The following is a 230,686-nucleotide window of genomic DNA, read 5'->3' as shown; positions in this document are numbered from 1 at the left end:
TGGATTTCTGCGTTGGTCATCGGGACGATGTCGTAGTCGATCTCGAAGTTTTCCGGTGCAAGGCCCGCGCACCAGCGTTGCCACATATGGCGTCCAGCGCCTTCCAGGGCAGCGGACACCACGGCAGGCCTGCTCATCGGCGCAAGGCTCAGCAAGGCGCGCAGGCTCATGCGCAGGTCGGCCAGCAGTTCCAGCCGCGCCGTCACCGCCAGGCCGCGCTCGACGAAACCATCGGCGCTCTGCGCAACGAACGCTCCCAGGTTCAACTGGTAGAGAACGCCTGCGGAACTGCGTCCAGCCAGCGTCGGTCCGGCAAGCGTCAACAGTGGAACACCCATCCAGAGCGCCTGCAAGGTCGTGGTCCCGCCGGTGTAGGGGAATGTGTCCAGGCACAGGTCCACTTTATGGTGCAGGCGAATGTAATCCTGCATCGGCACGCGGGACTGGAAATCCAGGCGCGACCGGTCGATGCCTTCCTCGGCGAACCATTCGACAAGATGGTCGTATTGGCCATCCTTGGGCATGCCAGCGAGCATCAGGCGGGCAGTTGGCTGTGCCCGCAGCAGTTGCGACCAGAGCGCAATGACCGGCCGCCGCAGTTTGTTGATGCGATTGAAACTGCCATAAGTAATGTAGCCATTGGCATAAGCCGGCAAAGGATTGACCGGAGGTAAGTCCTTCCTCGGTTCGAACACGGCGCAAGACGGCAGGTAGGCGAAGCGTTCGGTAAACTGCGGCGCCAGCTCCGGCGGCAGGGTATGGTGGTCGTGCAGGATGTAGTCCATGCTCTTCAGACCAGTGGTGCCCGGATAGCCGATCCAGGTTGCCTGGACCGGCGCCGGCTTGCGGGCAAACACGGCAAGCCGGTTCCGGTTCGTGTGGCCGGACAAATCGACGAGTACATCGATCGCGTCTGCGCGGACCAGTGATACCACAGCCTCGTCATCCATCGCGGAGATGTCGTTCCATACCGTACAGTTCCGGCGCACCTCTTCCGTCACGTGGTCTTGCAGGATGTTGTTGTAGTAAGCGTACAGTTCTACACGTTCCGACCGGTGCAGCTGTTTCAGGATGGGCGTGAAAAAATTCGCCAGCGCATGATTGTTGAAGTCGCCTGAGACGAAGCCCAGGCGAATGACGCGCTCCGGGTTCCTGTCGTTGGGGTGATCCGAGAGCGGCGGGGCCAGGGCCTCGCGGTGCATGCCGAAGCGGAAATGTTCGGCGGCGAGTTCCTCCGCGGTCACGTCGTCCGCATGCGACAGGCAGAACAGCAGGTTCCCGGTAAGGTCCAGGTCGCCCGGCAACAGTTCCAGCGCAGCACGGCAACAGGCGATGGCCTCGGGAAGACGCCCCTGCTGGGACAGTATCGCGGACATGCTCAGGTGCGCACGCTGGTAATCGGGCTGCATTGTCAGAACATGGCGCAGTTGCGCCATTGCCTCTTCGTTGCGGCCCATCCGGTGCAGGCAAATGGCAAGATTCTGCTGCATGTTGATGCAGCCGGGATCGGCCGCGAGCGCAGCGCGATAATGCATGAGCGCTGCTTCGTATTCCTCCTTGTTTTCCAGGAACACGGCCAGGTTGCCGTTGGCGATCGGATGCTCGGGAGCCAGCGCCAGCATGCGCCGATAGACGCCCATTGCATCGTCGGTCGCGGCAACGGACTGCAAGCCCACGCCGGTCTCCGCCAGCAGGTCGATATCGTCGCCGCACAGCGTTGCTGCGCGCAGGTAAGCTTTTCGTGCTGCATCCGTATCGCCGAGGTTGTGCTGCCCATGCGCATGGCGCAGGTTGGCTACGGCACTGTCCGGCGCGAGTTCGAGCGCGGCAAGGTACAGCTCGGCCGCTTCGGCATGGCGGTCCAGCGCTGCCAGTATGTTTGCCAGCGCGCCGACAATGTCGGGGTCGCCGGGGGAAAGGGCCATGGCGCGCCGGTTGCTTGCCGCCGCCGCATCCAGACGGTCCAGCGCTGCCTGGCAATTGCCGAGATTGATCCAGGCCAGCAGGTAGTCGTCATTCAGGCGCACTGCCTGCTCGAAACTGTCGATGGCGCTTTCCAGGTCGCCGCAGGCGAGGTAAGCGGTGCCGAGATTGCAGTGTGCCTCGGGAATACCGGGCGCCAGCGACAGGGCGCGCTGATAGGTCGCGATCGCCTCATCGAATTGCTGTGCCTGCTGCTGGGCGTTGCCGAGGCCGATCAGGTTTTCCGCATCGTCCGGCGCCAGTCGCGCAGCTTCTTCCAGCGCAGCCAGCGCTTCCTTGCCTTGCACCTGCAAGATCGTGCCGAGCATGCCCCACAGCATGCCCGACGCCGGGTAGCGGCCGATCAATTCCCGGACCGCCGCTTCCGCGCCGGCATGGTCGCCATCGCTGAACAGGCGCGCGACCGCTTGCGTGTCGGCGGCGCTTGGCCGGAGCGCCGCCGATGCGGCGACTTCGGCGGCGCAGCGGTCCAGCAGCATAGGCAGCTCCGCGCTGTCGAGCCCGCGAGCTTGCGCTGTCACGAGCAGTTCCCGCGCTTCGTCAGGCTGGCCTGCGCGCAACAGTCCTTCAGCGTACGACAGCCAGAACTGCCCTTCGTCGGGATTGACGGACCAGGCCTGGCGCAAGTAAGGCAACCCCTCCACCGCGCGATCCTGCTGCCAGGCGAGGATGCCGAGGTTGTGGTTGGCCAGCGCGTGATACGGGCGATGCGCCAGGATATCGCGGTAGGCCTGGGCGGCCTCGTCGAGGCGGCGCTCCTGGTGGAGGGCGATCGCGATGGCCAGGGCGTCGTCGACTGAGACGGGTGAATGGGAGTTCATGACGAATTTTTCAGGGTCTGGAAGATGCTTGGTACGGAAACGGCGCCGACATTGCCAACGCTAGGCGGCGTGGGTGAGTTGAATGAACAAGGCGGAGCCGATGACGAACGAACAGTGGATCCTGGCTTGATTGAGAGCCAGGAATTCATCCCCTGCACGTTGCGGGCCGTCGCCATAAGGCCAGACGTAATCGTCGACCACGAGCCAGCCGCCCGGCGCCAGGAACGGACTCCACTGCCGGATATCGGTACTGGCGGCGTCATAGCTGTGATTGCCGTCAACGTGCAGCAGGGCGATTCTGCCTTCGTAGCAGGTACGCCCAAAGGTCGGGGTGTCGACAGTGGCACCTGCACGGTACAAATCCACGGCATCGAACGATGGCATGCGCAAGTAGTTCACGTCGCCATTGCTGTATGGCAGAAGATTGATCTCGAAGACGCGAAGTGCCTGGTCGTAGTCGTATTTTTCGCGGCAGCTGTCGACCAGCCCGCCATTGTCGTCCTGGATCACGAACTCCGGCTGCCACGGGTCGATACATAATAATTTCCCGAGCCTGTAGTGGCGCGCCAGATTTGCCAGCACGAATGCTGATTTGCCAAAGGCACTACCGATCTCGACAATATCCCCGGCTGGGCAGTGACGGGCAATCTCATACAGCGCACCAATCTTTTCATTGTCGCACATGCCCGGGATGACGTTGGCGTGCTGGAACAGGGCCGCGAGCGCGCGAGGGTGCATGGAAGGATGCCCCTCATGACAACTGGCCAGGTCGAGACCATCGGACATCCACAGCGTCGCCCGTTCTTCGGCAGCGGCGTAGCTTGCCAGTTCCTCCAGCACGGGCCACTTGTTGAGCAGTTCCACGTCCGGACTGATGGTGGCCAGGTGATCGTTCAGGAAGCTCCAGACAACCGGATTCGGTGTGTAGATGCCATGGATGCCGCGCGCCTGGATGAGTGCCTGCAACTGCGCGGGGAAGTCGCTCGCGTTGACGAACGGCAGGAACGCCCATTCGGCATACAGCGGTTTGGCGACATCATACGCAAGCGATGAAGCGCCGATTACTTGCCTGCCTTCGCGCTGGCAGCGCTCCAGGTAGTCGAGCGAGCGGGGCATGCCTGCCGGGAAAATCAGGATCGGCTTATCGTCGGGCGATGGCTGTTTTGAACTGTTCAGCATATTGGTATCCAGGTGAGAGAACGCAGCGGACGACACTGCGCAGTGGCATTTCGGCGGACGCAGCCGGCAGAAACGTTCGGAGCGGAACGAAGTACGGACCTGCCGCGGGACAGCGGAGCCGGCAAGCCAGCGTGTGGCATTGGCCAGGCTGCCCGGTGTCCAGTTCTCATGTGTCGGGCATAGTTCAACGGGACGGGCGCCCGGACTTGATCTCCGCCACGACGCCGCGCATGCCGACGGTCGCCGCCGGCAAGTCATGTTCGATTGCCACGCGCAGATGTTTCAGCCGGTAGAACGGCACCGCCGGGTACATATGATGCTCGACGTGGTAATTCATCTGCCAGTAGAGCCACGCGCCGAACGGATGCAGCAGGACGGTGCGGCTGTTGCGGCGGAAGTCGGCAACGTTCGGTTCCATGCCATAGTGCTGGGAGAGCGCGAGCAATTTGCTCGGCCAGTCGCCGATGAAGGGTGCGAACGTCACGAGCAGGAGCAATTCCCAGTTGCCGGTTGCGACAAAGGTACCTGCCAGTGCCGCATGGCCGGCCAGGATACGGCGGGCCGTGCGGACCAGGTCCCGCCGGGCGGGGCCGGCCGGGTCGGCGTACAGCAGGCGTCCGGCCGGGCCTTTCACCACGTCGCGGCTGTTTTCGACGACGATGCGGATGGCGCGCACTGCAGCAGGCACGTCCACCGTGAAGGCCCAGGCCCAGTCCTGCCAGCGCGTGGTCTGCGGCAGGCGAACTTCGAAGTCCTCACCATCGTGCACGGTTTTCTGGTGATGCCGTGCATGACTGGCACGGAAGTAAACAGGATTATTCCAGGTCAGGAATGAAAACAGCGCCAGGAAAAAGTCGTTCAGGCGCCGGCTGCGGAATACCGTCCGGTGGCAAAGTTCGTGCCCGGCACCTGCCCAGCCGAGGAATCCGTAGCAGCCACCGTGCACCAGCAGCGCCGCCAGTGCGGCGAGGTGGTAAGCATGGCGGAACAGGGTGAGCGTTATCGCACCCGTTGCCAGCAACAGCAGGAGATGGCCACCTGCCTGCAGCCAGCCATGGGAGTTGCTGCGCTCGCATAGCCTGGCCAGTGCATCGCCGGCAACGGGCGTACGGTACCAGCTGAAAGTGCGGGCTGCCGGCGGGACGGATGAAGCGCGTTCGGGCATGACTGTTCAGTTCGAAAGCAGGTCGGCAAATCGGCCTGTCAACATGAACGCCAGCATCGTATGTTGCACGTGGACGAGCTGGGCTGGTGCCGCATAGCCGTCCAGGAAGCGGGTGACGTCCTGATGAATTCCTGACCTGTAATCGTGCCAGGCGATGACGGCGTCCGGCCGCGCCAGTTGCAGGGCGATGGCGGTATCGCTCGCAATGGTGTCGAAATCATGGCCGCCATCGATAAAGATGAAGTCGAACCGGCCGGCCAGTCCTTGCCCGGCCGGGTCGATCGTGCGCGAGTCCTGCAGCAAACGGGTGACCTTCGCCTGGACATGGCCAGGGGCCCTGTCTATGCAAAGCCCGCCCTTGGTAGCGAACTCCCGGCGCAGAAAATTGTCGTTCGCGGTATCGTCGTGCAAGACCCGCGCGGCGTCGTCGGCGGCCGGCGTCATTTCGATCGTCTCCGGCGGGAGATCGACTGTCGTCACATGGGCCGTGGCGGCCGAGTTGGTGGCGAAGAGCAACGTCGTGGCGCCGAGATAGGTGCCGAATTCGAAAAACGACTGTGCGCCCGTCAGTTTCGCCAGACTGACCAGCACGGCGCTTTCCAGCAGCGTGGCGCCGCCAATCGCGCTGCTGGGAATATTGACGGAGAAATCCGGGTTGACGTCGGGTTGCAATGCCTCGATCAGTTGAAACAGTACTTTCGGGCGAATTTCCCGCAGGGGAGCGTGGGAGGCAAGCATTCTATCTATCCTGTTAGATGGTGTGCCGTGCATGCGGCACGAAGAACATGACCGTTTCCGACCAGCCTTGCGAGTAGTGGCGCAGGTACACGTCATAGTCGTTGCGCAGACCGAGGACGAACGAAGGAACTTCGCGGAAATCGGCCGCACGGTGGTACACCGCGATCGCCAGCTTGGGATGGCCGGTACGGATATGACGTCTGGCGCCAGCCAGGGCACGCATTTCCCAGCCTTCCAGATCCATCTTGATGAAGCTCACCGGTTCTTCTATGCAATCGTCGATCGTGGTAACGGGAATCGCAACGGTGCCTGCCGCGCTGACGGCGCTGGCGGACCCCGAGTCCGGATCGAAGCTCAGCGTTCCCGCGACGTCCGACACACCCATGTCGATGAAGCGGATATCGCGACGGCCGGCGAGGCGCGCCCTGGCCCGCGCAATATTGGCAACGGACGGCTCAAAGAGGAATACGCCGCGGTATGCGGGGTCGCGCCGGCAGAACTGTTCGGTGGTGTCGCCGTCAAAGCCGCCTGCATCCACGAACGTTTCGCCGTGGACCGGCATGAACGCTTCGAAGTACTGCTCGTCCAGGCGCACGCTGTAGCGTTCCATATGGCACGGGTCGGCGCTGGTGCGGTAAGCGATCAGGTCGCGCAGCACCGCGCGCGAAGCATCGTCGGCGAGCCGTTCGGCAAGCGCTGTCCATTCGCTCCCATGTGCCTGGAGATCGGAGCGCATGTCGGCAACGAACCAGGGGCGGGGCACCAGGTCCGGGCGCGCCTGCAGCAAGTCGGCATAGTGCAACGGTGCCAGGCCCAGGGCGAGCAGGCGCCGGCTGGCCGACACAGGGCTGATCGACATCGAGCAATTCACGACCAGCGCCGGCGCGGGGACATCGTCGGCACGAAGCACGGGCTTGCCGCACCACACGGAAGCTGCAGCATGATCGTCGACGATGCCGTCGACCAGCGCGGCAATAGCCGGGTTACCCAATAGCGCGGCAGCATTCTCGTTGCGACCGAGAAGGAAGCGGCCGGCAGGCCGGTCCGGCGTGAAAAACGCGTTGGCCGCATCGGCAGCCGATGCAAACTGAGGATGTCTAGTCATCGGACCGCTTGTCGGCGATTAATGCGGTCAGGCCAGCCACGGTGCGAAAGGCCGGCGATTCGATGTCTTCCTCCGTCAAGTCGATTCCGAATGCCGTCTCCAGTTCGACGATGAACTTGACGATGGCCAGCGAGTCGACGATACCTTCGTCGATGTAGTCCGTGTCGTCGGTAAAACCGGGAGGCAAGCCACCCTTGCGTTGCAGTTGCGCCAGGATGCGGGTGCGGATCGGGTCGTTCAAGATGCGTTCCTTATAGGTTCGATAACTCAGCGTTGCACGGCAACCCAGCCGCGCGATTGCGTGGAGCGGACCATGGCATCGAGGAAGTGCAGCCCTTCGAGTGCCAGTTCGGCGCTGAACACTTCGTTGGACTGCCAGGTGCCCGCGGTGCGGTATTGCTGGAGGCAGTCGGCCAGGTCCACGTAGAGATTGGCGAATGCTTCAAGGAACCCGGCCGGATGGCCGGCCTTGAAGCGATTGTAGCGACGCGCATTGGTGATTTCACATGCGCCGGCGCGGTCGAGCATTTCACGGCGGCCGTCACGATGCGAGACCAGTAACTCTTCGGGAGACAACTGGTACCACTCGGCCGATGCGCGCTCGCCATAGATGCGGATGCGCAAGCCGTTGCGGTGGCCGAGCGCCGATTTGCTGAACCAGAACTGACCCTGGATGTTCCCGCTATAACGGGCCAGGCAGCTGGAATTGTCGACCACGCCATCGAACCAGCCGTAATGGTTCTGGTCTGCCACCACGTCGAGCGGACGTTCGCCCGTCAGATAATGGACGATCTGGTGCAGGTGCGTACCCAGGTCGAGGTGCAGCGTCGGCACCTCGCCATCGCTCAGCCGCCAGGGCTGCGGCGACGGCTTGTTGCCGTGGCTGTCGGTACGCACGAATCCTTCCTGCGGCATCTCCGCCTGGAAATGCAAGATACGCCCCAGCTCGCCCGAACGCACCTTGTGGGCAAGTTCGCGCAGCATCGGGTAGCCCGAGTAGTTATAAGTAATGGCAAGAAATGCGCCGAGCTCATCGCGCAGGGACAGGAGTGCACGTGCCTGGTCCGGTGTTCCCGTCAGCGCTTTTTCGCAGATCACGGGAAGCCCGGCGCGCATGCAGCCGGCCACCATGTCGAAATGCGCAGGAATCGGGGTCAGGATCGCGACCGCATCGATCCGGTCACGTTCGTTTGCAACCAGGTCCATCCAGGTCGCGTAGGTGCGATCGGCCGCAATGCCATAGCTTGCCGCGGAGCTGAGGTTGTCCTGCTGTTGGGTACTGAAGCAGCCCGCCACCAGCTCCCAGCGGCGGTCCATCGTGCTCGCGACAAAGTGGGCGTATCCCACAGCGGAATTGACGGCACCGCCGATGAAGGCAATGCGCAGGGGAACTGCCGGCAGCCCGCTCATCGTTGCACTGCCGCCGCGGCGGGCTTGCCGAATTGTCTTGCCAGTTCGAATTTCATGATTTTTCCCATCGGGTTCTTCGGTAACGCTTCGACAACGAAAAAGTGCCTCGGCTGCTGATAATCGGCCAGCCGCTCAGCGCACAGCACGCGTAGCGCGCGCATGTTGAACGAATCCGCATCCTCCAGAACCAGTGCAACCCCCACGACTTCGCCAAGCTTGTCGTCAGCAACGGCAAAAGCGGCGCATTCTTTAATCCCCGGCAGTGCCGCTACCGCCGCCTCGACGTCCGTCGGATAGACATTGACACCACCCGTGATGACCAGGTCCTTGGCGCGGCCGCGGAAATAAAGAAACCCGTCCTCGTCCAGACAGCCGAGGTCGCCAGTACGAAAGTAATCGCCCCACATTGCCGCCGCCGTCAGTTCGGGCCGGCGATAATAGCCGCCGAACAGCATAGGGGTTTTGCAGGCGATTTCGCCAACCATGCCCAGTGGCAGTTCGACGTCGTTTGCACCGAGGATGCGGATGTCGACACCTGGCGCCGGGCTGCCGACCGACGCCAGCTTGCCGGCCGCGCGCGAACTGTCGAGATTCGTGGCAATGGCGATTTCGGATGTGCCATAGCATTCGTGGAACGCGCAGTCCATGCGGCTCAGCAGCTCGTCTTTCGTTGTATTGTCGAGCATCGCCGAGGACGATACGATGCAGCGAAGGCTCGCCAGATCGTGGCTGCCAGGTGTGCGCAGTTCGCTAACGATCTGCCGGAGTTGCGACGATACGGCAATCGTGAACGACGCGCGCTGCTCGGCCACGCAGCGCAGCCAGGCGCTGGTGGAAAAGCGTGCCATCACGACCGCGCTGGCGCCATGCATCAGCGCCATCAGGACCAGCCGCTCGGCCAGCGAGTGATACATCGGCGTGGCCGCAAGGATCACATCGCCAGGACCGACGCCATACATTTCCATCGCCGCAGCGGCACGGTTCACCTTGGTTCGTTGTGTCAGGACGATCGGTTTCGGGTCCCCGGTCGAGCCGGACGTCATCGTCAGGATGAGCGGGCGCTCCGGATCGCCAAGGCCGCGCGGCGGCACGTCGTGCGGTACCGGACCGAGGAGTTCTTGTAGCGTCAGTGCACCGGCCGCCGCGCTATCGACAGATATCTGCAAGCCTGGCACGAACGCCTCGCCGGTGCTCAGTATTTCGGTCAAGGCACCCAGCTGGTTCGCCGTGGCAACGAGATGCCGTACTTCGGTGGAGGCAAAGGCGCGCTGGACCGCTTCTGGACCAAGCGATGTATTGAGAGGAACGAGGCTGACGCCCAAGTCGGCTGCCACCAGTAGCAGCGCCGCGAACTCAATGCTGTTCGGTAATAGGACGCCGACTTGTTCGCCGGGTTGAACGCCAGATTCCGCCAGCGCGTAGGACCACCGGCGCACCAGCGCTGACAGTTCGCCGTAGCTGGCGGTTCGGCCATCGCACCAGATGGCCTGCTTGTCAGGATGCGCGTTGGCAACCTCGAAAAACGGCGGCGCAACGCAGCCCTGGCGGCTGCCTTCTGTCGGGGAAGACATCATGTTATCCCAGTAGTTTCGAAAATTTCAGGAAAGACCGGCTCTTCAATCTGAACAGCTGTGCTGGCTCCGGAAGCCAGACCTGGTCCTCGGATGTGCTGGCGGAAACCAGCGTGTTAGCGCCAATAAAATTGCGCGCGCCGATCGTCAGTCCGTGTGCAGCACTCGCGTTGACGCCGAAAAAGCAACCTTCGCCGATGCGGCAGTTCCCCGCCAGCGCGATCCCCGCGTTGATCCAGTTGAACCGGCCTATCTGGCAATCATGCCCCAGGTTGACATTACTGGAAATGAACGTGCCGTCACCGATCGAACAGCCAGGGTGGATGGAAACATGGTCGAGAATGATGCAATTGTCGCCGATCGTCACGCCATCGTGCCGGAACACCGAAGGGTGAACATAGCTGGCAAGACGAAAGCCCCGTGCGGACAGGTCGGCGTGACGGCGTGCGCGCAAGTCGTTCATGTCAATGAAACCTACCGCGACAATCGCGGCGTGGTCAGCGGGCGCGAAATGTTGCTCGAGTTCGCTAAAACGGACGAGCGGCAGACCAAGGAAGCTGCTTTCCTTGACATAAGCGTCGTCTGCAGTGAAGCCCGCGATGTCGAGGCTGTGGCGGGCATATGAATAAAGCAGGCGGGCAGTGGCGCCATTTCCAAAGATAATCGTTCGCATCAGGTTGTCAGACTGTACGGATCAGGTCGATGAGTTCATCCTGCCGGTCTGCGGGTAGATCCGGATAGATCGGCAGGCACAGAACTTGTAGAGAGAGCCGATGGGCAACCGGCAGATGGTCGCGGCGGGCCGAGGGCATGCCGCGGTACATCGGAAACTCGCTGATCAGCGGATAGAAATAACGCCGTGCATAAAAGCCTGCCGCACGGAGCTTTTCATATAGTTCATCTCGGCTGAGGGGATAGCCCGATTGGACCAGGATGGGAAAATACGAGTAATTCGGCTGCATATCCGTCGGCATTTCAGGGCACTCGATTCCAGGAGTGCCCTGCAGGGCGGTGCGGTAGTGCTGATCGACCGCGGCCCGGCTCGCCAGCGCCGCATCGATGCTCTTGAGCTGCAGCAGTCCGAACGCCGCGTTCACTTCACTCATCTTCCCATTGATGCCAGGGGCGACGACCGTTACTTCGTCAGCGAAGCCAAAATTCTTCAGATGATCGATGTGACGCTTTGTACGCGCATCCTTGCAGATGATCGCACCGCCTTCGAACGTGTTGAAGACTTTCGTCGCATGGAAACTAAGTATTGACAGGTCCCCGTGATTCAGCACGCTGCTGCCACAGTGCTGTACACCAAACGCATGCGCGGCATCGTAAATGACCTTCAAGCCAAAATTCGCAGCTATTTCCTCGATCTGCTCCACATTGCACGGTCGGCCGTAGCAGTGGACAGGCAAGATCGCTGTCGTTTGCGGCGTGATGGCCGCTTCGATGAGGCGTGGATCGATGTTGAACGTGTCCGGTTCGATATCGACGAACACGGGCTTGATGCTGTTCCAGAGCAGTGAGTGCGCAGTGGCGACGAATGAATAAGGGGTCGTGATGACCTCGCCCGTAATGCGCAGCGATTGCATCGCCGTCATCAGTGCCAGTGTGCCATTGGAAAAAAGCGACAGGTACGGCACGCCGAGGTAACGGGCAAGTTCCGTCTCGAACTCCTGGTGGAACGGCCCCCCGTTGGTCAGAATCTTGTTGTTCCAGATCTGCTGCAGATAGGGGATGAACTCTTCCAATGGCGGTAAGGCCGGCTGCGTGACATAGATGGGCGAACGGGGTGGCTTTTTCATCGTGCGCCACCGCGACCTGTCCCGGAGTCCGGGAAAATGGTTGGCGCACGTCGGCATGTCTTGCACGTATTATTTTTCATATTGTCATCCTCGTGACGTTATTGCACGACCGCTTCGAATTCGCAGCGTAAACGGCGGTCGGGAACCGGACAGTTGCAATGTACTCGACCAGATTCCAAGCCGCTCGATGTTTGCCTGCGGCAAGCTTAACTGGTGCCTAGGTTACCTGCAAGGCTACAGGGGCGCGTCCGATTTCGTGCCGTGCTGTGCGGCCGAATCCAGTACCAGCTGAGCCGGCGGCATGCCGTCGCACCAGCGTCGCCACATGAGCCTGACCATTGCACTGAGGTTCGCCGCCAGCAAGTCGGGACGTGCAAGCGCGGAGCCGCGCATGCGTTCGCGCATCGTTGTCCGTAGATTGCCCAGCGCAACCGGCTTGCCGGCCCAGTCCACGGCTGCGTCGACAAAGTCTTGCGGCGTGTTTGCGATGAAATCGGCAAGCCCCAGATGGCTCAGGATTGCCGCACTGGTCCGGCCAGACGGTGTCGATCCAGCCAGCGTGATAATCGGGACACCCATCCATAGTCCGTGCAGTGTTGTCGTGCCCCCGGTGTATGGGAACGTATCAAGGCACAAGTCGACCTGATGATGCAATGTCAGGTATTCACGCATGTTGCCACGCGTATGGAATATCAGTCGCTCGCCAAACACACCGGCGTCTTCGAACATCCTGCGCAGGCTTGTCTCCTGATTGTTGCCCGTCAACGCGCCCAGCAGCAATCGCGAGGCTGGAACCGCTTGCAGAACCTGTGCCCACAACCGCACCACTTCCCCATTGATCTTGTTGGCGCGATTGAAACTGCCGAAAGTAATGTAGCCGTTTTGAATTGCAGGCAGTGGATTGACATCGACAGCTTCTGTCGACGGTTCGAACACGGCCGAAGCGGGGAGGTAGGCGATGTGCTCGCTGTACTGGCTGTCAAAACGGCCGAGTGGCAGCAAATGCTGGTCGGTCAGGAAGTAATCCATGGCGTCGAGGCCGGTTGTTCCGGGATAGCCGATCCAGGTGACCTGCACGGGAGCAGGCTTGCGCGCCAGCACCTGCAGGCGGTTATGGCCGGTGTGGCCCGACAGATCAATCATCACGTCGATCCGCTCGCTTCGGATCAAGGTATCGAGTTCGTCGTCGGATAGATGGCCGACATCGCGCCAAAGGGACACATAGCTGCGTAGCGCGGCGGTGACGTCGTCGTTGAGGGTATTGGTGTAATAGACCAGCAGTTCAAGCGATGGGTCGTGGCGCAGATGCTCGATCACCGGGCGAATGAAGCTGGCAACGGCATGGCTGTAAAGGTCGCCGGAAATGAACGCAAGCCTGATGCGCTTGTCTGGATTGGCTTCCGATTCGCGCGGCTGGATCCAGCGATCCCGCCGCTCGAACTGCGCGGCAAAGGCGCGGTGGACTTCGCGCGAGGCAGTGTGATCGGCATCGGCGTGCGCGAGGCAAAACAGCAGGTTCGAATAGGCGCCAGTGAACGTTGGGTCAAGGGCGATTGCCTCCTTGCACAGCTTGATAGCTTCGTCGGTCTCGCCAGCCATGCTGAGATAGTGCGCCAAGTTCGAACGGATGTTTGCCGCCTTGCGATCGAGCCGCGCTGCCTTGCGCAGGTGGGCGATGGACCGGTCGATGTCGCCCATTGCCGCCTGCGCATTGGCAAGGTTCAGCAAAAGCTCTGCATCGTCTGGCGCCAATGCCATCGCGACCACGCTATTCTCGAGCGATTCACGATACCTGCCCAGCTGGCTGAGCACGAGCGACAGGTTCCGGTAGGCGTCAATGAACCCTGGATCGGCTGCGATAGCCGCCTTGTAATACTGGACGGAGGAGGCGGTCTCGCCGAGCGTCTGCAGCGCGGTGCCAAGGTTGTTCAGCGCATGGGCGTAGTCGGGCTTGATGGCAAGCGCGTGGCGCAAATACGGCAGCGCCTCGCGGTGGCGTCCCAGATCGATCAGCATGCCGCCCAGATTGCCCGCGGCGAGATAGGACTGCGAATCGATGCGCAGGGCATCGTCCAGGTGCGATACCGCTTCGCTTTCCAGGCCCAGCTTGTGCAGTACCGCGGCGAAATCGATGTGCGCCTGCACGTTGTCCGGGTCCGCGAGCAGTGCCTTGCCATAGTTCAGGGCGCTGTCGTGAACTTTGTCGCTTGCCATCTGCAGCGACGCCAGCTGTGCCAGCGCGGCCGCGTCTTCCGGCGCCAGCTTGACCGCGCGTTCGCTGGCGTTGAGCGCTTCGCCGAGCCGGCCGCTGGCCCGCAGCGATTCCGCCCGCGCGTAGTGGAACAGGGCATCGTCGCCCAGCAGCCGGATCGCTTTCGACCAGGCCGCGTTCGCTTCTTCGTAACGTTCCAGTGCATGCAGGGCCGAGGCCAGGGACGGATAAAGCTGATGCAGCTTCGGCGCCATCTGGAGGGCGAGCTGATAGCATTCCACGGCGTGGGCATGGTTGCCCAATGCCTGTTCGACACTGCCGAGTTCCACCAGGGCGTCGAGGGTCGATGGATCAATGTCCAGCGCCTGCCGGTAACAGGCAGCCGCTGCGGCGAGTTCGCGACGATCCTGCAACGTGTGGCCCAGCAGCACGCGTGCGGAAGGATTGCCGGGATCGAGTTCCGCCCAGCGGATGAGCTCCGGCAGCGGATCGCCGCCTTGTGCCTGGACCGCGTCAGCGATCAGTCGCCACAAGTGAGGGGATTGTCCCTGCGCACCGGACAGGGAGCGCAGCTGCGCCAGCGCGGTATCGTAATCGCCGCTGGCCAGGGCAGCCGCTGCCGGCGCCAGTTCGGGAGGCAGCGCCGGTACGCTGCCTGGTACTGCATGGTCGCTGGTGGTCTTCATCGCAACGGATCGGGTGGCAATGGCGCATTCTACTGCGCAAGGCACCGCTCCGAACCGGGGAACAGAGCGGGAATAGCCCATCATACCGCTGGCGCCGACTCGCCCGCGCCCGGCACACCTGCCTGGCCGGGCCTGCCTGTTACATGTTCGGGTAGTTCGGCCCGCCGCCGCCCTCCGGCGTCACCCACACGATGTTCTGCGTGGGATCCTTGATGTCGCAGGTCTTGCAGTGCACGCAGTTCTGCGCATTGATCTGCAGGCGTTCGGCGCCATCGTCGTTCTTCACGAATTCGTAGACGCCGGCCGGGCAGTAACGCGCTTCCGGGCCGGCATACTTGGCCAGGTTGACGTCGACCGGCACCGACGGGTTTTTCAGCGTCAGGTGGATCGGCTGGTCCTCGGCATGGTTCGTGTTCGAGATGAAGACCGAGGACAGCTTGTCGAACGTGAGCTTGCCATCGGGTTTCGGGTACGCGATCGGCTGGTAGTTCGCCGCCGGCTTCAGGCAGGCATGATCCGGCTCGTCGTGGCGCAGTGTCCAGGGGGCCTTGCCACGGAAGACGATCTGGTCGATGCCCGTCATGATCGTGCCGAACACGAGTCCCTTGTTCAGGTACTGCTTCACATTGCGCGCCACGTGCAGTTCCTCGTGCAGCCACGATTGCTCGAACGCGGCCGGGTAGGCCGACAGTTCGTCGTGCTGGCGATTCGCGGCCAGCGCGTCGACGAGTGCTTCCGCGGCCAGCATGCCGGACTTGATCGCGGCATGGCTGCCCTTGATGCGGCTCATGTTCAGGAAGCCGGCATCGCAGCCGAGCAGGCAGCCGCCCGGGAATACCAGCTTCGGCAGCGATTGCAGGCCGCCCGACGTGATGGCCCGCGCGCCATAGGAAATGCGCTTGCCGCCTTCGAAGAAGCCGCGGATCGCCGGGTGCGTCTTGTAGCGCTGGAATTCCTCGTAGGGCGAGATATACGGATTCGCGTAGTTCAGGCCGACCACGTAGCCGACCACGACCTGGTTGTTCTCCGCGTGATACAGGAAGGAGCCACCATACACGTCGTGGGCCAGCGGCCAGCCGGAGGTGTGGATGACGAGGCCCGGCTGGTGCTTCGCCGGGTCGATTTCCCACAGTTCCTTGATGCCGATGCCATAGGCCTGCGGGTCCTTGCCCTTGTTCAGGTCATATTTGGCCATCAGCGTCTTGCCCAGGTGGCCGCGCGAACCTTCGGCGAACAGCGTGTATTTGCCATGCAGTTCCATGCCCAGCTGGAAATCCGGGCCGGGTTCGCCGTCCCGCTTCACACCCATATTGCCGGTGGCAACGCCCTTCACGGAACCGTCCTCGTTGTACAGCACTTCGGCGGCCGGGAAGCCGGGGAAGATTTCCACGCCCAGGCTTTCCGCCTGCTGGCCCAGCCAGCGCACCACATTGCCGAGCGAGATCACGTAGTTGCCATGGTTTTCCAGGCACTTCGGGATCATGAAATTCGGCGTCTTGTAGGCTTTTGTTTCGGTCAGGAACAGCACGCGGTCTTCCGTGACCGGGGTGTTCAGGGGCGCACCCTTTTCCTTCCAGTCGGGAATCAGCTCGGTCAGCGCCCGCGGGTCCATCACGGCGCCGGACAGGATATGCGCGCCCAGTTCGCCGCCTTTTTCCAGCACGACCACGGAAATTTCCTGGTTCTTTGCCTGGGCCAGCTGCTTGATGCGGATCGCGGCGGACAGGCCGGCCGGGCCGCCGCCAACGATCACCACGTCGTATTCCATTGCTTCGCGCGGGCCGTACTGTTCAACGAGATTCGTCATAGGATTTTTATAAGAATAGGTAAACGGGAAAAATAAGCCGTAAAAATTAGAACGAGTGTGCTCTTTTTCCGCCGTAAATGCAACGGCATTGTAGTAGATGTTCCCGTCTAATATGGTCGAATTGTGTAAGATACACGGCAACCGTAGCGCGTCCGGCGCACATGAAAAAGGGAGGCAGGCCGTGGGTATCGAAGTCAATTTTGAAGGCAAGATCGCGCTCGTGACAGGCGCTTCCAGCGGCCTGGGCGCGCGCTTCGCGAAGGTGCTGGCCAGCGCCGGCGCGCAGGTGGTGCTGGCATCGCGGCGGGTTGAACGCCTGAAGGAATTGCGTGCCGAGATCGAAGCCGACGGCGGCGCGGCCCACGTGGTGGCGCTGGACGTGACGGACTACGCCAGCATCAAGTCGGCGATCGCCCACGCGGAAACGGAGGCGGGGCCGATCGATATCCTCGTCAACAACTCGGGCGTCTCGACGACGCAGCGGCTGGTCGATGTGACGCCGGAGGACTACAACTTCGTGATGGACACGAACCTGCGCGGTGCCTTCTTCGTGGCGCAGGAGGCGGCCAAGCGGATGATCGCGCGCGCGAAGGGCGATCCGAAAAAGCAGCACCGCATCATCAACATCGCCTCGGTGGCCGGCCAGCGCGTGCTGCCGCAGATCGGCGTGTACTGCATGAGCAAGGCCGGCGTGATCCACATGACGAAGGCGATGGCGGTGGAATGGGGCCGCCATGGCATCAATACCAACGCGATCTGCCCCGGCTACATCTCCACCGAGATCAACGAGGATTATTTCGCCAGCGAGCAGGGGCGGCGCCTCATCGAAATGCTGCCCCGCAAGCGCCCGGGCAAGCCGGAAGACCTCGACGGCCTGCTGCTGCTGCTCGCCGGCGAAGACGCCCATTTCATCAATGGCGCGGTCATCTCGGCCGATGACGGCATGACGGCACAATAGACCGCTGGCCCTACGCTTCGCGCGCCGCCATCAGCTCCACGATCCAGTCGATAAAGACGCGCACCTTCCTGCTGAGGTGGCGGTTCGGCGGCCAGGCGATCCACAGCGGCATCGGGTCGATGCGCCAGTCCGTAAAGAGCGGCACCAGCGCACCGGCCGCCACGTGCGGCCGCGCCATGTAATCGGGCAGCCACAGGATGCCCAGCCCCGCCAGGCCGGCGGCGAGATAGGCATTGCCGTCGTCGGTGCGCAGCACGTGCCGGCCCTGCACGGGGATGCTCGCGCCGTCGCGGTGCATCGCGTAAGGAAAACCGTTTCCGGACCAGCGGAACCCCACGATGCGGTGATGGCCGCCGTGCAGTTCCCCCGGATGCGCCGGCGAGCCGGCACGCGCAAGGTAGGCGGGCGCCGCATACACGCCCAGCCCGAGGTCCGCCAGGCGCCGCGCCGCCAGCGATGTGTCGGTGAGTTCGCCGCCGCGTATCACGCAGTCGACGTTCTCGCCGATGATGTCCACCTTGCGGTCGCTGGCGCCGAGATCGAGCTGGATCTCCGGATAGCGTTCGTGGAAGCGGGGCAGGGCCGGCACCAGCACCATTGCCGCCAGCGGGCTTGGCACATCCACGCGCAGCTGGCCGCGCGGTTCGCCGGCCGTGCCGGGCAGGCCCGCTTCCACGTCGTCGAGTTCGGCCAGGATGCCCGCCACCCGCACGTAGTAGGCGGCGCCGTCGGCCGTCACGTTCACGCGCCGCGTGGTGCGGTTCAGCAGTTTCACGCGTAGCCGCGCTTCCAGCTGCTGCACCAGCTGCGTTACCGTGGTGCGGCTCACGTGCAGTGTTTCCGCGGCCTTCGTGAAGCTGCCCGCCTCGACGACCCGGACAAACGCCTTCATTGCATCGAAACGGTCCATGCTTTGCCTGTGTTGTGATTGTTTGGATTATACAAACAGTGCTGGCGGCGATTGCCCGTTTATCGGCGGAGCGCGGACCGCTACAGTGCGTGTCATCCCAATAATTCACCCAAGGAGAGATGCGATGACGAAGCGCGATGTGGTATTCCCGGCGGGCCGCCAGGCCCTGTACGACAAGAACCGCTATTCACCGGCGGTGCGTTCCGATGGCTTCCTGTTCGTGTCGGGGCAGGTCGGCAGCCGCGAGGACGGTTCGCCCGAGCCTGAACTTGACGCCCAGGTGCGGCGCGCGTTCGCGAACCTGAACGCGATCCTGGCCGCCGCCGGCTGCTCGTTCGACGACGTGGTGGACGCGACGATGTTCATCGTCGACCCCGAAGCGCGCTTCGAACGGATCTGGGACGTGGCGCGCGAGTTCTGGGGTGAAGCGCCGTATCCGAACGCGACGGTGGTCGGCGTGACGTGGCTGTATGGCTTCGACTTCGAGATCAAGGTGATCGCGCGCATCCCCGATTGACGGGGCCGGCCGCCCCTCAGCGCGTGGAACCCACCAGCTTGTGCACCAGTTCCGACGACGTGGCGGCGCCGAACTTGCGCATCAGCTTTGCGCGATGCATTTCCACGGTGCGCGGCGACAGGTCGGTTTCACGGGCGATCATCTTGCTGGTCTTGCCTTCGACGAGGAAGGCGGCGATCTCGCGTTCGCGCGGCGTGAGTTCGGCCGACACGGGGCGTTTCTCGGACACATCCTCGAACGTCCAGACGCCCGGGCCCAGCGGGTCGGCACAATCGAGCGCGCGGCCGGTCACGTGACACCAGAACAGCTCGCCGCTGGCGCGCCGCATGATGCGTTCATCGGAATAGCGCCCGCGCGCATTCATGATCGGGATGATGCGGTGGCCGGTGCGCAGGAATTCATCCATCGTGGGATACAGCACGCAGAACGACTGGCCATCCAGCGTGCCCTGCGGGTAGCCGAACATCTGGGTGAGCGCGTCGTTGCTGGACTGGATGACGCGGTTCACGGAGATGCACATGCCTACCGGCGCGAACCGGAAGATGGTTTCATAATCGATCTCGTACGGTGCATTCATCGGCTGTCTCGGATTACTTTCTTATGTGTACCGGCTAACCATACGGCCGTATTTCTACTGTATTGTACTTTCCTTACGGGTAACCTATTCTGGAACGCCACGAAGGCGGACCGGTTCCGCCTAGCTTATCAAAAATGGAAGGGGGCACAATGAATAAAGTTTATCCGGACGCGCAGTCCGCCCTGGCCGGCGTCGTGCAGGACGGGCAGACGATCGCCGTCGGCGGCTTCGGCCTGTGCGGCATTCCCGAAGCGCTGATCCTCGCGTTGCGCGATTCGGGCGTCAAGGGCCTGACGGCGATCTCGAACAATGCCGGCGTCGATGGCTTCGGCCTTGGCCAGCTGCTGGAAACCCGCCAGATCAGGAAGATGATCGCGTCCTACGTGGGCGAGAACAAGGAATTCGCGCGCCAGTACCTGGCCGGCGAACTGGAATTGGAGTTCACGCCGCAAGGCACGCTGGCCGAGAAGCTGCGTGCCGGCGGCGCCGGCATTCCGGCGTTCTTCACCAGGACCGGTGTCGGCACGATCGTCGCCGAGGGCAAGGAGATCCGCGAGTTCGATGGCGAGCAGTATGTGATGGAAAAGAGCCTGGTTGCGGATGTCGCGCTGGTCAAGGCCTGGAAGGCCGACAAGGCGGGCAACCTCATCTTCCGCAAGACAGCCCGCAACTTCAACCCGAACGTGGCGGCCTCCGGCAAGGTAACGATCGTGGAAGTGGAAGAACTGGTGGAGATCGGCGAGATCGATCCGGACGCCGTGCATACCCCCGGCATCTTCGTGCACCGCATCGTGTACAACCCCCATCCGGAAAAACGCATCGAACAGCGCACCGTGCGCGCCGCCTGAGGAGAAGAACATGGCATGGACTCGTGATCAAATGGCCGCGCGCGCGGCAAAGGAGCTGCAGGACGGCTTCTACGTCAACCTGGGCATCGGCCTGCCCACGCTGGTGGCGAACTACGTACCGTCGGACATCGAAGTGTTCCTGCAATCGGAAAACGGCCTGCTCGGCATCGGCCCGTTCCCGACGGACGACGAAGTGGACGCCGACCTGATCAACGCCGGCAAGCAGACCGTGACGGCGCTGCCCGGTTCCGCCTATTTCAGCTCGGCCGATTCGTTCGGCATGATCCGTGGCGGCAAGATCAACCTCGCCATCCTGGGCGCGATGCAGGTGTCCGAAAAGGGCGACCTGGCGAACTGGATGATCCCCGGGAAAATGGTGAAGGGCATGGGCGGCGCGATGGACCTCGTGGCCGGCGTGAAGAAAGTGGTGGTGCTGATGGAACACGTGGCCACCGCGAAGGATGGCACCACGTCGCACAAGCTGCTGAAACAGTGCGACCTGCCGCTGACGGGCGTGGGCGTCGTCGACATCGTCATCACCGACCTGGGCGTACTGGAAGTGACCGATACGGGCCTGAAAGTGATCGAACTGGCGCCGGACGTCACGAAGGAGCAGATCGCCGCCGCCACCGGCGTGGAGCTGGATTTTTCCGCCGTGTAATCGCACCGGTGACAAACGAAAAAAAGGCACGCCGCGGCGTGCCTTTTTTCGTTGTGCTGCTGAACAGCCGGCCACCCGCGGGTGGCCGGCTTCCTGCATCAGGCCGACTTTGCCACCGGCATGTCTTCGCCGTGCTTGGTTTCTTCCAGCGGCTCGTGCGGGGTGGACGGGTGGGCCAGTTCGCGCTTCAAGGTATCCATGTTCAGCTCGCCTTCCCACTTCGCCACCACCAGGGCGGCCACGCCGTTGCCGACGAAGTTCGTCAGGGCGCGGGCTTCGCTCATGAAGCGGTCGATACCGAGGATCAGTGCCATGCCGGCCACCGGGATCGTCGGCACCACGGCCAGCGTTGCGGCCAGCGTGATGAAGCCGGCGCCGGTGATGCCCGATGCGCCTTTCGAGGTCAGCATCGCCACGCCCAGGATCGTCAGTTCCTGCATCAGCGTCAGGTCGGTGTTGGTGGCCTGGGCCACGAACAGGGCCGCCATCGTCATGTAGATGTTGGTGCCGTCCAGGTTGAACGAGTAGCCGGTGGGGACCACGAGGCCGACGACAGGCTTCGAGGCGCCCAGCTTTTCCAGTTTCTTCATCAGCGAAGGCAGCGCGCTTTCCGACGAGCTGGTACCCAGCACGATCAGCAGTTCTTCCTTGATGTAGGCGATGAAGCGGCCGATCGAGAAACCGGTGAACTTGGCGATCGAGCCCAGGATGATGAACACGAACAGGAAGCAGGTCAGGTAGAACGAGCCCATCAGCTTGGCCAGCGGCACCAGCGAATCCAGGCCGTACTTGCCGATGGTGAAGGCCATCGCGCCGAACGCGCCGATCGGGGCGACCTTCATGATGATGTTGACCATGCCGAAGACGACGGCGCCCGCCTCGTCGATGATGTGCAGCAGGGGCTTGCCGCGTTCACCCAGCAGCGACAGCGCGAAGCCGAACAGCACGGAGATCAGCAGCACCTGCAGGATGTCACCCTTGGCGAACGCGTCGACGACGGTGTTCGGGATGATGTGCAGCAGGAAATCCGTGGTGGTCTGGTGGGAAGCCTTCTCGGTGTACTGGGCGATCGCCTTCGTGTCGAGCGTGGCGGGATCGGCGTTGAAACCGGCGCCCGGCTTGACGATGTTGGCAACGAACAGGCCGATGACCAGCGCGAACGTGGAGACGATTTCAAAGTAGAGCAGTGCCTTGCCGCCGACACGGCCGATCTTCTTCACGTCCTGCATGCCTGCGATACCGGACACGATGGTGCAGAAGATCACCGGTGCGATGATCATCTTGATCAGCTTGATGAAGCCGTCGCCCAGCGGCTTCATCGCCACGGCGTCGGTCGGCAGGTAGATGCCGAGCAGTACGCCAATGAAGATGGCGAACAGCACCTGCACGTACAGGATTTTATAGAACGGTTTTTTCATGATTGGAGTCTCCATTGGCTTCCCAGTGCTCCCATCATTGCAAACCATCTCAGATATCACCATTGTGATTATCCGCATTGTGGTTTTCCCTATCAGGGTTAACCACAATGCGGTTACCACGTAGCGCGGCCGATGGAAAAACGGCTTACCTTGCCCAGCGTACCGCCCGGGTCAGGCTGCGGCCAGGCTTCACGGGCGAGCCTTTCTTCAGGATGCGGGCCGGCACCAGCGGCAGGCCTTCCGGCTGCTCGGCGTCGATGAACAGTTGCGTCAGCGCTTCGGCCCGGCCGTTGACGACGAAACTGGCGACGCCGAAGTACCGTTTGGTATTGTCCAGGCCCGACCAGGCCAGCGCCACCGTACCGGTGCTGTTCTGCGCCAGCGCCGCCGGCGCCGTCACCTGCACGTTGCCAGCGTCCTGGCCCGGCGCGATGATCCAGCTCGACAGCGCGAACGTGGCGCTTTCGCCATTGGCCGGACCGTCGCTCGACACGCACACCGTGTACTCGCCCGGCTCCGGTTCCGTGGTGGACGCGCTGCTGCCGGTGTTCCAGGTGGACAGGCCGACCACCTGCTGGTGCGGATCGACGATGACGAGGTTCAGCTGGTCGATGAAGCCGCCCTCCGCGCCGGAGGAATCGGATGAGAACGCCCCGAAGCGGACGCCCAGGGTTCCTGGCGGGATCGTGAACTTCTTCAGCGCCACGCGCTCGCTGCCGCCGGCCAGGCATTCGGCCACGCCGTAATCGTCGCCGCTGATGCCGTTGATCGACAGGATGTCGCGCCGCGGTTCCACGAGGCCGCTGACGGCGATTTTCACGCGCGCCGCCGAACCCGAGGTGATCGGGAACAGCCTCTTGCCGCGCGAGATCCACGACGACAGGTATTCCGGCGCATCGAACGCCATCGTGCGGGCCTGCAGCGGGCTGCGCACGCGGTGTGCACCGTCCGTCCATTCCAGCGAACCGTATTGCCACTCGCGGTTTGCCGCGGTGGTGCGCTTGACCGTCACGGAGAAATTGCCTTTTTCGCCCGGCGCCAGCGTCAGCTCCGCGGGGGCAACCGTGACGTCGAAGCCCGGCAATTCGGCAGTGGCCGTGTACGTGGCCGCCGCCCCGCCCACGTTGGTGACGGAACGGACCAGCACCTCGGTGTCGGCGATGGAGGGCACGGTCAGCGCGGCCTGGTTCAGGTTCGTGTCCGTCACCTTGCCGGTCGTGCCGCAATCGGTGGCCGGGATGGACACCGATTCCACGCCGCACAGGAAGCGCTGCCAGTCCTGCGGGGCGGCGTCGTACACGAGTCCGGGGTCGCCGGCGAGAGCCGGCTGCACGAGCCCCGCGCCCTGGCCCCACGGCAGCTTGCCGTTCAGCGTGTCGAAGTTGCCGTCGTCCTGCGTCTGCTTCGCCGTTGTCATCAGCGCCGACTTGATCGCGGCGGGCGACCAGTCCGGGTGCTGCTGGCGCAGCAGGGCGGCGAGGCCGGCCACGTGCGGGCTGGCCATCGAGGTGCCCGTGTGGAAGCGCCAGCGCGTGTCTGCCTGCGTGGCGCCTTCGGCCGCGATGCGGTCATGCGTGGCCTGGTCGCCGCCCGGCGTGGTGCCGGCCAGGATTTCCAGGCCGGGCGCCGCCAGGTCGGGCTTCATCACGCCGGGCGCCGCGACGTTCGGGCCGCGCGACGAGAAGTACGTGACGGTGGGCGACGGCAACGTGCTGTCGTGCAGGCCGAATGCCGACATCGACAGCGTGGCTTGCGGATGCTCGAGCAGGTAGTTGCCCAGGGCCGCGCCATCCGTGGGCAGCAGGTCGACGGTGGGCAGCGCATATTGCACGTAGCTGGGCGCCTGATCGTACTGCAGCAGCACCATCGCCGCGGCGCCGTAGGCTTGCGCGGCAACGCTCTTGCCCTTCGGGGCCGACAGGCCGGCTTCGCAGACGAGCACCTTGCCGGCCACGCGTGCCGGGTCGATCGCCGCGGCCGCGCTGGCGCCCTGCTGCGCCGCTTCTGCCGGGCTGGCGCAGGTGGCGCGCGCGGCCATGTCCGTGCCGTCGAGTTGCTCGAACGGCACCTTGCCGGCGTGGCGGGCCAGCACGAACGGCGTGGCGGGGAGGGCCTGCGCGTTCAGCGAGCCGCCCACGAAACGCGGGCCATCCGTGACCTGCAGCTCGGCGCCGGTGGTCTTGTCGTGGTTGGTGGCGGCCACGGTGGCGACCCATGGCACGCCGTGCGCGCTGGAGTACCACGGTGCGGAATTGCCCGACGAGGCGGCGACGAACACGCCGGCATTTGCGGCGCCGAGGAATGCCTGGTCCACAGGGTCGTCGATGCTCAGCGTGCCGCCGATGGAAAAGTTCAGCACGTCCACGCCATCGGCCACCGCCTGTTCGACGGCGGCGACCGAGTCGCCCGGCATGCACTGGTTTTCCATCGCCTCGGGAGAAGCGGGCCGCGTGAACGTCCAGCACACCTTGTAGGCCGCCACGCGTGCCCGCGGAGCCATGCCCGAAGCGGCCGACACGGGAATGCCGTCCAGCACCGGCAGTGCGCCATGGTTGCCGGCGGCGGTGGACGCCGTATGCGTGCCGTGGCCGAAGCCGGAGCGCGGCGCCACGGCGAGGCCGTCGCGCGCGGACAGGAACTCGTTCCAGTGGATGTTCTGGCCGTCGGCCAGCAGCGCCGCGTTGAAGTAGCGGGCGCCGACCAGCTTGTTGTTGCAGTTGGCCGCCGTGAACCCTTCGCCGAGCTGGCATGCGCCTTTCCAGCTGGCAGGCGCGGGGCCGTAGGCCAGCGTGCCGGACGGATCGGTGGTGGGCCTGCCTTCCGCATCGACGCGGTCGGCGAATGCGGGATGCTCGGGCCAGATGCCCGTGTCGATGATGCCGATGACGACATCCTCGCCGGCCTTTTCGCTGCCGCCCAGCTGGCTCCACAGGCCGCCGGGTCCGTCCACGTTCAGGTACTCGGGCGTGTAGTGCGTATCGATCTTGCGCGGGATTTCCACCATCACGGCCGTCACCCCGCTCTTGCGGCGCAGGGCTTTCGCCTCGGCGTTCGTCAGCAGGGCGGAGAAGCCGTTGTAGACGAGCTGGTAGCTGTGCAGCACCTTCGCGCTGCGCACGCCCGACAGCACGCTGGCCTGGCGCTGCTTCAGGAAGCCGGCATACCGGGCGACGGCGGGCGAGCGGGCATCGAGCCTGGCGCCCGCCGTGGGCCGCGTCGCACGCATGCCGGCGATCGTGCCTTCATAGCTCGCGGCCGGTTTTTCCGCCAGTTGCACGATGTAAGGCCGGCGCACGGCATCGCCTTTCTGCGCCAGCGCATTGGTGGCAGGGACGGCTGCCAGGACGAGCAGCGTAACCGGGAAGAAGGAAGACAGGGACAATGGGGCGCGCTTCATGCCTTGCCTCCCATGCGGCGGCGCGCGGCCACCAGCAGCATGCCGGCGGCCAGCATGGCCACGGTCGATGGTTCGGGTACGGCGCTCACGTGCAGGTCGTCGAGCGCGAACTGCGAGGCGTTCAGCGTGGCCAGGCCGTTGACGCAGTCACGCCCGGAGGTGTACGTACACGCGTCGATCGTGATGCTGGTGAACGCGGTGGCGGCGAACGATGCATCGAGCGTCCATTCGGCCCAGTAATGCAGCGTGGGGAAATCGGCCGACGTGGTGACGGTGCCGCCGTCGGCCGTGGTGCCCGTGATGCGCAACTGGCCGAACGGCAGTGCGCTGCCTTCCTCGTTTTCGCTGGCGATGCCGCCATAGGACAGCGACGACAGGCGGAATGCGGCGTCATCCCCGCGCGTCAACGTCAGCGAGCCGTCGTTCAGGCCGGCGTAGTGCTGGGTGATGGGGTAGGGGCAAGCCAGCCACACGCAGGCGCCCGAGTCACCCGCGGCGATCGTGGCGCCGGCCAGGCCGGGTTCATAATCGGGAAGACCCTGCGCGAAGGCGCCGTCCGCCACGACGGCTTCGAAGCCGTTCGTGGAAAACGTGTCGCCGCCGATGTAGATCGAATTGTCGGCCGGCGAAGACCCGTTCACGATCTGCTCGAAATCGATGATGTCGGCGTGCGCCATCGGTGCGGCCAATGCGGCGGACAATGCCGCGGCGCAGGCAATCGATGCGGGCGCCGGGCGGCGCCAGCGAGCGCGAAGGGTGCTGCTTGAACATGGTTTCATTGCGTCGTACCCCGTGGTTGGAAGAGAGGAAGCCCTGGCGCCCATACCGTTCGACATCGACTTGCAACACCCACGTTCGATGTGGATGGTGATAGCGCTATCAGGTAAAATTATGCTAACTCAACGCGAGGGTAAGCGAGCAGGATTTTTTCTCGATGCCGGGGCACAGAGGAGCGTGAACGTGGCAAGAGAAGGCGGGTTTCGCTCTGCGAGGGACGCAAGAGAGGTGTGAGGCAGGTGTTGTAAATTTTCTACGATAGCGCTCCCACCCATGTGCGGGCGTGGCGGGAAACGCGGCCGGAGGCCGGCCGCGGTGGCGTTACTGGGCGACCCAGCCGCCGTCCACATTCCAGGCCGCGCCGCGCACCTGGCTGGCCACGTCGCTGCACAGGAACACGGCAAGCCCGCCCAGTTGTTCGGGCGTGACGAAGTCGCCGGAAGGCTGCTTGTCGGCCAGCAGCGCGCGCTTGGCCTCGTCGTTGGTGAGGCCGTCGCGGGCGGCGCGGTCGTCGACCTGTTTCTGCACCAGCGGCGTCAGCACGAAGCCCGGGCAGATCGCATTGGCCGTCACGCCGGTCTGGGCGGTTTCCAGCGCGGTGACCTTCGTGAGGCCGACCAGGCCATGCTTGGCCGCCACGTAGGCGGACTTGCCGGCCGAGCCCACCAGGCCGTGCGCCGAGGCGAGGTTGATGATGCGGCCCCAGTTCTGCTGCCGCATCCGCGGCAGCGCGAGGCGCGAGGTATGGAAGGCGGACGTGAGGTTGATGGCGATGATCGCGTCCCATTTGTCGACCGGGAAGTCCTCGACATTGGCCACGTACTGGATGCCGGCATTGTTGACGAGCACGTCGATGCCGCCGAAGTGTTCGGCCGCGAACGCGAACAGGGCCTCGATTTCGGCCGGCTTGCTCATGTCGGCGTTGTGGTGTACGGTCTGCACGCCGAATTCCTGTGCCGTGGCGGACAGCAGGGTGGCGATGTCGTCGGCATTGCCGAAACCGTTGAATACGATGTTGGCGCCCTGTGCCGCGAGCGCGCGTGCGATGCCCAGGCCGATGCCGGACGTGGACCCTGTCACCAGGGCCGTTTTGCCGGACAGAATCTGCCCGGTCGAAGATGTGCTGCTCATGGTTAGCTCCATAGTTGATGGCGGCTATGCCGCCGGTTCCGGAGCGCTGGCTCCGGTCGACTTAATGCTGGCCTAAGCGCTGCGCTAAACTTGCAAGGGATTTTAGCGGCAACGCACGGTAGAATGTAGCCCAAAAACCAATATCCGGCAGGAGGCCAGGATGCCTGAAACAGCAAACAAGCCAGCGATCAAGTCAGTGCAGTGCCTGTCTCCCGCGGGCTTGCACAGCATGGCCTACCAGGAATGGGGAGATCCGTCCAACCCACGTGTAGTGGTGTGCGTGCACGGCGTGACGCGCGTTTCGGACGACTTCGACGACCTTGCGCGCGCGCTGTCCGGCACCTTCCGCGTGGTGTGCCCCGACGTGGTGGGCCGCGGCCGTTCCGGCCGCCTGCGCAATCCGGACTTCTACCGCGTGCCGCAATACGTGAGCGACATGGTGACGCTGCTGGCGCGCGTGCTGGGCAATGGCGACGGCAATGCGCAGGCGGAAAAGGTGGCGTGGTTCGGCACGTCCATGGGGGGATTGATCGGCATGGGCCTGGCGGCGCTGCCCGACAGCCCGATCGGTCGCCTCGTGCTGAACGACATCGGCCCGGTGCTGGACCCGGCGGCGCTGCGCCGCATCGGCGACTACATCGGCCAGGACGTGCGCTTTGCCACGTTCGAGGAAGGTGCGCGCTTCGTGCGCGACGTGTCGGCGTCGTTCGGCCCCCACACGCAAGCGCAGTGGGACAAGATGGCCCGCGACGTGCTGCGCCAGGATGCCGACGGTACCTGGGTGCGGCACTACGACCTGGCGCTGGCGCAGCCCTTCCGCGCCGCCACGCCGGAATCGGTGGCCGCCGACGAGCATCTGCTGTGGGCCGCCTATGACGCGATCCGCTGCCCCACGCTGGTGGTACGCGGCGCCCAGTCCGACCTGCTGTCGCACGAAACGGCGCAGATGATGACCCGGCGGGGGCCGCGTGCCCGGCTGGTCGAGTTCGCCGGCGTGGGCCATGCGCCCACGTTCGTGCAGGCCGACCAGATCGCGGTGGCGCGCGAGTTCCTGCTGGACGCGTGACTCAACTGTGCCTGTAACTTAACCCGTAAGTTTTTAGTTGAACCTGTAGAAAAGAGAAGAAATGGAAATCAAACGACTGTATGTAGGCAAGCGCATGTCCGAAGTGGCGATCCACAACAACACCGTGTACCTGGCCGGCCAGGTTGCCGCCAGCGATCCGGCTGCCGACATCAAGGGCCAGACCCGCGAAGTGCTGGCGGCCATCGACAAGCTGCTGGCCGAAGCGGGCAGCGACAAGAGCTGCATCCTGTCCACCCAGATCTTCATCAAGAACCTCGCGGATTTCGATGCCATGAACGAAGTGTGGGAAGAGTGGGTTGCGCAAGGCCACACGCCGCCGCGTGCGACTGTCGAGGCGAACCTGGCCAACCCGGCCTGGCTGATCGAGATCGTCGTCGTCGCCGCCCAGCGCTGATCGCGCCACGGTACATGTAGCAAGCGGGAGGCCGCCCCGGCTTCCCGTTTTTCAGGCAGCACTCCTCTGCAGCAAGCAGTAAAAGGTTTTTGTCATGGTCTCCATTGCGGCGCTGAACAGCGCAACGTCCGAACAGCTGGTGCTTGGCCTGTCCAGCGACGATGGCGCGCGGGTGCTTGCCGCGCTCGATTTCGCCAGCGCGGCCTATGCCGGCAAGCAGTGCACGAGCGGCCAGCCGGCCTTCGATTTCGCCGTTGGCGCGGCTTCCACGCTGGCGCAGCTCAACACCGACGCCGCCACGCGCATTGCCGCGCTGCTGTTCGAACTGTGCCTGCTCGACCCGGCACAGGGCATCGCCATCGAACCGAAGTTCGGCAGGGAAGTGGCCGACCTGGTCACCGGCGTGCACCAGCTGATCCGCCTGCGCGAACTGACGCAGGGCACGCCTTCGACGGCGCGCGGCAAGAACGCGGCCCAGCAGGCCGTGGCGCAGATGGAAACGCTGCGCAAGATGCTGCTGGCAATGGCCAGCGACATGCGCGTGGTGCTGGTGCGGCTGGCTTCCTGCTGCAGCACGCTGCGCTGGTTCGCCGACCAGAAGATCTTCAACGAGATGACGCGTGCCTACGGCCGCGAAACGCTGGACCTGTATGCGCCGCTGGCGAACCGCCTCGGCATCTGGCAGATCAAGTGGGAACTGGAGGACCTGTCGTTCCGCTTCATCGAACCGGAGAGCTACAAGCGCATCGCCAAGATGCTGGAAGAAAAGCGCATGATGCGCGAAAGCTTCGTCACGCAGTCGATCGAGCGGTTGCAGTCGGAACTGGCCGGGGCCGGCATCAAGGCCGAGGTCTTCGGCCGGCCGAAGCACATCTACAGCATCTGGAACAAGATGCGCGGCAAGGAGCTCGATTTCACGGAGCTCTACGACGTGCGGGCGTTCCGCGTGATCGTGGCGGACGTGAAGACGTGCTACACGGTGCTCGGGGTGGTGCACAACATCTGGACGCCGATCCCGAAGGAATTCGACGATTACATCTCGCGGCCCAAGCCGAACGGCTACCAGTCGCTGCACACGGTGGTGACGGCGGACGACGGCCGGCCGCTCGAGGTGCAGATCCGCACGCAGGAAATGCACAATTTCGCCGAATACGGCGTGGCCGCGCACTGGCGCTACAAGGAGGAAGGCAATTCCAGCTTCCAGGGCCAGAAGTACGATGAAAAGATCGCCTGGCTGCGCCAGCTGCTGGCGTGGAAGACCGACGTGGCCGACGCCGTGGTCGGGCAGGAGGAGTTGCAGCGCGAATGGGTGGAAAAGCTGAAGGAGGCGGCACTGGACGACCGCATCTTCGTGCTGACTCCGCAGGCGCGCGTGCTCGAATTGCCGGTCGGCGCCACGCCGATCGATTTCGCCTACCACCTGCACAGCGACGTGGGCCACCGCTGCCGTGGCGCACGCGTCGATGGCGTGATGGTCCCGCTCAACACCCAGCTGAAAAGCGGGCAGACCTGCGAAATCATCACGGCCAAGGGCGCGCCCGGCACGGCCGGCCCGTCTCGCGACTGGCTGAGCCCCGGCTATGCCGTCAGCAACCGCACGCGCGCCAAGGTGCGCGCCTGGTTCCACGCGATCGACATGCAGGAAACGCTGTCGCATGGCCGCTCGATGGTGGAGAAAACGCTGCAGCGCGAGGGCAAGACCGCTGTCAACCTGGAAGCGCTGGCGCAAAAACTGGGCTTCGCCAAGGTAGACGAGTTGTTCCTGGCGGTGGGCAAGGAGGAATTCAGCCTGCGCCACGTGGAGCATGCGCTGCACGACCATGTGGAGCCGCCACCGCCCGAGGATGCGGTGGTGCTGAACAAGAGCCGCGCCTCGTCGACCGAGCAGGGTGCCAAGTCGGGCGTGCTGGTGGTGGGCACCGAGGGCCTGATGACGCAGCTGGCAAGGTGCTGCAAGCCGGCGCCGCCGGATCCGATCGTGGGCTTCGTCACGCGCGGCAAGGGCGTGTCGATCCACCGGCTGTCGTGCAAGAATTTCGCCGAGATGCGCATGAAGGCGCCCGAGCGCGTGATCGTCACCGAATGGGGCGACGGGCGCGGCGATACCGTCTATCCCGTGGACCTGTTCGTGCTGGCGGGCGACCGCCAGGGCCTGCTGCGCGATATCTCCGAGGTGTTCTCGCGCGAAAAAATCAACGTGATCGGCGTGAACACGCAAAGCGCGAAAGGGCAGGCGCGCATGACCTTCACCGCGGAAATCGGCTCGACGGCGCAGGTGCAGAAGGCACTGGCCGCGATCTCGGAAGTGGCCGGCGTGCTGGAGGCGCGCCGCGCCTGATCCGGCGGAAGTGGGAGGGAGGGGGCGCTATTGCGGTTGCCCCTGCCTTCCCGCCACTTCGGCCTGCAGCGTGACGTGGTCGATGCCATGCCGTTCGATCAGCATGGCGCGGATCGCCTTCAGCGTGGCGGGCCAGTGCTGCAGGTCGCGCACTTCCACGTGGCCGATCAGCGCCGGCTGGCCCGGTGCCATGTCCCACACGTGCAGGTCGTGCACGGAAGCCACGCCTTCGATGCCTTCCAGGTCGTTGCCCACTTTTTCGTAGTCGATATCGTCCGGCACGCCTTCCATCAGGTGGTGGCCCGATTCGCGCAGGATGCCGGCCGTGGATTTCAGCAGCAGCAGCGACACCAGCAGCGACAGCAGCGGGTCGATCTGCATCCAGCCAGTGAAGTAGATGACGGCGCCGGCGGCCAGCGCGGCCACGGACCCCAGCATGTCGCCCATCACGTGCACCAGTGCCGCGCGCGTGTTCATGCTTTCCTTGTCCTTCGACAGCACCAGCGCGACCAGCACGTTGACGACGAGGCCGATTGCCGCCACGCCGGCCACGGTGCCGCCCTGCACGGCCTGCGGCTGCGCGAAGCGCTGCACCGCCTCGAACACGATCCAGCCGATCACCAGCAGCATGACGAGGCCATTGACGAACGCGGCCAGCGCCTCGGCGCGGCCGAAGCCGAACGAGTAGCGCGAGGAGGGTGGGCGCTTGGCGATCAGTTGCGCCAGCAACGCCAGGCCCAGCGACGCGGCATCGGTCAGCATGTGGCCGGCGTCGGCGATCAGCGCCAGCGAGTTGGCCATGAAGCCGGCCACGACTTCGACCGCGGCAAAGGTCAGTGTCAGGCCCACGGCCCAGGCCAGGATGGCCAGGCTGCGGTCGGCCCGCTGGTGCTTGTATTTGGCGTCGCCCTTCAGGTGGGCATGCAGGTGGCTGGTGGCGTTCATCGTTCTGCGGTCGAGGGTGTCGCAAAAATATAGCATGGGGCGGGCAGCGCATGATTGCACCCCGATGGCGGCGGGGTTGTCATGCCCGGGACTGCTTCCAGGGCAATTTCATTCTGGCCCTTGTCTTATCGGCGCCGCCTCACTATAATGCTCGGCATTGGGCGGTTAGTTCAGCTGGTTAGAATACTTGGTCGACATCCAAGGGGTCGGGGATTCGAATTCCTCACCGCCCACCAGAATGACAGGGGTTGCAGCACGGTGTGATGCAACCTCATCGATTTCACGCAGTGCAGGTAGCAGTGAAAGTAGTAGTGCGGTAGCAACGCAGTACCGTAGCAGTGCAGCAGTACAAGCGGGCGGTTAGTTCAGCTGGTTAGAATACTTGGTCGACATCCAAGGGGTCGGGGATTCGAATTCCTCACCGCCCACCAGAACACTTCAGTAACATTCAATGTAAGAGCGAGAAAGGCAATCCGGTTATGACACCGCGAACTACAACCGCTAAGGTTTGGTGAGTGACGCTAGTCGATCGGCTTTCTTTGGCTTTTCAAATTGAAAGATAACGCGGCTAGTCCGCGTTTTTTTTCGTCCCCGTTTTCCCCTTATTTCAGTTGAGTTTTTACGGCCCCCGTGCCGATTGGAGATCATGATGGTATCAGTCCGACTTCCCGATGGATCCGTGCGCCAGTTCGATGCGCCGGTCACCGTGGCCCAGGTGGCCTCCAACATCAGCACGAGCCTGGGCAAGGCCGCGCTGGCAGGCAAGGTCGACGGCAAGGTGGTCGACACCTCGTTCCTCATCGAGCAGGATGCCGACGTGGCGATCGTCACCGACAGGGATCCCGAAGGCCTGGACGTGATCCGTCACTCGACGGCCCACTTGCTGGCCTACGCCGTCAAGGAGCTGTTCCCGGACGCGCAGGTGACGATCGGCCCGACGATCGAAAACGGTTTCTACTACGACTTCTCGTACAAGCGCCCGTTCACGCCGGATGACCTGGTGGCGATCGAAAAGAAGATGGCCGAGCTGGCGAAAAAGGACGAGCCCGTCACCCGCAAGGTGCTGCCGCGCGACGAAGCGGTGGCGTACTTCAAGTCGATCGGCGAAGAATACAAGGCCGAGATCATCGCCTCGATCCCGGCGAATGAAGACGTGTCGCTGTACAGCGAAGGCAAGTTCACCGACCTGTGCCGCGGCCCGCACGTGCCGTCGACGGGCAAGCTGAAGGTCTTCAAGCTGATGAAGCTGGCCGGCGCCTACTGGCGCGGCGATTCCAAAAACGAGATGCTGCAGCGCGTGTACGGCACCGCCTGGACGAAGAAGGAAGACCAGGAGCTGTACCTGCACAACCTGGAAGAGGCGGAAAAGCGCGACCACCGCAAGCTGGGCAAGCAGCTGGACTTCTTCCACTTCCAGGATGAGGCGCCGGGCCTCGTGTTCTGGCATCCGAAAGGCTGGACGATCTGGCAGCAGGTCGAGCAATACATGCGCAAGAAATACCAGGACAACGGCTACCAGGAAGTGAAGGCGCCGCAGATCCTGGATGCGAGCCTGTGGGCCAAGACGGGCCACTGGGATAACTACCGTGAAAACATGTTCGTCACGGAATCGGAAAACCGCTCATATGCGCTGAAGCCGATGAATTGCCCGGGCCACGTGCAGATCTTCAATTCCGACCTGCGCTCCTACCGCGACCTGCCGCTGCGCTACGGCGAGTTCGGCCAGTGCCACCGCAACGAGCCGTCCGGCGCGCTGCACGGCATCATGCGCGTGCGCGGCTTCACGCAGGACGATGGCCACATCTTCTGCACGCACGAGCAGATCGAGCCGGAAGTGGTGGCCTTCCACCAGCAGGCGATGGAAGTGTACGAAGACTTCGACTTCACCAATATCGAGGTGAAGCTGGCGCTGCGCCCGGACAACCGGATCGGCACGGATGAAGTGTGGAACGATGCCGAAGAGGCGCTGCGCCAGGGCTTGCGCGCCTGCGGCGTGACGTGGACGGAGCTGCCGGGCGAGGGCGCGTTCTACGGTCCGAAGATCGAATACCACCTGAAGGATTCGCTGGGCCGCCCATGGCAGGTCGGCACGATGCAGGTCGACTTCTTCATGCCGGAGCGCCTGGGCGCGCAATATGTCGCGGAAGACAACACGAAGAAGACGCCGGTCATGCTGCACCGTGCGATCGTGGGGTCGATGGAACGCTTCATCGGCATCCTGATCGAGAACTACGCCGGTGCGCTGCCGATGTGGCTGGCCCCTGTGCAGGTCGCCATCCTGAACATCTCGGACGGGCAGGCGCAATACGCCACCGAGCTGGCCGGCAAGCTGCGCAAGCTGGGGTACCGCGTCACGGCTGATTTGCGCAACGAGAAGATCACGTATAAAATACGCGAACATTCCGTCCAAAAATTGCCTTACATCCTTGTGATCGGGGATAAGGAGCGGGATGCCAATACTGTGGCCGTGCGTGCGCGGGGCAACGTCGATCTGGGTGTAATGTCCATCGATGCCCTGGTTGAGCGACTCCAGCAGGATGTCGCCAGCAAAGCCTGACGGCGATCGATCGGTCTTCGGGCCGGTCGATTTCCGTAACCGGCCACCACATAAAATTTTTAAAGGAAACTGCAATAGCTACTGACAAGTCGCAGCATCGCATCAATGGCGAAATCACGGCACCGGAAATGCGTCTTTCCGGTGTCAATAATGAGCCGCTGGGCATCGTGAGCCTGGCCGAAGCCTTCCGCCTGGCGGAAGAAGCGAACGTGGACCTCGTGGAAATTGCGCCCACCGCGCAGCCACCGGTTTGCCGTCTGATGGATTACGGTAAGTTCAAGTATTCCGAGCAGAAAAAAGCGCACGAAGCCAAATTGAAGCAAAAAATCATCTCCGTGAAGGAAGTCAAATTCCGTCCCGGTACTGACGATGGCGACTACAACATCAAGCTGCGCAACCTGATCAAGTTCCTGGAAGAAGGCGACAAGACGAAGATCACCCTTCGCTTCCGCGGCCGCGAAATGGCCCACCAGGACATCGGCATGCGCATGCTGGAGCGGTTGAAGTCGGATCTGGAAGAGCATGGCCAGGTGGAGCAGTTCCCGAAGATGGAAGGCCGCCAGATGATCATGGTCATTGCCCCCAAAAAGAAAATTCCGCCTCGCTAAGCCTGCAAAGCGGGCGCATTTCGGGTCCGCCGTGCTCCGCTGCGGCGGACCGACCGTACTCAAGTACGGTTCCGCGCGCTGGACCCGAACTGCATCCCGCTGTGCAGGTTATCGAGGGCGGATTTCAACTATGCATCCGGCAATGATGGTGCACAGTTGAAAAACTCGGTATAATTGCCGGCTGCCGACAAGCTGGTGTCGGACACCTTGGTGTCGGGCACCGGTTTTTGCTTACGAAGCCGGCGAAAAGAATTTGCGGGATCAAATCCGCAACATGTAGTGGCCTTGCTGCCGCTGCATCAACAAGTGAAAGCAGGCACCCAAGCGCAACGTGTTGTTGCCACCTGCGATCCTGTTATTTGGAGCTGTCCGCGAGGACAGGTGTGTTATGCCAAAAATGAAGACCAAAAGCTCCGCGAAGAAGCGTTTTCGCGTGCGTCCGGGTGGTACCGTCAAATCGGGTATGGCGTTCAAGCGTCACATCCTGACCAAGAAAACCACCAAAAACAAGCGTCAGCTGCGTGGCACCCGTAACATCAATGCGTCCGACGTCACCAGCGTCCTGCGCATGATGCCGTCCGCTTAATCTCACACTCATTAAGGAGCTACTATGCCTCGAGTAAAACGTGGGGTTACCGCGCGTGCCCGTCATAAGAAAGTACTGAATCAGGCCAAGGGTTACCGCGGCCGCCGCAGCAAGGTTTACCGGATTGCCAAGCAAGCAGTGATGCGCGCTGGCCAGTATGCCTACCGCGATCGTCGTAACAAGAAGCGCGTCTTCCGCGCCCTGTGGATCACCCGTATCAACGCGGCTTCGCGTGAACACGGCCTGACCTACAGCGTCTTCATGAACGGCCTGAAGAAAGCCGCTATCGAACTGGACCGTAAAGTCCTGGCCGATATGGCTGTGATGGACAAGCCGGCATTTGCCGCGATTGTCAACGCCGTGAAAGCAAAGATCGCTGCTGCTTAATTATTAACAATAAGCAATAGCAATCGATTGTTGCGTGCCGCCCGACGGGCGGCGCGGAGAGCGGGGCACGGGATAATGACCGGTGCCCCGTTTTACATTTCCAGCATAGGAAAATCAGTCGGATGAACTCCCTCGAACAAATCGTTTCCGTCGCGCAGGCTGACTTTCTCGCCGCCGCGGATGCTGCCGCACTTGAAAACGCCAAAGCCAAGTACCTTGGCAAGACTGGCCAGATTACCGAACTGATGAAGGGCCTCGGCAAGCTCGCGCCCGAGGAAAAGAAAGCACAAGGCGCGCTGATCAATGCCGCCAAGGGCCAGATCGAAGCCGCGCTGACCGCACGCCGCGATGCGCTGGCCGATGCGCAGCTGCAGCAGCGCCTGAACGCCGAAGCGATCGACGTGACCTTGCCCGGCCGCGGCCGCGCTCCCGGTGGCATCCACCCGGTGATGCGCACGTGGGAGCGGGTCGAGGCGATCTTCCGCTCGATCGGCTTCGACGTGGCCGGCGGCCCCGAGATCGAAACCGACTGGACCAACTTCACCGCGCTGAACAGCCCGGAAAACCATCCGGCCCGCTCGATGCAGGACACGTTCTACATCGAAGGCAACGACTCTACGGGCAAGCCGCTGCTGCTGCGCACGCACACCAGCCCGATGCAGGTGCGCTACGCGCGCAGCCACCAGCCGCCGATCAAGGTCATCGCACCGGGGCGCACGTACCGCGTCGACAGCGATGCCACCCACTCGCCGATGTTCCACCAGGTCGAAGGCCTGTGGATCGCCGAGAACATCAGCTTTGCCGACCTGAAGGGCGTGTACCTGAACTTCGTGAAGGCGTTCTTCGAGACGGACGACCTGCAGGTGCGCTTCCGCCCGTCGTATTTCCCGTTCACGGAACCGTCGGCCGAGATCGACATTGCCTTCGGCTCCGGTCCACTGAAGGGCCGCTGGCTGGAAGTGTCCGGTTCAGGCCAGGTGCACCCGAGCGTCGTGCGCAATTTCGGGCTCGACCCGGAAAAATACATCGGCTTCGCGTTCGGCTCCGGCCTCGAGCGCCTGACGATGCTGCGCTATGGCGTGAACGACCTGCGCCTGTTCTATGAAGGCGACCTGCGCTTCCTGAAACAGTTCAACTGAGCAGTTCAACTGAGCAGTTCAATTAAAAGAATACTGAAGGCTGAAAATGCAATTCTCCGAAAACTGGCTGCGTACCATGGTCGATCCGAAGATGACTTCGGATGAACTGTCCCACCTGCTGACGATGTCCGGCCTCGAAGTGGAAGAAGTGGAACCCGTTGCGCCGCCGTTCACCAACGTCGTCGTCGGCCACGTGCGCGAAGTGCAGAAGCACCCGAACGCGGACCGGCTGAACGTGTGCCAGGTCGACGTGGGCACCGGCACGCTGCTGAACATCGTCTGCGGCGCGCCGAACGTGCGCGAAGGCCTTCGTGTCGCTTGTGCAACGGCCGGCGCCATCCTGCCGCCGGGCGCGGACGGCAAGCCGTTCGAGATCAAGGTGGGCAAGCTGCGCGGCGTCGAGTCGCAAGGCATGCTGTGCTCGGCACGCGAACTGAAACTGTCCGAAGACCATGGCGGCCTGCTGGAGTTGCCGGACGATGCACCGGTCGGCCAGAACTTCCGCGACTACTATGCGCTGAACGACCTGAAATTCACGATCAAGCTGACGCCGAACAAGGCCGACTGCCTGTCCGTGCTGGGCGTTGCCCGCGAAGTGGCGGCACTGACGGGTTCCCCGCTGAATGCTCCCACGAGCGCGGCCGTCGCCGTGACGCTCGATGAAACGCTGCCCGTGACGATCGGCGCGCCGGACCTGTGCGGCCGTTTTGCCGGCCGCGTCATCCGCAACCTGAACGCGAAGGCGGCAACGCCGGACTGGATGAGGCAGCGCCTCGAGCGCAGCGGCCAGCGTTCGCTGTCGGCACTGGTCGACATCTCGAACTACGTAATGCTGGAGCTGGGTCGTCCATCGCATGTGTTCGACCTCGACAAAATCCACGGCGGCCTGGAAGTGCGCTGGGGCAAAGCCGGCGAATCGCTGAAGCTGCTGAACGGTAATACCGTTTCCGTCGACGAATGGGTTGGTGTCGTTGCGGACGAGCAGAACGTGGAATCGCTGGCCGGCATCATGGGCGGCGACGCCACGGCCGTGTCGCTGGAGACGACCAATGTGTATGTGGAAGCCGCGTTCTGGTGGCCCAACGCCATCCAGGGCCGCGCCCGCAAGTACAACTTCTCGACCGATGCGGCGCACCGCTTCGAGCGCGGCGTGGACTATGCAACGATTCCCGAGCATCTCGAACGCATCACCGCGCTGATCGTGGAAATCTGCGGCACGCCGGAAACGAAAGTCGGCGCGGTCGACGACCAGGTCGTCAACCTGCCGGAGCGCAAGCCCGTGCAGCTGCGCACCGCGCGCGCCCAGAAGGTGATCGGCGTGCCCCTGACGGACGAGGTCATCGCCGACATCTTCGATCGCCTGGCACTGCCGCATACGGTGGAAAATGGCGTGTTTTCCGTGACAGCGCCGAGCTACCGTTTCGACATCGAGATCGAGGAAGACCTGATCGAGGAAGTGGCCCGCGTGTACGGCTTCGAGAACATTCCCGCCAAGCCGCCGGTGGCCGAGAACACCATGCAGATCGCGCCGGAAAATACCCGCTCGATCTTCGCCGTGCGGCACCAGCTGGCCGACCTGGGCTACCAGGAAGTGGTCAACATGAGCTTCGTGGAAGCCCAGTGGGAACTGGATTTCAACGGTAACGACAACCCGATCAAGCTGCAGAACCCGATCGCCAGCCAGCTGTCCGTGATGCGCTCGTCGCTGATCGGCAGCCTCGTCGCGAACGTGCGCTATAACGTCAACCGCAAGGCGCCACGCGTGCGTGCGTTCGAAGTGGGCGCTGTGTACAAGCGCGATACGGCGGTGCAGGACGGCCCGCTGACGGTGGCCGGCTACGACCAGCCCCAGCGGATCGGCGTCATCGCCTATGGCCCGCAGGCGGACGAGCAGTGGGGCTTGCCGACGCGCGACGCCGACTTCTTCGACGTCAAGGCCGACCTGGAGGCGCTGTTCGCGCCGGCACCGTTGCGCTTTGCCAAGCTGGAGCATCCGGCACTGCACCCGGGCCGTGCTGCATCCGTCGAGCTCGATGGCAAGGTGATCGGCTTCATCGGCGAGCTGCACCCGCGCTGGCTGCAAAAGTATGACCTGCCGAAGGCGCCTGTCGTTTTCGAGGTCGACGCCGTGGCACTGCAGCAGCGTGACGTGCCGGTTTATACGGAAATTTCGAAGTTCCCGGGCACGACGCGCGACCTCGCGCTGGTGGTTCCGCAAACGGTGGCGGCCCAGGATCTGCTGGATGTCTTCACCGCCGCGGTGGCCGCCAGCGAACATGCCCGCATCGTGCAAGCCATTGTTTTATTTGATGAATACCGTGGCGTCGGTCTTGCATGGGACGAGAAATCACTTGCTTTCCGCTTTAGCTTGCAAGATACTCAAACAACCCTGCAGGACGAAATCGTCGATGCATTGATGGGCTCGTTGGCCGATGCGGCAACGCAAAAAGCCGGCGCGAAATTGCGCAAGTAACGTGAATATGCTGCGTTAAAAGCATGAGAAGCGCCAGTGCGGAACGGATATGCAAGCGGTTGATTCGTTGCATACCTGTCTCCGTACTGCAGGGCTGAAAAGCCGGTTGTGGCACTGCTGTGGTAACTTAGACAAAACTTAAGTTGACCAGTAAATACCCATGCAACTCTTCCGTGCACTGCAGCATTCATTCAGAATAGTCAAGATCCAGTTCACATTAGCGGGTCCGGCAATGCCGGACCCACGTACTTTGTAAAGGCAGGGCAGCAAAATTAACAACAACGACACCGCGATTATGCAATCCGCGCTGGATGCCGAGTTGCACAGCGCCATGCAGGTTGCAAAGGTACGCCAGGAAGCTGAAAAGAGCTTGCCCACGTTGACGAAAGCCGAACTGGCCGAACTGCTGTTCGAACAGGTGGGCTTGAACAAGCGCGAGGCTAAGGACATGGTCGAAACCTTCTTCGACGAGATCCGCAACGCACTCGAGCGGGGCGAAGCCGTCAAGTTGTCCGGTTTCGGCAATTTCCAGCTGCGCGACAAGCCGCAGCGGCCGGGCCGCAATCCGAAAACAGGGGAAGAAATCCCGATCACGGCGCGCCGCGTCGTCACCTTCCACGCCAGCCAGAAGCTCAAGGCCATGGTGGAAGAAAGTGCCGCGCTGGCACGCGCAGCCTGATAAAGGATCGGCATGAACGATCGCATCAGCAAGACCGAACTGGTCAGCTTGCCGCCGATTCCGGCCAAGCGTTATTTCACGATCGGCGAAGTCAGCGAACTGTGCGGCGTAAAGCCGCATGTACTGCGCTATTGGGAGCAGGAATTCACCCAACTCAAGCCTGTCAAGCGACGCGGCAACCGCCGATATTATCAACACCACGAAGTGCTGCTGATCCGCCGCATTCGCGAGCTGCTGTATGAGCAGGGCTTCACGATCAGTGGCGCACGCAATAAACTGGACAGCCGGGGTGTCGCCGCCCAGGAAGCGTATGATGACGATACGCCGTCACCGCCGCCGCCGCTCGACAGGGAAATGATCCGCAGCGAACTGCTGGCAATCCTTGGCCTGTTGAAGTAGGCACAGCCGCGGTGCCGGTCACTTTTTTTGCAACCATGTTCCCGTCTGTAGGCGCGACAACGGGTCCGAACGTTAAATGATTGGTGTTACAATATCAACGTTGTAATTCTGTTAGTGAAAAATACAGACGCTCGGCGAGCGATCCAGGGCCACTCCCAAGCCAGGGATAACGAGGGAAACAATGATACGCGTTGCCATTTGTGACGATCACCAGATAGTACGAGCAGGCTTCAAACAGATCTTTTCGCAATCCGACGAATTTTCCGTCGTGGCGGAAGGCAGCACAGGGCGCGAGGCACTCGATATCGCGCGCCGCGAAATCTGCGATGTCCTGCTGCTCGATATCGCCATGCCCGACCAGAGCGGTATCGACACGCTGCGCACGATCCGCCAGGGCCAGCCCGATTTGCCGGTGCTGATCCTGTCCGGCTACCCGGCGCAGCAATATGCGCTCAACCTGTTCAAGATGGGCGCCAATGGCTACCTGAACAAGGAATGCGAAGCCGATGAATTGATCACGGCCGTGCGTACCGTGTTCCAGGGGCGTCGCTATGTCAGCTCGCAAGTGGGCGAGCTGCTGGCACAGAGCTTCGACCGCGATCCGAACACGGCGCTGCACACCGAATTGTCGGACCGCGAATTCCAGGTCTTCCTGCGCCTTGCCCGCGGCGCCACCGTCTCCGATATCGGCACCGCGCTGTCGCTCAGCATCAAGACAGTGAGCACATATCGCACCCGGATCATGGAGAAAATGGGCTTGCAGTCGAACAGTGACCTGACCTACTATGCTATGAAGAACAACCTGCTGGATTGACAGCGGTTCGCAGTATCGAAAGCCGCCAGCGCCGATCCTTCCGGATCGGTCCTGGCGGTTTTTTTATGGCGGGTTGTTGTTCCAGAGGGCAATATTTTCACTCTGGCGGTATTTCCGTGGGGCATTAAATCGGCGTGCGGGCTATAATGGCCTGCCCGCCGTCCGCGTCAGCGAAGGATGCTTCAGGATGTATTTCACAGCGAAGGCAGCGCCACATTACCGGCTGCCGCTCTACAAGACCGTATTGTGCGTCACGTGCGCACTGATCCTTGTCGTCAACGGCTTGTTTCTCTTTCATAACCTCGAAGCGCTGAAGAGTGCCAACGCACAGGTACTGCAAAGCTCGCGTGTTGCCGAGCGCCTGCAATACCTGGACGTGCTCGTGCAGGATGCTGAAAGCAGCATGCGCGGCTATTTCATTTCAGGCAACGATGTCTATCTCGGTCCGATGCGCGCCGTGCAGTCGAAAACCGAGGCGGAAGTGCGCCACCTGCAGGGCCTGCTGGCCGATAACCCCGCACAACTGAAGAACCTGGCCCAGCTCAACACGCTGATCCGTCGCAAGCTGTCGATGCTGAACCAGGCCATCGATGTCTATCGCCACGGCGGACTCGAAGAGATCGTCAATATTTCCCGCTACGGCGACGAGCGTGGCGGCATGGACGAGATCCGCCTGCAGACCGTGATCATGATCCAGGAACAGAATGAAACGCTGGAAGCGCGCAGCGCGCGTTTCTACGACGAATACCATCGCGCGCTGGTGCTGGGTGTGCTGATCAATGCCGTTGCGATCGTGGTGCTGGTGATGTTCTATCGCCTCGTCGGGCGCAGCTACTACCGGCAGGCAGCCGTCGAACACGCGCTGCAGCAATCGAATGAAAACCTGGAAGCCATGGTGGCGCAGCGTACCGAGCAGTTATCGGTGCTGTCGCGGCATCTGATCAGCATCAGCGAGGATGAAAAATCCCGCCTGTCGCGCGAGCTGCACGACGAAATGGGCGCCAACCTGACGTCGATCGGCATGGATATCGGCGCCGTCATGCTGCAACTGCAAAAGACGCAGCCCGACCTGGCAGCCCAGCTGAAACGGGCGCGCGGCACGCTGGTGGAAACGGTGGAGCTGAAGCGCCGCATCATCGAGAACCTGCGGCCCAGCCTGCTGGACAACCTGGGCCTGTGTGCCGCGATCGACAGCTGTACCGACGATTTCTCGCGTATGACGAAACTGCCATGCGAGACGGAAATCGGTCCGGAAATCGATGGTATCGTCCGCGAGGGCGATGCCAGCCTGTCGATCGCGCTGTTCCGCATCGTGCAGGAATCGCTGACGAATATCCGCAAGTATGCGCAGGCAAGCCGGGTGTCGGTGACGCTGATACGGACAAGCGAGGGCATCGTCTTGAGGATCATCGACGATGGCGTCGGCATCGCGTCGAACACGCTGGCCAAGCCCATGTCACACGGTATCCTCGGGATGCGGGAACGGGCCTTGCTGCTGGGAGGAACCCTGACGATCCGCCGCGGGCGCGGCGACAAGGGCACATGCATCGAGGCGCGCATTCCGCTCAGGAATGGCGCGCCGTTGGAAGGAGAATCTGCGCAGCGGCAGGTCAGCAGCCCGCTACGTCAACGAGCAGACGATCATATTCCGTCTTTGCCACCTTGTAGCACTCGCCCGCATAGCGTTCCAGTCCCGCACGATCCAGTACAGTGATATTGCCGCGGCGGTAGGTGATCAGGCCGTCCTCCTGCAGCTTGCCGGCGGCGGCCGTGATGCTTTCGCGGCGCACACCCAGCATGATCGAGATCATTTCCTGCGTGACCTTCAGTTCGTTGGTCGGCGAGCGGTCCAGGCGGTCCAGCAGCCAGCGGCACAGTTTCTGTTCGATCGAGCTGTGGCGTCCGCCCACGGCGTTTTGCGCCATCTGGGCAAACAACGCGGTGTTATAGCGCATCAGCAACTGGGGCAGGGCGCCGCCCTGGTTGAATGCATCGCGCAATGCCTGCGCTTTCAGGCGGTAGCCATAACCGGCGCTCTGTACGACCGCGGTGCACATGGCGCGCTCGCCGGGAAACATCGATACGCCGACCACGCCTTCATGGCCGACCACGGCGATCTCCGTCGTGGCACCGTCTTCCATGACATACAGCAGCGAAACGATGGCCGTCGTGGGGAAATACACATTCTCGAGCTTGCTGCCGTATTCGAACAGTTCCTTGCCAAAAGGCAGCTGCACCAGTTCGAGGTGTTCGAACAACGACTCCAGCACATGACGCGGCAGCGCGGCCAGCAATTCATTTTGCTGGGTACCGCTGTAGCTGATCACCGGCCGCGTGGCTTCCCGCGCGCCGCCCAGCGGCATCATGGTTTTTTCGGAAACGCCAAGTTGAGTGTTGTTCATTTTTATCCTCACGAGCTTAAGTACAGGAAATCGCGTCGACTGCTTCGCTGATGAATTGCGACTATCGGTTAAATGCCGCACGGCGCCGATCACGTTGGTAGTACTTTAAGTTCCTATGTAGGTAACGAACATAAGACGGGTTTCCGACGGGGTGTAGGCTGGTTAGATCAGCCATTGTCAGTCTAGTCCTACGGAAACTGTTTATTTTCATATCATAGAAGGTACGGTCTCGGCGCACGGTTTAGGCGAATGACGCTCCAGAGGCCCGGAAAGCAAGGCCCAGCCTGGATTTGGGTGTTTTTCGAGTTATCCGTACGGCAGCGAACATTGCTTGCAGCAATACGCACCGGATACGGCTGAGCACGCTGCCTGAACTTCCCAACCGAGAGTGGTGCGGCGTGTTCCTACACGAGGCCGTATCGCGCAAGCTCCCATGCAGCCGGTCATCTGCCGCGGTTTCTTCAACGACGCAACACTCCCAACTTTTTCGCTCTATTCCCTTAAGAAACGATAGTTTCTGACGTAAAATTGCTGTGCGTCAATATCCGACAGTCAGCTCGATAGGTCAAAGGCTCCCATGAAACACGCCCAACAAGGTTTCACACTGATGGAAGTGCTGATTACGATCGTAATCATCAGCATCCTGTCCGCCGTGGCGATCCCGGCCTACAGCAACCACGTGACCCGCTCGCGCACCGCCGAAGCCTTCACGGCACTGGGCGCGGCGCAGATGAACGCCGAACAGTTCTGGAACAACGAGCGCAACTACGCAGGCTTCGACCAGTCGAGCGGCTTCCCCGCCGCAACGCCCAATTTCACGTACGTCCTCAGCAACGCCACCGCGTCCACGTTCACGGTCACGGCAACCGGCCGCGCGAAGATGACGGGCTTTACCTATACGATCGACCAGAACGGCACGCGCACCACCACGGCGACACCGACATGGGGCACGAGCACCGTGTGCTGGGTCGACAAGAAAGGCGGCCAATGCTCCAGCTGAGAGCACGGCGGGGCTATACGCTGATCGAGGTGATGGTCGGCGTTGCCGTGCTCGGCACCCTGCTGGCCGTGGGCATTCCAGGGATGACGAACTGGGTCGTGGCGAACAAGGCGAAAGCGGCGTCGGAGTTTTACCTGGACGGCCTGTCGATGGCGCGCCGCCAGGCGGTCACGCACAACGCCCGCAGCCGCTTCGTCCTCACGCCCGGCACCAATGGCCAGTTCGACTGGCAAGTGGACCTGTGCTTCCCGGCACCCGGCGTGCCGTGTACGGACGATGGCGGCAACTGGTCGACCCCGGATGCGGCGTCCAGCGGCGATCCGGAGGGCGCGGCCGGTTTCCGCTCCGTGCTCCGCGCGGCCGCGTCGCTGCCGCCGTCGGACATCCTGATCCCGGCCGTCACGCCTGAAGAAGCGAATGCCGTGTATTTCACGGAACTGGGCTGGGTCGACACCAGCATCGGAAACCGGCTGGAACGGCTGCGCCTGGACCCGTCGGCAGCGCTCGCAGGCGACGTGCGCGCCGCGGCGGTGGCTGTCACCCTGGCCGGCATGGCATCGAAATGCGACCCTGCCGTTGCCGCTCCCGATTCGCGGGCCTGTCCGCCATGATGCCGGGCCATTCCCGCACCCAGCAGGGCATCGCGCTGCTCGAAGCGCTGATCGCCGTGGTGATCCTGGCGCTCGGCCTGCTGGGCACGATCGGCCTGCAGGCGCGCTCGTACTCGGCGCTGGCCGACTCGGCGATGCGGGCCGAGGCGACGCTGGCTGCCGATCGCCTCGTCGGCATCATGAACAACGACGTGGCCAACCTGGCCGCCTACCAGGTTGCGCTCGGTGCCACGGCGCCGGCGGCGCTGGCGCCGTGGGCCGCGGAAACGTCGGCCGCGATTCCCGGTGCGCGCTATCGCGTGGCCGCGGCCGCCGAAGCGCAGCGTACCCGAGTGGACATCGAAATCCGCTGGCGCCGCAAGCAGGGCGACGACGACCGCACGCACCTCGTCACGGCCTATATCCGGTGACCGCCATGCGAACGAATGCAACAGCGCAAGCAGGCTTTTCGCTCGTCGAGCTGATGGTCTCGGTCGTCATCGGCCTGCTGGCCGTCATGTTCGCTACCCGGCTCATGATCGGCGGCGAGCAGAGCAAGGCTGCGTCCGTCGGCGGGTCCGATGCCATGCAGAACGGCATGCTGGCGCTGTTCTCGATCAATACCGATGCGTCGCAGGCGGGCTGGGGCCTGAACGACGACCTCGTCAATGGCTGCAATACGCGCATGACGGATACGGAAGGCTTTGCACTGGCCACGGCCGCGCGCGATGGCGCCGCGATCACGCCGCTGGCCCCGGCCGTGATCGCCGATGGCGGCACGGGTTCCGATACGCTCACCCTGTATTCCGGAACCGGCATGGCGGGCGCCGGCTCCACCAGCGTCTGGCAAAACTACATCGGCGGCACGTCGATCGGTGTCGCCAGCGTGGCGCCGTTCGGCTTCAACCAGGGCGATGTGATCGTCGTCGCGCCCGAGCCGGCCGGCGGCGAGTGCTCGGTGGCGCAGCTGTCGGCGGTGCCGGGAGGCAGCGCGCTGCAGATCGCGGCCGGCAGCGCGTGGCGCTACAACACCGGCAACCTCGGCGTGCTGTACAACGGCGGCCAGGCAAGGGTGTTCAACCTGGGCCCGGCCAATAAGCTGTCGTTCCACACCTGGTCCGTGGCGAACGGCGTGCTGCAGCTGCGGGCCACCGACCTGGCGGGCACGGGCGCCCGGCCGCAGGCCGTGGTCGGCAACGTGGTGGCGCTCAAGGCGCAGTACGGCTTCGACACGCGCGCCGGCAGCGCGTTCGATCCCAAGGCAGGCATGCGGGTGGGGAGCTGGAGCGCCGCCATGGTCGATGCGGATGGCGATGGCAGCGTTGGCGCACCGGGCGACTGGCAGCGCATTGCCGCGCTGCGCATCGCCGTCGTCGCGCGGGGCGCGGTGCCGGAGCGGCCCGCGGCAAGGCAGGCCACGTGCACCGCCACCACCGCGCCGCTGACCGTATTCGGTACCGCCGTGCCGGCCGGCGTGGCCGCGGCGCCCGTGCAGGTGGCGCTCGGCGTGCCGAACGACGCCGTCAGCTGGACCTGCTACCGTTACCGCGTGTTTGAAACGATCGTCCCGATCCGCAACGCGGGGTGGCGGCCATGATGAAACTGCAACAAGCGCGCGGCCTGGCGCTGCCGGTCATGCTGATCATGCTTGTCGTGATGATGGTCAGCAGCGTCTACCTGTTGCGCTCCACCAACTCGACGGCGCTCACCACGTCGAACCTGGCCCACGAGGATGCGCTGTCGAAGGCGGCCGACCTGGGCATCCACACCGCCTACGACTGGCTGAGCACCCGGCCGGACAAGAGCGTGCTCCATAACGATATCCCCGCCGCCGGCTACGTGGCCACGACCAATCCCGGCGCGGGGCAGGGCGTGTCGAACCCGGCGTTCTGGCAGGGTTCCGTGACCGTGTGGGACGCGGGCCGGCGCAACCAGGTGGAATACGTGATCCACCGCATGTGCCAGTTCCCCGGCGACTACAACACCAACAACTGCTCGCTGACGGCGGCGCGGCAAACGCTGCAGGCCCGCACCCGCGCGGGCGACAGCCTGTCCTCCGATGCCCCGGCCTACCAGGGCAAGCCGCAGCTGCATTACCTGATCACCGCGCGGATCGCCGGCGCGCGCGGCGGCAATGTCATGAACCAGGCCGTCGTGATGATGGGCCCGTAGGCGAAAAGACTCCAATGAAGACCGCAACGACGAACTTCCCGGCCCGGCTGGCCAACCCGCTCCTGCATCTGCTCCTGCTGGTGCCGATGCTGCTGGCCACCCCGGCACAGGCCGCCACCACCAATATCGCCCAGGTGCCGCTGCTGAACATCGCTGGCACCGGTACCGTCAAGCCGAACCTGATGCTGCTGTTCGATAACTCCGGCTCGATGGACCAGACCTACACGCCGGACTACGTGAACGACAACATCTGCCGTTCGCGCCTCACGCTGGCCAGCGGCGTCACCGCCTGCAACGTCGGCCATCCGCCATTCATGAGCGCGGACTTCAACCGCCAGTACTACAACCCGCGCATCCGTTACGGCGTGCCGATCCAGTGGGATGGCACGTACTACCCCGAGATGACGGCCGCGCAAACGGCTAGCTGGACCAACGTGCCCAGCGACGGCTTCGGGCGCAGCAACACGAACCTGTACGGCTCGCCCGACACCGCGATCAACCTGCTGACCCAGTTCCCGGACCTGAAGTGGTGCAACGGCAGCGACGAGAGCGATTGCCGCATCAACACCGCCACCTACACGTATCCGGACAACGCCTACTACAACGCGGCCGCCATCAGCGGTGGCCCGTATTACTACAATATCGCCGTTTCCGAATACTGCCGCGACGAGCGCCTTACCTCATGCACGTCGGTGGCTGCCGGTGCCGCCGCGCCGGTGGGCTATCCGGTGCCCGCCACGGTGCGCTGGTGCAGCAACCGCGTGCTGAGCACCTGCCAGGCCAAGCGCGTGGGCAGCTACGTCTACCCGAAATATTCGTCGCCGCCCACGACCACGATTGCGCACGGCACGATCACGCTGGGCGCCACGGTGTCCACGTCGGCCATGCAGGTCGCATCCGTCACCGTCATCAATCCCGCGTCCCCCGATTCGCCGATCACCATCAGCAACGGCGCCGTCAACGCATCGAACGGCACCAATACCGCCGCCCGGCAGCAGGCGCTGGCCACGCAGGTCGCCGCCAGCATCATCGCCCGCACCGGCCTGGGCACGAATTCCTACTGGGCCTGTGTGCGCACGCCGACCGGATCGTCCACCGTGCCGGCATGCTCGTCGATGGGCATCACGCTCACGTCGGACAATGTCGTCGCCGTGATCCCGATCACCTGTGCGTTCGGCACCAAGTCGATGACGAACTGCAGCACGATCCGCGAAGACTCGACCCAGAACACACGCCAGGGCTGGGGCCTCGAAGTGGATGCGCCATCGGTGCAGACCACGCCGGCCACCACCGGCCAGCCCCCCACGGCGCTGCTGCGCATCGGCGGCACCGGCAGCATGCGCAACTCCGGCTCCATCAGCAATATCCGGCTCGGCAACACGACGATCACGGGCACGGTCTCGCTGCGCAATATGTCGCCCGCGCAGTCGGCGGTGGCGATCGTGCAGGCGATCAATGCATCGGGCACGCGCAACACGCACCGCGCCTACCTGGGCGGCGATGCCGCCACCGGCGTATGCGCCAACGAACCGTCCACCACGGTGTGCGTCGTCAACGTGAACGCCACGGCGAATGGCGCCGCGTTGACGGGCTCCGTGGCAAACAACAACAACGTCACGTTCGGCACGGTCAATGCCAGCAGCATCGTCGAAGGCATCCCGGTCACCACCACGGCGCTGTCGTCGCTGCCGAGCGCTTTCTCGCGCGTGAACATCGTGCCTGGCCGCACCTACCCGAAGGCGGCGGCGCGCAGCGACTGCGTGGCGCAGACGGCGGTGTGCACCTACGACGAGGAGATGACCAACTTCGCCAACTGGTATGCGTACTACAAGAACCGCCTGCAAATGATGAAGACATCGGTCGGCATCGCCTTTGCCGCCATCAACGCGAACTACCGCGTGGGCTTCGTGCGCCTGTCGCAGGCGGGCGCCGGCAATGCGATCGACATGAAGCCGGCCGATTTCACGGGCACCGCGCGCAGCAACTGGTACGGCACGCTGTACAACACCACCAGCAGCGGCGCCACGCCGATCCGCACGGCGATGGACAACGTGGGCCGCATGTTCGCCAACCTGTCGCCCTACAACTACAGCTCCGGCCAGGAAGTGGTGCAGTTCCCGTGCCAGCAGAACTTCCTGATCCTCACCACCGACGGCTACTGGAACGGCAGCTCGACCGGCAACGTGGTCAACAACGACAACGCGGAAAGCCCGTCGCGCTTCTGCACTTACGGGCGCGGCTGCGTGGACACGCGCAACCAGTCGCAGCCCTCGATTTCCGACGTGGCGCTGCACTGGTACAACGGCGGGTCGTCCACTACCACCGTCTCGCTGCGCCCCGACCTGGAGCCGGACATGACGCGGCCCGGCCAGGTGCCGGCCGCCGAAGGCGAGAACACGCACCTGCACATGAACACCTACACGCTGGGCCTGGGCATGGACGGCGTGATGACCTACGAACCGAACTACGACACCGCGCCGAAGGCGGGCGGCGATTTCTACAACCTGATCACGCGCGTGCAGACCGGCTGCCCATGGAACGGGGGCGGCGCCTATGTGTGGCCGAATCCCGACGTGACGAATACCGGCAATACCGTGCAGGAGCGGGTGGACGACCTGTGGCACGCTGCCATCAACGGCCACGGCAAGTACTTCAGCGCCAACGAGCCGCGCGAAGTCGTCGAAGGCCTGTCGTCCGCGCTGGCGAACATGCAGGTGACGCTGGGCGCCGCATCGGCCGCCGCCACGTCCACGCCGAACATCTCGCTGCAGGACAACGACATCTTCTCGGACACGTTCACCACCGTGAAGTGGTATGGCGAGCTGTCGGACCGCAAGATCGATCCCACCACCGGCATCGTCAGCGCCACCACGGTGTGGACCACCACCGATACCGTCGGCGAAAAGGTCGCCGCGGCCACCGATACGCGCAGCATCTACATGCAGGGTGCGGGCGCACTGAAGCCGTTCCGCTACGACGGCATGACCGCGCAGGAGAAGGCGTGGTTCAACGGGCAGTGCCCGAACCTGCCGCAATGCACGCTGCTGTCGGTGGCCGACCGCGCCATCGTCAACAGCGGCGACAACCTGGTGAACTGGCTGCGCGGCCAGCAGCAGCATGCCAACGACCGCATCTTCCGCGCCTATTCGATGAGCGGCGACACGCCGTCGATCCCCATCGTGCTGGGCGACATCGCGTCGTCGAAGCCGGCCTACGTGCGCGACCCGCGCAAGGCCTACACGGCCAGCGGTTATTCGGCTTTCCGCGATGCGCAGACGGCGGCGCGGCAGGTGGCGACCGTATTCACGGCGGCGAACGACGGCATGCTGCACGCGTTCAGCGCGGCCGACGGCGAGGAACTATGGGCCTACGTGCCCCGCATCACGATGAAGAAGCTGCCGGCGCTGTCTTCCACCACGTATGCGACGAACCACCAGTTCACCACCGACGGTTCGCCCGAAGTGGCCGATGTGCTTATCAACGGCGCATGGCGCACCGTGCTGGTGGCCGGCCTGAACGCAGGCGGCCGTGGCTACTATGCGCTGGACATCACGGACCCGCGCCAGCCGAGGCAGTTGTGGGAATTGTGCGCCGATGCGGACGTGTGCGCGAACGCCGTGCCCAACATGGGCCTGTCGTTCGGCAATCCGCAGTTCGGCACGTGGAAGGATGGCTCGGGCGGCGAACGGTGGGTGGTCTTCCTCACGTCCGGCTACAACAACGTGCCGGGCGTGGACGGTATCGATACCGGCGACGGCAAGGGCTACCTGTTCATCGTCGACGTCGCCACGGGCGCCGTGCTGAAGACGGTGACCACGAACAGCGGCGACACCGGCACGCCATCGGGCCTGGCGAAGATCACCGCCATCACGGCCGATCCGAACGGCGACCCGCTCGTCACCCACATCTATGGCGGCGACAACGATGGCCGCATGTGGCGCTTCGACCTCACCGCCACGGACGGCGGCGTGGGCGTGCTGAAGCTGGGCGATGCCGGCGCCGGCCAGCCGATCACCACGCGGCCCGACGTGACGCTGTGCGCCGTCGACAACAGCTCGGCCCCGCAGCGCGTGGTGCTGTTCGGTACCGGCCGCCTGCTCGACGTGCCCGACACCACGAACGCGGACGTGCAAAGCCTGTACGCCGTGAAGGACACCGGCGTTGCCGTCAACGTGCGCGGCAGCGCCATGGAGCAGCAGACGCTGGCCACCGCGGGCAGCGGCACCAACACGGGCTCCTACCAGATCACCGAGGCCGCGGCCGATTTGACGCAGAAGAGCGGCTGGTTCCTCGACTGGCGGCTCAACCCCGGTGAGCGGATGAACATCGATCCGAAGATCGTCAGCGGCGTGGCCAACGTGGTGACGAACCTGCCCACGTCGTCGTCCTCGTGTTCGGTGGGCGGCACCAGCAATGCCTATGCGGTGGACGTGTGCCGCGGCGTCGGCGTCAACGGCCTCATCGTTGGCGGCACGCTGTCGAACACGTCGGCCGCCGTCGGCTTCATCATCGTGCGGCTGCCGAGCGGCCAGCTGAAGATGATCGCCACCACCGCCAAGGGCGAAACGCTGACGCGGCCGATCGTGGAGCTCGACGGCGAAGGGGCCCATCCGGTCGGCTGGCGCCGCGTGAAGGGCGAGTAACCGCCGGCAAAACCGGGCAAAACCGGGGACAGACCGGATCGCCGGACCGCCTGGTTTTAAGGAAATTTCCGAGGAACAGGGGTCCGTCCCCGGTTTGTATGCGCGGCAAAGTGCCCGGAGCTGGCCGAAAAACGGTAAAATCCACGGTTTTCCGTCGAGCCGAACCGTTGGTCGCCACCATGTCCGAAGAATCCCAAGTCAACAACCCCGCCATCGAGGCCACCACCGAACAGGAAGCCGCCAGCGCCAAGCCTGCCGCGCTGATCGCGCGCGAAGTGCAGCGGCGCCGCACGTTCGGCATCATCTCCCACCCCGACGCGGGTAAAACCACGCTGACCGAGAAGCTGCTGCTGTTCTCGGGCGCGATCCAGATGGCCGGCACCGTCAAGGCCCGCAAGAGTGCGCGCCACGCCACGTCGGACTGGATGGAGATCGAGAAGCAGCGCGGCATTTCCGTTGCCTCGTCGGTGATGCAGTTCGAGTTCCGCGACCACATCATCAACCTGCTCGACACGCCGGGCCACCAGGACTTTTCGGAAGACACGTACCGCGTGCTGACGGCGGTCGACTCGGCGCTGATGGTGATCGACGCGGCCAAGGGTGTCGAGGCGCAGACCATCAAGCTGCTCGACGTCTGCCGCATGCGCAACACGCCGATCGTCACGTTCATGAACAAGATGGACCGCGAAACGCGCGATCCGCTGGAGCTGCTGGACGAGCTGGAATCGGTGCTGAAGATCCAGTGCGCACCGGTGACGTGGCCGATCGGCATGGGCAAGAACTTCCGCGGCGTGTACCACCTGCTGCGCGATGAAGTGCTGCTGTTCCGCGCCGGCTCGGAAAGCGCCAACCAGACCGTGGAAGTCATCAAGGGCATCGACAATCCGAAGCTACAGGAAATGTTCCCGCTCGAGATGGACCAGCTGCGCATGGAAGTGGAGCTGGTGCACGGCGCCTCCCATCCGTTCGACCTGGAGCAGTTCCTGGCCGGTATCCAGACCCCCGTGTTCTTCGGTTCCGCGATCAACAACTTCGGCGTGCGCGAGATCCTGTCGGCGCTGGTCGACTGGGCGCCGCCGCCGCGCGAGCGCGATGCCACCGTGCGTTCCGTCGAGCCGACCGAGCAGCCGTTCTCCGGCTTCGTGTTCAAGATCCAGGCCAATATGGACCCGGCGCACCGCGACCGCATCGCCTTCCTGCGCGTGTGTTCCGGGCGTTTCGAGCGCGGCATGAAAGTCAAGCACCTGCGCCTCGGGCGCGAGGTGAAAGTGTCGTCCGTGGTCACGTTCATGGCGTCGTCGCGCGAACAGGTCGAGGAAGCGTACGCCGGCGACATCATCGGCTTGCCGAACCACGGCAACATGCAGATCGGCGACAGCTTCTCGGAAGGCGAGATGCTGCAGTTCACCGGCATCCCGTACTTCGCGCCGGACTTCTTCCGCCAGGTGCGCATCCGTAACCCGCTGAAGATCAAGCAGCTGCACAAGGGCTTGCAGCAGCTGGGCGAGGAGGGTGCCGTGCAGGTGTTCAAGCCCGTGCAGGGCGGCGAACTGGTGCTGGGCGCCGTCGGCGTGCTGCAGTTCGAGGTCGTCGCCAGCCGCCTGATGAACGAATACGGCGTCGACGCCGTGTTCGAAGGCACCAGCATCAGCAGCGCGCGCTGGGTCTCGTCGGACGACAAGAAGGCGCTGGCCGACTTCGAGGCGGCCCTGGGCCACAACGTGGCGTACGACGCCGCCGGCAACCTGGCCTACCTGGCCACGTCCGGCGTCAACCTGCGCCTCACGCAGGAGCGCTGGCCGAAACTGACGTTCCACGCCACCCGCGAGCACGCGACCAAGCTGTAACGCGCCGCTCCGCCAACAAAAAACCGCGCCCCGTGCGCGGTTTTTTGTTGTGCGCGAGAACGCGCGCGAAGTCCGGCAGGCTTTCAGCTTGCCGTGCCATGCCGCTTCGCACCGTCGAGCGCCCGTTCGACCATGCCGACCGCGGTGGCCACGCCATCTTCCTGCCGCATCCTGGTAGCCGCAGCCACCGCGGCCGCCGTCATGGCCGGGGTATCGCGCACCTGCCGGATCCGCTCCGCCAGGTTTTTCGCCGTGGCTTTGCGGCGGTGGACAGGCTTGCCGGCAATGCCGAGGCGCCGCAGTTCGCTGCCCCAGTGCTGCTGCTCGCTGATGTGCGGCACCACCACGGAGGGCTTGCCGGCCAGCGTGGCCGACTGCGTGGTGCCGGCGCCGCCATGGTGCAGCACCGCGAAGCAGCGGGGAAAGATCGCGTGGTGCGGCGCCGCCGGCACATACAGCACGTCATCCGTCGACACGAAGCCGCAGCCGCGCGCATCGGCGCTCTGGATGATCGCCCGGCATCCCGCCAGGCGGGCCGCCTCGGTCAGCAGTCGCAGGGTCCGGGCCTGCCAGTCGGCATCGGCCGGCATCCAGCTGCCCAATGTCATGTAGATGGGCGCTTCGCCGGCGGCGAGGAACCCGTCCAAGTCCGCCGGCAGCGCGCCTTCGACGGCGATGTTCGGCATGTCCAGGAAACCGCTCACCTGCACGGCCGGTGGCCAGTCAGGCTGGTGCTCGGCGATGACCGGGCTGACCGCCACCAGCGTCAGCAGGGGCGACAGCCACATCTCGTCGACCACGTCGCGCACCGGCGGCAAGCCCGCCCGGGTGCGCAGGGTGTTGATGTCCGGCTTCAGCGCGCGGTTGATGGCCAGGCGCGTCAACCACCAGAGCAGGCGGTTGCCTGCCTTGCCCATGCGCGGCAGCGGCACCGGATGGCTCCAGGCACTGGGCACGCTTCCGTGCGACAGCATCACGGCCACATAAGGCACGCCCGCGGCTTCCGCCGCCACCCGCAGCGGCGGCACGAAGAAATGCCCGACCACCGCGTCGCACTCGGCGCACAGCCGCTGCGCGGCCGCGAACATCTCGTCTTCGACAGGGGAGAAGGCAACGCGCATGATCTGCGCCATCTGCCGCATCGGGTCGTTCGTCCCGAACACGGTGGCACCGACAGCCTCCGCAGCTTCCGGGCCGAGCACCGGCGATGCCACGACCCGGATCGTTACGCCCGAGGGCGAGTCCAGGCGTCCGTACGCGTCGCTGTCCACGCAGGTGATGACGAGCGTGACGTCATGCCCGGCGCGCCGCAGGCCCTCCGCCAGCGCCAGGAAAGGGCGCACGTCGCCATGGCTGCCCCAGGTTTGCAAGCCGATCCTCATCGATTTTCCTTCCGTCGCGATGCACTGCTGCCATGCTTTGCCGCCATTATGGCCGGGTTCGGGCGGCACTGCATGGAGCGCTTGACATCGCCAGGTTCGCCGTATACTGTATCAATCAACTAATACAGCTATACAGCTGTCGAGCTCATACCGCGATCAAGCCATGACCGAACATACCGCACAGCTGTTTGCCATCACCACCGGCTCGCCGGAGCCGATCTATCGCCAGCTCATCGAGCAGGTGAAGCGCCTCGCCGCCGCCGGGGTGCTGGCGCCGGGCGACACGCTGCCCTCGGTGCGCGACGTGGCCGCCGCGCTGGCCGTCAATCCGATGACGGTGTCCAAGGCCTGGAACCTGCTGGAAATGGAGGGCGCGCTGGAGCGCATCCGCGGCCAGGGCATGCAGGTGGCACAGCGCAGGGCGGGAGGGCGCAGGGAACGCGAGGCCCTGCTGCGGCCGGCGCTGGAGCGGGCGGCGCGCGAAGCGAGGCAGCTGGAGCTGGACGATCACACGACTCTCGAACTGTTCAAACAAGTCCTGAAGGAAGCAAAATGAACACATCCGTGGTGGCATTGAAGGGGGTAACGCGATCGTTCGGCGGCCGGGCCGTGCTGCGCAGCGTCGACTGGCGGATCGGCCGCGGCGAGGTGATCGGCCTGCTGGGCCGCAACGGCGCCGGCAAGTCGACGCTGATCGAATGCATGCTGGGGCTGCGCGAGACGGAGGCGGGGGACGTCGCCCTGTTCGGCGAGCCCGCCGGCGACCTGTCGGCAGCGGCGCGGGCGCGCATCGGCTACGTGCCGCAGAGGTCAGACCTGTTCGAGTGGCTCACGCCCGACCAGCTGCTGGCCTACTTCCGCACGCTGTACCCGCGCTGGAACGACTACAAGGTGGAAAACCTGCTGGCGCGATGGGGCTTCGACCCGGCCACGCGCGGGCAGCGCATCGGCAAGCTGTCCGTCGGCCAGCAGCAGCGGCTGTCGATCATCCGCGCGCTGGCGCCGGAGCCTGAGTTGCTGGTGCTGGACGAACCCGTCGCCAGCCTCGATCCTGTCGGCCGCCGCGACTTCCTGCGCGAACTGGTCGACGACGTGATCGAGCGCGACACCACGGTGCTGTTCTCGACGCACATCCTGTCGGACCTGGAGCGGATCGCAGTGGACGTGGCATTCCTGAAGGACGGTCGCATCGCGCTGCAGGCACCGCTCGACGACCTGCTGGAAGGGACCCGACGCGTCAGCGGCGATCCGAGGGCGCTGGCCACGCTGCGGCTCGACCAGGAGCTGGGCCGCGTGCGCCACGACAACGGCGCCTTCAGCATCGTGGCGCGGCTGTCCGCGCAGGAATCCGTGCGGCTGCTCTCGTCACCCGGCGTGCGCCTCGACCCGGTATCGCTGGAAGACCTGTTCGAAGAGGTGACGCGATGAATGCCTGGCGCCAGTTGCTGCTGCAGGTCGTGCTGCGCCACCGCGCACAGGGCAGCCTGTGGATCACGTGGAGCCTGCTGGGGGCGTCGCTGCTGCCGCTGGTGGCCGTGCTGGCCGGCTGGGCGCCGCGGGTCGTCGGCGCGACGGCCGCCGGTGCGGCGCTGTCGATCGCGGTCGTGATGTGGTGGGCCATGTACCTGCAGACCGCGATGCGGATGAATACGCCCGCGTCGGCATGCCTGGTGCCGGGCATGCGCCGCCACCTGCTGGCCCTGACCGCGATGCTGTGGCTCGCGGCCAGCCTGCCGCCGGCCCTGCTGTTCGGCATCGCTACTGGCCACCACGGCTATGCGCTGCTGGGCTGCGCCGCCGCGCTGCAGTACATCGCGCTGTGCTGCCGCTATCCGTGGCTGGGATTCCTGTCGTCGTTCGCGTGGCTGGCGACGCGGCTGCCGTGGCCTGCCACCGGCATGCTGGAAACGGTGCTCGCGGCGAGCGAGGCGGCTGTCACGCTGGCCGGCCTGCTGGCGCTTGCGGCACCAGGCTTCCTGGTGCTGCGCCTGCTGTTTCCCAAGGGCGGCGATGCGCATTTCCGGATCGCCGCATGCATGGCGTGCGTGACCGGCAAGCGCAAGGCCGTCCAGCCCGGCGGGGCGGTCGGCGGCCTGTTCCGCATGCTGGACAGTTTTTATCATGCGCGACTGCGCTCACCCGCCCGGCCCGCCACGCGCCTGCTCGATGCGCTGGGCGGCCGTGCCCACTGGAGCCGCGCGGTGGTGATCATCGCGGTACTTACCGCGGGAACGCTGGCCTGGCGCGCGCTGGCGGGGGGCGGCACGATGCGCCCGTTCATACCGCTGCTGCTGGTGTCGATGCTCCTGACGGTCATGAGTCACGTCGACGGCTTGCTGGGCGCCATCGGCAAAACGCAGGGTGAACAGGGCATCCTGCGCCTCGCGCCCGCCGCGCCGCCGGTGCGCGACCTGAACCGGCAACTGGCGCTGGCGCTGCTGCGCCGCTTCGGGTTCGTCTTCGCCGCCTATCTCGTCTGCAGCAGCACCGTGGTGCTGGCGACGGATGTTTCCTGGCGCGCGTGGCTGTGCTGCACGGTCGTGGCACTGGCATTCACGCCACTGCTGCTGCGCGACCATGCGCGCCGGCCCGGCTGGCGCTGGGCGCAATTCGCGGCGGGGCTGCTCATGCTGGTGATGGCGCCGTTGAGCGGCCTGGCCGAATACGGGGCAATCCCGCTGGCAGCGGTGGTCGCCGGCAGTGCCGTGCTGCTGGCCGGTACGGTGATCGCGCTGGTGTTGCGCTGGCGTGGCGCACTGGCCGCGGCGCCGGCCTTCCCGGCCGGGCGCCTGGCCGGGTGATCATTTGGCAGGCGTCGCCAGTGGCTGCCCCTTTTCGACGACGTACACGCCCACCAGCTTCGTCGTGGTGCTGCCCGGGTTGCGCGCATCGTGCACGGTGCCGGCCGGAATGATGATGGCCTCGCCCGCCTTCACGCGCCGCGGTGGCGCGCCGTCGATCAGCAACTCGCCCTCACCCTCGAGGAAGTAGGTGATTTCATCGCCCGGATGGGTATGGCGGCCCGCGGTCGCGCCGGGCGCCAGCTCCACATGCGCGACCACTGCCTCGCGGTTCGGCACCGATACGTCGCCGCGGGTGATCACGGTACGCTTGATACCCGTCGGCTGGGCCAGCGAAACGGCGCAGGGCAGGGCAAACAATACAATAGAAACAGCGGCCATCGTGGCCGCGACATGGCGTCTCATCGGTTCCTCCGTTGTGTGTCGGGTGCACGGGTGTGCAGGACGATGGTACGCCCGGCCGGGCCGCCACTCAACCGCGGCCGCCCGGTGCCGGCGCCACAATTCCTGCTCAGTGCCAGGGAACCACGGCGATCGGCAGGGCGGCTGGACGTGCGGCGGTCCGGATGGCCTGTCGTACGGCAGCGAGAGCGCGACGGTGGACTGGCGGGCCCATGAAAAAACGCCGCCCGCCTGGTGGCGGACGGCGTTTGTCGTGCTGGCCCGAAACGCTTATTCGTAGGCGCTGATCGGGGCGCAGCCGCAGAACAGGTTGCGGTCGCCGTACACGTTGTCGGCGCGGCCGACCGGCGGCCAGTACTTCTGCTTGCGCAGCGACGGCAGCGGGTAGGCGGCCGTTTCGCGGCTGTACTGGCGGTCCCAGTTGTCGGCGATCAGCACCTCGGCCGTGTGGGGCGCGAACTTCAGCGGGTTGTTCGCCTTGTCGAATTCGCCGCTTTCCACCTTGGCGATCTCGCCGCGAATGGCGATCATGGCCTCGATGAAGCGATCCAGCTCGGCCTTGGCTTCCGATTCGGTCGGCTCGATCATCAGCGTGCCCGGCACCGGGAAGCTCATCGTCGGCGCATGGAAGCCGAAGTCCATCAGGCGCTTGGCCACGTCCTCGTTGCTGATGCCCGTGGCGTCCGTCAGCGGGCGCAGGTCGATGATGCACTCGTGCGCCACCAGGCCGTCGTGGCCCGAATACAGCACCGGGTAATGCGGCGCCAGGCGGCGCGCGATGTAGTTCGCGTTCAGGATCGCCGTCTCCGTTGCGGCGGTGAGGCCTTCGGCACCCATCATCGCGATGTACATCCACGAAATCGGCAGGATCGACGCGGAACCATAGGCGGCGGCCGACACGGCGCCGATGCCTTTCTCGTTGCGCTGGTAGCCGGTGGAACGCTGGTTCGGCAGGAATTCCGCCAGGTGCGCGCCCACGCCGATCGGGCCCACGCCCGGTCCGCCGCCGCCGTGCGGGATACAGAAGGTCTTGTGCAGGTTCAGGTGCGACACGTCGCCGCCGAACGCGCCCGGCGCGGCAACGCCGACCAGCGCGTTCATGTTGGCGCCATCGATATACACCTGGCCGCCGTGCGAATGCACGATATCGCACAGTTCCTTGATGCCTTCCTCGAACACGCCGTGCGTGGAAGGGTAGGTGACCATCACGCAGGCCAGGTTCTTGCTGTGCTGCTCGGCCTTGGCCTTCAGGTCGGCCAGGTCGACGTTGCCGTTCTCGTCGCAGGCGGTGACGACCACGCGCATGTCGACCATGCTGGCCGACGCCGGGTTGGTGCCGTGGGCCGACGACGGAATCAGGCAGATGTTGCGATGGCCTTCGCCGCGCGACTGGTGGTATTTCTGGATCACCAGCAGGCCGGCATATTCGCCCTGCGAACCGGCGTTCGGCTGCAGCGACACGGCGGCATAGCCCGTCACGGCGCACAGCATTTCTTCCAGCTGGCCGATCATTTCGCGGTAGCCCACGGTCTGGTCTTCCGGCGCGAACGGGTGGATGTTCGAGAACTCGGGCCAGGTGACCGGGATCATTTCGCTGGTGGCGTTCAGCTTCATCGTGCACGAACCCAGCGGGATCATCGTGCGGTCCAGGGCGAGATCCTTGTCGGCCAGCGAGCGCAGGTAGCGCAGCATCTCGGTTTCGCTGTGGTAGCGGTTGAAGACCGGGTGCGTGAGGTAGCCGCTCGAACGTGCCAGTTCCGCGGGGAAGGCATCGTCGGTCTTTTCTTCGATCGCGGCGAAGTCCGGTGCCGCCGGCGCATCGCCATTTTCCTTCCCTGCGCCGCTGGAGAACACCGACCACAGCGCGGCCAGCGTATCGCGGTCGGCCGTTTCATCCAGCGACACGCCCACGTGGCGCGCATCGATGCGGCGCAGGTTGATGCCGTTGGCGACGGCGGCTTCGTGCAGCGCTTCGGCGCGGTCGGTGGCGATCGTCAGCGTGTCGAAGAACGTACGGTTCGTGACCTTGTAGCCGAGCGTGCGCAGGCTGTCGGCCAGGATGCCGGTGTAGCGGTGCACGCGGGTGGCGATCTGCGCCAGGCCTTGCGGGCCATGGTAGACGGCATACATCGACGCGATCACGGCCAGCAGCACCTGCGCGGTGCAGATGTTCGACGTGGCCTTTTCGCGGCGGATGTGCTGTTCGCGGGTCTGCAGGGCCAGGCGATAGGCCTTGTTGCCCTGCTGGTCGATGGTGACACCCACCAGGCGGCCCGGCATCGAGCGCTTGTATTCGTCGCGGGTGGCCATGTAGCCGGCGTGCGGGCCGCCGAAGCCCAGCGGCACGCCGAAGCGCTGGCTGTTGCCGACCACGACATCCGCGCCCCATTCGCCCGGCGGCGTGAGCAGCGTCAGCGCCAGCAGGTCGGCCGCCACGACGATCATCGCGCCGGTGGCTTTCACTTTCTCGACGTCGGCGCGGTAGTCGCGCACGGAACCGTCGACACCCGGGTATTGCAGCAGCACGCCGAAAGCGTCCGTCACGCCGGCCAGTTCGGCCGGGTCGAACGTGCGCACCTCGATGCCCAGCGGCTCGGCGCGCGTGGCGATCACTTCCAGCGTTTGCGGCAGCACGTCGCTGGCCACGTAGAACGCCTTCGACTTCGACTTGCCGACGCGCTGGATGAGCGTCATCGCCTCGGCGGCCGACGTGCCTTCGTCCAGCATCGATGCGTTGGCGATGCCCATGCCGGTCAGGTCGGTGATCGCCTGCTGGAAGTTCAGGATCGCTTCCAGGCGGCCCTGCGAGATCTCCGGCTGGTATGGCGTGTAGGCCGTGTACCAGGCAGGGTTTTCAAAGATGTTGCGCAGCACCACGCCCGGCGTGAACGTGCCGTAGTAACCCTGGCCGATCAGCGATTTCACGACCTTGTTTTTCGACGCGATGCCTTTCAGCCTCGCCAGTGCGGCCTGCTCCGGCAGCGGCTCGGCGAACTGGCCGAGGGGCAGGGCGGCGCGGTTGCGGATATTTTCCGGAACGATCGCATCGATCAGCGCGGCGCGCGTTGCATAGCCGAGCGTGTCGAGCATCTGCTGCTGTTCGGTGGCGTCCGGGCCGATGTGGCGGGCAATGAAGGCGTCGCGGGCTTCGAGTGTGGTCAGGCTGGTACGGGTCATGAAGGATCTCTTGGGCCAAGAAGGGGTGGGCCAATGCGGGCCGGCACTGTGCCGGCCCGGTACTGCGGAATTAAGATGCGGTGTTCTTGCCGTACGCGTCGGCGTCCAGCAGGGCGTCGATGGCGCCGGCGTCGGCCGGCTTCATCTTGAACAGCCAGGCGTCATAGGCGTTGGCGTTGATCGATTCCGGCGAGCCGGCAACCGCGTCGTTGACGGCGGTGATCTCGCCCGACACCGGAGCATAGATGTCGGAGGCGGCCTTCACCGATTCCACCACGGCGGCATCGTCGCCGGCCGTGTAGCTGTTGCCGACCTTCGGCAGCTCGACGAACACGATGTCGCCCAGCGCGTCCTGCGCGAATTCCGTGATGCCGACGGTGATGGTGCCGTCGTCTTCCTTGCGGATCCACTCGTGGGACTCGGTGTACTTCAGCTCTGCGGGGATGTTGCTCATGTGTGCTCCAGATTGGTTGTGTTGTTGGGGTCAGGCGGCGAGGATTTTACCGTTCCGCACGAAAGGCAGTTTGACCACGGAGGCGGCCAGCTTCTTGTCGCGGATTTCCACGTGCACGGTATCGCCCACCTGCACGCCCATCGGCACGCGCGCCAGCGCGATCGCCTGCTGCATCGTGGGGCTGAAGGTGCCGGACGTGATCTCGCCCGTGGTGCCGTCGGCGGCGATGACTTTCTGGTGCGCGCGCAGCACGCCGCCTTTTTCGCGCAGGATCAGGCCCACGAACTGGGCGTTCTGGCCCTTGGCCTGCAGGGCGGCCTTGCCGACGAAATCGCGCTCGGAGACCAGGTCGATCGTCCATGCCAGGCCCGCGTCCAGCGGGTTCACGGTGTCGTCCATGTCCTGGCCGTACAGGTTCATGCCGGCTTCCAGGCGCAGCGTATCGCGCGCACCGAGGCCGGCCGGCTTCACGCCCGCCGCGGCCAGCGCATTCCACAGCGCCGTGGCTTGCGTGGCGGCTACGCCGATCTCGAATCCGTCTTCGCCCGTGTAGCCGGTGCGCGCCACCATCGCTTCGCCGAACCCGGTGTCCTTGACGATGGCCACGTTGAACGGCTTCATGTCGGCCGTGGCGTCCTTCGCCTGCGGGATCAGTTCCCACACCTTGGCGCGGGCGTTCGGGCCCTGCACGGCGATCAGGGCCATGGCATTGTCCCCGTCACGGCGCTGGGTGATGGTCACACCGGCATTCCATTCGTCGCTCCTCGCCTGCATCCACGCCACGTCCTTCTCGGCGGTGCCGGCGTTCACGACCAGGCGGAACCAGTCCTCGCTGAAGAAATAGACGATCAGGTCGTCGATCACGCCGCCTTCGGGGTTCAGCATGCACGAGTAGAGCGCCTTGCCGGAGACCTGCAGCTTGTCGACGTTATTGGCCAGCAAGCGGCGCAGAAAGCCGCGTACGTCGTTGCCTTCGATGTCGACGACGCACATATGCGCCACGTCGAACATGCCGGCGTCGCTGCGCACGGCATGGTGTTCCTCGATCTGCGAACCGTAGTTGACGGGCATGTCCCAGCCGCCGAAATCGACCATGCGGGCGCCGAGGGCGCGGTGGGCTGCGTTGAGGGGAGTGGCTTTGAGCGTCATGGGGCCTCGGACTTCGGTTGGGGTTAACAGCACAACAGCCACGCATTACTGAACGCATAGGCACGGAAGAAGCGGACAGCACTTTTCCACTGTTGTTCGTTACCCCTCTGTCCTCGGTACCTGAGAGATAGCGGTTCGATGGTTCGACTCCGCACGCCCCTTCGGTGGGCAAGCTTACCGGTTACCGTATAAGCGTGCCGCTCTCCAGAGTTTCGGCCGCCGTTGGCGACCCCTGACCGGTCCTTGTTGCCTGAGAGTTTTTGGGTGATGCCCCTTCGGCGGCAGCGTTGCGCTGCGCTCTCCCGGTCGAGGATCGGGACTATAAGTTAAGTATTAGGGGGTGTCAATGTGGCAGGGTTCCGAAAGCGCCTGGCCTCTACACGTGCAGGGTGCCCTCGGCATTGGCTGCGGCAACAACCCGTCGTTGCTACCATGGCGCAACGAAAGCATGCAGCCCCAAGTAAGACCCAATGCGAATTTGCGTGCGGGAGCCGCTGGCAATCTTGCGCTATCGCAGAGCTATGTGACTGTTGGAAACCCCCAGCCACACCGCCCGCGCCCGGTCGTGCGGCCAAAAAACGATGCCCGCGCTAGAATGGCGAACACCGTTCTTTGAGGGTAAAAAAACATGAGCGAGGATAAGCAAAAACTCGATGGCGCCGCCTGGTTTACGTTGTCGGGGGATGTCAACAGCGATATGGTGCACCGCGTGTTCGAAGCGGTAGCGGACATGACGGAAGATGGCGTGGAGACCGCCCATATCCTGCTGCAGTCGAACGGCGGCTATGTCAGCGATGGCCTATGCCTGTACAACTACCTGTCGAACCTGCCGATCAGGATCGTGATGTACAACGGCGGCGCGGTAGCGTCGATCGCGGTGATCCTGTTCCTGTCGGGCCAGGAGCGCTACGCCAGCGAAACGGGGCGGTTCATGGTGCACAAGTCGCACGCCAGCGCGCCGTCCGGCGCCCGGCCGGATGCGCTGCGGATCATCGTCGAAGGCCTGCAGGCCGACGATGCGCGGACGGAATCGATCCTGCGCCAGCATGTGCATTTGTCCGATGAGCACTGGCTCGTGCATGCCCATGCCGACCTGCACCTGACCGCGAGCGATGCGGCGAAGGTGGGGCTGGTGAACGAAGTGCGCAACTTCCGTCCGCCGAAGGGCAAGCGCGTGACAAATATTTGATGCGGAACCTCTGGCATTTCATACAGAGCTTCTAGAACGCGACAGCAGTGCGCACGGGCATGGCATGGCAAAAGAGCTTGGAATGGCGCTACCTTTCCAAGCCCTTCTCATGATGAGGCATCCGAATGGCAATGCCCAGTGCCGGCCTTGCGGCAGGGATTACTTTTTCGAGCTCGACTTCTTCTTGTCGTTCTTGTGGCTTTGACGGCCGGCTTCCGCATGCTGCTCCGGCGTGCCGCCCTGGGTGCCGCCGGATTTGGAGCCCTGGCTGGCGGACTGTTTCGAGCTGCTCGAGGAGGAGGAGGAGGATCCCTGCTTGTTGCCACCGCTTTTCTGATTCGAAGCCATTTTGCTTTCCTTTCAATGGAGTGGGGAACACGGGCCGGAGGCGCAGTTGAAAATTCTCGGAAACCGGTTGCGTTGCGTGCACCATGGTTTCCCGAATGCGTTTCCGGTGGTGAAATAATGCGTTTTTGATCAGCTGCCGGATATCAGAGTTTACCGTTAGCCCCTGTAGGACAAGGCCTTGCAGCGCCAGCATAAAGCTCGACAATACAAGGACTTGCGAGCTCTTCAGTAACGTTTCGCGGCAATCGATGCGCAAATCCGACGGTCTTCCTGGCCCGCTATTGCCTCGGGGAAAGTATGTGGCACAATGGCGGCTTGGATCTCACTGCTGGCGCCATGCTCACTCCCGACCATTCCTCGATGCCACCGCGAGCCGCGAGCCCGCGGCACGCGGTTCTGGAGCAATTGCTTGCGATCGTGCTGCGGCAGGTGGGCGCGGGGTTCATGGTATTTCGTACGGAGCTCAAGGCGCGCCTGACGGTATCGGCTGCCCGGCCGGGGGCGGGCGCGGGCGACTGCATGCATGCTGTCAGCCTGCTGCGCGAGCGCCATCATGTCCTGCTGCCTCTCGTTACCGGTTCGCTCGAACGGACGTTGCGCGAAGAACTCGTCCGCGTGGCGCCGCAGCCCCCAGGGGCGGGCCAACCGCTGGCGCTGGTTCCTTACGAGGAGATGGACCAGCGTGTCGCGCTCGGCGCCATTGCCCGGCCCTTCGATGCGGCACATGCCGATGCGCTCGCGATACTCGGTGTCCGCCTGGCCCGCCTGTTCGATCGCCGCGCATTGCGCACCAATCCGTTCCGGCCGGAGGTCTTGATCGCGGCGCTGCGCCAGGCGTGGACGGAATTCGATGGCGAAGCGGGTAGTGCCGTGATCCTGCCGCTGGTACAGGCCGGGTGCTTCCATGACCTGGCCGGCATCTATGCGGCCATGAATGCCGCGCTGGAGCGTCACGGCGTGGCGCCCCGGCAGGACAGCCGGGAGCGGACGCACGATGCCCGGCGCGAAGTGCTGGTGGCAAGCCGGCTGCGGCAAATTTTCGCACTGCCTGACGAGGGAGAAGGGCCAGGCGGTGGCGCCGTCGGCGCGATCAGTCCGCACGTGCTGGAATGGCTGGCAACCTTGCCCCGGGCCGGTGGCGCGAACCGCGTAGCGCTCCCGTCGCGCAAGCACGATGTGCCGCGGGGCATGCTGTCGCGCGCCGAAGAGGGCGCGATCGACCTGGTGGGCGCCGTATTCGATACCGTATCGGACGATCACGCGATTTCCATGGAAAGCCGCGAGCTGCTGCAATTGCTGCAGCTGCCCACGCTGAAGGCGGCCCTGGCCGACAGGGATTTCTTCTTCCAGGCCGACCATCCCGCGCGCAGGCTGCTGGAAATGCTGTCGCACATGGGCTGGGAGCGCACGTTGCGTGGCGAAGTCCGGCGCGACGATCGGCAGTTCCAATCCATGCGGCGCAGCGTGGACCGTGCCGCGCGCGCGGACGACGAGGCCACGGCGGCGTTCGCACAGGCCGTGCGCGAGCTGGAAGCGGCGCTGAAGGTGGAGGAGGCGGAAGCCGCCGCCGCGATCGCCGGCCCGGTGGCCGCCGCGCTGAAGCAGGAGCGGGCGGTCGCGGCCCGCCGCGCGGCCCGCGACGCGGTGGCGCTGCGTGTCGGCACGGGCGACGTCGTGGCCGTGGTCGAAGCGTTCCTGGAAAACAAATGGGCCGATGTGCTGACGGTGGCCTACGGCGTGGACGACGACAGGCCGGGCGCCGTTCGCCACGCCACGCAAGCGATGGACGACCTGCTGTGGAGCGTGCGGCCGAAACCCGGCGCTGGCGAACGCAAGGCGCTGGTCGCCAGGCTTCCCGGCCTGCTGTCGACCCTGAACCGGTGGCTCGATGTGATCCGGTGGCAGGGCGAAGACCGGCTGCGCTTCTTTGCCGAGCTGGCCGAGTGCCATGCCTCGATCGTGCGCGCGCCGCTGGACATGCCCGCCGCGCGGCGCATCGAACTTGCCGTGCAGGCCACGCAACTGGCCGCCGAGCGCCGCGCTTCCCAATCCGCGCAACCGGCGCCCGCGGTGCCGGAGGACGAACTCGCCAGCCTGGAACGCGGCACGTGGTTCGACTTCGCGGAGGAGGGCGACTCGCGCAAGGTGAAGCTGGCCTGGATCAGTCCACTGCGCACGCTGTTCATCTTTTCCAATGGCGCACGCGAAGAAGCGTTTTCGCTGCCGGCGCAGGCGCTGCTCGACCGGCTGCGCGCAGGCACGGCGACGGTACTGCAGGCGGAGGGCGTTGTCATGCGTGCGCTGTCGCGGGCGCTTGCCGTTAATGACTAGGCCAGGGGACACGCCGCCTGAGCCGCGTGCCAGTACCGCGCACATCTCCGTTCCTTAAGAGGATGTTAATCAACCATCATTAGGGTGTCATCCTCTGGTGCACAGTCGCGGCACTCCGCTATAATTGCCATACGGAAAAATTTTGGCAGATCAGCCCGGAAGATGGGCCACGATAAGGATTCGAACGGATGATGATGTTGTTCTGGATGGCGCTATCGGCGCTGGGCAGCATGAGTGTGACGGGCCCACTGGGCATCGCCGTGGCCGTTTGGCTGCTGGCGGGCCGCACGTGGCGTCTGTCGCTGTCGTGGTGTCTGCTCTTCGGTATCGGCATGCTGCTCGTCGTCGTCACCAAGGTCGCATGGTATGCCTGGGGCATCGGCATTCCGGAATGGAAGTTCGCCGGGCTGTCCGGCCATGCCATGCGCGCCTGCGCCGTCTATCCGGTGGTGTTCTACCTGATGTTCCTGAAGGCGCGGCCGCCTGTCCGGCATGCGGCCATGGCCGCCGGCACGCTGCTGGCCGTGCTGGTCAGCGTTTCCCGCTTGCCCGTGCAGGCCCATTCGCTGTCCGAAGTCGTGCTGGGCGGCGCCGTGGGGCTGATGGTGGCTGCGGCCTTTGTCATGGTGGCGCGCAGCGAGCGGCCGGTGGTCGTTGGCCGTTTGCTGGTGGCGCTGTGCGTGCCGTTGGTACTCGTGATGCCGTTCACGAAGCAAGTGCCGGCCGAACAGTGGGTGCGGCAGGTAGCCACGTACTTTTCCGGCAAGGAGCCGGTCAAGCGCACGTGGAAACTGGCGCCGGACCCCATCCGGGTGCAAAGGGCGGCGCTGGCGATCTGACGCATGGCTCCGGTGCAGTAGCGTTCTGCTAATGCGATTTTGTCCAGACCCGTTACGCGCGATGGTATGATAACCATCCTTGCAACCAGCCTGCCGGGCCAAGAACAGTCGGGCACAGAACATTTTCCTACGTGCGTCTATCATCCATTAAATTGTCGGGATTTAAGTCGTTTGTCGATCCCACCAATTTCCAGGTGCCGGGGCAGCTGGTAGGCGTGGTGGGGCCGAACGGCTGCGGCAAGTCGAACATCATCGACGCCGTGCGCTGGGTGCTGGGCGAATCCAAGGCGTCCGAACTGCGTGGCGAGTCGATGCAGGATGTGATCTTCAACGGTTCCACGCACCGCAAGCCGGCCGGGCGCGCCTCCGTCGAACTGGTGTTCGACAACCACGAAGGCAAGGCATCCGGCCAGTGGGGCCAGTATGCCGAAATCGCCGTCAAGCGCACGCTGACCCGCGACGGCACTTCCACCTACTACATCAACGGCCAGCCGGTGCGCCGGCGCGACATCCAGGACATCTTCCTCGGCACCGGTCTCGGGCCGCGCGCCTATGCGATCATCGGCCAGGGCATGATCGCCCGCATCATCGAATCGCGGCCTGAAGAACTGCGTGTGTTCCTCGAGGAAGCCGCCGGCGTGTCGAAATACAAGGAGCGCCGGCGGGAAACGGAAAACCGGCTGCACGACACGCGCGACAACCTGCTGCGCGTGGAAGACATCCTGCGCGAACTGACCGGCAACCTGGAAAAGCTCGAAGGCCAGGCGGCCATCGCCACCCGTTTCCACCAGCTGCAGGCGGAGCAGGATGAAAAGCAGAAGCTGCTCTGGCTGCTGCGCCGCAACGAGGCGCAAGCCGAGCAGGCGCGCTGGTTCGCCGAGATGCTGCAGGCGCAGACCGACCTGGAACGCGATACCGCGCAATTGCGCAACGTGGAGCTGACGCTGGAGCAGATGCGTCAGGCCCACTTCGCCGCGGGCGACCGCCTGCACACGGCCCAGGGCGCCTTGTACCAGACCAACACCGAGATCGGCAGCCTGGAAGCGCAGATCAAGTTCGTCGTCGAGTCGCGCACCCGGCTGCAGCAGCAGATCGCCACGCTGGCGGCGCAGCGCGACCAGTGGCAGCAACAGGCGGAGGAATACCGCGGCCAGGTCGAGGAGGCGGAATACAACCTCGAGGAACTGGCCGCGAAGGTCGAGGAATCGCGCATGCTGGCCGAGCAGAAGGCCGACATGCTGCCGCTGCTGGAAGCCGAGTGGCGCGCAGGGCAGGAAAAAGCCACCGAATCGCGCGCCGGCATCATGCAGCTGCAGCAGCGGCTGGAGCTGGAATCGGCGCAGCAGCGCAACGCGTCGAACATCCTTTCCGGGCTGGCCACGCGGCGCGAGCGCCTGCAGCAGGAAAGGAACGCCCTGGCGATTCCCGATGCGTCGCACCTGGAAAACCTGCGCTACCAGCTCGAGGAAAAACAGCAGGCGCTGGAAGAAGTGGGCATGCAGCTCGAGGAAGCGGTGGCGCAGCAGCCGCGCCTCGAAGAAGAACGGCGCGCCGCGCAGGCCGCCGTGCAGGCCGAAACGGCCACCAGCGCGCAGCTCGAAGCGCGCCTGGGCGCGCTGCGCCAGCTGCAGGAGCGCGTGCAAACGCAAGGCAAGGTCACCCCCTGGCTGCAAAAGCACGGCCTCGACGGGTTGCCGCGCCTGTGGCAGCAGCTGGCCATCGAAACGGGCTGGGAAGCGGCCGTGGAATCGGTGCTGCGCGAGCGTGCCGGGGCGCTGCAGGTGTCGAACCTGGACTGGGCGAAGCATTTCATCGGCGACGCGCCGCCGGCCAAGCTGGCCCTGTTTGCGCCGGTCACCGCGGCGCCGGCTGCCCCCGCGCCGGTGGGCTTCAAGCCGCTGCTCGACCTGCTGAAACTGAACGACCCCGGCCTGCGCGGCGTGCTGCAGGACTGGCTGCACAACGTGTTCGTGGCGGAGGATACGGCGCAGGCGTTTTCCAACCGCGCCCACCTGCCGGCCGGCGCCTGCTTCGTCACGCGCCAGGGCCACATGGTCACGCAGTCGAGCGTGCGCTTCCACGCCGCCGATTCCGAGCAGGAAGGCATGCTGGGCCGCCAGCAGGAAATCGACAACATCGGCAAGCAGCTGCGTGCGCAGGCCATGCTGGCCGACGAGGCGCGGGCCCGGGCCGTGCGCGCCGAAGCAGCCGTCTCGCAGCATGCGCGCGTGGTGGCCGAGCTGCGGCAGAAGAATGGCGCGCTGACCACGTCCGCGCATGCCTTGCAGCTGGAGGTGCTGAAACTGTCGGAAGCCGAGGCGCGCCTTGCCCAGCGCAGCACGCAGATCGGCGCCGACCTCGCCGAGATCGCCGCGCAGGAAGCGGAGCAGATGGGGGCGAAGCTGGAGTCGGAAGAAAAATTCGAGCAGCTCGACATGGAACTGGCCGAGCTGCAGGGCGCGCACGAGGAAGGGCAGGAAGGCTTCCTGCGCACCGAAGCGCGGCTGGCCGATGCCCGCGAGGCGCTGCGCGACCTGGAGCGGCGTGCCCAGGAAACGGCATTCGCCGAAAAGTCCGCGCGCCACCGCATCGATGAACTGCGCCGCAACATCGCCACCGCCACCACGCAGATGGCGCAGGTAGCCGAGAGCCTGCGCGCCGGCGAACTCGAACTGGCCGGCCTGGAGGCGGGCAGCGCGCATGAAGGCTTGCAGGAACTGCTCGACCGCCGTTCCCAGCAGGAACGCGCGCTGGCCGATGCGCGCCATGAGCTGGACCAGGTCGCCCAGCAGTTGCGCCATGCCGAGGAAACGCGCATGACCGGCGAACGCAGCCTGCAGCCGCAGCGCGACCGCATCACGGAGATGCAATTGAAGGAACAGGCCGCGCGCCTGAACCAGGAACAGTTTGCCCAGCAGTTGGCCGAAGTGCAGGCGGACGAGCAGGCATTGGCCGCGAAGCTGCAGCCGGAGATGAAGGCGCAGTACCTGCAGGCCGAGGTGACCCGGCTGACCAATGCGATCGCCGCGCTGGGCGCCGTCAACCTGGCCGCGCTCGACGAACTGGCGCAGGCGTCCGAGCGCAAGAACTACCTGGATGCGCAAAACCGCGACCTGGTCGAAGCGATCGGCACGCTGGAAGACGCGATCCAGAAGATCGACAAGGAAACACGCGAGCTGTTGCAGGAAACGTTCGACAAGGTCAACGGACACTTTTCGGAACTGTTCCCGATCCTGTTCGGCGGCGGACAGGCTAAACTGACCATGACGGGCGACGAGATCCTCGACTCCGGCGTGCAGGTCATGGCGCAGCCGCCGGGCAAGAAGAACGCGACGATCCACCTGCTGTCCGGCGGCGAAAAGGCGCTGACGGCAACGGCACTCGTGTTTTCCATGTTCCGCCTGAACCCGGCGCCGTTCTGCCTGCTCGACGAAGTCGACGCACCGCTGGACGACGCCAACACGGAACGTTTCTGCAGGATGGTGAAACGCATGTCCGACCAGACCCAATTCCTCTTCATCTCGCACAACAAGATCGCGATGGAGATGGCCACTCAACTGATCGGTGTGACGATGCAGGAGCAGGGCGTATCGCGCATCGTGGCGGTGGATATGGAAGCCGCCGCCAACTTCGCTACCGAGGCACAAGCAGCATGACAGATTTTCAGACCAGTTTGATCGCAGCTGCCGGCGTGTTCGTCGCCGGCGTATTCGTCTACAACAAGTGGCAGGAGCACAAGGCCAAGAAGAGCGTGGAACGCGCCTTCGCGTCCGAGCACGACGATGTGCTGATGCGCACCGAGGAGCCGGGCTTCGACACGACGATCGACGAACCCGTCATCCACGTTCCCGCCGACACCACCACTGCGCGCGCGGAGCCGAGCTTCACGCTGGGCGACCTGCCGATGGTCGATGCCGGCTCCGGCGCCTATGGCAAGCCGCCGCACGAAGACACGGTGGCCCCGAGCCTGGTGGCGGACGACGTGCAGCATGCCGCTCCGGCGTCTGCTGCGCCTTCTGCACCCGCACCCGTTGCCCCCTCCGCGGACGCCGATGAACCGGTAGTGCCGGTGGCTGCGGCACCTGCCGCCGAATCGTCGGCAACGCCGGGCGTCGCGGCGGACGTGCTGCCATCCGCCGTCGCCCCGGCCTCGGCGCCTGTCACGGCCTCTGCGTCCGCTCCGGCCGCAGCTCCCGCGCCCGCCGCCGCAGCGGCCGCGCCGGTTCCACCCGCGGCGGCGATGGCGCCGTCCGAACAAGCCACGGCGTTCGTCGATCCGCTGATCGACTGCCTGCTGCCGCTGGAAATGGCGGTACCGATGCGCGGCGAGAAGCTGCTGCCGGCACTGCAGAAGCTGCGCCTGGTGGGCAACAAACCGGTGCACTACGTGGGCCTGGCGGTATCCGGCGACTGGGAACCGGTCCGGCACGGCATCGTCTACACGAAGCTGCAAGGCGGCGTGCAGCTGGCCAGCCGCACCACGGCGTTGAACGAGCTTGAATATTCCGAACTGGTGACGCGCCTGCGCACGGTGGCCGACGAGATCGGCGCCGAGCCGCAGATTCCGGACATGATCGAGGTGATGGCCGAAGCGCGCAACCTGCATCGCTTCGTGGCCGCGCACGATGCGCAGCTGGGTGTGAACCTGGCCGCCAACGGCGCGCCGTGGGACGTGACCACGCTCGTCGGCGCGCTGGAAAAGCAGGGCTTCGACCTGCGGCCCGATGGCCGCTTCGTGAAGGGCGACGGCGAGGGCGGCCAGCTGTTCACACTGTCCACCAACGTCACGCCGGCCGAGGAAACCACCGCGCGCCTGACGCTGCTGCTGGACGTGCCCTGCGTGGCCCCGGCCCGCGATGGCTTCGGCGCCATGATCGCCTGCGCCCGCTCGCTGGTGCAGCGCCTGGATGCGATCATCGTCGACGACTACAACCAGCCGCTGTCCGATGCGTCGATCGCCGAGATCGCCGGGCAGGTGAAGGAATTCTATGCGGACATGGAAGCGTCCGACATTCCGGCCGGCTCCACGCGCGCGCTGCGCCTGTTCAATTGAGCTAACCACCTGATTTTGCACACCACATGAGCCAAGAACTCAACAGCCCCGCCGAACGGGCCGCATGGCTGACGGCGGAGCTGAACCGGCACCTGCACGCCTATCACGTGCTCGACGCGCCAACGATTCCCGACGCCGAATACGACAAGCTGTTCGCCGAGCTGCAGCGGCTCGAGCAGGACTACCCGCAACTGGCGCTGCCCGATTCGCCCACGCAGCGCGTCGGCGCGCCGCCGGGCGAGCAGTTCGCGGCCGTCACGCACGCGGTGCCGATGCTGTCGCTGAACAACGGCTTCACGGATGACGATATCGAGAACTTCGACCGCCGCGTGCGCGAGGGCCTCGATGCCCTGCAGGTGGACTATGCGGCCGAGCTGAAATTCGATGGCCTGGCCATCAACCTGCGTTATGAAAACGGCGTGTTCGTGCAGGCCGCCACGCGCGGCGATGGCTACACCGGCGAAGACGTGTCGGCGAACATCCGCACGATTAAGTCGATTCCGCTGCGCCTGCAGGGAAAGGACTTGCCCGAAGTGCTGGACGTGCGCGGCGAGGTGCTGATGTTCAAGGCCGACTTCGCGGCCATGAACGAGCGCCAGCGCGCGGCCGGGCAGAAGGAGTTCGTCAACCCGCGCAATGCCGCCGCGGGCGCGCTGCGCCAGCTCGATTCGCGCATCACGGCACAGCGCAAGCTGCGCTTCTTCGCCTACGGCATCGGTGAACTCGTGGGGGCGGACATGCCGGAAACCCACTCCGGCCTGCTGGACTGGTATGCGGAACTGGGCCTGCCGGTCAACAGCGAACGCGCCGTCGTGCAGGGCAAGGATGGCTTGCTGGCGTTTTACACCCGGGTAGGCAAGGCCCGGCCGGCGATGGCGTACGAGATCGACGGCGTCGTCTACAAGGTCAACCGCGTGGAAGACCAGCGCACGCTGGGCTTCCGCTCGCGCGCGCCGCGCTTCGCGCTGGCCCATAAATTCGCGGCGGAGGAAGCGCTGACCACGGTACAGGCGATCGAGGTGCAGGTGGGCCGCACCGGCGCCATCACGCCCGTGGCGCGCCTGGTGCCCGTGTTCGTCGGCGGCGTGACCGTCACCAACGCCACGCTGCACAACGAGGACGAAGTGCGCCGCAAGGATGTGCGCGTGGGCGACACCGTCATCGTGCGGCGCGCGGGCGACGTGATTCCCGAGGTGCTGGCCGTGGTGCTGGACAAGCGCCCCACGCCCGAGCCCGCGGCCTACGTGCTGCCGGACACGTGCCCCGTGTGCGGCTCGCACGTGGTGCGCGAGGAGGGCGAGGCGGTCGCCCGCTGCTCGGGGGGCCTCACCTGCGCGGCACAGCGCAAGGAAGCGATCCGCCACTTCGCCGGCCGCCGCATGATGGATATCGAAGGCCTGGGCGACCGCTACATCGACAGCCTCGTCGAATGCAACCTCGTGCACGGCGTGGCCGACCTGTACAAGCTCACGCTGGACGACCTGCTGCGCATGAAGCTGGCCGCGGACGAGCGCGACGGCACCACGCCGGAAACCGTCAGGCAGGGCAAGGTCGCCACCAAGTGGGCGGACAACCTGCTGGCCGCGATCGAGGCAAGCAAGCAGCCGCCGCTGGAGCGGCTGCTGTTCGCGCTGGGCATCCGCCACGTGGGCGAATCCACGGGCAAGATCCTGGCCGACTGGCTCGGCAAGTTCGAACTCGTGCGCCGCGCGCCGGCCGCGCTGCTGCGCGTGCTGCCCGACATCGGCGGCACGGTCGCTGAATCGATCGCCGACTTCTTCGCCGAAGAGAAAAACCAGCAGGCCATCGACGCGCTGCTGGCCGCCGGCGTGGCGCCGCGGGGCGAACATGCGCCGAAAGCGCAATTGCGCGAAAAGCTCGACGAAGTCGCCTTGCTGGCCGCGCTCGGGATCCCGAAACTCACCGAGCCGCGCGCCAGGCAGTTGCTGGCCGATGGCATGACGCTGGAAGGACTGGCCTTCCTGAAGGTCTTCAACGTGTTCGGCCTGCCGGCCACGGTGGCCGCGTCGCTGGAGGAGTGGATGGCCGTGCAGGCCAACCGCGACAGGCTGATGGCATTGTCCGCGCTGCGCACCGAACTGCTCGCCCAGTTGCCGGAAACGGCCGCCGCCGAGGAGGGGCCGATGAGCGGCAAGACATTCGTGCTGACCGGCACGCTGCCCACGCTGTCGCGCGATGCCGCCGGCGCACTGATCGAAGCGGCGGGCGGCAAGGTTTCCGGTTCCGTGTCGAAGAAGACATCGTACGTGGTGGCCGGCGCCGACGCCGGCAGCAAGCTCGCGAAAGCCGAGGAACTTGGCGTCACGATCCTGGACGAGGCAGCGCTGCTGTCGCTGCTGGGCAAATAACACACTTCCTGCAATGTCTTGCCCAAAACCGGGGTCAGACCCCAATCCTGGGCAATAGTTTCCACAGATTGGGGTCTGACCCCGGTTCCTGGAAATATCTGAACGAAAGAATAGAAACATGAACCAGATCCGCAAAGCCGTTTTCCCCGTCGCAGGCCTCGGCAGCCGCTTCCTTCCCGCCACCAAGGCGCAGCCGAAGGAGATGCTGCCGATCGTCGACAAGCCGCTGATCCAGTACGCGGTCGAGGAGGCGGTGGCGGCCGGCATCACGGATCTGGTGTTCATCACGGGCCGCAACAAGCGGGCGATCGAGGACCACTTCGACACGGCCTACGAACTCGAGGCCGAACTGGAAGCGGCGCAAAAGCAGCACCTGCTGGACATGGTGCAGAACGTGATTCCAAAGCACGTCAACTGCATCTACATCCGCCAGTCGGCGCCGCTGGGCCTGGGGCATGCGGTGCTGTGCGCCCGCCCCGTCGTCGGCAACGACCCGTTCGCCGTGCTGCTGGCCGATGACTTCATGGATACCCCGGAAGGCGTGCGCCCCGTACTGGCACAGATGACCGAGCGCTATGATTTCGAGCGCGCCAGCCTGCTGGCCGTGCAGGAAGTGCCGCGCGAAAGCACGCGCCAGTACGGCATCGTCAGCGCGTCGCCCTACCGCGACCGGCTCGAACTGGTGTCGGGCATCGTGGAAAAACCCGTGCCGGAAAAGGCGCCGTCCACGCTGGCCGTGGTCGGCCGCTACGTGCTGTCGGCGCGCATCTTCGATTTCCTCGAGCAGGTGGGCAAGGGCGCCGGCGGCGAGATCCAGCTGACCGACGGCATCGCCGCGTTGCTGGCGCATGAGCGTGTACTGGCCTACCGCTACGAAGGGCAGCGCTATGACTGCGGCTCCAAGCTCGGCTACCTGAAGGCCACGCTGGCGATGGGCCTGAAGCACCCGGAAACCGGCGCGGCCTTTGCCGAGTACGTCGCGCAGACGAAGGAAACGCTGTGACGGTTCGCGAGATCCTCAAGATGGGCGACCCGCGCCTGTTGCGGGTGGCCGATCCGGTACGCGATTTCGATACCCCGGCGCTGCACGCACTGATCGCCGACATGTTCGATACCATGCATGCCGCGAACGGCGCCGGCCTCGCCGCGCCGCAGATCGGCGTCAACCTGCAGGTGGTCATCTTCGGCTTCAAGTCGAACGTGCGCTACCCGAATGCGCCGCAGGTGCCGGAAACGGTGCTGATCAACCCGGTGCTGGCGCCGCTGTCGGAAGACAAGGAAGAGGGCTTCGAAGGCTGCCTTTCCGTGCCCGGCCTGCGTGGCAGCGTGCCGCGCTACACGCGGTTGCACTATGAAGGCTTCGACCAGCACGGCAACCCGATCGCGCGCGACGCCGAAGGCTTCCATGCACGCGTGGTGCAGCACGAGGTGGACCACCTGCACGGCATCCTGTATCCCGCGCGGATCGTCGATTTCTCGAAGTTCGGGTTTACCAGCGTGATGTTCCCGGATCTGGATCCGAACGACGACGATTGAGCAGGGGAGATTGGTGTAAAGAGGGAAAGCCGGTGTCCGACACCATTTTCCGGACGAGGCTTTCGGAAAATAGTGTCCGACACCAGAAGCAACACCTGATGCATCCGGCGCCGCGGAGTGTCCGATACCGCTGTTCGCCCGCTGACCACCCTCTCCGGTAAGTACTGCATTTCCATATGCGCCGACGATCATTGGCGCGACAGTAAATCTGTCGTAATATCCCGGCCAGCATTTGGTATCCAGCCAAGCGCCCAACAACAATCCCGGATCACGAATCCGGGGCCCTCGGGAGAAACCAGGATGAGCCAACCCTCTTCGTCCAATCCACTTGAATTTTCGGCGCGGGGGATCATCCTCGGCATCCTGATCACGCTGGTCTTCACGGCCGCGCAAGTCTATCTCGGCCTGAAAGTGGGCCTGACGTTCGCCACGTCGATTCCCGCCGCCGTCATCTCGATGGCGCTGCTGTCCGCCTTCAAGGATGCGACGATCCAGGAAAACAATATCGTGCAGACGATCGCCTCGGCGGCCGGCACGCTGGCGTCCGTGATCTTCGTGCTGCCCGGTCTCCTGATGATCGGCTGGTGGGCGCAGATCCCGTTCTGGCCCGTGTTCGGCGCCTGCGCGGTCGGCGGCATCCTGGGCGTGATGTACACGATTCCGCTGCGCCGCGCGCTCGTATCGCAATCGAAGCTGCCTTACCCGGAAGGCGTGGCCGCGGCCGAGGTGCTGAAGGTGGGCACGCAGTCGCGCGCCGGCGCGCAGGAAGGCAAGGCCGGCCTGAAGGCCGTGGTGCTGGGCACGCTGGCATCGGCGTTCTTCGCCGCGCTGGCCGGCGCCAAGCTGGTCTCCCACGAGGTGGCGTATTACTTCCGCTTCGGCGGCGGCACTGGCGCCACCGGCCTTGGCGCATCGACGTCGCTGGCGCTGGTCGGCGCCGGGCACCTGATGGGCATCACGGTCGGCATCGCCATGCTGGCCGGCCTCGTCATCGCCTGGGGCATCCTGGTGCCGGTGCTGACGGCGGCCACGCCAATGGCCGCCGGCACCTCGATCGCCGACCACGCGCTCGGCGTGTGGAGCACGCAGGTGCGCATGATGGGCGCGGGCACGATCGGTGCCGCGGCGATCGTCACGCTGGCTACCCTGGCCAAGCCCGTGCTGGGCGGCCTGAAGTCGGCGCTCGAAGCATCGCGCGCGGCGAAGCACGGCGGCGCCGAGGTGCCGCGTGTCGAACGCGACATGCCGATCTTCATCGTCGGCCTCGTCACGCTGATCGCGATGGTGCCCGCAGGCTGGCTGCTGTCGTCCTTCCTGGAAGGCGGCGTGCTGGCATCGATCGCCACGCCGCTGGTGGTCGTCGGCATCGGCTATATCCTCGTGGCCGGCCTGCTGGCGGCCGCCGTGTGCGGCTACATGGCGGGCCTGATCGGGTCGTCGAACTCGCCGGTATCCGGCATCGCGATCCTCACGATCCTGGGCGCCGCCACGTCGGTCGGCTTTGTCGGCCGCGAAGTGCTGGGCCCCGATACCGCCCAGGCGCTGATCGCGTTCGCGCTGTTCGTCACCACCGTCGTGCTGGCGGTGGCCGTGATCGGCAATGACAACCTGCAGGACCTGAAGACGGGCCAGCTGGTCGGCGCCACGCCGTGGAAACAGCAGGTGGCACTGATCATCGGCGTGTTCGCCGGCTCCTGCGTGGTGCCGCCCGTGCTCGACCTGCTGAACCAGGCCTACGGCTTTGCCGGCGCGCCGAACCAGAATGCCATCTCGAGCCAGCCGCTGGCGGCGCCGCAAGCCACGCTGATCTCCACGCTGGCGCGCGGCGTGATCGGCGGCGACCTGCCGTGGCACCTCATCGGCTGGGGCGCCGTCATCGGCCTGGTGCTGGTGGCGATCGACTTCGTGCTGAAGAAGTCCAGCCATGGCAAGTACAGCTTGCCGCCGCTGGGCGTGGGCCTGGCCATCTACCTGCCGTCGGCCGTCACCGCGCCCGTCGTTGTCGGCGCAGTCGCCGGCTATTACTTCGAGAAGGCGATGCGGAGCAAGACCTACGGCGAGGCCGCGTCGCGCGTGGGCGTGCTGGTGATGTCCGGCTTCATCGTTGGCGAGAGCCTGTTCAACGTGGCGCTGGCCGCGCTGATCGTGCTGTCCGGCGAAGGCGAGCCGCTGGCGTTCGGTGCCGGTGTCGACGAATCGATCGGCATGGTGATCGCGCTGGCAGTGGCCGCCGCGATCCTCGTCACGCTGTACCGATGGGCCGCCAATTCCGCGCGCAAGATCGAGGCATAGTCGACGTCCTCGCAGACGGCAGGTCGGCGGCATATCCGGAGATGAATCGATGAACCCGATAGCAAGTCACAAACTGGGGCAGGGCACGTGGTACATGGGCGAGGACCCCGGCGCCAGGAACGATGAGGTGCGCGCGCTGCAACTGGGGGTGGACCTCGGCATCACGCTGATCGACACCGCGGAGATGTATGGCGAAGGCGGCGCCGAGAAGGTGGTGGGCGCGGCGATCGCCGGGCGGCGTGACGATGTCACCCTCGTCAGCAAGGTCTATCCGCACAATGCCGGCCGCGCCGACGTGCAACGCGCCTGCGAGCGCAGCCTGGCACGCCTGGGCACCGACCGCATCGACCTGTACCTGCTGCACTGGCGCGGCGGCGTGCCGCTGGCCGAAACGCTGGAGGGGTTTGAAAAGCTGCGGGCGGCCGGCAAGATCGTCGCTTACGGCGTCAGCAATTTCGATACAGCCGACATGCAGGAAGCGGCGCGCGCACCGGGCGGCGACGCGATCGCCGCCAACCAGGTGATGTACAACCTGCGCCGGCGCGGCGTCGAATTCGACCTGCTGCCCTGGTGCCGCCAGCGCGGCGTTCCCCTGATGGCTTACTCGCCGCTGGAGTCCGACCGGCGCGAGCAGCAGCGGCTGTTTGCCGATCCTGCGCTGCGGCAGGTCGCCGACCGTTACGGCGCTACCCCGGCCCAGATCGCGCTGGCATGGCTGTTCGCGCAGCAGGGCGTGACCGCGATCCCGAAAGCCGTGCAGCCCGAGCACGTGCGCGCCAACCGCGCCGCGCTCGATATTGTGCTGACGGCCGACGACCTGGCGGTGCTGGACGCCGCATTCCCGCCACCGGCGCGGAAGGTGCCGCTGGACATCCTGTAAAAACCCGGTGGTAAGGCGGGGCGGGGGGGCATGCCCCTTGCCTGCGTAGCAGAGAGGGCCTGCCAGCCTTTTCTCCTTCCGGACACCGGCTTCTTGGTGCCTGACCGCTGTGGCGGACCGACCGGTTTTCGCATGATGTTGCCGATTTCCTGAGCGGAAAACCGGTGTCCGACACATATCGCTGGTCGACAACCTCGTCGACAATGCGATCAAGTACAGCCCCCGGGGCGGCACCGTGGATGTGCGGCTGTGGCGCGATGGCAGCATGGCCATGCTGACCGTGACGGACGAAGGCCCCGGCATCGCGCCGGCCCTGCGCGAACGCGTGTTCGACCGCTTCTATCGCGACCCGGCGCAGGTGCAGGGCGGCAGCGGCCTGGGACTGGCGATCGCGCTGGCCGTGGTGGCGCGGCACCAGGGGCGGATCGGGCTGGAAGGGAAGGCGCAGGGCAGCGGCTTGCGGGCAAGCGTCACGCTGCCGATACGGGATTGTTAGCGCCGCCCCACGGCCATCTTCTCGATGGCCCTGGAGACAGCCGTCTGCATCTGCGGCGACAGGTTGACGAAGCGGCAGCCGATCTGCACCTGTTCGCCCAGCAGGAAGGAGCGGAAGCGGCGCGACAGCCGCACTTCGAGGTCGCAGATGACGACGGCATCGCCCAGCTCCAGCCGCACGCGCGGCAGCTTGCGGCCGATGTGCATGCCGGGTGCGTCGCGCGGGGCGCAGCGCATGCCGATGCCGCCGGCGGCCACGTCATACAACTGCATCTCGTATGGCGTGCCGAACATCACGAACGATGCCGTGTAGTTGCCGACCACCGGTGTTTCCAGGCGCCTGGCGGCGCGCCGGTTCAGCACCAGGCACAGTTCGGGGAAGGGGACCGGTACGAGCGATGGGGTGCCCGGCACCGGCGCCCACCCGGCCGCGAGGTCGAACTGGAAGCGCGCCGAATCGAGGCGGCTGACGAAGGTGCAGGGGCCTTCCGGCAGCACGACGCCGTCGCCGAGGCGCAGCATGAAGACCGGTGCGGCGGCATCGATCGCATGGATACGCGCCAGGATGGGCGTGCCCGCGCCGTTCGCGTAGACCGTCACGGGTTCGCCACGGTCGTACAGGTTTTGCAGCGCCGCGCGGATATCGGCCGCGTCGGTGATCTCGTGGGGCTGGGATTCCGGCGGAATCGGTTCGACAATATCCGCCGAGCCCAGCCTGCGGCGGCGCGGTGACATCCCGGCGGTGACGAGATCGCCCGCCGCCTCCGTCCGGTGGTAGGCGGTCGCGCCGCCGGATGCGGGCGACAAGGGCGCGTTCAGCCGCAGTTGCGCGCTGAAGCGCCGGACGGTCGGCGATTGCAGCCAGGGCAGGTGATCGCGGAGGTTCTTGGGCAGGAAGGTCATGGCGGGGCTCGGCAGTTTCAGTCTGCAAGGATATCAGCAAACCTTTTGATCGCAGACAACTTTATTGCCGCAGGGCTAGTCCAGGTCCTTGGTTTGTCGCTAAAAGCGCTCATCGGGCGCGAGATAGCGCCACTGGCCGACCGGCAGTTCGCCCAGCTTCACCTTGCCGATGCGCACGCGCTTCAGGCCCACCACCTTCAGGCCCACCATGTCGCACATGCGGCGGATCTGGCGCTTCTTGCCCTCGCGTAGCGTAAACGACAACTGGTCCTCGTTCTGCCAGCGCACCTTGGCCGGCAACAGCGGTTTGCCATCCATCCACAGGCCGTGGTTCAGCTTTTTCAGGTCCGCATCCGGCAATTTCCCCGGTTTCGTGTACTCCACGCGCACCAGGTATTCCTTGTCGATGTCGGTGTCGTGGCCGATCAGGTGCTTCGCCACGCGGCCATCCTGCGTGAGCACGAGCAGGCCCACGGAATCGATATCGAGCCGGCCGGCGGGCACGAGGCTGCGCAGCTGCGTGGGGTGGAACTGCTCGGGCGACGGGTCGTCGGGCCAGCGGTTTTCCGGCTTGATCAGCGCCACGGCGGGCGTGTAGCCATCCTCGGCCTGGCCGCTGACATAGCCCATCGGCTTGTTGATCAGGATCGTTACGCGCTTGCTCTGCTCGGCGGCGGCCTGCCGCTCGACGGTGACTTTCTGGCTCGGGTAGACCTTCGTGCCCAGCTCGGACACGACCTGGCCGTCCACGCGCACCCAGCCCTTGGCAATCCATTCGTCGGCTTCGCGGCGCGAGCACAACCCCAGTTCGGACATGCGTTTCGATAAACGCAGAAGTTCTTCGGACATTGACTAACTCAGACTTTCAAGGCTTCCAGTAAATCGGTTTCCAGCTGCAGCTGCGTGCGCGCGCTCGCCAGCGACTGGCCGTCGACGATGAACACGTCTTCCACGCGCTCGCCCAGCGTCATCACCTTGGCGGTGTGCAGGTTGACGCGGTATTTCGTCAGCACGTTGGCGATCGAGTACAACAGGCCGGTGCGGTCGTTCGCCGTGACCGACAGCAGGTAGTACTGGCCGCGCTCGTCCGAACGCAGGTCCACGGTGGGCTGGATCGGGAACGTGCGCGACAGGCGCGACAACCGGCCGTGCGTTGGCGGCGGCATGGGCGCCTGCTTCTGCAGCAGGTCGCACAGTTCGTGCTCGATCAGGTTGATGATGTCGCGGTAGCTCTTCGCAAAGCTCTGCTCCGTCACCAGGAACGTGTCGAGCGCGTAGCCGTGCTTCGTGGTGTGGATCTTCGCATCCAGGATCGAAAAATTCTTGCGGTCGAAGTAGCCGCAGATGCGCGCGAACAGGTCGGGCTGGTCGCGGATGTAGACGGCGATCTGCAGGCCTTCGCCGATCGGCGCGAGCCGGCATTTCACCACCGGCTTCTGGCTGTCCAGCCGGTCGTACAGCGCGCGCGTCTGCCAGGCGATGTCCGACGCGTCGTGGCGCAGGAAGTAGGCCATGTCGAGCTGCTTCCACAAGGCCTCGTGCGCCGATGGCGGCAGGCCATACAGCCGCAGCGTGGCGAGCGCTTCCTGCTGCCGGTTCTTCAGCTCGCGGTCGGCCGAATGCGGTTCGCCGCCCAGTACCCGCAGGGTCACCCTGTACAGGTCTTCGAGCAGCTTGGCTTTCCAGGCGTTCCACACCTTGGGGCTGGTGCCGCGAATGTCGCACACCGTGAGCAGGTAAAGGCCGGTGAGGTGGCGTTCGTCGCGCACGGCTTTCGCGAACCCCTCGATCACGTCCGGGTCGGACAGATCCTGCTTCTGCGCCACCGTCGACATCAGCAGGTGGTGCTCGACCAGGAATGCCACCAGTTCGGTTTCGTCGGCGCTCATGCCGTGGTCGTGGCAGAACTGCACCGCGTCGGCCACGCCCAGTTTCGAATGGTCGCCGCCACGGCCCTTGGCGATGTCGTGGAACAGCGCGGCCACGTACAGCAGCCAGTGCTGCGGGTAGTTCGCCATCAGCTGGCTGCAATACGGGTATTCGTGCGCATGTTCCGTCATCGTGAAGCGGCGCATGTTGCGCACCACCATCAGGATGTGCTGGTCCACCGTGTACACGTGGAACAGGTCGTGCTGCATCTGCCCCACGATCTTGCGGAAGTTCGGCAGGTAGCGGCCCAGGATCGACAGTTCGTTCATGCGCCGCAGCGCATGGATGATGCCGGACGGCGCCTGCAGGATGCGCAGGAAGTAGGCGCGGTTGACGGGATCGGCGCGGAAAGCGGCGTCGATCTCGAAGCGCTCGTGCCACAGCGCGCGCGTGGCGCGGGCGGTGATGCCTTTCAGCGCGGGGCGCTCGGTCATCAGCACGAACACTTCGAGGATCGCCGATGGCGTGCGTGAGAACACGTCGTCGCTGGCGATGTCGATGAAGCCGTTCACTTCGTTGAAGCGCTCGTTGATCGGGTGGGTGTCGCACCCTTGCGGGAACAGCATCGCCTCGATGTTCTGCAGCATGATCGTGTTCAGCTGCACCACGGCCTTGGCGGCCCAGTAGTAGCGCTGCATCAGGTATTCGCTGGCGCGGCGCATGTGCACGCCGTTGCCGGTGGTTTGCAGGCCCAGGCTTTCGGCGATCGCGGTCTGCACGTCGAACACGAGGCGGTCCTCGCGGCGGCCGGCGTGCAGGTGCAGGCGCACACGGATATCCTTGAACGCGCGCTCCTTTTCCATCAGCTGGCGCGCCTCGGTCTGCGTGATCAGGCCGCGCGTGGCCAGCGTGCGCCACGAACTGGCGAGGCCCGCCGCCTTGGCCATCCACAGGATCACCTGCAGGTCGCGCAGGCCGCCGGGGCTTTCCTTGCAGTTCGGTTCGAGCGAGAACGCCGTGTCCTCATACTTGGCGTGGCGCTGGCGCATTTCGGCCGTTTTCGCGTGGAAGAATGCCTGCGGGTCCATCGCCGCGTCGTACGCGCTTTCCAGGCGTGCGAACAGTTCGGCGTCGCCCGTCACGAGCCGCGCTTCCAGCAGGCTCGTTTGCACCGTGATGTCCGCCTCGGATTCGGCCAGGCATTCCTCCACCGTGCGGATCGCCGAGCCGATCTCCAGGCCCAGGTCCCACAACAGCTGCACCAGCTCCTCGAGGCGGCGCCGCGTATCCTCGTCCGGCGGCTGGTGCAGCAGGATCAGCACGTCCACGTCGGAATAGGGGAACAGCTCGCCGCGGCCATAGCCGCCCACGGCCACGAGCGCCGTTTGCGCGGGCAGCTCCGCGGCCTGCCACGCCTGCGTCAGCACTTCGTCGACGCTCTGGCGCAGGCTGCGCAGCAGCTTTTCCGGCTTGCCATCCTCGCGGAAGGTGGCGATCACCACCTGCCGGTCGGACTTCAGCCTTGCCTTGAGCTGGTCGCGCAGTTCCTTTTGCATCGCGTGGGCCAGCATGGCGTCAGGTCGCGGCCTTGGATGGCGCGATGAAGGCGGGCGGCGGCGGCGAGCCGGCGGACAACGTGAGCACCTCGTAGCCGGTCTCGGTCACCAGCACCATGTGTTCCCACTGGGCCGACAGGCTGCGGTCCTTGGTCTTGATCGTCCAGCCGTCGCCCATTTCGCGGATTTCGCGGCGGCCGGCGTTGATCATCGGCTCGATCGTGAAGATCATGCCCGGCTTGAGCTCTTCGCCGGTGCCCGGCTTGCCGTAGTGGAGCACCTGCGGCTCTTCATGGAAGATCTTGCCGATACCGTGGCCGCAGAACTCGCGCACCACGCTGTAGCCGGCCTTTTCGGCATGCTGCTGGATCGCGTGGCCGATGTCGCCGAAATGGCCGCCGGGACGCACCTGGGCGATGCCGAGCCACATGCATTCATAGGTGATCTCGGTCAGGCGCTTGGCGAGAATGGTCGGCGGGCCGATGTAGAACATGCGGCTGTTGTCGCCGTGGTAGCCATCCTTCGTGATGATCGTGATATCCAGGTTCACCACGTCGCCGTTCTTGAGCACCTTGTCGCCGGGGATGCCATGGCAGATCACGTCGTTGACCGACGTGCAGATCGCCTTCGGATACGGCGGATAGCCGGGCGGCGCATAGTTCAGCGGCGCCGGCACCGTGCCTTGCACATTCGTCATGTATTCGTGGCACAGGCGGTCCAGCTCGCCGGTGGTGACACCGGGCTTGACGAACGGCGTGATGTAGTCGAGGACTTCGGCACCGAGGCGGCCGGCAAGGCGCATGCCTTCAATGTCTTCGGGGGTCTTGATCGTGATGGCCATGTGTATGTGTGTTGTTGCAGTGTGGGCTGCCGTGTGCGGCTGCCGCGATAAACGGAGATTATAAACGACGGCAAGGGCGAGGCGAGGCTGCCTCATGCGCTGAATGTCGGTGTGCAGGCGCGCGCTTCGCGTCGGGACCCGCATGACCGGTGAAAAAGTCCGTTCGGCCTTTCAAGTTTGATATGATAGTTGCTTTTTGATACTAAAGCTGTTTATGAATCAATTTTTTTCCGTTAATGTCGGCAACTTGCTGGCAACGATCGCCATCGCCATCGGCGCTTCAGGCTGTACCACGATGGTCAGCGATCCCCTGAAGTCCCCGCCTGTTGCGGGAGAAAGCCCGGTGGTGGTGAGCATCACGAGCAATACGGGCCAGATCAGGGGCTTCGATACGATCTATCTCACTGCCTACGCGCCGTCGACCGTGCCGGGCACGCCGTCCAAGCCCTCGATGAACACTTTCATCATGAGCCGGGTCGCGCCGGGCATGGCACGGGATACGGCGCTGTTTGTCGGAAAACTGCCGGCCGGCGAGTATGAGATTCACCAGCTGGCTGACGTGCGGAGCAACAAGTCGCTGCGCGTTTCGGGGAATTCGAACGGGCGTCTCGGCATGCTGACGGTGTCGGGCGATGTGCCGGTGGACCTGGGGCGGATGATCATCACGCCGCTGAACGACCGGGTCCTGTATGGCCGCAGCGAGCGCGTGACGTCGAACCGGGAACTGCTGACACGTTTTTCGCCGGACTATGCCCGCCTGTTCACTGGCCAGGTCAAAGCAGGATGGAACACGCCACGGTCGGCAGATGACGAGGTGGAGCGCTATGCGCTGTCCCGCCCCGTGGGCGCCGACTGCGTGACCGAGCTTGACGACGGTCGCGTCGCAGCGGCCAGTCGGCTCAACACGGTGCTGATGCGGGAGAAGGATGGCCGCTGGCACGCGGCCCGTGGGCCGGGGATCGAATCGCTGCTGTGCGTATTGCCGGTCCGCTTGCCTGACGCCGACCTGCTGGCGGTGGGCGAATTCGGCGCATTGCTGAAACATGTGCCGGGTGCGAAGACGCTGACGCCGGTAAACACGGGCAACCTGCCGCCGGGGAACCTGGTGCGCATCGCAGGTAATGCCGCCGACGGGTGGTACGTGGCGCATCAAAGCGGCGACGAGATCACGTTGTTCCATTCCACGCGCCTGGAACAGGGCGACTGGAAGCCGGTGAAACGCGAGAGCGTGAAGGCGAGCTTGTGGAGCGGTGCCACGCAGTTCTTCATGTGGACCACGCAGAACGGTTTCGCGTACAGCCTGACGACCGGGCCAATGCAGTTCTTCGATTTCAAGACGGGACAATGGACCGAGCGCGCGCTGCCTGAAAACCGCAGGCTGACGGACATGCGCATCGGCGCCAACAATCTCCTGAGCGTGCTGACCGGTGTCAGCGGCGGCTTTGGCGGCGTGTTCGGCAAGGTGCACGTGTCGAACGACGAAGCGCGCACCTGGACCGAGATCGAGGGACCCTACAAGGTGAAGATCGCGCCGGTCGTGCAACTCGCGGACGGCACGATGCTGCTGTATGGCGGCGCACTGACCAAGGCCGAACTGCAGGCCAGCCGGGACGGCGGCAAGACCTGGGCCCACCATGCCGACTACGAGCATGGCCGGATCATGGTGCCGCTGAAGTCCGGCACTGTCATCGACATGGACCTGGGCCAGTTCGGCGTGTTCGACATTGGCGTGTCGCTCGATGGCGCACGCACATGGCAAACCGGATACAGCACGTTCGATCGCACGTTCTACGATATGCAGCGCGCGAAGGCGGCGAAGTAAGCGGCTAGCCGGCCCGGGTGCGCGTGGTGGCCACCGATTCGAAGAACCGCACCATCTCCCGGCTCGCATCCGGCCCGGTCGGATCCGTGTAGCTCCCGCTGGCGCTGCCGCCGGCCCACGCGTGGCCCGCGCCGTGCAGTTGCCAATGCTCGGCCAGCACGCGACCGTCCTTGCCCTTGTGGACGGTGCGCGTGTATTTGCGCCCGCCGGTGGCCTTGGCCGATGCCACTTCCGGCGTGCCCGCTTCGTGCGCCACCAGGCCGTGCTGCAGCACATCGCTGCCGTTTTTCTGGTTCACGGTGTGGTCCTTGTCGCCATGGAACACGATCACCGGCGGGCTCGCGACAGGTCGCGCATGGCCCTTGGCCCCTTGCTGCATGGCCTGCAATGCCGAGGGCAGGTCGCTGGCGCTGCCGATGGGCAGGCCGGAATGAACGCCGACCGCATTGAACAGTTCAGGGTACAGCGCGCCCACCACGATCGCCATCGCGCCGCCGGCCGACAGCCCGGCGATGCTGACTCGCGCCGGATCGACCGCGAAATCGGCCATCACCTGGCGAGCGATGCCGGCGATGATCGCCGGTTCGCCCCGGTCGCGCTGCTGGTCGGCCGCGCTGAACCAGTTCCAGCATTTCGAACTGTTGGCCTGCTGCGTTTGCCCGGGGTAGGCGACGAGGCAGCCGGTGTCTTCCGCCACCTGGTTCATCCGCGTGCCGGCGGCGAAATCGTCCGGATCCTGCGTGCAGCCGTGCAGCATCACCACCAGCGGCACCGGCTGGCCCGCCTTGTAGGTGCTCGGCACATACAGCTTGTAGCCGCGCGTGCCTGCGCTGCATGTAAAACTGGCGCTGTCGAAGCGGGCGCCGTCCGGCAGCGGGGGAGGGGGCGGGCGCTTGCGGGCGCCGGGCAGCTTGCCGTTTTTCAGTGCTTCGGGCAGGCCGTCGAGCAGGCCCTCGGGCAATCCGCCCTGGAAGCCGCCCTTGAACTTTTCCTTGAAGCTGTCGGCGAGGCCTTCCGGCAGCGTGATGCCGGACTTCGCCAGCATGTCGGCAAGGCCGGACATGGCATTGCCTGCATGCGGCGTCTCGCTCTGCTTTTCTTCCGGCGCGGCGTGCGGCTGCTGCTTGGGCTTAGTTGCGCTTTTGCGCGCACGGAAAGCGGGGCGTGCCGGCGCTTTTTCCGGTGGCGCATTCAAGTCTTTCATCGTGGCGCCGGCGCCGGCGCCGGGCGTCGTGCCAGAGGTGCCAGCGCCCGGCGCTGTGTGGATGCCGCTGTCGGTGGCATCCGTTTCCGGCGCGGCGTCGCCGGCCAGGGCGCGCTGGATCGCGGCGGTGGCGGCCATCGGGCCGTCCTTCATCAGGTCTTGCGTGGCTGCCTGCAGGCGGGCCATCAGTGCGGAATCGAATTTCATATCGTGCCTTCCATGGGGTGAGGCGTGGATGAGTGGTGCATAAGTGGTGCATAACGGCAGCGATGCTGCCGGAGAGTTCTGGATGGATGCCGGTCAGCTGATGCGCCCCGCCAGCGCCGCCTTGACGGCCGGGCTGGCATGCAGCGCGCCCAGCACCGTGATCGAGCCGATCGTCGCCACCGCCAGCTCGGGCGTGACATCCGGTGCGATCGTCGCCAGCCCGAGCACGCGGATGTTGAGCATCTCGCCGGCGGTGCGGGCCGCTTCCAGGTCGGCGCTGGAAAACTGCTGCAAACCCAGCACGAACTGGTTGCGCTCGACCGTCTGCTTCACCACGTCCGCATGCTGGTTCAACTGGTTGCGGATCGCGGTGCGAATCAGGTCGGTGCGGTTGGCATAGAAACCCTGCTGCACGAGCAGGTCGATCTGGCCCAGGTCCACGGGGAACAGGTTGATCGTGATCTTTTCGGAATCGGCGGGGCGCAGCTTCAGGTCGGGCATGGTGTTTCCTTTATAACCTTCCATTTGCCATCCAAGTGGATGGTATATGGATGATTCTAGACCTATTTCAAGCCTCGGTGACGATTTATTTGTGCAGTGCGGCATGTGGCTGTGAGCTGCCCGGACCGAAGCCGGACAAGACGTGTACTGTCCGGCCAGTCGCCCCGAAGCCTCGTTTCGCCATCCTGGTGCGTCGTCAGAACAGTTCGTTGACAGCCGAGGCGCCTCGCGTCTTGATCCGGGCTTTGCGACGGGGAGGCTTTGCCTTGGCAGCTTTCGGGGCAATCCCGGGTTGTCGAACCGTGGCGGTTTTCACGATCCCGCCGGCTTTCTGGATCCTGACAGGCGCTGTCTTGTTCACGGGTTGTTTCGTGAATGGCAGGGCTTTTGCCGGTCGTGGACGTTCCGGCTGGATGCGCACGGCATCGAACATCGCGCCGCCCCACAGCAGCACCAGCTGGCCCGGATTGCGGATATAGACATCCGTGCAGCCCAGTTCGACCATGGTGGCGGGGTTCGGCAGCCGCAGGCGTTCGGCGGTCGAATGCAGCTTTTCCCGCATGTGGGGTTCCGGTATCACCCGCTCCGCCCAGAATTCCGGTGGCGAGCACAGCTCTTCGTCCACCTGCACGGCGGTGTCGCTGATCGTCAGGGTCTTGCCCAGCAGTGTTTTTGCTTCCGCCTCATCGAGCGATGCGATCGACGCCAGGTCGAGGACGGCAACCAGTTTCCATTTGCCGATGACGCTGCGGTCGCGGAATTCTTCGCGGGCGCTTGCGTCGGTTGCGAGTAAAAAGAGAAGGGCGGCCGCCAAGGCGGCTAGACGGATGGGTGCCCGCGATCGGGAAGACGGCGCCGGGGGTGTCGTTTCGATTGCCATAATTGCCTCAGGGGATTGGTCCTGATGAGCAACATAGCGAATTGCGCGATGTGCATATTGCGGTGCGACAACGATTCTGGCAGAGCCGTCAGGCCATGCTTATCGAAGCATTGCCGCATGCGTGCCGCCGGCCGGCGGCGCGATCGAATGCGGGGCGTGTTTAAAGATCGGCGCCTACGAATTGCGCTGGGCTTGCTGCAAGTCGTCTTCGCTGGTCATGTAACCTTCGTCCGCCGCGAGCTGCGCATCGGGCGGCAGTTTCTCGTGCGCCCGCGCCCGGTCCAGCAGCACGTGCACGGTTTCGATCTTGTGGCGGATGGCGTCGGCCAGCGATACCAGCGTCAATTTCTCCGGCAGCATCAGTTCGCATGCCAATGCTGCCCGCGCGGCCGGATGGCCCGGGTCGATTTCGCCTTGCGCGCCGGACTCATCGCGTTCGATCAGCTGCAGCGCGTTGCGCAGGCCCTGTTCCAGTTCTTCCAGTCGTTTTGATTCCATGGTGGTGTGTCCTCGTGACTCGGTCGTGTTCTCAAGCATACGCCGGCATGCTGTGTGGCGACGCCCGATACCGGCGATGGCGGCAGCCACGCCCGGCTCGAACAGGTATCCCTTGCCCAATGGATTATTCAGGCAAGGGGCATCGTTAGCGCTTGAGCCGGATGGCGTCGAAATAAACGCCTCGCCAGGCCAGAACGGCGCGGTTGGGTGTCTTCAAATACAAGTAGGCACAACTGAGCTCGACTACTTCGACGGGGTCCGGCAGGCCGAGAGTGGTGTCATGCACGCGAGCATTGTCGCGCAGTTCGCGATCCCTCCCGACCCGCTCACTGCGAAATGTCGACTGCCCACATTTCTATTGTCGAGCTGGACGCTGTCCTTTTCGATCGTAAGGATCTTCCCGACCAGGAGCCCCGCTTCGTTCTCATCAAGAGCAGTGATGTCGGCATAGTCCAATACCGAAGCCAACTGCCAGCGACCGAGTACGCTGCGATCGATGCGCTCTTCCGCAAATACAGGGGCCGTTGTGAAAATGAGAGCCATCAAGGCTGCTCCAGGCAAGCGAAAACGCGGTGAGTGCAAAACCCGGTTCATTTCACCTCCCTGGTTGCCGTGGGCTTCGTACGGAACGGAGCGCTTTCTTCAGCGCGTCGCTTGATCAGCCCGGGTGCGGTTACCAAGACTCGCTTGCCATTTTTCTTTATTGCTACCTTGGTCATGCGACTACTATTCGCCGCTGCCTCATCAAAGTCTGAACTGTTCACGAGAGCATAGGTATCGCGAACGTTCCGGATGCCTACGTTATATGTCAGGCTCACGAGCGCATCGAACTGGTCCTGGTCCAGGCCGACCTTGGATATCCCCCGCTTTACGTAGCCTTCTGCCTCGGCAACGCGGTGATCGAACTCCTTGTTGACTTCTCCCATGCTGACCTTGCGTTCCAGTTCCTCGGCATTGCACACGCCATAGTGAGCAAGAATGCCTGCTCCCCAGGTGCAGTTTCCTTTATTGCGTCCCGTGTCGTTGTAATAGTGAAGCACGACTTTTTCTCCTGCTCGCATTCTTGTACGGGCGGCAGGACTCATTTTCATACCGGCACTTGGGGACGGTACGGTGGCTTGGCTGTCATGTTGGTCGCTCCTTTAAATGGACTACCTGCGAAGCCAAGGCCAACATGAGCTTCAATTGTTGACTGGCTGCAATGATTTGGCTCGCTGCCGTTGAGGCTGGGCCAAGGGACGTGAAACGAGTCCGTTATGCATGCGTGCGACCATGCAATTCCGCACAGCGACTGCAAGCGGATATTGTGGAGTTCCTGGTAGCAGGGTTCAGCGTCTACGTGAGCACTATTGATAACGGCATCGCGTTGGTTTCAAACACGGCTTGCCGAAGATCAGGAACATCGTTTGATTGTTTCCTTGTATTCCGCTAAAATGCCGGGTTGCTCGAACTTGTTTCAAGCAATGTTGTAAATATCCTACTTTTAATAAACTCGAACCCGCTCTGCAAGGGTGCCCGCAAGGGTGACTGAGCTGGTTCCAGACCCAACCCTGGAGTAAAAAATGTCTGTAACGATGCGTGAAATGCTGGAAGCCGGCGTCCACTTCGGTCACCAAACCCGATTCTGGAACCCAAAGATGGCTCCGTTCATCTTCGGCCACCGCAACAAGATTCACATCATCAACCTGGAAAAGACCATGGAGCTGTACCAGGAGGCGATGAAGACTGTTCGCCAACTGTCCGCCAACCGTGGCACCATCCTGATGGTGGGCACCAAGCGCCAGGCGCGTGACATCGTCGCCGCTGAAGCCCAGCGCGCAGGTGTTCCTTACGTCGACCAGCGCTGGCTGGGCGGCATGCTGACCAACTTCAAGACCATCAAGACGTCGATCAAGCGCCTGAAGGACATGGAAGCGCAAGTCGCTGACGGTTCCGTGGAAAAGCTGACCAAGAAAGACGCGCTGCTGTTCAGCCGCGAAATGGAAAAGCTGCAGAAGTCCATCGGCGGCATCAAGGATATGGGCGGCGTGCCTGACGCGATCTTCGTGATCGACGTTGGCTACCACAAAGGCGCGATCACCGAAGCCCAGAAGCTGGGTATCCCGGTCATCGGCATCGTCGATACCAACCACTCGCCAGCCGGCGTGACCCACGTAATCCCGGGTAACGACGACTCGTCCAAGGCAATCAGCCTGTACGCCCGCGGCGTGGCAGATGCGATCCTGGAAGGCCGTGCCAACGCGTCGACCGAAGTGCTGGAGTCGATCAAGACGGCCGAAGGCGACGAGTTCGTGGAAGTGAACGAACAGGCTTGATGCCAGTGTCCGCCTCCGGCGGACATCAGCTTTACATAAAAGGCTGTTAAAAAGGGGTGGCTTCCGGCTCCCCTTTTTTTTAACAATGTGCCCGATGAGCAGGCTGCCACAAGGCGCCGCCGGGGCACCCCCACCGAATACAGGAGAAAACATATGGCAGCGATTACCGCAGCAATGGTCGGCGAACTGCGCGCTAAGACCGACGCACCGATGATGGAATGCAAGAAGGCCCTGACCGAAGCGGCCGGCGACATGGACAAGGCTGAAGAGATCCTGCGCGTCAAGCTGGGCGGCAAGGCTGCCAAGGCTTCCGCGCGCGTGACCGCCGAAGGCGTCGTCGCGGCATTCATCTCGGGCAACGTGGGCGCCCTGGTCGAAGTGAACTCCGAAACCGACTTCGTCGCGAAGAACGACGATTTCCTGTCGCTGGCGAACACCGCCGCGCGCCTGGCCGCCGAAAAGAACCCGGCCGACGTGGCTGCCCTGCTGGCGCTGCCGACCGAATCCGGCCAGACGCTGGAAGAAGTGCGCTCCGCCCTGGTAGGCAAGATCGGCGAAAACATGTCGATCCGCCGCTTCCAGCGCTTTGAAACGACCGGCAAGCTGGCTTCGTACCTGCACGGCACGAAGATCGGCGTGATCGTCGAATTCGAAGGCGCGGACGACCAGGTGGGCAAGGACGTGGCCATGCACATCGCCGCAATGAAGCCGGTGTCGCTGTCCGCCGACCAGGTGCCTGCCGAAATGATCGAGAAAGAGCGTTCGGTTGCCCAGGCCAAGGCCGACGAAGATGCAGCCCAGGCTGCCGCAGCCGGCAAGCCGGCCCAGTCGCCGGAAATCGTGGCCAAGCGCCTCGAAGGTTCGGTGCAGAAGTACCTGAAGGAAGTGTCGCTGCTGAACCAGGCATTCGTGAAGAACGACAAGCAGTCGGTCGAGCAGATGCTGAAGGCCGCCAACGCGTCCGTGAAAGGCTTCACCATGTACGTGGTGGGCGAAGGCATTGAAAAGAAAGTAGACGATTTCGCCGCAGAAGTGGCAGCCCAGATGGCTGCTTCCAAGGGAGCGTAATCATCGAACGGGCCGCAAGGCCCGTTTTTTTAGAGCCGCTGGCACAGGCCGCATGGCTGCGTTGCATTCGTCTCGCCGTACTGAAGTACTGTCTTCGACGATGCGCCTTGCCCTGCAGCCCGTGCCAGCGGCTCTCGGCAATATCGAACATCTCTGCCAACCGTCCCGCGTGGCGACACGGTTGGAGCATTACCCCGGCATGCATGGCTTTGCAGCTATCATTGCGGCCGGAATGTCACTGAATACATTTACTTAGGAGCCCAAGCTCATGTCAAAACCAGCCTACAAGCGCGTCCTCCTCAAATTGTCCGGTGAGGCCCTGATGGGCGATGACCCTTATGGCATCAACCGCGCAACGATCGAGCGCATGGTCGCCGACGTGGCCGAGGTCGCGAAACTGGGCGTGGAACTGGCAGTCGTGATCGGCGGCGGCAACATCTTCCGTGGCGTGGCACCAGGCGCCCAGGGCATGGACCGTGCCACCGCCGACTACATGGGCATGCTGGCCACCGTCATGAACGCGCTGGCCCTGGCCGACGCGATGCGCCACGTGGGTGTCGTCGCGCGCGTGATGTCGGCGATCGGCATCGAGCAGGTCGTCGAACCGTATGTGCGCCCGAAAGCGCTGCAGTACCTGGAAGAAGGCAAGGTCGTGATCTTCGCCGCCGGCACCGGCAACCCGTTCTTCACCACCGACACCGCCGCCGCGCTGCGCGGTTCGGAAATGTCGGCCGAGATCGTGCTGAAGGCCACCAAGGTCGACGGCGTCTACAGTGCCGACCCGAAGAAGGACCCGAACGCCACGCTGTACGACACCATCAGCTTCGACGACGCGATCGCCCGCCAGCTGCAGGTGATGGACGCTACCGCGTTCGCGCTGTGCCGCGACCAGAAGCTGCCGATCAAAGTCTTCTCCATCACCAAGCCAGGCGCTATGATGCGCGTGATCATGGGCGAGGCAGAAGGTACGCTCGTTCACGTCTGATATACGAAACCCCCAGAACAACAGGAGAGCAGCATGTCTACCGCTGACATCAAGAAGAACGCCCAGGACAAAATGGCGAAATCGCTGGATACGCTGAAGGCCGACCTGGCCAAGGTGCGTACCGGCCGTGCCCACGTCGGCATCCTCGACCACGTAATGGTCGATTACTACGGCAACCCCACGGCGATCAACCAGGTGGCCAACCTGACGCTGATCGACGCCCGCACGATCGGCGTGACGCCGTTCGAAAAGAAGATGGGTGCCGCGATCGAAAAGGCCATCCGCGACGCGGACCTGGGCCTGAACCCGGCCACCCAGGGCGACACGATCCGTGTGCCGACCCCGCCGCTGACCGAAGAGCGCCGCAAGGAAATGGTCAAGCTGTGCAAGGGCGAAGCCGAGGATGCCAAGATCGCCGTGCGCAACATCCGCCGCGATGCCAACGAGCAGCTGAAGAAGCTCACGAAGGACAAGGCGATCTCGGAAGACGACGAGCGCCGCGCCTCCGACGACGTGCAGAAGCTGACCGACAAGGCGATTGCCGACATCGACAAGATTGTCGCCGAGAAAGAGAAGGAAGTCTTGACGGTTTAAGGCTTCCGCCGTGGCCGCTGCCGGAGGTCGCGGACGGCAGCCGCGCGCTGGGGTCTGTCCCCGGTAAGTGTTGGCGCAAGCGCCAGCCGTTGCCGTCTCAAGGGGACTGACCCCTGTTTTTTCTCCGTGCCGCCACCAACCGGGAACAAGCCTCTGTTTTCAGGAAAATATTTCTTGAAAATAGGTGCCTGTCCCCGTTTTTTTTTGTACAGTTCATCTTTTGGCGTTAAAGCGTTACTAATGAGATATACGAGTTCGACGACCGCAGTGCCCGACGTGCCGAATGTGCCACGCCACGTGGCGATCATCATGGACGGCAACGGCCGTTGGGCCACCAAGCGTTTCCTGCCCCGCGTGGCGGGCCACGTCAAGGGCGTGGAAGCGGTGCGCACGGTCGTCGAAGCCTGTGTCAACCGGGGTGTCGAATACCTGACGGTGTTCGCGTTCAGTTCCGAGAACTGGCGCCGGCCGGAAGAGGAAGTCTCCCTGCTGATGCGCCTGTTCGTCACCGCGCTCGAGCGCGAAGTGGCGAAGATGCATGCCAATAATATCCGCCTGAAGGTCGTCGGCGATCTGTCCCGCTTCGACGCCAAACTGAAGGACATGATCGCCGCCGCCGAGCGCAAGACGGCCAACAACTCCCGCCTCACCGTTACCGTGTGCGCCAACTATGGCGGCCGCTGGGATATCATGCAGGCAATTGGCAAGATGGTATCGGCACATCCGGGCGCCACGGATTTCTCGGAAGCGCAGCTCGCGCCGCACCTGGCAATGGCGTATGCGCCCGAACCGGACCTGTTCATCCGCACCGGCGGCGAGGAGCGCATCTCGAATTTCCTGCTGTGGCAGCTCGCTTACACGGAGCTGTATTTCACGGATACGTACTGGCCCGATTTCACTGCCGAGAAGCTGGACGAAGCCATCGCGTCCTACCAGCACCGCGAACGCCGCTTCGGCCGCACCGGTGAACAACTGAAAAAATAACAGATACAAAGCATGCTGAAGACCCGGATCATTACCGCCGTCATCCTGTTTGTCGTGCTGGTGGCCGTGCTGTTCTCCGGCTCGCTGCCGGCCGTGCAGGCACTCGTCGCCATCGCGTTTTTCGCCACGGCGTGGGAAACGTTCCGGCTGTTCAAGCTGCGCGCGCCGGCCGTCGTCGCCGCCTGCTGGACGGCGGCGTTCGCCTATACGTTCTTCTACAACGTCGGGCTGGAGCAGGCCCGTTTCTGGCTCGCGCTGGGCGCCGCCATCTGGCTGCTGCGTTTCCTGCCGTCGCTGAAGGTGGGCCTGCCGCCGATGGAGGGCTTCGGCAACACGCTGCTGTCCATGGTGTACGCCGCAACGCTCGTGTCGTGCTTCGTGGCGATCCTCTTGCTGCTCCAGCGCTCGCCGCTGTACCTGATCTCCGTGATGGCACTGGTGTTCATCGCCGACATCGGCGCCTACTTCTCCGGCAAGAAATTCGGCAAGCGCAAGCTGGCGCCGACGATCTCGCCCGGCAAGACCGTGGAAGGCGCGATCGGTGGCTGGATGGCCGTGCTGGTGCTGGCATCCATCACGATCTTCGCCGCGCCCTACCAACCATGGCTGCAGGATACCTTCGCCGTGCGCGTGCAGGCGCAACTGGGCTGGGGCATTGCCCTGGCCGCGCTTTCCGTCATCGTCGGCGCCGCGATCGTCGGCGACCTGTTCGAATCCCAGCTCAAGCGTCGCGCCGGCTTCAAGGACAGCAGCAACCTGCTGCCCGGCCATGGCGGCGTGCTCGACCGCATCGATGCCCTCGTGCCGGCCCTCCCGATTGCCGCGCTCGTCGGCGGCTGGCTGTAAAAGGAAACGGAACATGCCAGGCCTTCGCCGGCATGTTTCAAAGGAATTGACTATGCAAAGCATCACCATTCTCGGCGCCACCGGCTCCATCGGCGTCTCCACGCTCGACGTCATCGCCCGCCATCCCGACCGCTACACCGTCCACGCGCTGTCCGCGCACAGCCGCGTCGATGAACTCGCGGCGCAATGCCGGCAGTTCCGGCCGAAGGTGGCCGTCGTCGGCAGCGCCGAGGCGGCCGACCGGCTGGCGGCGCTGCTGCGTGCCATGAACCTCGACACGCAGGTGGCGTGGGGCGAGCAGGCGCTGTGCGAAATCGCGTCAAGCGGCGAGGTCGATGCCGTGATGGCGGCGATCGTCGGCGCCGCCGGCCTGGCGCCCACGCTGGCCGCCGCGCGCGCCGGCAAGAAGGTACTGCTGGCCAACAAGGAAGCCCTGGTGATGTCCGGCCAGCTGTTCATGGATGCCGTGGCGGCTTCCGGCGCGACGCTGTTGCCGATCGATTCCGAGCACAACGCCATCTTCCAGTGCCTGCCGTCGACCTATCGCCGCGTGCCCGAGGCGGCCGGCGTCACGAAGATCCTGCTGACCGCGTCCGGCGGCCCGTTCCTCAAGCGCGCGGTCGAAACGCTCGATACGGTCACGCCGGCCGAGGCCTGCAAGCATCCGAAGTGGGTCATGGGCCGCAAGATTTCCGTCGATTCGGCCACCATGATGAACAAGGGCCTGGAAGTGATCGAGGCGCACTGGCTGTTCGGTGCCCCGGCGGCGCAGATCGAAGTCGTCATCCATCCGCAATCGGTGATCCACTCGATGGTGTCGTATGCGGACGGTTCGGTGATCGCCGAACTGGGCAACCCGGACATGCGCACGCCGATCGCCAACGCGCTGGCCTACCCGGAGCGGATCGCCTCCGGCGTCGCCCAGCTCGACCTCACGCAGGTCGGCACGCTGCAGTTCGAAAAACCCGACTTCAACCGGTTCCCCTGCCTGGCCCTGGCGTACGACGCGCTGAACGCCGGCGGCACCGCCCCCGCGTTGCTCAATGCGGCCAACGAAGTGGCCGTGCAGGCCTTCCTCGACGAGCGCATCGGCTTCCGCCAGATCGACCGCGTGATCGCCGGCGTGATGGACACGCTGCCGCACGGCCCGGCATCGTCGATCGATGCCGTGATGGCGCAGGATGCGGCGGCCCGCGCCGCGGCCGAACGCGCCGTCGCCGCGCTGGGCCATCCGCTGAAGGCGGCCAGCGCCTGACGACCAACCGATCCACGCGCCTCCCGGGAGCATCGCCATGAACCTGCTGCAGACGGTCGTCGCCTTCGTCATCGTGCTGGGCACGCTCGTGGTCATCCACGAACTGGGCCACTACCTGGTGGCGCGCTGGTGCGGCGTGAAGGTGCTGCGTTTTTCCGTCGGCATGGGCCGCGTGGTCTGGTCCCGCCGCGTGGGGCCGGACCAGACCGAGTGGGCGGTCTCCGCGCTGCCGCTGGGCGGCTACGTGAAGATGCTGGACGCGCGCGACCAAGATGTGAAGGACATCGCCGAAGCGGACCTGCCGCGCGAGTTCACGCGTCAGAATGTGTGGAAGCGCATCGCCATCGTGGCCGCCGGGCCGATCGCCAACTTCCTGCTGGCGATCGTGCTGTTCGCCGGGCTGTACATGCACGGCATCGAGGAGCCGGCCACGCGCCTTGCCGCGCCGGCCGCGCAGACGCCTGCCGCCGCGGCGGGCCTCGATCGCGACGACGTCGTGCGCGCCGTCGGCGGCAATGCCGTCCACGGCTGGTCCGAGCTGCGCTGGCAACTGATCGAAGCGGTCGTCGCATCGAAGGATGGCGAAGGTGTCCACGTGGAAGTGGACCGCCCGGGCCGCGGCCGCTTCACGTTCACGCTGCCGGCCACCGCGCTGCGCGCGGTCGATCTCGATGGCGACGTGCCGGGCGCGCTGGGCTTCAACATCTGGCTGCCCGCGCCCGTGCTGGGCAAGGTCGATCCGCAGGGCGCCGGCGCCCGTGCCGGCCTGCGCACCGGCGACCAGGTGGTAGCGCTGGATGGCGCGCCGGTGACGGACATCGCCACGTTCAGCGGGGCGATCCGCAAGGCCGCGGCACGCACCGTGCAGGTAGACGTGCGGCGCGATGGCGCGCTGGTGCGCGTGCCCGTGGTGCCGGAAGCCGTTTCGGGTAAAGACGGTGTAACAGTCGGTAAGATCAAGGTGGAGCTGCTGGGGCGGCCGGATATGATCGTCGTGGCGGACGGTCCGTTCGGCGCGGTGGCCAAGGCCGCGCGCAAGGTGTGGGACACCAGCGTGCTGACCGTGCGCATGATCGGCCGCATGATCGTCGGCGAGGTCTCGTGGAAGAACGTGACCGGGCCCATCACGATCGCCGACTATGCGGGCCAGAGTTCGCGCATCGGCCTGGCGAGCTACCTGTCGTTCATGGCCGTGGTCAGCATCAGCCTGGGGGTGATGAATTTGCTCCCGATACCGGTTCTGGATGGCGGCCATTTGCTGTATTATTCGCTGGAAGTTTTGACTGGGCGCCCGGTGCCGGAGCGTTTTGGGGAGATTGCACAGCGTCTGGGTGTCGGGTTGTTGGTGACCTTGATGGCGCTCGCTGTATTCAACGATGTCGCGCGGTTGCTTTGACCCGCCCGCCGCGTGCAGTCTCGTATTTGGGAAGCTGGTTCGGAATGATTGCGGATGAGGTGTCGAAAGGTGCTGTCCGGATTATCGCGAAGCGGCTTTCACGCCTTCACATTTGCCAATGAAATTCATCTCTGACCGCTTTGCTTCGCCTTCGTTTCGCCGCACGCTGATCGGTGCCGCCGTTCTGGCTTTCTGCTCCGGCAGCGCCTTCGCAGTCCAACCCTTCGTCGTCAAGGATATCCGCGTCGAAGGCATCCAGCGCACCGAAGCGGGCACCGTGTTCAGCTACCTGCCGGTGCGCGTGGGCGAAACGTTCAGCGACGACAAATCCGTCACCACGATCAAGGCGCTGTACGCGACCGGCATCTTCAAGGACGTGCGGCTGGAAAAGGACGGCGACGTGCTCGTCGTGATCGTCGAGGAACGCCCGGCGATCGCCAAGGTCGATTTCACCGGCACCCAGGAATTCGAGAAGGACATGCTCGTCACCGCGCTGAAGGACATCGGCGTGGGCGAAGCCAAGACCTTCGACAAGGCGACCGTGGACCGCGCCGAGCAGGAACTGAAGCGCCAGTACCTGTCGCGCGGCCTGTACGGCGTGAAGGTCACCACGACCGTCACGCCGATGGAGCGCAACCGCGTGTCCATCATGTTCAACGTCGACGAAGGCGAGATCGCCCGCATCAAGCAGATCAACATCGTCGGCAACAAGGTCTTCTCCGACAAGGACCTGCGCAAGGAACTGTCGCTGGACACGTCCGGCTGGCTCAGCTGGTACACGAAGGCCGACCAGTATTCAAAGACGAAGCTGACCGGCGACCTGGAAGCGCTGAAGTCGTTCTACCTCGATCGCGGCTACGTGGAAATGAACGTCGATTCCACGCAGGTGTCCATCACGCCGGACAAGAAGGACATCTACCTCACCATCAACATCACCGAAGGCGAGCAGTACAAGGTTTCCGACATCAAGTTCGAAGGCGAGATGTATGGCCGCGAGGAGGAACTGCGCTCGCTGGTGCTGCTGAAGAAGGGCGAAACGTATTCCGGTGCCCGCCTGACCGCCACCAACAAGCTGATCACCGACCGCCTGGGCAACTTCGGCTTTGCGTTCGCCAACGTGAACGCCAACCCCGAGGTGGACCGCGAAAAGCGCGAAGTCGCCTTCACGTTCATGATCGACCCGGGCAAGCGTGCCTACGTGCGCCACATGAACATCCAGGGCAACACCACCACGCGCGACGAGGTGATCCGCCGCGAGTTCCGCCAGTTCGAGTCGAGCTGGTACGACTCGAACAAGGTCAAGCTGTCGCGCGACCGCGTCGACCGCCTGGGCTACTTCAAGGACGTGACGGTCGATACGCCGGAAGCGCAGGGCACCTCCGACCAGGTCGACGTGAACCTGACGGTGGTGGAAAAGCCGACCGGTAACTTCCAGATCGGCGGCGCGTTCTCGCAGGCCGAGAAATTCAGCCTGTCGGCGTCGATCCAGCAGGCCAACTTCGCCGGTTCGGGCAACACCGTGGGCCTGGAACTGAACACGAGCAAATACAGCCGCACGATCGCGTTCTCGCAGACCAATCCCTACTTCACGGACGACGGCGTCTCGCAGAGCTACGAACTGTACCTGCGCACGTTCGATCCGCCGGCCGTCAACACGGGTATGTACTCGATCAAGCAGACGGGTGGCCGGGTCAGCTGGGGCGTGCCGTTCTCCGAAGTCGATACCGTGTTCTTCGGCATCGGCCTGGAGCGTGCCACCATCAAGACCGACTTCACCAGCCCGAACTACTTCAAGCAGTATGTGCGCGACCTGGGCGGCCCGGCAAGCGGCGAAGGCGAGGTGTCGTCGAACTCCGTGCCGCTGACGGTGGCGTGGGGCCGCGACAGCCGCGACAGCGCGGTCACGCCGACGATCGGCCGCTACCAGCGCGCCAACCTGGAAATCGACCTGATCGGCGATTCGAAATACTTCCGCGCCGTGTACGAACACCAGTGGTACCGCCCGATCACGTCGTGGGCCACGCTGGCGCTGAAGGGCGAGTTCGACTACGGCCACGGCATCGGCGACAAGCCATACCCGGTGTTCAAGAACTTCTATGCCGGCGGCATCGGTTCCGTGCGCGGCTACTACAGCTCGTCGCTGGGTTACCTCGATACCAACGGCGACGCGCTCGGCGGCGCTTCGCGCCTGATCGGGAATGCTGAATTGCAATTCCCATTCCCGGGCCAGGGCAAGGACCGCAGCCTGCGCTGGTTCGCGTTCTTCGATGGCGGCCAGGTCTACCAGGAAGGCGACAAGATGCGCCTGTCGGAACTGCGCTTCTCGACGGGCCTCGGGGTGAGCTGGATTTCTCCGGTGGGCCCATTGAAGTTGAGTTATGCTAAGCCTATTAATCCGATAACCGGTGACCGCCTGGAGCGCTTCCAGTTCCAGATGGGTACCGGCTTCTGATGCCTGCACCGGCAAGGAAGCGGCAATAGGACGGCAATCAGGCACGGCAATGAGCAAGGCAATAAAAAGGCATTGAGGAGAACCATGTTGAAGACCGCATCTGCGACGCTTGGCAAGCTGTTTGCCGTCATGGCGCTGGGCTGGCTTGCGCTGGGAGCCACGGTTGCGCAGGCCCAGTCGCAGTCCTCGCCGCAAGTCTCCCGCATCGCCTGGCTCAGCCCCGAACGCATCTACAACGAGTCGAAGCTGGCCAGGCTTGCCGGCGACAAGCTGAAGGAAGAGTTCTCGCCGCGCGAGAAGGCGATGAACGAACTGGGCGCGCGGCTGAAGGCCGCCACCGAGAAGTACACGAAGGACGAGCCCACGCTGGGTGAACTGGACCGTGCCAAGCGCCAGCGCGAAGTGGTCGAGCTGGACAAGGAATTCCAGCGCCGCCAGCGCGAGTTCCGCGAGGATCTCTCCCAGCGCACGAACGAGGAGCGCGCGGCGATCGCCGAGAAGGCCACGCGGATCATCAAGCAGCTCGCGCTGACCGAAGGCTTCGACATCGTGCTGCAGGATGCCGTCTGGGCCAATCCACGCATCGACATCACCGACAAGGTGCTGGCCGCGCTGGACAAGTAAATTACCGGAACGCCGGCCAGGAACTGCCATGTTGCGGCAGTTGGCCGGCTTTTCCACTTTTGATTGGATAGTTCATGGGCATTCGACTGGGAGACCTGGTCGAGCGCTTCGGCGGAGAGTTGACCGGCGACCCCGACCTGCAGGTGGTGGGGATCGCGCCGTTGACGGATGCCGGCGTTTCACACATCAGTTTCCTCTCCAACAGCAAGTTCCGCGCGCAGGCCGGCCAGAGCCGCGCCGCGGCGCTGATCCTGTCGCCGAACGATGACGCGCTCGTCGCGCAGACCTACCCCGGCGCGCGCATCGTCACGAAGAATCCGTACGCCTACTTTGCCCGTGCCGCGCAGTATTTCGAAGCGCTGACGGCGCACGTGCCGGCACCGGGCATCCACCCCACGGCGTATGTGGACCCGACCGCGCAGGTCGATGCCACGGCCCACGTGGGGCCGCACGCCACCATCGAGGCGGGCGCCATCGTGAGGGCGCGCGCGGTGATCGATGCCGGCTGCTTCGTCGGCCGCGAGGCGGTGGTGGGCGAGGACACGCATTTCTTCGCCAACGTCACGTTCCACGCGCGCTGCGTGATCGGCGCGCGCGGCATCCTGCATTCGGGCGCCGTGATCGGCACCGACGGCTTCGGCTTCGCCAACGAAGGCGGCGTCTACATCAAGATCCCGCAGGTGGGCCGCGTGGTGATCGGCGACGATGTCGACATCGGCGCCAACACCACGGTCGACCGCGGTGCGCTGGCCGACACGGTGATCGAGGATGGCGTGAAACTCGACAACCAGATCCAGATCGGCCACAACTGCCACATCGGCGCGCACACGGCCATGGCCGGCTGCGTGGGCGTGGCCGGCAGCGCCCGGATCGGCAAGTACTGCACGTTCGGCGGCGCGGCGATGGTGCTCGGCCACCTGACGATCGCCGACCACGTGCACGTGTCGTCGGCCAGCATGGTGTCGCGCTCGATCGCGGAGCCCGGCCACTACACCGGCTTCTACCCGCTGGCAAAGAACAGCGAATGGGAAAAATCCGCAGCCATCGTGCGGAACCTGGGTGCCATGCGCGAGAAGATCCGCGCACTCGAGAAATCGATCAAGAACATCAATAACTCCAATAATCAAGCCAACGAGCAAGAAGACGAATCATGACCACTGCTGAGAACAAGACCCTGTGCATCAACCAGATCAAGGAACTGCTGCCGCACCGCTACCCGCTGCTGCTGGTGGACCGCGTGCTGACCTGGGAAGCGAACAAGACGATCACGGCCATCAAGAACGTGACCGTCAACGAAGAATTCTTCAACGGCCACTTCCCGCACAAGCCGGTGATGCCGGGCGTGCTGATGATCGAAGCGATGGCGCAGACCGCGGCCATCCTGTCGTTCCTGACGATGGGCATCAAGCCGGACGAGAATTCGGTCGTGTACTTCGTGGGCATCGACAACGCGCGCTTCAAGCGCCCGGTGGGCCCCGGCGACCAGCTGAAGATGGACGTGGAGATCCTGCGCGTGTCGCGCGGCATCTGGAAATACAAGGCGGTGGGCAGCGTCGATGGCCAGACCGCGGTCGAGGCGGACCTGATGTGCACCATCCGTAACACCGCCGAAACGGCATAAAACCGGAGGCAGCATGGCAACCATTCATCCTACCGCGATCGTCGATCCGAAGGCACAGCTGGGCGAAGGCGTGGAAATCGGCGCCTATTCGCTCGTGGGGCCCGACGTCGTCATCGGCGACCGCACCTGGGTCGGCCCGCACGTGGTGATCGAGGGCCATACGACGATCGGCAGCGACAACAAATTCTTCCAGTTCTCGTCGATCGGCGCGCCGCCGCAGGACAAGAAATGGAACGGCGAACCCACGCGCCTCGAAGTGGGCGACCGCAACACGATCCGCGAATTCTGCACGTTCAACCTGGGCACGGTGCAGGACAAGGGCGTGACGAAGCTGGGCAACGACAACTGGATCTCGGCCTACGTGCACCTGGCGCACGACTGCGTGGTGGGCAGCAACACCATCTTCTCGAACAACGCGCAGATGGCGGGGCACGTGGAGATCGGCGACTGGGTCATCATGAGCGGCTATGCCAACGTGCACCAGTTCTGCAAGATCGGCGCCCATGCCTTCGTCGGCATGAGCACGAGCCTCACGCAGGACGTGCCGCCGTTCGTGCTGCTGAACGGGAATCCGGCGCAGGCGCACGGCATCAACATCGAAGGCCTGAAGCGCCGCGGGTTTACGCGCGAGCAGATCAACGCACTGCGCGCCGCGTACAAGACGCTGTACCGCTCGGGCCTCACGCTGGAGGAAGCCAAGGCGGCGCTGCTGGAGCAGGAGCAGAACACCCCGGATGCAGCCGACCACCTGCGCGCATTCCGCACCTTCCTCGATACCGCTTCCCGTGGCATCGTCCGCTGATCCGCGGACCGGCGGCACGGGCAAGATGGGTAGCCTGAGCGTGGCCATCGTCGCCGGCGAACCGTCCGGCGACATGCTGGCCGCGCGCCTGCTGGCAGGCCTGCGGCCGCACCTGCCCGATGCCCGCTTCCACGGCATCGGCGGGCCGGCGATGATGGCCCAGGGGTTCCAGTCCGACGTGCCGCTCGAAACGATGACGGTGCGCGGCCTGTTCGAGATCATTCCCCGCTACCGCGAACTGAAACGCATCCAGCGCACGCTGCGCGACCGGCTGCTGGCCGAGCGTCCGGCCGTGTTCATCGGCACCGACTACCCGGGATTCAACCTGGGCCTGGAGGGGGAGCTGAAGGCGGCGGGCATCCCGACCATGCACTACATCGGGCCGCAGATCTGGGCGTGGCGCGGCGGCCGCATCAAGAAGATCGTCAAGAACGTTTCGCACATGCTGGTGATCTTCCCGTTCGAGGAAGAGATCTACCGCAAGGCCGGCGTGCCGGTCACCTACGTGGGGCACCCGCTGGCGGAACTGATCCCGCTGGAGCCGGACGTGACGGCGGCGCGCCGCCACCTCGGCCTGGCCGACGACGCGAAAGTCGTGGCCATCATGCCGGGCAGCCGCATGGGTGAACTGAAGTACAACACCACGGCCTTCATCGGCGCCGCGAAGCTGCTGCGGCAACGCGAGCCGGCGCTGCATTTCGTGGTGCCGATGGCAGGCGACAGGCAGAAGGCATATTTCACGCAGCTGGTCGCGCAGGCCGGCTTGCAGGACGTGCCGCTGCAGCTGCTCGATGGCGAAAGCCATGCCGCCATCTGCGCGGCCGACGCGGTGATGGTGGCATCGGGCACCGCATCGCTGGAAGTGGCGCTCTACAAGAAGCCGATGGTCATCGCGTATAAAATGATGCGGGCCTCCTGGGAAATCATGCGGCACATGGGCTACCAGCCATGGATCGGCCTGCCGAACATCCTGGCGCGCGAGTTCCTCGTGCCCGAACTGCTGCAGCACCATGCCAGCCCCGAGGCGCTGGCGGAACACATGTGGAAGCAATTGACGGACGCGCCGCACCGTGCGAACCTGATCCGTCGCTTCACGGAAATGCATCACAGCCTGCTGCGCAACTCCGCCGAGGAGAGCGCCGCGGCCGTATTGAAAGTCATGGGGAAAACAACGTGAACACGAAGCAGAGCGGCCTGTTCGACGACCTGCCTTATTCGCTGGACGAAATCATCTGCGGCGTCGACGAAGCCGGCCGCGGCCCGCTGGCCGGCCCCGTGTACGCGGCCGCGGTGATCCTGCACCGCGAGCGGCCCATCACCGGCCTGCGCGATTCGAAGAAGCTGACCGAGGCAAGGCGCGAAGAGCTGGCGCCGCTGATCAAGCGCGACTGCATCGCCTGGGCGATCGCCAAGGCGTCCGAAGCGGAGATCGACAAGCTGAACATCCTGCAGGCGTCGCTGCTGGCGATGAAGCGGGCCGTGCATGCGCTCGAGACCATTCCCACGCTGGCCCTCATCGATGGCAACAAGTGCCCCGTGATGAAGATCCAGACGATCGCCATCGTCGACGGCGACGACAAGATCGAATCGATCTCCGCCGCGTCGATCCTGGCGAAGACCGCGCGCGACGACGCGCTGCGCAAGCTGCACAGGAAGTATCCGCAATACGGCTTCGACCAGCACAAGGGCTATGGCACCGCCCAGCACCTGGAAGCCCTGAAGCTGCACGGCGTGACGCCGGTGCACCGGCGCTCGTTCGCACCGGTGCGCGAGCTGCTGGAACTGGCGTTTTGAAACACAGGCAATGAAAATCATCTCTTCGCGCGACAACGCGCAGTACAAGGAACTGAAGCACCTCGCCACCAGCGCCCACGCGCTGCGCAAGGCCGGCCGCACGCTGCTCGATGGCGTGCACCTGTGCGAGACATGGCTGCAACTGCGTGGCCAGCCGGAGCAGTGCATCGTCAGCGAGAGCGGCTTGCGCCATCCCGAAATCGTCGCACTGGTGGCGAAGCTGGAAGCGGCGCATGGCCGTGTGCTGCAACTGCCCGACGCGCTGTACGAGCCGCTGTCGCAGGTCGAGCATGGCGTCGGCATCCTGTTCCTCGTGGAGATGCCGCGGCAGGCCGTGCCGGCGGCGCTCACCGTCAACGCCGTGCTGCTGGACAATGTGCAGGACCCCGGCAACGTGGGCTCGATCCTGCGCAGCGCCGCGGCGGCCGGCATCCGTGAAATCCATTGCAGCCCCGGCACGGCGTTCTGCTGGTCGCCGAAGGTGCTGCGCGCCGCGATGGGTGCGCACTTCGTTCTCGATATCCACGAGAATGTGCCATTGGCGCCGCTGCTGTCAGGCGCCAGAATTGCCACGCTGGCCACCAGCGGCTATGCGAAGCGCACGCTGTACGAGATCGACCTGAAGCAGCCCGTGGCCTGGGTGTTCGGCCACGAGGGGCAGGGCGTGTCGGACGAGCTGCTGTCGCTGGCAAGCCAGCAGGTCGTCATTCCGCACCTGGGGCAGGTGGAATCGCTGAACGTGGCCGCCTGCGCGGCCGTGTGCTTCTTCGAACAGGTCAGGCAAGGCCTGGCGCGAGCCGGCTGACACGGAGGGATCATGGAGATCGCCGCATTGCAGTTCCTGGTGGCCGAAAGCGAACCGGTACAACGCGAGCTGCTGGCCGGGCTGTTGCGCAGTGCCGGCGCGCGGCACATCCATGTCGCGCCGGACGGCCACGCGGCGCTGCGTGCGCTGGAAGGCGCCGCTCCCGCCATCGATATCCTGGTACTCGACCTGTCGCTGGCCGGCATGGACGGACTGGAGCTGATCCGGCGCCTCGCCGAAGCCGGATGCCGCGCCGGGGTGATCGTCGTCGGCGCGCAGGGCGGCGACATTCTCTTTTCCGTTGAAACGATGGCGCTGGCGTATGGCGTCGACCTGCTGGGTGCCGTCGCCAGGCCCGCGTCGGCCTCGCGGCTCGAGGCGCTGGTGGCCAACTACACGCGGCCGGCCGATGTCGCCGCGCCACCGGTTGCCCCGTCGTTCACCTTCGCCGAAGTGGGCAAGGGCTTGCAGGCGCGCGAGTTCGATCCGTTCTTCCAGCCGAAGATCGAGCTGGAAACGGGGCAGGTGAAGGGCCTGGAGATGTTCGCCCGCTGGCGGCACCCGCAGCACGGCGTGCTGGGCCCGGCGGCCTTCATGCCGGCGCTGGAAGAGGCCGGCCGCATCGATTTCCTCGACTGGAGCATGATCGAGAAATCGGTGGCCGCATGCCGCACGCTGCACGACCAGGGCATCCCCATCTCGTTCTCGGTCAACGTGGATCCGGGCACGCTGTCGCATGCGCAATTCATCGTCCAGATCGGCGCCTGCCTGGAACGGCACCGTATCCTGCCCGGCTACATCACGTTCGAGATCACGGAATCGTCGGTGCTGCAGACCGACCCGCACTTCCTGGAACGCCTGCTGCGGCTGCGCATGATGGGCTTCGGCCTGGCCATCGACGACTACGGCACCGGGCGCTCGAATCTGCAGCTGCTCGCATCGGTGCCGTTTTCCGAGCTGAAGATCGACCGCAGCTTCGTCGACGGCGCCTCGCGCAAGCGTGCCATCGGCACCGTGCTGAAATCCTGCCTCGGCCTCGCCCGCAGCCTGGACCGCATGTCGTGCGCCGTCGGCGTGGAAACCAAGCAGGACTGGGATTTCCTGCAGGGACTCGGCTGCACGTATGCCCAGGGCTATTACATCGCCAGCCCGATGCCGGTCGACGAGTTCCCACAGTGGCTCGTCGAGTGGCGGCAGTTCTTCTGAAGCGGCCCCCGTTGACGGGCGCCGCATGATACGCAACGATTCCAGGTAAGCAGCTGCATGGCGGCCCGCACGGAGCCGCCCCGGCCGTGCTCCATTGCGCCATTGCCCCATTGCGCCATCGCGGCATGGCGATATTGTCTCGCGCTGTCCGGACCCCGCGTCCAGCATCGGCCGGCACCGTCCTTCCCGCCGCGCGCCCCTGCCGTGGCACCGGCGACACGACCGTAAATTTAAACAGATGAAGTTTTCATCAATATCATCTGCAAGTGTTAGCATCGAATCCACAGCAGGGAAGGTTCAATCCAGGTGCATGCCGCATCGCCCGCACTGCGTCGATCCTACGATTGCAAGTGACTGATCCAGAAGAGCAGATATGCCATTTGCGTTGAAGGTAAAGTCATCTGCAAGCTTCCGGTTCGGCGACTGGCATGTCGATACGGCGGCCAATGCCATCAGCAAGGATGGTGTGCGGCGCCAGCTCGAGCCCCGTACGATGGAGGTACTGGCCTTCTTGTGCCGGCGTCCCAACGAGGTGTTGTCGGCCGAGGAAATCCTGGCCGGCTGCTGGGGGAATGCGATCCAGGGCGATAGCCCGCTGCACAAGGTGCTCAGCCAGCTGCGCAACGCGCTTGGCGATTCTGCAGTGGCGCCGCGCTATATCGAAACGATCAGGAAACGCGGCTACCGAGCAATTGCCGAGGTGCAGAGTGCATTACCGCCCGGCCCGACATGGCGCGACAGTTCGCCTTTCCGTGGCCTCGAGGCTTTCCGGCTCGAACACGCGGCCGTGTTCCGCGGCCGCGAAACTGCTACAGCCGCGCTTGTCGATACGCTGCGGGCGCAGGCCGGCAACGGCTGCGCATTGGCGCTCGTGCTCGGTCCGTCCGGTTCCGGCAAGACGTCGCTGATCCAGGCGGGATTGCTGGCACACCTGATGGTGAACGGCATGGCCGGCGCGCCGCTGGCCGACGCGGTCACGTTCGATTGCGCCGATATCGGCGATGCCACGCTGTTCGAAGCACTCGGCAGCGTGCTGCTCGACGCGGAGGCCGGCGGCGCCGGCATTTTCCCGGACGAGAGTGCGGCTACGCTCGGCCAGCGGCTCGCATCCGACATGGCCTGGGTGCAGACCAGGCTGCGCAATGAACTCGGCAGGGCAGTGCTGTTCCTGTTCGTCGACCGGCTCGAGGCGGTGTTTCGTGCCGGCCACCTCATCGACGCGCAGCGCTTTGCCTTCCTCGAATGCCTGGAACAGCTCGGGCGGTGCGGGGTGGTGGTCGTCATCGCCTGCCGCAACGATTTTTACCCGCAACTGATGGCCAGCCCCATGATGGGCGCGCTGAAAAAACGCGGCGGCCATTTCGACCTGTCCCCGCCCGACGCCACGGAGATCGCCCAGATCATCCGCCTGCCTGCGCAGGCGGCAGGCTTGCGGTTCGAGGTGGACGACGCCAGCGGCACAGGCCTGGACGATTTGCTGTGCCAGGCCGCGCAGGCCGGTGCCGACGTGCTGCCGCTGCTCGAATACTGTTTGCACGAACTGTACCGCCGCCGAAGCGCCGATGGCGTGCTGACCCTGGCCGTGTACCGCGAACTGGGCGGCATCGAAGGCGCGATCAGCGCGCGGGCAGAAGAAATGATCGCCGGGCTCGGGCCGGCCGAGGTGAATGCACTGCCGCGCGTGCTGTCACAGCTGGTCAGTATCACCGAGGAGGAATCCATGGTGACCGCGCGCCGCGCGCCGATCGCGGTACTCGAAGCGGGGCCGGAACGGGAACTGGTCAAGGCACTGGTCGACGCACGCCTGTTTGTCACTGACCTGTCGGCGGGCGGCGCCACGTTCGGTATCGCGCACGAGGCGCTCCTGCGCCGCTGGCCGCGCGCCACCGGCTGGATCGACAAGCACCGGCAGGCACTGGCACTGCGTACGCGCCTTGTCGCGCAGGCCGCGCGCTGGCATGCAGGCGGCAGGGCGGCCGACCTGTTGCTGCCGCCCGGGCTGCAGGCGCGCCAGGCCGAGCTGCTGATGACGATGTCCGAACTCGGCCTGGCGCAGCTGGAGCGCGATTACATCACGGCGTCATCGCGCAAAGCCCGGCGTGCCGAGCGGTTGCGCAAGCTGGTCATTTCACTGGTGGCCACGCTTGCCGTACTGGCCAGCATTCTCGGCCTGACCGCCTTCGCCGCGCAGCAGCGCGCCGAGGCGCATCGCACCGAAGCGGAAGGGTTGATGGCGTTCATGCTCGGTGAGCTGGTGGACAAGATGCGGCCGCTGGGCCGGCTTGACCTGCTCGACAGCGTGAGCGAACGCGCACTGCGCTACCTGTCCGATGCCTCCCGGCTGGAGGAGCGGCCCGTGGCCCTGATGCAGCGCTCGAAAGCCCTGCAATTGATCGGCGAAGTCAGGATCGCACGCGGCGATTCGGCTGGCGCGCTGCAGGCGCTGCTGGCTGCACGCCGCATCATCGAGCAACAGATCGGTCTCGAGCCCGCCAACCGCGACGTGCTGGCCAGCCTGGGCGTGAATGCGTTCTGGCTTGGCCAGATCCATTTCGACCGCAATGAATGGGCGGCGGCACGGCAGCGTTTCGAGGAATACGCCCGTGTTGCCGACCGGATGGCGGCGGCCGCGCCGGGCGATGTCGATGCGTGGATCGAGCAATCCTACGCCCGTAACAGCCTGGGCAGCGTCGCGCTGAAACAAGGCGACACCATTGCCGCCGTGCAGGCATTTTCCGCCTCGGTCAGGTTGAAAGCGAAAGCATTCGCCGGCAAGCAGCGCGATCCCGTGCTGCAGGCTGACCTGGCGGATAGCGTTTCCTGGCTGGCCAGCGCCACTGTCCAGCTTGGCGAACTTGATACGGGCATGCGGCTGTTCCAGCACGAACTTGCGTTGCTGCAGCCATTGCTCGATGCGAAACCGGGCGACGGCTTATGGCGCCACCGCTATGCGCTGGCGCTGCGGCACCAGGCCGAATTGCGCATCGCCAGGGGCGATGGTGCTGCCGGCACGGCATTGCTGGCGCGGAGCGTGCAACTGCTGCGCGAGCTTGGCCAGAGCGATCCCAGCAACTTCGACTGGCAAATGGATGCCGACCGGACTGAACTGCAGCTGCTTGCCGTGCGGGCCGAGCCCGTCGACGCGGCGCGGCTGGATGCGCTGCATCGCAACTTCAGCGCGCGACACGCGCTGGAACCCAGGAAGATCGGCCCGGCCCAGCTGGCTGCCGCGGCATTGGCTTCCAAGGCCGCACTGCAATTGGCGCGGAACCAGGTCGATGCCGCCAGGGCCACGCTGGACCCGGCGCTGGCAACGCTGCGACGGCTGCATGCGGCGACGCCCGCCGATGCCGATCTTCGCGAATCGTTTGTGGCCGCGCTGCTCTCGCAGGCAAAAATCGAGCGTGCCGCGGGAGATGAACGCAATGCCTCGATTGCATGCCGGCACGCGACGCAGGTCCTGGCGCCGGTGATCGGCGGCAGCGCCGACTTCAAGGTGCTTGCCGCCTGGGTGCGCTCGCAGCACTGCCTGGGCACGCCCAGGAAGGCTGCCATGCAGCGCCGGCGCCTCGAGCAGATCGGTTATCGCGATACGCAGTACCTGGCATCGATTTCTCCAACAGCTGAATGAAAGGGCACCAAATGAGCGAAGAAGTGAGCGCAACGCGGTTTTATACCGTCAAGGCGACGGTTACCCGGAATCCGAATGGCACGCTGCATGGCGCCTACCCCCAGGCTTCGACGGAAATTACGAGCGTGAATGCCGTCATCAGCTTCCAGCTCGACACCACGCTTGACGGGGTCGTGTTCTGGGGCCTCGATATCACGCCGCCAACGAAGGATTTCGGCCCTCCCAGCATCAATGCGGGAGGCCTGCTGCTGACGATCGATGATACCGACCGCGACACAAGAACCACCACCTACAATGCGACATTGCGGGTGTTTGATCCACGCACGAGTACGGTGGTGTCCATCGATCCGCAGATCATCAACCGCCGTCCCTGAGCTTTGCATAACCGGTGCCGGCGCCTTTCCATCGCCGGCACCAGCGGCTCACGCCGCGCGCTTCTCCAGCGCGGCCAGCACCCCACTGTCGGCCACTCGCAGCATCTGCAGCGGATGCCCGAACGCGATGTCCTCGCTGCGCAGCCGCTGCAGCAGCGCCACGTTGATGGCCTGCTGCCGGTCCATGTACACCGTGTAGTCCGGCGTGGTCACATAGAACACCACTTCGAAATCGAGCGATGACGGCGAATAGGCCTTGAAGTGCGCGCGGTCGAAGCGCACGTCCGGCAGCGCGTCGACGATGTCGCGCACGATGTCGGGGATCGCCAGCACCTGCTCGGCGGTGGTGTCGTAACCGACGCCGAACCCGAACACCACGCGCCGCTCTTGCATGTGCTGGTAGTTGCGGATGCGGCTTTTCAGCAGGTCGGTGTTCGAGAACACGATCTGCTCGCCGCCCAGGCTACGCAGGCGCGTGGTCTTCAGGCCCACGTATTCGACGGTGCCGAGCATGTCGTTGACGATGATGAAATCGCCCACGACGAACGGCTTGTCCAGCACGATCGACAGCGACGAAAACAGGTCGCCCAGGATGTTCTGCGTGGCCAGCGCCACGGCGATACCGCCGATGCCGAGGCTGGCGACCAGCGTGGTGATGTTGACGCCGAAATTATCGAGGATCATCAGCACGATCACGAGCCACAGCACCGTGCGCAACACGAAGCCCATCGCCGCGGTCGACGTGGTGCTGGCCGCATCCTGCGTGCTGCGCCGCGCCCGGTAGTGCTCGAGCCAGTTGCGGATACCCACGTCGCCCCAGCGCGCGACCTGCAGCAGCAGCACGACGATGGCCGTGTGCGTGAGCAGCATGACCAGTTTCGGCGCCAGCGTCAGCCACTGCGAGCCCGCATAGATGCCCATCACCAGGATGAACAGCTTGGTCGTGGCGGCCAGCACCGTCACGGCCACGTCGTCGAGGAATGTTTCGGTGCGCACCGCCATGCGGCGCAGGCGGTGCAGCACCATCGCGTTGGTCACGTACAGCACGGCGGCCACGGTGGCGGCAATGCCGACCGCGACCAGCCAGGCGGTGACATCGTTGCCGAGAACCGTGTAGTTAAAACCCGTCATCGGCACCGCCTCACGCCGCTTCCAGTTCGTCGTCCAGCCCCGTGTTCATGACAGCGGCCAGGAAGTCGTCGCCCCATCGCGTCACGTCGTGCTCGGTGGCGATCATCGCCATGCGCGCGGTACGGTAGGAGCGCTCTTCCTCGCCCATCGTCAGCGCCTGGTGCAGCGTGGCCGTCATGGCGTTGGCGTCGTACGGATTGGTCAGCAGCGCGCCATGCAGTTCCACGGCGGCGCCCGCGAACTCGGAGAGGATCAGTACACCGGACTTGCCGGCCGCCTTGCGGGCCGCCACGTATTCCTTGGCCACCAGGTTCAGGCCATCGCGCAGCGGGGTGATCCAGGCCACGCCGCAGGCAGCGTAATGGGCGATCACTTCATCGAACGGCAGCGAGCGGTAGAAGTAGCGCACGGGCACCCAGTTCAGTGTGGAAAAGCGGCCGTTGATGCGGCCGACGGTGCGATCCACTTCCAGGCGCAGGCTGTCGTAGATTTCCATGCCCTTTGCCGCGGGCGTGATGATGTTCAGCAGCTGCACCTTGCCGATGTGCTCGGGGTGCTGTTCCAGCAGCCGCTCGAACGCCTGCAGCTTTTCCAGCGAGCCTTTCACGTAGTCCAGCCGTTCGATCGAAACGATACCCGTCACGCCACCGAGGTAGTCTTCGATGGCCGCCGTCATCGAGGCCACTTCCGGCCGGGCGACGAGGCCTTCGATCAGCGCCACGTCCGTGCCCACCGGGTGCGCGCCCAGCGTGACGGTGCGCCCGCCGGCTTCGATCGACGTCGTCATCGTGTCCACGCCGAGCGCGCAGCCGTAGGTGAGGAAGCGGGGCGCGCACGGTACCGCCGCACCCATTTCCACCGGCGCGAACGAGCGCACCGCATCGACGAAGTTTTCCACGTAGCGGGGAATGTGGAAGCCCACGTAATCGCATTGCAGCAGGCTGCCGATGATGTCGCGGCGCCATGGCAGGATGTTGAAGACGTCGCTGGACGGGAACGCGGTGTGATGGAAGAACGCGATGCGCAGGTCCGGCCGCAGCGGGCGCAGGAATGCCGGCACCATCCACAGGTTGTAGTCGTGCACCCAGACCACGGCACCCTCTGCCGCCTCGCGGGCGGTCTGTTCGGCGAACAGGCGGTTCACTTCCAGGAAGCGCTCCCAGTGGGCGGCGTTGAACTCGGCCTTGTCGGGGAACGAGAAGATGATCGGCCAGAACGCCTCTTTCGAGAACTTCTTGTAGAACAGGTCCACGTCTTCGGCGGTCAGGGGAATGCGTGCCGCGCGCAGGCGCGGGTAGGCCGCTTCGTCGACCGCGACGTGTGTCTCGAACCCTTGCGGCGCGCGGCTCTCCTGCTGCGACCACGCCACCCATGAACCCTTGCGGCTGCCCGCGAAGAAGCGCAGCAGCGTGGGGATGATGCCGTTCGGGCTCTTCGGCCTGCGGCGCAGGGCGACGCCGTTTTCGACGACCTCGTCGAACGGCAGGCGGTGGTAGACCATCACCAGGTCAGCATCGCCATGCGTGCCGGCCGGTGGCGCGACGGAGCGGGAACGGGGCAGGGCGCCATGGTGGGCCAGGCCTTCCAGGATGCCGTCGCAGCCTTCGCCGGTGGCGATATACACGCTTGGGCGGCGGCGCAGCTTCTGTACCAGCGCCGGCTCGGCCGCGCCGACGACGATGCCGGGCACGCCGGTCTCGAACATCGACAGGTCGTTCAGCGTATCGCCGGCCACCACGATGGACGACGGTTCGATGCCGATCGCCTGCGCGAGGCGCAGCAGCGCCGGGCCCTTGCCCACGCCGCGCGGCAGCACGTCGAGATAGCAGCCGGCGGACATCAGCAGGTCGCAGTCCAGCGCCTCGACGGCGGCGCGCAACGCCGGCGTCACGTCCGCCTCGCTGGCCACGAACGAGCAGCGCCGCTCCTGCGGCACGCTCTGGCGGCGCAGGCGCGGAAACTCGGCCAGCGCCTTCAGCACGGCCTGCGAGCCGGGCCAGCGCGCGGCGATTTCCTGCTGCAGGTTGTCCACCGGCTGCAGGTCGTGTCCATGCACGATGGTGGCGCCCACGTCGGCGATGATGTAGTCGGGCATCGGGATCGTCGGGTCGGACAGCAGCGGCAGGATCGATTCGAGGCCGCGGCCCGTCACGAAGGCCAGCCTTGCATTGCGCGGCACGGCGGTGAACAGCTCGCGCACGCGGCGGCGCGCTTCGGCCGAGCCGGCGAGCAGGGTCCCGTCGAGGTCGGTGGCAAGCAGGAAATTGTACGGGGTGATCGTTGAGACAACAGGGGAAGTAGCGGAAGAAGAGGTACTGCAGGACTGCAGGAATGCCATGGCGATTCATCCTTCGTTAGCGATGCGTCGGGCGCTTAGCAGGTGCGCCAAACTGGTTTTAGCGTGTGCCGGGAGCAGGCTCCCGGCCACGGTCACGGCGGACCGTTCACGCGGACGGATGCATGGGCGGCTGGCTGCCGGCCGATGCGAGAGGAAGGGAAAACAGCGGAGGTTGGTGCTGTCCAGTCCGTGTCCCCGTGCCAGGCACGGAGACACGGACTGGGCAGTTGTGCGGTTTCCCAACAGAAAACGGCGTCATTATACTACATTTATAGCAACATATTTGGGCAAATGTATTCCCGGGTCTTTCAAGGTTGCTGCGGCCGTGGCAGCGGGGCCGGCGGGCGCCGCTCCTGCGTGGCCGGGTCGATGCGTGCCGCGCCCTCGTAGCTTTCGTTGGCGGCTTCGCCACGCAGCACTTCGGGGTTCGACAGCTTGACGGTCTGCGTCGGATACGCGAACTCGATGCCGGCCTGGTTGAAGCGCTTGAACAGCGCGAAGTTGATGGCCTGCTGGGTATCCATGAACACGCCATAGTCGGGCGTCTGCATCGTGTACACCACCTCGAAGTCCAGCGACGAGGCACCGAAGGCCTTGAAGTGCGCGCGGTCGAAATTCACCTGCGGCTGCGCCGTGACGATTTCCTTCAGGATGCCCGGGATGCGTTCCAGCTGTTCCTCGCTCACGTCGTACGTGACGCCCACGGGAAAGACCACGCGGCGCGTTTCCATGCGGCGCACGTTGTGGATGCGGCTTTTCAGCAGGTCGCTGTTCGAGAACACGATTTCCTCGCCGTTCAGGCTGCGGATGCGCGTGGTCTTCAGGCCCACGTACTGCACGGTGCCGGCCAGGTCGTCGACGGTGATGAAATCGCCCACCACGAACGGCTTGTCGAGCAGGATCGACAGCGACGAGAACAGGTCGCCGAGGATGTTCTGCACGGCGAGCGCCACGGCGATGCCGCCGATGCCGAGGCTGGCCACCAGCGTGGTGATGTTGACGCCGAAGTTATCGAGGATCATCAGCACGATGACGGCCCACAGCGCGGCACGGACCACGAACGTGAGCGCCGCGGTGGAGGTGGTCGCGGCCACGTCGGTCGCGCCGCGCTTCTTGCGGTAGAAATCGATCCAGCCGCGCGCACCCACGTCCAGCCAGCGGGCGATCTGCAGCAGCAGGATCGCGACCGCCAGGTTGCGCAGCAGCGCTTCGGCCTTGTCCGACAGCAGCAGCCACTGGGTGCCGGCATAGATGCCCATCGCCACGATGAACGCGGTGCTCGTGGTCTTCAGCACGCGCACGGCCATGTCGTCGACGTGGGTGGCCGTATGCTCGGCGAAGGAAGCGATGCGGCGCACGAGGAAACGGTTCACGCCGTACAGTGCCATGCTGACGGCGGCGGCGATGCCGATGGCGATCATCCAGGTGGTCAGGTCATTACCCAGCAAAACATAGTCCATGTCTTCTCCTTGTCAGACGGGATGGATGGCAGGGCGGGGCCTGCGCTTGGAAGCACCGCGCCGCGTGGCGGCCGGTACGAGGAGAAGACGGGCGCGCGATGGCAAACGGGCGCCCGCCCTTTTGAAGAGTGGATGCTACCGTTGCTTGCCGGCCAGGTCGGTTAGCGGGCGCACATTCAAGTGTTCAAGGAAGGGACGCACAGAGGGGAGCAACGAGGGGAGCAACCCCGGCCAGCTTGTCCGGATTGCGGATCGCATAGATCGCCACGATCCTGCCGTCGTCGATGATGAACGCCTGGGCCGACTCCACGACGCCGCCGACGTAGCGCACGATGCCCGGTTCGCCGTTGATGCGCGCCATCCGGTACGTGACCCGGCCCGGGTTCGCATGCTCAACCGACCAGTAGACACCGGCGATGCGCGCGGCGCCCACCAGGATCTTGCCGAACGACGGCACCTTGCCGCCGCCGTCGGAAACCAGCCGCACGTCGTCGGCAAGGAAGGTCTTCATGGCGGCGCGGTCGTTGCCGGCGGCGGCCTGCATGAAGTTCGCCAGCAAGTCGCGGTGCGCATCCTTCGATACCGTGAAGCGCGGCTGTTCCTGCTGCACGCGGGCCTGCGCACGCGAGACGAGCTGCCGGCATGCCGCCTCGCTTTTGCCCAGCGTGGCGGCGATCTCCGCGTAGTCCTGGTCGAACACCTGCCGCATCAGGAAGGCGGCGCGCTCCTCGGGGGCGAGGCGTTCCAGTACCCACAGCATGGCCACCGACACGTCGCTCGCCAGCTCGGCCGCCGTTTCGGGCGTGCGTTCGTCCAGTTCCACCAGGGGCTCGGGCAGCCACCAGCCCACGTAAGCCTCGCGTTCCGCCTTGCGGCTGCGCAGCCGGTCGATCGACAGGCGCGTGGCGATCGTCACCAGCCATGCCTCGGGCGACTGCACCGCGTCGCGCGCGCTGGCGGCCCAGCGAAGCCAGGCGTCCTGCACCACGTCCTCGGCATCGGCGCGGGTGCCGAGCATGCGGTAGGCGATCGCGAACAGGCGCGGGCGCAGCGTGTCGAATGGGGCGTTGGTCTGGTCGTTCATGGCATGCCTATCGATGGGTTGTCTCCACCAGACGCGCGGGCGCGCCGCGTTGTGACAGCAGTGACAGCTTTCCGGCGGCAAAGGTGTGGCAGCGAATATTGATCTTGTCTACATTGTCACCCCGGCAGAGTCTATCAACTTTCAACCCACGACCAGGAGAGTCTTTCGATGGATCCGAACGACCAGCGCATGGCGCAAGGCAGCACGGCACACGACAGCACGGAACAGGACATCCAGCCATCGCGGCGCCGCTTTGTCGGCGCGGTGGCGACCACCATCGCGGCGGCCGGCGCAGCCGTCACGGCCGGAGGCGCGCAGGCGCAGCAGGGCACGGCCGGGCAGGGTAGCGGCGTCCAGCGCAACCCGCGCTATCCGAAGCCGCCGTTCCCGCGCCAGCAGCAGGAGTGGCCGGCACTGGCCGGCAAGATGACGCCACGGCCCGACCATGGCGAGAAGACGTACAAGGGCAGCGGCCGGCTGGCGGGCCGCAAGGCGCTGATCACCGGCGGCGATTCCGGCATGGGCCGCGCCGCCGCGATCGCCTACGCCCGCGAAGGGGCCGACGTGGCGATCAGCTACCTGCCGTTCGAGGAACCCGATGCGCAGGAGGTGAAGGCGCTGATCGAGAAGGCGGGCCGCAAGGCCGTACTGCTGCCGGGCGACATCCGCGACGAGGCCTTTTGCAGGAAGCTCGTCGACAACGCCGCCCAGCAGCTGGGCGGCCTCGATATCGTGGTCAGCAACGCGGCCAGGCAGCAGTCCGTCGACTCGATCCTCGACCTGAGCACCGAGCAGTTCGACTGGACGATGAAGACGAACCTATACGCCAATTTCTGGATCTGCAAGGCCGCCGTGCCGCACATGAAGAACGGCGGCGCGATCATCGTCACCGCTTCCGTGCAGGCCTACGATCCGTCGCCGAACCTGCTCGACTATGCGCAAACGAAGGCGGCGCAGGTAGCGTTCGTGAAATCGCTGGCCAAGCAGCTGGCCGAAAAGAACATCCGCGTCAACGCCGTGGCGCCGGGCCCCATATGGACGCCACTACAGGTGTGCGGCGGCCAGCCGCCCGAAGCCCTGGAAAACTTCGGCGGCGACACGCCGATGAAGCGCCCGGGCCAGCCTGCCGAGCTGGCGCTGGCCTACGTGACGCTGGCATCCGACGATTCCAGCTACACCACCGGTCACGTCTACGGCGCTGCCGGGGGCAGCGGCCAGCCTTGAAGGGGGCGAGAGCGGCAGCGGTCAGATATCGTGGCTGTTGTGGGTGTTGTGAATTGGCAAATTGCTTTGGCAAATCGCGTCGATGCGGATAGCGCTACCGATGCGCCAATGACATAATTGCATGCCCATAACATAACAAACCGTCACACAACATGTCCAAACTGCTCGCTCTCATCGCCGCCGCATCGTTCGCCGCGGCGCCGGTCCATGCCGAAACACTGACCATCGACTTCAACACGGTGCCTGGCGCCGATGGCAAGCTGGGTACGGCCGACGACGAACCCGTGCTGTTCGAGGGCTCGCCGCGGCGCATCGAAGAGGAATTCGCCGCCGTCGGCGTGCATTTCACGACCGCCAGCCTCGTGACGGCGGCGTTCTTCAACGGCGACGCTGCCAATACCTTCCTGACGTCGCAGCCTGTGACCGCCTGGTTCGACATGCCCGTGTATGGCATCAGCATCGACAGCTATTCGTACTGGAACGCCACGCTGAGCGCCTACGACGCTGCGGGCAACCTGCTGGCGACCGACCGCGTCGAAACCGACGGCTGGCGCGGTGCCACGCTGTCGGTCGCTTCTTCCGCGCCGATCTACCGCTTCACGGTACTGCCGGACCAGGAAGGCAAGATCCTGAACCTCGACAACCTGGCGCTCGCGGTATCCCCGGTGCCCGAGCCTTCGCAACTGGCAATGCTGGCGGGTGGCATGCTGCTGCTGGGCGCCACGCTGCGCCGTCGCGGCTGATTCTTTTCCCTGCGCCGGCGCCGGGCCGGCGCTCGCTTGAAGTTCAATACTCCCGGCGGTTCGGCTTGATCTCCTGGAGGATCGTCGTGGAGATTTCCTCGATCGACTTGGTGGTCGAGGACAGCCAGCGGATACCTTCGCGCTTCATCATGCTTTCCGCTTCATTGACTTCGTAGCGGCAGTTCTCGATCGATGCATACTTGCTGCCGGCCCGGCGCTCGTTGCGGATTTCCGTCAGCCGCTCCGGCGTGATCGTGAGGCCGAAGATCTTCGGCTTGTAGGCATACAGCGCCGACGGCAGTTTGCCGCGCTCGAAATCGTCCGGGATCAGCGGGTAGTTCGCGGCCTTGATCCCGTATTGCATGGCCAGGTACAGCGATGTCGGCGTCTTGCCCGAGCGGGAAACGCCGACCAGGATCACGTCCGCCTCGGCCAGGTTCTTGTGCGACTGGCCGTCGTCGTGCGCCAGCGAGAAGTTGATCGCCTCGATGCGGTTGCGGTACTCCTCGCTGTCCACGATATTGTGCGAGCGGCCGATCGTGTGCGTCGATTTCATGCCCAGTTCTTCTTCCAGCGGGGCCACGAAACTCTGGAACAGATCCATGTGCAGGCCGCTGCATTGCCGGATCACCGACGACAGTTCGGCCTGCACGAGCGTGCTGAAAATGATCGGGCGCTGGCCGTCGGCGATGGCCGCCTCGTTGATCTTGCGGGCCGCCGCATGGGCCTTGTCCACCGTGTCGATGAAGGGCAGGCGGATCTGCCGGAAGCGCATCTCGAACTGCGTCAGCACGGAATGGCCGAAGGTTTCTGCGGTGATGCCGGTACCGTCGGAGACGAAAAACACAGTGCGGGCGGAGGTCGGGCGTTGTTCGGATGTCATGAAAATAGCTTTTGATTGTGAACTGTCAATTTTCGCCACAGGCTGTAAAATGGCCGGCAACGGTCAGATTGTGCTGTACGACGCCAAGAATAACAACAACATGTCGACAGCCGCGCGGCAAGCCTGCAATGAGACCAACAGATTCCCATCATCAGTAAGGTGTCACCATGACAAACTTGTCCAACGCAGCACTGAGTATCCCCGACCAGGCGCTGAACGAAACCACCGCAGTTTCAACATATGTGGCCTCGTTCGAGAACCTGCGCATGACCGACGTGGAATCTGTCGGCGGCAAAAACGCTTCGCTCGGCGAAATGATCAGCCAGCTCGCCGGCGCCGGCGTGCGGGTGCCCGGTGGTTTCGCTACCACGGCCCAGGCGTTCCGCGACTTCCTCTCCCACAGCATCGACGGCGGCGCGCCGCTGGCCGACCGCATCGCCAGCCGCCTGTCCGACCTGAACGTGGACGACGTGCGTTCGCTGGCGCAGGCCGGCGCCGAAATCCGCCAGTGGATCGTCGACACGCCGTTCCAGCCGCGCCTGGAGCAGGAAATCCGCGCGTTCTACGACAACCTGGTGGCCGGTTCGGAAACCGAAGTGTCGTTCGCCGTGCGTTCCTCCGCCACCGCCGAGGACTTGCCGGACGCGTCGTTCGCGGGCCAGCAGGAGTCGTTCCTGAACGTGGTCGGCATCGACAACGTGCTCGACGCGATGAAGCACGTGTTCGCATCGCTGTACAACGACCGCGCCATTTCGTACCGCGTCCACAAGGGTTTCACGCATGCCGAGGTAGCGCTGTCAGCGGGCGTGCAGCGCATGGTGCGCTCCGATACGGGCGCGGCGGGCGTGATGTTCACGATCGATACCGAATCCGGTTTCAAGGACGTGGTGTTCATCACGTCGAGCTATGGCCTGGGCGAGACCGTGGTGCAGGGCGCCGTCAATCCCGACGAATTCTACGTGCACAAGCCGATGCTGGAACAGGGCAAGTCGCCCGTCATCCGCCGCAATATCGGCTCGAAGCTGATCAAGATGGAGTTCACCAGCGAAGCCCGTGCCGGCCGTTCCGTGAAGACCGTCGACGTGCCGATCGAGCTGCGCAACCGCTACTCGCTGACGGACACCGAAGTGGTGGAACTGGCGAAGTACGCCGTGATCATCGAAAACCACTATGGCCGCCCGATGGACATCGAGTGGGGCAAGGACGGCCGCGACGGCAAGCTGTACATCCTGCAGGCGCGCCCGGAAACGGTGAAGTCGCAGCAGAAGTCCACCGATGCGCAGCAGCGCTTCAAGCTGAAGTCGACGGGCACCGTGCTGACGTCCGGCCGCGCGATCGGCCAGAAGATCGGCGCCGGCCCGGTGCGCGTGATCAGCGATCCGTCCGAGATGGAACGCGTGCAGCCCGGCGACGTGCTGGTGGCGGACATGACCGACCCGAACTGGGAACCGGTGATGAAGCGCGCCTCGGCGATCGTGACGAACCGCGGTGGCCGCACCTGCCACGCGGCGATCATCGCCCGCGAACTGGGCGTGCCGGCCGTCGTCGGCTGCGGCGATGCGACCGAACTGCTGAAGGATGGCACGTTCGTGACCGTGTCCTGCGCCGAAGGCGACGAGGGCAAGATCTACGACGGCCTGCTGGAAACGGAAGTCTCGGAAGTCGCGCGCGGCGAGCTGCCCAAGCTGCCGGTGAAGATCATGCTGAACGTGGGTAACCCGCAGCTGGCCTTCGACTTCCAGCAGGTGCCGAACGCCGGCGTGGGCCTGGCCCGCCTGGAGTTCATCATCAACAACAACATCGGCGTGCACCCGAAGGCGATCCTGGAATACCCGAACATCGATCCGGACCTGAAGAAGGCCGTGGAATCGGTGGCGCGCGGCCACGCTTCGCCGAAGGCGTTCTATGTCGACAAGCTGGCCGAAGGCGTGGCGACGATCGCTGCCGCGTTCTGGCCGAAGCCCGTCATCGTGCGCCTGTCGGACTTCAAGTCGAACGAGTACAAGAAGCTGATCGGCGGTTCGCGCTACGAGCCCGATGAGGAAAACCCGATGCTGGGCTTCCGCGGCGCTTCGCGCTACATCTCCGCCGACTTCGCCGAGTCGTTCACCATGGAATGCCTGGCCATGAAGCGCGTGCGCGAAGACATGGGCCTGACCAATGTGGAGCTGATGGTGCCGTTCGTGCGCACCCTCGGCCAGGCGCAGAAGGTGGTCGAGCTGCTGGCGAAGAATGGCCTGAAGCGCGGCGAGAACGGCCTGCGCCTGATCATGATGTGCGAAGTGCCGTCGAACGCCGTGCTGGCCGACCAGTTCCTGGAGTACTTCGACGGCTTCTCGATCGGCTCGAACGATCTTACCCAGCTCACGCTGGGCCTGGACCGCGACTCCGGCATGGAACTGCTGGCCGCCGACTTCGACGAACGCGACCCGGCCGTGAAGGCGCTGCTGTCGCTGGCGATTTCCGCCTGCAGGAAACAAGGCAAGTACATCGGCATCTGCGGCCAGGGCCCATCCGATCATCCGGACCTGGCCGAGTGGCTGATGGAGCAGGGCATCGAGTCGATGTCGCTGAACCCGGACTCGGTGATCGATACCTGGCAGAAGCTGGCCGCGCTGCAGAAGTAAGCAGCCAGGGACGAGGCGCCAGGGACGGCAGCCGCTACCCCAACAGCAAGCCCTGGGGTCAGACCTTGGTCTGACCCCGGCTTCTGCCTGTGGGTTACCTGGCTGCGCCGGCCCGCGCCCGAAGGTCTACCCAACAGCCCCGAATTGCTCTATCGTTACGTCAACCCTCGCCGCTCTTCCCAGGGCCGCGAGGGTTTTATCCTTGAAGGAGACAAACAGATGGCTGACTGGATCATGTGGCTCATCGCCGCGGGTGTGCTGGTGGCGCTGGAACTGTTCAGCGGCACCTTCTACCTGCTGATGATCGCGCTCGGCGCGCTGGCCGGCGCGCTGGTGGCGGCGCTGCGCATCGACTTGCCGGGCCAGATGCTCGCGGCCGCGCTGGTCGCCGTGATCGCCACGGTGCTGCTGCGGCGCCGCCGGCGCAACGAGCCGGCAAAGCTCGACGCGTCGCGCGACCCCAACGTCAACCAGGACATCGGCCAGCCGGTGCAGGTACCGCACTGGGACGGCAACACCGCGCGCGTGATGTACCGCGGCGCGCTGTGGGACGTGGAACTGGCGCCCGGCGCCGCGGCCGAGGCGGGCACGTTCCGTATCGTCGAAGTGCGCGGCAGCAGGTTGATCGTCGGCACCTGACAAGCACGGCAAAAGTACAAAAAAAGGAGAACACATGGAAATCACTTTCGGCGGCGTGGCTCTGGTCATCCTGGTCGTGGCGCTGGTCTTCGTCTTCAAGACCATCAACGTGGTGCCGCAGCAGCATGCCTGGGTGGTGGAACGGCTCGGCAAGTATCACGCCACGCTGGCGCCGGGCCTGAACATCGTGGTGCCGTTCGTCGACCGCATCGCCTACAAGCACATCCTGAAGGAAATCCCGCTCGACGTGCCGTCGCAGGTGTGCATCACGAAGGACAATACGCAGCTGCAGGTGGACGGCATCCTGTACTTCCAGGTGACCGACCCGATGCGCGCCTCGTACGGCTCGTCGAACTACATCGCCGCGATCACCCAGCTGGCGCAAACCACGCTGCGTTCCGTGATCGGCCGCATGGAACTCGACAAGACCTTCGAGGAGCGCGATCACATCAACACCACGGTGGTGAACGCGATCGACGAATCGGCCGCCAACTGGGGCGTGAAGGTGCTGCGCTACGAGATCAAGGACCTCACGCCGCCGGCCGACATCCTGCACGCGATGCAGGCGCAGATCACGGCCGAGCGCAACAAGCGCGCGCTGATCGCCGCCTCGGAAGGGCGCAAGCAGGAACAGATCAATATCGCCACGGGCGAGCGCGAGGCATCCATCGCCCGCTCCGAAGGCGAACGGCAGGCCGCGATCAATCGTGCGCAGGGCGAGGCCAACGCCATCATCGCCATCGCGGAAGCGACCGCCTCGGCGCTGCGCCAGGTCGGCTCGGCGATCGAGCAGCCCGGTGGCGAAGAGGCGGTCAACCTGAAGGTGGCCGAGCAGTACGTGGACGCGTTCCGCGAACTGGCGAAGACCAACAACACGCTGATCGTGCCGGCGAACCTGGGCGATATGAGCAGCCTGATCGCCACCGCGATGCAGGTCGTCAAGACACAGAACACGGCGCGCGTGGTGCGCACGCCGTCGTAACGAACAAAGGGGAACACCATGGGTACCTGGGCAGTGGGACCATTCGGCAACGACTTCGCGCTGGACTGGGCGGAAGACCTGCACGAATCGAACGACCTGTACTTCATCGGCGACACGCTGGACAACGTGCTGGCGCCGGAAAATGCCGAATTGCTGGAAGCGCCCTACGGCGCCGAAGGGCTGGCGGCCGTGGAAACGCTGCTGCGGCTGGAGGGGCGCGGCGGCGTGCAGGATGACGATTCGGCCGCGATCGACGAATGGGTCGGTGTCGTCAAGGCCAAGTACAAGCCGCGCGCCGATCTGCTGGAGAAGGCCGGCCGCGTGCTCGACCTGGTGCTTTCCGAGCGCTCGGAATTGCGCCAGTTGTGGCAGGATAGCGAGCATTTCGATGCATGGCGCGCCGCGGTGGAAGAGCAGAAGGCGCGGCTGCGGGGCTGATAAGGATTGACATGACGGGTGTGAAGAAGGCCGTGGCGGCAGCGATGCTGGTCATGGCGGCGGTATCATCGGCGGCGACGCCGGAACAGGAAACCCTCGATCGCCTGGCGCGCATGCGTGCCATGCCGGCAGTGCCGGCAACCGTGGCCGGGCAGGCACAGCAGCAAACACAGGAGCAAACACAGGAGCAAGCCCGGCAGCGGCGCGAACTCGACGCGACGTGGCGCTGGTTCGGCAACAACAAGGCGGTGGCGCTGCCCGTGCTGCGCAGGGAACTGGCCGCGGAGCTGAAGAAGCCGAAGCCGAATCAGCTGGTGCTGCTCGACGTGGGCTATTTCCTGCGCGCGCTGGGCGAGCCGGCGGACCGCGCGCTGTCGATGGCGGCGCTGCTGGCCATCGATCCGCAAGGCCCCGCCGCGCGGACGCAGAACCAGCAGCTGTTCCGCTTCGTGCACGCCAGTGCGGCGGACCGCGATCCCCGCCTGTTCCCGCTGATCGACGCGGTCTTCCTGCGCGGCGACGTGACCGTGCTCATTCCGCAGCATGGCTATACGGTCGACGCCACGTCCGTCTGCATCTACCTGTACGGACAATATGGCGCGCTCGCCGAGCGGCACCTGCGCGGCCTGTTGAACGATCCCGCCGCCGTCGATCGCGCGCTGGAAGTGCTGATGTGGGTCGGTTCCCCGGACAGCGTGCCGGCCGTGGCTGCGCTGCTCGACAGCCCCGAAGCCGCGACGTTCGCGCGCGCCGTCACGTTCATGCTGCGCGCCGGCGGGCCACAGGGCAGGGATGCGCTGCTGGCATTCGACGCCCGCAAGCTCGAGGGCAAGGCGCGCGACTTCTACATGCAGACGCGGCCGCAACTGGACGCCATGCGATTCGACGCGCTCGTGCAGCAGCTGTCCGATTCGCCGCCCTCCGAAAAGGCGGCCCCACCGCGCCGGCTCGACGAAGCGGCCACGCGGCAGGTGCTGGCCGCGCTGAATGCCGCGTATGGCAGCTACGAAGGCATCCAGCCGATCGAACTCGCGTTGTCCGGCATGCCGGCCGGGCAACTGATCGACGAACTGCTGCGGCTGCGCGAACGCAGCCTGCTGCGCATCTCCGGCGAAGCCCTGGCCGACATCGACACCACGAACACGCTGATCAACACGCTGCGCTACCGGGACAATCAGCGCGACAACTGAAAAGTTGCCAAAAATCGGGGACTGTCCCTTTTTCCAGGAAATATTTCCTAATAACGGGGACTGTCCCCGGTTGTTTTACAACCAGCTCAGCAGCAATGGCAACGCTGCCAGCGCCGCGGTGCCTGTATCGCCCGGGCTTCTTGCGTTGGTGCCAGGTTGGGGACTGTCCCCGGTTTCCGGAAATATTGTCAAAAAACGGGGACTGTCCCGGGTTTGTCCGGTGTTGTTTGCCAGCCAGCCCAGCCGCAGCGATTCGTCCCTTGGCGTGGCGCGGGGCGCCCTCACATGGGTGCTTTCAAAGCCCGATGAAACCATGAACGAACAGATCGACCAGCTGGCGGAATTCCTCGACCGCCACCGCAACGTGCTCGTGCTCACCGGCGCGGGCATGTCCACCGCATCCGGTATCCCGGGGTATCGCGACGAGGAAGGCGTGCGCCGCGGCAAACCGCCCGTGCAGGGGCCGGAATTTCGCGGCAGCGATGCGCTGCGCCGCCGCTACTGGGCGCGCAGCATGGTGGGTTGGCCGACACTGGCGCAAGCCGAACCCAATGCCGGGCACCGGGCGCTGGCGCGGCTGGAAACCGCCGGCCACATCGGGCAGCTGATCACCCAGAACGTCGACGGGCTGCACCAGCGCGCCGGCAGCGCGCGCATGATCGAGCTGCACGGCAATATCCACACGGTGCGCTGCCTGGCCTGCGAGCGGCGCCAGCACCGGGCGGAGCTGCAGCAGCGCCTGCTGCGCGACAATCCGGCGCTGGGCGGCGTGCTGGCCCAGCCGCTGCCGGATGGCGATGCGCAGCTGGAGCCGGAAGCGCTGCATGAATTCATCGTGCCCGCCTGCGAGCATTGCAGTGGCGTGCTGCAGCCGGACGTGGTCTTTTTCGGCGATAACATCCCTGCAGAACGCACGCTCCAGGCCCTGCAATGGATGGACGAGGCCGACGCGCTGCTCGTCGTCGGCTCGTCGTTGATGGTGTTTTCGGGTTTCCGCTTCTGCAAGATCGCGGCGGCCGAGGGCAAGCCGATCGCCGCCGTCAACGCGGGCAAGACCCGCGCGGACGACCTGATCGGCCTGAAGGTGGCGTTGCCGGCGCAGGAGGTGCTGCCGGCGGTGGCGGGGCTGCTGGGCGCTACGTGAGGTCGTGCAAGCCCTTCTGCAGCGCAGGGCCGACCGTCAAATCGCTGAATTGCACCTCGAGCCCGGCACGCTGCGGCGTGCAGCACATGGGGCCGACAAGATACTGCCCGGCCACCGGAAATGGCGCCAGCCGCAGCATGGGCCACGTGCGGCCGTCGGCCGAGTACTGCACACGGATCGCGCCATCGTCGACGGTGATACGCAGCCAGAACCCATCCGGCAGGGGCGGCGCCGGCATCGTGGCCCAGTCGGATTTTTCATCCGTCAGGACGGTGCTCAGCATTGGCTGCCCGTCCGAAAACTCGACGCCCGCCTTCAGCCAGCGATGCGCATCGATGCGCACCATCAGGCCCGCCTGGTCGTAGAGCTCGGTGAAATCGGCCCGAATCCTTACCTGTGCGGTAAAGCCGCCGGAGACGGGCTGGCCGAAAAAATGGCCGTTGTCGCGAATGAAACCATAGCTCGTGATGCGCCAGAAGTCGGTCTGGTCGCCGGTCACGGCATGCAGGGTGCCGCCATCGATGCGGTGGGATGGCGGCTCGTTCAGCCAGGTGCAGCGGTCGAACATGGCGTGCTTTCGTGGTCGAAAGCGCCACTATAGCCGGGGCGGCAAAACCTTGTCAGCGCTGCAGCAGCATCGACCGCACGATGCCTTCCTTGGCCAGCACGTAGTCGTGCCCGGCCAGCACGAAGTTGGTCGCGGGCTGCACGACCTTCACGTTGATGAACACCATGTCGCTCGTTTCGGCATACGAGCCCACGACGACCGCCTGCGCATTGTGGGTTTGCGCCACGTCGCCGATCTCGCGCGTGAGCATCAGTTCGCCCTGGTTGCGCTTCAGGTAGACGGAGGTGCGCAGTTTCATTTCCAGCATCTTGAGGCTGCCCTGCGCCATGCGCGTGGACACCTGCTCGGAAATGAGACGGCCCAGCGTGGACGTCTGGTCCAGCGCATCGATGTTGACGATGGTGGCCATGATCAGCGGCTTGTCCGCCGCCAGCTTGCCGTTGAGCTGGGCCAGCAGCGCATCCGCCGCCTTGTAGTTGGCGTTGACGAACTGGTTCGACGACAGCGTGGCGTAGTTCGCCTCTTCCTTCGGCGGCGCGCCTGCGCAGCCCGCCAGTAGGGTGGTGGCAAGGGCGGCCGACAGGGCCAGGGCGGCGGCGCGCATCAGCGGCCTCCCTGCACTTGGAATACCTTGGTCACTTGGGTGTCCTCCTCCTTGATGCCGTACAGCGCCCGGTCGGCATCGGCCACGTAATAGGCCGACGTGGAACGGGCATGGTAGCGGAACTGGTCGCCGACGGACAGCGTGACGATGAGTTCCGTCTTCGGCGTGGGCCCACCGGCGAACTGGCTGTGGAACCAGTGCGAGGCATCGCCGGCGCCGGCCAGGGCGACCGCGCCGACCGTCGGGTTGATGTCGGACAGCACCCATGCGCCGTTGGCCAGCGCCGTGAACGCGCCGGTATAGCGGTATTGCGGGCGATTCGGCGTGAACGTGACGGCCTGGATGTCCAGTTCCACTTTCCACGCGCCGGCCGGCGTGCGCGACACCACGAAGCCATCCTTGACCAGCGACGTGATGAGCTGGTTCGTCACGGCGCGCTTGAAGGGCGATGCGTCCTTGTCCTCGGCGACATGGAACGGCCGCTGCGGATGCTTTTTCATTTCCATGACGACGCGCTGCTCAATGTGGTCGGCGATCGCGTTCCAGTGCGAGGCGGCCTGCAGCTTTTCCTGACGCGCGGTCGGAAAATTCGTGGCCAGCGGGGCAGGGGTGTACGGAACGGCGCAGCCTGCCAGGGTGGCGGCAAGGACGAAGACTGTGGAGACTTTGGCAAGCATGGGGCAACCCGGAGTGATTAGCCCAAAAAGTGTATCACGCAACCATTGCCCAATGGAAACGTCGCGCGTGATGCCGTGGCTTCAGCGCGACGTCGTTTTGGCAACGTGTCAGCGCCGGTTCTGCTTCATCGCCGCCTGCACTTCGCGCTTGGCGTCGTGGTCCTTCTCGGAGGCGCGCTTGTCGTGCTGCTTTTTACCCTTGGCCAGGCCGATCTCGCACTTGATGCGGCCACCCTTGAAGTGCAGGTTCAGCGGCACGAGCGTGTAGCCGGAGCGTTCCACCTTACCGATCAGCTTGTCGATTTCCTGGCGGTGCAGCAACAGCTTGCGCGTACGCACCGCCTGCGGGTGGATATGGGTCGATGCGGTGGGCAGTGCGCTGATGTGCGCGCCAAACAGGTACAGTTCGTTGTCGCGGATCGTCACGTACGCTTCCTTGATCTGTACGCGGGCATCGCGGATTGCCTTCACTTCCCAGCCCTCGAGCGCGATGCCCGCTTCATAGCGGTCTTCGATGAAATAGTCGTGGAAGGCTTTGCGGTTATCAGCGATGGTCATGTGAATTTCTTATGGAACGTGCCGCAGGCGCGGGTCGGTTAAACTACAGTCTTCATTCGCGCCGGAGCGCGATTTGTCCAACATGATATCAAACGGTTAAATAAATGGCGGTAGTGCACAAATCGGTATTCCTTGGCTACAGCGCGCAGCAGATGTTCGACCTGGTGGACCGGGTGGAGGATTATCCCAAATTCCTGCCATGGTGTGGCGGCGTGGAGGTGCGGGAACGGGGCGAGAACTCGGTGGTGGCATCGGTGGGCATCAATTTTCACGGTGTCAAGCAAAGCTTCACCACGTCGAACACCAACACGCCGCCCACGGCCATCAAGATGAACCTGGTGGACGGCCCGTTCAAGACACTGCACGGCACGTGGACATTCAAGCCGTTGCGCGACGATGCCTGCAAGGTGGAACTGGACCTGCAATATGAATTCTCCAGCCGCCTGCTGGAGCAGGTGATCGGCCCCGTGTTCGGCATGATCGCCAACAGCATGGTCGATTCGTTCTGCAAGCGCGCCGAAACAGTCTATGGGTGATGCCATGGCCGAGCGCATCAAGGTATCGCTGAGCTACGCGCCCGTGCCACGGTTCGATGCGAACGCACCGTCGGATGCGATCGCGCAGCCGATCCTGCGCGTGCTGGATGTCGATGCCGGCACGACGATCGGCCAGGCCATCGAACAGTCCGGCATCCTGCAGGAGGCGCCGGAAATCAACCTCGTCACGATGCCGGTGGGCATCTACGGCAAGAAGAAGACGCTCGACACCGTGCTGCAACCGCGCGACCGCATCGAGATCTACCGGGCGCTGATCGCCGATCCCAAGGATGCGCGGCGCCGCCGTGCAAAGCGCGACAGCGCATCGTAGGCATTCGCCCGCCTGCCAGCCAGCGCGCCGAGCAGTGCCAGCCCGGCGCCCAGCATCGGCAACGTGCCGGGTTCGGGAACCGGTGTGATGGATTCGATCTGCAGGTCGGCCCCGTAGGCGAACAGGCCGCCCCTTTCGAATCCGCTGCGGTTCTCGACCGCGATTTCGAGGAAGCCCGTGCCCTCCGGCACATGATTCAGCCAGCGCACCTCGTCATATCCGCCGCCAAGCCCGTCGACGCCCAGCCACGCCGCCGCCCATCCTGCCTCGACCCGCTCGCCGGCACCGGGTGGCGGTTCGGTAGACAGGCTGACATCGTATTGCACGCTGAACAGCACGCCCGTATTGGGCGCCAGCATGAATGCCGTTTCGCCGGTGTCGACAGTCAGCCGGCTCATGATCCTTGAGCCGGGCTCGGTCGCCAGCACATTTGTGCCCACCGCCGACCTCAGCAAGGTACTGGTGACGGAGTCGCGGCCAGTCAGGCTGAGTTGCGCCGTGGCGTTCATGACCCCCACGGTCTCGTCGATTGCATACTCGATCGGCGCGGAGTGCGTCCAGGTTGGAAATATCGTCTGCTTGAAGACGTCGTCGAACGTCATGTAGCTGACCGCAATGGGCGCGGAAGCGCTGCCCGATGTACCGGCAAACGTCATGGATGGCGCGATGCCATCGGCAGGATCGAGATCCACGAGGATGAAGGTGAGCGGGCCGAGCGCCGCGCCGGCTTCCGCCGCGGGCGCTGCCACGGGAGCGGCGGCGAGAAGGGCGGCGGCGGAACACACGGTGCAAAGCATGGAAGGGCTTTTCATGGCGGCCTCGCTGCAAGTGGATCGATCCAGCTTAGCACGCGTTCCGCCGCCCGGGCGGACTCGTGCAGGAGTCGTTGTGCAAATGCGCCAACCTTATAAATCCAGCATGCGCGGCGCGATGCCCAGCGCCTGCGCGATGCGCTCGCGGGTGGCGCGGCGCGGCCGCAAGCCGGCTTCCTGCTGCGCATAGGCCGGCTGGCTGATGCCGATGCGCGTTGCCACTTCCAGTTGCGTAAGGCCCAGGTACTCGCGCCATGCGCGCACCGGCGTCCAGGCGTTTTCAGCGATCATGCCCACGACCTGGTGCGGCACGTCGGTGTCCTTGTGGCGCGACTGCGTCCGCATGTAGGTGGCGTAGGGGATGACGACATACACGGGCTCTCCATTGGGCCCGTTGATGATCTGCACATTCGTGAAAGCATTCATGTTGGTTCGCTCGCTGGTCGGTTCGGGAATAAGGCTTGCGTAGTTTGGCTTATATTCCTGAGGCGACCGCGGCGATGCAGGCGAGCCTTGCGCATGGTCAAACACCGTTGCACACCGCGTTGCAACTTCACTTGCAATGCGTGGCAAGCGTGTCGCGGTTGCGCTGCATCTGTGCGGCTTTCTGTGTCTCGTCCAGGAAGGCCGGTTCGCCATCCTTGCCCGTGGTGGCAATGCGAATGCCCGACTCCAGCACGCGCAGGTTTGCCCGCGCGTTGTCGCAGGTGGCGGCGGTGGCGGCCTTCTCCTGCGCCGCCGCGGCGGTTTTCTGTGCCTGCCGGGCGGCCTCGGCGCGGCGTTCCTCGAACCGGGCATTGCGATCCGCCGTGGAGGGCGGTGCCTTCCCCGGTGCGCCGGGAACAGATGCGGGTGCGGGTGCGGACGGCTCCGCCAGTTCCTTGCGCAGATCCGGCATATGGCCCCGTGGCGCCTTGAGGATGCGCGACGGAGGAACCGAGGCGGGCGGCGGCTGGTCCGAGAAGTGCCGGCCGCCTTTGGCATCCTGCCATTCCCACTGCGCGTGCGCCGCCGTGCAGCAGGCCAGCAGCAGGGCAGCAGGGATCCATCGTCTTTGTTTCATCAGATTATTTTCCATCAGGAATCATCGCGATTTGACCGCGATTGCCGTCCGGCTGTCAATCGCAAACCCACTATCTTTTCCATAATGCAAGGACTTATTGCGCCAACTTCTGTATAATTCACTTTTGCGCCGATAGGAAATCTACCATGCGTCTTCTTCAAAAAGCACTCACGTTCGATGACGTGCTCCTCGTTCCCGCGTACTCGAACGTTCTGCCTGCCAACACGTCGCTGCGCACCAAGCTCACCCGCAATATCTCGCTGAATATCCCGCTGCTGTCTGCCGCGATGGATACCGTCACCGAAGGCCGCCTGGCGATCGCCATGGCGCAGGAAGGCGGCATCGGCATCATCCACAAGAACCTGCGCCCGGCCGACCAGGCCCGCGAGGTGTCGAAGGTGAAGCGTTTCGAAGCGGGCGTGCTGCGCGACCCGATCACGATTCCGCCGGACATGAAGATCCGCGACGTGATCAAGCTGACCGAACAGCATGGCATCAGCGGCTTCCCGGTCGTCGAAGGCGCGCAAGTGGTGGGCATCATCACCAACCGCGACCTGCGTTTCGAAGAAGAGCTGGATGCCGAAGTGCGCGCCAAGATGACGCCGCGCGAAAAGCTCGTGACCGTCAGCGAAACGGCCGACACGGCCGAAGCCAAGCGCCTGATGAACAAGCACCGCCTGGAGCGCGTGATCGTCGTCAACGAAGCCTTCGAGCTGCGCGGCCTGATCACCGTGAAGGATATCCAGAAGTCCACCGAACACCCGAACGCCTCGAAAGACCAGCACGGCAAGCTGCTGGTCGGCGCGGCCGTGGGCGTGGGCGCAAAGGATGAGGAACGCATCGACCTGCTGGTGGCAGCCGGTGTCGACGTGCTGGTGGTGGATACGGCGCATGGCCACTCCCAGGGCATCCTCGACCGCGTGAAATACATCAAGACGAAATACCCGCATGTGGATGTCATCGGCGGCAACATCGCCACGGCGGCCGCCGCGAAGGCACTCGTCGAATACGGCGCGGATGCGGTGAAGGTCGGCATCGGCCCCGGCTCCATCTGCACCACCCGCATCGTGGCCGGCGTGGGCGTGCCGCAGGTCACCGCGATCTCGAACGTGGCGCAGGCGCTGGAAGGCACGGGCGTGCCCTGCATCGCCGACGGCGGCATCCGCTTCTCCGGCGACATCTCGAAAGCGCTGGCCGCCGGCGCCTCGACCGTCATGATGGGCTCCATGTTCGCCGGCACCGAGGAAGCGCCGGGCGAAGTGATCCTGTACCAGGGCCGTTCATACAAGTCCTACCGCGGCATGGGCTCGCTGGGCGCGATGGCCGAAGGCTCGGCCGACCGCTACTTCCAGGAAGCCTCCGCCAAGGCCGACAAGTTCGTCCCCGAAGGCATCGAAGGCCGCGTGGCCTACAAAGGCTCGGTACTGGCGATCATCTTCCAGCTCGTGGGCGGCGTGCGCCAGTCGATGGGCTACTGCGGTTGTGCCACGATCGACGAACTGCGCGAGAAAGCGGAATTCGTCGAGATCACGTCCGCCGGCATGCGCGAATCGCACGTGCACGACGTGCAGATCACCAAGGAAGCGCCGAACTACCGTTCGGAATAAGCGTTCCTTCGACGCCGGCGGGTTGAACGACCTGCCTGCGTTTCTCTTCATTGTCCCGGTTTCCAAGCTCACAAGCCAACTACATGCACTCCAAGATCCTCATCATCGATTTCGGCTCCCAGGTGACCCAGCTGATCGCACGCCGCGTGCGCGACGCGGGCGTGTTCTCCGAAGTCTTCCCGTACGACGTGTCGGAAGAATTCGTCCGCAACTACGGCGCCTCCGGCGTGATCCTCTCCGGCAGCCACAACTCCACGCTGGAAGGCGATTCGCCGCGCGCGCCGCAAGCCGTGTTCGAACTGGGCGTGCCGGTGCTGGGCATCTGCTACGGCATGCAGACGATGGCCGCGCAGCTGGGCGGTAAAGTGGAAAACGGCCTGGTGCGCGAATTCGGCTACGCCGAAGTGCGCGCCCGCGGCCATACGAGCCTCTTGAACGGCATCAACGACTTCGTCACGCACGAAGGCCACGGCATGCTGAAGGTGTGGATGAGCCACGGCGACAAGGTGCTCGACATGCCGGCCGGCTTCAAGCTGATGGCCTCGACGGAAAGCTGCCCGATCGCCGGCATGGCCGACGAAGAGCGCAAGTTCTACGCCGTGCAATGGCACCCGGAAGTGACGCACACCGTGCAGGGCAAGGCCATGCTGGGCCGCTTCGTGCACGAGATCTGCGGCTGCAAGTCCGACTGGAACATGCCCGACTACATCACCGAAGCCGTCGAGAAGATCCGCGCGCAGGTGGGCACCGATGAGGTGATCCTGGGCCTGTCCGGCGGCGTCGATTCGTCTGTGGCCGCCGCGCTGATCCACCGCGCCATCGGCGACCAGCTGACCTGCGTGTTCGTCGACCATGGCCTGCTGCGCCTGAACGAAGGCGAAATGGTCATGGACATGTTCGCCAAGAACCTGGGCGTGAAAGTCATCCGCATCGACGCGGTAGACCAGTTCATGGGCCACCTGGCCGGCGTGACCGACCCGGAACAGAAGCGCAAGATCATCGGCCGCGAATTCGTCGAAGTCTTCAACGCCGAATCGGGCAAGCTGACGAACGCGAAATGGCTGGCGCAGGGCACGATCTACCCGGACGTCATCGAGTCGGCCGGCAAGGGCAAGAAAGGCCAGACGATCAAGAGCCACCACAACGTGGGCGGCCTGCCGGAACACATGAAGCTGCAGCTGCTCGAACCGCTGCGCGAACTGTTCAAGGACGAAGTGCGCAAGCTGGGCGTCGCGCTCGGCCTGCCGTACGAAATGGTTTACCGCCACCCGTTCCCGGGCCCGGGCCTGGGCGTGCGCATCCTCGGCGAAGTGAAGAAGGAATACGCCGACCTGCTGCGCCGCGCCGACGCGATCTTCATCGAGGAACTGCGCAACACGCCGTACGAAGCGGTCGTGGTGCCCGGCTTCGACCAGGATGGCGCACCGCGCAACTGGTACGAAGCCACGTCGCAGGCTTTCGCCGTGTTCCTGCCGGTGAAATCGGTGGGCGTGATGGGCGATGGCCGCACGTATGATTACGTGGTGGCGCTGCGTGCCGTGCAGACGCAGGACTTCATGACGGCGCATTGGGCGCATCTGCCGCATGAGTTGCTGGGGCGGGTTTCCAATCGCATCATCAATGAGGTGCGGGGTCTCAATCGCGTCGTGTATGACATTTCCGGGAAGCCGCCGGCGACCATTGAGTGGGAATGATGGGGTAGCCTGAATGCTCAGGCATTCACAGGCAGTTCAGTTAGACCAAGCCCCTGATTCCAGGGGCTTTTTTTTATGCCAGTACGGCAGATCCGGCAATTACCCTCCGTGATCGACAACGCCGCCGGCACCCACGTTACCGACATCGCGGTGAGCCAGGTTCCCTGGGCAGTGGTAATCCGCTGAGCTGTTGCAAAAGGGATTGCCTCGCGGTGACACCTGTACCAGCCTGCAACACCTCCGGCGCTGAAAGGCCCCGCCAAGCTGTGGCATGGCGCTTGCTCATCTTCCTGCACCACCAACCCATAAAGCAGGAGACACCATGAAACGCCTCGCCATCGGCGCCACCGCCGCCACCCTCGCCATTTCCGTATCCATGCTGGCCGCCGCGCATGGTCCCGTGACGCCGCAGAGCGTCGATACCAGGGGCCTGCCGGTGCTTGGTAACGAATGGCGCGACGAGAACCCCTACAAGGACAACAAGATCGCACTGAAGATCGGCGCATCTGCCTATACGCAGAACTGCGCCCGCTGCCACGGCCTGGAAGCCGTCTCCGGCGGCATCGCGCCCGACCTGCGCCTGATGGACCGGGATTGCGTCGGGCTGAAGAACGAGGCCAAGAAAAAGGCGTGCTACAAGGAGATCGATGGGTATTTCCTGGCATCGCTGCGCCGCGGCAAGGTGCGCAACGGTGCTGTCTACATGCCGCCATTCGAGGGCGTGTTCAACCAGGAGGCCATGTGGGCCATCAAGACCTACCTGGAAGAACGTCGCAGCACCAACTGAGGAGGCGCCATGCAACGCATGCGTATCATCCGGGTGCTCCTGCTGCTGGCACCCTTGCTGTTCGCCCAGCTGACACCGCACCTGATTGCACCGGTGCACGCTGAAGAACAGCGGAGCGGCGAATCGGGCAGCCTGAGGGTGGCCGTGTACGAGCAGTTCGCGCCGTTCTCGGACCATGGCAAGGGCATCGACATCGCGCTGGCCGAAGCACTGGCCAGGCACCTCGGGCTGAAACTGAGCCTGCTGCCGTTCCCGGCCGGCGAGAACCTGAACGACGACTTGCGCAACATGGTCTGGAAAGGGCACTACCTGGGCTATGGTCCGGCCGACGTGATGCTGCACGTGCCCGTGGACCGCGCCCTGATGGCGGCCAACAGCAAGGTCGAGATCTTCGCGCCTTACCACGTGGAGGCGGTACGCCTGGTACGCGACACGCAGGCGGTGCCGCAGTTCGATGGCATCGCTTCGCTGGTGGGCAAGCGTATCGGCGTGGAGCAGATTTCCATCGCGGCGATGGTGTTGCTGGGTGAAGGCCAGGGACGCCTGCGCGACGATGTCCGCATCTTTCCCACCGCCGCGCTGGCCCTGGAACAGTTGAAGGCGGGCCAGCTCGATGCGGTGCTGGCCAACCGTTCGGAAATCGAAGCGGCGGTGCGGGACGACGCCCGCTACCGGCAGGAACCGCTGGCATTCGAGCGCCTGCCACGCAATGGCTGGGCTGTCGGCATGGCCGTGCGCAAGGACGACACGGAGCTCGCTCGCCGCCTGCAATCGGCTCTCAACGACATGGTGGCCAGCGGCGAGCTGCGGGACATCTTCGCGGCCCATGGGGTCAACGTGGTCAAGCCATGATGCGCCGCACGCGACTCTCGCTCTCCGTCGCACTGGCGGCCGCGCTGATGGCGATGGCTGCCGCGGTCCGCGCGGCGGAGGGCATGCCTGCGGTGGAAATCGTCGGCGTTGCACCGCTGGCGGGCCAGGGTGTCGATCGCGACAAGCTGCCGTACGGCTTGCAGACGGCCAGCGGCAAGGCACTGCAGGAGCGGGGCGGCAACCTGGCCGACTTCCTGGACCGCGCCTTCACCGGGGTGAATGTCAACGATATTTCCGGGAGTCCGTTCCAGGTCGACGTCACGTACCGCGGCTACCGCGCATCGCCGGTGCTGGGCACCTCGCAGGGCTTGTCCGTCTATCTCGACGGCGTGCGTGTCAATGAGGCGTTTGGCGACGTGGTCAACTGGGACATGCTGCCGGAAGCGGCCATCGGCGGCGTGCAGCTGGCGCCCGCGGCCAACCCCCTGTACGGACTGAACACGCTGGGCGGAGCGCTCGTGCTGAACACACGCTCCGGCAATACCCACCCCGGCTTCAGCGGCGCCATCGCCGGCTCCAGCCATGGCCAGCGCCGCGCCGACCTGGCGTATGGCATCGGCAATCAGGCACTGCCAGGCGCAATGCATGCGTTCGCGGCCGCCACGCTGTTTCGTGACCGTGGCTGGCGCGACCATTCGGAAGGCCGCCTCGGCAACCTGTTCGTCAAGGTGGGGGGCATGCGCGGAGCACTGGACTGGCAACTGGCGCTGCTGGGCGGCGCCAGCCGCCTGGTCGGCAACGGCCTGCTGCCGAACAGCCTGTACGCCGGCGACCGCCGCGCCGTCTACACCTATCCCGACGAGACCCGCAACCGCCTGCGCCAGGTGCAGTTCAGTGCCGGCTGGCCCCTGCAGGGCGATGGCAGGCTGACCGCGTCGGCTTATCTGCGCAACAGCCGGCGCGACACGGTCAACGGCGATGTGGCGGACGATTACGCGGACTACGTGGCCGACTGTGGCTCAGGCTTCGATGATGCGGGCGCTGCGCTGGCCGTGGACTGCGGCAAGAGCCGTGCGGAAGGCGTGGCGCTGCACTCGGCGTCCTTGAACACGACCAGCACACGCCAGCGCAGCCGGGGCCTGGGGATCGGTTACCGCTCGGGTGGCGCCGGCGTGCAGTGGCTCGCCGGTGCCAGCATGGACCGCAGCCGCGTCGGCTTTGCCCAGTACGAACAGGCCGGGTGGTTTACGCCCGGGCGGGGCGTGCAGGGCGATGGCGAGGAGGAACGCGAGGAAGAGGTGACCGTGGCGGGCAGCGCGCGCCATGGCGCAGTGTATGGTGCCGCGACCTGGGCCCCCTGGTCCGGCACATGGGTCACCGCGGCGGCGCGCTACAACCATGCGCGCGTCGCCAACGCGCTCGCCACCGAAGGCGAAGCGCAGCCGCGCGAGCGATTTGGCTACACCAGGCTGAATCCGTCCCTGGGCGTGGCGGTGCGGATCGCGCCGGCGTGGACCGTGGTCGCCAACGTGGCGCAGAACAACCGCGTGCCGACCGTGATCGAGCTGGGCTGCGCCGATCCGGAACAGCCGTGCCGCTTGCCCGTGGGCCTGCAGGCCGACCCTTACCTGAAGCAGGTGGTGTCGCGCACGGCGGAGGCGGGCATGCGCTGGCGCCGCGACGACCGTTCCGGCATGGCTGTTGCCGTCTACCGCACGGTCAACCATGACGATATCCTGTTTCGCGCGGCGAGCCTGGCGCAGCATGGCTACTTCGCCAACTTCGGCCGCACCTTGCACGCGGGAGCGGATGTCACCGCCGACGTGCGCGCCGGCGCCATGTCGGCGCGAGTCGCCTACAGCTTCCTGCATGCCGTCTATGATGCGCCGGGCCGCTTGTTCGCCGGCACGCGCACTGTCGATGTCACGCCGGGGATGCGCCTGCCGGGGCTGCCGCGCCATGCCTTGAAGCTGGACCTGGACTGGCAGGCCGGCGCGGCGCTCAAGGTGGGGGCGGCGATGACGGCGCTGTCGCCGCTGGTCGCCCAGGGCAACGAGGATGGCTTGCTGACGGACGATGGCGAGCGTGCCGACCTGCGTATCCGGGGCCGCGCGCTGCTGTCGCTGCACGCCACCTGGCAGGCCGGCGCATGCGAGTGGTATGCCCGCGTCAACAACGTCACGGACAAGCGCTACGAGAGTTTTGGCGCCGTAGCGGCCGACCTGTTCGCCGGCGGCCGGCTGCTGCAGCCGCATGAACGGGCGGGCAGGGCGGAGCAGGCGCGCTTCGTGGCGCCCGGCGCGCCACGTTCGCTCACTGCCGGGCTGCGCCTGCGTTTCTAGCTGGCCCCGGCGGAACAGCAGGCAACCGATCGGCCCTTTCCCTTGCCGGCTCGCGGACTAGAACTGGTAGCGGGCGCTGGCGCCCTCCATCCAGGCACGTCCTGGCACACCTTCGTAGTAGCGCTCGTTCGTATCGCCGACGTTGACCGGGCCCACCTACTGCCGGTCCGGCAGGTTGTTTACCCGGGCAAATTCACGCAGGCGCCAGCCGCCCAGCCGCTGCGCCTCCTTCACCCGCATGTTGACGATGCCTTAGCCTGGCGCCGGCACCTCCATGCGCGCCGGCGCCAGGCCGAAGTTTCCCGCCATGGGCCGTCACGCGCAGGCGATCGTCGCCAAAGCGCTGTTCCCACGTGAAGCCGGCCAATCGCACCCTGGTTGTTCCAGCCTGGTACACCTGTGACAGCACGGGCGGGCAGCCCTGTGCCCCGACGTGGCACTTCTGCCGCGGAAAGGGCTGGCACGGCACTTGCGCATGACACTGTGCGACGACAGCCGGACCGTCCACCCGGGCGGACCGACAGTCAACGAAAAATCAACGAAAAATCAACGAAAAATCAACGAAAAATCAACGAAAGAGGATGACATGGATCTCGCCGATATCAGCAAACTGGGTGTTGCCAACCCGTTCAAGCAACGCTACGACAATTTCATCGGCGGCCAGTTCGTGCCGCCCGTCGGGGGCAGATACTTCCCCAACGTGACCCCGATCACCGGCCTGCCGTTCTGCGAAGTGGCGCGGTCGACGGCCGAGGATATCGAACTGGCGCTGGACGCGGCACACGCCGCCAAGGATGCGTGGGGCCGCACGTCGCCGGCCGAGCGCGCCAGCATCCTGAACCGCATCGCCGACCGCATGGAGCAGAACCTGGCGCTGATCGCCACCGCCGAAACCATCGACAACGGCAAGCCGATCCGCGAAACCACGGCGGCGGACATTCCGCTGGCCATCGATCACTTCCGCTACTTCGCCGGCTGCATCCGGGCCCAGGAAGGGTCGGTGTCGCAGATCGATGCGGAAACCTACGCCTATCACTTCCATGAGCCGCTGGGTGTCGTGGGGCAGATCATCCCGTGGAATTTCCCCATCCTGATGGCCGTGTGGAAGCTGGCGCCGGCGCTGGCGGCCGGCAACTGCGTCGTCCTGAAACCGGCCGAGCAGACGCCGGCATCCATCCTGGTGCTGGCGGAACTGATCGCCGACCTGCTGCCGCCGGGCGTGCTGAACATCGTCAACGGCTTCGGCCTGGAGGCCGGCAAGCCGCTGGCGTCGAGCAAGCGCATCGCCAAGATCGCGTTCACGGGCGAGACCGGCACCGGCCGCCTGATCATGCAATACGCGGCGCAGAACCTGATTCCCGTCACGCTGGAACTGGGCGGCAAATCGCCGAACATCTTCTTTGCCGACGTGATGGATGCGGACGACGCGTTCTTCGACAAATGCCTGGAAGGCTTCGCCATGTTCGCGCTGAACCAGGGGGAAGTGTGCACCTGCCCGTCGCGCGTGCTGATCCAGGAATCGATCTACGACCGCTTCATCGAGCGCGCGCTGGCGCGTGTGGCGGCGATCCGGCAGGGCAACCCGCTCGATGCCACAACGATGCTCGGCGCCCAGGCTTCGCAGGAACAGCTGGAGAAAATCCTGTCGTACATGGCCATCGGCAAGGAAGAGGGCGCCGAGCTGCTGGCCGGCGGCGAGCGCCATGTGCAGAGCGGCGACCTGGCCGGCGGCTACTACGTGCGGCCCACCGTGTTCAAGGGCGACAACACGATGCGCATCTTCCAGGAAGAGATCTTCGGCCCGGTGGTTTCCGTGACCACGTTCACGGATGAAGCCGACGCACTGCGCATTGCCAACGACACGCTGTACGGCCTGGGTGCCGGCGTGTGGACCCGGGACGGCGCGCGCGCCTTCCGGGTGGGCCGCGGCATCCAGGCCGGCCGCGTGTGGACCAACTGCTATCACCTATACCCGGCCCACGCGGCGTTCGGCGGCTACAAGCAGTCCGGCATCGGCCGCGAGAACCACAAGATGATGCTCGACCACTACCAGCAAACCAAGAACCTGCTGGTCAGCTACAGCCCGAACGCGCTGGGCTTCTTCTAGGAGCCGCCGACCCGGCCCCATGGCTGCGCTGCATTCGTCCCGCCGTACCGAAGTGCTGTGCTCGACGATGTGCCTTGCCCTGCGGCCGTGCTGGCAGCTCCAGGGACACCACTTGAACGTGGCCATATTTTGACGGAGGTGGACGATGGACAGGGATATCCGTCTGGCGCCGCACGCGGCCGCCGTCCGCACGGCGCGAGCGACGATGGACACGATCGAAAGGGTGACGGCCACCGCGGCGGCACTGCAACTGCTTGGCGAATTGCGCGGGGTCCACGGGCCGGTGATGTTTTTCCAGTCGGGCGGCTGCTGTGACGGGAGCGCGCCGATGTGCTATCCGGCGGGCGAGTTCTCGATCAGCGATAGCGACGTTTACCTGGGCAACCTGGATGGCGCGCCGTTCTACATCGGGCGCGAACAGTTCGACTACTGGCAGCACACGCAGCTGATCATCGACGTGGTGCCCGGCAACGGCGGCATGTTCTCGCTCGATAACGGCAGCGGGTGCCGCTTCCTGCTGCGATCACGGCTGTTCAGCGATGCGGAAAACGCGGCGTTGCAGGGATCGCCTGCCCGTCGACCAAACGAGTAGTTAAAACAAGAGGAGATAATCGTGCAAAAACTCATTACGGGAATGCTGCTGGGGACGGCTGCGCTGGCCGCGCAGGGCGCCAGCGTGACCAATGCGATGCTCGAGAATGCGGAGAAGGATACCGCCAACGTGCTGTCGTTCGGCATGGGCACGCAGGGGCAGCGTTATTCGCCGCTCAAGCAGATCAATACCGGCACCGTGGCCCGGCTGGTGCCGGCGTGGTCGTTCTCTTTCGGCGGCGAAAAGCAGCGCGGGCAGGAATCGCAGCCGGTGATCTTCAACGGCAAGATGTTCGTCACGGCGTCGTATTCGCGCATCTTCGCGATCGACCTCAAAACCGGCAACAAGCTGTGGAAGTACGAACACCGCCTGCCGGAAGGGATCATGCCTTGCTGCGATGTGGTCAACCGCGGCGCGGCGCTGTTCGACAACCTCGTTATCTTCGGCACACTCGATGCGCAGCTGGTGGCGCTGGACCAGGATACCGGCAAGATCGTCTGGAAGGAAAAAGTCGACGATTACGCGGCGGGCTATTCGATGACCGCCGCGCCCCTGGTCGCCAAGGGAGTGCTGATCACGGGCGTCTCCGGCGGCGAATTCGGCATCGTGGGGCGCGTGGAAGGGCGTAATCCGAAGACCGGGGAATTGCTGTGGAGCCGGCCGATGGTCGAAGGGCACATGGGCCACCGTTACGACAAGGACGGCAACGCCATCGAGGATGGCGTGACCGGCACTGCCAACCGGACCTGGCCGGGAGACCTGTGGAAGACCGGCGGCGCATCCACGTGGATGGGCGGCACCTACGATGCCAGCACCGGGCTGGCGTATATCGGCACGGGCAACCCGGCGCCGTGGAACAGCCACCTGCGCCCCGGCGACAACCTGTACTCGTCGTCGACCGTGGCGCTCGATCCGGCGACGGGCCGCATCAAGTGGGCGTACCAGAACACGCCGAACGATGCGTGGGACTTCGATGGCGCCAACGAGTTCGTGACGTTCGACATGGATGGCAGGCGCCTGGGTGGCAAGGCCGACCGCAACGGCTTCTTCTATGTCGTCGATGCGAAGAACGGCAAACTGGAGAATGCCTTCCCGTTCGTGAAGAAGATCACGTGGGCTTCCGGCATCGACCTGAAGACGGGCCGCCCGAAGTTCATCGATGCGGGCCGTCCCGGCGACCCCACCAAGGGGCCCGAAGGCCAGAAGGGCAGCACGGTGTTTGCGGCGCCGGCGTTCCTGGGCGCGAAAAACCAGATGCCGATGGCGTACAGCCCGCAAACGAAGCTGTTCTATGTGCCCGCCAACGAATGGGGCATGGATATCTGGAATGAACCGATCTCCTACAAGAAGGGCGGGGCTTTCCTCGGCGCCGGTTTCACGATCAGGCCCCTGTTCGCCGACTATATCGGCGCCCTGCGCGCGGTCGATCCGAAAAGCGGCAGGATCGTATGGGAAGCGAAGAATACCGCGCCCTTGTGGGGCGGCGTGATGACCACGGCGGGCAACCTGGTCTTCTACGGCACGCCGGAAGGCTACCTGAAAGCGCTCGATGCGAAGACCGGCAAGGAATTGTGGAAATTCCAGACCGGCTCCGGCGTGGTGGCACCCCCAGTCACCTGGCAGGAAGGCGGCACGCAGTACGTGGCCGTGGTGTCCGGCTGGGGCGGGGCCGTGCCGCTGTGGGGCGGCGAGGTGGCGAAGAAAGTCAATTTCCTCGAGCAGGGCGGTTCCGTGTGGGTGTTCAAGCTGACCGGCAGGTGAGTACCGGGTTCTCCTTTCGCAGGCGGCTCCGGCCGCCTGTTTTTTTGCGCGGCGCAGCATCCGTGGAACGCTCCAGAAAATGACAGTGGCACACCCGGTTGATCAGGTTTTGCACAACCGGCATGGCGCCGGTGCGCCGCTGCCCCTTGGCGGTCACGGGCACGCAAATTGCGCACTACCCGGCGCATCGGTTCGATGCACACACTAAAACAAGGAGACTGCGATGAGGAAGACACTGTTGAGAGGTGCGATGGCGCTGTGCGTGGCACCCGCGGCGCACGCTGTCGATATCAAGGCCGGCGACTGGAATGTCAACGTGGGCGGCATCGTCAACGCCTACTACACCCATGTGTCGTGCTCGGGCGATGCGCTGGCCGGCCTGGCTCTGGCCAGCCGCGCGATCGGCTGCGGTGGCGAGGATGGACGCACCACGATCGGCAACGGCCTGTTGCCCAATGGCCTGGTGACATCCGCCACGTCGCGCCAGGGCGATTTCGACGTCAAGGCCCACATCGGTATCTACCACGCCACCGCCACCGACAGCGCCATCGCACAGAACAGCGAAGTCGATGTGCGGCAGGCCTACTTCACGTTCGGCAACGCGGACATGGGCACGGTGAAGCTGGGCCGCGACAACGGCATCTTCGGCGCCAACGCGATCTTCGGCGACATGACCCTGATCGGCGCCGGCGCGCCCGTGCAGGCCACGCAGCGGGGCCGCGTCACGCTGGGCCACATCGGCGCCGGCTACAGCTATGTGGGCTACTACGGCCAGATCGCCTGGAGCTCGCCGAAGATGGCCGGCATCGTTATCGACGTGGCGCTGGTCAGCCCAGTCAGCGATTCGCCCATTGTCGAGGCCAACCGCTACAAGACGAAGTCGAACCCGCAGGTGCAGGCACAGGCGACGTATGCGGCCGAGGGTTTCAAGGCGTGGATCGGTGCCAAGACGCAGAAGTTCAATGCCGTGGCGCCTGGCGTGGAAGACTTCACGATGGCCGGCTACGAGGCGGGCGCATCGTGGCAGGGCGGCCCGGCCGGCGTGCTGATCAATTTCCAGGGCGGGCGCGGGCTGGGCATCCTGTCGGACGCCGACCAGGGCGACGTGCGGTCGAAGAACTGGTTCGCGCAGGGCACGTACAAGGTCACGGAAAAGCTCAAGCTCGGTGTCGGCTACGGTGTCAGCCGCAACGACAGCGACGCCGCGGGCACCGCGGGCCTGGAATCGAACGCCAACCTGACCGTGGGAGCTTACTACGCGCTGAACAAGGTGGTCACGCTGGTGGCGGAAGTCGGCGAGACGAAGTCGAAAGGCTTCGGCGGCGGCACGGCGAAGATGCATGGCGGCTCGCTGGGCGGCATCATCATCTTCTGAGCCCATGGCCTTCGTTCGCCTCCGCGTGCTCGCTTACTTGCTGCCATCTCTGCTGCCATGCCTGCTGCCATGCCTGCTGGCGATGGTGGCCGGGCTGGCGCATGGCGGCACGCTGACACGCGCACAGCTGGTGCAGCGCTTTCCGCCGCCGCTGGTGGTCGGCGAGCGGGATGCGACCCTGCCGGCCTGGCCGCTGTTCCGGCAGGAGGGCACGGCCACGGTGCTTGCCGGCTACGTGTTCGAATCGGCCGACCTGGCCCCGGTTCCCGGGTTCGCGGGCGTGCCGCCGAACCTGCTGGTGGCTATCGATGCGCAGGGAACCTTCCTGGACGTGGCCGTACTGGCGCAGCACGAGCCGGTCTTCCTCGAAGGGCTGGGCGAGGAACCGCTGCGCCGCTTCGTGGAGCAGTACCGGGGCATCTCGCTGGGGCAGAACGTGGCGATCGACAGCAAGGGCGCGCGCCTGGCCGACGGCCGGCACGCCTACCTGGATGGCGTGGCCAAGGCTACCGCTTCCGTGCGCATCGTCAACCAGTCCGTGCTGGCGGCCGCGCTGGGCGTGGCGCGTGCCAGGCTGGGTTTCGCACAGGGCCGTGATCCCGGCATGATGGCGCGCGTACTCCCGCTGTATCGCGAGGTACTCGATACCCGCGCGATGCTGGCGCAGGGCCTGGTCGGCCGGCTGCACCTGGCCAATGGCGACGTGGATCGCCTGTTTGCCGGCAGTGCCGGAGCCGGCTTCGACACCGGACAGGCACGGGGGCCGAAGGGCAGGGTGGAGAGAGGCGGCACGTTCGTCGACGTGCATGTGGCGCTGGTCTCGGTGCCCGCCATCGGCAGCCAGCTGCTGGACGATCGAAGCTGGCGTCGCCTGTCGGCGCGGCTGGAACCGGGCGATCATGCGCTGCTGGTGCACTGGTCCGGCCCCTACGACCTGCTGGGCGAGGATTTCGTGCGTGGCAGCGTGCCGCAGCGGCTGCAACTGCGGCAGGACGGGCTGCCGCTGGAAATGCGCGACCTCGACCTGGATCTGCGCCTGCGCGAGCCCGCCGTGCTGCCGGGCGGGCAATTCACCGTGTTCCGTGTGCTCGCGCAGTCCGGCCTCGATGCGGGCATGCCTTTCGCCGTCACGTTGCCCATCACGCGCAGCAAGGGGATCGTCTATCCGGAACGCACCACGCGCGAGGCGGCCATGATGTACCGGCTGCCGGCGCGCTTCGTCGAAGCGCCGCCGGACGACGGCAAGGACTGGCGTGCCAGCTGGCGCGCACGCCGCCTGGAACTGGCCGTGCTGGCGGCGGGGCTGGCCCTGCTCGTCTTCGCGCTGTGGCAGCAACGCCGGCTCGCGGCGTCCGGATGGCTGCCGCGCTTTCGCGCCGGGTACCTGCTGTTCACGGTGGGCTTCATCGGCTATGTGGCCCAGGCTCAGCTATCCATCGTCAACCTGACCGGCACGGTGCAGTCGCTGCGCGATGGCCGCGGACTGGCATACCTGCTGTTCGATCCGATGACCCTGGCACTGTGGGGCTGCGTGGCCTTGTCACTGTTTGCCTGGGGGCGCGGCACGTTCTGTGGCTGGCTGTGCCCGTTCGGTGCGTTGCAGGAGTTCGCCGGCCAGCTGGGCAGGGCCCTCGGCGTGCGCCAGGTGCGCCTGCACACGGCGCGGGACCGGCGCCTGAAGCGGCTCAAGTACGTGCTGCTCGCGCTGGTGCTCGCTGCAGCCCTGGTCTCGCCGCAATGGACGGCCTGGCTGGTGGAACTGGAACCGTTCAAGACCGCCATTACCCTCAATTTCGTGCGGACGTGGCCTTTCGTGCTGTACGCGGCGGGCCTGCTGGCGCTGGCCACGGCGGTGCACAAGTTCTTTTGCCGCTACCTGTGCCCGCTCGGCGCCGCACTGGCACTGCTTGGAAGGGTGCGCTTGTTCGACTGGATCCCGCGCCGCGCCGAGTGTGGTACGCCTTGCCAGACCTGCCGCCACCGCTGCGCCTACCAGGCCATCGGCCCCGGTGGGGCAGTGGCCTACGACGAGTGCTTCCAATGCCTGGACTGCGTGGAAATCCATGACAGCCCGACCCGCTGCGCGCCGCTGATCGCGCGGCAAAAACACTATCGCACGATCGCCATCCTGCCGGAGGAAATGCCATGAAACGTCGTACCTTCATCGCCGCATCATTGGGATTGTGCGCTACCGTGCCCGCACCTGCCGGGGCGCGCCTGTTCACCGGGGCAACGCTCGCCTTCGGTACCACGGTGAGTATCGCGGCGGTGCATCACGACCGCGCCGTGGCGCAGGGCGCCATCGCGGACGCGCTTTGCGCGGCGCGTGCGGTGGACCGCCTGATGAATCTCTATTCGCCGCGCAGCGAAGTGGCGCGCCTGAACCGCGATGGCATCCTGCGCCGGCCGTCGCACCAGCTGCTCGCGGTGCTGGAAGAGGCGCGCCGCCTGTCGCAGCTCACCTGCGGCGCGTTCGATATCACGGTCCAGCCTTTGTGGCAGGCATTCAACGCGGCCGCCGCCACCGGAAGGGTGCGGCTGCCACCGGAGCATGACAGGCTGCGCGCCGCCCGGCAGGTGAACTGGCGCCATGTGGCGTTCGACGCGACCGTCGTGCGGTTGACGCGGCCGGGCATGGCGATCACCTTGAATGGCCTGGCACAGGGCTACGCGGCGGACCTCGCGCTGCAAACGCTGCGCGAGCGCGGCATCGAGGCGGCCTTGCTCGACACGGGCGAATTCATTGCGCGCGGGCGCAATCCCACGGCGAATTCCGCCACGATCTGGCACCCGTGGACACTCGGCGTGCGCGACCCGCGCGATGCCGCGGCGCTGGATGCCGTCGTCAGGCTCGACGAGCGAGCCATGGCCACCTCGGGCGATTACGCCAGCACCTTCACGCCGGACTGCGTACACCATCATATCTTCGATCCCGCGACAGGCTTTTCGCCGCTGGATCTCGCCAGTGTGACCGTGATGGCGCCGACCGGTCTGCAGGCCGATGGCCTGTCGACAGCCTTCATGGTGCTGGGCGCGGCGCGGGCGCATGCGCTGGCGGCGCGCCTTCCCGGCGTGGACCTGCTGACGATCGACAAGCGTGGCCTGGCGCGCCGTTCGCCGGGCTTCGCCAAGGCCGAGCTGCCGCTCACCTGATATGGGGCAGCTTGCGGTAGATCGTGTTGCGCGATACCCCCAATGCGCGTGCGGCGGCGGAGACGTTGCCGCCATGGGCATCGAGTGCCCTGGCGATCATCCGGTGCTCCATGGACTCCAGGTCGGTGGTGGCCTCGGGCGGCGGGGCAGTCGGCGCGGCGGCCGGGGCGACGGCCGGCGCAGCGTTGCCGCTGCCCTGCGTCGCATGCAGGTCGTCCATGAAGTCGTCCGGCATGTGATGCAGGGCGATCACGCGCTCGTCGCCCGCCATGATGACGGCGGTGCGCAGCAGGTTCGTCAACTGGCGGAAATTGCCCGGCCATTGATGCTGGCGGAACATGCGCATCAGGTCGGGGGCCACGTCGTAGCGGTCCTGCCCGGATTCGGTGGCGAGGATCTTGCCCACAACGGTTTCCAGGTCGGTACGGTCGCGCAGCGGGGGCAGTTTGACCACGAGGCCGTTCAGGCGGTAGTAGAGGTCTTCGCGGAACAGGCCGCGGGCGATGCGCTCGCGCAGGTTGTGGTTGGTGGCGCAGATCACTTCCACATTGACGGGGATCGACTTGTTGCTGCCCAGCGGCGTCACCATCCGCTCCTGCAGCACGCGCAGCAGCCTGGCCTGCAAGCTGAAGGGCATGTCGCCGATTTCGTCGAGGAACAGCGTGCCGCCGTTGGCCTGCAGGATCTTGCCGACGGCGCCTTTCTTGCGCGCGCCCGTGAAGGCACCATCCTCATAGCCGAACAGTTCGGATTCGATCAGCGTTTCCGGGATCGACGCGCAGTTCACGGGCACGAACGGCGCCTGGGCGCGGGGAGAGTCGTTGTGGATGGCCTGGGCCAGCAATTCCTTGCCGGTGCCGGTCTCGCCAATGATCATGATGGGGATATCCTTGCCCAGGACCTTGCCGACCCGGTCGAGGACCTGCTCGAGCTGCGCGTCGCCGGTGCGCAGGTAGCGCAGGCCGGACAGCCGGCGCGGGGCAGCCGGGCTCGATGGAATGCCGGCCTGTGGCCCGGCTTCATGGGCCGCCAGCGCGTGCTGGAAATGGCCGTGCTGCAGGCGCAGTTGCGCGCGGGCCGCCACGCGCACGCCGCTGTGCATGCACAGGTCCAGCATGCCCGGCGCCGCCGTGCGGTAGTGGTCGTAGAGCGCGGAGACGGACAGGCCGAACAGGGAGCTGAAGGTGTGCAGCTGCAGCGCGCCATACGACAGGCCCAGCTGGAACAAGCCACTGCGGTTGGCGGAGATGAAGCGCCCGCCCGGCGTAAACGACGCGATCCCTTCCATCAGCGTGCCGATGAACTCTGGCCGCGCGTGGAAGTGCAGCGTGATCGAATCCTCGAACGTGGCGGAGAACAGCTGGTTCTCGACCATCAGCGCGGACATCCGCACCAGTGCCATCGTGTGATTGTGGAAGCTGCGCTGGTCGCCCGACACGTCGAGCACGCCGATCACCCTGCCATGGTGATCCGAGATCGGTGCGGCGGAGCAGGTGAGAAAATGGTTCGCCTTCAGGTAGTGCTGATCAGCGTGTACCAGTGTTGGCTTGCCTTCCGCGATGGCCGTGCCGATCGCATTCGTGCCCCGGCATTGCTCGGACCATGCCACACCGGGCTGCAGCGCGACGCGATTGGCCTTTTCGACAAAATCGTCGTCGCCCAGCGAGTGCAGGATCACGCCGCTCGCATCGGTAAGGATCACCATGTTGTGCGTATTGGCAATCTGCTGGTACAGGGTCTCCATCGCCGGTATCGCATGCCGGTGCAACACCCGGTTTTGTTCGATCAGCGCGCTCAGGGCGCTTCCGCCCAGGGGATCGGGATCGACGCTGGTGCCGATGCCGAGGCCGAATGATTGCGAGCGCTGGCGGGAAATCTCGATGGTATCGGCATATTGCTCGGCATGCGCGAGCGGGGTGCCTGCTTCTGGAATCGTGCGTTGGTACATGTCTCCAATCCCCTTCATGGCCGTCTGGCGCGGCGGTTTTTGCCCGGGAGGCTGATTCTTAATGTAACACCTGTGTCAGTTTGGAACAAAAGAAGATGACACCGGCGTTGTCTCACGAATCAAGCAAGCATGATGCCTGCGGCGTCCCAAGTTTCCGCGCTGCCATGGATGTGCCGCTGAGGCGATTTGTTATCGGTTGCGGCCCTCCTGAAAAATGTGCCGGTGCGAGAATACTGACGTATAGCTGGGCATCATTGGATTACGTGGAATGTCGGCCGGGCATATGTATTGTCCACGGAGATGCAAAGCTTGCCACGTAGGTCGGTGTAGGTGAGGTGGGTAAGTGGTGCTGCCGCTATTTCAACAATCTTCAAGGGAATTTCGAAAGACACCGTCGCTTCCGAACCCAGACTTCGGGAGCAAAACTATCGGGACGAGGTGTTACCTTTCGCTGAAGGCTGACCGCTTAAAGGCCCGCCGTCGATCATGCAACTCGACAAATTGCTGAGCAATAATTTGTCGTAATGAGAGATTTGTCGCTCATAGTCGTAGCGACTCGGCAGTCATGGTATTTTCGATGGCATCCCGACGGCAGCGCCAGCCCGTTTCGCTATCGAAATCAACGACTTGGCGAAACCAATTGATAGTCGAGTGGGAATGAGGCGTTAGCTGAATGCTCAGGCATTCACAGGTAGTTTAATAAGACTAAGTCGATGATTTTATAGGATTTTTTATGCCGAGTTCGAAAAGGCTCGCAACATCGAGCAGCTCAAAGCCAAACAGTTTTATGGCATTCATCATGGTACTAAAGCTGGCCGCGCTAGCTCATCGGCAAAGTACCATGTTGCCGAAAATTTCTGGAAACTCGCAATCCTGATATCGGATTTTGAGTAAGGCATTGTTTTAAACTCATCTCTTCCGTAGTTCATGGCATTGAACCTTCGTGGTATTTGGGAGGTCGCTCTAGGTATTGTGCCTTTGCGGTGTTCTGCGAAGGTATTATAAGTCATTGAATCCTCTAGTGATCTTATGCTTCATGGTTTCGAGAGGTGACTGAAATGCTGACTGAGGCAAAACTTCGGAGTCTGAAGCCCGGGCCGCAGTTCTATAAGGTGGCTCGCTGCGAGGCAGCATAACCGTCCTGCATGATCGTCTTGGTCGACTGACGCTGAGAGCGTAGTGCTTTTCGAAAGAAAGCTTTTACTGAAGCGACGTTGCGACACATGCTCAGCCGGAAGTCAACTGTCTTGCCTGACGCATACATTGCTCGGTAGAGATATGCCCATCGACCGCGGATATGCATGTACGTTTCGTCGACCCGCCAGAAAGTGCCTGCCGACGCCGCGAAGCGGCTCCAGCGTTTGTCACACTCGGGTGCATACCGCTGCACCCAGCGCAGAATTGTCATGTGAGCGATCTGTAAGCCTCCTCGCTCGGCCACCATCTCGACCAAGTGCCCGTACGAAAGCTTATAGCGCAGGTACCCGCGCACGCAAAGGATGATGATATCTTGTTCGAAGTGTTGGCCCTTGAACAGGTCGCTCTTGCTCGTGTAACTACGCATGTCAGGCAAAGGCCGTCATTCTAGCCGAGCTGCAGGTTTGCACCAGAGCCGTAGAGATTGTTTGCTAGCCTACTGCTAGGAAAGGCGGGGAGGGAGCGAGCGATGAAGAAATTGACGAGCTTTGCCGAGGACCTGTTGGCTTCGGCCGATGAGAGGCGGTTCACGCCGGAACTGCGAATTGTCGCCTTGAGTATCGCTGTGCGCATAATCAGCCAGCAGGACGCATTTCGCGCACAATTCGTGTCTACCGATTGCTCAGGAAGTAAGTACATGAATCAGGGATTTGATTGGCTTCCGCCGGATTGATTGTTGTCGAAGTCGTTTATTGCAACGTTAGCTGCGGATGGTTCGCTTGTTTCAGGTGTCTCGGCAGCGCAGGTTCTTGCTACCGCCGGCTTGGCCGCCGCAGTTTCGTTTTTCTTTCGATCGATAACGTCGGTGATTCGGTAGACCTCCGAAATGTACAACTGAAAAAAGTAGATTGATGCTATAAAGATAAAGAGGCCAATTACAGGCGACTTCAATTTGACCCCATGCGCGCTAACCTCAAAAGCACTTTCTAAGGTACTCTGATCATTCCATCCCTTGGCCATTTGAAGCCAACTCATAATAAGGCCGGCGACAATGATACAAAGACCCAAGCCGAGCATAATCCATCCTGCGATATACTGCGCCCATAACGTCGACATGCGGTGCTGTGTCGCCACCTTTTCTTCTTCCTCAAGTCGCCTATCACTAGCGACCCTCAATTCGTGCTGCTCGGTTTTCAGCTGGAATACCTTTATACGGTAGAATTTTTCAACGCACTCATCATTCCCCTTGGGACAAGATGAGATGTCAAGTCCAGCAGCGGGACGCGCGTCTGAAGTAGTGAAGAGCATTAGCCACAGCACACACGCCATCCATCTGCGGAAGAGGTCACTGCACATCTTCCGCAACCTCTTTCTTCGAAAGGCAGAGCTTCGACTTCGTTTTGTAGTACGGTTTTTCAGGCGCGCACTCGGGCAGTAATGGCGAAATTGAGTTGGTTAGGCTGTCGCTGTTAGGCCCAGTACTGCTCCTGGTCGAGCTCGTGGTTCGGGGATGAAGCGGGATGTCGCCGCCGTTTGGTCCGCCACCGCCCATAACTGAAGAACAGACTGAGCAGTGCTTGAGTTCCCTCAGCCCACGGATCACCTGCTGTTTTCTGACTTCGTCGGCTTCTGTTGCAGCGGGAGTGTTTTGTAAAATATCGATGAATTTAGGATTTACTTGCCAGTTGGGAATCAACCCCGACTGGCCTTGAATGGCTCTAATCTTGGCGCGCAATTCATCGCTGTCAACCCGACTCACGGGTAGGTTGTTAGTGCTTTGTGACTGTTGTGATAGCCCTTCTAACAAGCGGGCACGTTCTGCCGCGCCTGACATGACCCCTTGCGTCGCATGCGGAGCGCCGCGGGGGGCACTCGGCGACGCGGCTACTTGGGCCTGAGCGATGGGAGTCCAAGCTAGAGCTACGCATAAAAAGCAGTGACGAAACATGGCGACCTCCCGTTTTATCTCTTTAAGCGTATTCCTAAGTGGGAGTTCTTTCAAACGTCAAATTGGTGCAAGAGGCGCATACGGGTTCATTGTGGCAAGTTAGCAACTCATAGGCGTCCCTCTACCTGGAGGTATTTTGCCTAGTGCTGTGGTACGTGGCATCCGCCCACGCAACCTTGAAGGACGCCGAGTGGCAGCTCGGCTGAAACGGGCTCTGTAAGGAGCATATGCGCGCGGCGGACAACCGTTGCGCTTCAGTGCATTTGTGCCCGTACAAAAAAACATTCAGCAAAATAGACGCCGGCGATGCTCAGCGAATCACACTGCCTTTTCGGTCGCACCAGCCCATGTGTCACGGCATTGCATGCAATACTTGGCTATGCCGAGCAAGCGGACTCAATCGTACTGTGCGGTGGTCGCGGCCGCCCTTCGCAATCTTAGGCGAGCGGACTACTCGGCACCGCCGAGACTGAATTTGATTTCGGAGAGAGTCCATGCCAGTTCCGCTAGTTGGAGATGTGTCTCCCATTTTTCCGGTCGCGGCCATGCCCGCATGTCTACGAACAGCCTAAATCACTCGGTGCAGCATCAACTCGACAGCATCGACACCTATGCGCGGGAACAAGCCATGTGATCTTGCCCCGTATTACCGGACACAGACTATCGCTAAAATCCCAGCGATCTGAGCCCGGCGCGTTAGCTCTTTTCTGTACATGCGTGGCTTCAGTGGCCACCAGTTCGAAGAAATTGAAGCTGCTCGGCTCCTCGAAGACGCCGACCAGCACGGCGGTGCCGGCCTTGCGGATCGCGTCGATCGCCAGCTTTGCCGTGTCCCGGTGGCCGATGCACTCGAAGCCGACGTCCGCGCCCAGGCCGCCGGTGACGCGGCGCACCTCGGCCAGCGCGTCGCAGGAAGACGGGTCGAACACATGGCTGGCGCCGACCGCCGTGGCGCGCGCCTTGCGCGCCGCCGACATCTCCAGCGCGATCACCTGCGTGGCCCCGGCGGCACGCGCGCACGCGATCGTGCAAAGGCCGATGGTTCCCGCGCCGACCACGACGACGCTGCGCCCGAGCAGGCTGCCGGCCTTCTTCACCGCGTGCATGCCGACGGCGAGGGGTTCGATCAGGGCGCCGGCTTCGGCGGGAAAGCCGGCCGGCAGCTTGTAGAGCAGCTCGGCCGGAACGTTGACCAGTTCGGCGAAGGCGCCGTTGTTCATCAGTCCCGTGAAGGCGAGTTGCTCGCAGATGTTGTACATGCCATGCGTGCAGTAGTAGCAATGCCCGCAATGCTGGCACGCGTCGGCGGCCACGCGTTCGCCGACGGCGAACCCGTGCACACCGGGGCCGACCGCGGCGATCTCGCCGCAGAACTCGTGCCCCAGGATGCACTGCCCCTGGACACCCGTCAGCGGGTGGGGCGCAGCGACGGGAATGAACACGGGGCCGGCCAGGTATTCGTGGAGATCGGATCCGCAGATGCCGCACCAGTGGACGTGGATCTGCACCCATCCTTCGGGAGGTGGCGGCGGCAGCGGGACGGTTTCGACGCGGATATCGTGGCGGCCATGCCAGACGGCCGCGCGCATCGTGCGCGAAGTATCGGTTTGCGGATCGGTCATGTTCTGTCTCCTTTGTTGTGGAGACAGGAACACAGCAACACGCGTGCCAGCGCGATCCAGTCGGGGTGGGATAGAAAATTGGCCGCCTGCCCGGGCAAGGGCGCGGCCCGGGTGGCACCGTCATCGCCCGGCTGCGACAACTGTGCCTGCGCCGGGTGTCGCAGTGCGACAGTATCCGGGGCGCCACTGTGCGGTACTATCGCATCGAACCGGAACGCAGCAACTCGCATGCGGCCTGGAAGCGCATGCGATCGTGCTGTCCTATCGAGCGCAGTGGCCCGCGCCGGCATGACGCGGGTCCGCTGCACCGACAGCGCCCTTACTGCGCCGCTTTCCGATCACTGACCGCCTGCACCAGGTCGATCTGGGCTTTCAACGGATCGGCCTCGAACGCGGCAGCCGTGCCAGCGGCAGTGAACTCGAGCATGCCATTCTTCTCCCCGGCATACGCAGGCCAGGCAGTGCGTCCACCCCCATTCGGATTGCCCGACTTGGCGAACTGCGCCCAATAGCCCGTGGTCAGCCGCGACACCGCGGTGTCCTGGGGCGTCACGGCGCTGCCATACGTGTCCGCCAGGGTGCCAAACACGTAGGGCATCTCGGCGGCATGCACGGCGCCAGGCACCTTGTCGCGGACCGACTCGGCAACGTACGAGAAGCGGTACACGTAGGCGGGCTGTCCGTGTGCGGCGAAGATCCGCGCCGCGAACCGCGCCGGCTCGTCCATCAACTGCACGCGGGCGATCTGGTTGCGCACGTCGTCGACGGTGGCGGTGCCCTTGGGATCGAAGGCGGCGCGCGCCGCCGGCAGGTTGGGCGCGCCGAAGATGGCGAAGGCTTCATCCTTGGTCTGCGCAGGCGCGGCGAAGCCGAGATCGAGATCGGTACTGCCGATCAGGAGCGGGACGGGGGTGAACTGGCCGCTGACATACTGCGCGCCCGGTTCATCCACCACCATCTTCCCTTCGATCATCGGGCCGCCCGCATAGTTGTAGCCCAGGTAGAGGTTGGCCTGCACCTGGTCGGCGGACAGCGCGCGCAACGCGGCCAGGCCGCCGGCGCCGGTATCGTCGATTCCCACGCTCTTGGCGAATGTCACGCCGATTTCCTCGCCGGAGGCGCCGATGCCCTTGGCATTGCGGCGCAGGTATAGCCGGTACACCTGATTTTCGCGGCCGTTCCCGGATTGCACTATCGCTTTCTGGAACAGCCCCTTGGCCAGCGGTGTCGTCAGCAGCGAGTGCACCGACTCGCCGCCGGCCGACTCGCCGGAGACGGTCACGTTGTCGGGATCGCCGCCAAAGGCGGCGATATTGCGCTGTATCCATTTCAATGCCGCGACCTGGTCCATATACGCGTAATTGCCCTGCAACTCGTTCGGCTGCTCGGCGCTCAGCGCGGGATGGGCGAAGAAGCCGAAGCGCCCCAAGCGGTAGTTGAACGTGACCAGCATCACGCCTTCCCTGGCGAACGCCTTGCCGTCCGACGCGCCGCTGCCATAGGTATAGGCGCCGCCGTGGATATACACCAGCACGGGCAATTTGTCGCGGGCCGGCACCTCGCTGACCGGCCGCCAGACATTGAGGAACAGGCAATCCTCGGAGGGCGCCGCAGCGGTCGTCGGCGCAGCGTTCGGGAAGACCTGCTGCATGCAGTCGTGGCCGAACGCGGTGGCCGGGCGCGTTCCGCTCCACGGCGCGGCCGGCTGCGTGGGGCGCCAGCGCAGGTTGCCGACCGGTGGCGCCGCATAAGGGATGCCCTTGAACGACAGCACGCCATCGGCTTCCGCCCCCTGGAGGATGCCGCTTTCCACGGTGACCACGGTCCGGTCGCCGGACAGGCCGCCACAGCCGGCCAGCAGGGCGATCGACCCGGCCAGCCCCAGCGACAGGGGCAGGCGTTTCAAGGCAACTCGGATACCAGTGCAGTGCGAGGCGATGCTCATGCTCATTTCTAACCTTTCGATTGTTTTGGTTGTGGGAGGTTCAGGTTGAAACCAGTGCGGAAAGCCGATACGACGGGACAGCGATCGTGGCGCGTGCAGTCGTTGCACGCGCCACCCATACGGGAGTACAGCGAGTGGGTACAGCAGTGGGGCCTACAGCAGGAAGCCCAGCGCGTTCAGCGCCTCCTGCGAATTGATCAGCCGGACCACCTTGCGCTCCAGCAGTGCGCCGGCAGGCAGCAGGCGCACCCGGTGCGTCAGGTTGGCGGCGAACAGCGTGGTCGCGCCGCGCTTGTGCGCCGCCAGCAGCTGGGCCGAGCGCACTTCGACGATGTCGCCATCGATGCCCACCAGGGAAAAGCGCGACACCGTCCGGATCGTCCGCGCCGAATCCGCGGCGGACATCGAATAGCCGGACGTGAAGCGTTCGATGCGCAGCTTGCGCATGCGGGCATCGTCGTAGGCGTAGTTCAGCTGGCTCTCGAAATCGTCCGTGTCCGGGTCGATCGGCACCACGTAATGGCCGTCCTCGGCCCACAGGGCGCCCCAGGCATCGTAGTCCTTGTTGTCCAGCAGTTCGGCCTCGCGCCAGATGAACGCGATGGCGCGGCCCAGCGGGGTCGTCAGGTCGGCGACGGGGATATCCATATCAGTCATTGCTCATCATCCTCTTCCACATGGCATAGGCTTCGCGCATGCCGGTTTCATCTGTCGAATGCGACACCTTGTCGCCGTTGCTGTCCACCCATTCGCGGTTCAGGCCGCGATTGACGAGGATCGGCACGTCTTTCCCGGCCCGCGCGCCGCTCTGCACGCGCTCCCACGCTTCCGCATCGTCCGGGCTGCCGAAGCCGAACGGGCCCTGGAAGTGTTCATGGATGCGCAGGCGCTCGCGGTTGGCGATTTCCGGGCCGCCATCCATGCCCAGCGCGATGTGGCGGATCTCGGTCTCGTCCACCGCCACGGGGCGCAGCACGCGGAAGAACGACATCGACATGGCCACGTTCGGGAACAGGTTCAGGTTGAAGCCGGCGCCGTGCAGCGAACGGACGATGCGGCGTACCTGCTCGGCCGGATAGTCCTTCGACAGCGCATCGATCACGTGCTGGAAGCGCTCCTGCAGCTGCTCGGTACCGTCGTCGACATCGAGGTCCACGTGTTCCGGCACCATCACCATCACGCTGTGGCCATTGCCCAGCGAGCGGGTGATGGCTTCATCGTCCGTCATGAACGACAGCATCTCCGACGTCTCGGCATCGACCGATTGCAGGAAGGTCTTGTGCACCACCGGGAAGTGGTAGCCGTCGGTGGTGTTCTCCAACTGGATCTTCCAATTGCCCTTGAAGGTGAACTTGTGTTCGCCCTGTGTCTTGACCGGGAAGCCGGCGCCCTGTTTCATGAACAGGTCGATCCAGTGGCGCGCATTGCCGAGGAAGTCCTCGAGCGGCTCGATATCCTGGTTGTAGCTGGCGAAGACCATGCCGGCATACACGCCCACGCGAAGGCTCTTCAGCGGCAGGTCGGCCTTCTCGACCACATCCTCGTAGCCGTCGGCATAGGGCAGGCCGCGCAGCTTGCCGTCCAGCCCATACGACCAGCTGTGGTAGGGGCAGGTGAAACCGGTCGCATTGCCCTTGGTCTTTTCGCAGACCGTGGCGCCGCGGTGGCGGCAGCGGTTTTCCAGCACGTGGATGTTGTCCTGGCGGTCGCGCACGACGATCACCGGATTGCGGCCCACGAACGTGGAACGGAAGTCGCCCGGTTTCGGCAGTTCGCTGACGTGCGCGACCCATACCCAGGTGCGGGCGAAGATGCGGTCCATCTCGGCATCGAAGATCTTCGGGTCCGTGTAGAGGGCGGGGTCGACGGCGCCATCCTGCACCAGGCTGCCGTAAGTGGAATCCGCCGTGCGCGGATGGAAGCGTAAAGGGGCGTTCATGTGATGCTCCAGTAAAGGGAGAAGTTATTGGTCCGGGCCGCGCAGCGCCTGTTCCAGGTGCAGCGCCAGTGCGCAGAGGCGCTCGTCGTCGCCGCGGCGGCCGACCAGCTGCAGTCCCGCCTTGACGCGGCTGCCGGCAAGGCCGGCCGCGGCGGGAACGGGAACCGGGTAGCTCAGCGCCGGATGGCCGCTGAGGTTGAAAGGGCGGACCAGCGCGCTCAGGGCAACCACCGGGCGGCCCGCCGCCACGTCGGCCAGCGTGGGCGGCAGAGACGGCAACGTGGGCAGCAACAGCGCATCGACACCGTCCAGCGCCTGGTCGACTTCGGCGATGAAGCGCGCGCGTACCGCCTCCGCATGCGCCAGGGCGCCATGCGTCGTCGCACTGGCCGCGACCAGGCGCTGTGCGACGTCCTGCCCGAGCCGGCTGTCGCTGGCCAGGTCGCCGAAAGCGTTCCAGGTTTCCTTGTTGATCACCGCGATCGCGGCGTCGAAGGCTGCCTGCATGCCTGGCAGCTCGCGTGGCTGGACGGACCAGCCGCTGGCCTGCAGCGCCGCCGCCAGCGCGGCCTGCACGGCATCGTCGCTCGCGGTGGCGACAAGGCCGATCCGGGCGCCATGCATCGGTGCCACCGCGGCGGCGCCATCGAAATCGCGTGCGATCGCGGCTATGACGTGAACGAGGACAGGCATCGTGCGGGCAAACGGGCCCACGCAATCGAGGCTGCTCTCGCGCGGCCAGGCGCCGCGCCGGCTGACCCGGCCGAACGTGGGCTTCAGGCCGATCACGCCGCAGCAGGCGGCCGGCAGCCGGATCGAGCCGCCGGTATCGCTGCCCAGCGCGGCATCGACCTCGCCGCTGCCGACGGCGGCGGCCGACCCGCTCGACGAGCCGCCCGGGATCAGCAGCGGATCCTGCGGATTGAGGGGCGTGCCGGCCCACGCGTTCACGCCGCTCATGCCGTACGCCAGTTCATGCATCGTGGTCTTGCCGGCGATGTGCCAGCCGGCATGGCGCAGCGCCGCGACCGTGTCGGCGTCGCGTTCGGCCGGCGGCGCGTCGGCCAGCGCGCCGCAGCCGGCGCAGGTGGGCAGGCCGGCGATGTCGATGCAATCCTTGACGGCGATCGACGGACCATCGGTGTCGCGGTCGAACCGTTGGACCCAGGCGCTCATGCCGCGGCCTCCGTGCGCACGCCCCATGGCATGCATTCCAGCCGTTCGGTGCGGAAGTGGGCGATGCGCCAGCAGCCGTCGGCGCCGCGGGCGAAGTCCACGTCGAGGCGCGCGGTGATCGCTTCCGATCCACCGCTGCCGTAGGTGGACAGTTGCAGCATCAGCCATTGACCGCGCGCGGTGGCGCCGTCGTCCGCCACGCGCACCTGGTCGGACGTCAGGAAATGCAGGTTGCGTTCGAAGTGCGGCGAAGGCGACAGGTAGCTGCCGACGAAAGCCACGATGGCCTCCCGGCCCTGGTGGCGGCCGAAGGTGCCGGTGTATTCCCGGCCGATGCCTTCCCACACGGCGTCGGCCGTGAACAGGTCCGGCAGTTGCGGAAAGGCGCGGTCGTCGCAGGGCTGGTCGCACAGCAGCATGTAGCGGGCGAGGGTGGCGCGGATGGCCTGGGCGCTTTCCAGCCGGTCGAGGCGGCTGGCCAGGTCCCGGAACGCGCCGGTGGTGGTGTCAGCGGAAGTCATGCGGTTCTTTCAATGATTGCAGGGTGAGATGATCGACATGCGTGGCTTGCATTCATCTGATTGATGATTGCCGCTTGCCTAGAGGTCGAGTACCAGCCGTGCCGAGCACGCGCGCGACACGCACAGGCAGATCTGGTCGTTGGCGGCCTTCTCCTTCTTCGACAGGCAGTTGTCGCGGTGGTCCGGCATGCCGTCCAGCAGCGGCACCACGCACGTGCCGCAGATGCCTTCGCGGCAGGAGGTGTCGATGACGATGCCTGCGTTGGCCAGCACATCGACGATCGTGCTGCCGGCGGGTACCGGCAATACCTGGCCGGAACTGGCGATCGCCACTTCGAAGGCGCCGTCGCCCGCTTCGCTGGCGGCCGGCGCGGCGGCCTGGAAGTGTTCGAGGTGGATCGCTTCGTCGCCGCGCGACTTGCTCGCGCAGGCCACCACCGCGTCCATGAACGGCGCCGGGCCGCAGGTGTAGACGTGGGCGTGCGGGCTTGCCGCGTTCATGCACGCCTCGAGGTAGCGCGGCATGCGGTCGCGGTCGACGCCATAGTGGAACCGCACATGGTGGGCAAACGGTGGCGCGGCCAGCAGGTCGGCGAACGCGGCGTGTTCCGGACCGCGCACGAAGTAGTGCAGCGTAAACGTGTGGCCGCGTTCGACCAGGCGATATGCCATCGCCAGCAGCGGCGTGATGCCGATGCCCGCCGCGAACAGCACGTGTTCGGTGGCGCCGGCATCGAGCGCGAACAGGTTGCGGGGTTCGCCCACGTCCAGTTCGCTGCCGACCGTGACCGCCTCGTGCAGGGCACGCGAGCCACCGCGCGACAGCGGTTCCTTCTTGACGGCGATGGTGTAGGCGCGGTCATCGTCGGGCGCGCCGCACAGCGAGTACTGCCGCGTGATGCCGCCCGGCACCGTCACGTCGACGTGCGCCCCCGGTTCATACGCTGCGAGCGGCGCACCATCGGCCCGCACCAGGCGGAACGAGCGTACATCCGCCGTTTCGTCCGCGATTTTTTCGACAATCATCTTCATGCCATCACCCACGATAAGGAACCGGTGTCGCCGGCCACCATGCCGGCTGTGCATCCGGCGGGTGGCTGGCACTACGCTGCTGCGGACAGGATTCAAACCCTGTTGCAGCGACGAATTCATTCTATTGGCAGGCCTTTGATTTATCAAATTGATGTAATATATAAATCGCATAAACAGCATGGATTTTGGTATGACGACCCTCAACAACATGGACCTGAACCTGCTCCGCGTCTTCCAGGCGATCTCGGACGAACGGAGCCTGACCCTGGCGGGCGACCGCTTGCACCTGTCGCAGCCGGCGGTCAGCTATGCGCTGCGGCGCTTGCGCACCATCTTCAACGACCCGCTGTTCATCCGTACCAAGACCGGCATGCAGCCCACGCCCGCGGCGCAGGAGCTGGCCAAGCCGATCACGCGCGCCTTGCAGGCGGTGCAGGATGCGCTCAGCTATGCCGAGCAGTTCGTGCCCGCGCTGAGCACGCGCACCTTCACGCTGTCGATGACGGATGCCGCCGAGATGTTCTTCCTGCCGCCGCTGTGCGAATACATGCGGGCGCATGCGCCGCTGGCGCGCATCCACGTCGAGCAGGTGCCGAAGAGCGCCATCGAGGAATCGCTGCGCACGGGCCAGCTCGACTTCGCCATCGGCAACCTGCCGCTGCTGAAATCCATGACGCGCCATACGCTGCTGTTCAGGGAAAGCTACGTGTGCCTCACACGCCGGCGCGACGGCCTGCCGCCGGGGCGCTCGCTGGGCGTCGAGCAGTTCCTCGGCCTGTCCCACGTGCAGGTGCAGTCCGCCGAGAGCAGCCACCACCAGCTGGAGGATGTTTTCCGTGCCCACGGCATCGACCGCCCGATCGCGCTCGACATCCCCCATTTCTCGGTCCTGCCCAGCATCCTGGCCCGCTCGGACCTGGCGGTGACCTTGCCTTACCGGATCGCCCGCCTGTTCAATGCGCAGGAACAGTTCTCGCTGTACGAACTGCCGGTGACGATCCCTGAAGTCGAGGTGACGCTGCACTGGCACCAGGACTTCGAGGGCGACGCCGGCAACCGCTGGATGCGGCAGGCCATCGTCGACCTGCTGCAGGAATATGGCCGGCAGGGTTGAGCGGCCGGCAGGCGTGACCGGCGCCGGGCCGCGGGGTCAGAACAGGTGGCGGATGCCGATGCGCAGCGCGTTCTGCGTGCCGTCGGCGTCCGGTACCCCGACCGCTGCGGTGGTCTGGGCGGGGAAGCCGCGGTCGCGCAGGAACGCGCCCACCGCGTAGACATTGGTGCGCGTGGAGAACTTGTAGTTGGCCACGAGCGTCAGCTGGTGCGCGCTGCCGATGGCGTTGTTGCGCGATTGCCGCTGCACCCCGGCCGACAGGTCGACCAGCGGCGCGGCGGCCCACGTGGCGCCGATTTCCGCATTGGTGGCTTCCAGCTGCCGGCCGCTGTTGTTGCGGACATGGGTCAGGAGACTGAACGCGCGAATGCTGCCCATCTGGTAGCTGCCACCCAGCCCGTAGATGCGGGTCGTGTACACGCCCGCCGCGTCGCGCAGGTCGGTCATGGCCAGTGCGGCGCTGGCGGGGCCGGCATCGTAGGCCACGCGCACGCTGTAGGTCCGTCCCGCCGCGCTGTTGCCCGCCACTTCGCCGATGCCATATAGCGCGCCGACACTCCACCCGCCGAAAGCGCGGCTCTGGAACTTGACGGAGTTGTTGACCCGGTCGCCCGCGTAGATGCGGTCGTTCAGCACGCCCGCCGTGCGCGGGCTGGCATGCAGGCCGAAGGCCAGCAGCCCGGCCACGGTGGCGGCCCCGGTCGAGTAGGCGTTCTGGTTGATCATGAAATCGTAGTGCCGGCCCACGCTGACGCTGCCGTACTGGTTGGCCAGGCCAACAAAGGCCTGGCGGCCGAAGATCAGCCCGCCCTGGCCCAGCGCGCCGTCGTCGAGCGTGTAGCCCGTTTCCAGCGTGAAGAAGGCGCTCAGGCCGTCGCCCAGCTGTTCCACGCCCTTGAAGCCGATGCGGTTCGCGTTGGCGACACCGGTGTCCATCTTGGTTAGCTGGCGCGGCCCGGTGGCGGTGGCGCTGTCCGAATAACGGGTCAGGCCGGCATCGATCAAGCCGTAGATCGTGACCGGGTCGGCGTGGGCCAGCGTGGTGGTGCAGAGCGAGGCGGCGCAGAGTGCGCGCAGGGTGCGTTTCATGTTCGGCTTCTCCTGATGCTACAAGCAGTGATGCCCGCGGCGGTGCGCGGGGCGAGGATTGGCAGGCGTGCGAAGGCCATCAACGGCCATCGCCGGCTGCATCGTGTGTTGAGGCAAGGGAATGGTAGAAGTGAAAAATGGATTAATCCAATCGATGGAAAAGATGATTCCCATCCATGGCATTTATCCAATTATTCTGCACCGCCGCAGTGCGCAAGCGGTGTTTTCGCCCGGTTTCGATGGGCGGCGCGGTGCATGGCGCTAGCATTCTGCACCAATCAGGCGAATAAGCTTAATTCATCAATATCATCAATAGTATAAATTTGATTTATTCGATATCGCCGCATAGTATCCCTGACAATGCCGCGGGATTCACGGTCCGTTCATCCCGGCGGGCATGTCTTATCCGCTGTTTTTTAACTCCAGGAATACATGATGCCGACCATAGAAGCATTCATCGCCGAGGGATACAGCCACCGGCAAAAACACGAGCTCATCGAGGCCATGACGCACGCCGTCGTGGCATCGATCGACGCGCCCATCGATTCCGTCCGGGTGATCCTGAACGAAGTGGGGGTCCACGATATCGGCATCGGCGGCAGGCCCGCCGTGGCCCTGACGTCGCCGGAAACAGGGCAGGGAGCGGCTCTCGGCATCGCGCAGGCATTCCTGATCGCGGGCCGCAGCTACGAGCAGAAGCGCCGCCTGATCGCGGCACTGACCGACGTGCTGGCGGACCTCCCCGGCGCCGCCCGCAGCGGCGTCAGGATCATCATCAAGGACATCCCCAACACCGACTTCGGCCTCGCCGGAAAGACCGCGCAGTCGCTCGGCAGGGGTGTCGACCGCAGCGCCATGGAGGCGGCGCGAATGCGATGAAAGGCGCGCCGGCCGCCATGTTGGCAGGAGCGCCGGGCGGGCAGCCCGGACCCCACCTTAACAAACAGAATTAGCAGCGAGCAGATGTGGAGACATGATGGATAGCGATGTGATATTGATACTTTTGACGGACGGGATCGCGAACGGCGCGATCTATCTGCTGGCCGGCATCGGCATGGTGCTGGTGTTTTCCGTCACCCGGGTGGTGTTCGTGCCGTTCGGCGACGTGGCGGTATTCGCCGCTTTGAGTCTGGCGGCATTCGAGGCCGGCCACCTGCCGCCGACGGTGTGGATGGTGTCGCTGCTGGCAGCGATCGCGGTGGGACTGGAAATCGTGCGGCTGGGGCGTGCCGGCGATTACCGGCGCATACCGGCCGCGGTGCTCGGCTGGGGCGTCCTGCCGGCCTTGCCCTGTATTGCCGCCTGGAGCCTGGCGGGATCGCAGGCGCCCGCGCTGCTGAAGGTGCTGTGCGCCATCCTGCTGGTGGTGCCGGTGGCACCGCTGGCGGCGCGCATCCTGCTGCAGCCGATCGCCGATGCCTCGTCGCTGGTGCTGCTGATGGCGGCGCTGGTGATGCACTTCCTGTTCGCCGGCCTGGGCCTGATGTTCTTCGGTCCCGAAGGCCACCGCACGCAGGCGCTGCTGGACGGCACCTGGGACCTCGGGGCCACCTTCGCCGTCTCGATGCAGACGATCCTGATGGTCGGCGCGGCGGCCGTGCTGGGACTGATGTTCTTCCTGTTCTTCGAATACACGCTGCTCGGCAAGGCGCTGCGCGCCACCGCCGTCAACCGCGTCGGCGCCCGGCTGGTCGGCGTGCGCCCGGCGCGCACCGCGCTGATGGCCTACCTGTGCGCTTCGCTCCTGGCGGGTTTGATCGGCGTGCTGATCGCGCCCATCACCACGCTGTATTACGACTCCGGCTTCACCATCGGCCTGAAAGCCTTCGTGGCAGCCATCATCGGCGGCCTGACGAGTTATCCGATGACCGCGCTGGGCGCGGTCGCCGTCGGCATCCTGGAAAGCTTCGGGGCATTCTGGAGCGGCGCCCTGAAGGACGTGATCGTGTTCAGCGTGCTGATTCCCGTGCTGCTGGTGCGTTCGTACTATGCCGTCCATTCCGAAGATGAAGTCGAGGAGATCAACCAATGAGCCGCATCCTCTTTCACCGCCACGCGCCGCTGGCGGTCGTGGCCGCGCTGTTCCTGCTGCCGCTGGCGCTCGGCAATTTCGGTATCGGCCTGATGAACGACATCGGCATCGGCGCCATGGTCGCCCTCGGCCTGGTGATGCTCACGGGTGTCGGCGGCGTGACGTCGTTCGGGCAGGCCGCCTTCGTGGGCATCGCCGCCTACTCGACCGCGTGGTTGACCGCCGCGCAGGGCCTGTCGCCCTGGCTGGGCCTGCTGTTCGCGCTGGCGACGACCGGCCTTGCCGCGCTCGTGATCGGCATGCTGACTTTGCGCCTGGGCAGCCATTACCTGCCGATCAGCACGATTGCGTGGGGCCTGTCGGTGCCGCTGGTGCTGAGCAATATCGAAGCGCTGGGCAGCCACACGGGCATGAGCAATATCGTGCCGATCCATGTCGGCGGCTATTCGCTGGCGTCGTCGGGCGCGATGTACTACCTGATCTGGGGCATGCTGGGCCTGGTGTACCTGTTCAGCAGCAACCTGCTGCGCTCGCGCCAGGGCCGCGCCATGCGCAGCCTGCGCGGCGGCAACAGCCTGCTGGCCAGCGTGGGGGCCGACGGCTACCACCTGCGCCTGAAACTGTTCGTGTACTCGGCCCTGGTGGCCGGCCTGGCGGGCTGGCTGTACGCGCACAACAGCCGCTATGTCAGCCCGTCGACGTTCGATGTCCACGGCAGCATCAACTACCTGCTGATGGCCGTGGTCGGCGGCCTGCTGCAGCTGCCGGGCGCACTGATCGGCTCGGCCATCGTGATCCTACTGCGCAATACGCTGCAGGATGTGCTGCCGCTGCTGTCGAGCCGCGGCACGCAGCTCGAGGTGATCGTGTTCAGCCTGCTCTTCCTGCTGCTGCTGCACCGTGCACGGGCCGGCGTCTGCGGTTTTGCGGTGAAGCTGGCGGCGAAGTACCGCCGTGCCCCGGCGGCGGTGGTCCCGCCGCCGCGCGGCGACACGCAGCCGCTGGCGCGGCGCAGCCAGCCAACAGCCGGCAAGACCATCCTGAGTGCCCGGAACGTGACGCGGCGCTTTGGGGGCCTGGTGGCCGTCAATGAGGTCAGTTTCGACATCGCCGCCGGCGAGATCGTCGGCCTGATCGGGCCGAACGGCGCGGGCAAGTCGACCATGTTCAACCTGCTCACCGGCGCCATCGGGCTCAGTTCGGGCACGGTGTCGTTCATGGACCGCGACGTGACGAAGCTGTCCCAGCGCGATATCGCCCAGCTCGGCATGGCGCGCACCTTCCAGCACGTCAAGCTGCGGCCCCAGATGAGCCTGCTCGACAACGTGGCGCTGGGTGCCCATGGGCGCACCCGCAGCGGCCTGCTGGCCGCCGGCCTGGGCCTGGACAAGCACGAGGAGCGGCAGATCTTCCTGGAGGCCCGCACGCAGCTGGCGCGCATCGGCCTGGCCGGCCGCGAGCATGAGCTGGCGGGCGCGCTGCCACTGGGCACCCAGCGCCTGCTGGAGATCGCCCGCGCGCTGATGGGCGACCCGGTGATGCTGGTGCTGGACGAGCCGGCGGCCGGCCTGCGCCATGGCGAGAAACAGGAACTGGCCGAGCTGCTGAAGCAGCTGCGCCGCGACGGCGTGACCATCATGATCGTCGAACACGACATGGACTTCGTCATGAAGCTCGTCGACCGCCTCGTCGTGATGAACTTCGGCAGCAAGCTGATGGAAGGCGATCCCGCCGCGGTACGGCGCGATGCCGGCGTGCAGGCCGCCTACCTGGGCGGCGACCTCGCCGAAGAGCAATCCAACAACACGAAACAGGCAATCTGCCTGGGAGATGCGGCATGAGTCCTATCCTGGAAATCGACAACCTGCAGGTCAACTACGGCCAGGTCGAGGCGGTGCGCGGCATCTCGCTGAAACTGATGCCGAAGGAAATCGTCTCCGTCATCGGGCCGAATGGCGCCGGCAAGACCTCGCTGCTGGCGGCCGCCGTGGGTCTGCTGCCGGCGCGCGGCGCGGTACGGATGGACGGCGAGTCGCTGGACGGCATCGACGTCGAGGAACGCGTCCGGCGCGGCCTGTGCCTGGTGCCGGAACAGCGCGAGCTGTTCGGCGACATGTCGGTGCTGGACAACCTGCTGCTGGGCAGTTACAGCAAGCGCGATTCGTCGGCGGCGCGCAAGCGCAAGCTCGACGGCGTCTACCACCGCTTCCCCCGGCTGGCCGAGCGGCGCACCCAGCGCTCCAACACGCTGTCCGGCGGCGAGCGCCAGATGCTGGCGCTGGGGCGCGCGCTGATGGCCGAGCCGCGCGTGCTGATGCTGGATGAACCGAGCCTGGGCCTGGCGCCGAAGATCGTCACGGAAATCCTCGCCATCGTGCGCGCGCTGCGCGACGACGGCATCTCGATCATCCTCGTCGAGCAGAACGCGCTGGCCGCGCTGCGCAGCTCCGACCGCGGCGTGGTGCTGGAACTGGGCCAGGTTTCGCTGGCCGGCGCCTCGGACGAGCTGGCCCGGGATGCGCGCGTGCACGCCACCTACCTCGGTGGCGGTACCGACTAGCTGAAGGGCGGGCCGGTTGCAACGGCCGGTCCGCCGCAATGAATACAGGAGTACCTCATGCTTGATCAATTTCGCCATGAACCGGCGGGCTGTCCCGCCGAACCGCTGGACGGGCTGCGGGCGCCTCCTGTTTCGGCAGCCAACCCCCATGCCACCGCCACCACCGCGCCTGCCGCGCCGCCGTCCGGCAAATCCTTGAAACGGGACTGGCTTGCCGAAGCGCTGTCTTGCGACCGCGAGCGCGACGACGGTCGTTGACCGGCCGCGCTCCGCTCGCCTATCTCTCTTCGCATAGTTTCTGAAACCGGGGTCTGCCCCTGGTGCCGGCAAACTAATTCCACCCAAATGCAAATTCCGGGGGTCAGACCCGGCGGGTCTGACCCCAGCCCTTCGCTGTTGGGGGGATGCGCGCGCTTTCGTACCTGGTGTCGGACATTTTTTCCGGGCGTTACATCCGGGAAATGTGTCGGACACCGGTTTTCCTGTCAGGAAATCGGCAACATTATGCGAAAACCGGTGTCCGACACCAAGGAACCGGTGTCCGACACCAGACCGCTACTGCTCCCGAAGCATCAAGGGTCGCAAGCCAAGCGGCATCAGAACCGGACCCCGGTACCGGAAAATTCTTCTATCCCCGCGTCCTCAGAACTTGTACCGCGCCCCCACCATGTAGCGCGGGCCGCCGGTCGATACGCTCAGCACCTGCATGACGGTCCGGCCATGGGCGCGCTGGGTGGCGTCGGCGAGGTTGATCGCCTCCAGTGCCAGGCTGAGCCTGTCGGTCACGTTGTAGCCGACGGAGAGGTCGAACTGCCCATACGGTTCCACGTAGACCGGGTTCGCGCGGCCGCTGTCCGCCACCGATGCCAGGAAGCGGTCGCGCCAGTTGTAGGCCAGGCGCACCGACAGCCTGCGGTCCTCGTAGATGCCGACCAGGTTGGCGGAATCGGAAAGCCCCAGCAGGGCGAATTGCGCGCCGATGCCGGTATCGTTGTAGCGCAGGTCCGACTTCACGTACGTATAGTTGGCCTGGAAGCCGAAGCCGTTGTCGAACATGTGCTGCCAGTTGATCTCGGCGCCTTTCAGTGCCGACTTGTTCTGGCTGATGTAGGTCGTCACGTTGTAGGGCAGGGCAGGGTCGCCCGGGATGCCGGTGATCACGCCTGCGGCATTGCCGGTGCCGGTGGTGCCGGTCATCGTCACGCCGGGCTGGCCGTCGAAGTTGCGCAGGATGTAGTTGCGCAGGCAGTCCGTGTCGGCCGGCCTGCAGCCCGCCGCCACCGCGGCGTTCCAGTACTTGCCGCCCACTGGCGTGGTCGCGGTGCTTGACGCCTCGACGAAACTGGCCTGGCCGGCGTAGCCGCTCAGGTCTTTGTGGAACAGCCCCAGCGACACCATGCTCTGCCGCGTGTAGTACCACTCGGCCGACAGGTCCAGGTTGCGCGACTTGACCGGCGCCAGTTGCGGATTGCCGCGCGTGACGTTCAGGCCCGTGACGCCGGCCACCGCGCCATACGTGGCGCCGCCCTGCAGCTGGTCCCAGCGCGGCCGGCCGATCGTCACGCCATAGCTGGCGCGCACCTTCAGGGTCGGCAGCACGTCCATGTCCCAGTCCACTGTCGGCAGCCAGTTGTGGTACTCGCCGTGTTCGGTCCGCAGCGTGCCGGGCGTGCTGGTGATCGGGTACTCGTTCTGCGACACCCAGCGCACCAGGCTAGGATCGGCGACCGTCGCATCGGTATCGATCGTGGTCCTTTCGTAGCGCAGCCCGATGCCCGTGTGCATGGGCATCGCCGTGTCCCACTCGGTATTGAACTGTACGTACAGCGCGCTCGATTTCTCGCGCAGCGCACGCACTTCCGTCGGCGCGGCCAGGCTCGGCGTGAACAGCGCCGCGTTGCCCGTGACTTCGATCGCGTTCTGGCGCACCTTGACGAAGTCCACGACCGGGATCGTCGTCCACATCCTCGGATCATCCGATCCGTCCAGCTGGCTGAAGTAGTCACGCAGGTTGGCTGGCGTCCAGTAGCTCTGGTCGTAGACCGTGGCGGCGTTCTGGTGGCCGCCTGGCGCCGTGCCCTGCCAGGCATCCTGCTGCACCTGCTGCCACGCCGAGTTGTAGCGGGTGCGCGTGACGGACAGACCGAAATTGAGCCCGGACGATTCGCCGATGTCCAGCTTCGCGCCGGCCTGGGCCTGGTCGATCACCTGCCGGCTGCGCGCATCCTGGAACCACGACCCCGTGACCTCGTTGCCGATCGGGGTGTAGTCCATGTACAGCACCGGCAGTTCATGCGTGAAGTCGGCGCCATTGGTGTTGCGGCCGAAGCTGGCCGTGGTGATGTCGTTGAGGCTGCCGAACGGGCTGTCGGAACCCGAGCTGGCCACCGAGTGATGCAGGTCCAGCGACAGGCGCAGCCGCGCGTTGGCGCGGAAGAACGTGTTGAAGCCGGTGGACTTCAGCGTCGACACCGTCGCGTAGTCCTGTGCCACCGACGCCAGATCCTGCATGAGCGACTGCTCTTCGTAGTACGACGGTGAAGAGACCGGGCCCGTGACCCAGTCGCTGCGCTGGTTCTGCGCATGGCTCCACCATACGCCGACCGAGGTGCCGAGCGTCTGAATCTTGTTGCGGGCATACGTGTAGTCCAGCGTCGAGGTCCAGTCGCGCGTGGGGCGGAACTGGAACGTCAGCTGGCCGTTGGTGCGCTGGCGCTGCGAACCGGTCAGCGAATACGACAGGCTCTGCGGCGTGAGGTAGATGCCCGAGGTGGGCGCGTTCGTTGCGGTGCCGGGCGCGATCGCGCCGTACTCGCCGGTGGCGCCGGCCTGGAAGGGGCCGATCCAGCCGCCGACCTGGGCCTGGTTGAAGCCCGAATTGCGCGACTGGTAGCTCGCTGTCAGCGCCAGGCCGAACATGTCGTCCGTGCCGAACCTGCGGCTGATCAGTGCCGACACTTCGGGCGTCACCTTCTTGCCGTTCATCTGGTCCGGCAGGTTGGTGTTCGACTTGTCGTACACCAGCTTGCCGCCGATGCTGGCCTGGTTGCCCAGGTCGAGCGGGCGGCCCGTCATGATGTTCAGCGTGGCGCCGATGCCGCCTGGCGGGCTGTCCGCGCGGGCGCTCTTGTACACCTGGATCCGCGACACCGCCTCCGACGCGAGGTTGCCGAAGTCGAAGGAACGGCTGCCGCGGTCTTCCAGGTTCGCCGCGGGCATCTGCCGGCCGTTCAGCAGGACCAGGTTGAAGTCCGGCCCCACGCCGCGCACGGTCACGCGCGAACCCTCGCCGCGCGAGCGGTCGATCGACACCCCGGAGATGCGCTGCACGGCCTCGGCAAGGTTGGTGTCCGGGAACTTGCCGATATCGTCGGCGACGATGCCGTCGACGATGCCGTCGGCATTGCGCTTCAGGTTGATGGTCGACTGCATGGCCGCGCGGATGCCGGTCACGATCACCGTGTTGGCGGGTGCCGCCGCTGCGGGCTGGCTGGTGTCGGCCGCCGCTGTCGGGGGCGCCTCCTGGGCAAGCGCGGGTACGAACATCGTGGCGCACGCGCCGGCCACGGCCAGTGCCATGCCGCGCGGGGTGATACGGGGTACAACGTCATTGCGGGCTTTCGTCACTTCTTCTCCTCTTGGTTCTGGAACCGCCGCGCTGTCGCGGCGCCGTCTGGTTATTGCGATGGGCTTGCCGCCATCCACTGGCACGGCATGGACCGCCGTGATGAAGCGGCAAACGGCGGCAGCTGCTTCAAGATAGGAAGGCAGCGTTGCAGCGTCTATACGCATGCCTACCTAGTGGGACGATGCGTGTGCCATCGAACGGCGCCAGCAGCCACAAGGCCGCGTGGATTCCGGAGCGGTTCTGAAATCGTTTTCGCAATGAAATCAAGCGCTTCGCGGCCAGCATGCGGACGCGGCGCCGAAAGCGTGACAAAGCCGTACTGCCGGCATGTTCGCGCGTCGCGGCAGGGCCTGTTGCGTTTCAAGCACACGCCGGAGCCGGGCGCACGGAGGACGAAGGAAATGGCGTGGCCGGAAATGGTGGAAAGAGCGGAACTGCCGGCGCCGTGCCCCGGCGGGAATCGGGGCATGGGGGAATCAGGGAATCGGGGAATCAGGGATTCGGGAAATCGCGTGGATGCAGGATGTCGAGCCCGAACGCCAGCACGGCGTCCCTGACCAGCGAGGTGGAGTTCTGGCAGCGCAGCTTGTCCTTGATTCTGGCCCGGTGCACGTCGACCGTGCGCACGCTGATGTTCAGGTCGCGCGCGATGGTCTTGCTGACGTCGCCGCGCAGGACATGATCGAGCACTTCGCGCTCGCGCGGGCTCAGTTGCGCGAACTTCTCGCGCAGGCGTGCCTGCCGCTCGCGCTCGGGGTAGCGGCTTCGCACGCCATCCAGGGCGAGCTGGATGCTTTCCATCATGCGGCGCTGGTCGTACGGCTTCTGGAGGAAATCCACCGCGCCATTGCGCAGGGCGCGCACCGACATCGGCACGTCGCCGCTGCGCGATACGAAGATGAGGGGCAGCTCGCTGCCGGCCGTCAGCAGGTGTTCCTGCAGTTGCAGCCCGCACGTTCCAGGGAGATCCGCCTCGACCACGAGGCAGGCGGGCAGCAGCGCGTCGTAGGCTTGCAGGAATGCCTCGGCGCCGGCATGGCATGCGGTACGGATCTGCGCCGCATCCAGCAGCCGCGCCAGCGATGCGCGCGCAAGGTCGTCGCTGTCGACGATGTGGACGACAGGGGGCTCCATCGTGCGGTGGTCCTGCGGCGAGTATGCGGGTTGGAGTATCGACCGGGCTGCCCTGCCGGGGCAGGGCAGCCGGGGCGGCGGCCTGCCTGGGGCTATCTGGCCTGTTCGGCAGGCATGGCGCGTTGCGCCGCGTCGATTTCCGGGCCCAGCGGATCCTTCAACACCACCGGCATGCCGGCAGCGGCGAAGTCGACGATTTCATCCCTCGCGCGCTGGTAGCGCGGCCATTGCGGCAATTGCGCCCCGTTCGGATCGCCGTTTTTCGCGAAGTTCACCAGGTAGGTGGCAATCGCGTTGCTCATGGCGATGTCGCGCGGGGTCGTCTTGTCGCCATGCGCGCTGGCGACGGTGTCGAAGAAGTACGTCACATCGGTTGCGTGCTTGGCGCCGCCCGGCCACTCGATCGCTTTCGGCACGTAGGAAAAACGGTAGGCGTACACGGGCACGCCCTGGTCGGCCAGCACGCCGGCGATCTTGCGGGCGCCGGCGACCATGAAGCCGGTCCGTCCCCCCATGTCGTCATCGGTCGCGCCGATCATCACCGGTACCTTGACGAAGCGGCCAGCCGTATAGGCCGGCAACGGTTCCACGGCAACCTGCCCGTCGGCGAACGGCCCGACGTGCACTCGTGGACCCGGCGCGAACATGGACATCAGGTTGAAGCCGTCGACTACCTGCTCGGGCGTCAGCCCGCGCAGCTTCGATAGTGCGGCAGGATCGTTCGCGGCAATGCCATGCTTGCTGGCGAACTCGGTGCTCCATTGCTCGGCCCCCGGCCTGCTCGACGGCAGGCCGGGGATGCTGCCTTCGCCGCCCGACAGGATGGCCGCCCTGGCGAACAGTCCCCGCCCCTGGGTGAGCGGCGACGTCAGCATCGTGCTGACCGCGATGGCCCCCGCCGATTCACCCATGATGGTCACGTTTGCCGGATCGCCGCCGAATGCCGCGATATTGCGCTGCACCCATTTGAGCGCCGCAACCTGGTCCAGGTAGCCGTAGTTGCCGGACTGGCCCCTGTTTTCCGCTTCCTGCGCCAGCGCCGGGTGGGCAAAGGAACCGAAGCGGCCGAGCCGGTAATTGAAACTGACCACCATGACGCCGCGTTTCGCCAGCGGTGCGCCGGAAGTGATGGCCGGTGATGTGCCGCCGTTCACGAAACCGCCGCCATGGATCCACACGATCACCGGAAGCTTGTCCTGTGCCGCGGCAGGCTTCCATACATTCAGGTAGAGGCAATCCTCCGCGGGCGTGGTGGCGAGTGGTGCCAGGTCCTGTGGGAACGGCACCTGCATGCAGTCGTTGCCGAAGCTGGTGGCCGCGCGAACACCGGTCCAGCTGGCCACCGGTTGCGGCGCGCGCCAGCGCAGCTGGCCGACTGGCGGCGCCGCATAGGGAATGCCCTTCCAGCTGGCGATGCCGGCGTCGATGGCGCCTTCGACCTTGCCGCTGTCGATGGCGGCCACGGGGCCGGTGGCGGCACCGGCGGGCAGGGCGAAGGCCAGGGCCAGCAGGGCGGCCGGAACTGCCGGGGCTGCCAGAGTGGGGCGAATGCTGTGGAACATCGTTGTGGTCTCCTCGTTGTCGTTGAAGGTCTGGATCAGGGCTGCAATGATGCCACCCCGCCGCTTGCGCGGCAGGGCGTGGGCGAACGGGACGTGAATCAGGGCATGTACTTCCACTTGCCTTTCTCGAGCCTGACCATGACGACCGAACGCGGGTCGGTGTTGAAGATGTTCTCCTGACGGAAGTTGTACACCCCCTGCGTGCCGACCAGCTCCTTGGTGGACAGCAGGGAATTGAGCAGGGCCGCGCGGAACTCCGGCGTGCCGGGCTGCTTCTGGGCCATGGTGCGCTGCGCGGCATCCAGGAAGATCAGCCAGGCGTCGAAGGCATAGGGCGCGAACGCATCCGTCGCATCGACCTGGAACGCTTTCTTGTACGCGCTGCGGAAATCGAGCGAGATCTTGCGCGACAGGTGGTTCGCCGGCAGCTGGTCCGCCACGACGACGGGGCCAGTGGGCGCATACAGGTTTTCCAGTGACGCGCCGCCGACGCGGATGAAGTCCGGGTTGATGATCCCATGGGTGCCATAGATCTTGCCGCGATAGCCGCGTGCTTTCAGGCCGAGGTACGCCAGGGCGCCCGGCGTGCCCGACGTGCCGCTCAGCACCGCGTCGGGCCGGGCGGCGACGATCTTCAGCGCCTGGCCGGTGACGGAACTGTCGTTGCGCGCATAGCGTTCGTTGCTGACAACCTTGATGCCGTTCTTTTTCGCCGCAACCAGCAGCGCGTCGTAGACGATATCGCCCCATGCATCCGAAAAACCGATGTAGGCAACGGTCTTGACGCCGGAGCGCTGCATGTGGGCCACCAGCGTATCGACCATCAGCGGGGTGGCCTGCGGCACGTTGACCATCCATCCGCCATTGCCGGCGTCGGGCTTGACCTGGGCGACCGAGATAAAGGGCACCTTCAGCTCGCGGGCGACGCCGGCGATGGCGATGCCCGACGGCGTGCCGGCCGTACCGATCAGCGCATCGACGTTGTCCTCGACGACCAGCTTGCGGGCATTGCGCGCGGCGGTGGTGGGATCGGAGGCATCGTCGAGCTGCACCACCTGCACCTTCTTGCCGTCGATGTCGGGCCGGTAGGTCACGCCGGCCTGCAGTCCCTTCGCGTACGGGATTCCCAGCGAGGACGAAGGGCCCGACAGCGACGTGATGAAGCCCAGCTTGAGGTCCGCCGCCCAACCCAGCAAAGGCGCGGACAATACCGCGGCCAGCGCGGCGGTTCGGATGAGAGAGCGATTTTTCATGGTGCGACTCCTGGAGAGAGAGTGGGTTTTATCGTTGTGGCGGGGTGTCCGGGACGGTCACGCCGGCTGTGCTTCGACCTGCCGCGTCACCCGGCGGAAGGTACGATCGAAATACACCAGCGCGTCGGCCTGCTGGCGGATCGATATGTCGTCGACCTGGGCGAAGATGACCGCATGGGTGCCCACCTGCGCCACGTCGACCACGCGGCCGGAAAGGCTGACCAGGGCGGGTTCCAGGCGCGGCACGGCGCCGCCCACGTCGATCCAGTTCGCGGCCTGGAAGCGTTCATCCATCGACAGGCCGCTCATGCCGGCGAAGTGGCGGGCCAGCTCGTCGCATTCGGCCGGCAGCACGTTGATGCAGAGCTGCCGGTTCTGCTCGAAGGCGGACAGTGTCGTGCTGTTGCGGTTGATGCAGAACAGCAGTGTCGGCGGCGTATCGCTGACGGAGCAGACCGCCGTGGCGGTGATGCCGCAGCGTCCCGCCGGGCCGGCCGTGGTAACGATATTGACGGCCGCCGGCAGGTTGGCCATGGCTTCGCGAAAGCGCAGGCGCAGGGTGTCGATGTCAGGAGCGGAAATTTGAGCGGAAACGGTAGTCATGGCTGCCTCGCGCGATTACAGGAAACCGGGGAAGGGCGGGACACCGACGAGCACCGCGCCGGCGCCGTCGAAGTTGCCGCTGCTGAGGAAGGCGTGCTGGGTCACGACCATCGAATCGCGCACGATCCGCTGCAGTGGATGCCTGCTGTAGATCGACGCCATGCCGCCTAGCCGATAGGCGTCCCGCACCACGTCGGCGGCCGTTTGCGCGGCATGCGTGGCGCTCAGCTTCAGCATGCCAATCTGTTCCGGCGTCACATCATTGCCCGCCACGATGGTGTCATAGACTGCTTCGGCCGATTCGTAGAAGTAGGCCCGGGCACCCTCGAACGTCGCCTGCGCCTTGGCCAGTTCGATACGGAAGTAGGCACGGTCGGCCATGCGCGGCGCGCCGGTCGTGGTGACCTTGCCGGCCGACATGTCGTTGACGATCGCCAGCGCAGCCTGCGCCAGGCCGATATTGACGGCCGCGTGCACCTGCGCCTGGTAGCAGGTGGCAGGGTAGCGGTACAGGGGTTCGTCGATAACGGCGCCGCTGCCGCGCTGGAAGGTCCAGTCGTCCGCCACGAACTGGTCGCTCACGCGCAGGTCATGGCTGCCCGTACCTTCGAGCCCTACCACGTCCCAGTTCTCGACGATCTCGACGCGTGCGGCCGGCAGGATGGCGGCCAGCGGCTTGACGCCCGGCCCGCCGCCGATGCCCACGCCCAGCCAGCTGGCGCCCATGCAGCCGCTGGCGAATTTCCATTGGCCGGTGACCAGCCAGCCGTCCGCCGCGCGCACCGCCGGCTGGGGCGGATACAGCGCGCCGGCGAATACCTGGTCCGGTCCTTCGGCATAGATATAGGCCTGTGTTGCCCTGGGCAGCGCGGCCAGGTAAGTGTTGGCGGAGCCGAAGCTGGCGACCCAGGCGGCGGAACCGTCGACGGCCGCGATGCGCTCGACGATGCGCAGGAAGTCGGCCGGCGGCATCGCATCGCCACCGAAGCAGCGCGGCGTGCCGGCGCGGTAGATGCCGGCCTCCTTGAAGCGTTCGACCATGTCGCGCGGCACGTGGCCGAGCGCGGTGAATTCTTCCCTGCGCCGGGCGACTTCGGCCAGTACCTGGTCGAGCGTCGCTGGCGCTGCCGGCGCCGCAAACGGCGGAACAGGGGTGGGGTGGATCGGCGTGGCGGGGTGAAGCAGGGTGGATGCGGACATGATGTCTCCTCGTTCAGCAGTGTTCGTGGGTTGAATGCCTGCGTGGGCCGCGGGTACCTGGCGGGTACCTGGCGCATATCAGGCAGGGATCAGGAAAGGGGCGTGCCGGATCGCTCGGCGCGCCGGGCTAAGAAACGGCACCGGTCGCCATGCTGTGCCGCGCAATGTGTTTCCGTCACCTGGACGTCGCTGCCCAGCACGGTCTGCGCCAGGCTGTGGAAAATGCCACGGATAGGCGCGCACACGGGAACGTCGGATGGGCCATGGCCGGCGGCGAACGGACTGTTCTCGACTTCCAGCCCGGCTTCGTCCGGGCCGGCACTGTAGTGCCACACCCCCCACCCGAAGGCGGCGGCGCCTTCGACGACCGTGCGCGCCAGGCCGTCGCTGCTGCCGGCTTCAAGGTAGGCACGCACGCTCTTGCCGCCGTTCTCGCGCGTCGACTCAGCGAGGGCCGCCAGCACCTGGCTGCGCAGTTCGGCCGACAGTTTGTGCAGCATGCCCATCAGCACATCGGTGCGCATCAGCAGGTAGCGGCGGTCGCCATCGAAGATGGTGCCGGCCGGCTCGTCGATGCGGATGCGATCCCAAAAAGCGCTCATCTTGTGTCTCCGGTCGATTAAAATTGTGTGCTTCGTCTGCGTGCAAGGCAGTCCGATATTCGACCTGTTTGCTCTATGACAGGACGGTGAATCGATAGGGAACGATAGGCGTTCCCCCAAAAGACCGTCAACTGAAGATCGGGAATCGGCACTATGCAGAAAATGAATACAGGGACCGTCGACCTGAACCTGATGCGGGTGTTCCTGGCGATATGGGAGACGCGCAGCCTGACGCTTGCGGCGGACCGCTTGGCGTTGTCCCAGCCGGCCGTGAGCCACGGCTTGCGGCGCTTGCGCGACGCGTTCGAAGACCCGCTGTTCGTGCGCACCGCGGACGGCATGCAGCCGACAGAAGCCGCCATGCGCCTGCATGGGCCGATCGACCGCGCGCTTGACCTGCTCTATGGCGCGATGCAGCGCCACGCGGGATTCGATGCCGCGACATCGACCCGCCGGTTCCGTATTTCGATGTCGGACATGTCGGCCTTTTATTTCCTGCCGCCGCTACTGGCGGTGTTCCAGGAAAGCGCGCCGGGTATCGCGATCGAGATCGTGCCGATCCCGTTGGCCAACGTTGAAAGCGGCATGCGTTCGGGCGAAATCGATCTCGCGCTCGGCTATGTTCCCGGCCTGTCCAGCGACTGCCAGTCACTGACACTGTTCCACGACGAGTATGTGTGCATGCTCCGTTCCGGACACCCGGAAGGCAAGCGGGCATTGACCCGCGAAGCGCTGGGGCGCTTGCGTTACGTGGTCACCGACAGCGGCGCGACTGGGCATGGCCTGACCGAGAAATGGCTGGGCCAGCTGGAAATCCAGCGCAATGTCGTGCTCAAGCTGCCGCACTTTATCGCCGCGCCGGAGATCGTGCGCAGCACCGACCTGGCCTTGATGTTCCCGCGCAGCATAGCGGAGCGTTTCAACCGGGGGCGTGCCTACCGCCTGCTGCCGCTGCCCTTCGACTTGCCGCCGATCGAGGTCAAGCTGCATGTGCATCAGCGGTTCGCCGCGGATGCCGGCATCGCATGGCTGCGCGGGGCGATCGCGGAAATGTTCGGCGCAACGGGCGCCGCGGGACCGGCGTAGTCGGTCCTGCGATGCATTCTTCGCCTGACATGGCGAATGCACGCGGGCGCTTCGCGGCGGCCCGGCGCAAGGCGTCAGCCATTTCGGTTGAACCGCTACGTGGCGGACAAGGAAACTTGCTGCCGTTTGACCAGGAGCTCGCGTGAGCCACGCTTATTATTTTTATCAACCGGCGCGAGGCCATGGCCTGCCGCACGATCCCTTCAACGCCATCATCGGTCCGCGTCCCATCGGTTGGATATCGAGCCGCAGCGCGGAAGGGGTACTGAACCTGGCGCCCTACAGTTTCTTCAATGCGTTCAACTACGTGCCGCCCATTATCGGCTTTTCCAGCCAGGGCCGGAAAGATACGCTGCGCAACATCGAGGTGACCGGCGAATTCGTGTGGAACGTGGCGACGCGCCCGTTGGCCGAGGCCATGAACATCACGTGCGCCACGGCGCCGCCGGAAGTGGACGAGTTCGCACTGGCCGGCCTGACGCCCACTGCTTCGAGCGTGATCGCAACGCCGCGCGTGGCGCAATCGCCTGTTGCCTTCGAATGCCGCGCCACGCAGATCATTCCCCTGCAATCGGCCGCCGGTGCCGAGACGGGCAACTGGCTGGTGCTGGGTGAAGTAATCGGCGTACACATCGCACGGCACCTGCTGAAGGACGGCATCTACGACACCGCCGGCGCACGCCCGATCCTGCGCGGAGGCGGGCCGGCGGACTATTTCGAGATCACGCCTGAACAGTTATTTCACATGCGCCGACCGGAGTATCCGCCCGGCCGGTAGCAATATCGGGCGTCTTTCGTCCGATCGGCGATCTCTCCGCGAGGTCAGGAGGTGAGTCGGTAGCAGCCAGCAGAGCAGTCCGCAGGACGGTTCCAACATGAGCGATCTGCCGGGCTGGCTGATACTGTCTCGGGTTATCGGTGATCGCCTAATCGCTATCTGGCAAGCGGAATGCCAAGGCTCCTTGATGTCGCGACCTGACAAATTGCTGAGCGATAATTTGCCGTAATGAGAGATGCAGAGCTCATAGTCGGAGCGACTCAGCAGTCATGGTATTTCCAGTGGTATCCGGACGGCAGCGCCCGCCTGTTTCGCTATCGAATTCAACGACTTGTCGAAACCGATTGATAGTTGAGTGGAAATGATGGGATAGCCTGAATGCTCAGGCATTCACAGGCAGTTCAGTTAGACCAAGCCCCTGATTCCGGGGGCTTTTCTTGTGCCCAGTAATGGTGGCGCCCTGGGTAAAGTCCCTCAAGAGCAGTGCCATTGGCGGCCGCGTCGGCCCGTCGGAGCCTTCCGAGCGGCGTCCATCAGCGTCAAGGCGAATTATTTCGATGATTGAAGCTTTTTGCTGATTGATACAGATTCGACTTTGGGATCCTGTTCCAGGGCCTGCAGCTTGCCGACTTGGAATTCTGCTGTGAAAATCAAGGGGCTCACCGCGGCACGACGGTGGACATCCGCCGGCACGTAATCAGGTTTTTTGACTTTGATGATCGCCTGAACGACATCAGATGCATTTTGTGCCAGCGGGATCATCGAACTTGCTTCGACATGATGGAGCTCGTTAAGGTTAATCTTGCGAATCATTATTTCCTCCGGAAATCCGGCCGACGGGTCAACGAAGCAGACAGCATACTCCCAGTGGACCCGCCATGCCACATTCCTATTCTTGCTTCAGTTTGCGCGCTCTGGTCGGCTTCTTGGCATCCTGCCTGTCTGCTTTCGCGGTGTTGGCCGTTCTTGCTCGTTTGTCGCTGCTGCCTGCACCTGTGCCCGCACTCATGTCGATGACGGCCTGAACGGCCCTGGCCGCCGAGATGCGGCCGTGGCCGTATCGATTGTTCCACTGCGATCCACCGGGCGGGCTGCGTCGCGCCGAAGTCGTGAGGATCTGGATCGTTTGATCGATCGACAGCTTCAGACCGCGAGCGACCGCTTCCTCGAACATGAGCGCGACGATGCCTGCGACACAGGGCGATGCCATGCTCGTTCCGCTCATGCGCGTCACGCCAGTCAGCGAATCCGACTTCGCGGCCCAGACGTCGTGACCAGGAGCCGAAATCTCGGGCTTTTGTCGACCGTCACGCGTCGGACCCGCGCTCGAGAAATAGGAGAGCGGTTTCGATGCGGTGTTCGCGTTATAGGAGCCAACGGCAATCACTTTCTTGCCGCAGGAGATGGAGCCAATCGTGTGCGTGTTGTCATTCGGGGCTGGAAAGCTCGACTGGAACAAGTTGTCGCGTTCGATCCACGCATGGAATGCGCCGTTGGTGACGACCTCGCCCGTGAGGCGCACGACATACTGCCCTTCCGGCATGCCAGCCACCAGAAAGACACCGATCATGTTGTCGTGATTGTTGGGGTCGTCCAGGCGGTTCGCCACCAAAGCAAGAACATCGGTCCCGAGCGTGACCGTCTTGCTGTCACCCGGGGGTACCGTCGCCAGCAGTGCTCCGTCCGGGCTGAACAGTTCGACCTTGAAGCGGTCTGTCCCTGCGTACCACAGCTCCATTTCAATCGAACGAGAGAGAGGAGCGGAAACATCCCACAGCAAATCATGGCTGGCTCCGGACGACAGCGTGCCGGTCGCGTGGATGCCGTCGTCGAATGAGTTGGAGGCCGAGATCACGACTGCGCGATTCGGAGCGGCGTTGACGAGGGCATCGATGCCCTGGTCAACGAGCGTCGTGCCGTCGTGCGGACCGCCATTCGTACCCAAGCTGATGTTGATGACAGCCGGACGTGCACCTGCCTTGTTGAAAATGTACTTGAGCGCCTCGAGCAGGGTAACCGAATCGCCGAATGACGTTTTCAGGATCTCGTCGAACGCGATCGGATCTTTTTCATGGGTTACGTTCACGAAAATAAGATCGGCATTCGGTGCCACACCAGGTACGCTGCTGCCGTTACCGTTACCTGCGGCGATGTCCATGACGTGCGTGCCGTGTGCTGCCGCTCCCGGGTGATAGCCGACCGCCGTGTAGGGGTCTGCTTGCTTGAGGGCGAGATCGAGGGAGGCAGTGGAATGCTCGATGCCATAGCCGTACGGACTGGCGGGGCTATTGCCGCCGTTCTGATCCCACAACGCGAGCAAGCGCGTCGTCCCGTTAGCCTTTCGAAAGTTCTTGTGGACGAAGTCGCCGCCGTAATCGATGACACCCAGCACGACACCGCTTGCGCCGCGTGCCTGGCTGCCTGCGGGCATTTGCACCGGTTGAGACTCTGTTTCGGCAGTGGCAGCGGCGAGCGTTGGCCGCATCGGCTGAGCGGCCTTCAAACTTTCGACATAGGGCAGCTTGCGCACCCTCTCGATGCGCGAGACGGGAATTCTCCCCGTGACGATCGCGCGCCTGTCATCCGTCTCGCCGATCAGCGTGGCGTCGCGGACCTCGCTCAGGTCCAGCCAGGCCTGGGAATCGCTCACGCGGGCGATGACCGCCACCTCATTCTCGGCGGTCGAAGCAGACGCTGTCTTGGCGATCCCGCTTCGCATGCGTGCGATGAGCAGTTGAAGGCGCGGGTCCATGTCTGTCTTTACCGGGCTCGGACCCTCTTCCGCGGCAGATATATCAATTTTAGACGGCATTCCAATCCCCTTTGTGGTTGTGTGAATGGACATCTACGGCCAAAAAAACGTCGAAGTTCGAACGGAAGCATTACATCCCGGTCAGCCTGGACCAGGTCGGTGCCACAGGGAATAGCGCCCATCGGTTCATCATTGCAGCGGCGGTAGTCTTCCTCGAACATAGCGGCGCTAAGCGCAAGGTTGTCCAGCCGAGCTTGCGCTGCAAATAACGGTTGCCCACCCGCATACAGCTATTTCACTGCGCGCCCCAGCAGGATGCCGAGCACCGACTGTCTGCTCGTGCATGCGCCGCGTCGGCATGACAGCGCAAGCCATCTGCGCTCCGCTCAACGCTGTACGTCTTCTCCCGCGAGTTCGCCATATGGCCACGTGCAGATACCCCGTAGTGGTATGCGCACGTCAGCAACCTGGGCGCCAGGGCCACGCCCGAGACCGCCACCCTCATGGAACCCACGGACGAGATAATGTTGAAAGCGGTAAGCCAAAGGGATTTCTCTGCCTGAAAAAAACTAAGCCTGGCAGTTCTTGCACTTTCCGTGCAGCAGACTCTTGCCGTCTGGCCTGGCTACCCGGCAATGGGTAACGATCCGGGTTCTACCCAAGCTGCTTCACTACCATCCAGTCGAATTGTGCCTCGAATTGTGCGTTTGGAAATGACCCATTGGCAGTGCTCTTGACCTCTCGCTTGCCACTGTCGTCGGTTTATAAGTTTTCTTATTATCGTACTTTCAGATGACCCAGCCAGGAACCTGGGGTACTGCATCCATCTGGTTCGTATGATCACCTTCGGATGGAACGATGAAACTCGGGTCTGACAAACGTATCAGTTCAAGAAGTGAAATGAATCGTACATATCGAGTTCCAATGCCGCATCCCCGTTCTTCCATTCAACTTTATAATCCGGCATGCTGTCATTCCCTCGGGTTGTTCTGCAATGATTCAGTCGAAAAGTGCTGTTCTGATCGGCGTCGCCTTGGCACTAAGTCATGAACAAGCTAGATCCTGTCCCAAGTAAACGCTTGTGGACAAGCGCCGGAATAAAGCGCAGGCTACCCTTGTAATACAGTCCGGTTCACGCGCATGCGAATCCGGACAACGGATTCAACAGCTCATGCCGCACCTGACGCCACGACTGCTGCAGAGCACATAGCTACAACAGGACGTGGCGGCAGGCGCTGAACCAGCCAGGAAAGAATATTGCCGGCACGCGGCGGAAAGGCACGGATGCCTATAAATCTTACCCGTATCCGCTACCAAAAGTTAACCGTGAACTTTAATTTTCAAATTCCGTAGCAAATCTGCAAAAGACTATTCATCCGGCATCGCTTTTCCCCTACTCTTGGAACACCTGTCACAAGCAACATCGTCGTGGTTCTTGTTCTCGTGCATGTTGCGGCGCGAATAAGGGACGGCACATGCCATCTATCTAGTGCGATCTCGTCCTGAACATGGAAAAGGTTCCTGCGAATGCGGAGTCATGTCCGAGTCCGGAGGTCATATGGCTCGTCGGGCCGCATGCGCGCTGCCCCGCTGTGGACCTGCCGAGCCCAGCAGAATGCCCGGAGGGCTGGCGAGCGGGTCCGGTCGAGGCATGCGAGCCCTCATATAAAACAGCACTATTCATTTGAAAGGATGGCTCTATGGCTGCTTGGACCATACTTGGGACTGGAATCGAAGGCGATCTGCAGCGTAAATCGTTCGGCGTAACGCTCGATACCGTTACTGGCAAATGGAGTGCCGGTGGCCCTAGCGTCGACAAATTCTTCAATACCAGGAACGGAACGTTCAAGGTAGTTGGAATACCTGAAAACGGGACCCAGCTGGCTTCCCCGAAGCTGGCCGAAGTGGCGTTCTTCAAGGCGCTAAACGGCAGCTCGGCGCTTGACAGCAGTGGAACAGGACGCGCATCGGAGAAGGGCGTGAATTTTACCTGGAAGCTCGACAGCAAGTAGCGTGTGCAGGGACGAAGTCGCTTCAGGGCCGCATCACAGTCAAACTCCTGGAGGGTCGCCGACGGTTGGAAAGGTCGGGTGATCGCAGAACTTTGGCAGTCCACATATTGGCGACATTGCTCAAGACGTGATCACAGCCCCGTTTTTTGATAAGTAACCATTGAAGCGGATTCTGAATGCGCATTGCGAAGCGGCGACGTGCTCAGGACCGCAGTAGATCGATCGGGCGACGATGGCCTGCGAATTCGGCAGCTGGCCTCCTCCGGCGCGGTCGAGCTTGACGAGCGTCGCCTAATTCAAGGAAATAGCGGGTGTGGCATCCGTGTGCCAGGTGAACAGTGTGCGGCGCCGCTCTGCCGACGCTTGCAGAGCCCCGCGTCGGGTAACTGCCCCTTCCTGCCACGTACTGGACGCCAGGTAGAGAGATGTATCGACACCGTACTCGAACTGGTCTGTAGCCAACTTCCAGGCAATGCCTTGGTTGTCGCGCTGAATCTCGCCGACATCCGGTCCCGAGAGTACGCAGTCCTATGCGGGTCGGTAGAGGGCAGGGTTGCGGAGCACAAGAGAACCTGCGTCTTCCTTCCGGCAGACCTCTTGTGAAAAGTGCCACTGGTGCTTGCCATCGGTTGCCATGGCCCCGGCAAATGAATGCATACAAAATGAGGGTAGCGCGAAGAGCATGATCCTCGCTAGGATAGTGGACTGACTGGCGCACAACGGGAACATCCCATGAAGACCTCATTGTTCAGGATTGTCCGCTTCACCTGTCTTGGTGCGTTGCTGGGAGCGATGGGCCCAGCCAGGGCCGCTGATCCGATTGGCGACTTTCCCGACCCGTTCGTGCTTGCCGATGGCGAGGGCTATTACGCCTATGCGACCAATGCCAACAACAAGCATGTGCAGGTGCTGCATTCGACCGACTTGCGTCGGTGGCGCTCGCTGCCCGACGCGATGCCGGCATTGGCTAGCTGGGTCCGGAAGGACACCCCCGATGTGTGGGCCCCCGAGGTCGCAAAGGTGGACGGGCGCTACGTGCTCTATTACACGGCAAGGCATCACGCTTCAGGTCGCCAATGTATCGGCGCGGCGGTCTCCAGCGCCGTTGCGGGGCCGTTCGTCGATGATTCCGAAGCGCCGTTGGTGTGCCAGGTGGACCTTGGCGGCACAATCGACCCAAGCCCCTTGCTGGTCGGTAAACGCCTTTATCTCTATTTCAAAAGTGACGGCAACTGCTGCAGCAAGCCCACCCATATTTTTGCTCAGGAACTTCGCGCCGACGGCCTGGCCGTGGTCGGCGAGCCGGTCAAGCTGCTGACGAATGGCCGTGTTTGGGAAGGTGCTGTGATCGAGGCGCCGACCATGCTGGTTCGCAACGGCCGCTACTTGTTACTGTACTCGGCCAACGATTTCGGCGGCGGCGCCTATGCCGCAGGTTATGCCAGCTGCGCCGGACCTGTCGGCCCTTGCGAGCCGCACGACACGCCGTTCCTGAGGAGCAGTGTCGAGGCAAAACTTCACGGCCCGGGCCATCAGGCGGTTTTTCAGGTGGGAGCACAGGACTATATCGCTTATCACGCCTGGGATGTGAGCCTGAACGGCAAGCCTGGCGCGCGGCGCCTGCTTTACATTGACAAGCTGGATTGGGTGGATGGCAAGCCGCAGGTACGGGGCCCGACGCTTGCCAGGTAAGCACCCCGGTGGTCATGCCGGTACGTTCTCCTTCGGCCGACATCGCAGATACTTGGCAGACCTTCTGCAAAAAAACGCGCAGGCCGATTTACCTGTGGCGAATCGAAGTTATCGTGGTTTGCCAAGCCACAAGTCACTGGACTACTTCAAAGCCTGTTGCTTCCAATGTCGAACTACCGCTTTCTTTTCGGCTGGAATATTCAGTACTTTTACCTCGAAATAGAAAGGCTTGCGTTGTTCGGCCGAATGGCGGGCGGCTTTCCAATCGCTATAAAATTTGCCGATCAAGACTCCTTGCGCGATTTGTTCAGCTATCGGGGCATGGCCGACGAACGTGCTGCCGCCGTTTTCAACCGTCGAGGCGAACGGATATTCGTCACGCCAGCTGCCCCGTATACTGACGACACCTGAGCCCGACAGATTGTGATAGCGTTTGTACGGCATCAAGCGTTTTTTCATCGAAGTATCTGCAACGTAATCGTACGTCAGAATGCGTGGCCAACCCGCCATCTGGGCATGCCAGATATTTTCGCATGTAAGCGGCATGATATCCCAATAATATTCCATAACAGGCAATTCTCCATTGTTGCTGCGTGGCTTGCCACCCAGGCGGGAGTCTTTCTCGCCCACTGGTAGGGTTAATTCTTTCTTGACTGCCATAGAACCTCCACATATCACGCTGGATCTCTTGCATCGTCTACATTCGATGGAAGATCGCTGCCGCGGAGGTTTGGGCACTGGCGACATTGGCGATTGAACCACCGGACCAAAAGGCTCTGAAGAGTGGGCGAGCGCGTATTACAGCGGCCCGGACCACGCCGAATATTCAGCGTTAATATTAATTCATAGATTGTCAGTCGGCTACCCTGCCTTCGCAGGGGCTGGTCACACGGCGAGCCGCAAATGGATACCGCGGCGTTGGCGCGGATAATCCTGCCATGCCACCAAGTGGCCCTCGCGGTTATAAACTGTTATCAAAGCAGGGCGCCGCCGCATCCGCTAACCGGTGAATGCGTAAATTCACTGTCAAGTTACAGTAAATTTTACAACTGCAAATTTGAGGCCGCCCACGGACGAACCGTCGGCGGCAGCTATCAGCGTCGGGTATCACTCCCGCAATATCCAGTGAGAACGTGATTTCAAGCCGGTTCGCCCCGGCACTCTGTTCGGCCCCATCCCTGGGGCGCTGCGGGTAAATTCGACGACGGCATTTTCTCTCCTCGAGTTTTACCGCCCGCCATATGGCACGACGTTTGCTGTGAGTACAGCGATGGCGGCGCACGAATCCACCACCTTCTGGTGATCATAATTCGCCATTAAATCAGCAGCTTGCAATCGTAAGGTATTCGTAAGGCCAACGGATATCCGGCTCGATAGAGTTGATCTGCGCACCTGACAGTGCACCGACCGAAGAGCTCACCGGAACAGGATCGATCATGAACGACCGTATCAGTAACGCATCGAAGATTGCTGCCACGTCCCTCGAAGGCGATGCGAGCTGGCAGCTCGTGCAGCGCGTATTGAGCAGCCCGCCTTTCGTCAAGGCGCCGCGCATGTGTGGTTTGCTGTCGTTCCTCATGCTCCGAAAGCTGAGCGGCATGGAAGAATCGATCAGCGAGCATGCGATCGGTATCGAGGTGTTCCGGCGCGACGTGCGCGATTTCGACACGGCCACCGATCCCATCGTGCGCGTGCAGATGGGCAGGCTGCGCGATCGCCTGGCGCAATACAACGCCACTTGCGCAGCATCGGCCGGGCAACAGATCGAGATTCCTCCCGGGTCTTATGTGCCGCTGCTGAGCCAGCCCCAGGGCAGGGGGCCCGCACCACGTGTCGCCATGCACCTGGCGCCCCTGCGCAAGCTGGGTTCGCCCGGCATGTCGGACCAGTTCGCCGAAGGGCTGGAAGAAGAGCTGGCCCTGCAAGTGTTCCAGCGATTTGCCGGCGAACACGGCGCACCGCCGCAATATCGCCTGGAAATCAGTATCAGGGTCGAGCAAAGCCATGCCCGTGCATCGGTCCGGCTGGTCGATGTCCGCGCCGAACAGACCGTATGGATGCACCGGTGCGACCGCCAGGGCGAGCTGGCGATCGCATTGCAGGAAGAGCTGGCGCGGGGGATCTGCGACGACCTGCAGGGTTACCTGGATGGGAGCGGCCGGATCGATCCACGGCCGGCATAGCGCCGATCGAGAAGGCGTTGCTCAGCTGCTTGCGGTTAGCCGGGCCGGCGGCAAGGGTGTCGGTCTTCATATTGTTCAGAGGGCAGGATCCGATCCTGTCGTGCCTGTACGGCCTGGCGACACCAAGCGTTGCGGACGTGGTATCGACACATGCCCGCACTGTTACCGCGCAGTTACCTCCCAGTTACCTTGCAGTTACCCCGTTGTTACTGGCGTTACGCGCACTCCGCCTCCTACCATCGATTCCGAACTACCTGTTGTACCCAACCAGTCGACGGTCATCCGCGCAAATCGCCGCGCTTCCTGACCGTCCTTCGACAAGGTCCATAACGAGTGAGGATGTGATGGCAGACAGCTTGCAGAAATGGGTGGGGCGAAACCGCCCGCCGCGCGTGCAGATTACCTACGACGTCGAAATCGGCGGCGCAGTCGAGAAGAAGGAATTACCGCTGGTGGTCGGCCTGCTGGCCGACCTGTCCGGCCAGCCGCTGGAGGCGCCGCCGAAGCTGAAGGCGCGCCGCCTGGTGGAAATCGACCGCGACAACTTCAACGAGGTGATGGCGAAGATCGCGCCGCGCCTGGACCTGTCGGTGCCCGACACTTACAAGGGCGAAGGCAACCTGAAGATCGAACTGAACTTCGCCGGGTTCGATGATTTTCATCCTGAATCCATCGTGCGCCAGGTGCCGCGCCTGGCCAAGCTGCTCGAAGTGCGCCAGCAACTGCGCGACCTGCTCGGCAAGCTCGATGGCAACGACGAACTCGACTCGCTGCTGGAAAACATCGTGCAGAACACCGAGGAGCTGAAGTCCCTGCGCACGGACGACGCCACGGCGCCAGCCGAACCGGCGGAAGCCACTGCGTGATTCCCCAATCGTGAAGAGAGTCCAATGATGAGTACAGAAACCATTGCAAGCGGTGCGGGCACCACCACCGCCGACGCGGAATTGAGCCTGCTCGATCGCATCGTCCAGGAAGGCAAGATGGCGGTCGAGCCATCGCAGAACGCCTATGCGCGCAAACTCCTCGGCCAGTTCGCCACCCAGATCCTTGACGAAGGCATGAAGACGGCGCCCGACAAGGGCATCGTCGCCATGATCAACGAACGCGTGGCGCAGATCGACAAGATCCTCAGCGACCAGGTCAACGCCGTGATGCACGACGAACGCTTCCAGGCACTGGAGTCGTCGTGGCGCGGTCTGCGCGACATGGTGTTCGGCACCGAGACCGGCCCTCGGCTGAAACTGCGGCTGCTGAACGTGTCGAAGAAGGAGCTGCTCAAGGACCTGGAAGGCGCCGTCGACCACGACATGAGCATGCTGTTCAAGAAGATCTACGAGGAGGAATACGGCACCTTCGGCGGTCACCCATACTCGCTGTTCATCGGCGACTATTATTTTGGCCGGCATCCCCAGGATATCGCGCTGCTCGAACGACTGTCGAAAGTAGCTGCCGCCGCCCACGCCCCCTTCATCACCGCCGCCGCGCCATCGCTGTTCGACATGGGCGCATTCACGGAGCTGGGCGTGCCGCGCGACATGTCGAAGATCTTCGACAGCGCGGAAATGACGTCCTGGCGCGGCTTCCGCGATACCGAGGACTCGCGCTACGTGGCACTGGTGCTGCCGCGTTATGCCGCCCGGCTGCCGTACGGCGCCAGGACAATCCCCGTCGATTCGTTCGCCTTCGAGGAAGACGTCGACGGCAGGGACCATGGCAAGTACCTGTGGGCCAACGCCGCCTACCAGCTGGGCCTGCGCATCACCGACTCGTTCGCCAAGCACAGCTGGACCACCGCCATCCGCGGCGTCGAAGGCGGCGGCAAGATCACCGGCATGACCGCCCACACCTTCAAGACCGACGAAGGCGACGTGGCGCTGAAATGTCCGACCGAGGTGTTCATCACCGACCGGCGCGAAAAGGAACTCAACGACCTGGGCTTCATTGCGGTGGTCAATTCGAAAGGTTCCGATATGGCGGCGTTCTTCGGCGGGCAATCCGTCAACAAGCCCAAGCTCTACAACCTGGATGCGGCCAATGCCAATGCGGCGTTGTCTTCGCGGTTGCCTTATGTGCTGGCCGCTTCGCGGTTTGCGCATTACATCAAGGTGATCATGCGGGACAAGGTGGGGAGTTTCCAGACGCGGCAGAGCGTGGAGAACTACCTGAATAACTGGCTCAGCAGCTACGTGCTGCTCAGCGCGAACGCGTCGCAGGGCGAGAAAGCGCGTTTCCCACTATCCGAGGGACGCGTCGACGTGACCGAGATCGCGGGCAAGCCCGGCGCGTATTCGGCCACGGTGTTCTTGAAGCCGCACTTCCAGATGGAAGAACTGACGACGTCAATCCGTCTCGTGGCGGAACTGCCGGCCGCGGCGGCCTGACGGCCGATCGTTCCATAGCCCGTTCATCCGCCAGTGGCGCTATGCACTGCTGGCATATCTCTTAAAGGAAATCATCATGTCAGACGTTCTGATTCTCGACCTCGGCAAGGACATCAAGGGCAATTGCAGCATTACCGGTTATACCGACAAGATCATCGTCAATTCGTTCTCGCATAATGCCTATCTGCCGATCGGCAGCGACTCGGCGAATACCGAGCGCACGCTGGGCCGGGCCGTGCTGTCCGAAATGTCGTTCTCGAAAAGTTCCGACTTGGCGACCACCGATCTTTTCAGGGTCTGCACGCAAGGCGTCAAGATCGGCCCCGCCACGCTGCATATTGGCCGGGTCGAAAACGGCAAATACATGAATTTCATGACGTACGTAATGGACAATGCCATGGTTTCACAGATGAGCTGCAGCGGCGGCGGCGGCATTCCCAGCGATTCCTTCTCGATCAATTTCACCAAGATCAAGGCGGACTTTTCGCAGCAGAAGACAGATTCGACGGAGAAGGGGACTGGAACCTGGAACTGGAATCTGGAGACGATGAAGGCGGATTGATCATAATCGCCAACGCGCGTTCTCGGCCTGACTTGATCTCAGCGCACTCATAATAAGTGGCCTTGCAAGACGGCCACTTCTAATCTCCCGATATTGAGGTATTGAAAATGGACGACAAGGTCAAAAACGCCCTTAACGCACTTGCAAGAGGTACAGTCCACACTATTCGCGATGGATGTATTCATATTGTCAACGGCGAAGTGCAAAGAGGCAGTGGAGTGTTCTATATAGACACAAGGGTTCACCCTGCGACGTTTGGTATGGCTAACGGAATCCAGCGCATAACGACATCTCTGGAGGATTTCGTTACTACGTTGAAGCGGATCTCACTTATGGGGTTTTATGCTGACTACACCAGGATGAAGGAAAACGAGAATTTTAAACGGTTATATGGCTATGCTTTTAGAGATGTCATCTATTATGATGGTGCGCGTAATCTGGAAACCTATCCATGTAATAAGTGCGGCTTAATTCTTCCTTTGAATCAAGTTGCAATTGATCACCAAAAGCCACAGGCAGGTGGGGAAATTCTAGCAGTGCTAAAAACGTTGCGGGCATTTGGGCTGACTGTCGAAGGGCCAAAGGGTGCCAAAGGAAAGAACGTGGCTCAAAACGCTGGACAGTTTAACAAGTTGCACTCCACTATGATGAGTCACCAATTTCCCATTGCTATTCCACATGCCGATAGGCATCCGGATACTGGTAGTAAAGCAAGCCGGCAGACCTTAAATTTAAACGGGATGCTTTTCTATTCTATTTTGGTCTGGGCAAAAGTAGAAAATGAATTTTCCAACAATTGCATGCATTCTTTTTTAAATCTAAAGCCAATGTGTGGATCGTGTAATTCAACAAAAGGAAACAAGGTTGCCGATGCTGACGCTGATGTTTTAGAGGATAACGACGAAATTATGGATTGACTATTTGCGAATATGCCGAGGCAGAAGTCGTACTGCTCTATCCGATTGGCTGGGCTGAAGTGCTGGTCCTTGCCGACATCGCCGACGCAATCATCAACCGAGAAAAGAGGACCCGAATTCGTCGGCATCATCACGGGCACTGTTATAACCGGCAGGATCCGATTCAGCGTTAGAAGTAGGCAACCGGCACCCGTAAGTGCAATTGCAGACATGCATGGTGCACCTGATCCGCAACCCGGCGACGTTTGCGTCCTGGAAGGACCGTAAGGAGCTTGGACCGGCTCTCAAGTCGGTCTACCAAGCCATATACGCCGAGGCAGCTGAGGCAGCGTTGGATGCATTGCAGCCGGCCCATGGGGCACCAAATTCCAAACCGTGATCGTCATGTGATAGCGCCAATGGCAGCAGGTGATCCCGTTCTTCGCCTATCCCCTTGAGGCGCCCAGGATCGTCTATACGACCAATGCCATCGAGAGTCCGCATATGCGTCGTACGAAATCGTCAAGAACCTGGGCCATTTTCCCTAAAGACAGCGCCGCAACCAAACTTTTTCTCCTGGCTTTTCGCAATATTGCGAAAGATTGGAATATTGCACCACGTACCTGAAGCTCGCTGCCAATCAGCTGGCCGTAATGGTCGGCGAACGTTTCACGAACGCGATTACTTATATAAGAAATTCTGGCCCCATACATGGAATTTCTGACAGACCCTACATGAGCGCACGAAACCAAACAGCTAGCGGCTATAAATGGGGAAAGCACCAGTATTAGGATTACGCTAGCCCCCTAGACCAATAAGCTCGACGTTTCGACTGTGACATTCTTCATACCTCGTCGTTGTTACTTGTGTTACGCGCCACCGGCTCCCTACCATCGATTCATACCTCGCCACTACCGGCGATTTCGAATGGAGCACCTATGAACACCATGCCCGCCAGCGCCCCTGTCCCCCTGTTCGACCGCCTCGCCGGCCGCATGACCGCCTCCGCAGACGGCCGACTCCTCCACGAGGGCGGCCTCCAGCACTCCCTGCGCGAAGACCTGGTCCGCCTGTTCAACGCCCGCAACGGCCTGACGATCGAACAGTTCCTGGGCGACTGCCCGACAGCGCTGCACTACGGCCTGCCCGACACCCTCGGCCTGTCGCCCCAGTCGGCATCGGACCTGTCACGCTGGGAGCTTGTCGTGGCACGGGCCATCAAGCTGTACGAACCGCGGCTGACGAATGTCCACGTGCACATCACGCCCGACAGTAGCCACCACACGGCGGCCCGCATCGACATCGAAGCCGTGATCGCCCTGGGCTGGCACCTGTGCCACGTGCACTTCCACGTGGTGCACCACGACCAGTCGTCCCGCCTTGCCGAAGCCGCGTAAGCGAAAACGGAGCAACCACCATGAACACCCAGGACGACCTGCTCGAATACTACCGCCGCGAACTAGGCTACCTGCGCACGCAGTCGGCCGATTTCGCGAAGCGCTACCCGAAGGTGGCGCGCCACCTGGTGCTGAGCGGCGCGGAGACACCGGATCCGCACACCGAGCACCTGATCGAGTCGGTGGCCTTCCTCACCGCCCGCGTGCACCGCGACCTCGATCGCGATCTGCCCGCGGTTGCGAGCGCCATGCTCGACAGCCTGTGCCCGAACCTCACCCAGCCGGTGCCGGCCATGACGGTCGTGCAGATGACGCTCGATCCCACCGAGGGCAAGGTCACGGCCGGCATGCCGGTGCGGCGCGGCACCATGCTGTCGGCGATCGCGGCCACGGGTGAGCTGTGCAAGTTCCAGTCGACCTGGGACACCACCTTGTGGCCGTTGAAGGTGGCAGCAATCAGGCAGGAAGATCCGCGCACGCTGCTGCTGGATTTCCAGGCCGATGGCGGCATCGACGTGGCCGAGCTGGAGCTCGACACGCTGCGCCTGCACCTGGCCGGCGACCTGCTGACGACGATGCCGGCGCATGAAATGCTGCTCAGCGCCCTGGAACGGATCGAACTGGTTCACGCCGGCGGCATCCATCGCCTGGCGCCGCGCATGCTGGCCGCCGTTGGCTTCGATGAAGACCAGGCGATCCTGTCGAAGCCGGGCCACGCGCATCCGGCTTATGGCCTGCTGCAGGAATACTTTGCGTTTCCACGTAAATTCCAGTTCTTCGACCTGAGCGGCCTGCGCGGGCGCCTCGGCAGCGGCAGTACCTTCTCGGTGCGCCTGGTGTTTACGCATGGCGCGCCGGCGCTGGCGCAGCTTGCACCGGCCAACGTGCTCGTGAACTGCGTGCCGGCGGTGAACCTGTTCCCGGTCACCAGCGAACCGATCGCCTACGATCGCCGGCATTACGAATACCTGCTGATCCCGGACCGCCGCCGCGACGCCACCACCGAAGTGCATTCGATCGTGTCGGTTACCGCGTCCAACCCGCATGGCGAGCGCGCCGTCCAGATCCCGAACGCTTTCGCCGATGCGGAAGGCGATGCGCCGCTGAGCTGGACCATGCGCCGCGAGGGCAGCCTGCGCAAGGGCATCGTCGGCACCGATGTCTACCTCGGTTTCGTCGATCGCGCCGATGTGCGCGCGGCGCAGCCGGAATCGGTGATGTATGCGGACCTGCTGTGCACGAACCGCCAGCTGGCCGACCAGGTGGGGCCGGGTACCCGCTTCCATGGCGACGGCATCGCCGCGTCCACGCTGATCCGCGCGCTCTACCAGCCCAGCCTGCAGCGTGCGCCGGTGGCGGCCAGCAAGGCGCTGTGGTCGCTCGTATCGCTGATGCGCCTGAACCACCATTCGCTGGTGGACGGCACCGCCGGCGTCGAGACCTTGCAGCGGATGCTGCTGCTGTTTGCCGGCGGCAGCGCGCGCGAGCAGGTGCAGGTGCGCGGCATCCGGCGCCTGGAGGCGACGGGGGCCATGGTGCGCCTCGGCGGCGACACATGGCGCGGCCACTGCCGCGGCACGGATATCGAACTCGAGTTCGATGCCGATGCGTTCGCGGGCACGTCGCCGCTGGTGCTGGCCGGCGTGCTGGCGCGCTTCTTTGCCCTCTATACCTCCGCCAACTCGTTCGTGCGCCTGGCCGTCATGCGGCGCGGCGAAACGTGGATGCAGTGGCCAGCCATGACGGGGCGGCAATGCCTGATCTGATCGCACAGCTGCGCAGCGCGCCGCACGGCTTCAACCTGTTCCAGGCCGTGAGCCTGCTGGAACGGAGCGAACCCCGTCGCGCCCTGGTGGGCACGGCGCTGGGCATCGACGAAGCCGTGCGCCTGGCCGGCCAGACCGACTTCGCCTTCCCGACCAGCGACATCGCCGGCGTGGGCGATGCCGCCAGGCCCGGTCCGGCCATGGTGCTGCGCACGGCCGCGCTGACCTTGGCCGGCGGCCATGGCCCGGTCGCGGCGCCGTTCACCGAGATGCTGCTGGAACAGCGCCGCCAGCGCGATCATGCCGGCCTCGATTTCCTCGACATGTTCAACGGGCGCCTGCTCGGTTTCTGGTACCGCGGCCGCTGCAAGCGCCACCTGGCGCTGCGGCCGCACCGGCAGGAGAGTGCGCCGCTGGTGCGCGGCCTCGATGCGCTGTCGGGGCTCGGCCGCGCCGAGGGCGCCCGTGGACCGGATGGCGAGCTGGCATGGGTCCGGCACACCAGCCTGCAAGGCCCGGCGCCGCGCTCGATGGCAACGCTGCTGGCGCTCCTGCGCGACCGCACCGGCATCGCGTTCGCCGGTCGCCAGATGGTCGGCCGCTGGCAGGCGCTGTCGCCGCGCGATCACGCCCGGCTCGGCAAGCAGCAGCTGGGCATGGGGGCCAGCCTCGGCGCCCGGGCCTGGAACCAGTCTGCCGCAATCGCGCTGACCACGCCCGCGCTGGCCCCTGCGCAGTTCGCCGCCTTGCTGACGGCCGGCCGGCAATACGGCGTGCTCGCCTGGCTGGTGGCGCGTCACCTGCAACAGGATATCGCGGTGACCTTGCAGCCGGCGCTGGCGGCGCAGCCGGCCACCCGGCTCGGCGGGACGGCGCAGCCGCTGGCGCCGCGCCTGGGGCAGAGCGCCTGGCTGTGCAGCGGTGCCGCCAGCGCGGCAACCTACCGTCAGCCCTGTTTCGACCTGCACGTTGCCTCCACCAACCGGAATCCATAAATCATGCAAAGCGATATCCGCCCACTGCTGGCGAAACTGAACCCGGAGTGCCGGCGCGCGATGGGCCGCGCGGCCGAGCTGTGCGTGCAGCACACCCACTTCAATGTCGAGCTGGAGCACCTGCTGCTTGCGCTGCTCGAAGGGACGGCGCCGGACCTGGCACTGCTGCTGGCACATTTCGATATCGACGCGGACGCGGTGCGCGGCCAGGTCCAGGCCAGCCTCGATGGTTTCAAGCGCGGCAACGGCCGCACGCCGGCCCTGTCGCCCGATTTCATGGCGCTGTTCCAGGAAGCGTGGCTCGCCAGTTCGATGCAGCTGGGCGCGCAGCAGGTCCGCTCCGGCACCGTGCTGCTGGCGATGCTGTCCCTGGACAGCCTGCGCGGCGCGCTGATCGACACGGCGCCGGCACTGCTGGAGATCCCGCGCGACCGGCTGAAAACCGAACTGCCGCAACTGCTGGCAGCATCGTCCGAGGACGGTGGAGCCGGTGCTGGTACCGGGGCGCCGCCGCAACCGGGCGGCGCCCCGGCGGCGCTGGAGCAGTACACGGTCGACCTGACGGCACTGGCGCGCGCCGGCCGCATCGACCCGGTGCGTGGCCGCAATGCCGAGATCCGCCAGATCGTCGATATCCTGCTGCGCCGCCGCCAGAACAACCCGATCCTGACCGGCGAGGCGGGTGTCGGCAAGACCGCCGTCGTGGAAGGTTTCGCATTGCGCGTGGCGGAGGGTAACGTGCCGCCGGCGCTGGCCGGTGTGCGGGTCTGCGCGCTCGACCTGGCGTTGCTGCAGGCCGGCGCCGGCGTGCGCGGCGAGTTCGAACACCGCCTGAAATCGGTGATCGCCGACGTACGCGCTTCCGCCACCCCCGTGATCCTGTTCATCGACGAGGCGCACCAGCTGATCGGCGCCGGCGGCAGCGAAGGGCAGGGCGATGCGGCGAACCTGCTCAAGCCCGCATTGGCGCGCGGCGAGCTGCGCACGATCGCCGCCACCACCTGGGCCGAATACAAGAAGCACGTGGAACGCGATCCCGCGCTGGCGCGGCGCTTCCAGGTCGTCAAGGTGGACGAACCCGCTCCGGAGGCCGCTGTCGCCATGCTGCGCGGCATGGTCGATGTGCTGTCGCGCCACCACGGCGTCGAGATCGTCGACGAAGCCGTGCGCGACGCGGTGCGCCTGTCGCATCGCTACATCACCGGGCGCCAGCTGCCCGACAAGGCCATCAGCGTGCTCGATACCGCCTGCGCGCGGGTCGCCCTGGCGCTGGCCGGCACGCCGCCGCAGCTCGAATCGCTCGGCCACGACATCCTGCTCGCCACGGAGGAGGTGCATATCCTGCGCAGCCAGCAGGCACGGGGCGAGCACGATGGCGCGGAGGCCGACCGGCTCGATGGGGCGCTGGACCGGCTGCGCGAACAGGAAGCTCAGCTGCGCGGGAAGCTGGGTGAGGAACGGCGCGCGGTCGACGAGATCGTGGCCCTGCGCCGCCGCATCGCCAGCGGCGAAGGCGATGCGCGGGCCGATGCGACCCGGCTGCAGCGCCTGCAGAAAGGGCTCGAGACGATCCAGGACGGCGAAGCGCTGGTGCCGGTCTGCGTCGATTCCGCCACCGTGGCCAGCGTGATCGCCGGCTGGACCGGCATCCCGGTCGGCAGGATGCTGGCCGACGAGATCCACACGGTGCTGCAGCTGCACGACCGGCTGTGCGAACGGGTGGTCGGGCAGGAAGCCGCGCTGGACGCCATCGCCAGCCGGGTGCGCACGTCCCGCGCGGAGCTGGACGACCCGGGCAAGCCGGTCGGCGTGTTCATGCTGGTGGGACCGAGCGGCGTGGGCAAGACCGAGACCGCGTGCGCGCTGGCCGACATCCTGTATGGCGGCGAGCGCAACCTCATCACCATCAACATGTCGGAATTCCAGGAGGCGCATGCGATCTCCAGCCTGAAGGGCGCGCCACCCGGCTACGTCGGTTACGGCAAGGGCGGCGTGCTGACCGAGGCGGTCAGGCGCCGCCCCTACAGCGTGGTGCTGCTCGACGAAATGGAAAAAGCCCACCCCGACGTGCTGGAACTGTTCTTCCAGGTGTTCGACAAGGGCACGATGGACGATGGCGAGGGCGTGGCGATCGACTTTCGCAACACGCTGATCCTGCTCACATCCAACGCGGCGCAGGATGTGATCGCCCAGGCCTGCCACGCCGGCAGGCCCACGCCGGCCGAACTGGCCGGGCGCCTGCGGCCCGCGCTGCTGCGCCAGTTCAGCCCCGCATTCCTCGGCCGCGTGGTGCTGGTGCCTTACTACCCGCTGGACGACGCCGGCATCGGCGTCATCGTCGACATGAAGCTGGCCCGGCTCGCCGAACGCTTCGCCGCCGGCCATGGGGCGCGCTTCAGCTGGGACGATGCGGTGACGGCCGCCATCGCGGCGCGCTGCGCCGAAGTGGACAGCGGCGCCCGCAACATCGATTTCATCCTGACGCAGACCGTACTGCCGGAACTGTCGGCGCTGGTGCTGGAGCGCATCGCCACCGCGGCGGCCTTCTGCGCGGTACACATGCGCATGGACGGCGAGCGCTTCGCCTATGCCTTCCGCGACAGCCCGGTGCGGGGTGCGCAATGAATGCCCCGCTCAGGACAGGTTTCCGGCAGTCCGGCCTGCTGCGCGTCACCTCGCCCTTGGGCGCCGACGACCTGCTGGCGGACAGCCTGGAAGGCAGCGAAGGGATTTCCGAGCTGTTCAGCTTCAGGCTGCACATGCGCTCGGGCAGTGCGTCGCTCGATGCGGCGGCGGTGATCGGCAAGACCATGAGCGTGGCGATCGGCGCGCCGGGCGCCGCGCCGCGCGTGGTGAGCGGGCTGGTGGCGCGCTTCGTGCAGACCGGGCAGGACCGCGATTTCGCCGTCTACGAGGCCGAACTCGTGCCTTCGCTGTGGCTGCTCACGCTGTCGCGCGACCGCAAGGTGTTCCCGAACCAGGGCGTGGACACGATCGTCCAGGAAGTGCTGGGAGCCTTCGGCATCGCCTTCGAATCGAAGCTGGCCGGCACGTACCCGAAACGCGACTACTGCGTGCAGTACGACGAGACGGCCTTCGATTTCATTTCGCGGCTGATGGAACATGCCGGCATTTTCTACTGGTTCGCCTTCGGCGCGGGCGGGCACCGCATGGTCCTGGCCGACGCGCCGGCGCATTTCACCGACTGCGAAGGTGGGGCGGCAGTGCGCTACTGGCCGGACACAGGCCTCACCAGGCCGGCCGACGCGGTCACGCGCTTCGCCCACGAAGGTCGTATCGTCCTGGGGGCGGCGACGGCCGGCGACTACGATTTTCGGACGCCCGATACGTCGCTGGAAGGCAGCGCCGCAGGCGCGGCGGCGAGCGGTACCTGCACTGGCAACGTGTATGAATTCGGCGGCGGCCAGCCCACCGTCGCGGCGGCGCAGGCGCTGGCCCGGCTGCGCGTGGAGGCGGGCCAGGCGGGCGCGCGCCTGCTGCACGGCGACAGCCACTGCCAGGCCTTTGCGGCCGGCACGCGCTTCACCTTGTCCGGCCATTTCGTGCCGTCGCTGAACGCCGCGTTCGTACTGCGGCGCGTGCGGCACAGTGTCCGGGCGAACGGCTACGCGAACACGTTCGAGGCATTTCCCGCCGCCGTGCCGTTCCGCGCGCCGGTGCGCACGGAACGGCCGCACGCGGCGGGATGCGAAACGGCGCTGGTCGTCGGCCCGCCCGGCGAGGAAATCTGGACCGACCTGCATGGCCGCGTGAAAGTGCGCTTTCCGTGGGACCGCGGCGCCCGGGACTACGAGCGGGCACCCTGGGTGCGGGTGGCGCAGCCGTGCGCCGGCAACGGGTTCGGCGCATTGTTCCTGCCGCGCGTGGGGCACGAGGTGGTGATCGGCTACCTGAACGGCGACCCCGACCGGCCGCTCGTTACGGGCAGCGTCTACAACGGCAACAACGTCCCGCCGGCCGACCTGCCAGCGAACCAGACCCAGTCGATCCTGCGCACGCGTTCGTCGAAGGGCGGCGCGGCCGGCAACGAGCTGCGCTTCGAGGACAGGAAGGATGCCGAGCAGCTCTACCTGCACGCCGAAAAGGACATGCTGGCCGAGATCGAGAACGCGCTCACGACGACCGTGAAGAAAGGCGCCGAGCTGCACACGCTGGAAGAAGGCGACCGCACGGTGGCGCTGAAGAAGGGCAACGCCACGCACACTGTAGCCGGCACGCGCGCGGTGGCGGTGAAGGGCGACGAAACGCACGCGAACGAGGCGAAGTTCACACACACCGTCAAGGGCGACTACGCGCTCACGGTCGACGGCAGCCTGACCATCACGGTGAAGGGGGCGGTCAAGCTCGTGACGGACGATGCGCTGTCGCTGGAGGCGGCCAAGGCCCTGTCGGCCAAGGCGGGCGACACGTTCACCGGCACGGCCGGCAAGGCGCTCACTTGCGAGGCCGGAACGGCGCTCACGTGCAAAGCCGGAACGGCGCTCACGTGCGAGGCGGGTACCGATCTCACGAGCAAGGCCGGCAAGGCGCTGCTGCACAGCGCGGGCCTGAAGATCGACAGCAAGGCACCGGTCATCAACAGCAAGGCCGATGCCACGCACACCGTGGAAGCGGGCGCCAGCCTGACGCTCAAGGGCGCGCTGGCGAAGGTGAACTGATGAGCGCCGCCACGACCACCGGAACAGGCGGGATCGTCGAGGAACACGACGGCGCCGGCAGGCTGCTGCTGCGCTGCGCGATGGCGGGCGGCGTGCTGCACGGGCCGCTGGAACAGTTCGGGCCCGCCGGGCTGCCGGAGATGACCGCGCATTTCGACGGCGGCAAGCTGCACGGCGCAATGGCGGTGTACGGGCCGGATGGCGTGCTGTTGCAGCGCAGCGTCTACCGCCACGGCGTGGCGCACGGCCTGATGGAAACCTTCGTCAACGGGCGCAGGATCGCGGCGCAGAGCATGACCGACGGTGTCGCCAGCGGGCCGTCGCTGTCGTTCGACGAGGCCGGCCAGATGACGGCCAGCCTGCCGCTGTTGCACGGCAAGGTGGAAGGGCCGGCCGCGTTCTACCACGAAGGCCGCCAGGTGCGCGGCGCGTCTTACCGGAACGGCCTTCTCGACGGCGAGTCGGTCGACTACGACGCGGCGGGGCAGGTGGTGCAGCGGTGCAGCTACCGCGCCAACCTGCTGCACGGCCCGGTGCGGCGCTACTGGCCGAACGGCGCGCTGATGGAGGAGGTCCAGTACCGCGATGGCGTGCCGGCGGGCGAACCGCAGCGCTACGACCAGCGCGGCAAGCGGCTCGGCAACCGGGAAGCGGCACCTGCCCTGTTCGAGCGGATCAAGCAACTGTTGAGGGGGGAATGATGGGACAACAAGTCTGCAGCGGGGCGATGCTCGCCTGCTCGTTCGGCCTCGCGCCCGGCACGCTGAACGTGCTGCCGCAAAGTCAGGTCATGACCGCGATGGCCGATGCCAGCATCATGGACAACAAGCCCATGGTCAACATCACGCCGTTCGGGATGTGCACGTCGCTGGCCAATCCCCTGGTGGCGGCGGCCACCGCGGCGGCGATGGGCGTGCTGGTGCCCATGCCATGCATCCCGCTCACCACCGCGCCGTGGGCGCCCGGCTCGCCCACCGTGCTGATCGGCGGCATGCCCGCCTTGAACAACGCGTCGAAGCTGATGTGCATGGCCGGCGGCGTGATCCAGATTTCCGTGCCCGGTCAAACGACCGTGGCCGTTCCCTGACCATTTTTTTTCGAGGCCATCATGGAATACCGATTCAAGTTCACGCCGCGCCTGGTGGCGCTGGCCCTGTTCGCCGGCGTTGCGCTGCTGGTGCTGCTGTTCGCGCTGGGGTTCCAGCTGGGCGTGCGCATGGCCGCCGAGCCGGCGCCCGCCGTGCCCCTCGAACGCGCCGTGCCGGCGCCGAAGGCCGCGCCATGAGCGCCGCGCGCAAGGCGCCGCGTCCGTCGTGTCGGCCGGCCTGGCAGCATGCCGCCATCCTGCTCGCCGCGTTGCTGGCCGGGTCGCTGGCCTGTCCTGCGGCGCTGGCCGGGGACCGCCCGCCAGCCGTGTCGCCGCTGGTCGCGATGCCGGACGGGCGCCTGATGGCACCCGATATCGGCCGCATCGTCGAACGCGGCGAACTCGTGGTGGCCATGTTCAAGGTCGACAGCGCGCCGTTCTTCGTCGAGAAAAACGGCGTGCTGAGCGGCATCGACGTGGACCTGGCGCGCACGATCGGCAGGGAACTGGGCGTGCGGGTGCGGTTCGACCGCAGCAGCACCACGGTGGACGGCGTGGTCGAACTGGTCGGCAGCGGCCGCGCCGACCTGGCCATCAGCCGCCTTGGCCGCACCGTGAAGCGCAGCCAGATGGTGCTGTTTTCCACGCCCTACCTGATGCTGGGCCACGCCATGCTGGTCAACCGGCTGCGCCTGGCCGAAATGTCCGGCAAGCGGCAGGTCGGCGATGTCGTGCGCGCCTTCGACGGCCGTATCGGGGTGATCGCCGGCACGTCGTGGGAAGAATACGGCCGGCGCTACTTCCCGCGGGCGCGGATCGTGGCCTATCCCGGCTGGACCGAAGTGGTGAACGCGGTGCGGCGCGGCGACGTCGCTGCCGCCTATCGCGACGAGCTGGAGGTGCGCGCCGTGCTGCGGCGCGAGCCCGGCCTGGCGCTCACGCTGCGCACCGTGACGTTCAACGACGCGCAGTCGGCGCTTTCCGTGATGACCTGCGTGCGCGACACGTCGCTGCTGGCGTTCGTCAACGAAGTGATCGCCGCGCGCACCGACAAGCCCACCGTGAGCGCGGCGCTCACGCTGATCAGGTAGTCCCTCATCCACCCAGCCCCGTCATCGAAGGTGAAGCCATGAACGAAATCGACGTACTTCGCGCGCTGCGGCGCTTCCAGGCCCTGGCCGTCAACCCCTGGATGGTGCTGGCGTGCGTGCTGGCCGGCACCGCCATCGGCTGCGCCGCGCCCGCGCTGGCCCGCCCGCTGGCCATCGTCGGCATGGTGTACGTGGACCTGCTGACGATGGTGGTGCTGCCTTTCATGATGTCGGCGGTGGTGCTCAGCCTGCAGAACCTGTACCGCGAGGGCGGCACGGCGCGGATCGTCCAGCGCGTGGTGCTCGTGTTCTCGCTGCTGGCGCTCGGCGCGGCCCTGGTGGCGACTGTCGGCACGGTGCTGGTGCAGCCGGCCGGCGGCATGTCGGGCGACACGCGTGCCACGCTCGGGCACATCGTCGGCGATGGCGACCGCGGCAACACCGCCATGAACCTGCTGAAGGCCGATCCGGCGCCGCCGCCGACCACCGGGCAGGACATCGTGCGCTCGCTGGTCCCGTCGAACATTTTCGCCGCGCTGGCCAATGGCGAAACGCTCAAGGCGCTGGTGTTCGCGCTGCTGTTCGGCTTTGCCGTGGGGCAGGTGCCGAGCCGCATCTCGACGGGCCTGCAGGAAGCGCTGGAAACCGTCCACAAGGCGTGCCAGACACTGACACGCTGGATCAACCTGCCGCTGCCCGTGATCCTGGTCTGCATGTCGGCGGGGCAGGTGGCGCATACCGGCATCGGCCCGCTGGTGGCGATGGCCGGCTTCGTGCTTGCCTTCCTGGCCGTCAGCGTGCTGGTGATCGGCCTGGCGCTGATGCTGGTGCGGCACCGCGCCGGCGGCAGCATGGCGGGCGTGATGATGGCGCTGCGCGAACCCTTCGCGCTGGGCGTGGCCACCAACAACAGCGCCGCGTGCATGCCGGCCATGGTGGCGGCCATGGTCGAGCGCCTGGGCTTCGCCCGCAACCGGGTCGAACTGCTGGTGCCGCTGAGCGTTGCGCTGCTGCGCACCGGCCCGATGGCGTATTTCGCCTGCGGTTCGCTGTTCATCGCGGCCCTGTATGGCCGCACCCTCGAGCCGGCGGACCTGGGGCTGCTGGTGGTGCTGGCGGCCCTGGCGGGGTTCGCGTCGTCGGGCATGGCGGGCGTGGTCACGGTGTCGCTGATGGGCGCCGTGTGCACCGGCCTGGCACTGCCGTTCGAGGCGGCCTTCGTGCTGTTCGTCGCGGTCGATCCGATCTGCGCGATGGCGCGCACGGCGGTCACGGTGATCGTCGACTGCGCCGCCGTGTCGCTGGTCTGCGCGCGGCCCGTGCGCCTGCAGGAGGCGGCATGAAGCTGCTTGCCGAACTGGCCCGCCACCCCGCCACGCTGCTGGCCGCGGTGCTGCTCGGGCTCTGGCTGGGGGCGTTGTGGCCGGCCGCCGCCGCGCTGTGCGGCATCCTGGCGGCGGTCTACCTGGCGTTGTTGCAGGCGGTGGCGCTGCCGTTCATCGTGCTGGCCGTGTATTTCGGGCTGCAGCATTTCGGGCTGCAACATTTCGGGCTGCAGCGCGCGCCGGCCGTGCGGCGGCACTGGCGCGGCTGGCTGGCTCTGGCCGTCCCCGGCGTGCTGGCGATGCCGCTGTGCGCACTGGCGGGTGCATGGTTCGCCAACGTGGTTGCAGCGGGTGCCGGCCTGGACGCCGCGCACCACGCGGCCCTCGGCCGCATGGCCCTGGGGACGGCCGACATGGCGGTCAGCCTGGCCGGGGACGAGACCGCGGCGGGGTTCGCGCAGACGGAGCTCGTGCCGCGCAACCTCTATGCCGTGCTGGCGGCGGGCGCGGTCCCATCGGTGCTGATCGGCGTGGTCCTGTTCGGCGCGGCGGTCGCGGCGCAGCGGCAGGGCACGGGCAGCCACCTGGACGGCATCCTGGAGGCGCTCTACCGCGCCCTCGAGGCGGCCATCGGCGTCATCAACCGCGGCCTGCCGTTGACCGTCTTCGTGCTGGCGGCGGCAGCGGCCGGCGACGCGAACGGGACGGCCGGCGTGATGCTCGGCTTTCTCGGCACGTGGCTGGTGGCCGCGGCGCTGGCCTGCGCCGCGGCGGGCGCCGTGATCTGCTGGCGGATCGGCGCGCATCCGTGGCAGGTCATGACGGCGCTGCGCGAGCCGGTCACGGTGTGCCTGTTCGCGCCGGTGGGCGCCGCGGCGCTGCCGGAGTTCATCGAAGCGTTGACCGCGCGGCTCGGCTTCAGCCGCGGCGCGGTGGAACTGGTGATGCCGGTGGCGCCCGTGTTCGTGCGCAGCGGCGAGGCGCTGTGCTTTGCCGTGCTCGCGGTGTTCATCGCCAACCTGTACGGACGGCCCCTGTCGCCGGCGGAGACCGGCCTGGTGGCGATGCTGGCCTGCTGGAGCGCGCTGTGCGGCATCGGCACGGGCGGCGTGCGCACGGTGCTGTGGTCGGGCGTGCTGCAGGCGTCGCTGGGCCTGCCGCTCGAAGCGCTGCTGCCGCCCCTGGCGGCGGTGGAAGCGCTGTGCGCCGGCCCGCGCAACCTGGTCTCGTATCTCACCGCCGCGGTGCTGGTGGCGCTCGCGCCCGGCGAACGGCAGCCGTTCAGCGCCAGTGCCCCCGCGGACGCTCCCGCGTCGGCACGGCTGCTGGTCGTGCCGCGCCGCCACGCGCTGCTGGGCGCCTGCCTGCTGGGGGCAGCCTTGCTGGCCGTGCTCTGCGCAGGCGTGGGCTTCGGCCTGCGCCGGACACTCCTCGTTGCACCATGAACCGCCATTTTTCGGGAACAACCATGAATACGCCAGTCGATGCTCCATTGCCGGCGCCGCGCGCCAACCGCCGCACGATGCCGATCGCATGTGCCCTGTTTACTACGCTGGCGCTGGCACTCTCCGGCTGCGGCGCGCTGGCCGGCGCGAAAGCGCTGGTCGGCCTGGCGCCGTCGCCGGCCAGGCCGGACTGGACCGCCGTGACGCTGGCCGCCGCCGCCGACGCGAACGCCGACAGCGCGCTGTCCGTCGACATCGTGCTGGTCAAGGACAAGGCGCTGCTGGAGAGCCTGTCCGCCATGTCGGCGGCGAAGTATTTCGGCGCCCGCAACGACCTGCAGCGCACCTTTCCCGACGGGCTCACCGTGCTGGCGGTCGAGATCACGCCCGGGCAGCTGATCCGCCTCGACCGCGCGCGGTTCGGCAAGGAGCGCGCGTGGGCGGCGCTGGCGTTCGCGAACTATGCCAGCCCGGGCGAGCACCGGGTGCGCCTGCCGCTCGACAAGCCTGGCTGCATGCTGCGCCTGAACGCGCAGGACTTCGTTGCCAGCGATATCAAACCGGGCGCTGCCCGCTGACCGAGGAATTTACCCATGGCTGAAGCACAGATGCTGGAGCGGATCCAGTGGCACGAGGGCATGCTGCTGAGCCCCCAGCAATTCCAGCAGGAGAGTGCGCGCGTCGATGCGCTGGTGGCATGGCAGTCGCTGGCGGGGCAGCCGGCCGCATGGGGCGTGCGCCGCCTGGTGGTGGACGAAGCCGCCCTGACCGCCGGCATGCTGCGCATCCTGGCGCTCGAAGCGATCCTGCCGAACGGCATGGCGCTGCGTTACGACGCGGCACTGGCGCAGGACCGGGCGCTGGAGCTCGACCTGGCCGGCCATGGCGAGGCCATGGAGGCGGGCGAGGTCGCGGTCTGGCTGGCGGTCGGCGCGGCGCGCTCGATGCGCCTGCCGGGCCAGCCGGCGATGTTTCGCGGCATCGAAAGCGGCGCCGTCGACGATGAAATCTCGGCCGCCCAGGCCTGCGAAGTGCCGCGCATGGCGCCCAACCTGCATCTGCTGGCGGGCAAGGCGCCGGGTGCGGGGTACGTGGCGCTGCACCTGATGAACCTGTACAAGGCCAACGAAATCGTGCGCCGCGGCGCGTTCTGGCCCGCGCAGCTGGAAGTGCCGGCCGATGCGGCGCTGTGCCGGCGCGCCCACGAACTGGCCGCGCACATGCGCAGCAAGGCCGTGTTCCTCGCGCGCCAGGTGGCGGTGCCGTCGTCGCGGCTGGAAGACCGGCTGGCGCTGCTGGAAAACCGCGGCCGGTTGTCCAGCCTGGTGCTGCACCTGCCCCTGCTGGAAGCGGTACTGCGCGGGCCGGTGGTGCAGCCGCTGCCGCTGTACCAGGCCCTGTGCGCCCAGCTTGGCCCGCTGGCCGGACTGCGGCCCGGTGCCGTGCCGCTGGCGCCGCCGCCCTACCGGCACGCCGACAGCCATGCGGCGTTCGACAGCGTGCTGCAGGCGCTCGAGGCGCTGGTCGACGAGGTGAGCCAGGAATGGACGACCTGCACGTTCACGTGGGACGGCCGGGCGTTCGCCCTCCCCATGCAGGCCGGGTGGACCGGCAAGCGCCTGGTCGTGGGCCTGCGCGGCCACGGCGAACGCGAGCTGGCGCAGTGGATGGGCGGCGCGGTGATCGGCTCGCGCACCGTGTGGACCGGGCTGTGCGAGCGGCGCGTGCTGGGTGCCGCGCGCAACCGCGTCGACGAGGCGCCGGAGCTGGGCCTGCGCGGCGGAACGGGCTACACGCTGTTCGCCATCGATCCGGCGGAACGCTTCATCGTGCCCGACCAGGCGCTCCAGATCAGCAACATCAACGAACATCAGGCCGCCCATCGGCCGCAGGAACTTGTCCTGTTCATCAAAGGCTGACCATGACCAACCATGACCATACCGGCAGGGCCGGCAACGCGGTGCCGGCCGGCGGCGACGACCTGGCGGCGATCCAGTTCCGCCATTTCGTCGCGGTGCTGACGCAGGCGGCGCACGCCGCCATCAAGCTGGCCGAACACGAAGGCAAGACGGGCGCCGAGGCGCTGAGCCGGCAACTGGCCCAGCTGATCGAACTGCAGACGCTGGAGGCGGGCAGGCAGGGCGGCAAGGCCGGCTTCGACACCGAGCTGCAGGGCCGCTACCTGAAGGCGGCGCTGGCCGACGAGGTGATGCTGCATACCGAATGGGCGGGCCGGGAATACTGGCACCACGTGCTGCTGGAGGCAAACCTGTTCAATTCGGCGCATGCGGGCCAGCAGGTGTTTGCCGACATCGACCTGCTGCTGCGCGAGCGCGAACCGGCGCGGCGCGGCGTGGCGCGGCTGTACCTGTACCTGCTGTCGCTGGGTTTCCAGGGGTGCTTCCGCGACGGCGACGGCCTCGAACAGGTGGCTGGTTATCGGCGCGAGCTGTTCCAGTTCGCCTGCCAGCGCGTGCCCGACCTGGGTGGCCGCGAGGCCGTGCTGGCCGAACAGCCGTATGCCAGCACGCTGTCGCATGGCGGCAACCGGCGCCTGTCGAAGCTGAGCCGGCGCGGCATGGCCCTGGCGCTCGCGCTGGGGCTGTTGCTGGCCGCGTCCGAAATCCTGTGGCTGTGGCAGTCCTGGCCGGTGCGCCAGGCCGTGGATGCCCCGATGGTGGCCGCCGCTGCCACCGCAGCAGCGACCGTGAATGGCGAGGTGCTGCCATGCTGAACTTCCTGTCCGATAACCTGGCCATCGCCGCGCTGCTGCTGGTCACGCTGCTCGTGCTGCTTCTCCTTGGCCTGGTCGTCAGCGCCGCGCTGCGCGGCAGCGCCGATGCCGCCAAGCCCGGCACCGGCAAGCCGCCGCGCCCGGCGGGAACCGGGCCGCTGCGGCAGTCCTTCCGCAGCGCGGTCGAACTGATCGAGGCCAATCTCGCCACCCGCGGCGAACGCTACAGCCTGTCGTGGACACTGCTGTTGAACGAGAGCGCGACGGGCCCGCTGCCGCTGGCGCAGTCCGGGCTGCCCGGCGCGCTCAGTGCCGACAGCACGCTGCGCGCCGCCGGACAGGGCATCGACTGGCACTTTTTCGACAAGGGCGTGGTCGTGCAGCTGCAGGCAGACCACCTCGACGCGCCGGACCCGGACAATGCCGGCAACGGCCCATGGGACGACTTCCTCGGCCTGTGCCGCGCCTACCGCCCGCAGCGCCCGTTCGACAGCATCGTGCTTGCCGTGCCATGCGCGGCCCTGCTGCAAGGCGAGCCGCAGGACCGGCTCGACCTGGTGGTCCGCGCCAAGGCGATCCATCGCCGCCTCTGGCTGGCGCAGAACCGCCTGGCCCTGCGTTTTCCGATCTACCTGGTGATCGCCGACTGCGATGCGCTTCCAGGCTTCGCCACCTTCGGCGCCGCGCTGCCCGAGCCGCTGCGGCGGTCGATGCTGGGCTGGTCGTCGCCGTTCGAGCTGGTGGCGCCGTTCCGCGTGCAATGGGTGGACAGCGCGATGGACGACATCGTGGCCATGGCGGCGGACCGGTGCGCGGAACTGTGCGCGCTGGAACCGCCCGGTGCGGACAGCAGCGCCTACTTCATGCTGCCGGGCGAACTGGAACGGCTGCGCGCCGGCGTCAAAGTGTTCTGCGAAGAGTTGATGCGGCCCAGTGCCTACCACGAGCCGTTCCTGCTGCGCGGCGTCTACCTGACGGGCGATTGCAGCGATGTCGCCGCGCTGGTGGCCGTTGCGCCCGCGCCGTCACCCGAGGCGGCCGACCTGGCGGTGGCCGGGGAGTCGCCCCGGGCGGCCGGGCGCATGCCGGTGTTCTTGCGCGACATCTTCGAACGGAAGATCTTCGCCGAGGCGGGCCTCGTGCAATCGGCCGCGCAACGGCTGCGCCGCCCGGCGGTGGGCCGCGCCGCCTGGTGGGCCGGGGTGGCACTGCCGGTGCTGTGGGGCCTGGCGCTGCTGGTGGAGACGGTGCGCCTGGACCACCTGGCGGCGGACCTGGCCGGTAACCTCGATGCGCTGAGCCGCGATTCGCGCGACAGCCTGCAGAGCAGCCAGGCCGGCGTCCACGACCCGCAGGGCAGCCGCACGCGCGCCACCGATGCCCTGGTCAATATCGAACGGCTGGGTGCCGCGCATTTCGGCTCGGTCGCCATGCCCGGGTCGTGGCCGCTGTTCGACGACCTGCACGCGCGTGTCATGGACCGGCTCCAGCACGGCTTTGCCGACAACGCCTTCGACCCGTTGCGCCGCGCCGTGTTCGGCCGGATGAGCAGCCTGACCGGCGTGCCGGCCGATCCCGCCACGGGGGCACTGATCGCGGGCGCCCGGTGCACGCTGCCGGCGGGCTGGGAAGAACGGGCCGCGGCACCGGGCGAGGGCGCGCTGGACGTGGAAGACCTGCCGCAGTTCGCCGCCATGCTGGCCTACCTGGCACGGGTGGAGGAACTCGATCGTGTCGTCGGCGCGATGCTGCGCCTGAAGGACCCGGCCTCGGGCCCGGCGTTGGGCGACGACCTGGCGCTGGTGGTGCGCGTGCTGCTGCACAAGGAACTGAGCGGCGTGCCCGCGCGCACCGCGGCACTGTTCCGTACCGTGGCGCGCAACGAGCCTTCGCTGGCCCTGAATCCGATGCGCGACGCGGCGCGTTGCGCGCTGCTCCAGGGCACGCAAGCGCTGTACGGGCGCCTGTTCGACGACAACGGCCTGCTGCGCACGGAGCGCGTGCTGGCCGGCAGCATGGCCGGCCTGCCCGGCGGCGCCGACCCCGGCGCGGATCTCGAAGGGCGGCTGCAGGCATGGCGGTCGCTGCGCGGCGCGCTCGCGCTGCAGGGGCGCCTGATCGCGGGCGGCAAGGGGGCCTGGATGGGCCGGGACATCCTGGCGCTCGGCGCCGCCCATGACAAGATGCTTGCACGGATCGGTGCCAGCCCGCTGCTGGGCGGCGACGCGGTGCAGGACACCCGGCAACTGGCCGCCGAGGGTTTCGGCCGCCTGAAGGTCACGTGGAACGGCGTGCTGGCCGGCCCCGGCGCGATGGACAGCACCGGTGCCGGCGGCGGCCTGGCCTGGACCGGCACCGCATGGGCTTTTTCGCCCGGCCGCAAGGCCATGCACGATGCCCTGGCGGCGCTGCTCGGCCAGCCGTGGATGACGGTACCGGCCCCCGCGCGGTTCGCGGCACCGGCGCCCGGGGCCACGCTCGCCTGGGACAGGGCACTGCTGGACCAGGCCGGCCAGCTTGCCGAAGCGCGCAAGCTGTTCCAGGCCGGGCCCTATGCCGCGCTGCCGCCCGGGCTGCAGCAGAGCGCCGCGGTGCTGGCGGACCAGGTGCTCGCCGCGCATGCGCACAGCCTGCTGGCCCGGGCGGCGATCGCGTTGCCCGGCGACCCGCCGGCCGGCGCCGCCGATGCCGGTCGTGCGGGCGCGATGCGCATCCGCGCCTGGCTGCAGGAGATCGGCGCGGTGCAGGTGACCGACGACCTCGATGCGGTGCTGGTGCGCGATGCGCTGGCCCGCCTGCAGCGGCTCGACGACATGTTCGCCGCGGCCGAGGTGTTCGTGCCGCGCGACGGCGCATTCCGCGGCTGGGCCGGCGACAAGGGCCCGCTGCTGGAGGCCTTCGGGGCCGGCGACGCGGCCGGCCTGGCCGCCTACGTGGCGCAGCAGCAGGAATTCGTGGACGCGGCGGCCAGCCAGGCCGAGGGCATGCTGGCGCAACTGGCCCACCTGACCGTCTCGCATCCGCTGGCGGTGCGCTGGCAGGCCATCGTGGCGGACGTGCGGCGCCATCGCCTGAAAAGCCCGGCCAGCTCGCTGCTGGCGCTCGACCAGTTCATCGTCGGCACCGGCGCCGAGATCGACCTGGCCAGCTGCGCCGGCAAGCTGGGCGCGCGCAGCGGCCCGCGGCGCAACAACGATGTCTTCGCCGAACGCCTGCAAGGCCTGCAGGCCGGGTTGCAGGCGCGCTGCCGGGAGCTGGCGGCGGGCCGGCACCGGAGCGAATGGGACCGGTTCGCGGCGCTGTACAACCGCGACCTTGCCGGGCATGCGCCGTTCGCCGCGGTGCCGGGTACCGGCGGGGCGCCTGCCGACCCGGATGCGGTGGGCGCGGCGATGCAGCAATATGACCGGGCTCGTGCGGCCGGCGCCCTGGCGCAAGGGGAGCTGGGCACGGCGGCGGATATGGCGGCGGGTGCGGCGGCGGGTGTGGCGACACATGGCGGGGGCGGGGGAAGCGAGCAGTTGCGTCGCCTGCGCGACGTGCTGGCGCCGCTGTATCCAGCCGAGGCGGGGCAGGCCGCGGGACTCGATGTGAACGTGCAGTTTCGTGCCGCCGGCCCCGCCGAGACCGCGGCCAACCAGATCATCGACTGGGCGCTCGCCATCGGCGCCGCCACGCTGCGGCGCACCGACCCGCCGCGTGCGCTGCGCTGGGAACCCGGCATGTCCGTGATGCTGTCGCTGCGCATGGCGCGCGACGGCGCGGGCATTCCCAGGGCCGAGCCGGGCCACCGCAACATGACCGTGGCCGACCGCACCGTCAGCTACCGCTTCGACGACCCGTGGGCGCTCTTCAGCTTCATCGCCACCCATCGCGTGGGGGAGGGCGACCAGCGCGACCAGCGCGCGGCGCTGCTGCGCTTCGAATTTCCACTGGCGCAGGCGGTCGCGGGTACCGGCGCGGCGCCTGCCGATGCGCGGGCGCGCGTGTTCCTGCGCCTGAACGTGAGCGCGCCCGGCAAGAGCGCGCCGCTGGCGTGGCCGGCGGCGTTTCCCGCGCACGTGGCGCCCTGGCAGGACACGGCGCTCGCCGGCAGCAAAGCAACCGCCGACAACCCACTTGAAACGGTCGCACGATGAACGCCCATGCCGGATTCCCCCCATTGCCGGCCGATGAAGCCGCCCGCCATCTGCTGGCGGAAATCCTCGCCCCGCTGGCCCCGGACGATCCATGCGGCGCAGCGGCGCGCTTCGATCCGGTGTTCACCGAGATCCGCCTGCTGCGCGAGGAAGACGATCCCGGCCTGCCGATGGGGCAGTGGGAGCGTCCGCTGCGGCAAGCCGACTGGGTGCAGGTCGAGGCGCGCTGCGTGGCGATGCTGTGTACCCGTTCGAAGCACCTGCAGGTCGCAGTGTGGCTGCTGGAGTCCTGGATGCGCCAGCATGGTTTCGCCGGCCTGTGCCGGGGCTTGCAAATGCTCGATGCACTGTTGCGCCGCCACTGGGCCGGGCTGCACCCGCTGATCGAGGAGGACGGGGATTGCGACCTGCGGCTGGCGCCGCTGGAATGGCTGAACGAATCGCTCGGCGTGGCCGTGCAGGTGCATGCGGTGCTGTTGACGCTGGCCGGATGCAAGCCGCCGTTCCTCACGCTTGCCGTCTGGGAGCGCATGACGGCAAGCGATTCCGGGGACGCCGCCGGAGACGCGCCGCCGACGCGCGCCGATATCGCTGCCATCGCGGCGCAGCCGGCCACCGGGTTGCGCACGACGCGGCAGGCGGTCGCCGGGTGCATCGAATCGCTGGGGGCGATCGACGCTTTTCTGCGCCAGCAGCTGGGCGCCGGCGCACCGAACCTGGCCCGCCTGCAGGCCACGCTGGACGCGGCGCTGCGGGTACTGGACCAGCTGGCGTGTTCACCGGACGTTGCCGCGGTGGCCGACGCGCACGCATGGGCGGATGCAGCCGCGCATGTCGCCGAACCGCCGCCGCCGGATGCCGGGGCGTTCCCCGCGCCGGCGCCCGCCGTGCCGGCCGTCGCCACCAACGGCTGGCGCAACCGCGCCGAAGCCTACGCCACGCTCGACGCCGTGGCGGCCTACCTGATGGCGGTGGAACCGCACAGCCCGGTGCCGTTCCTGATCCGGCGCGCGCTGCACTGGGGCGGCATGCCGCTGCCCGAACTGATTGCCGAAATCCTGCGCGAGGAAGGGGATCTGAACCGGCTGGTCGGCGTGCTGGGATTGAAAATGTAGCGACCGGCATCTGCGCCGTGTAGTAAAACTAAGCCGGTCGATACGGGGCGGCTTCACGCTCCAGCCTGCTGGGCGAGCACGGGCTGGCCGCTCCCCCACATTCCACGGCGGCTATCACATCCGAAGTCACTTTCGCTTCGCTCGCGGACAGGCTTCAGGAACGGAGCGAGGCAATTAACACAACTTCAAATGAAAATAAACACGCTGTAGCAAAACTACGTCAATGCGACATTATAGTTTTCTAAACTTGCAGGATTGACATACCATCGCTCTTCACTGGCACGAGGCGCATCTGCACCTTCCTGTCCCATGCCGGCCTGCTCTGCTCGCGCATCCGCAGCGCGAGAGTCTTCCCCCTTACAACATAACAATCAAGGAGTAGAGGAGCACGATGAGAAAAAATAGAAACGTTTCCAATGCCGTGTTGGCGCTCACGGCGATGCTGACCGCCGCGCACAACAGCGCGGCCCAGGAAGCCCCGCCCGCCACGGCCGGCGAGGCCGCAAGCAGCAACACCGTGGTGGTCAAGGGGATCCGGCGCAGCCTGATGACGTCGCTCGACGCCAAGCGTGAAGGCAGCGGCATCGTCGACGCCATTTCGGCGGAAGACATCGGCAAATTCCCCGACCAGAACCTGGCCGAATCGCTGCAACGCATTACCGGTGTCTCGATCGACCGCTCGGGCGGCGAGGGAAAGCAGGTCACGGTACGCGGCTTCGGTCCCGACTTCAACACCGTGCTGGTCAACGGCCGCCAGGTCGCCTCCGAGAACGAGAACCGCGCGTTCAACTTCGATACCGTCTCCGCCGACCTGGTCAACAGCATCAACGTCTTCAAGACGGGCACGGCGACCCAGCAGTCGGGCGGCATCGGCTCCACCATCAACATCACCACCGCCCGGCCCTTGAACCTGGGCGGGTTCAAGGTGGCAGGCACGGTCAAGGCGCTGCACGACGACAACCGCGGCGAGACCACGCCCGAATACTCGCTGCTGGTGAGCGATACCTTCGCGCAGGGCAAGTTCGGCGCGCTGGTGGCGGTCTCGCGCAAGAAAGCCAGGACGCGCCTGGACCAGGCGCAAACCGACGGCTGGCTGACCAACGCGGGCATTCCCAATGCCGAACTGAACGGCGGTGCCGGATTCGCGGGCGCCGTCTTTTCACCTCGTAACTACGACACCAAGGTGACGTTCGAAGAACGCACGCGCACCAATGCCAACCTGGTGCTGCAATACCGGCCATCGCGCGAGTTGACGCTGACAGCCGACGCGCTGTATTCCGACTTCGACATCAAGACCGATGCGACGTCCTACGGCCACTGGTTCACGGCGCCGAACGTGCAGCGCGCCCGCACCGATGGCAACGGTACCGTCACCGACCTGTACCAGGAAGTGGGGCTGGCCACGGACTTCCATGCCAAGAAGTTCGACCGGCTGACCAACACCAGATCGTTCGGCCTGCAAGCCGACTGGAAGATCTCGAACAAGCTCAATATCGTGTTCGACGCCTGGAAATCGGATGCGAAGCGCGAGCCGAACAACGGTGGCGGCGACCAGCTGTCGCTGATCGGCTACAAGAACCGTGCGCGCTTCCAGTCCGATGCGGCCACGCTGCCGTGGGTGAGCGAATTCGACGGGCCGGCGACCGGGCTGGTATACGAGTACGATGCCCAGGGCCGGCCGGTCACCCACGCCGTCTCGAATTACCTCGATCCGGCCAATGCGCGGGCGCACGTGATGCTGCGCCGTGGCTGGGCCGTCGACGACGCGGTGCGCCAGTACAAGGTCGATGGCGTGTGGAAGGAGGGCAGCGGCGACGGACTGGTCTCGGCCCGCTTCGGCCTGCAGCGCTCGCAGGAGACCAAGGCGCTGACCCGCTGGGACAACGAAGGCGTCGGCATCCACTGCACGTATTGCGGTTATGGGGATCTTCCGGCCATCCCCGCCGGCACCCTCAGCGTGTTCAACGCCGGCAGCGACTTCCTGGGTGGCGTCGGCGGCAGCGGCCGCACGCCGGCATCCTGGCTGCGCCATGACGGCGAGAAGCAGTTCGCCTTCGTCGAGCAGCAGAGCGGCAAGGACTTCGACGCCGTGGTGCGCGACAACTCCTATGCGGTCGAGGAGAAAACCACGTCGGCCTACCTGGAACTGGCGTTCGCCGGCACGCTGGCCGGCAAGCCCGTGCGGATGACCACCGGCGCGCGGCTCGAACACACCGATATCAACGTCTCGGGCACCCAGGGCAATATCGAGCGGCTGAACGTGCTCGACGCCACGGAGCTCAGCGCCGTGTATGGCGCCAAGTCGGCCATCAACGTCAGCAATTCGTATTATTCGGTCTTGCCCAACCTCAGCGCGAACATCGAATTGACGGACACGCTGGTGGCACGCATGGCCGTCTACCGTTCGCTGACGCGGCCGCGGCTCGACGATCTGTCGCCCGCCACCAATATCGTCACGACACGTCCCGGCACGCTGACCGCCTCCTCCGGCGACCCGACGTTGAAGCCCTTCGAGTCGAATAACCTCGACCTGTCGCTGGAGTGGTACTACAAGCCGGCCAGCTATGTCTCGGGTGGATTCTTCTGGAAAGACGTCAGCAACTTCATCGTGTCCAGCAACACGACGCGGCAGTTCGACACCAGTACCGGCGTGCTGACCGACCCCAGTACGGGAACCGACAGGCTCAAGCCCGATGCGGCCGATGGCCCGGCCGTGTTCACGCTGACCCGGCCCAGCAATGGGCCATCGGCGGTGGTGCATGGCTTCGAACTGGCCGTCCAGCACACGTTCGACAACGGCCTGGGCTTCATCGTCAACGGCACCATCGTGCGCAGCGACGCCAACCTGAATCCGGGCGACATCGACCAGAAGTTCGCCGTGACCGGCATCAGCGATTCGGCCAATGTCGTCGGCTTCTACGAACGCGGGCCATACCAGCTGCGCCTGGCCTACAACTGGCGCGACAAGTTCCTGCAATCGCTCACCCAGCTGAACGGCGACGGCGTGACCCAGGTGGCGGCCTATGGCCAGTGGGACCTGAGCGGCAGCTACGAGGTGTCGAAGAACCTGTCGGTCGTGTTCGAGGCCACCAACCTGAACGAAGCGGTGGTGAAGAAATATGGCCGCTACACGAACCAGTTCCTGCTGGCGGAAGATGCCGGCCGCCGTTTCGCGCTCGGCCTGATCGCCAAGTTCTGACAGGAAGGGAGGGGCGCCGAAAGCGGGCCAACAGCGCGCCGGTGCCCCTCGTTTGCAACCGCTTCGATCTTATGCAGACATGAACCAGCTAATCAAGAACATCGTCATCGTCGGCGGCGGCGCGGCCGGCTGGATTACGGCAGGCCGTATCGCCGCCCGGCACGCGCAGCCGGACAGCGGCATCACCGTGACCCTCGTCGAATCGCCGACCATCGGCCCGATCGGCGTGGGCGAGGGCACCTGGCCCACCATGCGCAGTACGCTGATGAAGATGGGCATTTCGGAAACCGACTTCATGCGCGAATGCGATGCCACGTTCAAGCAGGGCGCCAAGTTCGCACGCTGGGTCGACGGCACCGCCGACGACTTCTACTACCACCCGCTGATGCTGCCGCAAGGCTTCGGCCAGGTGGACCTGGTGCCTTACTGGCAAACGGCCTGCGCCGGCCACTCGTTCTCCGACTCGGTGTGCCTGCAGGAGCAGGTCTGCGAGCACGGGCTGGCACCGAAGATGATCACCACGCCGGAGTATGCCTCGGTGGCCAACTACGCCTATCACCTCGATGCCGGCAAATTCGTCGCACTCCTCACGCGCCATTGCACGGCCAGGCTGGGCGTGACGCATATCCTTGGCGACGTGACCGCCGTCAGGAGCGCACCCGATGGCGATATCGCGGCCATCGTCACCGTGCAGCAGGGCGAGATCGCGGGCGACCTGTTCATCGACTGCACCGGGTTTTCTTCGCTTTTGCTGGGCAAGCATCTCGGCGTGCCGTTCGTCGACCGGGGCGACGTGCTGTTCATCGACAAGGCCATCGCCGCCCAGGTGCCCTACGAGCGCGACGATGCGCCGATCGCCTCGCACACCATCTCGACCGCCCAGGCGGCCGGCTGGATCTGGGATATCGGCCTGGTAAACCGGCGCGGGACCGGCTACGTGTATTCCAGCAGGCACACGAGCGACGACCAGGCGGAAGCCGCGCTGCGCGCGTATATCGGGCCGGCCGGCAAGACGGTGAGCACGCGCAGCATTCCGATCCGCTCCGGCCATCGCCGGCTGTTCTGGAAAAACAACTGCGTCGCGGTGGGCCTGGCCGCCGGCTTCCTGGAGCCGCTGGAAGCCTCGGCGCTGGTGCTGGTGGAAATGTCGGCCGAAATGCTTGCCGAGCAGTTGCCCGCCACCCGCGACACCGTGGACATCGCGGCCCGGCGGTTCAACGACACGTTCTTGTACCGCTGGGACCGGATCATCGATTTCCTGAAGCTCCATTACATCCTCAGCAAGCGCACCGACAATGCGTTCTGGACCGATAACCGGGACCCCGACACCATTCCCGACGGCCTGCAAGACCTGATGCGGCTGTGGCGTTACCGCCCGCCCGGCAACTGCGACTTCACCAGCAATAACGAGGTGTTCCCGGCCGCCAGTTACCAGTACGTGCTGTATGGCATGGGTTTCAGGACGGACCCGCAATTTTTACGGCTGTCGGCAAGCGAGCGGCGTGCGGCCCAGGAGCATCTGGCCAACAACAGCGCGGCCGTCAGGAAGGCGCTGAAAATGCTGCCGGCCCATCGCGACCTGATCGCCAAGATCCACGCCTACGGCTTCTCCGCCGTATAGGCCACCACAAGAACAAGGACACACGCATGGCTTTCCTGGCTTTACTGGACAATACGGCACACCGGCAGGTTCGCGTCGACAGCGCTCGGGTGGAGGCCGCCGCCGCGACACTGAACATGGTGCCGGTCGTACTGAGCGAGTTCCTGAAGCTCGTCGTCCAATACCCGATCGCGTTCACCAAGGACAAGGACACGGGGCGCTTCGCCTGCGTGGCGCTGTTCGGCTTCCACGACAGCGAAAACCTGTTTGTCGACGATGGCCGATGGGGCGCCATCTATGTGCCGCTGCAGGTCTCGCGCCAGCCGTTTTTCCTCGGCAAGGCCCCGAACGGCGGGGAGCACTTCGTCGTCTGCATCGACGTCGAACACGCCGCCATCGGGCCCGGCGGCGAGCGCATCTTCGACGCCGAGGGGCGGGAAACGGCCTGTCTCGAAGAAGCGAGGGGACGCCTGGCCGAACTGCTGGACGGCGAGGCGCCGACACGGCAATTCATCGACACGCTTGCGCACCTTCGCCTGCTGGTGCCCATGCAGCTGGAGATCACCTTTGAAAACGGCGACGCGACCCGTGTCGAGGGCCTGTACACGATCGATGAAGCGCGCCTGCAACAACTCGATGGGGAAGCGATCGCCAGCCTGCACGCGCAGGGCTTGCTCGGCCCGGCCTACACCATGCTGGCGTCGCTCGGCCACGTCTACGCCATGATCGACCGGCGTAACAAGCGCACAGCGCGTGCGGAAGATCGCCCATGAATACGCGCAAGGATGTGGCGGCCATGGCACCGCTGTTCGCGCTTCACCCGTCTCCCGCCCATCGGGTGCTCCACGTCGGCGCCGACCGGGAACCCGTGCTGATCGTCGACGACCTGCTGCTCGACCCCGAAGCGCTGTTGCGCTGGGCGGAAACCGGGGTGCCGTTCCAGCAGCAGGAAGGGGATTTCTATCCGGGCATCCGCAAGCCCCTGGACATGGCATACGCAAGCGCGGCATATGCCCATCTGCGCGACCTGTTGCTGGCCACATTCGGCGCCGGCGGCGATGCCGCAGCGACTCCGCTTGTTACGCCGCTTATTACGCCGCTTATTACTCCGCTTGTTACTTCATTTATTACGCCGCCTATTACTCCGCCGATCGCGCCGCTGTCGTGCGTGCTGTCGCTGGCCACCACGCCCCAGGAAGCACTGCGCCCGATCCAGAGCGTGCCCCATTTCGACAGCGTGGAGCGCAACCTGATCGCCAGCGTGCACTATCTGTGCGATGAACGGTTCGGCGGCACCTCGTTCTACCGCCATCGCAGCACCGGATTCGAGAGCATGGATGCGCAGCGTATCGCCGGCTATGCGCCCTGCCTGAAACAGGAGGTGATGCGGCAGGGGACCCGCAGCTTCACCTACATCCGCGGCGACACGCCGCTGTTCGAACGCACCGCAAGCGTCGACGCGAAGTTCAACCGCGCGGTCTTCTACCGCAGCAACCTGCTGCATTCCGGCGACATCTCGGTCGACGCGGGATTGTCGCCGGCGCCCCGCAGCGGGCGCCTGACCGCCAATACGCTGGCGGCGATCGGCGCAGCGGGGTGAGTGCCTGCGGAGTGTTGCCGGCTGGTGCGCACTGGATACGCAGGCACGACCGGATTCGCGCTGTCCGCTGACGGACAGCAAGCAATGCGCGCGTATCGTCCTTGCGCGGCCACAGTATCGGCAGGCGCAAGTCAGGAGCGATATTGCCGGCAGCTTAGCCTGGAGGCACGGCATTCTGTATGGAAGGGTGCTGCCAGCGAATGATGCGCCAGCCAATCCACGCCATCGGCAGATAAGCAAGGTTGAGCCCGACGATCTGGAACCAGGCAGGCGCGGGCATCGACAGCACGCTGGCAATGCCCAGGGCCAGCATGCCGAAGCCAATGGCCATGGCCGCTGGCAATGCATGACTGGCTGCCATTCGAGCGGCGGTAGCGGCGCCACAGAGCGCCCCCAATGCGTGGGCAGCCAGCAGGGCGGAATAGGGGATGGCCCCCGGGATGCTGGCCGATGCCACGACACGGGTCCACACGCGACTGGCGTTCGCGGAGGACGGGGTAAGGACCAGGCCAGCGAGTGCCTGGATCGCAATGCTGATGGCAACACCCACGATGAGGCCCGCCGTGATGGCGGCAACGTTACGGAGCAGCTGGCGCACGAAAACCTCCTTGGGCGGCCAATTGGCACCGCGTCACTTGGCGCTGTCGCCCGTGCGGACGCCCGGGCGAACTTTCACACCCATGCTGCACGCGCAATGTGTCGTGTTCATTACCGTTACGGGCGTGGTGCGTGGTGCGTGGCGCAAGCGCCAGCACTACCGCAACGATATTCGTGATTTCCTGTCTTGCCTGCTGTTGCGGAAATTTCCTGCATGACTGTCACGATGCTGTAACGCAACATTATTAGAATGTCTTCACTTGTTGCTCCACTGCGCAGTCATTTGCCAGTTCGCGCATGACGTGTCGCGTCAAACAAGCCAACCCCACCGGAAGCGCTGCGGTTGGCGTATTCGACCGATCGATTCGGATTCTAACCATTGATTGCCATGCTCAATATTCTCCGCCGCCGGACCGGGTCCCGTGTGGCCGCCGCCTTTGCCGCTCTCCTCGGCATGCTTGCCCTGATCACGCTGACTTCGTTGTGGTCGCTTGAAAAAGTAGCCGGCAATGCAGAAACGCTGGTCGACGACAAGCTGGCTCGCCAGCGCCTGACAATCGAATTGCGCGCCAGCGAGCAGCTCAACGCGCTGCGCGCGATGTCCATCGCACGCAGCGACAGCCTGGAGTTGGCGGATGCCTTTGCAAAACAGCTGGCGGATGGCGAGAACCTGACCAGGCGACTGGCACAGCAACTTGAACGCATGCAGGAAGACGCTCGCGAGCGCTCGCTGGTCGCCACGATGCGGCAGCAGCAGCGCAATTTCCAGGAGGCTCGCGACGAGGTCTTCAAGCAGAAGGAGATGGGCCGAATCCAGCAGGTCGACGATCTGATGCGCACGCGTTTCGAACCGTCCCTGGCCGCCTACATGGATGCCATCGATGCATTGCTCGGCCACCAGGCGCAAGCTGCACGGCAAGTCTCGAACGATTCGACAGCAACGCTGGCGTCCATGCGCATGCTGCTCGGCGGACTCGGTCTGGTTGCCATGCTGTCAGGCGGCATCCTGGCGCTCGTACTCACGCGCAGCATCGTACTGCCCCTGGGCGATGCTGTCGCTTTCGCAAAGCGCGTTGCACAGGGCGACCTGGCGGGAACCCTGCGCCATGGCCGCAAGGATGAACTCGGGCACCTGCTCGATGCGTTGAACGACATGGCACAGCGGCTGGCGCTCACTGTCAGCGGCGTGCGCGAGGCAGCCGCGGCAATCGGTGCGGCATCCAGCGAGGTGGCACATGGCAACATGGATCTGTCGCGCCGTACCGAACGCCAGGCCGCGACCCTGGAGGAAACGTCGGCTGCGCTGAACCAGCTGTCAACAACAGTGCGGCGCAACGGTAGCCAGGCGATCGACGCCGCGCGACTGGCGCAGGGCACCGCGCAGGTGGCGGAGCAGGGCGGCAACGCCATCACGCAGGTGTCCACGACCATGGATGGCATCAGCCGGTCGGCCGAGAAGATCGTCGACATCATCGCCGTGATCGATGGCATCGCATTCCAGACCAATATCCTGGCACTGAATGCGGCTGTCGAGGCGGCCAGGGCGGGCGAACAGGGCCGCGGCTTCGCGGTAGTGGCAAGCGAGGTGCGCGCACTGGCCCAGCGGTCGGCTACGGCGGCGCGCGAGATCAAGACCTTGATCACGGAATCGGTTGCAACGATCGGCCAGGGCGCCGAACTGGCCGCGGGCGCGCAACTCACGATGGCAAGCATGCTGGAACGGGCAGGCGGCGTCAGTGCGCTGATGGCGCACATCGGCGATGCATCCCATGCGCAGACCGACGGCATCGCGCAAATGAACGAGGCGGTTGCCGACCTGGAGCGGGACACCCAGAACAACGCCGCACTGGTGGAAGAAGTGGCTGCGGCCTCGGAGTCGCTGCGCCGACAGGCAGAAGTTCTCGGCACGCTGATGGACATGTTCCAGCTTGCGGGCACGCCTCGTCACAAACCGTGGGCGCCCGCTGCTGCGGTGAGCCTGCCATGCATTCAATGACCGATTGACCTTGGCCCTTTCAGCACGCGGAGCACGTGATCAACGTTGCGCACGGCGCTGGAACGGCGACGTACCGGAATGGACGCGTCGGGACTGAACAGTTCACAGCCGGGCCGGCGCCGGCTGACGGAGGCTTCAATAAGCGCAATTCCACCACCCCGCGGCTGCGCGCGGCGAAGCCGTGCCTGAATTTCTGTGACAGAAAGCGATGATGTCATTTGCCGGTCATCTGCAGCACCTAGGATCGAGGTTGGAGCAAGGAAGTGGTGATGCTGGTTGCGGGAATTGAACGCCGACCTGCAAGTGGACTATCAGCGCAAGTCGACGTTCAAAATGACGGTGATTTTGCCAACATCGGCGCCAGCCCTTTGCACCTGGTAACGTTGGAGCACGGGGTGCAGCAAGGCGCTTGCCTGTGCGTTCACGAGACCGTAGCGCTTCAAATGATGCGGTTCCGCTTCGGCGATCTGGAATTGCTCCAGAGAATACACTTCGTTCGCGCGCATGCAGCCCGCAGCGAGAAGCCTGCGCAGCGTGCGGCGGCAGGTGTCATCGAGCGCGGCATTGTCGGTGCTGATCGATAGCGGCGCGTCGGGTTTGCCCCGGTGCGGCCGCCCGAAGAATGGCATCGTGACAAAGGCCTGCCGTGGTGGCTTGTCCGGTGTTTCTACGACGCCCTTCGAGCCGGCGGGGGCGATACCGGGACTATCCTGGTCGTTTTGATTGTCGTGCAGCATCGATCGATGCTCCTCAAAGCTACGCAATGGAACGTATTCCTGCGCCGTCTGAGCTTTATCGGCCCTTGAGAGCGCTAACAATACTTCCATTATCGCATGAACATGTAAAGCAGTGACCAGGGTGCTGGTCTGTTGCCGGTATGCTTTGCTTCCGTCGACGGCTTGTAGTCGGCGAGTTCTCCGAGCAGCTTGCCGGCCAGCGCCAGGTCGTTCAGCAGGCCCGGCTTGTCCTGCAAGCCCGACAGCGTGTGGACATGGTTTGACGCGCTTGGCTGGAAGCAGGTCGTGGAAAAATTCGGCGGGATATTCTCCGGACTGCCATGCCAGGCTGTCATGCATATGCGCGGGCCCAGGTCCTCGAACACGTTCAGCAGGGCGCGTGGCCGGCTACGACCACTGTAGTGGACCAACTTCTTCCAAACGGTTGACCAGCTATCGAAACGGCTGTGTTAGCCCCCCGGGCCTGACCGGCGACCAAGGTATTCCTGTCCGTCTTGGCTGTCATGTCACGTGCCCGTCACATTGCAGGGCTACGCTCGTTCCATCGCATTGTGAACCCATGTGGTGATAGCCGGTCCGAAACGCGCAGTGGCGACGACCGGTGATTACGGCCGGAGGAGAATGATGATGGGATGGTACCTGGCAATGCTGGCAGCCGTGCTCGTGGGCGGCATGTTGATGCTGCGCGATGGCTTGCGCCTGCTGCGGCACCTTTCGCTTGCGGATTATCTCGTCCAGCAGGGATTCAGATCGGAAGACGCACTGCGCCTTGCGGGCTGCTATTTCTGGAACGAACCGTGGTACAGGCGGATGGCCGAAAGATACCCTCCGGATCACCTTCCGGAGGAATTCCGGATTCTGCAGCGCTAGTATCCGCTTTGCGTATTCTCCAATGATCAAGGCGCTTGAACTGCTGGGGGTGCTTGCGGCAATCGTTATCGCGGCAATGACTGGTGGGACATGCCGGACCTAATTGCCGCACGCAGTTGGATTTGCCCGTTTCCAAGCGGGCATTTTTTTTACATACGAAGGAAATCCCCCGGCGCAGTTTCGGTGCATGAGGGCGAAGCTTGCAACCTCGTTCCGCGATAAGCCGACCACGCAACCAGTACCAGCGCCAGCGCAGCCAACCCGGCCCCGCCGAACATCAGTGCGGAATACCCCAGGTTCGCATCGAGGATCGCGGCCCCGAGCGCGGCACCGATGGCATTGCCAAGATTGAATGCGCCGATGTTGACGGAGGAGGCCAGCCCCGGCGCTTCCGCAGCGGCGTGCATCACGCGCATCTGCACCGGCGGGACCAGGGCGAACGCCGCGGTCGCCCACACGAACAAACCGGCTGCCGCACCCGCATGGGTGCTGGCCAGCCAGGGGAAAGCGATCATCGTTGCGACTTCGACCGCCAGAAAGACCATGATGGTCCGGTCGATCGAACGGTCGGCCATCTTGCCGCCCACGGTGTTGCCAACCGTGAAACCGATGCCGATCAGCGCGAGCATCAACGTGATGAAGGCAGGCGACGCATCCGTGAATGTCCGCAAGGCCGGGTTGATATAGGTGTACAGCGCGAACATGGCACCCGACGAGAGCACGGTCGTCAGCAGCGCGCGCAGCACGACGGGGCTGAGCAGCACCTTCAGCTCGCGGCGCACGTCCGGCGCTTTGCCCTTGCTGCCGGCGGGCAGGAACATCAGCAGTGCCGCCATCGCCAGCACACCCAGCGCGCCGATGGCGGCGAACGACTGGCGCCACCCCAGGTAGTCGCTCAGCCAGGTCGCTGCCGGCACGCCGCCGATGTTGGCGATCGTCAGGCCCATGAACATCGTCGCGATGGCACTGGCCTGCCGGTCGCGGGGGACGAGACCGGCCGCGACGACCGAGCCGATGCCGAAGAAGGCGCCATGCGTCAGGCTCGTGATCACGCGGGCGGCCATCAGGCTTGCGTAGCCGGGCGCGAACGCCGACAACAGATTGCCGATCGCGAAGATGGCCATCAGCGCGATCAGGGCGCGCCGCCGCGGCCAGCGCGCCAGCAGCAGCGTCATGAAGGGGGCGCCCGCCATCACGCCGATGGCATATGCCGACACCAGCATGCCGGCGGAAGGAATGGAGACGTCGATGCCGCTGGCGATCGTCGGCAGCATGCCCATCGGGCCGAATTCGGTGGTGCCGATGCCGAACGCGCCGATGGCCAGGGCCAGCAACGGGAGTGTGGCATTGCGGGGAGCGCCCTCGACGGGGATGGGCTCGGTGGAAAGATCGTCGGATGGCTTGGAAGCATGCATGGGAAGGCCTGTTCTTGTTGAGTACAGCAATGGAGTAACCAGGCCCTGCAGTATGGCGGCACGGATTTTCCAGAAAAAGAGGATAATCCGCAAAAGACTTTTGCTTGCAGTGAGAAGATGAAGCTGAACCTGGAGGAAGTGGGCGTTTTCCTGGCCATCGTCGATACCGGCTCGATGACGGCCGCCGCCGACCGCCTGGGCCAGCCGGTCTCCACGGTCAGCCGGCTGCTTGCACGCCTGGAAGGCAAACTCGGCACCGCCCTGTTGCGACGCACGACGCGCCGTCTCGACCTGACGGACGAGGGCAGCGCCTTCGTGCCGGATGCGCGCGAGATCGTGGCGGCGGTGCAGTCCGCCGAGGACCGGTCGATGGCACGGCGCGGCAACCTGTCGGGGCAACTGCGCCTGGACGCCGCCACGCCGTTCATGCTGCACGTGCTGGTGCCGCTGATGCCGGGCTACCGTGACCGGCATCCGAACGTGACACTGTCCCTCAGCAGCAACGAAGGCTTCATCGACCTGCTGGAACGCCGGGTGGACCTCGCCGTCCGCATCGGCGAACTGAAAGACTCCACGCTGCACAGCCGCCTGCTGGGGCATTCCCGCATCCGCATGGCGGCCACCCCCGGCTACCTGCGGCGGCACGGCACGCCGCACGACCTGCCGGCGCTGCTGCGGCACGAGCTCCTGGGCTTCAGCGAACCGCACATCCTGAACGTGTGGCCGTTGCAGGATGCCGATGGCACGCCGGTGCGGATCGTGCCGACGGTGCTGGCGACCAGCGGC

At 65.0% G+C, this 230,686-nt stretch carries 191 protein-coding genes, 2 tRNA genes, 2 pseudogenes and 2 riboswitches (2 of these 197 only partly in view); of the genes and pseudogenes, 121 read left to right on the top strand and 74 right to left on the bottom strand.

Annotation, left to right across the window (positions count from 1 at the left end):
- The 12 genes from ACY65G_RS21195 to ACY65G_RS21140 form a co-directional block, all read right to left on the bottom strand.
- A protein-coding gene (locus ACY65G_RS21195; protein ID WP_464999259.1) for an O-linked N-acetylglucosamine transferase family protein crosses the window boundary here: on the bottom strand, positions 1 to 2,804 show its 5' portion. Its footprint begins 28 nt before the window's first position; 2,804 of the gene's 2,832 nt are visible here — the first part of the coding sequence; the start codon lies at positions 2,802 to 2,804; its stop codon lies beyond the left edge, outside the window.
- Between the two features lie 60 nt (positions 2,805 to 2,864).
- Positions 2,865 to 3,983 (bottom strand): class I SAM-dependent methyltransferase, encoded by a 1,119-nt coding sequence (locus ACY65G_RS21190; RefSeq protein ID WP_464999258.1) that lies wholly within the window; start codon positions 3,981 to 3,983, stop codon positions 2,865 to 2,867.
- 184 nt (positions 3,984 to 4,167) lie between these two features.
- A complete protein-coding gene (locus ACY65G_RS21185) occupies positions 4,168 to 5,148 on the bottom strand; it encodes a fatty acid desaturase (protein ID WP_464999257.1) in 981 nt (326 codons plus the stop codon).
- A 6-nt stretch (positions 5,149 to 5,154) separates the two neighbouring features.
- The gene (locus tag ACY65G_RS21180; RefSeq protein WP_464999256.1) at positions 5,155 to 5,886 is read right to left on the bottom strand and encodes a class I SAM-dependent methyltransferase; all 732 of its coding nucleotides are present in this window, start codon (positions 5,884 to 5,886) and stop codon (positions 5,155 to 5,157) included.
- Positions 5,887 to 5,899: 13 nt separating this feature from the next.
- Entirely contained in the window at positions 5,900 to 6,991 is a 1,092-nt protein-coding gene (locus ACY65G_RS21175; RefSeq protein WP_464999255.1) for an FkbM family methyltransferase, read from the bottom strand.
- Entirely contained in the window at positions 6,984 to 7,232 is a 249-nt protein-coding gene (locus tag ACY65G_RS21170; protein ID WP_464999254.1) for an acyl carrier protein, read from the bottom strand. The genes ACY65G_RS21175 and ACY65G_RS21170 overlap by 8 nt, the downstream gene beginning before the upstream one ends.
- A 26-nt stretch (positions 7,233 to 7,258) precedes the next feature.
- Positions 7,259 to 8,401 carry a Gfo/Idh/MocA family protein gene (locus tag ACY65G_RS21165; RefSeq protein WP_464999253.1) on the bottom strand — a complete coding sequence of 381 codons (1,143 nt, stop codon included), beginning with the start codon at positions 8,399 to 8,401 and terminating at the stop codon, positions 7,259 to 7,261.
- A complete protein-coding gene (locus tag ACY65G_RS21160) occupies positions 8,398 to 9,975 on the bottom strand; it encodes a class I adenylate-forming enzyme family protein (RefSeq protein ID WP_464999252.1) in 1,578 nt (525 codons plus the stop codon). Before ACY65G_RS21160 ends, ACY65G_RS21165 begins: the two co-directional genes overlap by 4 nt.
- Before the next feature lies 1 nt (position 9,976).
- Positions 9,977 to 10,645: an acetyltransferase gene (locus ACY65G_RS21155; RefSeq protein ID WP_464999251.1), complete on the bottom strand. Its 669-nt coding sequence runs from the start codon at positions 10,643 to 10,645 to the stop codon at positions 9,977 to 9,979.
- 7 nt (positions 10,646 to 10,652) lie between these two features.
- Positions 10,653 to 11,771 carry a DegT/DnrJ/EryC1/StrS family aminotransferase gene (locus ACY65G_RS21150; protein ID WP_464999250.1) on the bottom strand — a complete coding sequence of 373 codons (1,119 nt, stop codon included), beginning with the start codon at positions 11,769 to 11,771 and terminating at the stop codon, positions 10,653 to 10,655.
- Between the two features lie 234 nt (positions 11,772 to 12,005).
- Positions 12,006 to 14,669 (bottom strand): tetratricopeptide repeat protein, encoded by a 2,664-nt coding sequence (locus tag ACY65G_RS21145; RefSeq protein ID WP_464999249.1) that lies wholly within the window; start codon positions 14,667 to 14,669, stop codon positions 12,006 to 12,008.
- Between the two features lie 139 nt (positions 14,670 to 14,808).
- Positions 14,809 to 16,437: an electron transfer flavoprotein-ubiquinone oxidoreductase gene (locus ACY65G_RS21140; RefSeq protein WP_464999275.1), complete on the bottom strand. Its 1,629-nt coding sequence runs from the start codon at positions 16,435 to 16,437 to the stop codon at positions 14,809 to 14,811.
- 220 nt (positions 16,438 to 16,657) lie between these two features.
- Here ACY65G_RS21140 and ACY65G_RS21135 point away from each other — a divergent pair, with 220 nt between their 5' ends.
- Positions 16,658 to 17,434, top strand: a complete 777-nt coding sequence (locus ACY65G_RS21135; protein WP_130188776.1) for an SDR family oxidoreductase — start codon at positions 16,658 to 16,660, stop codon at positions 17,432 to 17,434.
- A gap of 10 nt (positions 17,435 to 17,444) precedes the next feature.
- Here the strand turns inward: ACY65G_RS21135 and ACY65G_RS21130 are convergent, their stop codons facing one another.
- A complete protein-coding gene (locus tag ACY65G_RS21130; protein ID WP_464999248.1) occupies positions 17,445 to 18,344 on the bottom strand; it encodes a LysR family transcriptional regulator in 900 nt (299 codons plus the stop codon).
- 124 nt (positions 18,345 to 18,468) lie between these two features.
- Here ACY65G_RS21130 and ACY65G_RS21125 point away from each other — a divergent pair, with 124 nt between their 5' ends.
- Positions 18,469 to 18,861 carry a Rid family hydrolase gene (locus tag ACY65G_RS21125; RefSeq protein ID WP_464999247.1) on the top strand — a complete coding sequence of 131 codons (393 nt, stop codon included), beginning with the start codon at positions 18,469 to 18,471 and terminating at the stop codon, positions 18,859 to 18,861.
- Between the two features lie 16 nt (positions 18,862 to 18,877).
- Here the strand turns inward: ACY65G_RS21125 and ACY65G_RS21120 are convergent, their stop codons facing one another.
- Positions 18,878 to 19,438, bottom strand: coding sequence for a LuxR C-terminal-related transcriptional regulator (locus ACY65G_RS21120; protein WP_464999246.1), 561 nt, complete (start codon positions 19,436 to 19,438; stop codon positions 18,878 to 18,880).
- A gap of 149 nt (positions 19,439 to 19,587) precedes the next feature.
- Here ACY65G_RS21120 and ACY65G_RS21115 point away from each other — a divergent pair, with 149 nt between their 5' ends.
- Both ACY65G_RS21115 and ACY65G_RS21110 read left to right on the top strand, forming a co-directional pair.
- Positions 19,588 to 20,286, top strand: coding sequence for a CoA transferase subunit A (locus tag ACY65G_RS21115; protein ID WP_464999245.1), 699 nt, complete (start codon positions 19,588 to 19,590; stop codon positions 20,284 to 20,286).
- A gap of 10 nt (positions 20,287 to 20,296) precedes the next feature.
- Entirely contained in the window at positions 20,297 to 20,947 is a 651-nt protein-coding gene (locus ACY65G_RS21110; protein WP_464999244.1) for a 3-oxoacid CoA-transferase subunit B, read from the top strand.
- Positions 20,948 to 21,045: 98 nt separating this feature from the next.
- Here the strand turns inward: ACY65G_RS21110 and ACY65G_RS21105 are convergent, their stop codons facing one another.
- From ACY65G_RS21105 to ACY65G_RS21090, 4 genes are all read right to left on the bottom strand, one after another.
- On the bottom strand, positions 21,046 to 22,365 hold the full coding sequence (locus tag ACY65G_RS21105) for a dicarboxylate/amino acid:cation symporter (protein WP_464999243.1): 1,320 nt from the start codon (positions 22,363 to 22,365) through the stop codon (positions 21,046 to 21,048).
- A 145-nt stretch (positions 22,366 to 22,510) separates the two neighbouring features.
- Positions 22,511 to 25,762: a S8 family serine peptidase gene (locus ACY65G_RS21100; protein ID WP_464999242.1), complete on the bottom strand. Its 3,252-nt coding sequence runs from the start codon at positions 25,760 to 25,762 to the stop codon at positions 22,511 to 22,513.
- On the bottom strand, positions 25,759 to 26,541 hold the full coding sequence (locus tag ACY65G_RS21095; RefSeq protein ID WP_464999241.1) for an NF038120 family PEP-CTERM protein: 783 nt from the start codon (positions 26,539 to 26,541) through the stop codon (positions 25,759 to 25,761). The genes ACY65G_RS21100 and ACY65G_RS21095 overlap by 4 nt, the downstream gene beginning before the upstream one ends.
- Before the next feature lie 319 nt (positions 26,542 to 26,860).
- Positions 26,861 to 27,670, bottom strand: a complete 810-nt coding sequence (locus ACY65G_RS21090) for a 3-hydroxybutyrate dehydrogenase (RefSeq protein WP_464999240.1) — start codon at positions 27,668 to 27,670, stop codon at positions 26,861 to 26,863.
- A gap of 160 nt (positions 27,671 to 27,830) precedes the next feature.
- On the opposite strand from ACY65G_RS21090, the gene ACY65G_RS21085 reads away from it, so the two are divergent.
- The 3 genes from ACY65G_RS21085 to ACY65G_RS21075 all read left to right on the top strand — a co-directional run bounded on the left by ACY65G_RS21085 (position 27,831) and on the right by ACY65G_RS21075 (position 31,489).
- Positions 27,831 to 28,736, top strand: a complete 906-nt coding sequence (locus ACY65G_RS21085; protein ID WP_464999239.1) for an alpha/beta fold hydrolase — start codon at positions 27,831 to 27,833, stop codon at positions 28,734 to 28,736.
- A 61-nt stretch (positions 28,737 to 28,797) separates the two neighbouring features.
- Positions 28,798 to 29,151, top strand: coding sequence for a RidA family protein (locus ACY65G_RS21080; protein ID WP_464999238.1), 354 nt, complete (start codon positions 28,798 to 28,800; stop codon positions 29,149 to 29,151).
- Between the two features lie 94 nt (positions 29,152 to 29,245).
- Positions 29,246 to 31,489: a RelA/SpoT family protein gene (locus tag ACY65G_RS21075; RefSeq protein WP_464999237.1), complete on the top strand. Its 2,244-nt coding sequence runs from the start codon at positions 29,246 to 29,248 to the stop codon at positions 31,487 to 31,489.
- Between the two features lie 27 nt (positions 31,490 to 31,516).
- Here ACY65G_RS21075 and ACY65G_RS21070 read toward each other — a convergent pair whose 3' ends face one another.
- Positions 31,517 to 32,434 carry a cation diffusion facilitator family transporter gene (locus tag ACY65G_RS21070; protein WP_464999236.1) on the bottom strand — a complete coding sequence of 306 codons (918 nt, stop codon included), beginning with the start codon at positions 32,432 to 32,434 and terminating at the stop codon, positions 31,517 to 31,519.
- A 159-nt stretch (positions 32,435 to 32,593) separates the two neighbouring features.
- On the opposite strand from ACY65G_RS21070, the gene ACY65G_RS21065 reads away from it, so the two are divergent.
- The 12 genes from ACY65G_RS21065 to ACY65G_RS21010 all read left to right on the top strand — a co-directional run bounded on the left by ACY65G_RS21065 (position 32,594) and on the right by ACY65G_RS21010 (position 43,790).
- A tRNA-Val gene (locus ACY65G_RS21065) sits at positions 32,594 to 32,670 on the top strand.
- 118 nt (positions 32,671 to 32,788) lie between these two features.
- Positions 32,789 to 32,865 (top strand) — tRNA-Val (locus ACY65G_RS21060).
- 218 nt (positions 32,866 to 33,083) lie between these two features.
- Positions 33,084 to 34,991 carry a threonine--tRNA ligase gene (gene thrS, locus ACY65G_RS21055; protein WP_464999274.1) on the top strand — a complete coding sequence of 636 codons (1,908 nt, stop codon included), beginning with the start codon at positions 33,084 to 33,086 and terminating at the stop codon, positions 34,989 to 34,991.
- A 50-nt stretch (positions 34,992 to 35,041) separates the two neighbouring features.
- The gene (infC, locus tag ACY65G_RS21050) at positions 35,042 to 35,599 is read left to right on the top strand and encodes a translation initiation factor IF-3 (RefSeq protein WP_464999273.1); all 558 of its coding nucleotides are present in this window, start codon (positions 35,042 to 35,044) and stop codon (positions 35,597 to 35,599) included.
- Positions 35,600 to 35,987: 388 nt separating this feature from the next.
- Entirely contained in the window at positions 35,988 to 36,185 is a 198-nt protein-coding gene (gene rpmI / locus ACY65G_RS21045; protein WP_057262756.1) for a 50S ribosomal protein L35, read from the top strand.
- A 24-nt stretch (positions 36,186 to 36,209) separates the two neighbouring features.
- Positions 36,210 to 36,572: a 50S ribosomal protein L20 gene (gene rplT / locus ACY65G_RS21040; RefSeq protein WP_130188793.1), complete on the top strand. Its 363-nt coding sequence runs from the start codon at positions 36,210 to 36,212 to the stop codon at positions 36,570 to 36,572.
- Positions 36,573 to 36,694: 122 nt separating this feature from the next.
- A complete protein-coding gene (pheS, locus tag ACY65G_RS21035; protein ID WP_464999235.1) occupies positions 36,695 to 37,711 on the top strand; it encodes a phenylalanine--tRNA ligase subunit alpha in 1,017 nt (338 codons plus the stop codon).
- A gap of 46 nt (positions 37,712 to 37,757) precedes the next feature.
- A complete protein-coding gene (pheT, locus tag ACY65G_RS21030) occupies positions 37,758 to 40,184 on the top strand; it encodes a phenylalanine--tRNA ligase subunit beta (protein ID WP_464999234.1) in 2,427 nt (808 codons plus the stop codon).
- Between the two features lie 331 nt (positions 40,185 to 40,515).
- Positions 40,516 to 40,863 carry an integration host factor subunit alpha gene (locus ACY65G_RS21025; RefSeq protein WP_130190589.1) on the top strand — a complete coding sequence of 116 codons (348 nt, stop codon included), beginning with the start codon at positions 40,516 to 40,518 and terminating at the stop codon, positions 40,861 to 40,863.
- A gap of 12 nt (positions 40,864 to 40,875) precedes the next feature.
- Positions 40,876 to 41,262, top strand: coding sequence for a MerR family transcriptional regulator (locus ACY65G_RS21020; RefSeq protein ID WP_464999233.1), 387 nt, complete (start codon positions 40,876 to 40,878; stop codon positions 41,260 to 41,262).
- Between the two features lie 181 nt (positions 41,263 to 41,443).
- Entirely contained in the window at positions 41,444 to 42,076 is a 633-nt protein-coding gene (locus ACY65G_RS21015) for a response regulator (RefSeq protein WP_130188797.1), read from the top strand.
- Between the two features lie 187 nt (positions 42,077 to 42,263).
- Entirely contained in the window at positions 42,264 to 43,790 is a 1,527-nt protein-coding gene (locus tag ACY65G_RS21010; protein WP_464999232.1) for a CHASE3 domain-containing protein, read from the top strand.
- Here ACY65G_RS21010 and ACY65G_RS21005 read toward each other — a convergent pair.
- Positions 43,687 to 44,478: a Crp/Fnr family transcriptional regulator gene (locus tag ACY65G_RS21005; protein ID WP_464999231.1), complete on the bottom strand. Its 792-nt coding sequence runs from the start codon at positions 44,476 to 44,478 to the stop codon at positions 43,687 to 43,689. The two genes, ACY65G_RS21010 and ACY65G_RS21005, sit on opposite strands and share 104 nt — an antisense overlap.
- A gap of 577 nt (positions 44,479 to 45,055) precedes the next feature.
- Here ACY65G_RS21005 and ACY65G_RS21000 point away from each other — a divergent pair.
- The 7 genes from ACY65G_RS21000 to ACY65G_RS20970 all read left to right on the top strand — a co-directional run bounded on the left by ACY65G_RS21000 (position 45,056) and on the right by ACY65G_RS20970 (position 54,730).
- Positions 45,056 to 45,478 (top strand): type IV pilin protein, encoded by a 423-nt coding sequence (locus ACY65G_RS21000; RefSeq protein WP_464999230.1) that lies wholly within the window; start codon positions 45,056 to 45,058, stop codon positions 45,476 to 45,478.
- Positions 45,466 to 46,089 carry a pilus assembly FimT family protein gene (locus ACY65G_RS20995; RefSeq protein ID WP_464999229.1) on the top strand — a complete coding sequence of 208 codons (624 nt, stop codon included), beginning with the start codon at positions 45,466 to 45,468 and terminating at the stop codon, positions 46,087 to 46,089. The genes ACY65G_RS21000 and ACY65G_RS20995 overlap by 13 nt, the downstream gene beginning before the upstream one ends.
- Positions 46,086 to 46,499, top strand: coding sequence for a type IV pilus modification PilV family protein (locus ACY65G_RS20990; protein ID WP_464999228.1), 414 nt, complete (start codon positions 46,086 to 46,088; stop codon positions 46,497 to 46,499). Before ACY65G_RS20995 ends, ACY65G_RS20990 begins: the two co-directional genes overlap by 4 nt.
- Before the next feature lie 5 nt (positions 46,500 to 46,504).
- Positions 46,505 to 47,665 carry a PilW family protein gene (locus ACY65G_RS20985; RefSeq protein ID WP_464999227.1) on the top strand — a complete coding sequence of 387 codons (1,161 nt, stop codon included), beginning with the start codon at positions 46,505 to 46,507 and terminating at the stop codon, positions 47,663 to 47,665.
- On the top strand, positions 47,662 to 48,240 hold the full coding sequence (locus tag ACY65G_RS20980) for a pilus assembly PilX family protein (RefSeq protein WP_464999226.1): 579 nt from the start codon (positions 47,662 to 47,664) through the stop codon (positions 48,238 to 48,240). Before ACY65G_RS20985 ends, ACY65G_RS20980 begins: the two co-directional genes overlap by 4 nt.
- Before the next feature lie 14 nt (positions 48,241 to 48,254).
- A complete protein-coding gene (locus tag ACY65G_RS20975) occupies positions 48,255 to 52,883 on the top strand; it encodes a pilus assembly protein (protein ID WP_464999225.1) in 4,629 nt (1,542 codons plus the stop codon).
- A 179-nt stretch (positions 52,884 to 53,062) separates the two neighbouring features.
- The gene (locus ACY65G_RS20970) at positions 53,063 to 54,730 is read left to right on the top strand and encodes a peptide chain release factor 3 (protein WP_130188806.1); all 1,668 of its coding nucleotides are present in this window, start codon (positions 53,063 to 53,065) and stop codon (positions 54,728 to 54,730) included.
- An 83-nt stretch (positions 54,731 to 54,813) separates the two neighbouring features.
- Here ACY65G_RS20970 and ACY65G_RS20965 read toward each other — a convergent pair whose 3' ends face one another.
- Positions 54,814 to 56,112, bottom strand: a complete 1,299-nt coding sequence (locus ACY65G_RS20965) for a glycosyltransferase (RefSeq protein WP_464999224.1) — start codon at positions 56,110 to 56,112, stop codon at positions 54,814 to 54,816.
- Positions 56,113 to 56,275: 163 nt separating this feature from the next.
- Between ACY65G_RS20965 and ACY65G_RS20960 the strand changes: the two genes are divergently transcribed.
- Genes ACY65G_RS20960 through ACY65G_RS20950 form a run of 3 tightly spaced genes read left to right on the top strand, consistent with a single transcriptional unit; the run spans position 56,276 to position 58,913 of the window.
- Positions 56,276 to 56,668 (top strand): GntR family transcriptional regulator, encoded by a 393-nt coding sequence (locus ACY65G_RS20960; RefSeq protein WP_464999223.1) that lies wholly within the window; start codon positions 56,276 to 56,278, stop codon positions 56,666 to 56,668.
- Positions 56,665 to 57,540, top strand: a complete 876-nt coding sequence (locus ACY65G_RS20955) for an ABC transporter ATP-binding protein (protein ID WP_464999222.1) — start codon at positions 56,665 to 56,667, stop codon at positions 57,538 to 57,540. Before ACY65G_RS20960 ends, ACY65G_RS20955 begins: the two co-directional genes overlap by 4 nt.
- Positions 57,537 to 58,913, top strand: coding sequence for a hypothetical protein (locus ACY65G_RS20950; RefSeq protein WP_464999221.1), 1,377 nt, complete (start codon positions 57,537 to 57,539; stop codon positions 58,911 to 58,913). The genes ACY65G_RS20955 and ACY65G_RS20950 overlap by 4 nt, the downstream gene beginning before the upstream one ends.
- On the opposite strand, the gene ACY65G_RS20945 is transcribed toward ACY65G_RS20950, so the two are convergent.
- The 4 genes from ACY65G_RS20945 to gcvT all read right to left on the bottom strand — a co-directional run bounded on the left by ACY65G_RS20945 (position 58,914) and on the right by gcvT (position 64,095).
- Positions 58,914 to 59,294, bottom strand: a complete 381-nt coding sequence (locus tag ACY65G_RS20945; RefSeq protein ID WP_464999272.1) for a cupin domain-containing protein — start codon at positions 59,292 to 59,294, stop codon at positions 58,914 to 58,916.
- Positions 59,295 to 59,585: 291 nt separating this feature from the next.
- On the bottom strand, positions 59,586 to 62,492 hold the full coding sequence (gene gcvP / locus ACY65G_RS20940; RefSeq protein ID WP_464999220.1) for an aminomethyl-transferring glycine dehydrogenase: 2,907 nt from the start codon (positions 62,490 to 62,492) through the stop codon (positions 59,586 to 59,588).
- A gap of 70 nt (positions 62,493 to 62,562) precedes the next feature.
- A complete protein-coding gene (gene gcvH, locus ACY65G_RS20935) occupies positions 62,563 to 62,946 on the bottom strand; it encodes a glycine cleavage system protein GcvH (RefSeq protein WP_464999219.1) in 384 nt (127 codons plus the stop codon).
- Positions 62,947 to 62,976: 30 nt separating this feature from the next.
- Positions 62,977 to 64,095 carry a glycine cleavage system aminomethyltransferase GcvT gene (gcvT, locus tag ACY65G_RS20930; protein WP_464999218.1) on the bottom strand — a complete coding sequence of 373 codons (1,119 nt, stop codon included), beginning with the start codon at positions 64,093 to 64,095 and terminating at the stop codon, positions 62,977 to 62,979.
- Between the two features lie 97 nt (positions 64,096 to 64,192).
- Positions 64,193 to 64,313, bottom strand: a riboswitch (glycine riboswitch).
- Between the two features lie 9 nt (positions 64,314 to 64,322).
- A riboswitch (glycine riboswitch) is annotated at positions 64,323 to 64,410 on the bottom strand.
- A 313-nt stretch (positions 64,411 to 64,723) separates the two neighbouring features.
- On the opposite strand from gcvT, the gene ACY65G_RS20925 reads away from it, so the two are divergent.
- Entirely contained in the window at positions 64,724 to 65,284 is a 561-nt protein-coding gene (locus tag ACY65G_RS20925) for an ATP-dependent Clp protease proteolytic subunit (RefSeq protein ID WP_464999217.1), read from the top strand.
- A 159-nt stretch (positions 65,285 to 65,443) separates the two neighbouring features.
- Here the strand turns inward: ACY65G_RS20925 and ACY65G_RS20920 are convergent, their stop codons facing one another.
- Positions 65,444 to 65,632, bottom strand: a complete 189-nt coding sequence (locus tag ACY65G_RS20920; protein ID WP_464999216.1) for a hypothetical protein — start codon at positions 65,630 to 65,632, stop codon at positions 65,444 to 65,446.
- A gap of 360 nt (positions 65,633 to 65,992) precedes the next feature.
- Here ACY65G_RS20920 and ACY65G_RS20915 point away from each other — a divergent pair, with 360 nt between their 5' ends.
- The 10 genes from ACY65G_RS20915 to ACY65G_RS20870 all read left to right on the top strand — a co-directional run bounded on the left by ACY65G_RS20915 (position 65,993) and on the right by ACY65G_RS20870 (position 81,428).
- Positions 65,993 to 67,963 (top strand): DUF1631 family protein, encoded by a 1,971-nt coding sequence (locus ACY65G_RS20915; RefSeq protein ID WP_464999215.1) that lies wholly within the window; start codon positions 65,993 to 65,995, stop codon positions 67,961 to 67,963.
- Positions 67,964 to 68,151: 188 nt separating this feature from the next.
- Positions 68,152 to 68,802, top strand: a complete 651-nt coding sequence (locus ACY65G_RS20910) for a phosphatase PAP2 family protein (protein WP_464999214.1) — start codon at positions 68,152 to 68,154, stop codon at positions 68,800 to 68,802.
- Positions 68,803 to 68,933: 131 nt separating this feature from the next.
- Positions 68,934 to 72,458: a chromosome segregation protein SMC gene (smc, locus tag ACY65G_RS20905; RefSeq protein WP_464999213.1), complete on the top strand. Its 3,525-nt coding sequence runs from the start codon at positions 68,934 to 68,936 to the stop codon at positions 72,456 to 72,458.
- Entirely contained in the window at positions 72,455 to 73,855 is a 1,401-nt protein-coding gene (locus ACY65G_RS20900; RefSeq protein WP_464999212.1) for a cell division protein ZipA C-terminal FtsZ-binding domain-containing protein, read from the top strand. The genes smc and ACY65G_RS20900 overlap by 4 nt, the downstream gene beginning before the upstream one ends.
- 26 nt (positions 73,856 to 73,881) lie before the next feature.
- Positions 73,882 to 76,224: an NAD-dependent DNA ligase LigA gene (gene ligA, locus ACY65G_RS20895; protein WP_464999211.1), complete on the top strand. Its 2,343-nt coding sequence runs from the start codon at positions 73,882 to 73,884 to the stop codon at positions 76,222 to 76,224.
- 118 nt (positions 76,225 to 76,342) lie between these two features.
- Positions 76,343 to 77,227, top strand: coding sequence for a UTP--glucose-1-phosphate uridylyltransferase GalU (galU, locus tag ACY65G_RS20890; RefSeq protein WP_464999210.1), 885 nt, complete (start codon positions 76,343 to 76,345; stop codon positions 77,225 to 77,227).
- Entirely contained in the window at positions 77,224 to 77,760 is a 537-nt protein-coding gene (def, locus tag ACY65G_RS20885) for a peptide deformylase (RefSeq protein WP_464999209.1), read from the top strand. Before galU ends, def begins: the two co-directional genes overlap by 4 nt.
- Positions 77,761 to 78,060: 300 nt before the next feature.
- Complete coding sequence (locus ACY65G_RS20880) at positions 78,061 to 80,052, top strand: OPT family oligopeptide transporter (protein ID WP_464999208.1); 1,992 nt, start codon at positions 78,061 to 78,063, stop codon at positions 80,050 to 80,052.
- Between the two features lie 49 nt (positions 80,053 to 80,101).
- Positions 80,102 to 80,932, top strand: coding sequence for an aldo/keto reductase (locus tag ACY65G_RS20875; protein WP_464999207.1), 831 nt, complete (start codon positions 80,102 to 80,104; stop codon positions 80,930 to 80,932).
- Positions 80,933 to 81,107: 175 nt separating this feature from the next.
- On the top strand, positions 81,108 to 81,428 hold the full coding sequence (locus tag ACY65G_RS20870; RefSeq protein ID WP_464999271.1) for a sensor histidine kinase: 321 nt from the start codon (positions 81,108 to 81,110) through the stop codon (positions 81,426 to 81,428).
- Here the strand turns inward: ACY65G_RS20870 and ACY65G_RS20865 are convergent.
- The 4 genes from ACY65G_RS20865 to map all read right to left on the bottom strand — a co-directional run bounded on the left by ACY65G_RS20865 (position 81,425) and on the right by map (position 86,596).
- Complete coding sequence (locus ACY65G_RS20865) at positions 81,425 to 82,330, bottom strand: flagellar brake protein (RefSeq protein WP_464999206.1); 906 nt, start codon at positions 82,328 to 82,330, stop codon at positions 81,425 to 81,427. The two genes, ACY65G_RS20870 and ACY65G_RS20865, sit on opposite strands and share 4 nt — an antisense overlap.
- A 99-nt stretch (positions 82,331 to 82,429) precedes the next feature.
- On the bottom strand, positions 82,430 to 83,179 hold the full coding sequence (locus ACY65G_RS20860; RefSeq protein WP_464999205.1) for a pseudouridine synthase: 750 nt from the start codon (positions 83,177 to 83,179) through the stop codon (positions 82,430 to 82,432).
- Positions 83,180 to 83,187: 8 nt separating this feature from the next.
- A complete protein-coding gene (locus ACY65G_RS20855) occupies positions 83,188 to 85,770 on the bottom strand; it encodes a [protein-PII] uridylyltransferase (RefSeq protein WP_464999204.1) in 2,583 nt (860 codons plus the stop codon).
- A 4-nt stretch (positions 85,771 to 85,774) separates the two neighbouring features.
- A complete protein-coding gene (gene map, locus ACY65G_RS20850; RefSeq protein ID WP_464999203.1) occupies positions 85,775 to 86,596 on the bottom strand; it encodes a type I methionyl aminopeptidase in 822 nt (273 codons plus the stop codon).
- Between the two features lie 214 nt (positions 86,597 to 86,810).
- Between map and ACY65G_RS20845 the strand changes: the two genes are divergently transcribed.
- Complete coding sequence (locus ACY65G_RS20845; protein WP_464999202.1) at positions 86,811 to 88,418, top strand: beta propeller repeat protein; 1,608 nt, start codon at positions 86,811 to 86,813, stop codon at positions 88,416 to 88,418.
- Positions 88,419 to 88,422: 4 nt separating this feature from the next.
- On the opposite strand, the gene ACY65G_RS20840 is transcribed toward ACY65G_RS20845, so the two are convergent.
- From ACY65G_RS20840 to ACY65G_RS20815, 6 genes are all read right to left on the bottom strand, one after another.
- Positions 88,423 to 89,829 (bottom strand): extracellular catalytic domain type 1 short-chain-length polyhydroxyalkanoate depolymerase, encoded by a 1,407-nt coding sequence (locus ACY65G_RS20840; RefSeq protein ID WP_464999201.1) that lies wholly within the window; start codon positions 89,827 to 89,829, stop codon positions 88,423 to 88,425.
- Between the two features lie 93 nt (positions 89,830 to 89,922).
- Positions 89,923 to 90,330, bottom strand: coding sequence for a CopG family transcriptional regulator (locus ACY65G_RS20835; RefSeq protein ID WP_464999200.1), 408 nt, complete (start codon positions 90,328 to 90,330; stop codon positions 89,923 to 89,925).
- Positions 90,331 to 90,526: 196 nt separating this feature from the next.
- Entirely contained in the window at positions 90,527 to 91,144 is a 618-nt protein-coding gene (locus ACY65G_RS20830; protein WP_464999199.1) for a hypothetical protein, read from the bottom strand.
- 240 nt (positions 91,145 to 91,384) lie between these two features.
- Entirely contained in the window at positions 91,385 to 91,708 is a 324-nt protein-coding gene (locus ACY65G_RS20825; RefSeq protein WP_464999198.1) for a hypothetical protein, read from the bottom strand.
- Positions 91,709 to 91,951: 243 nt separating this feature from the next.
- On the bottom strand, positions 91,952 to 92,254 hold the full coding sequence (locus tag ACY65G_RS20820) for a hypothetical protein (RefSeq protein WP_464999197.1): 303 nt from the start codon (positions 92,252 to 92,254) through the stop codon (positions 91,952 to 91,954).
- A 44-nt stretch (positions 92,255 to 92,298) separates the two neighbouring features.
- Positions 92,299 to 92,748, bottom strand: a complete 450-nt coding sequence (locus ACY65G_RS20815) for a glycoside hydrolase family protein (RefSeq protein WP_464999196.1) — start codon at positions 92,746 to 92,748, stop codon at positions 92,299 to 92,301.
- 522 nt (positions 92,749 to 93,270) lie between these two features.
- Between ACY65G_RS20815 and rpsB the strand changes: the two genes are divergently transcribed.
- From rpsB to ACY65G_RS20720, 19 genes are all read left to right on the top strand, one after another.
- Positions 93,271 to 94,023, top strand: a complete 753-nt coding sequence (gene rpsB / locus ACY65G_RS20810) for a 30S ribosomal protein S2 (protein WP_130188838.1) — start codon at positions 93,271 to 93,273, stop codon at positions 94,021 to 94,023.
- 153 nt (positions 94,024 to 94,176) lie between these two features.
- On the top strand, positions 94,177 to 95,091 hold the full coding sequence (gene tsf, locus ACY65G_RS20805; protein ID WP_464999195.1) for a translation elongation factor Ts: 915 nt from the start codon (positions 94,177 to 94,179) through the stop codon (positions 95,089 to 95,091).
- A 268-nt stretch (positions 95,092 to 95,359) separates the two neighbouring features.
- The gene (gene pyrH / locus ACY65G_RS20800) at positions 95,360 to 96,076 is read left to right on the top strand and encodes a UMP kinase (RefSeq protein ID WP_464999194.1); all 717 of its coding nucleotides are present in this window, start codon (positions 95,360 to 95,362) and stop codon (positions 96,074 to 96,076) included.
- A 33-nt stretch (positions 96,077 to 96,109) separates the two neighbouring features.
- Positions 96,110 to 96,670 (top strand): ribosome recycling factor, encoded by a 561-nt coding sequence (gene frr / locus ACY65G_RS20795; protein WP_464999193.1) that lies wholly within the window; start codon positions 96,110 to 96,112, stop codon positions 96,668 to 96,670.
- A gap of 240 nt (positions 96,671 to 96,910) precedes the next feature.
- Positions 96,911 to 97,654 carry a polyprenyl diphosphate synthase gene (uppS, locus tag ACY65G_RS20790; RefSeq protein ID WP_464999192.1) on the top strand — a complete coding sequence of 248 codons (744 nt, stop codon included), beginning with the start codon at positions 96,911 to 96,913 and terminating at the stop codon, positions 97,652 to 97,654.
- Between the two features lie 12 nt (positions 97,655 to 97,666).
- Positions 97,667 to 98,500: a phosphatidate cytidylyltransferase gene (locus tag ACY65G_RS20785; protein ID WP_464999191.1), complete on the top strand. Its 834-nt coding sequence runs from the start codon at positions 97,667 to 97,669 to the stop codon at positions 98,498 to 98,500.
- A gap of 52 nt (positions 98,501 to 98,552) precedes the next feature.
- Complete coding sequence (gene ispC, locus ACY65G_RS20780) at positions 98,553 to 99,755, top strand: 1-deoxy-D-xylulose-5-phosphate reductoisomerase (protein WP_464999190.1); 1,203 nt, start codon at positions 98,553 to 98,555, stop codon at positions 99,753 to 99,755.
- Between the two features lie 37 nt (positions 99,756 to 99,792).
- Positions 99,793 to 101,151 carry an RIP metalloprotease RseP gene (gene rseP / locus ACY65G_RS20775; protein ID WP_464999189.1) on the top strand — a complete coding sequence of 453 codons (1,359 nt, stop codon included), beginning with the start codon at positions 99,793 to 99,795 and terminating at the stop codon, positions 101,149 to 101,151.
- A gap of 118 nt (positions 101,152 to 101,269) precedes the next feature.
- Positions 101,270 to 103,603: an outer membrane protein assembly factor BamA gene (gene bamA, locus ACY65G_RS20770; RefSeq protein ID WP_464999188.1), complete on the top strand. Its 2,334-nt coding sequence runs from the start codon at positions 101,270 to 101,272 to the stop codon at positions 103,601 to 103,603.
- Positions 103,604 to 103,690: 87 nt separating this feature from the next.
- Entirely contained in the window at positions 103,691 to 104,227 is a 537-nt protein-coding gene (locus ACY65G_RS20765; RefSeq protein ID WP_464999270.1) for an OmpH/Skp family outer membrane protein, read from the top strand.
- 74 nt (positions 104,228 to 104,301) lie between these two features.
- Positions 104,302 to 105,381: a UDP-3-O-(3-hydroxymyristoyl)glucosamine N-acyltransferase gene (lpxD, locus tag ACY65G_RS20760; protein ID WP_464999187.1), complete on the top strand. Its 1,080-nt coding sequence runs from the start codon at positions 104,302 to 104,304 to the stop codon at positions 105,379 to 105,381.
- A complete protein-coding gene (fabZ, locus tag ACY65G_RS20755; RefSeq protein WP_464999186.1) occupies positions 105,378 to 105,848 on the top strand; it encodes a 3-hydroxyacyl-ACP dehydratase FabZ in 471 nt (156 codons plus the stop codon). Before lpxD ends, fabZ begins: the two co-directional genes overlap by 4 nt.
- Before the next feature lie 13 nt (positions 105,849 to 105,861).
- Complete coding sequence (gene lpxA, locus ACY65G_RS20750) at positions 105,862 to 106,650, top strand: acyl-ACP--UDP-N-acetylglucosamine O-acyltransferase (RefSeq protein WP_464999185.1); 789 nt, start codon at positions 105,862 to 105,864, stop codon at positions 106,648 to 106,650.
- Between the two features lie 25 nt (positions 106,651 to 106,675).
- The gene (lpxB, locus tag ACY65G_RS20745) at positions 106,676 to 107,827 is read left to right on the top strand and encodes a lipid-A-disaccharide synthase (RefSeq protein ID WP_464999269.1); all 1,152 of its coding nucleotides are present in this window, start codon (positions 106,676 to 106,678) and stop codon (positions 107,825 to 107,827) included.
- Positions 107,824 to 108,444: a ribonuclease HII gene (rnhB, locus tag ACY65G_RS20740; protein WP_464999184.1), complete on the top strand. Its 621-nt coding sequence runs from the start codon at positions 107,824 to 107,826 to the stop codon at positions 108,442 to 108,444. Before lpxB ends, rnhB begins: the two co-directional genes overlap by 4 nt.
- A gap of 10 nt (positions 108,445 to 108,454) precedes the next feature.
- Complete coding sequence (locus ACY65G_RS20735) at positions 108,455 to 109,249, top strand: TrmH family RNA methyltransferase (protein WP_464999183.1); 795 nt, start codon at positions 108,455 to 108,457, stop codon at positions 109,247 to 109,249.
- A 12-nt stretch (positions 109,250 to 109,261) separates the two neighbouring features.
- A complete protein-coding gene (locus tag ACY65G_RS20730; RefSeq protein ID WP_464999182.1) occupies positions 109,262 to 110,455 on the top strand; it encodes an EAL domain-containing response regulator in 1,194 nt (397 codons plus the stop codon).
- A 373-nt stretch (positions 110,456 to 110,828) separates the two neighbouring features.
- Positions 110,829 to 114,086, top strand: coding sequence for an nSTAND1 domain-containing NTPase (locus ACY65G_RS20725; protein WP_464999181.1), 3,258 nt, complete (start codon positions 110,829 to 110,831; stop codon positions 114,084 to 114,086).
- Positions 114,087 to 114,097: 11 nt separating this feature from the next.
- Positions 114,098 to 114,460, top strand: a complete 363-nt coding sequence (locus ACY65G_RS20720; protein ID WP_464999180.1) for a DP-EP family protein — start codon at positions 114,098 to 114,100, stop codon at positions 114,458 to 114,460.
- A 48-nt stretch (positions 114,461 to 114,508) separates the two neighbouring features.
- Here the strand turns inward: ACY65G_RS20720 and ACY65G_RS20715 are convergent, their stop codons facing one another.
- From ACY65G_RS20715 to ACY65G_RS20700, 4 genes are all read right to left on the bottom strand, one after another.
- Entirely contained in the window at positions 114,509 to 115,591 is a 1,083-nt protein-coding gene (locus ACY65G_RS20715; RefSeq protein WP_464999179.1) for a mechanosensitive ion channel family protein, read from the bottom strand.
- Between the two features lie 10 nt (positions 115,592 to 115,601).
- On the bottom strand, positions 115,602 to 117,929 hold the full coding sequence (gene ggpS / locus ACY65G_RS20710; protein ID WP_464999178.1) for a glucosylglycerol-phosphate synthase: 2,328 nt from the start codon (positions 117,927 to 117,929) through the stop codon (positions 115,602 to 115,604).
- Between the two features lie 308 nt (positions 117,930 to 118,237).
- Positions 118,238 to 119,389 (bottom strand): mechanosensitive ion channel family protein, encoded by a 1,152-nt coding sequence (locus ACY65G_RS20705; protein ID WP_464999177.1) that lies wholly within the window; start codon positions 119,387 to 119,389, stop codon positions 118,238 to 118,240.
- 184 nt (positions 119,390 to 119,573) lie between these two features.
- A complete protein-coding gene (locus ACY65G_RS20700) occupies positions 119,574 to 120,473 on the bottom strand; it encodes an RNA polymerase sigma-70 factor (RefSeq protein WP_464999176.1) in 900 nt (299 codons plus the stop codon).
- Positions 120,474 to 120,641: 168 nt separating this feature from the next.
- On the opposite strand from ACY65G_RS20700, the gene ACY65G_RS20695 reads away from it, so the two are divergent.
- Positions 120,642 to 121,697 (top strand): SDR family oxidoreductase, encoded by a 1,056-nt coding sequence (locus ACY65G_RS20695; RefSeq protein WP_464999175.1) that lies wholly within the window; start codon positions 120,642 to 120,644, stop codon positions 121,695 to 121,697.
- Between the two features lie 152 nt (positions 121,698 to 121,849).
- Entirely contained in the window at positions 121,850 to 122,440 is a 591-nt protein-coding gene (locus ACY65G_RS20690; protein ID WP_464999174.1) for a PEP-CTERM sorting domain-containing protein, read from the top strand.
- Positions 122,441 to 122,483: 43 nt separating this feature from the next.
- Here the strand turns inward: ACY65G_RS20690 and ppsR are convergent, their stop codons facing one another.
- Positions 122,484 to 123,323 (bottom strand): posphoenolpyruvate synthetase regulatory kinase/phosphorylase PpsR, encoded by an 840-nt coding sequence (gene ppsR, locus ACY65G_RS20685; RefSeq protein WP_130188857.1) that lies wholly within the window; start codon positions 123,321 to 123,323, stop codon positions 122,484 to 122,486.
- A 266-nt stretch (positions 123,324 to 123,589) separates the two neighbouring features.
- Between ppsR and ppsA the strand changes: the two genes are divergently transcribed.
- The 6 genes from ppsA (at position 123,590) to ACY65G_RS20655 (ending at position 130,343) form a co-directional block, all read left to right on the top strand.
- Positions 123,590 to 125,950, top strand: coding sequence for a phosphoenolpyruvate synthase (gene ppsA / locus ACY65G_RS20680; RefSeq protein WP_464999268.1), 2,361 nt, complete (start codon positions 123,590 to 123,592; stop codon positions 125,948 to 125,950).
- Positions 125,951 to 126,169: 219 nt separating this feature from the next.
- Complete coding sequence (locus ACY65G_RS20675) at positions 126,170 to 126,589, top strand: NfeD family protein (RefSeq protein WP_464999173.1); 420 nt, start codon at positions 126,170 to 126,172, stop codon at positions 126,587 to 126,589.
- A gap of 34 nt (positions 126,590 to 126,623) precedes the next feature.
- Positions 126,624 to 127,571 (top strand): SPFH domain-containing protein, encoded by a 948-nt coding sequence (locus ACY65G_RS20670; protein ID WP_464999172.1) that lies wholly within the window; start codon positions 126,624 to 126,626, stop codon positions 127,569 to 127,571.
- 18 nt (positions 127,572 to 127,589) lie between these two features.
- Entirely contained in the window at positions 127,590 to 128,009 is a 420-nt protein-coding gene (locus tag ACY65G_RS20665) for a DUF4259 domain-containing protein (protein ID WP_464999171.1), read from the top strand.
- Positions 128,010 to 128,020: 11 nt separating this feature from the next.
- Positions 128,021 to 129,199, top strand: a complete 1,179-nt coding sequence (locus ACY65G_RS20660) for a hypothetical protein (RefSeq protein ID WP_464999170.1) — start codon at positions 128,021 to 128,023, stop codon at positions 129,197 to 129,199.
- Positions 129,200 to 129,512: 313 nt separating this feature from the next.
- Positions 129,513 to 130,343 carry an NAD-dependent protein deacetylase gene (locus tag ACY65G_RS20655; RefSeq protein WP_464999169.1) on the top strand — a complete coding sequence of 277 codons (831 nt, stop codon included), beginning with the start codon at positions 129,513 to 129,515 and terminating at the stop codon, positions 130,341 to 130,343.
- Here the strand turns inward: ACY65G_RS20655 and ACY65G_RS20650 are convergent.
- From ACY65G_RS20650 to smpB, 4 genes are all read right to left on the bottom strand, one after another.
- Complete coding sequence (locus ACY65G_RS20650) at positions 130,336 to 130,911, bottom strand: DUF1349 domain-containing protein (protein WP_464999168.1); 576 nt, start codon at positions 130,909 to 130,911, stop codon at positions 130,336 to 130,338. The two genes, ACY65G_RS20655 and ACY65G_RS20650, sit on opposite strands and share 8 nt — an antisense overlap.
- Positions 130,912 to 130,963: 52 nt before the next feature.
- Positions 130,964 to 131,515 carry a FlgO family outer membrane protein gene (locus tag ACY65G_RS20645; protein ID WP_464999167.1) on the bottom strand — a complete coding sequence of 184 codons (552 nt, stop codon included), beginning with the start codon at positions 131,513 to 131,515 and terminating at the stop codon, positions 130,964 to 130,966.
- Positions 131,515 to 132,192, bottom strand: a complete 678-nt coding sequence (locus tag ACY65G_RS20640) for a hypothetical protein (protein WP_464999166.1) — start codon at positions 132,190 to 132,192, stop codon at positions 131,515 to 131,517. The genes ACY65G_RS20645 and ACY65G_RS20640 overlap by 1 nt, the downstream gene beginning before the upstream one ends.
- Before the next feature lie 108 nt (positions 132,193 to 132,300).
- Entirely contained in the window at positions 132,301 to 132,750 is a 450-nt protein-coding gene (gene smpB / locus ACY65G_RS20635) for an SsrA-binding protein SmpB (RefSeq protein ID WP_130188867.1), read from the bottom strand.
- A 104-nt stretch (positions 132,751 to 132,854) separates the two neighbouring features.
- On the opposite strand from smpB, the gene ACY65G_RS20630 reads away from it, so the two are divergent.
- Both ACY65G_RS20630 and ACY65G_RS20625 read left to right on the top strand, forming a co-directional pair.
- Entirely contained in the window at positions 132,855 to 133,286 is a 432-nt protein-coding gene (locus ACY65G_RS20630; RefSeq protein ID WP_281607462.1) for a type II toxin-antitoxin system RatA family toxin, read from the top strand.
- A complete protein-coding gene (locus ACY65G_RS20625) occupies positions 133,279 to 133,617 on the top strand; it encodes an RnfH family protein (protein WP_464999165.1) in 339 nt (112 codons plus the stop codon). Before ACY65G_RS20630 ends, ACY65G_RS20625 begins: the two co-directional genes overlap by 8 nt.
- On the opposite strand, the gene ACY65G_RS20620 is transcribed toward ACY65G_RS20625, so the two are convergent.
- From ACY65G_RS20620 to ACY65G_RS20610, 3 genes are all read right to left on the bottom strand, one after another.
- Positions 133,548 to 134,429, bottom strand: coding sequence for a PEP-CTERM sorting domain-containing protein (locus tag ACY65G_RS20620; protein ID WP_464999164.1), 882 nt, complete (start codon positions 134,427 to 134,429; stop codon positions 133,548 to 133,550). The genes ACY65G_RS20625 and ACY65G_RS20620 overlap by 70 nt on opposite strands.
- 93 nt (positions 134,430 to 134,522) lie before the next feature.
- A complete protein-coding gene (locus ACY65G_RS20615; RefSeq protein ID WP_464999163.1) occupies positions 134,523 to 134,855 on the bottom strand; it encodes a helix-turn-helix domain-containing protein in 333 nt (110 codons plus the stop codon).
- A gap of 127 nt (positions 134,856 to 134,982) precedes the next feature.
- A complete protein-coding gene (locus ACY65G_RS20610; protein WP_464999162.1) occupies positions 134,983 to 135,492 on the bottom strand; it encodes a DUF4124 domain-containing protein in 510 nt (169 codons plus the stop codon).
- A gap of 146 nt (positions 135,493 to 135,638) precedes the next feature.
- Between ACY65G_RS20610 and guaB the strand changes: the two genes are divergently transcribed.
- From guaB to ACY65G_RS20555, 11 genes are all read left to right on the top strand, one after another.
- Positions 135,639 to 137,099, top strand: a complete 1,461-nt coding sequence (gene guaB / locus ACY65G_RS20605) for an IMP dehydrogenase (RefSeq protein WP_464999161.1) — start codon at positions 135,639 to 135,641, stop codon at positions 137,097 to 137,099.
- Between the two features lie 83 nt (positions 137,100 to 137,182).
- The gene (guaA, locus tag ACY65G_RS20600) at positions 137,183 to 138,793 is read left to right on the top strand and encodes a glutamine-hydrolyzing GMP synthase (RefSeq protein ID WP_464999160.1); all 1,611 of its coding nucleotides are present in this window, start codon (positions 137,183 to 137,185) and stop codon (positions 138,791 to 138,793) included.
- A gap of 322 nt (positions 138,794 to 139,115) precedes the next feature.
- Complete coding sequence (pedF, locus tag ACY65G_RS20595) at positions 139,116 to 139,580, top strand: cytochrome c-550 PedF (protein ID WP_464999159.1); 465 nt, start codon at positions 139,116 to 139,118, stop codon at positions 139,578 to 139,580.
- A gap of 9 nt (positions 139,581 to 139,589) precedes the next feature.
- Entirely contained in the window at positions 139,590 to 140,432 is an 843-nt protein-coding gene (locus ACY65G_RS20590) for a substrate-binding periplasmic protein (protein ID WP_464999158.1), read from the top strand.
- Entirely contained in the window at positions 140,429 to 142,735 is a 2,307-nt protein-coding gene (locus tag ACY65G_RS20585; protein ID WP_464999157.1) for a TonB-dependent receptor, read from the top strand. Before ACY65G_RS20590 ends, ACY65G_RS20585 begins: the two co-directional genes overlap by 4 nt.
- Before the next feature lie 586 nt (positions 142,736 to 143,321).
- On the top strand, positions 143,322 to 144,842 hold the full coding sequence (adh, locus tag ACY65G_RS20580; protein WP_464999156.1) for an aldehyde dehydrogenase: 1,521 nt from the start codon (positions 143,322 to 143,324) through the stop codon (positions 144,840 to 144,842).
- A gap of 205 nt (positions 144,843 to 145,047) precedes the next feature.
- The gene (locus ACY65G_RS20575; RefSeq protein WP_464999267.1) at positions 145,048 to 145,434 is read left to right on the top strand and encodes a DUF779 domain-containing protein; all 387 of its coding nucleotides are present in this window, start codon (positions 145,048 to 145,050) and stop codon (positions 145,432 to 145,434) included.
- A 42-nt stretch (positions 145,435 to 145,476) separates the two neighbouring features.
- A complete protein-coding gene (locus ACY65G_RS20570) occupies positions 145,477 to 147,195 on the top strand; it encodes a PQQ-dependent methanol/ethanol family dehydrogenase (RefSeq protein WP_464999266.1) in 1,719 nt (572 codons plus the stop codon).
- A gap of 223 nt (positions 147,196 to 147,418) precedes the next feature.
- The gene (locus ACY65G_RS20565; RefSeq protein ID WP_464999155.1) at positions 147,419 to 148,570 is read left to right on the top strand and encodes a porin; all 1,152 of its coding nucleotides are present in this window, start codon (positions 147,419 to 147,421) and stop codon (positions 148,568 to 148,570) included.
- A gap of 4 nt (positions 148,571 to 148,574) precedes the next feature.
- Entirely contained in the window at positions 148,575 to 150,719 is a 2,145-nt protein-coding gene (locus ACY65G_RS20560; protein WP_464999154.1) for a 4Fe-4S binding protein, read from the top strand.
- Positions 150,716 to 151,723, top strand: coding sequence for an FAD:protein FMN transferase (locus ACY65G_RS20555; RefSeq protein WP_464999153.1), 1,008 nt, complete (start codon positions 150,716 to 150,718; stop codon positions 151,721 to 151,723). The genes ACY65G_RS20560 and ACY65G_RS20555 overlap by 4 nt, the downstream gene beginning before the upstream one ends.
- On the opposite strand, the gene ACY65G_RS20550 is transcribed toward ACY65G_RS20555, so the two are convergent.
- Positions 151,716 to 153,671, bottom strand: coding sequence for a sigma-54-dependent Fis family transcriptional regulator (locus ACY65G_RS20550; protein WP_464999152.1), 1,956 nt, complete (start codon positions 153,669 to 153,671; stop codon positions 151,716 to 151,718). The genes ACY65G_RS20555 and ACY65G_RS20550 overlap by 8 nt on opposite strands.
- 1,114 nt (positions 153,672 to 154,785) lie before the next feature.
- Positions 154,786 to 155,235 (bottom strand): annotated as a pseudogene (locus ACY65G_RS20545) (IS6 family transposase); the annotation flags it as partial.
- 102 nt (positions 155,236 to 155,337) lie between these two features.
- Here ACY65G_RS20545 and ACY65G_RS20540 point away from each other — a divergent pair.
- Entirely contained in the window at positions 155,338 to 155,541 is a 204-nt protein-coding gene (locus ACY65G_RS20540; protein ID WP_464999151.1) for a hypothetical protein, read from the top strand.
- On the opposite strand, the gene ACY65G_RS20535 is transcribed toward ACY65G_RS20540, so the two are convergent.
- The 9 genes from ACY65G_RS20535 to ACY65G_RS20495 form a co-directional block, all read right to left on the bottom strand.
- A complete protein-coding gene (locus ACY65G_RS20535; protein WP_464999150.1) occupies positions 155,511 to 156,137 on the bottom strand; it encodes a hypothetical protein in 627 nt (208 codons plus the stop codon). The genes ACY65G_RS20540 and ACY65G_RS20535 overlap by 31 nt on opposite strands.
- Before the next feature lie 16 nt (positions 156,138 to 156,153).
- Entirely contained in the window at positions 156,154 to 156,642 is a 489-nt protein-coding gene (locus ACY65G_RS20530) for a hypothetical protein (protein ID WP_464999149.1), read from the bottom strand.
- Positions 156,643 to 157,313: 671 nt separating this feature from the next.
- Complete coding sequence (locus tag ACY65G_RS20525) at positions 157,314 to 158,345, bottom strand: 2,3-butanediol dehydrogenase (RefSeq protein WP_464999265.1); 1,032 nt, start codon at positions 158,343 to 158,345, stop codon at positions 157,314 to 157,316.
- Between the two features lie 352 nt (positions 158,346 to 158,697).
- Positions 158,698 to 160,284 carry a carboxylesterase/lipase family protein gene (locus ACY65G_RS20520; protein ID WP_464999148.1) on the bottom strand — a complete coding sequence of 529 codons (1,587 nt, stop codon included), beginning with the start codon at positions 160,282 to 160,284 and terminating at the stop codon, positions 158,698 to 158,700.
- Positions 160,285 to 160,476: 192 nt separating this feature from the next.
- Positions 160,477 to 160,971: an aromatic-ring-hydroxylating dioxygenase subunit beta gene (locus ACY65G_RS20515; protein WP_464999264.1), complete on the bottom strand. Its 495-nt coding sequence runs from the start codon at positions 160,969 to 160,971 to the stop codon at positions 160,477 to 160,479.
- A 1-nt stretch (position 160,972) separates the two neighbouring features.
- On the bottom strand, positions 160,973 to 162,262 hold the full coding sequence (locus ACY65G_RS20510) for an aromatic ring-hydroxylating oxygenase subunit alpha (protein ID WP_464999147.1): 1,290 nt from the start codon (positions 162,260 to 162,262) through the stop codon (positions 160,973 to 160,975).
- A gap of 24 nt (positions 162,263 to 162,286) precedes the next feature.
- On the bottom strand, positions 162,287 to 163,438 hold the full coding sequence (locus tag ACY65G_RS20505; protein ID WP_464999146.1) for an amidase: 1,152 nt from the start codon (positions 163,436 to 163,438) through the stop codon (positions 162,287 to 162,289).
- Complete coding sequence (locus ACY65G_RS20500) at positions 163,435 to 163,959, bottom strand: nuclear transport factor 2 family protein (protein ID WP_464999145.1); 525 nt, start codon at positions 163,957 to 163,959, stop codon at positions 163,435 to 163,437. The genes ACY65G_RS20505 and ACY65G_RS20500 overlap by 4 nt, the downstream gene beginning before the upstream one ends.
- Positions 163,960 to 164,037: 78 nt before the next feature.
- A complete protein-coding gene (locus ACY65G_RS20495; RefSeq protein ID WP_464999144.1) occupies positions 164,038 to 164,991 on the bottom strand; it encodes a PDR/VanB family oxidoreductase in 954 nt (317 codons plus the stop codon).
- A 190-nt stretch (positions 164,992 to 165,181) separates the two neighbouring features.
- On the opposite strand from ACY65G_RS20495, the gene ACY65G_RS20490 reads away from it, so the two are divergent.
- Positions 165,182 to 166,105: a LysR family transcriptional regulator gene (locus ACY65G_RS20490; RefSeq protein ID WP_464999143.1), complete on the top strand. Its 924-nt coding sequence runs from the start codon at positions 165,182 to 165,184 to the stop codon at positions 166,103 to 166,105.
- Between the two features lie 36 nt (positions 166,106 to 166,141).
- On the opposite strand, the gene ACY65G_RS20485 is transcribed toward ACY65G_RS20490, so the two are convergent.
- On the bottom strand, positions 166,142 to 167,194 hold the full coding sequence (locus ACY65G_RS20485; RefSeq protein ID WP_464999142.1) for a porin: 1,053 nt from the start codon (positions 167,192 to 167,194) through the stop codon (positions 166,142 to 166,144).
- Between the two features lie 432 nt (positions 167,195 to 167,626).
- Between ACY65G_RS20485 and ACY65G_RS20480 the strand changes: the two genes are divergently transcribed.
- The 5 genes from ACY65G_RS20480 to ACY65G_RS20460 all read left to right on the top strand — a co-directional run bounded on the left by ACY65G_RS20480 (position 167,627) and on the right by ACY65G_RS20460 (position 172,044).
- Positions 167,627 to 168,073, top strand: a complete 447-nt coding sequence (locus tag ACY65G_RS20480) for a tautomerase family protein (RefSeq protein WP_464999141.1) — start codon at positions 167,627 to 167,629, stop codon at positions 168,071 to 168,073.
- 94 nt (positions 168,074 to 168,167) lie between these two features.
- Positions 168,168 to 169,226, top strand: coding sequence for a branched-chain amino acid ABC transporter permease (locus ACY65G_RS20475; protein WP_464999140.1), 1,059 nt, complete (start codon positions 168,168 to 168,170; stop codon positions 169,224 to 169,226).
- Positions 169,223 to 171,067 carry a branched-chain amino acid ABC transporter ATP-binding protein/permease gene (locus ACY65G_RS20470; protein ID WP_464999139.1) on the top strand — a complete coding sequence of 615 codons (1,845 nt, stop codon included), beginning with the start codon at positions 169,223 to 169,225 and terminating at the stop codon, positions 171,065 to 171,067. The genes ACY65G_RS20475 and ACY65G_RS20470 overlap by 4 nt, the downstream gene beginning before the upstream one ends.
- The gene (locus tag ACY65G_RS20465) at positions 171,064 to 171,786 is read left to right on the top strand and encodes an ABC transporter ATP-binding protein (protein WP_464999138.1); all 723 of its coding nucleotides are present in this window, start codon (positions 171,064 to 171,066) and stop codon (positions 171,784 to 171,786) included. The genes ACY65G_RS20470 and ACY65G_RS20465 overlap by 4 nt, the downstream gene beginning before the upstream one ends.
- Positions 171,787 to 171,843: 57 nt before the next feature.
- Positions 171,844 to 172,044: a hypothetical protein gene (locus ACY65G_RS20460; RefSeq protein WP_464999137.1), complete on the top strand. Its 201-nt coding sequence runs from the start codon at positions 171,844 to 171,846 to the stop codon at positions 172,042 to 172,044.
- 384 nt (positions 172,045 to 172,428) lie between these two features.
- On the opposite strand, the gene ACY65G_RS20455 is transcribed toward ACY65G_RS20460, so the two are convergent.
- The 7 genes from ACY65G_RS20455 to ACY65G_RS20425 form a co-directional block, all read right to left on the bottom strand.
- The gene (locus ACY65G_RS20455) at positions 172,429 to 175,413 is read right to left on the bottom strand and encodes a TonB-dependent receptor (RefSeq protein WP_464999136.1); all 2,985 of its coding nucleotides are present in this window, start codon (positions 175,411 to 175,413) and stop codon (positions 172,429 to 172,431) included.
- A 493-nt stretch (positions 175,414 to 175,906) separates the two neighbouring features.
- Positions 175,907 to 176,548, bottom strand: coding sequence for a response regulator transcription factor (locus ACY65G_RS20450; RefSeq protein WP_464999135.1), 642 nt, complete (start codon positions 176,546 to 176,548; stop codon positions 175,907 to 175,909).
- Positions 176,549 to 176,640: 92 nt separating this feature from the next.
- Positions 176,641 to 178,227, bottom strand: a complete 1,587-nt coding sequence (locus ACY65G_RS20445) for a carboxylesterase/lipase family protein (protein WP_464999134.1) — start codon at positions 178,225 to 178,227, stop codon at positions 176,641 to 176,643.
- A complete protein-coding gene (locus ACY65G_RS20440; RefSeq protein WP_464999133.1) occupies positions 178,209 to 179,363 on the bottom strand; it encodes an ABC transporter substrate-binding protein in 1,155 nt (384 codons plus the stop codon). Before ACY65G_RS20440 ends, ACY65G_RS20445 begins: the two co-directional genes overlap by 19 nt.
- Before the next feature lie 57 nt (positions 179,364 to 179,420).
- A complete protein-coding gene (locus ACY65G_RS20435; protein WP_464999132.1) occupies positions 179,421 to 179,966 on the bottom strand; it encodes a flavin reductase in 546 nt (181 codons plus the stop codon).
- A 15-nt stretch (positions 179,967 to 179,981) separates the two neighbouring features.
- Entirely contained in the window at positions 179,982 to 181,166 is a 1,185-nt protein-coding gene (locus ACY65G_RS20430; RefSeq protein WP_464999131.1) for an acyl-CoA dehydrogenase family protein, read from the bottom strand.
- Positions 181,167 to 181,255: 89 nt separating this feature from the next.
- A complete protein-coding gene (locus ACY65G_RS20425; protein ID WP_464999130.1) occupies positions 181,256 to 181,768 on the bottom strand; it encodes a V4R domain-containing protein in 513 nt (170 codons plus the stop codon).
- Between the two features lie 153 nt (positions 181,769 to 181,921).
- Here ACY65G_RS20425 and ACY65G_RS20420 point away from each other — a divergent pair, with 153 nt between their 5' ends.
- Entirely contained in the window at positions 181,922 to 182,854 is a 933-nt protein-coding gene (locus ACY65G_RS20420) for a LysR family transcriptional regulator (protein WP_464999129.1), read from the top strand.
- 142 nt (positions 182,855 to 182,996) lie between these two features.
- Complete coding sequence (locus tag ACY65G_RS20415) at positions 182,997 to 183,632, top strand: flavin reductase family protein (RefSeq protein WP_464999128.1); 636 nt, start codon at positions 182,997 to 182,999, stop codon at positions 183,630 to 183,632.
- A gap of 549 nt (positions 183,633 to 184,181) precedes the next feature.
- Here ACY65G_RS20415 and ACY65G_RS20410 read toward each other — a convergent pair.
- Positions 184,182 to 184,445, bottom strand: coding sequence for a hypothetical protein (locus tag ACY65G_RS20410; protein WP_464999127.1), 264 nt, complete (start codon positions 184,443 to 184,445; stop codon positions 184,182 to 184,184).
- 76 nt (positions 184,446 to 184,521) lie between these two features.
- Positions 184,522 to 186,384 (bottom strand): S8 family peptidase, encoded by a 1,863-nt coding sequence (locus ACY65G_RS20405; RefSeq protein ID WP_464999126.1) that lies wholly within the window; start codon positions 186,382 to 186,384, stop codon positions 184,522 to 184,524.
- A 1,700-nt stretch (positions 186,385 to 188,084) separates the two neighbouring features.
- Between ACY65G_RS20405 and ACY65G_RS20400 the strand changes: the two genes are divergently transcribed.
- The gene (locus tag ACY65G_RS20400; protein WP_464999125.1) at positions 188,085 to 188,396 is read left to right on the top strand and encodes a hypothetical protein; all 312 of its coding nucleotides are present in this window, start codon (positions 188,085 to 188,087) and stop codon (positions 188,394 to 188,396) included.
- A gap of 732 nt (positions 188,397 to 189,128) precedes the next feature.
- Positions 189,129 to 190,088 (top strand): glycoside hydrolase family 43 protein, encoded by a 960-nt coding sequence (locus ACY65G_RS20395; protein ID WP_464999124.1) that lies wholly within the window; start codon positions 189,129 to 189,131, stop codon positions 190,086 to 190,088.
- Positions 190,089 to 190,229: 141 nt separating this feature from the next.
- Here the strand turns inward: ACY65G_RS20395 and ACY65G_RS20390 are convergent, their stop codons facing one another.
- Positions 190,230 to 190,748 (bottom strand): NucA/NucB deoxyribonuclease domain-containing protein, encoded by a 519-nt coding sequence (locus tag ACY65G_RS20390; protein ID WP_464999123.1) that lies wholly within the window; start codon positions 190,746 to 190,748, stop codon positions 190,230 to 190,232.
- 776 nt (positions 190,749 to 191,524) lie between these two features.
- Between ACY65G_RS20390 and ACY65G_RS20385 the strand changes: the two genes are divergently transcribed.
- The 26 genes and pseudogenes from ACY65G_RS20385 (at position 191,525) to ACY65G_RS20260 (ending at position 224,285) form a co-directional block, all read left to right on the top strand.
- Positions 191,525 to 192,271, top strand: a complete 747-nt coding sequence (locus ACY65G_RS20385; RefSeq protein WP_464999122.1) for a hypothetical protein — start codon at positions 191,525 to 191,527, stop codon at positions 192,269 to 192,271.
- 344 nt (positions 192,272 to 192,615) lie between these two features.
- Positions 192,616 to 193,137 carry a type VI secretion system contractile sheath small subunit gene (gene tssB / locus ACY65G_RS20380; RefSeq protein ID WP_464999121.1) on the top strand — a complete coding sequence of 174 codons (522 nt, stop codon included), beginning with the start codon at positions 192,616 to 192,618 and terminating at the stop codon, positions 193,135 to 193,137.
- A gap of 24 nt (positions 193,138 to 193,161) precedes the next feature.
- On the top strand, positions 193,162 to 194,655 hold the full coding sequence (gene tssC / locus ACY65G_RS20375; protein ID WP_464999120.1) for a type VI secretion system contractile sheath large subunit: 1,494 nt from the start codon (positions 193,162 to 193,164) through the stop codon (positions 194,653 to 194,655).
- 76 nt (positions 194,656 to 194,731) lie between these two features.
- Positions 194,732 to 195,217 (top strand): Hcp family type VI secretion system effector, encoded by a 486-nt coding sequence (locus ACY65G_RS20370; protein WP_464999119.1) that lies wholly within the window; start codon positions 194,732 to 194,734, stop codon positions 195,215 to 195,217.
- A gap of 107 nt (positions 195,218 to 195,324) precedes the next feature.
- The gene (locus ACY65G_RS20365) at positions 195,325 to 196,134 is read left to right on the top strand and encodes a hypothetical protein (RefSeq protein WP_464999118.1); all 810 of its coding nucleotides are present in this window, start codon (positions 195,325 to 195,327) and stop codon (positions 196,132 to 196,134) included.
- A gap of 199 nt (positions 196,135 to 196,333) precedes the next feature.
- Positions 196,334 to 196,799 (top strand): annotated as a pseudogene (locus ACY65G_RS20360) (transposase); the annotation flags it as partial.
- A gap of 252 nt (positions 196,800 to 197,051) precedes the next feature.
- A complete protein-coding gene (tssE, locus tag ACY65G_RS20355) occupies positions 197,052 to 197,510 on the top strand; it encodes a type VI secretion system baseplate subunit TssE (RefSeq protein ID WP_464999117.1) in 459 nt (152 codons plus the stop codon).
- 20 nt (positions 197,511 to 197,530) lie between these two features.
- Complete coding sequence (gene tssF / locus ACY65G_RS20350) at positions 197,531 to 199,276, top strand: type VI secretion system baseplate subunit TssF (RefSeq protein ID WP_464999116.1); 1,746 nt, start codon at positions 197,531 to 197,533, stop codon at positions 199,274 to 199,276.
- Complete coding sequence (tssG, locus tag ACY65G_RS20345) at positions 199,264 to 200,271, top strand: type VI secretion system baseplate subunit TssG (protein ID WP_464999115.1); 1,008 nt, start codon at positions 199,264 to 199,266, stop codon at positions 200,269 to 200,271. The genes tssF and tssG overlap by 13 nt, the downstream gene beginning before the upstream one ends.
- Before the next feature lie 3 nt (positions 200,272 to 200,274).
- Complete coding sequence (gene tssH / locus ACY65G_RS20340; RefSeq protein WP_464999114.1) at positions 200,275 to 202,896, top strand: type VI secretion system ATPase TssH; 2,622 nt, start codon at positions 200,275 to 200,277, stop codon at positions 202,894 to 202,896.
- Positions 202,893 to 204,950: a type VI secretion system Vgr family protein gene (locus tag ACY65G_RS20335; RefSeq protein ID WP_464999113.1), complete on the top strand. Its 2,058-nt coding sequence runs from the start codon at positions 202,893 to 202,895 to the stop codon at positions 204,948 to 204,950. The genes tssH and ACY65G_RS20335 overlap by 4 nt, the downstream gene beginning before the upstream one ends.
- On the top strand, positions 204,950 to 205,651 hold the full coding sequence (locus ACY65G_RS20330; RefSeq protein WP_464999112.1) for a toxin-antitoxin system YwqK family antitoxin: 702 nt from the start codon (positions 204,950 to 204,952) through the stop codon (positions 205,649 to 205,651). Before ACY65G_RS20335 ends, ACY65G_RS20330 begins: the two co-directional genes overlap by 1 nt.
- A complete protein-coding gene (locus ACY65G_RS20325) occupies positions 205,651 to 206,037 on the top strand; it encodes a DUF4280 domain-containing protein (RefSeq protein ID WP_464999263.1) in 387 nt (128 codons plus the stop codon). Before ACY65G_RS20330 ends, ACY65G_RS20325 begins: the two co-directional genes overlap by 1 nt.
- A gap of 21 nt (positions 206,038 to 206,058) precedes the next feature.
- Positions 206,059 to 206,235, top strand: a complete 177-nt coding sequence (locus tag ACY65G_RS20320; protein WP_464999111.1) for a hypothetical protein — start codon at positions 206,059 to 206,061, stop codon at positions 206,233 to 206,235.
- Entirely contained in the window at positions 206,232 to 207,128 is an 897-nt protein-coding gene (locus ACY65G_RS20315) for a substrate-binding periplasmic protein (RefSeq protein WP_464999110.1), read from the top strand. Before ACY65G_RS20320 ends, ACY65G_RS20315 begins: the two co-directional genes overlap by 4 nt.
- 38 nt (positions 207,129 to 207,166) lie before the next feature.
- Complete coding sequence (locus ACY65G_RS20310; RefSeq protein ID WP_464999109.1) at positions 207,167 to 208,471, top strand: dicarboxylate/amino acid:cation symporter; 1,305 nt, start codon at positions 207,167 to 207,169, stop codon at positions 208,469 to 208,471.
- Positions 208,468 to 209,898 (top strand): cation:dicarboxylate symporter family transporter, encoded by a 1,431-nt coding sequence (locus ACY65G_RS20305; RefSeq protein WP_464999108.1) that lies wholly within the window; start codon positions 208,468 to 208,470, stop codon positions 209,896 to 209,898. The genes ACY65G_RS20310 and ACY65G_RS20305 overlap by 4 nt, the downstream gene beginning before the upstream one ends.
- Positions 209,899 to 209,921: 23 nt before the next feature.
- Entirely contained in the window at positions 209,922 to 210,476 is a 555-nt protein-coding gene (locus ACY65G_RS20300; RefSeq protein WP_464999107.1) for a hypothetical protein, read from the top strand.
- Positions 210,477 to 210,491: 15 nt separating this feature from the next.
- Positions 210,492 to 211,817, top strand: coding sequence for a type VI secretion system baseplate subunit TssK (gene tssK / locus ACY65G_RS20295; protein ID WP_464999106.1), 1,326 nt, complete (start codon positions 210,492 to 210,494; stop codon positions 211,815 to 211,817).
- A 2-nt stretch (positions 211,818 to 211,819) separates the two neighbouring features.
- On the top strand, positions 211,820 to 212,632 hold the full coding sequence (locus ACY65G_RS20290) for a DotU family type IV/VI secretion system protein (protein ID WP_464999105.1): 813 nt from the start codon (positions 211,820 to 211,822) through the stop codon (positions 212,630 to 212,632).
- Positions 212,626 to 216,771 (top strand): type VI secretion protein IcmF/TssM N-terminal domain-containing protein, encoded by a 4,146-nt coding sequence (locus ACY65G_RS20285; RefSeq protein WP_464999104.1) that lies wholly within the window; start codon positions 212,626 to 212,628, stop codon positions 216,769 to 216,771. Before ACY65G_RS20290 ends, ACY65G_RS20285 begins: the two co-directional genes overlap by 7 nt.
- The gene (gene tssA / locus ACY65G_RS20280; RefSeq protein WP_464999103.1) at positions 216,768 to 217,886 is read left to right on the top strand and encodes a type VI secretion system protein TssA; all 1,119 of its coding nucleotides are present in this window, start codon (positions 216,768 to 216,770) and stop codon (positions 217,884 to 217,886) included. Before ACY65G_RS20285 ends, tssA begins: the two co-directional genes overlap by 4 nt.
- Before the next feature lie 391 nt (positions 217,887 to 218,277).
- Positions 218,278 to 221,085 (top strand): TonB-dependent receptor, encoded by a 2,808-nt coding sequence (locus tag ACY65G_RS20275; RefSeq protein ID WP_464999102.1) that lies wholly within the window; start codon positions 218,278 to 218,280, stop codon positions 221,083 to 221,085.
- A gap of 79 nt (positions 221,086 to 221,164) precedes the next feature.
- Positions 221,165 to 222,706, top strand: a complete 1,542-nt coding sequence (locus tag ACY65G_RS20270; protein ID WP_464999101.1) for a tryptophan halogenase family protein — start codon at positions 221,165 to 221,167, stop codon at positions 222,704 to 222,706.
- A 26-nt stretch (positions 222,707 to 222,732) separates the two neighbouring features.
- Positions 222,733 to 223,458: a SapC family protein gene (locus tag ACY65G_RS20265; RefSeq protein WP_464999100.1), complete on the top strand. Its 726-nt coding sequence runs from the start codon at positions 222,733 to 222,735 to the stop codon at positions 223,456 to 223,458.
- Complete coding sequence (locus tag ACY65G_RS20260; RefSeq protein WP_464999099.1) at positions 223,455 to 224,285, top strand: DUF6445 family protein; 831 nt, start codon at positions 223,455 to 223,457, stop codon at positions 224,283 to 224,285. The genes ACY65G_RS20265 and ACY65G_RS20260 overlap by 4 nt, the downstream gene beginning before the upstream one ends.
- A 154-nt stretch (positions 224,286 to 224,439) precedes the next feature.
- Here ACY65G_RS20260 and ACY65G_RS20255 read toward each other — a convergent pair whose 3' ends face one another.
- The gene (locus ACY65G_RS20255; RefSeq protein ID WP_464999098.1) at positions 224,440 to 224,883 is read right to left on the bottom strand and encodes a hypothetical protein; all 444 of its coding nucleotides are present in this window, start codon (positions 224,881 to 224,883) and stop codon (positions 224,440 to 224,442) included.
- A 387-nt stretch (positions 224,884 to 225,270) separates the two neighbouring features.
- On the opposite strand from ACY65G_RS20255, the gene ACY65G_RS20250 reads away from it, so the two are divergent.
- The gene (locus ACY65G_RS20250; RefSeq protein WP_464999097.1) at positions 225,271 to 226,878 is read left to right on the top strand and encodes a methyl-accepting chemotaxis protein; all 1,608 of its coding nucleotides are present in this window, start codon (positions 225,271 to 225,273) and stop codon (positions 226,876 to 226,878) included.
- 311 nt (positions 226,879 to 227,189) lie between these two features.
- Here ACY65G_RS20250 and ACY65G_RS20245 read toward each other — a convergent pair whose 3' ends face one another.
- Both ACY65G_RS20245 and ACY65G_RS20240 read right to left on the bottom strand, forming a co-directional pair.
- Positions 227,190 to 227,615: a hypothetical protein gene (locus ACY65G_RS20245; protein WP_464999096.1), complete on the bottom strand. Its 426-nt coding sequence runs from the start codon at positions 227,613 to 227,615 to the stop codon at positions 227,190 to 227,192.
- An 89-nt stretch (positions 227,616 to 227,704) separates the two neighbouring features.
- Complete coding sequence (locus ACY65G_RS20240) at positions 227,705 to 227,980, bottom strand: hypothetical protein (RefSeq protein ID WP_464999095.1); 276 nt, start codon at positions 227,978 to 227,980, stop codon at positions 227,705 to 227,707.
- A 223-nt stretch (positions 227,981 to 228,203) separates the two neighbouring features.
- On the opposite strand from ACY65G_RS20240, the gene ACY65G_RS20235 reads away from it, so the two are divergent.
- On the top strand, positions 228,204 to 228,485 hold the full coding sequence (locus ACY65G_RS20235) for a hypothetical protein (RefSeq protein WP_464999094.1): 282 nt from the start codon (positions 228,204 to 228,206) through the stop codon (positions 228,483 to 228,485).
- 149 nt (positions 228,486 to 228,634) lie between these two features.
- Here the strand turns inward: ACY65G_RS20235 and ACY65G_RS20230 are convergent, their stop codons facing one another.
- Positions 228,635 to 229,900: an MFS transporter gene (locus ACY65G_RS20230; RefSeq protein WP_464999093.1), complete on the bottom strand. Its 1,266-nt coding sequence runs from the start codon at positions 229,898 to 229,900 to the stop codon at positions 228,635 to 228,637.
- Between the two features lie 117 nt (positions 229,901 to 230,017).
- On the opposite strand from ACY65G_RS20230, the gene ACY65G_RS20225 reads away from it, so the two are divergent.
- Positions 230,018 to 230,686, top strand: the 5' portion of a protein-coding gene (locus ACY65G_RS20225) for a LysR family transcriptional regulator (protein ID WP_464999092.1). Its footprint extends 288 nt past the window's final position; the window shows 669 of its 957 coding nt (coding positions 1-669); its start codon is at positions 230,018 to 230,020; its stop codon lies off the right edge, out of view.

The organism is Pseudoduganella sp. jia 12, from assembly GCF_055502675.1.
The sequence above is the reverse complement of the archived record's forward strand: the minus strand, read 5'-3'. Positions and strand labels throughout refer to the sequence as shown.

What these genes read in the sequence shown, in the direction of transcription:
- ACY65G_RS20420 (WP_464999129.1), top strand. Translation starts at nt 181,922, where the DNA reads ATGCAGAAAATGAATACAGGGACCGTCGACCTGAACCTGATGCGGGTG.
- ACY65G_RS21130 (WP_464999248.1), bottom strand. Translation starts at nt 18,344, where the DNA reads ATGGACCGTTTCGATGCAATGAAGGCGTTTGTCCGGGTCGTCGAGGCG.
- tssH (WP_464999114.1), top strand. Translation starts at nt 200,275, where the DNA reads ATGCAAAGCGATATCCGCCCACTGCTGGCGAAACTGAACCCGGAGTGC.
- ACY65G_RS20425 (WP_464999130.1), bottom strand. Translation starts at nt 181,768, where the DNA reads ATGAGCGCTTTTTGGGATCGCATCCGCATCGACGAGCCGGCCGGCACC.
- ACY65G_RS20645 (WP_464999167.1), bottom strand. Translation starts at nt 131,515, where the DNA reads ATGCGCGCCGCCGCCCTGGCCCTGTCGGCCGCCCTTGCCACCACCCTA.
- ACY65G_RS21180 (WP_464999256.1), bottom strand. Translation starts at nt 5,886, where the DNA reads ATGCTTGCCTCCCACGCTCCCCTGCGGGAAATTCGCCCGAAAGTACTG.
- ACY65G_RS20980 (WP_464999226.1), top strand. Translation starts at nt 47,662, where the DNA reads ATGATGAAACTGCAACAAGCGCGCGGCCTGGCGCTGCCGGTCATGCTG.
- ACY65G_RS20960 (WP_464999223.1), top strand. Translation starts at nt 56,276, where the DNA reads ATGACCGAACATACCGCACAGCTGTTTGCCATCACCACCGGCTCGCCG.
- ACY65G_RS20465 (WP_464999138.1), top strand. Translation starts at nt 171,064, where the DNA reads ATGAGTCCTATCCTGGAAATCGACAACCTGCAGGTCAACTACGGCCAG.
- ACY65G_RS20650 (WP_464999168.1), bottom strand. Translation starts at nt 130,911, where the DNA reads ATGTTCGACCGCTGCACCTGGCTGAACGAGCCGCCATCCCACCGCATC.
- ACY65G_RS21095 (WP_464999241.1), bottom strand. Translation starts at nt 26,541, where the DNA reads ATGAAACCATGTTCAAGCAGCACCCTTCGCGCTCGCTGGCGCCGCCCG.
- bamA (WP_464999188.1), top strand. Translation starts at nt 101,270, where the DNA reads ATGAAATTCATCTCTGACCGCTTTGCTTCGCCTTCGTTTCGCCGCACG.
- ACY65G_RS20845 (WP_464999202.1), top strand. Translation starts at nt 86,811, where the DNA reads ATGAATCAATTTTTTTCCGTTAATGTCGGCAACTTGCTGGCAACGATC.
- rseP (WP_464999189.1), top strand. Translation starts at nt 99,793, where the DNA reads ATGAACCTGCTGCAGACGGTCGTCGCCTTCGTCATCGTGCTGGGCACG.
- ACY65G_RS21190 (WP_464999258.1), bottom strand. Translation starts at nt 3,983, where the DNA reads ATGCTGAACAGTTCAAAACAGCCATCGCCCGACGATAAGCCGATCCTG.
- ACY65G_RS20435 (WP_464999132.1), bottom strand. Translation starts at nt 179,966, where the DNA reads ATGACTACCGTTTCCGCTCAAATTTCCGCTCCTGACATCGACACCCTG.
- ACY65G_RS20290 (WP_464999105.1), top strand. Translation starts at nt 211,820, where the DNA reads ATGACCAACCATGACCATACCGGCAGGGCCGGCAACGCGGTGCCGGCC.
- ACY65G_RS20565 (WP_464999155.1), top strand. Translation starts at nt 147,419, where the DNA reads ATGAGGAAGACACTGTTGAGAGGTGCGATGGCGCTGTGCGTGGCACCC.
- ACY65G_RS20400 (WP_464999125.1), top strand. Translation starts at nt 188,085, where the DNA reads ATGGCTGCTTGGACCATACTTGGGACTGGAATCGAAGGCGATCTGCAG.
- ACY65G_RS20715 (WP_464999179.1), bottom strand. Translation starts at nt 115,591, where the DNA reads ATGACGGGTTTTAACTACACGGTTCTCGGCAACGATGTCACCGCCTGG.
- ACY65G_RS21145 (WP_464999249.1), bottom strand. Translation starts at nt 14,669, where the DNA reads ATGAAGACCACCAGCGACCATGCAGTACCAGGCAGCGTACCGGCGCTG.
- ACY65G_RS20310 (WP_464999109.1), top strand. Translation starts at nt 207,167, where the DNA reads ATGAACGAAATCGACGTACTTCGCGCGCTGCGGCGCTTCCAGGCCCTG.
- ACY65G_RS20970 (WP_130188806.1), top strand. Translation starts at nt 53,063, where the DNA reads ATGTCCGAAGAATCCCAAGTCAACAACCCCGCCATCGAGGCCACCACC.
- frr (WP_464999193.1), top strand. Translation starts at nt 96,110, where the DNA reads ATGTCTACCGCTGACATCAAGAAGAACGCCCAGGACAAAATGGCGAAA.
- ACY65G_RS20840 (WP_464999201.1), bottom strand. Translation starts at nt 89,829, where the DNA reads ATGAAATTCGATTCCGCACTGATGGCCCGCCTGCAGGCAGCCACGCAA.
- ACY65G_RS20655 (WP_464999169.1), top strand. Translation starts at nt 129,513, where the DNA reads ATGAACGAACAGATCGACCAGCTGGCGGAATTCCTCGACCGCCACCGC.
- guaB (WP_464999161.1), top strand. Translation starts at nt 135,639, where the DNA reads ATGCGTCTTCTTCAAAAAGCACTCACGTTCGATGACGTGCTCCTCGTT.
- ACY65G_RS20575 (WP_464999267.1), top strand. Translation starts at nt 145,048, where the DNA reads ATGGACACGATCGAAAGGGTGACGGCCACCGCGGCGGCACTGCAACTG.
- pheS (WP_464999235.1), top strand. Translation starts at nt 36,695, where the DNA reads ATGAACTCCCTCGAACAAATCGTTTCCGTCGCGCAGGCTGACTTTCTC.
- ACY65G_RS20630 (WP_281607462.1), top strand. Translation starts at nt 132,855, where the DNA reads ATGGCGGTAGTGCACAAATCGGTATTCCTTGGCTACAGCGCGCAGCAG.
- ACY65G_RS20705 (WP_464999177.1), bottom strand. Translation starts at nt 119,389, where the DNA reads ATGGACTATGTTTTGCTGGGTAATGACCTGACCACCTGGATGATCGCC.
- tssE (WP_464999117.1), top strand. Translation starts at nt 197,052, where the DNA reads ATGAACACCATGCCCGCCAGCGCCCCTGTCCCCCTGTTCGACCGCCTC.
- ACY65G_RS20385 (WP_464999122.1), top strand. Translation starts at nt 191,525, where the DNA reads ATGAACGACCGTATCAGTAACGCATCGAAGATTGCTGCCACGTCCCTC.
- rplT (WP_130188793.1), top strand. Translation starts at nt 36,210, where the DNA reads ATGCCTCGAGTAAAACGTGGGGTTACCGCGCGTGCCCGTCATAAGAAA.
- ACY65G_RS21080 (WP_464999238.1), top strand. Translation starts at nt 28,798, where the DNA reads ATGGAAATCAAACGACTGTATGTAGGCAAGCGCATGTCCGAAGTGGCG.
- ACY65G_RS20690 (WP_464999174.1), top strand. Translation starts at nt 121,850, where the DNA reads ATGTCCAAACTGCTCGCTCTCATCGCCGCCGCATCGTTCGCCGCGGCG.
- ACY65G_RS21175 (WP_464999255.1), bottom strand. Translation starts at nt 6,991, where the DNA reads ATGACTAGACATCCTCAGTTTGCATCGGCTGCCGATGCGGCCAACGCG.
- ACY65G_RS20990 (WP_464999228.1), top strand. Translation starts at nt 46,086, where the DNA reads ATGATGCCGGGCCATTCCCGCACCCAGCAGGGCATCGCGCTGCTCGAA.
- ACY65G_RS20365 (WP_464999118.1), top strand. Translation starts at nt 195,325, where the DNA reads ATGGACGACAAGGTCAAAAACGCCCTTAACGCACTTGCAAGAGGTACA.
- ACY65G_RS21075 (WP_464999237.1), top strand. Translation starts at nt 29,246, where the DNA reads ATGGTCTCCATTGCGGCGCTGAACAGCGCAACGTCCGAACAGCTGGTG.
- ACY65G_RS20320 (WP_464999111.1), top strand. Translation starts at nt 206,059, where the DNA reads ATGGAATACCGATTCAAGTTCACGCCGCGCCTGGTGGCGCTGGCCCTG.
- ACY65G_RS20695 (WP_464999175.1), top strand. Translation starts at nt 120,642, where the DNA reads ATGGATCCGAACGACCAGCGCATGGCGCAAGGCAGCACGGCACACGAC.
- ACY65G_RS20300 (WP_464999107.1), top strand. Translation starts at nt 209,922, where the DNA reads ATGAATACGCCAGTCGATGCTCCATTGCCGGCGCCGCGCGCCAACCGC.
- ACY65G_RS20640 (WP_464999166.1), bottom strand. Translation starts at nt 132,192, where the DNA reads ATGCTTGCCAAAGTCTCCACAGTCTTCGTCCTTGCCGCCACCCTGGCA.
- ACY65G_RS20965 (WP_464999224.1), bottom strand. Translation starts at nt 56,112, where the DNA reads ATGAGGATCGGCTTGCAAACCTGGGGCAGCCATGGCGACGTGCGCCCT.
- smpB (WP_130188867.1), bottom strand. Translation starts at nt 132,750, where the DNA reads ATGACCATCGCTGATAACCGCAAAGCCTTCCACGACTATTTCATCGAA.
- ACY65G_RS20560 (WP_464999154.1), top strand. Translation starts at nt 148,575, where the DNA reads ATGGCCTTCGTTCGCCTCCGCGTGCTCGCTTACTTGCTGCCATCTCTG.
- pheT (WP_464999234.1), top strand. Translation starts at nt 37,758, where the DNA reads ATGCAATTCTCCGAAAACTGGCTGCGTACCATGGTCGATCCGAAGATG.
- ACY65G_RS21005 (WP_464999231.1), bottom strand. Translation starts at nt 44,478, where the DNA reads ATGAACAACACTCAACTTGGCGTTTCCGAAAAAACCATGATGCCGCTG.
- ACY65G_RS20920 (WP_464999216.1), bottom strand. Translation starts at nt 65,632, where the DNA reads ATGGCTTCGAATCAGAAAAGCGGTGGCAACAAGCAGGGATCCTCCTCC.
- pyrH (WP_464999194.1), top strand. Translation starts at nt 95,360, where the DNA reads ATGTCAAAACCAGCCTACAAGCGCGTCCTCCTCAAATTGTCCGGTGAG.
- lpxA (WP_464999185.1), top strand. Translation starts at nt 105,862, where the DNA reads ATGGCAACCATTCATCCTACCGCGATCGTCGATCCGAAGGCACAGCTG.
- ACY65G_RS20835 (WP_464999200.1), bottom strand. Translation starts at nt 90,330, where the DNA reads ATGCCCGACCTGAAGCTGCGCCCCGCCGATTCCGAAAAGATCACGATC.
- ACY65G_RS20470 (WP_464999139.1), top strand. Translation starts at nt 169,223, where the DNA reads ATGAGCCGCATCCTCTTTCACCGCCACGCGCCGCTGGCGGTCGTGGCC.
- ACY65G_RS20925 (WP_464999217.1), top strand. Translation starts at nt 64,724, where the DNA reads ATGAGCGAGGATAAGCAAAAACTCGATGGCGCCGCCTGGTTTACGTTG.
- ACY65G_RS20615 (WP_464999163.1), bottom strand. Translation starts at nt 134,855, where the DNA reads ATGAATGCTTTCACGAATGTGCAGATCATCAACGGGCCCAATGGAGAG.
- ACY65G_RS20510 (WP_464999147.1), bottom strand. Translation starts at nt 162,262, where the DNA reads ATGAACGCCCCTTTACGCTTCCATCCGCGCACGGCGGATTCCACTTAC.
- ACY65G_RS20995 (WP_464999229.1), top strand. Translation starts at nt 45,466, where the DNA reads ATGCTCCAGCTGAGAGCACGGCGGGGCTATACGCTGATCGAGGTGATG.
- ACY65G_RS21100 (WP_464999242.1), bottom strand. Translation starts at nt 25,762, where the DNA reads ATGAAGCGCGCCCCATTGTCCCTGTCTTCCTTCTTCCCGGTTACGCTG.
- ACY65G_RS20570 (WP_464999266.1), top strand. Translation starts at nt 145,477, where the DNA reads ATGCTGCTGGGGACGGCTGCGCTGGCCGCGCAGGGCGCCAGCGTGACC.
- ACY65G_RS20430 (WP_464999131.1), bottom strand. Translation starts at nt 181,166, where the DNA reads ATGTCCGCATCCACCCTGCTTCACCCCGCCACGCCGATCCACCCCACC.
- ACY65G_RS21105 (WP_464999243.1), bottom strand. Translation starts at nt 22,365, where the DNA reads ATGAAAAAACCGTTCTATAAAATCCTGTACGTGCAGGTGCTGTTCGCC.
- ACY65G_RS20505 (WP_464999146.1), bottom strand. Translation starts at nt 163,438, where the DNA reads ATGAGCGCCTGGGTCCAACGGTTCGACCGCGACACCGATGGTCCGTCG.
- uppS (WP_464999192.1), top strand. Translation starts at nt 96,911, where the DNA reads ATGAGATATACGAGTTCGACGACCGCAGTGCCCGACGTGCCGAATGTG.
- ACY65G_RS20530 (WP_464999149.1), bottom strand. Translation starts at nt 156,642, where the DNA reads ATGTCAGGCGCGGCAGAACGTGCCCGCTTGTTAGAAGGGCTATCACAA.
- ACY65G_RS21070 (WP_464999236.1), bottom strand. Translation starts at nt 32,434, where the DNA reads ATGAACGCCACCAGCCACCTGCATGCCCACCTGAAGGGCGACGCCAAA.
- ACY65G_RS20875 (WP_464999207.1), top strand. Translation starts at nt 80,102, where the DNA reads ATGAACCCGATAGCAAGTCACAAACTGGGGCAGGGCACGTGGTACATG.
- ACY65G_RS20785 (WP_464999191.1), top strand. Translation starts at nt 97,667, where the DNA reads ATGCTGAAGACCCGGATCATTACCGCCGTCATCCTGTTTGTCGTGCTG.
- ACY65G_RS20665 (WP_464999171.1), top strand. Translation starts at nt 127,590, where the DNA reads ATGGGTACCTGGGCAGTGGGACCATTCGGCAACGACTTCGCGCTGGAC.
- ACY65G_RS20515 (WP_464999264.1), bottom strand. Translation starts at nt 160,971, where the DNA reads ATGGATATCCCCGTCGCCGACCTGACGACCCCGCTGGGCCGCGCCATC.
- lpxD (WP_464999187.1), top strand. Translation starts at nt 104,302, where the DNA reads ATGGGCATTCGACTGGGAGACCTGGTCGAGCGCTTCGGCGGAGAGTTG.
- ACY65G_RS20250 (WP_464999097.1), top strand. Translation starts at nt 225,271, where the DNA reads ATGCTCAATATTCTCCGCCGCCGGACCGGGTCCCGTGTGGCCGCCGCC.
- ACY65G_RS20620 (WP_464999164.1), bottom strand. Translation starts at nt 134,429, where the DNA reads ATGAAAAGCCCTTCCATGCTTTGCACCGTGTGTTCCGCCGCCGCCCTT.
- ACY65G_RS21010 (WP_464999232.1), top strand. Translation starts at nt 42,264, where the DNA reads ATGTATTTCACAGCGAAGGCAGCGCCACATTACCGGCTGCCGCTCTAC.
- ACY65G_RS20865 (WP_464999206.1), bottom strand. Translation starts at nt 82,330, where the DNA reads ATGACCTTCCTGCCCAAGAACCTCCGCGATCACCTGCCCTGGCTGCAA.
- ACY65G_RS21015 (WP_130188797.1), top strand. Translation starts at nt 41,444, where the DNA reads ATGATACGCGTTGCCATTTGTGACGATCACCAGATAGTACGAGCAGGC.
- ACY65G_RS20265 (WP_464999100.1), top strand. Translation starts at nt 222,733, where the DNA reads ATGGCTTTCCTGGCTTTACTGGACAATACGGCACACCGGCAGGTTCGC.
- ACY65G_RS20725 (WP_464999181.1), top strand. Translation starts at nt 110,829, where the DNA reads ATGCCATTTGCGTTGAAGGTAAAGTCATCTGCAAGCTTCCGGTTCGGC.
- ACY65G_RS20315 (WP_464999110.1), top strand. Translation starts at nt 206,232, where the DNA reads ATGAGCGCCGCGCGCAAGGCGCCGCGTCCGTCGTGTCGGCCGGCCTGG.
- ACY65G_RS20900 (WP_464999212.1), top strand. Translation starts at nt 72,455, where the DNA reads ATGACAGATTTTCAGACCAGTTTGATCGCAGCTGCCGGCGTGTTCGTC.
- ACY65G_RS21140 (WP_464999275.1), bottom strand. Translation starts at nt 16,437, where the DNA reads ATGGAATACGACGTGGTGATCGTTGGCGGCGGCCCGGCCGGCCTGTCC.
- ACY65G_RS20550 (WP_464999152.1), bottom strand. Translation starts at nt 153,671, where the DNA reads ATGTACCAACGCACGATTCCAGAAGCAGGCACCCCGCTCGCGCATGCC.
- ACY65G_RS20245 (WP_464999096.1), bottom strand. Translation starts at nt 227,615, where the DNA reads ATGCTGCACGACAATCAAAACGACCAGGATAGTCCCGGTATCGCCCCC.
- ACY65G_RS21185 (WP_464999257.1), bottom strand. Translation starts at nt 5,148, where the DNA reads ATGCCCGAACGCGCTTCATCCGTCCCGCCGGCAGCCCGCACTTTCAGC.
- ACY65G_RS20260 (WP_464999099.1), top strand. Translation starts at nt 223,455, where the DNA reads ATGAATACGCGCAAGGATGTGGCGGCCATGGCACCGCTGTTCGCGCTT.
- tssF (WP_464999116.1), top strand. Translation starts at nt 197,531, where the DNA reads ATGAACACCCAGGACGACCTGCTCGAATACTACCGCCGCGAACTAGGC.
- ACY65G_RS20535 (WP_464999150.1), bottom strand. Translation starts at nt 156,137, where the DNA reads ATGGCGTGTGTGCTGTGGCTAATGCTCTTCACTACTTCAGACGCGCGT.
- ACY65G_RS20395 (WP_464999124.1), top strand. Translation starts at nt 189,129, where the DNA reads ATGAAGACCTCATTGTTCAGGATTGTCCGCTTCACCTGTCTTGGTGCG.
- tssB (WP_464999121.1), top strand. Translation starts at nt 192,616, where the DNA reads ATGGCAGACAGCTTGCAGAAATGGGTGGGGCGAAACCGCCCGCCGCGC.
- ACY65G_RS20730 (WP_464999182.1), top strand. Translation starts at nt 109,262, where the DNA reads ATGGAGATCGCCGCATTGCAGTTCCTGGTGGCCGAAAGCGAACCGGTA.
- ACY65G_RS20670 (WP_464999172.1), top strand. Translation starts at nt 126,624, where the DNA reads ATGGAAATCACTTTCGGCGGCGTGGCTCTGGTCATCCTGGTCGTGGCG.
- ACY65G_RS20910 (WP_464999214.1), top strand. Translation starts at nt 68,152, where the DNA reads ATGATGATGTTGTTCTGGATGGCGCTATCGGCGCTGGGCAGCATGAGT.
- rpmI (WP_057262756.1), top strand. Translation starts at nt 35,988, where the DNA reads ATGCCAAAAATGAAGACCAAAAGCTCCGCGAAGAAGCGTTTTCGCGTG.
- ACY65G_RS20985 (WP_464999227.1), top strand. Translation starts at nt 46,505, where the DNA reads ATGCGAACGAATGCAACAGCGCAAGCAGGCTTTTCGCTCGTCGAGCTG.
- ACY65G_RS20860 (WP_464999205.1), bottom strand. Translation starts at nt 83,179, where the DNA reads ATGTCCGAAGAACTTCTGCGTTTATCGAAACGCATGTCCGAACTGGGG.
- ACY65G_RS20475 (WP_464999140.1), top strand. Translation starts at nt 168,168, where the DNA reads ATGATGGATAGCGATGTGATATTGATACTTTTGACGGACGGGATCGCG.
- ACY65G_RS21000 (WP_464999230.1), top strand. Translation starts at nt 45,056, where the DNA reads ATGAAACACGCCCAACAAGGTTTCACACTGATGGAAGTGCTGATTACG.
- guaA (WP_464999160.1), top strand. Translation starts at nt 137,183, where the DNA reads ATGCACTCCAAGATCCTCATCATCGATTTCGGCTCCCAGGTGACCCAG.
- ACY65G_RS21125 (WP_464999247.1), top strand. Translation starts at nt 18,469, where the DNA reads ATGACGAAGCGCGATGTGGTATTCCCGGCGGGCCGCCAGGCCCTGTAC.
- ACY65G_RS20735 (WP_464999183.1), top strand. Translation starts at nt 108,455, where the DNA reads ATGAAAATCATCTCTTCGCGCGACAACGCGCAGTACAAGGAACTGAAG.
- tsf (WP_464999195.1), top strand. Translation starts at nt 94,177, where the DNA reads ATGGCAGCGATTACCGCAGCAATGGTCGGCGAACTGCGCGCTAAGACC.
- ACY65G_RS20945 (WP_464999272.1), bottom strand. Translation starts at nt 59,294, where the DNA reads ATGGCCGCTGTTTCTATTGTATTGTTTGCCCTGCCCTGCGCCGTTTCG.
- ACY65G_RS20285 (WP_464999104.1), top strand. Translation starts at nt 212,626, where the DNA reads ATGCTGAACTTCCTGTCCGATAACCTGGCCATCGCCGCGCTGCTGCTG.
- gcvP (WP_464999220.1), bottom strand. Translation starts at nt 62,492, where the DNA reads ATGACCCGTACCAGCCTGACCACACTCGAAGCCCGCGACGCCTTCATT.
- ACY65G_RS20495 (WP_464999144.1), bottom strand. Translation starts at nt 164,991, where the DNA reads ATGAAGATGATTGTCGAAAAAATCGCGGACGAAACGGCGGATGTACGC.
- ACY65G_RS21025 (WP_130190589.1), top strand. Translation starts at nt 40,516, where the DNA reads ATGCAGGTTGCAAAGGTACGCCAGGAAGCTGAAAAGAGCTTGCCCACG.
- ACY65G_RS21085 (WP_464999239.1), top strand. Translation starts at nt 27,831, where the DNA reads ATGCCTGAAACAGCAAACAAGCCAGCGATCAAGTCAGTGCAGTGCCTG.
- ligA (WP_464999211.1), top strand. Translation starts at nt 73,882, where the DNA reads ATGAGCCAAGAACTCAACAGCCCCGCCGAACGGGCCGCATGGCTGACG.
- ACY65G_RS20590 (WP_464999158.1), top strand. Translation starts at nt 139,590, where the DNA reads ATGCAACGCATGCGTATCATCCGGGTGCTCCTGCTGCTGGCACCCTTG.
- ACY65G_RS20720 (WP_464999180.1), top strand. Translation starts at nt 114,098, where the DNA reads ATGAGCGAAGAAGTGAGCGCAACGCGGTTTTATACCGTCAAGGCGACG.
- ACY65G_RS21020 (WP_464999233.1), top strand. Translation starts at nt 40,876, where the DNA reads ATGAACGATCGCATCAGCAAGACCGAACTGGTCAGCTTGCCGCCGATT.
- ACY65G_RS21160 (WP_464999252.1), bottom strand. Translation starts at nt 9,975, where the DNA reads ATGATGTCTTCCCCGACAGAAGGCAGCCGCCAGGGCTGCGTTGCGCCG.
- ACY65G_RS20460 (WP_464999137.1), top strand. Translation starts at nt 171,844, where the DNA reads ATGCTTGATCAATTTCGCCATGAACCGGCGGGCTGTCCCGCCGAACCG.
- gcvH (WP_464999219.1), bottom strand. Translation starts at nt 62,946, where the DNA reads ATGAGCAACATCCCCGCAGAGCTGAAGTACACCGAGTCCCACGAGTGG.
- ACY65G_RS20330 (WP_464999112.1), top strand. Translation starts at nt 204,950, where the DNA reads ATGAGCGCCGCCACGACCACCGGAACAGGCGGGATCGTCGAGGAACAC.
- ACY65G_RS20410 (WP_464999127.1), bottom strand. Translation starts at nt 184,445, where the DNA reads ATGATTCGCAAGATTAACCTTAACGAGCTCCATCATGTCGAAGCAAGT.
- ACY65G_RS21165 (WP_464999253.1), bottom strand. Translation starts at nt 8,401, where the DNA reads ATGAGCGGGCTGCCGGCAGTTCCCCTGCGCATTGCCTTCATCGGCGGT.
- ACY65G_RS20880 (WP_464999208.1), top strand. Translation starts at nt 78,061, where the DNA reads ATGAGCCAACCCTCTTCGTCCAATCCACTTGAATTTTCGGCGCGGGGG.
- thrS (WP_464999274.1), top strand. Translation starts at nt 33,084, where the DNA reads ATGGTATCAGTCCGACTTCCCGATGGATCCGTGCGCCAGTTCGATGCG.
- ACY65G_RS20270 (WP_464999101.1), top strand. Translation starts at nt 221,165, where the DNA reads ATGAACCAGCTAATCAAGAACATCGTCATCGTCGGCGGCGGCGCGGCC.
- ACY65G_RS20950 (WP_464999221.1), top strand. Translation starts at nt 57,537, where the DNA reads ATGAATGCCTGGCGCCAGTTGCTGCTGCAGGTCGTGCTGCGCCACCGC.
- ACY65G_RS20915 (WP_464999215.1), top strand. Translation starts at nt 65,993, where the DNA reads ATGCCACCGCGAGCCGCGAGCCCGCGGCACGCGGTTCTGGAGCAATTG.
- ACY65G_RS21155 (WP_464999251.1), bottom strand. Translation starts at nt 10,645, where the DNA reads ATGCGAACGATTATCTTTGGAAATGGCGCCACTGCCCGCCTGCTTTAT.
- rpsB (WP_130188838.1), top strand. Translation starts at nt 93,271, where the DNA reads ATGTCTGTAACGATGCGTGAAATGCTGGAAGCCGGCGTCCACTTCGGT.
- ACY65G_RS20955 (WP_464999222.1), top strand. Translation starts at nt 56,665, where the DNA reads ATGAACACATCCGTGGTGGCATTGAAGGGGGTAACGCGATCGTTCGGC.
- ACY65G_RS20625 (WP_464999165.1), top strand. Translation starts at nt 133,279, where the DNA reads ATGGGTGATGCCATGGCCGAGCGCATCAAGGTATCGCTGAGCTACGCG.
- tssA (WP_464999103.1), top strand. Translation starts at nt 216,768, where the DNA reads ATGAACGCCCATGCCGGATTCCCCCCATTGCCGGCCGATGAAGCCGCC.
- ACY65G_RS20500 (WP_464999145.1), bottom strand. Translation starts at nt 163,959, where the DNA reads ATGACTTCCGCTGACACCACCACCGGCGCGTTCCGGGACCTGGCCAGC.
- ACY65G_RS20975 (WP_464999225.1), top strand. Translation starts at nt 48,255, where the DNA reads ATGAAGACCGCAACGACGAACTTCCCGGCCCGGCTGGCCAACCCGCTC.
- map (WP_464999203.1), bottom strand. Translation starts at nt 86,596, where the DNA reads ATGGCCATCACGATCAAGACCCCCGAAGACATTGAAGGCATGCGCCTT.
- gcvT (WP_464999218.1), bottom strand. Translation starts at nt 64,095, where the DNA reads ATGACGCTCAAAGCCACTCCCCTCAACGCAGCCCACCGCGCCCTCGGC.
- ACY65G_RS20370 (WP_464999119.1), top strand. Translation starts at nt 194,732, where the DNA reads ATGTCAGACGTTCTGATTCTCGACCTCGGCAAGGACATCAAGGGCAAT.
- ACY65G_RS20675 (WP_464999173.1), top strand. Translation starts at nt 126,170, where the DNA reads ATGGCTGACTGGATCATGTGGCTCATCGCCGCGGGTGTGCTGGTGGCG.
- ppsR (WP_130188857.1), bottom strand. Translation starts at nt 123,323, where the DNA reads ATGACATCCGAACAACGCCCGACCTCCGCCCGCACTGTGTTTTTCGTC.
- ACY65G_RS20405 (WP_464999126.1), bottom strand. Translation starts at nt 186,384, where the DNA reads ATGGACCCGCGCCTTCAACTGCTCATCGCACGCATGCGAAGCGGGATC.
- ACY65G_RS20660 (WP_464999170.1), top strand. Translation starts at nt 128,021, where the DNA reads ATGACGGGTGTGAAGAAGGCCGTGGCGGCAGCGATGCTGGTCATGGCG.
- pedF (WP_464999159.1), top strand. Translation starts at nt 139,116, where the DNA reads ATGAAACGCCTCGCCATCGGCGCCACCGCCGCCACCCTCGCCATTTCC.
- ACY65G_RS20825 (WP_464999198.1), bottom strand. Translation starts at nt 91,708, where the DNA reads ATGGAATCAAAACGACTGGAAGAACTGGAACAGGGCCTGCGCAACGCG.
- lpxB (WP_464999269.1), top strand. Translation starts at nt 106,676, where the DNA reads ATGGGTAGCCTGAGCGTGGCCATCGTCGCCGGCGAACCGTCCGGCGAC.
- ACY65G_RS20610 (WP_464999162.1), bottom strand. Translation starts at nt 135,492, where the DNA reads ATGAAACAAAGACGATGGATCCCTGCTGCCCTGCTGCTGGCCTGCTGC.
- adh (WP_464999156.1), top strand. Translation starts at nt 143,322, where the DNA reads ATGGATCTCGCCGATATCAGCAAACTGGGTGTTGCCAACCCGTTCAAG.
- ACY65G_RS20855 (WP_464999204.1), bottom strand. Translation starts at nt 85,770, where the DNA reads ATGCTGGCCCACGCGATGCAAAAGGAACTGCGCGACCAGCTCAAGGCA.
- ACY65G_RS21115 (WP_464999245.1), top strand. Translation starts at nt 19,588, where the DNA reads ATGAATAAAGTTTATCCGGACGCGCAGTCCGCCCTGGCCGGCGTCGTG.
- ACY65G_RS20585 (WP_464999157.1), top strand. Translation starts at nt 140,429, where the DNA reads ATGATGCGCCGCACGCGACTCTCGCTCTCCGTCGCACTGGCGGCCGCG.
- ppsA (WP_464999268.1), top strand. Translation starts at nt 123,590, where the DNA reads ATGACCGACGTGGAATCTGTCGGCGGCAAAAACGCTTCGCTCGGCGAA.
- ACY65G_RS20390 (WP_464999123.1), bottom strand. Translation starts at nt 190,748, where the DNA reads ATGGCAGTCAAGAAAGAATTAACCCTACCAGTGGGCGAGAAAGACTCC.
- ACY65G_RS21120 (WP_464999246.1), bottom strand. Translation starts at nt 19,438, where the DNA reads ATGAATGCACCGTACGAGATCGATTATGAAACCATCTTCCGGTTCGCG.
- ACY65G_RS20450 (WP_464999135.1), bottom strand. Translation starts at nt 176,548, where the DNA reads ATGGAGCCCCCTGTCGTCCACATCGTCGACAGCGACGACCTTGCGCGC.
- ACY65G_RS20275 (WP_464999102.1), top strand. Translation starts at nt 218,278, where the DNA reads ATGAGAAAAAATAGAAACGTTTCCAATGCCGTGTTGGCGCTCACGGCG.
- ACY65G_RS21090 (WP_464999240.1), bottom strand. Translation starts at nt 27,670, where the DNA reads ATGAGCAGCACATCTTCGACCGGGCAGATTCTGTCCGGCAAAACGGCC.
- ACY65G_RS20335 (WP_464999113.1), top strand. Translation starts at nt 202,893, where the DNA reads ATGAATGCCCCGCTCAGGACAGGTTTCCGGCAGTCCGGCCTGCTGCGC.
- ggpS (WP_464999178.1), bottom strand. Translation starts at nt 117,929, where the DNA reads ATGGCATTCCTGCAGTCCTGCAGTACCTCTTCTTCCGCTACTTCCCCT.
- tssC (WP_464999120.1), top strand. Translation starts at nt 193,162, where the DNA reads ATGATGAGTACAGAAACCATTGCAAGCGGTGCGGGCACCACCACCGCC.
- tssK (WP_464999106.1), top strand. Translation starts at nt 210,492, where the DNA reads ATGGCTGAAGCACAGATGCTGGAGCGGATCCAGTGGCACGAGGGCATG.
- ispC (WP_464999190.1), top strand. Translation starts at nt 98,553, where the DNA reads ATGCAAAGCATCACCATTCTCGGCGCCACCGGCTCCATCGGCGTCTCC.
- galU (WP_464999210.1), top strand. Translation starts at nt 76,343, where the DNA reads ATGAACCAGATCCGCAAAGCCGTTTTCCCCGTCGCAGGCCTCGGCAGC.
- ACY65G_RS20480 (WP_464999141.1), top strand. Translation starts at nt 167,627, where the DNA reads ATGATGCCGACCATAGAAGCATTCATCGCCGAGGGATACAGCCACCGG.
- ACY65G_RS21150 (WP_464999250.1), bottom strand. Translation starts at nt 11,771, where the DNA reads ATGAAAAAGCCACCCCGTTCGCCCATCTATGTCACGCAGCCGGCCTTA.
- tssG (WP_464999115.1), top strand. Translation starts at nt 199,264, where the DNA reads ATGCCTGATCTGATCGCACAGCTGCGCAGCGCGCCGCACGGCTTCAAC.
- ACY65G_RS20230 (WP_464999093.1), bottom strand. Translation starts at nt 229,900, where the DNA reads ATGCATGCTTCCAAGCCATCCGACGATCTTTCCACCGAGCCCATCCCC.
- ACY65G_RS20540 (WP_464999151.1), top strand. Translation starts at nt 155,338, where the DNA reads ATGAAGAAATTGACGAGCTTTGCCGAGGACCTGTTGGCTTCGGCCGAT.
- ACY65G_RS20490 (WP_464999143.1), top strand. Translation starts at nt 165,182, where the DNA reads ATGACGACCCTCAACAACATGGACCTGAACCTGCTCCGCGTCTTCCAG.
- ACY65G_RS20525 (WP_464999265.1), bottom strand. Translation starts at nt 158,345, where the DNA reads ATGCGCGCGGCCGTCTGGCATGGCCGCCACGATATCCGCGTCGAAACC.
- ACY65G_RS20440 (WP_464999133.1), bottom strand. Translation starts at nt 179,363, where the DNA reads ATGAAAAATCGCTCTCTCATCCGAACCGCCGCGCTGGCCGCGGTATTG.
- ACY65G_RS20485 (WP_464999142.1), bottom strand. Translation starts at nt 167,194, where the DNA reads ATGAAACGCACCCTGCGCGCACTCTGCGCCGCCTCGCTCTGCACCACC.
- fabZ (WP_464999186.1), top strand. Translation starts at nt 105,378, where the DNA reads ATGACCACTGCTGAGAACAAGACCCTGTGCATCAACCAGATCAAGGAA.
- ACY65G_RS21110 (WP_464999244.1), top strand. Translation starts at nt 20,297, where the DNA reads ATGGCATGGACTCGTGATCAAATGGCCGCGCGCGCGGCAAAGGAGCTG.
- ACY65G_RS20325 (WP_464999263.1), top strand. Translation starts at nt 205,651, where the DNA reads ATGGGACAACAAGTCTGCAGCGGGGCGATGCTCGCCTGCTCGTTCGGC.
- ACY65G_RS20700 (WP_464999176.1), bottom strand. Translation starts at nt 120,473, where the DNA reads ATGAACGACCAGACCAACGCCCCATTCGACACGCTGCGCCCGCGCCTG.
- ACY65G_RS20555 (WP_464999153.1), top strand. Translation starts at nt 150,716, where the DNA reads ATGAAACGTCGTACCTTCATCGCCGCATCATTGGGATTGTGCGCTACC.
- ACY65G_RS20305 (WP_464999108.1), top strand. Translation starts at nt 208,468, where the DNA reads ATGAAGCTGCTTGCCGAACTGGCCCGCCACCCCGCCACGCTGCTGGCC.